We start from the raw sequence: 230,686 nt of genomic DNA on the forward strand, positions 1-230,686 counted from the left end.
TCGGTAACACGCCGGGTTCTACGTCGTTAATCGGTAGCTGGTCGGCTGTGCCCAGTGCGAAACTCTCGAGCAAGTCCATGGATGCCGGTGCGGCATTATCGGACGGGCGTCAAGCCAGCATTGCCCGGTTAGAGAAGTTAGCTTCCGGGCTGCGAGGCGCAGCCCAAGACTTCCAGGAAACTGACGAACACGTCAACGCGAGTTTTTTGAGTGCAGTCTATGCGGCACTAGCATCCTTCTAAACGTTTGGAATGAGCATGCTGCTAGAACCGCCGCGGGACTCTTGCCGGTGGTTACGGTCGGCGCGACGGTGGTTTCGGGTGGGTGGATGAGTATCTCGCGACTCGGTAGAGGCCGAATGTGGAAGGCGCGGACGAATAAGCGGGTTGATTACTGATTTGGGTGCGTTGCCGGGCCGAACTTTCCAGCCCGGACGCGTGAGACGACTACAGCTTGCGCAGGTACACGCTTTCAATGAGGTGGTCGGCTCCCTTACGCAGAATGATGTCCGCGCGCGAGCGGGTGGGGGCGATATTCTCCAGCAAATTCGGCAGATTGATGGTTCGCCAGATCTCCTCACCGCGGGCGCGTAGTTCGTCGTCGGGAAGCTCGGCGAATTGGTGGAAGAACGCTCCCGGCTGGTTGAAGGCGACGTCACGCAGCTTGAAAATGCGGTCGATATACCATCGTTCGATATCCTCGGCGTCGGCATCAACGTAGATGGATAGGTCGAAGAAATCGGATACCGCGAGTAATTCGCCGGTACTACGGCTGCGCCGAGGAGGATGCAGAACGTTCACTCCTTCAACAATCAGAATGTCCGGGTGATTAACCTCCCGGTAGGAACCGGGGATGATGTCGTAAATGACGTGATCGTACAAGGGGGCCCGTACATGCGCCTCACCCGCCTTCACCGCTTTGAGGAAATCGATAAGCGCCGCGCGGTCGTAGGATTCCGGGAATCCCTTCTTATCCATTATGCCGCGCCGTTCTAACTCTACATTGGGCAAAAGAAAGCCGTCGGTGGTCACGAGGTCCACCTTGGGAGTAGCTGGCCAACGACGTAGCAGCTCCTGCAGGAGCCGCGCTGTAGTCGATTTCCCGACGGCCACCGACCCGGCGATCCCGATAACGAACGGCGTCCGCTCTTCCTGTAGGCCGAGGAAAGCGGATGTTTTCCCGTGCAGCGCGCCGACTTCCGCCGTGTACATCTGCAGCAGCGCGGAGAGGGGCCGATAGACGGCGTCTGCTTCGTGCAGGTCAATTGGGTCTCCCAAGGCGGAGAGTCGGCGAATATCGGAATGAGTCAGCGGCAAGGGAGTGGACTGTGCCAGTGCGGCCCACTCATCATGCGAAAAACTCAGGACATGCGTGGGCGACGTCGTCGTTTTCATCGCTTGTAGTGTACGACGCAGTACAAGGTGAGGGCGAGGTGAACGACAAATGCCTGTGGCGAGTATCCCTGCGCCTGACATTCCTGACGATCCTGCCAATCCGGTATCTGGGGCTGGAGTATGGCGGTGAGGCGGATGGCTGGGGAAGCGGACCGGCAGATGGAAGCGGTCTGGCGGATGGCTCAATCGGCCCGGCAAGTGAAGCCGATAGGCGTACCCTGCCCTGGGTATAACGCGCGGTATAACGAATACGGTCAATGGGCGCGGAAAGCCCTCCCGCGCGAGCGCGGCGGCGACGATTCTAGCGTCCGCGAGCGCGACGACTTCTTCAGCCCTCCCGCGCGAGCGCGGCGGCGACGCAGGTGAGTTTGGTAGGGATTGTTGCGCCATCGGGGCTAGACTGACCGTATGTGTGGAATCGTCGGATATGTGGGACACCAGGAATCCTCATCGCGTCCTCTTGAGGTTGTTCTGGAAGGTTTGGCTCGGCTCGAATACCGCGGATACGATTCCGCCGGTGTCGCCGTGGCAGGCGCCGATGGGATGCAAATCGCCAAACGCGCCGGTCGCCTCGATAATCTCCGCGAGATTGTGACTGGCTCACCGCTGGCCGCGGCGCGAAGTGCCATTGGGCATACGCGCTGGGCAACGCACGGCGGCCCAACCGATACGAACGCCCACCCGCATGTCAGTTTTGATGCTCGAGTGGCAGTGGTACACAACGGCATTATCGAGAACTACCAGCAGCTCGCCGCCGAACTGACGGAACAGGGGATCCGGCGCACATCCGAGACCGATACGGAGGTCGCAGCGCATCAGCTCGCGCTGGAGCTTGCCAAGGACGGCGACCTTCTCGCGGCCATGCGTCGTCTGGCTGCCCGGCTGGAAGGCTCCTTCACCCTGGTGGCCTTGGATGCCGAGCATCCTGACGCCATCGTCGCTGCCCGGCGCAATTCGCCCCTGGTTGTCGGAATGGGGGAAGGTGAGAATTTTCTTGGCTCCGACGTGGCGGCCTTTGTCGGCCAGACCCGTCACGCCCTGGAATTGGGGCAGGACCAAATCGTTCGTATCACGGCTGATAACGTCGAAGTGATCGACTTCGACGGCACGCCGTCGCACGGTAACCCCTTCGAGGTTGACTGGGATGTCAACGCGGCCGTGAAAGGCGGGTACGACACCTTCATGGATAAGGAGATCCACGAGGAGCCGACCGCCGTCGCAGAGACCCTGCGCGGACGCACCACTCCGGATGGCAATCTCCAGCTGGACGAGATGCGTATTCCCGAGGAGATTCTGCGCTCCATCGACAAGATCATCGTCGTCGCCTGTGGCACCGCTGCCTACGCCGGGCACGTGGCCAAATACGCCATTGAGCACTGGTGTCGTATCCCGGTCGAAGTGGAACTGGCGCACGAGTTCCGCTATCGCGACCCGGTTGTCAACGAGCGCACACTGGTGGTTGCCATCTCGCAATCCGGAGAGACCATGGACACACTCATGGCCATCCGGCATGCCCGTGAGCAGGGGTCGAAGGTTCTGGCAATAGTGAACACACACGGCTCCACCATTGCCCGAGAATCGGATGCGGTGCTTTACACACACGCCGGGCCCGAGGTCGCCGTCGCCTCCACCAAAGCGTTCATCGCTCAGATCACCGCCTGCTACCTACTCGGCCTTTACCTCGCGGAGCTGCGTGGCAATAAGTATGTGGACGAGGTTGCTACCTATTTGGAAGAGCTCGGTAAGATGCCGGGGCGCATTCAGGAGGTGCTCGCTGCGGAAGATGAGGTTCGTGAACTGGCACGTTCGATGGCGGATACCACGTCGGTGCTCTTCCTCGGGAGGCACGTCGGATTCCCGGTGGCTCTGGAAGGTGCACTGAAGCTTAAGGAACTCGCTTACATTCATGCCGAGGGTTTCGCCGCTGGCGAGTTGAAGCACGGTCCCATCGCGCTGATCGAACAGGATCTGCCGGTCTTTGTGATCGTACCGACGCCGCGGCGGCCCTTGCTGCACTCCAAGGTCATTTCGAATCTGCAGGAGGTGCGCGCCCGTGGCGCGAATACCATCGTCATAGCAGAAGAGGGTGACACCGATGTGGAGGCGCATGCGTCGAAGGTCTTCTGGGTGCCGCGCACCACGCCAACCCTGATGATGCCGTTGGTGACCGTCGTGCCACTGCAGATTTTCGCCTGTGAGCTAGCACGGGTGAAGGGATACGATGTGGACAAGCCGCGGAACCTGGCGAAGTCCGTGACCGTGGAGTGAGCCATGAAGCGGGCGTACCGGTGTGATGACATCCGCGAGGCGGAGGCGCCACTGTTGGAGGCGGGCGTACCGCTCATGCAGCAAGCCGCCGCCGCGCTCGCCTCGGAAACGTTGCGGGAGTGGCGTTCGCGTGGAAACCGGATCCCCGGCACTCGGGTGCTGCTGCTGGTAGGAGCCGGAAACAATGGCGGAGACGCACTGTACGCGGGCGCGCGGTTGGCCCGGCGTGGCATGGCCGTAATGGCTCTGCTTGCCAGCTCGCACGTTCACCCAGAGGGCCTCGCGGCCGCGCAACAGGCGGGCGTTCGCGTTGTTGATGGGCTGCCATCGGCGGATGTTGTTATCGACGGTTTAGTAGGCATTGGCGCACGCGGACCACTGCGAGAACCGCTGGCCGGCGTTGTACAGGCGCTGGGGCAGCGGCGGACAGAGCTGACAGTTGCAGTAGATGTGCCATCCGGGGTGGGTGGCGACGACGGCGCCGTTAGCGGCCCAGTGGTCACGGCGGATATCACAGTGACCATGGGTGCTCTGAAACCAGGCCTGCTTCTTGATCCGGGGCGCCGCCACGTGGGGCGAATCATTCGTGTTCCACTTGGCTTTGAAGCACATCTGCCATCCGAACCTGCGGCAATCACGCTTGAAGCACCGGAAATTGCACGGCTGTGGCGGGTGCCGGACGCCGATTCCCACAAGTACAGTCGCGGCGTTGCCGGGCTGATGACCGGTTCCCCCCGCTATCCGGGAGCGGGTCTGCTCTCGGTGGATGCCGCATTGGCATCCGGGTGTGGAATGGTGCGGTACGTGGGTCAGCGGGAGCTCGCGGGCGTCGTCGTACAGCGCTGCCCGGAGGTGGTGACAGCGCCCGGACGAGTACAGACTTGGGTCCTCGGTTCCGGAATTGATATGGACGACGAGGTCGCTGCCTCCGAAGTGGCGCGACGCCTGCATGAGGCCGTGGCGGAGGAACTCCCGGTGGTACTCGATGCCGGAGCGATTTCCCTCGCCTACACCACCGACCTGCCAGAAAACGTGGTTCTTACACCGCACGCCGGTGAACTCGTCGCTCTGCTGGCCGCACGCGGTGAGCACCTCTCGCGGCATGACGTGGAAACCGGTCCGGCGCGCGCTGCCCGGCTCGCTGCGACGCTGACGGGAGCAACCGTGCATCTCAAAGGCGCCATCGACGTTGCCTGCTCGCCCGACGGTCCGCTGTACGTGCAATCCAATGCGCCCGCGTGGCGCGGAACGGCTGGTGCCGGCGATGTGCAGGCCGGCCTGCTCGGTGGCCTCTTGGCACAGTGGGGCCGTGCGGCCGCCCATCCCGCACGCCTTGCCGCGGCCGCCGCAGCTATCCATGCACGTGCTGCCGCTATCGCGTCCGGAACCGACGCAGGCGGAGTGGGGCGGCCGATTCGTGCTGGCGAGATCGTCCGGGCGATCCCGGCGGCAATAGCTGAGACGTTCGCGGAGGCGTGATGATTCCCTACTATCCGGCAGTGGCCGATATTGATCTGGATGCTGCTGCCCGCAACCTGCGCCAAGTGCGTAGCGCAATCGACGGGCAGAAGATTCTGGCCGTCGTCAAGGCGGATGCATACGGCCATGGTCGAGCGCAATGTGCGCGGGCATTTCTGGCGGCGGGAGCAGATTTCCTCGGGGTGGCACAGCTTGGTGAAGCATTGGCGCTGCGTGAGGAGATCGGGCCGGGGCCGCGCATTCTCGCGTGGATATATGCCCCCGGTGCTCCCCTGGTCGACGCCGTGCGCGCCGGGATAGATGTGTCGGTGGGCTCCTTCTGGGCCATCGATGAGTTGGCGGCTGCAGCTAAAATAACAGCCATCGCCGCGCGTATTCATCTCAAGGTCGATACGGCGATGACCCGCGGGGGTTTCAACCTTGAGAATGTTGAAGAGGCGGCCCGGCGTATTCGCGGCGCGGGGGAGTTATTCGATCCGGTTGGTTTGTGGAGTCACCTGGCGCGGGCGGACGAGCCCGATTGCGGAGTGACCGAGCAGCAGATTGAGCGTTTCGAGCAGGCACGTACAGCTGCCGCGCGCGGCGGCGTGGTCTTTGAAATCCATCATCTTGCGGCTTCCGCCGGCGCTTTGTGGCATCCCGCAACCCGTTACGATATGGTCCGGCCCGGTATCGTGCTTTACGGCCTGTCTCCCGAGCCGGAAGTGGCACGCGCACACGACATGGGCCTGCGGGCCGTTATGACTTTATCAGCGCAACTCACGGTGGATCGGCAGGTTCCCGCTGGCACGGGCATTTCCTACGGGCATACGGCACACACCGACCGGGCGATGCGACTGGGCGTGGTACCGCTGGGCTACGGGGATGGCATTGACCGAAAAGCGTCTAACAGCGCGCCGCTCGTCGTTGCGGGCGAACGCACGCGCATCCTCGGGCGGGTGTGCATGGACCAGTTCGTTGTGCCGATACCGGAACATGCGCAGGCCGGATCCACCGTGTACCTGTTCGGCGACGCCGCAGCGGGGTTGCCGACGGCGGACGATTGGGCTGCCGCAACCGGAACCATTGGATATGAGGTTGTCACGCGCCTTGGGGCTCGCGTGCCGCGCCGCTATCATGGCACGGGTGAACGATGCGAGTGAGGAGATGTTTTGGAACTAACCGTTGCGCGAGCCGCCGACATGCGCCAGCTGGGCGAACGAGTGGGGCGTCTGCTGCACGGCGGCGATCTCATCATGCTGAACGGACCGCTTGGCGCGGGTAAAACGACTCTCACCCAGGGGATCGCGCGCGGTATGGGTGTCGGCGCGCGAGTTGTCTCCCCGACCTTCGTGATTGCACAAGTACACCATTCGGCAGGCGGTGGTCCTGATCTGGTTCATGTGGACGCCTATCGGCTGAATTCCCTAGAGGAGCTTGATGCGCTTGATCTGGATGCCTCGCTGGAAGAGTCCGTCACCGTGGTCGAGTGGGGCGAGGGCAAGGTTGAAGTTCTTTCGCCGGATCGGCTGATGATTTCGATAGCCCGGGCGGTCGGCGGCGATCCACTGGAGGTTGATACGCCGCGCACTGTTGGTTTCGAAGCGTCCGGGCCTCGCTCGCACCAACTCCTTGCACAACTGAGCGGGGCGCGACCGGGCGAACGGATGAGCCGCGACGCCGTGCCGATGAGCGCTGGTGGCGAGCAGGCGCAGGAGGCTTCGTGGTTCGGCTGTTGAGCGGCATCGCAGTTGCTGTCGCGCTTGCGGGGAGTCCGACGACGGCGATCGACGGTGACTGGTTCTCCTCAACCGCGCAGAGCATCGTGCGTGAAAATGCGTCCCGGGACCTTCCGGGTGTGGCCAGTAACAGGATTGATGACCTGAAAATTGGGGATCCGGTGACGGTGGAGCAGGAGAGTTATCAGGTGGCGCCAATCCTGCTGGATGGTACGCCGGTGGGTACGATTGCCACGGACTTCGCGGGCACCGAGGTTATTACCAATGATGAGTATTTCGCCGACACGGTTGCGGCCATGCCGCGCGATGGACGGATCGTTGTCTTCACTGAACTAGGGGGCGCGGAGGATCTGGGAGGATGGTTCCTTCGGGTAGATGGCCTGGTATCTCCGTTGGACCCGGTGGCTCGGTCCGTGCTTGCCGGGCCGGTCGGCGAGGACGACTTCGAGACGATACGGGAGTCATTCGGCACGTCGGCAGCCGCCGGCACCGGTGATAGTGAGCCGGGGAAGGAACAGGCCGGATCGCGACGGATCGTCCTCTATCTCGGTGTGGTGGTAGGGGTGCTGGCAGCCGTCACGGTGGTGCTGGCCGTGCGTCGTCGGAGGAGGAATGCGCGCGAAGGCCAAGCGCATGATCGAGCAACACCGCCCGGTAATGGCGGAAGAATCGCCACAATAAGCGAGGAAACGGTTCGCGAGAATGAATGAGTGGACACGAGAATGAATGAGCAGGCAAGCGGTATGAATCAGGGCAGCGGTATGAATATTTTGACGATTGATACATCGGATCGTTCGGTGGTGGGAGTCGTTCGCCGCGACGAGAGCGGGCCGACCGAACTAGCACGTGAGATCTCCGCCGATGCTCGCCATCATGCGGAGACGCTGACTCCGATGGTGCAGCGTCTACTGGAGGCAAGCGATGTAATGCGTCCAGACATGGTGATTGTCGGCACCGGACCGGGTGCCTTCACCGGGTTGCGCGCGGGCCTCATGACGGGGCGTGCACTGAGCCGCGGCTGGAATGTCCCGATCTACGGCGTCTCCTCGCTGGAGTCTCTCGCGGCCGCCGCGGGCGATGGCGAGGTGTTGGCTGTGATTGACGCGCGTAGGCGGGAGGTGTTCACGCTGCGTGCCCGCGTCACCGGCGATGATGTGGAAGTTCTGTCGGGGCCGACAATCGCGGCGCCGTCGGCGTTGGAACCGGCACCGACCATTGCGGTGCAGCGCGAATGGCGGGAGCTGCCGGACGCCGTCGTTGTGCAATGCGAACCGGTGGCCATGGTGCGAGTCGCCTTGGCGTACCTGTACCAGGGCGAGGAAGCGAAGCTGGGGGCGGAACCGCAGTATTTGCGGCGGCCCGATATTCACGGCGGCGTGCCGCAGTCTCATGGCAGATAATATCGGGCGGCAGGAGGACGGTTCGGGAAACGGCGACCTCCTCGGCCCGGGAGATGCTTTGTCGGCCGGGTTGCAGCGAATCGAACCGGGACTGGAGTATCTCAGCCGCGTTGTCGACTTCGACAAAAGGATCTTTGGCCGCGACGCCTGGCCACGGGCGGTGTGGCGTTACGAGTTGGCGCAACGGGGCCGCTATATGGCTTATGTGGAGGCCAATGGGGAGATAGCAGCACTCGGCGCGATTGCCGGCGTGCCGGAGGCGGAAGTGCTAACTGTTGGTGTAGATCCGCGATGGCGCCGCCGCGGTTTGGCGCGACGCCTGTTGCGCGAACTACTAGACATCGCGCTTGATCAGGGGGCGGTCGTCGTCTTTCTTGAGGTACGAGCTCGTGACCGTGGCGCGCAGGCCCTTTATGAACAGCAGGGGTTCAGGGCGGTAGGCAGACGTCCGCAGTACTATCACGACGACGACGCACTAATTATGCGTTGGGATGCGTAAGAAAGTGACAACGGTTCCAGGTTGCTGCCACCTGTGAAGGGCAAGGATTCCGAGCGGTAGACAAACGCTTGCGGCTCGGAAACGACGTAGTCGTGACGAAGATCATGCCGCATGGCGGGCCGATAAGGGACGAAGGGCGGAGAGAGATCCAGAAAACCTACTTCAGCCCGCGGAGAATTACGACACTGATTCTTGACGTATTTCCTACACGTGCGGTAAGGGCGGAAGAATTCGCTACGATCAAGACGTGGCTACGTCATCTTTACCTGTGAAGCGCGGCCGGCAAACAACCGTGGCGTTGAAAGTTGCCATGGCGGTCACCGGCCTCATCTTCGTTCTTTTCGTCCTTTTCCACATGTACGGCAATTTGAAGCTGTTCATGGGCGCGGAGGCGTACAACCATTACGCCGAGTGGCTGCATGAAGACCTGTTGTACCCGATTCTTCCACATAAGGGTGGAGTGTGGATTCTGCGGGTAGTGCTGCTATTGGCGTTGTGCATCCACGTCTTCGCCGCTTATAAGACCTGGCAGCGCGGTCGGCAGGGGCGCGGTGCCAAATACAAGGTCACGAAGGGCAAGAAGCGGCGTCTGACCTACGCGTCACGCACGATGCGTTACGGCGGCCTGATCTTGTTTGCCTTCATCATCTTCCATATCCTGCAGTTCACGGCACTGAAGATAAATATCGGCGCAAACTACTCGATGGTCTCGCCGTACGAGCGAGTCGTTGCCGGTTTCTCCGTGTGGTGGTGTTGGCTGATCTACTTGATCGCGATGTGCGCTTTGTGCCTGCATGTGCGCCATGGCGTGTTTTCGGCTCTGGCCACACTGGGATTGGATACACGTCAGCGCGAATTTGCCTTCAACCTCATTGCCTGGGCGTGCGCGCTGGCACTCCTCATTGGTTTTATGGCTCCCCCAACCGCCATCCTCGTTGGATGGATTTCCTAAGGAATGGACATGACTGAACTGATTCAGGGACTGTACACCGAGGGCGAGCCGATCGCCGATACGAAGGCGCCCGACGGCCCGCTTGCCGATAAGTGGAACACGCGTAAATTCAATGCGCGGCTCGTCAACCCGGCCAACCGCCGCAAGATGTCGGTGATCGTCGTCGGCTCGGGGCTTGCCGGCGCGGCTGCTGCGGCATCTTTGGGTGAAATGGGATACCCGGTCAAGGTGTTCTACTACCAGGATTCCGCTCGGCGCGCGCATTCGATTGCGGCGCAGGGCGGCATCAACGCAGCGAAGAATTACAAGAACGACAACGATTCCACCTACCGGCTTTTCTACGACACGATTAAGGGCGGTGACTATCGCGCTCGTGAGTCAAATGTATACCGGCTGGCGGAAGTCAGTGCTAACATCATCGACCAGTGCGTGGCGCAAGGAGTTCCTTTCGCCCGTGAATACGGCGGATACCTCGACAACCGCTCCTTCGGCGGTGTGCAGGTATCGCGTACCTTCTACGCGCGCGGCCAGACGGGTCAGCAGTTGCTGATCGGCGCCTACCAGGCGTTGATGCGGCAGGTTGCCGCCGGAACGGTCAAGGCCTATGACCGCCACGAGATGATGGAGCTCATCGTCAAGGACGGCCGAGCACGCGGAATCGTCACTCGTGATATGGTCAGCGGCCAAATTGAGACCTTTGTTGCCGACGCCGTCGTACTAGCCACCGGCGGATACGGTAACGTGTTTTTCCTATCCACGAACGCGATGGGCTGCAATGCTTCGGCCATCTGGCGTGCCCACCGCAAGGGTGCTTACTTCGCCAACCCGTGCTACACGCAGATTCATCCGACTTGTATTCCACAGCACGGTGACTACCAGTCCAAACTCACCCTGATGTCGGAGTCGCTGCGTAACGATGGGCGCATCTGGGTGCCGAAGAAGAAAGAGGACTGCAAGAAGGATCCGCGCGATATTCCCGAGGAGGATCGCGACTACTACCTGGAGCGCATCTACCCGGCCTTCGGCAATCTGGTGCCGCGCGATATCGCTTCCCGGCAGGCCAAGAATATGTGCGATGAAGGTCGCGGCGTTGGTCCGGAGATTGACGGAGTGGCGCGGGGTGTGTACCTCGATTTCGCGGACGCCATCCAGCGTATGGGGCGAGAGGCGGTTTCCGCCAAGTACGGCAATCTGTTTGACATGTACAAGCGGATCACCGACGACGACCCGTACGAGGTCCCGATGCGTATCTACCCGGCCGTTCATTACACGATGGGTGGCCTGTGGGTCGATTACGATCTCGAGTCGACGATCCCGGGCCTGTACGTGACCGGCGAGGCGAACTTCTCCGATCACGGCGCCAACCGGCTCGGTGCCTCGGCATTGATGCAGGGCCTGGCGGACGGGTACTTCGTGTTGCCCAATACAATCAACGACTACCTCGCCGATGCGCCGTTCGAAAGCCTTGATGCGGCCGATCCTGCTGTTGCTGAGGCACGGCAGAACGTGGAGGAACGCGTCGGGACCTTCATGAACATGAAGGGAACGCATTCAGTGGATTACTTCCATAAGAAGCTCGGCTCCATCATGTGGGAGCGATGCGGTATGGAGCGGACGGCCGAAGGCCTGCGGAAGGCAGTCGGCGAAATCCGCGAGTTGCACGAGCAATTCTGGAGGGATGCTCGGGTTCCCGGCAGCGCGAAGGATCTGAATAACTCGCTGGAGAAGGCCGGGCGAGTAGCGGACTTCTTCGAGCTGGCTGAGCTGATGTGTATTGATGCTTTGCACCGCGAGGAATCTTGCGGCGGCCACTTCCGTGCTGAGTCGCAGACTCCTGAAGGCGAGGCTCTCCGGCATGACGACCGGTTCGCCTACGTGGCGGCCTGGGAGTGGACCGGCGAGTCGCAGCCCCCGGTTCTCCACAAGGAGGACCTCAACTATCAATTCGTCCACATGACACAGCGGAGTTACAAGTGAGAATCAATTTGGAGTACTGGCGCCAGAACGGCCCGGATGATCCCGGTCATTTCGAGAAGCGCACGCTGGAGAACGTTGATGATCACGCCTCCTTCCTTGAGATGCTTGACGTTCTCAACGAAGAGCTCTTCGCCGCCGGTGAGGAACCGGTAGCGTTCGACTCGGACTGTCGCGAGGGCATTTGTGGAATGTGTGGGCTCGTCATCAATGGCGATCCACACGGTCCGGAGCGCACCACGACCTGCCAGTTACATATGCGCAGCTTCAAGGATGGCGATACCATCACCATCGAGCCGTGGCGCGTGGCGGCCTTTCCGGTAATCAAGGATCTTGCGGTTGATCGCAGCGCCTTGGATCGCATTGTGCAGGCAGGCGGTTACATCTCGGTGAACACCGGTGCAGCACCGGATGCCCATTCGCAGCTTGTGCCCAAGGCCAACGCGGATCGGGCCTTCGAAGCTGCGGCCTGCATCGGGTGCGGCGCTTGCGCGGCAGCGTGCCCGAACGGCTCCGCGATGCTGTTCACCTCGGCGAAGGTTATGCATCTCGGCCTCCTGCCGCAGGGCGAGCCGGAGCGGCGCGACCGCGTGGTGAATATGCTGGTTCAACAGGACGAAGAGGGCTTTGGCGGCTGCACGAACACTGGCGCTTGCGCCAGTGTGTGCCCGAAGGAGATTCCCTTCGAGCTGATCTCGCTACTGAACCGGGAGCTGATACGTTCAATGCATCACAAGGCGCGCCAGCGCAGCGCGTAGGTACACAGCGGCACGGCGCAGCGCGTAGGTGGTGCGCGTAGGCGTAAAGGGCCGGTAGTCGGCTACACGGTACCGAGCTGGTCAATCGCGCTGCAGATAAGCCGGAGTATTAACGTCCCGCTGCAGGCGAGCCGGAGTATCAACGAGAACCGGAGCATTAACGAGAAATAGAGGGTGTTTCAAGAAGTGTCGGGAAATAACCGACACTTCTTGAAACACCCTCCACTTCTTTCGAGCGAGTCTTTCCTGCGCCTTGGTCTAGGTTCTCCTGGACCGGAGCCTGTTGCTAGGGACTGCTGCAGAGGCCTGTTGCTCAGGCCTGTTGCTTGGCGAGGCTGAGCTAGGGCGCGCGGTGGGCGCCGATGCGGTGTGCTGGCTCCCGTGGGGCCTGTGGTCTTTTGACGCCGAATTGGCAGGTGTGAGGCATGATGCCTTTGTTCCGCCGTGTTGTGGGTGTGGTGGAATGGTGGCCTTGGGATGATGGTGAGAAGTGGAGGGATTTTCGAGAAGTGTCGTGGAAATCCCTACACTTCTTGCAACGTCCTCCACTTCTTGGAATATGTCCTTCCTGGTCCTTGGCCAGGGTCCTGTTGGACGGGGTCCGCGTGGAGCCCGTGGCTTTTCGCCCGGGTTAACCGGGATCATACGAGCCTGGGCAAGGCGATGACGATGCCGTGTAGCGGCCTTACGGAGGCGTCGCTGTAGGCTCAGGGGGCTTTTCAACAGTGCGAAAGGTGCTGCCGGGCAGGGCGTGTGGCTTCCACAGGGGATTTCAGTCCAGGCCAGCCCTGGCGAAAGGCTCTTCCGGGCAGACTGTGCGACCCTCTTCTCGGATACGGGTATGTGTCAGCCCTGGCGAAAGGCTCTTCCGGGCAGACTGTACGGCCGCCCTATAGACTAGGAGACCGTGAGTAGTTCTACCGTGCTGGGCATTGAAACGTCGTGTGATGAAACGGGTGTCGCCGTCGTACGAGACGGCGAGCTGCTGGCGGATGTGACCGCTACGTCCATGGACGAATATGCGCGCTACGGCGGTATCATCCCGGAGATTGCCTCGCGGGCACATTTGGAGACGGTGATCCCGACGCTCGATGCTGCATTGGATGAGGCAGGTTTAGCGCTCGATGATATTGATGCGATTGCGGTGACCGCCGGGCCGGGGCTGATCGGGTCTTTGACTGTGGGAGTGTCCGCTGCCAAGGCGTTGGCGCTTTCGCTGGGGAAACCGCTATACGGCGTCAACCACATTATTGGACATCTGTGCGTGGACGAATTGGTCGAGGGGCCGTTCCCGGAGCGATTCATTGGCTTGGTGGTTTCTGGGGGCCATACCTCGTTGTTGCGGGTCGCGAATATTGCTACCGACGTGGTGGAACTGGGAGGAACACTCGACGACGCCGCCGGTGAGGCTTTTGACAAGGTGGGGCGATTGCTCGGTCTGCCCTATCCGGGAGGTCCGCATATCGACCGCTTGGCGCGTGAGGGGGACCGGACAGCCATTCGCTTCCCACGCGGCCTTTCCCGGGGCAAGGACAAGGCCCGTCACCCCTACGATTTTTCGTTCTCCGGGCTGAAGACGGCCGTCGCCCGCTATGTGGAAGACCTTGAGGCGCGCGGCGAGGAACTGCCTAAGGCCGATATCGCAGCCGGATTTTCCGAGGCGGTAGCCGATGTACTGGTAGAGAAGGCAATGGCAGCTTGCCAAGTCAATGATTGCGACACCCTGGTGATTGGCGGCGGTTTCTCGGCCAACTCTCGTCTGCGGGAGCTGGCGGCGGAGCGCGCCGAGAAGTATGGCATCGCGGTGCGTGTGCCGCCGATTCGTTATTGCACCGATAATGGTGCAATGATCGCAGCCCTGGGTTGGGAGCTGGTACGCAATGGGGTGGAACCATCATCTTTGGACATCACGGTTGAGACGGCCATGGATCTCAATAAGATACGAATGTAGCCGGAGCCGGGATCTTAGGCGTGAAAGATGAAGCTCTTAGGCGTGTAAGACGGAGCCTTGGCCTGCGGCGACCTCCACTGGCCGAGCCACGGTGTACACGGTGCAACATGCGACCGGGAAGACTTCCAATTCCTGTGAAATCGTCCTGCTCACCATGCGCGGACGCGCCTTCCGTGTGCCCCACAGATGCCCCACCGACCACATCTTCAACGAATATGCTGCGCAGGGCGCACCTGCAGCGTGCCGCACCAGGTGCATCGCTCACGGGAAGGCCGCACGGGTCGCTCAAGGAACAGGCCACACGGGTACGCCTGCAATGAGTACGCCCGCAGGATGCCGCGCAGGCACGGGTACGCCCCTAGCATGCTGTACCGGAACGTCTTATATGAACGTGCCTAACGAGGTCCACCCTCAACGTGCCGCACCGCGAATGTGTTCAACTGGCCAACCGAACACGGCTTCCTCCGATAGGTGGAGCCACCCACTAGCTGCAGTTACTAGCTGCCTTCGCCGAGAACACGCTCGGCCAGGATTGCGCGGTGGCGTCCCAGAACCGGGGTGAGGATGAGTACGCCGGGGCGTCCGGTGTGCTTGCCGATTCTCTTCCGTAACAGCTCGACGTCGGTGTCGGTGCCGCGTTTCTTAATCTCCAGCGCTCCGATTCCGTGGGCGTCCAGCGCCCGCTTGATGTCCTTGGCATCATTGCGGAGAACTTCCCGGATCGCAAAAGAATCACATCCGGGCAGTGGCTTCTCGCCGGTCAGGTAGGCGATTCCGTCGGATACTGGGGCGACGTCGTATGTGCTGCACAATCGCGCGATTGCGCCGGCGCGGATAAGCGCGGCGTTCGGCTCAAGAAGTAGCGGACCGAGGGCGGAAGGTTCGGAAGGGATAACCGGTTCGTCGGCAGATGTGGCACCGGAGTTGAAAGTGACTCCGTCGACGACGGCGTAGCGTCCGGGCGTTCCTGTGCCTTGCCACACGACTGCCTCCAGTAATTCACCGCCTTCACTGGTCCAGACCACGTGTGCCTGCGCGGGGAGGATACTGTGTGGAATGCCGGGAGCGACCTTGATGCCGGAGTAGCGGTAGGAGGCAGCAATGTCAAGCGCCTGCCCGTAAGTGGGTGACCAGCTCTGTGGATCCTTTATGCGCCTGCCGGTCGATGTGCGGCGTGCCGGGTCTAACCACACCGCGTCGGTGTCTGGAACCATTGCGGTCACACCGTCTTCGCACAGCACCGTGGCGGCGGGAAGATTTGCCCGGGCAATAAGTGCGGTGGCGGGATCGGATTCGATTGCCGTGACTTGCAGGTCGGCATCACAAAAGGCGAGGGAATCCGCTCCTATCCCGCAGCCGATGTCAACGACATGCCGTGCCCCAGCACGTGCGAATTGCGCGGCGTGTGTTTGGGCGACGCTCCACCGGCTTGACTGCTCATAGCCGGCCTGCGTGAAGAATAGGGTTTCGGCAAGATTACCGAACTTGGCTCGTGCACGTTGGCGCAGGCGTGCCTGCGTCAAAACAACGGCGACGAGTTCGGGCGCGTGGCCCTCGCGGCGCAGACGACCGGCGAGGGCGAGTGCGTCGTCGCCGCGGTAAGGGGGCAGTGACTCTAACAGGGCTCGGCCTTCCGGGCTGAGCAGCGCGGTGACCTCGGAAACATCCACGGGCAGCATTGTCGCATGAGCGCAGGGGAGATGTGCGGGGAGGGAGGGGCACAACGTGCCAATTGGCGCTGGCGGATCGCAGGCGTTGACCGCTGCGGATGCGGGGTGGATCGCAAACGTGCCAATTGGCGCTGGCGGATCGCAGGCGTTGACCGCTGCGGATGCGGGGTGGATCGCAAACGTGCCAATTGGCGCTGGCGGATCGCAGAGAGCAATGAGATAGGCGTGTGCGTGGTGTGCTCGCTCCGCGCTGACGATCACTGTGCCAGATCTCATGGGATGAAGAAAGGCGAGGGATGCGCTCATCAGGCGGGGTGTGCGGGGAGAAGCGTGCGCCTGGGTACGCGCGGCTATGTGCGCGGATTCGCGCACGTGATGTGTCCGGATTGCGTCGCGCTAAGTTTGGGCGGGCAGCGGTCCTACGGGGTGTTGATTGCGACAAGTCTGGCACTCGCCTTGACCGAGTGCTAACTTCGGCATAACCTTCTTACGGACGTAGTTCTAACTACGGCTTGTGCCCGGTTCGGGCCCGGCCCCCGCGACGGCGGGTCCCGCGGCCAGGTGCTTCATAACCAAAGCACGAGTTGAAGAAGAAAGGGGATCCGCAGTGTCGGTCTCCATCAAACCGCTTGAGGATCGCATCGTGATCCAGCAGCTGGAAGCAGAAACCACCACGGCCTCCGGCCTTGTCCTTCCGGACACGGCCAAGGAGAAGCCGCAGGAGGGGAAGGTCCTTGCCGTTGGGCCGGGACGCATTGACGACAAGGGCAACCGTGTTCCGGTTGACGTCAAGGAGGGTGACGTGGTCATTTACTCCAAGTACGGCGGTACCGAGATCAAGTACGGTGCGGATGAGTACATCATCCTGTCCTCGCGCGACGTGCTGGCGGTCGTCGAGAAGTAAGACTGCTGATAAAGGTCGGGACGGTCCTAGGGTCGTCCCGACCTTTGCATTTGGCCGTCCCGACCTTTGCATTTGGCCGTCCCGACCTTGTATCAAGCCGTGTGCGCGGTGTCTTCTGTGCTAAGTCGTGTTTAAGGCCAGACGGATTGGGAGATGAGTGTGGTCCGACGGTTCTTCGGCGCATGGTAGCGTCCAAGCATGGCGAGACGGACCGCAGATGAGTGTGGTCAGACGGTAGCGGATGTCCAAATCCCGTCCAAACGAGAGTCTGCCGGTTGAGTCGAGTTGCGGAATCCGCATGATTCCGCCATTTCTTAAATTGATCCAATCAACTTATCCGTCGTTTGGACGGGATTTGGACATCATTCCTCGATTCTCGACCACAGAGACTCCCACGCGGTGGGCTGGAGCCGTCGGCATTGGCAGGGAACGTGTCAACGCCGCCTCGCGTGCCAGCCGTGAGAACCGCCAAGGGAGACTGCGCGTCCGCCTGGGCGGGGAATGTGTCAACACTGCCTCGCGACTCACCCTACTAACCGGTGACTGCCATGCGGGCCGGTAGGTTAGTGCCCGTGCGGGCCGGTAGCGTAGAGCGCGCACGGCCGCTGCGGCGTCGGGGCCCTGGGAGTGCCGCGCGGGCCGTCAGCTTAGTACCCGCGCAGGCCGGTACCAAGAATGTACTTATCACCCGGCCTTGCAACCGGTAGGTTAGTACCCGCATAGGCGTCCGCGCGCTTTGCTTGCCGGTGCGCCGCTGTCCTTGTGGCTGCCTTGGCACGCACTGTCGCCCAGGAGTACTCGCGGTTGTTGACGGGTCAGTCTCCGCCACGGCAGGGGAGACAAGCGAGTGACTGTGGAGCGCTCGCGGTTGTCGATGGATCCGTCTCCGGCCCGTCGGCACAGGTGGTCTCTCAAGGTCTAGTCAACAACGGCAGCTGTGGCTACCGCGATGAGGCGAAGGTTGTGCGGCAGTGCGCCGTCGGCGTCGGAAGCGGTCATCGTGAGGATAACGGTGTCCTTTGCCGGGTTGTTGACGAACTTGGTGGAGAAATAGCCCTGCCACGAGTACGCGCCGGGTCCGCCTAAGAAGGCCGGCGATCCATCGGGTGCACCGATGCCCTCTTGAATCTCCAACTGGTATCCCCACTTATTCTTGAAGCCCTGCCACCAGTACTTCTCGCCGATCTGGTTGGTGGTCATCATGTCGACTGCAGTGGGCGAGAGGATTCGCACGCCATTGAATTCGCCGCGGTTGAGAAGCATCTGAGCCAGCTTGTAGTAGTCATGGGTTGTGCCATGCAGGCCGGCTGCGCCAGAGAAGTATGTTCGGTAGGGCGAATGCGCGCCCTCGGGGCCAAGCTTGTACGGGCCGACTTGTACATTCTCATACTGCCGTTCGTCTCTGCCAGGCCAGTAGCATTCTGCCAAGCGATGCTTCTGGTCTTCGGGGATGAAGAACCAGGTTTCATCCATGCCGAGCGGGGCGAAAATGTTCTGGCGCAGATACGAATCAAAGTCCTGACCGGAAATGACTTCTACTAGCCGGGCCAGGGTATCCACAGACGAGTTGGAATAATCAAACATCTCGCCAGGCTCAGCGATTAGCGGAGCTTGTGCGACGCGCTTGATGTTCTCCTCAAGAGTTGTATCGGGAGCATTCATGTCGTCCCGTACTCCAAGCTGACCGTAGATCTTCGGTACCACGTGATAGACGGGAAGATCGAAGCGTTCATCCCACCAGGAGTTAGTTAGTCCCGCGGTCATGGACAGCAGGTGGTGGAAGGTGATCGGTTTTGTTGCTGGAACCAACCGGTAACTGAGATCTTTTTCGACGACGGCGACGTGCGGGTGCCCGAACTCGGGCAGGTAGTTTGCAATGGGTTCCTGGAGGTCGAGTAGTCCCTTTTCCCACAGTTGCATCACTGCAACGGCGGTTGGGATTTTCGACATGGAGGCGAGGCGGAAGATCGAGTCGGTTGCCATGGGCACGCCTTCGTCAGCCTTTCCAAACGCCTTGAAGTAGCAGATTCTGCCGTGGCGGGCCATGAGGACCACCATGCCTTGGTATGCATTCTCGTCGATATGTTTGGCGACGAGCGTATCAATGCGAGCGAGGCGATCAGCGCTAACGCCTACACTCGCCGGATCAACAATGTGTGAATCGTCCATGATTCTCCAATCGGTTAGTAGGGCGGCAAGTGCCCGTGTGATCAATTCTCCCTGAAAATCTCGCGCCATGCGGGCAGTTTGGTGGGTGAATCTTCGCTGGGCGGCCAAAGGGTAGCGAAGCTGCGGTGACGCTAAGCGGCGGTGAGGTCTGGGCTGGGGTGTACTCTTCATGCGGTGTGTGGTGATCCTGGCCGGTGGGGTTGAACATGGCGCAGGGCACCGTCGATCCCCATGCGGTATTGTGGCGATCCTCGCCGCCCGCGGCGAGGGCGGCCATTCGGTCTGCTATATGGTGAGGGTGACATTCAGCAGTTCTGGCCGTTCGCGAGGTCGGTACTTTGCTTCTCTGGCGGAACCCGTATGCAGTAGATGGCAATGCCCGCCTTGAACCGGGAACCGTTCGCCAGGCCGTCTCTGGCGGAACCCGCATGCAGTACGCGGCAATTCGCGCCTTATAGGAGAGATGCTGTGGATGCATCGGATCTGAGACTGGCTAGTGGGTAGGAGAGGGTGCTGCGTAGTATGGCGGCATGAGCACTCGTGACCCGTTTGAGTTCCTTGGTCTCACATACGATGATGTTCTGCTGGTTCCCCAAGCAACAGATGTCATCCCCTCCGAAGTCGACACCACCAGTCGGCTCACCCGCAGAATCACTTTGAAGACGCCCTTGATATCCGCCGCCATGGATACAGTTACCGAGTCGCGTATGGCGATTGCCATGGCCCGGCAAGGCGGAATCGGCATTATTCACCGCAATCTCTCCATCGAGGACCAAGCCGCGCAGGTCAGCGTCGTCAAACGATCTGAGTCTGGCATGGTCCAGGACCCGGTGACCGTCGGACCCGACGCGACGATTTCACAACTCGACGAACTGTGCGGAAAGTATCGGGTGTCAGGGCTGCCCGTTGTGGACGACGACCGCAGGTTGCTTGGAATCATAACCAACCGAGATCTTCGTTTTATCCCGGAAGAGGACTTCGCCACCCGGACGGTGCGCGAGACGATGACGCCCATGCCACTGGTGACCGCGCCGCAGGGTGTGGAACGTGACGAGGCGGCGAGGCTTTTGGCCCAGCACAAGATCGAGAAGCTGCCGTTAGTCGACGAACATGGCCGCTTGTCCGGGTTGATCACGGTGAAGGACTTCGTCAAGACCCAGCAGTACCCGAATGCTTCGAAAGACTCGGACGGCCGGTTGATCGTGGGAGCGGGCGTTGGTTATTTGGCGGACTCGTGGGAGCGTGCGTGCGCACTTGCTGAGGCGGATGTGGACATTCTTGTCATTGATTCGGCCAATGGTGAGGCAAAGCTGGCGCTCGACATGATTCGCCGCTTGCGTTCCGACTCCGGGTTTGACGGCGTGCAGATTATCGGCGGCAATATCGCCACCCAGTCGGGTGCTCAGGCGTTGATCGACGCGGGGGTCGACGCGGTCAAGGTCGGCATTGGTCCGGGATCAATCTGTACCACCAGGGTTGTTGCCGGGGTCGGTATGCCGCAGGTGACCGCAATTGTTGAGGCGGCAAAAGCGTGCGGACCGGCGGGCGTTCCTTTGATTGCCGACGGCGGACTGCAGTACTCGGGAGACATTGGGAAGGCCTTGGTAGCAGGAGCGGACACGGTCATGCTGGGATCTCTGCTGGCGGGGTGTGAAGAAACGCCTGGCGAACTGGTGTTCGTCAACGGCAAGCAGTTCAAGCATTACCGGGGTATGGGGTCTTTGGGAGCGATGTCCTCGCGTGGCAAGCGTTCCTATTCGAAGGATCGCTACTTCCAAAGCGATGTCACCTCTGATGACAAGATCATTCCGGAGGGTATTGAGGGCCAGGTACCTTATCGGGGATCGCTGAGTTCGGTGCTCTATGAACTAGTCGGCGGTTTGCACCAGACGATGTTCTATTCGGGTGCGCGGACGGTTCCCGAGTTGAAGGAGCGAGGGCGTTTCGTTCGTATGACGTCAGCTGGACTTCGTGAGTCGCATCCGCACGACGTGCAAATGACCGTCGAGGCTCCGAACTATGCGGGCCGCGCGAACTGACACTTGAGGCAACTCACGCTCGAGGGAACCGAGAATCGCGCAGACCGACACTGATGCGCCTTCCGGTGAAGGCAGCGAAACCGTTCACACTGCATGGGCGACGGGCCATTCCACGCTTTCCGTTGCTGGTGGCCTCTCTTCCTGCTGTGCTCGTTTGTTCAAGAAGGTGATGAACTCGGCGTATGCCTGTTCCTCTTGTTCTTGAATATCAATGAGTGGCTGTTCGGCGAGCTCCGGGTAGGCGCGCAGCATGGCGCCCAGCAGGCGCAGAGTGGCCATCACGTCAGCTTCGGCGTTGTGGAAGTCGTCGTCGTTCCACACATGGTAGTGGCGGCATAGATCTTCCAAGCGACGCTTGCCCTTGCGGTAACGATCAACGCTCCGATCCAGCAGGTACGGATCGACGACGGGGTAGATAATCCCGCCCAGGCGTTCGGCTAGCGTGGGGATGCTGTGGCGGCTCAGCTCGGCTTCGAGAAGCGTGAGGTCGTAGACCGCATTGAAGGCGACAATCGGCCATTCCTGTTCCATGTGTGCGGCGAGGGTGTCTGCAATTTCGGCAAGGACTTCCTCCGCAGGGCGCCCCTCGGTGCGGGCCTGCTCGGTGGTGATGCCGTGGACCTGGGTTGCGGACTCCGGAATCTCGACGCCGGGATCCGCCAGCCAGTAGCGTCTTGTAACGCCTTCGGTGGTGATGGTGACGAGCGAACATGTCACCAGCCGCGACTCTTCCGGCCGCACTCCGGTTGTCTCCGTGTCAAAGCCGATAATCGGGCTCTCGCTCCACATAACAATCCTTTCTTCGTTGCTCTAAGCCTAGCGGGCGCCTCCGACAGATAGCTGGGTGGGAAGAGACGGCCGGGCGTAGGTATCGGGTTGATTAGGCCTTGTACTTGTGGACGGCAACTCGTATCGTGGGAGTGACAGTACTCACTCAGCCACGGGAGTTGCAGGTGTCCGAAGTATACGTAGAGGTGGCCAGCCTGGAAGCGGCCGCCCGTAGCGCAGAATCAGCAAGCGATGAAGCAGATGGAATCAGGGTGACCGCAGAAACGAACAGTGTTGAAGAAGCGATGGAAGGATCTGTTGCTGCATCGACAGTTGAGTCCGCGACGGAGGCAGTGGACGCCCTGGGTACCCGACTTCGAAATGTACTGAGCGAGTTCTCATCCGCCCTGACTGTGGCGAAGGAGGGCTATTCCCTGACTACAGGACCAACCTCGATTTCTCAGCGATTGACAGGGAGGCAGGCCGCTGATGGTGACATGGGCACAGATCGCGAAGTGGAAGGCGTCTAGCCTTGACGGTTTCTTGGACATGCTGATCTCTGCGCGGAAGCGTGGCATGGCAGTCGGAGACTACATCTCGCAGACCGATGTGTCTACAGGTTGGCGAGGAGCCGGAGCTGAAGCGGCTCAGGATCGCCTGAACCAGATTGAAGCCTCATGCGAGTACCTTCTCGCCAATATCGGTGATCTCATTATGGCGACTTCTACAGCTCAGGACGGCGTCGGCGAAGTTGAACTGGCTCTCAACGAGGCACTGTCCTGGGCCGGCTATTGGAATTTCTCCATCAGCGAGAGTGGCGAGGTCATTGATCCTCACCCGTACGATGTCGGAATACATGCCAACCCAGAGGCGAGGGAACTTGCCGACGAACACAATGCCGCACTGGAAAACACGCGTATGGCGGTTGACGCCGCAATGTCAAAGACAGATGAGGTCGACCGAACCTATCAGCAGGCCCTGGCTAAGATTGCCAGTGGTGAGGTCAGTGAAGTTGAGGCACTTGACGATACGCCTGGCGTACCGGATGCGCCACCTGAAAACGCCTCGACGGAGCAGGTCGCTGCATGGTGGAATTCCCTTACTGAGGCGGAGCGCAACGCGATGTTCGACAAATACTATCGTCGGCTCGGAAACCTCGATGGGATTGACGCGGCAACTCGTGACAAAGCGAATCGGCGGGCATTTGAGGAAGACTATCGGGTGATCGAAGAAGAGTTGGAGGAGCTTGACAAGCGATTCGCTACATTTCCCGACCGTCGCGCGACTGGCCTCAACGAGGAACCTATGGCGCCGGGAGACTCGGAGAAGATGCAAAGGTGGAGTGACCTCCATCACCGGAAGACGGACATCGAGGCCATTCGAAATGCACTCGATGGTGCGAACGGAGATACGCAACTACTTCTCTACGAGTCGCGAACTGATGAACCAGGGCATACGATGACTCATGCGGCAATCGCCGTCGGCGATGTCGACACAGCCGACAACGTCACGACTTATGTTCCGGGAATGACGACGACTGTTGCAAAAGACATTGAGTCGATGGTGGGCGATATGGAACGGCTGAAGCAACATTCGGAATAAGTGGCGGGCAATGGCGAGAGCGTCGCAGGGGTTGCATGGATCGGCTACGATGCGCCCCCGCTGTTGCATCAGCTGCGCTTCCTGAACGGGCAGAGGCTGGCGGTGCGGCCTTAGCGCCGTTTTTGGAGGGGATCGAGGATTCCCGGCATGCGGGGTTGGATGATGTCCACCAATCGCTGCTCGGTCATTTGTACGGTTCGACGACGTCGAGTTATGGCCTGACTGAGGTTCGACCTGGTGTAGTTGATGACTACGCTGCGTTTGGATCACCCGGAACACAGCCGGGCTATGACCTCAACGTTCCTGACGGACACAACTTCGTGTTGAAAAACAGAGAAGACCCGGTGACATATGTTGGCGATACGCTCATGATTCATGGGGATGACCCTGCCGACGATAACAGCTTCACCGAACTTGACGCCAACAAGGACCTCCATCTGAATCCATTTGGGGCACATTCGACATATTTTGAGGAGGATTCCGTGGCACTTGACAGTCTGTCCAGAGTTGTAGCAGGAAAGGCTGGGTAGGGCAGGTAACTGGAACTCGGGAGCAGATGGTGACCTCGCTCTGTGTGTGAGCATTCGGAAGTGCCAAATTCCCAGTTGCATTGGGCGTTGAAGCACAGGTGCCGACGCGGTGATCAATTGGCACCGGCAATCGGCGCGGCTGGATGCGTAGTGTAATCCGGTCACCGCGGAGCAACCCCGCACGCCCTGCATGTTCGGTTCGCATGCAACCGGCCCTTGAACGCAGTATTCCGCTCAGGGTATGCTTGGTCACGTCGTGCTCACTTGTAGCGAAAGGGCAGCGGTGTCAGAACTACGCGTTGAAGAAGGCAGCCTCGATAGCGCCATGACCAATACCCAGGAGGCGAGCGACTACGCCGGGAACGTTCAGGTCTCTGATGGTATGGGAACCGTATCAAGCGGCATGAGTGGCGCCTCGGCAGCGGTCGCAGCAAGCTCGGCGGGTCAGGCGGTTGACGATCTAGCGAAGAAGCTGGCGAGCGGACTGACGGAGTTTCATTCGGCGCTCGACAGTGCCAAACAGTCGTATTCCAGCACGGATGAGACGACGAGCATTGATTTTTCGGCGTTTGATACAGCGATGGGGGAGTCATGAGTGCTCTAAGTGGTGTCGGCGCGCTAGTAGGTGGGGCCGTTGGAGCCGCCTTCAGCCTCACCTGGGAGAACATCAAGGACTGGAAGAGTTCTGGTCTTGACACGGCAGTTGATGACCTGATTGCGGCCCGCAAGGACGCCAAAGGTGCGGGAGACTATATCCTTGCTATCGACGTGTCGACGGGCTGGTCGGGTGTGGGCGCTGAGGCCGCTCAAGAACGACGCAGTGAGCTCGAATCCGCCTGCGAAGTGTTGCTGGCCAATATCGGCGATCTGCTGGCGGCGACGACCGCTGCGCAAAACGGTGTGGGAGATGTTGAGCTGCTGGTTAATGAGGCGATCTCGAGGGTGGAGTATTGGGGTTTCAATATCTCTTCTTCGGGAGAAGTCACCGATCCTGATCCAATCGACGCGGCTCCCTCTAGCCCGATAATGCAGCAGGAGAAACTTGAGCGTGAAGAAGCTCTTGGCACTGCTCGGGAATCGGTCGCTGCTGCACTTACACGAGCGCAGGAAGTTAACTCTGACTACGTCGAGGCTCTGAACAAGGTGGCCAACGGCGAAGTCAGTGAGGTGGAAGACCTTGGCGACACTCCGGGTGTCGCTGATACGCCGCCGGTGGCCGCATCAACGGAAGAGGTTGCCGCATGGTGGAACTCGCTGACTGAGGAAGAACAGCGCTCGATGGTTAAACACAATTATCGTGGGCTTGGAAATCTCGACGGTATACCGGCTTGGGCTCGTCATGAGGCAAATCTGAAGAAGCTCGACGACGAAGAAAGAGCAGTTAATGCCTTGCTGCCAACCGCTCAAGGTGAGCATAAGAGGGCGCTCGAGCAGCAAAAGGCCGAGATTGATGCGATTCGGACTGCCCTTGCTAACCTTGCTAAAGCTGGAGAAGAAGGGCAACTCCTTCTTTACGAAGAAGCGTGGGGTGAGCCGGGTAGTGAACGTGCGCACGTCGCTATCTCTGTAGGCGATGTGGACACTGCCGACCACATTACAACCGTTGTACCGGGCATGACGACGACGGTTGAGAGTATGCCCGGTAAAGTTGAAGAGATGCAACGGCTTAAGCAGCATTCGGAGCAGGCTGCTGGTAATGGAGAGACCACTGCGGCGATTATGTGGTTGGGGTACGACGCGCCGCAAAGCCCTCCAGCTGACTGGTCGGTCGCGGGTACCGATAATGCCAAACGAGGCGGCGACTCGCTGGCATCGTTTGAAGAGGGAATCTCTGATTCGCGGCGGTTAGGCGCCGGTGATGCGCATATGTCGGTGCTCGGTCATTCGTATGGTTCGACGACATCGAGTTACGGCGTGGCGCAGGTACGGCCCGGTGTCGTTGACGACTACGCCGTATACGGTTCTCCGGGTACGCTGCCGGGCTATGACATGAATGTTCCGGAAGGACACAAGTATGTGTTGCGAAACTCCAACGATGTGATAGGCATGTTCAGCGGAGCCCTCGGCAACGAGCCACTGGACGACCCCAGTTTTACGGAGCTCGACGCGAATGATAATTTCTCGAAGCGCGAGCACTCTACCTATCTTGATGAGGGCTCTACTGCTCTGAACAGTCTGTCAAAGGTCGTAGCAGGAACGGCGGGTTAGGCATATGAGCATTTTTGATGAGGATGGCGCAAAGCCTCTTAAAGAGCGAGTCGATATTGAGACGTCGCAGAGCCAACTGAACCGGGCGCTGAAGGATGCGCGCCTGCGCATTGATGCGGTTTTCGGCCCGTTCGAGTGGACCTGGTTGGACGAGGAACCTCGCCGTGGTGCCGGGAGCATCGAAAGGAATGCGGGTGTCACCGAAACCGGCACCGCGATCAATAGTCGGCAGGGGATGGTCATTGCGTCCCCGCTTACGGACAACGACTTCTTCGACGCACTGGACATCGTCAAGGAGGAGGTTGCTCCGTACGGCTTCACCTATCTGATTAATCAGTCGGATGCCCAGCTGTTCGATTTCTTCCTGTATAACAGGGAAGATGGCGGCCATATCAGTGTTGTCATGAACCGTGAGAACCGCGGCTTTTCCATCGCGTACAGCACCGGCCACCGGCCGGTGTGATTGCGTGTTCTTTCGGGTCCGAAGTAGTGACACCTGAGAGCTGCGATGGCCTCGCGCCGTCGTGGACCGGCACACTACCGGCATGTCTCTTTGAGCGTGTAGCGTGTGTTTCTGCCACAGGCATGTTGAATCACGCGGAAAGCGGCACCGCACAGTCGGGTCTCCGTCCGGATGTCATAGAGTGGCGGCGCCTTCGTCTGAAGGACTGGCATGTTGCTCTGGTCAGCAACAGTATGAGCGTCTCACGTGTTTTTGGGCGGCGACTACATGGATGGCCTCGCTTTGTGCCTCCATGCGCGTTGCGGTAGTGTAACTTCAAACTCCTCACCAACCACCCAAAGGAGATGAAGTGAGCCGGTACTACATGAATCCGGAAGGAGTCACGAAAGCGGCGGGTCGTGCGCATAACGCAGCTGAAAACCTAGCAGAGGTGAAGGTTTTTCTCGGTCTGAATGAGATGCGTAACGCCATGCCTGGAGCGCCTGCGGCTAGTGCTGCGACTTCCGCGGGTGGTGCTGTTGATTCCTCCCTGCAGGGGTTGGCTATCGCGGTTGACGAATTCGCGGCGGCCCTCGAGCGCACACGTGATAGGTTCCTCGCTGCAGACAAGCGCGCTGCCGAACGCATGGCCGCCGTGACTCCGGGTTCTGTCTTGCGGCCTCGGCGTGGCCGTGAGAGGACTTCTGGAACGGGTGACGCCCACTCGGATGGGTGGGATATTGACAGGAATCCGCGTAACGTGCACCCCGCGCCGTCGGATTCTGAGGAGTTCCGTCGTCATTCAAAGCCAGGCGATTCGGAGGATTGAGGAGTTTTCAATGGTAACGTGGAGCGACATTCGGAGGTGGAACAGTGCTGCCTTTCAGCCGGTCCTGGAAGCCCTGGCCGAAGATCGAAAGCGGGTGCGGCGGGCTCACTGGGAGTTGGAATGCAGCGACACTTCCCGAGACTGGCAGGGAAAGACAGCTGACTTGGCGGCAGTCAGGCGTGTTCAGCTTCAAGAGCGTTGTCAGGTGCTCGTAGACGCAATCGATGATCTTATCGCGGCCACATCTAAAGCGCAGAGCGGAACGTATGCCGTGGAACTGGCGGTCATTGAGGCGTGTTCCATAGCAGATCAATACGGTTTCAAGATTCTGGGGTCAGGTCAGGTTACGGACGCCTCCGATGGCCGGGCGCAACCAACGGAGGACCCGGAGGATTTTCCAAAACATCTAGCCGAACTAACAGCCCGGCTGAACGCTCTTGAGAGGACGCAAAAGGTCGTGGAACTCGCGCTTCAGAAAGCGGAGAGAGTGGACAGAATGTATAGCGAGGCTCTTGGGAACGCCGCGCAGGGAAGCATTTGAGGCGGATTTGAGGAGAGATTCAAGGAAAACACTTCCTGTCATGGGCGGCGCGTCTTTGATCAAAATGGGGGTGGGGCTGAGTCGTAGTCCCGACCTTCACGATGCTTCGGATACGCTTGCAGTCGCACATAACATAAAGTCCTCCTCGCACCCTTCCTTGCGCATTGGATGCGCACACCGAACAATTCGCGTATCCACATGCCTGATGGGCCTATGCTGCTGTAACCGGCTAACCGGCAAGGGGTAGGCTGGTCATGTGAGCGAAGTTGAGATTGGACGAGCGAAGCGCGCCCGACGCGCTTACACCCTGGACGATATCGCCGTTGTCCCTTCACGGCGCACTCGCGACGTGCAGGAAGTGACCACCTCCTGGCAGTTGGACGCCTACCATCTGGAGATCCCGGTACTGTCTGCGCCCATGGATTCGGTAACCTCACCGGAAACCGCTATCGAAATCGGACGCCTGGGCGGCGTCGGTGTGCTCGATCTGGAAGGCCTGTGGACCCGTTACGAAGATCCGCGCCCGCTATTCGAAGAAATAGCCGATCTCGATCAGCGCAGTTCCATCGCGCGCCTGCAGGAGATTTATGCGGAGCCGGTCAAAGAGGAACTCATCACTGAGCGGTTGAACGAGATCCGCGATGCCGGGGTGACCGTGGCGGGAGCGCTATCCCCAGGCCGCACCCAGGAGCTGTGGCGGACCGTCGTCGACGCCGGCGTGGATATCTTCGTTATCCGCGGCACCACGGTCTCTGCCGAACACGTTTCCGCCAACCGGGAGCCCCTGAATCTCAAGCGCTTCATCTACGAGTTGGATGTGCCCGTCCTGGTGGGTGGTGCGGTGACCTACACCGGCGCCCTTCACCTCATGCGCACCGGGGCCGCTGGCGTACTTGCTGGATACGGCGGCGGTGCGGCCTCCGCGAATCGCCGCACCGTTGGTATAGCGGCACCGATGGCGACAACGATCGCCGATATTGCCGCCGCTCGGCGGGACTATTTGGACGAGTCTGGCGGGCGCTATGTGCACGTGGTGGCCGACGGTTCAGTGGGGACCGCCGGGGATGTAGTGAAGGCCATTGCCTGCGGTGCGGATGGCGTTATGCTGGGCACCGCACTTGCGCGTGCGGATGAGGCACCCGGCCGCGGCTGGCACTGGGGGCAGGAAGCACACCATTCACGCCTGCCACGCGGTGACCGGGTACAAGTCGGCACCGCCGGCCCCCTGGAACAGATCCTCTTCGGCCCGTCGCACACCGCCGACGGCACCACGAATCTCATGGGCGCACTCCGGCACGCCATGGCGGCCAACGGATATTCCGATGTGAAGGAGTTTCAGCGCGCTGAAGTTGTCGTTGGCGGCTGAGTAATGTTGGATGGTGGAAGAGCCGGACAACGTGCACTCGGCCCTTCGACGGCTAGGTACTACCACGACCTGAGTTAGACGCGAGCGCTACCCCTGGTACCGGTAGATATTGGTCTCGCGCTCCACGAAACCGCAGCGGCGGTAGAGGCGGTTGGCGGCTTCTCGCGAGGGGCGCGATGTCAGATCCACCGACTTCGCTCCGACCTCTTGTGCAAGCGAAACTGCGGCCTCCACCAGCTGTTGCCCCGCTCCCTGACCGCGGGCGTCCTCGTGTACGACGACGTCCTCGATCCAGGCGCGACGCCCGGTGGGGATATCAAATGTGGCGAGAGTCAGCATGCCGAGAATCTCCGGCGCATCCTCCGAGCGGAACACAAGCAGATATACGCCTTTCTGCGCCACCATGCTCCGCACATACTCCTCGGAAAGGGGTGGAGTGGAACGAGAGAGCTGGGGGACCAGTCTATTCATAGCTGCAGCGAGTTCCGGGGTTGATTCGGTGACGACTTCGACGGACATGAGTCTCCTTTCCTCTGACGGCTCAAGAGTACCGTTTGGCGGCGAGTGCGGTGGGCGCAAACGACCGACTGCAGCAACTCTGTGAGCAGCTTTGCAACCATCCCACTTTATGTGCACCCACTCGCGCGTCCCAGCCGAGTGGGCGAGTTCGTCACGGGCGGCAATGCTGCGTTGTGTACCCCTACCCGCGTGGTGTACGTCGAGAAGCCGACGCCACCCCTGCCCGACGTGTATGTGCCCCACCCGCGCGCTGTGTACCGGTGGGTGTTGCCTGAGTTGCGACTCAGGGTGGCATGTACCCCTACCCGCGCGGCATGTACAGGCAGGTACATGCGCAAGCGTTGCTACATCGTCGCCAAAGATGTGGAACAGGCCGTCCGTTGCAACGCGCGGGTATGAGCTGCAAACTGCCGCTACCCGCGCGGCACTCGCTCCAGATCGGCCAGCCAGATCGCGTCGGAAGCATCGCTGGGCATGCGCCAGTCGCCGCGCGGCGAAAGCGTTCCCCCGGCACTGACCTTCGGGCCGTTAGGCAGCGTGGAACGTTTGAACTGCTGCGAGAAGAAACGCCGATAGAAGAGCTCCATCCAGTGCCGGATGTCCCCGATTTCATAGGCGTGCCTATCTTCCACAGCAATCCCACTCGGCCAGTTGCCGGCCTCTGCATCCCTCCAGGCATGCCACTGATAGAAGGCGATCTTGGATGGCCGCAGGCCGCAGCGCAGCAGATAGTACAGAGTGAAGTCTTGCAGTTCGTACGGGCCGATCTTTGCTTGGGTGGACTGGATTTCCTCGCCGGGGCGCGCCGGCACGAGCTCCGGGGAGATTTCGGTATCAAGAATCGACTGCAGCGTGTCACTGACGGCGTGGTCGAACTGTTTGGAGGAGATGGCCCAGCGGATCAGATGTTGCATCAGTGTCTTCGGTACGCCGGCGTTGACGTTGTAGTGGCTCATATGGTCGCCGACGCCGAAGGTGCACCAGCCCAGCGCCAACTCCGAAAGGTCACCCGTGCCCAGCACGATGGCGTTATTCGCTCCCGCCAAACGGAAGAGCATGTCGGTTCGCAGCCCTGCCTGCACGTTCTCGAAGGTGACATCATAGACCTCCTCGCCGCGTCCGAAGGGATGCCCGATGTCGCTGAGCATTTGCCGCGCACTGGGGCGAATATCAATCTCCTGGAAGGAGACGCCGAGGCTCTCGCCCAACCGGTAGGCATTGGACTTGGTGTGATCCGAGGTGGCAAAGCCGGGCAGTGTGTAGGCAAGGATGTCGGTGCGTGGACGGCCCAGTTGGTCCATGGCCCGCGCTGCCACAATCAGCGCCTGCGTGGAATCCAGACCGCCGGATACTCCAATCACGATCTTCGGCTGGCCAATGGCGCGTAGGCGCTGGCATAGTGCCGAAACCTGGATGTTGTAGGCCTCGTAGCAATCCTGATTGAGGGTGGCGGCGTCGTTGGGCACGAAGGGGAAACGGTCAATAGGCCGCAGCAGGCCGACGTCGTCATGCGTGGGTGCCAGCTGGAAGTTGATGGTGCGGAAAACCGAGTTCCGCTTGCCGCTGGCGGAGTCCTCGCGGTGGACCGCCTCGGTGCGCGAAATGCCGAAGGTTGCGCGATTGTCATCGAAACTGGATTGACGGATACGCTCCTGCAGCAGGGCGTCGAGATCAATATCGGCGAGGGTGGCATGGGCGCCGTCGGCAAAATGCGGACCGGCAGCCAGCTTTGTTCCCATCTCGAAGATGGCCGTCTGCCCGTCCCAGGTCAGATCGGTGGTTGACTCGCCCTGGCCATTTCCCGCGTAAATGTAGGCGGCCTTGTAGCGGGCGGCGGAGGAGCCGATCATGAGCTCGCGGTCATGGGCGCGCCCGATGGTGATAGGTGAGCCGGAGAGGTTGGCGATGATTGTCGCTCCGGCGAGTGAAGCCCGCGCCGCCGGCGGGATCGGGACCCACATGTCTTCACAGATCTCCACGTGGAAAACGAAACCGTCCACATCCGTGGCGCTGAACAGCAGGTCCGGGCCGAAGGGAACAGACTCGCGTGGGTAACCGTAACTCAGAGCGTCGGGAACCGGCGCGGGGCGGAATAGAGGCGCGGAAGCACTCGCAGCGCCGGAATCCGAAACGTTCGCAGCGTCGGAATCCGGAACACTCGCTGGGCTGGAACCCGGCACAGCGTATGCGGCCAGTAACGCATCCACGCCGTCAGCCGCGCTGATATTGACCCCGGGTAGGGTGATGTAGTTCCCGGCAGTCTGCGCGCCGCTTGCGAAATGGCGCTTCTCATAGAACTCGCGGTAGTTCGGTAGATAAGACTTGGGGACGACGCCGAGTACGTGACCGCGATGCAGCACGACGGCGCAGTTGTACAGGCGGTTTTCGTGCAGGATCGGCGCGCCGACAACGATGACGGGGGAGAGGCTCTCCGATTCGGTTCGCAGCTGTTCGATGGCCTGCAATGTGGCGTTGATGAGGGTGTCTTGAAGGAAGAGATCATCCGCGGAGTATCCGGTGAGCCCAAGTTCCGGGAAAACGGCCAGCGCCACGCCTTGGCCCTCCAAACCGCGGATAAGCTCGGCGGTGCGGCGGGCATTCTCGCAAGGATCAGCAAGTGCGACAGGCAGGGTGCAGGCGGCCACGCGCGCCATTCCCTGGGAATAGATGGAGTAGAAGTTGCCCATGAGCTAAGTGTGCCAGAGGACTCCGACACGGTAGTAATGAGGAACGCCGTGGCAGTTGCAGTGGAAGGCGGGCCGTGGCAGCTCGATGCCGCCTGGTTACGGCCCCCGATGCCATCCGGTTACGTCCCCTGATGAGGCCTCAGCGAATCGCGGGCTGCAGCAGATGTTGCACCAAGGGGCCGTACAGTTTGACCACATCGTCAATATTCAGTGATGTGATGGGCTGGAGGCGCAGGATGTAGCGGGCGGAGAGCATTCCAAAGATCACGCTGGTCGCGGCGGCCACGCGCCTTTTGGTATGTGGTCCGCTCAGGCGTCGCGCAACCGGCGTGATAATCGCTTCGTCAATCCATGCGCGGAAGGTGGTCATAGTTTCGTCGGATGCCAGCACCGAACCGATGAGCAGGCGGGCGGAGTTTTCGGCGGATGCTTCCTCCCACAGTAAGAGGACCGCGCGCACAACGCGTGCGCCAGCACCTTCCAGATTATCGCCCAGCGATTCGAGTACCGTGGTGGTCGGGTCACGCGGCAGCGACATTGCCTCGCGGAAGAGTCCGGTTTTTCCGCCGAAATAGTAGGAAATGAGCCCAGGGTCGACGTCGGCTTCGCGCGCGATGTCGCGCAGAGTCACGGCGGAGAACTCGCGGGTGGCAAACTGGACTTTCGCCACTTCGAGCAGGCGTTCGCGTATCTCGCCGCGTGCTGCGCGGGGGCCGCGGGTTGTGCCGTTTTCCATCTCCTGTTTCGCCCCTGTTCTTACGTCACCGAGCTGCGGACTCATGTCGATTCTGCAGGCGCTGTTTTGCCGCGTCCAGAGTATGGCACCGTGTGAATTCTGCAAGTGCCCCATCTCGTGCCGCGGCGTGGGCGGTGGTTGCAACCGCCGCCTTAGCCTTCGCGTTAACAATACTCCCTCGTACCGCTTCCATGGCCTTGGCCTCTCCTTCGTAGCCTTCCGTGCCCTCCCAACGACCGCGTCCGAGTCATCGGCCGATATTCCTAGGCCGTTTGTCCCAATATTTCAACGTTGTAGAGATGTCTTTGGTAGGCGAAGGGCGGTTTTTCCTAGCAGAGTGCGGGTCTGCCAGCGGATGGATTTGAAGTTTCTACGGGGAAGAAATTTGATGCCCGAAGCCGTACTCTCAAGATATCGGGCAGCTTACCCTGCGCGCCGCTCCACGGAGAGGATGAGGATGAATACGAGCATTGCTTACCGCTTGGGAATTGATGTCGGTTCGACAACGGTCAAGGCGGTTATGCTCGACGACGGCGACAAGCCGGTGTTCCAAGACTATCGCCGCCATAACGCCGACGTGCGAGCCGAACTCGCCAAGCTACTTGCCGATATCTCCTTCGAGTTCCCCGGCGCACGGGTCCGCGCCTCCATCACAGGCTCGGGCGGGCTCTCGGTGGCCAATGCGCTGTCTGTTTCTTTCGTACAGGAGGTTATTGCCGAAACAGAGGCAACGCGGCGCAATCATCCGGAAGTAGACGTGATCATTGAGCTCGGCGGAGAGGATGCCAAGCTCACCTACCTGCACCCCACCCCGGAACAGCGGATGAACGGTACCTGTGCGGGTGGAACCGGGGCGTTTATCGATCAGATGGCGACCCTGCTGAAAACCGATGCATCCGGGCTGAACACGTTGGCCGCCGGCTACCAGCAGCTTTATCCGATCGCTTCGCGGTGCGGCGTGTTCGCCAAATCAGACGTGCAGCCATTGATCAACCAGGGAGCGGCCCACGAAGACCTCGCTGCCTCCATCTTCCAGGCGGTTGCAACGCAAACGGTGGCCGGTTTGGCCTGCGGGCGCCCGATTCGTGGCAATGTCATGTTCCTGGGCGGCCCGCTGCACTTCCTGCCCGAACTACGTAACGCCTACGACCGCATCCTTGACAAGGTGGATACGTACATCACCCCGGATAACGCGCAGTTGTATGTGGCGCTAGGCGCCGCGCTACTAGCGGAGAAGGCAGATATTGCCATCCTTGCCGACCTCGTCGCCAAACTAGAGGCGACCAAGCATCTGGGGGCGGAATCCCACCGTATGCGTCCGCTGTTCGCGGATGAACAGGAGCGCGCCGAGTTTAACGAACGGCATGCGCAAGAGGCGATTTCCTTCAAGGACACCGATAAGGCCGCCGGTGACTGTTTCCTCGGCATTGACGCCGGTTCCACCACGATTAAAGCCGTGCTCATCGACGGCGACGACGACATCGTCTTCACTCACTACGCCTCGAATGAGGGCGACCCGGTGGCGGCAGCCATTGATATCGTCAAGCACATTCACGCAGAGCTCCCGCCCACGGCGCGGATTGTCCGCTCCTGCTCAACCGGGTATGGGGAAGGGCTGGTGAAAACTGCGCTCGGTGTGGACGAGGGCGAAATCGAGACCATGGCGCATTACCGCGCCGCCGAACATATTCGCCCCGGTGTTACCTCGGTGATCGATATCGGCGGGCAGGATATGAAGTACCTGCGCATCCGCTCCGGCGTCGTCGATTCCATCTCTGTGAACGAGGCCTGTTCCTCCGGCTGTGGGTCATTCCTGCAGACTTTCGCGGAGACCATGGGCATTGATGTGCGCAGTTTCGCCGCTGCCGCCGTGCAGGCGCAGAGCCCGGTCGACCTCGGCACACGCTGCACGGTGTTCATGAACTCCTCCGTCAAGCAGGCACAAAAGGAGGGCGCCGACGTCGGTGATATTTCCGCCGGATTGTCCTACTCGGTGGTTCGTAACGCCTTGTACAAGGTCATTAAGCTGAAGGACCCGGAGGACCTGGGGGAGTCCGTTGTGGTGCAGGGCGGTACCTTCTTAAACGACGCCGTGCTGCGCGCCTTCGAACTGCTCACCGGGCGCCATGTGGTCCGGCCGAATATCGCCGGGCTGATGGGTGCCTACGGGGCGGCACTCACCGCCAAAATGCACTATGATCCTGCCACCGCCGATCCGGAGAAGCCGTGCGGACTGCTCTCACCGGAAGAGCTGGAGGGACTGACGGTGACGACGGAGCGGAAGACCTGCCGTCTGTGCCAGAACCACTGCCAGATGACGATTTCCACCTTCTCCACCGGGGAGCGGCATGTGTCCGGCAACCGGTGCGAACGCGGCGCGTCGCTGGAGCGCGTTCCAAAGAAGTCGCCGATTCCGAATATGTTCGACTGGAAGTACAAGCGGGTCTTCGGTTACCGGCGTCTCACGGAGGACAAGGCGACCCGTGGTGATATCGGTATTCCGCGTGTACTCAACATGTACGAGGACTATCCCTTCTGGTTCACCGTGCTTACGCAGTTGAAGTTCCGGGTGTTGATTTCCGGGCGTTCCAACCATGACCTTTTCGAGGAGGGCATGGAATCGATCCCGTCGGAGAACGTGTGCTATCCGGCCAAGCTTGTGCACGGGCATATCGAGTCGCTGCTGAAGAAGGGTGTGCAGACCATCTTCTACCCGTGCGTCTCCTATGAGCAGGAAACCGCCAACGGCCAGGACAACACCTTCAACTGTCCGATTGTTGCCACCTATCCCGAGGTTATTCGCAACAACATGGAGTCGCTGGCAGGGCCGGATATCCGTTTCATTTCACCCTTCCTATCGTTGCGGAACCGGGAGGTGCTGCCGCGGCGCATCGCCGAGGTCTTCGCCGAGTGGGGTGTCACTGAGGAAGAGGCGGCCGCGGCGTGCGAGAAGGGCTGGGAGGAGCTGGATGCCTTCCATGCCGAGGTCCGGGCGAAGGGGCAGGAGGCGCTGCAGTACATCCGTGAGCACAATATGCGCGGTATTGTGTTGGCCGGGCGTCCGTACCATCTGGACCCGGAGATCAACCATGGCATTCCGGAAGTCATTATCGGCCTGGGCATGGCGGTGTTGACCGAGGATGCGATGGTGGAGGGCACACTGGAACGTCCGTTGCGTGTGCGTGACCAGTGGGCGTATCACTCGCGCCTGTACGAGGCTGCTGCCACGGTGGGCGACGACGTCGACCTGGAGTTGGTGCAGTTGACGTCCTTCGGATGCGGGCTGGACGCTATCACTGCCGACCAGGTCATCGAGATCCTGGAGGGACGCGGCGATGTGTACACCGGGCTGAAGATCGACGAGGTCTCCAACCTGGGTGCCGCGCGTATCCGCCTGCGGTCGCTGGCTGCGGCGGTGGAGGAGCGGCATGACCGCGCCGAGTCCATGACCGTGGACACCGCAGGTTCCGGCGACGACGTACCGCTGGGGAAGCGCGGCGAGGCCGAGTATGCAACGGCCGGGCATATCCACCAGCGTGTGGCCTTCACGAAGAAGATGCGCGAGGACGGGTACACGGTGCTGTGCCCGCAAATGTCACCCATTCACTTCCGCCTGATTGCGGAGACGCTGCGGGCGGGCGGTTACAACGTGAAACTGCTGGAGAAGGCCTCACGCGACGATATCGAGGTGGGCCTGAAGTACGTCAACAATGACGCCTGCTACCCGGCTATTGTGGTGATCGGCCAGTTGATCAGTGCGATTCTGCGCGGCGAGGTTGATCCCGACCGGACTGCGGTTGCCATCACCCAGACAGGTGGCATGTGCCGTGCTACGAACTACGCGGGACTGTTGCGTAAGGGCTTGCGCGACGCCGGCTATGAGCAGATCCCGGTAATAGCGATTTCCGCGCAGGGTATTGAGGAGAACCCCGGCTTCAGCATGACGCCGACGTTGATCCACAATGCCGTCAAGGCCATTACCTTGGGTGACGTGTTGCAGAAGGTTCTGTTGCGTACCCGGCCATACCAGATCGAGGGCAACGCGACGGCGCTGTACGAGAAGTGGGATGCGGTGTGCCGCGAGTACTTCGCCGAGGGAGGCTATTCCCGCACTTTGGGCAGGCGGATTGGCTTCCATGCGCTGATTAAGAGCATTGTGCGGGAGTTCGACGTTCTGCCGCTGCAGGATATTCCGCGCAAGCCGCGCGTGGGTATGGTGGGGGAGATCCTCGTGCAGTTCCATCCGGATGCCAACAACCATGCGGTTGAGGTGATTGAGCGGGAGGGATGCGAGGCGGAACTGCCCTCGCTGGCCCAGTTCTTCCACAACTCGCTCGTGACGGCGGACTGGAAATACCAGGTGCTTGGTGAAGGATCGAACCGCGGCCGCTACGGGAAGAAACTGGCGCTGTGGGCTATGCAGCAGTATGAGAAGCCGGCGCGGCGGGCCCTGGCGCTGTCGGAGCGTTTCGAGGCCGGCGCGACGATCCAGCAACTGGCCACCAAGGCACAGGAGATTGTGCAGCTGGGCAACCAAGCCGGCGAGGGATGGTATTTGACGGCGGACATGATGGACATGATCGAGTCCGGTTGCCCGAATATTATCTGTGCCCAGCCTTTCGCCTGCCTGCCGAACCATGTGGTGGGCAAGGGCATGTTCCGGGCGCTGCGCACCAAGTACCCGCAGGCCAATATTGTGGCTATCGACTACGATCCCGGTGCGTCCGAGGTGAACCAGCTCAACCGCATTAAGTTGATGATCTCGACGGCGTTCCTGCAGCACGAGGCCGGGCTGGAAGATGCGGATGCGGAGTTCGACCCAACGGAGAACGCGGGCGGTGGGTGCGGTTCGTGCCCGATTAGCGGACTTGCCGGGGAGTCAGTTCCGAACCGTGCCTCTGGAAAGGTGCTGCTGGGCATGCCCATGATGCGGAGGTAGGAAGATGCACATCACCCTGAACAGAGTTGTGTCCGCTTATGCAGTGCGAAACCTGCTGGCTGCAATTGAGCTACGAGTCTAGGTGCTCTATAGGAAGACACGCATCTCATTGCTGATTGCAGTTCCCTGGGAGGTCATCGACGCCATTCGGCTGGTGTTGAGTCTGCGATACTCAAGCGTCCGGGGTATTGTTCCTAACCGTTTTGTTCCTAACCGTTTTTGAGGGGATAGGAATATGCTGCGGAATGCACTTTCGGAGGATTTCGCGAGCATGCGGTCAGAGGTGTTGTCTGATCGGTGCTCGGAGGACTCCTCGCGTTTACGTGGCAGGCCAGTTGGCCAGAGTCGCGGTGAGGCTGGGCTACGAGCATAGGGGTCGCTTCGGGCGTTGGTGGGAAGACTGGTTGGTTGAGGCGGGGAGGAGGCCCTGTCTGAAGTGTGAGGAAGGCGAGGAGATCACGCGGGTTCACCTGTGAGAACGCTGAGGAAGGACGGGTCTGCGAGATCTTGATGGCCGGATCTGCTTCTTCGCAGTGGAACCAGACCAATGCGGACAGTGATGATCCTCTTGTATTGACACGTACAGTGACCTATTTCGGGGCCTGCGTCCAGCTGCTGAACACTTCCGGGCGGGTGTCACCACAAGCTCGGGGTTACAGGGCCACCGCACACCCGCGACTGCACCCTGAACTGTGGGAGACCGAGTTGATGTACTCCTGCTTCTGGCACTCGTGTGCTGAGGCCGAGTCGGCAGGCGAAGAAAACTGGTTCCGCTAGTGCGGAACCACCCGCCTGCTTGAATCAGCAGGCTACCGCAGCCCACAGGAAATCATCCATGACTGCAATCAACACCAAGCTATGCAGCTGGATCCGCATGAGATGCGAAACAACACCAGAATGCTTCAATGAACGAATGTGTCCTCACTCGGCTGGACAGGCGAGCGAGGACACACATGGTCGACACACTTGCATGGGAAGCAATGGGCTTGAAGGAGCGCCCTCCTTCGCGTCGCTCGTGACGCACAAGACTTCACAGTGAGCGTGGAAGTTTGCTCAGTCACCAATCAGCAATGTCTAGCTCTTCGCGTACCTCCCTTAGTGCATCTACGAAATCACTCTCCGCGTCGGTCCAGGCAAGACGCAAAGTAATTGCCTCCTTTGCAAGCTCTAAAACCAAATCGCCGCGCTCAGGTTGTGCGCCGATGAATTCAGTCATCTTCTCATCATGACAGATCACATCATTCGGGATCCCTGCCGCCGCTGCCTTTTCAAAGACTTCTGCTGCCTTCACGCGTTGCGCAAGTATGGCCTTACCGAGGCTGGCATGGGCCTTGCTTGTTGCCACAACTAGGGGTATCAGATCTACGGGAACCGAGACACTCAAGTCTGCCAACGCCGTCGCTGCGGCAGCAAGGCCATCGGGATCTCCGGGTACTAACTCTTCAACGGTCATTGGTGTCCGTGGCACCGAACCCGTAGGCGCAAATCCCGGCGACTCTGTCGTAGGGATTCCAACTCGTTGTAGGAGCCGCACGGCAATGACACGGGAGAGTTCGCGGACATCCGGACGGCCCGCGTCGGCACAAAGAACTCGAGCATTGGTGGTGGTCATCAGCGTCCTCTAACTTTCTGTATATCGATCGGAAGAGTGTCCCAGTCCCAGTCTTTGGCCCACTGACCACTGGTCTCTTTGACGACACGGGAGGTTCCAATATCGCTTGATAGCAACCAAAGTGTGTCGTTGTCCTCTTGCCAAATGACTGCCACCGGATGAGCACTCATCAAGTAACGTTCGCTGTCCTGCCAGACAATATCGCCGTCAGTGTTGACAATCACAGGGTAGACGTATCGCTTCCCATCAACCTGTTCGGATGAGAACTTCGCGCTGAACTCACCCGAGGGTGATCGCAGCGTGCTACCTTCAGCCAGAATCTTGGGATCGGTGCCCGAGCTGTTCGTTCGCAGAATCGCCAGAACAACACTGAAGCTAATGATGCCCACCGCTGCCACTACTAGGCAAACTCTAATTGCTGTGTTCATCTTCGTCCTCATTCGTAGGGCCACCCCTCCGCACTAATCACGTTCCCGTCGGCATCAACGACAACGGTGCTCGTATCGTCCCAACCAATGTGAATCTCATAAGGGTCCGCGCGTCCGAAGGTCAGTATCTCTGCTACTCTGTTCTTGACGCGGTCGGTTCTGTAATCCCCATTGGGGTCAATTATGTCGTTCCATTGATAGGTTGAATCAATGGTGACTTCGTAATTTCCGTCTGGTAATGGCCTCACCGATGTTGTACCGCTATGCTTAAAGCCCCCGGCATCGGCGTTCGTGCCGTGCAGATACTGATAGCCGACAATTCCCTCGCCATTGTCAATCTCTACCGCGCTCGTTGTATCAAAAGAACCAGACTTCTGTCCAGACCTCTGGTACTCCTCAACGGCTGCAACGGCCTGGGAATCGTTGTAAGACTCCATTTGTTCGGAAAGACTTTGTACGTCTCCGGAAAGGCTTTCGTGGTTCTCCATGTACTCGGTCCAATTTGGATCATTGTCAATGTTCCAGTCACCGCCGCCGCTCAGATAACGACCAAGGATTGCTCTGCCGGCCCAGTCGTTCGAGAAGTCTCCCTTGCCAGCACTCCGTCGTCGGGTTGTCTTGTCATTTTCGACTCGACGACCATTTCTGCCGTCTGGGTTACGACTGTCGCCGGTGTCGTCGGGAGGAGTTGGTGCAGGCAATGGTGAAGGATTAGGAGTTGAATCGGATGCTGATGTCAGTGAGTTCATTGCGGCCGCCAAGTTTGCGTTGGATGTCGCACCTCTCTGAAACTCCGCTGAAGCGAGTTCGATTTGCCTCTCAATAGCGGCGACGCTACTGTTTACCCACTCGGACACCTGAGCCACGGCAGCAGAGCTGGGAGACATCGCTCCGACTCCGCTTTCGGGCATGAGTTCGTTACCCATGTTGCTGAACATGGCTAGACCGTCGGTGATCGTGTTATCGATTGAAGTGCTTATGGACTTGGCGATATCGAGCTGACTCTCCAAGGCGTTTACCATAGCTTTAGCTGCCTGAGTTTCAGCGTCGAGGACACTAAGAATACCCTCGACTCTCGACTGAAATGCATCAGTCGTAAGCGAGTTCTCGGAGCTCATGCTCGATTTGGCCCTGTCAACGGTATTCCATTGCTCCTGTGTACTTCGCATCGTGGAGAGCCACGCTTCGACTTCAGAATTCACCGCACCTTCGTTGAGGACGAACTCTTCCCGGAGGTCAAATAAAGGCTGCATCAGAGTGCGAACCCACGACAATTCAGAAGGAAGTGCGCTGGAAGGAACATCGCCGAGTGACAAGGAACCGGAACTGCGCGCTCTCATACCACTGCTTGTTTTGGAAGCCGCATTGACGATTCTGTCGGCTGAAGTTTGTAGGTCGGTCACTGAATTCCTCCTAGCATTGTGCGCAACTCCGAGAAGGCGGTCGAGATACGCTGCTCGTTCGCCAAGAAGTCGCTAGCGCTGCTGCTGAGCGCCTCGGCGGTCTGTGTGAGGATTTCCGCCAACGTGGTGTTTCCGCTTCGGAAGCTGCTTACAAGCTCTTGGTAGCTTTGTGTGATGAGTGGCGATAAACGTCTACCGAATGGCTCACCTGCCATCGCTGGGCCAATCGTGCTGCCGAGTCTTGAAACAAGGGAAGAACTCTCTTTCAGTTCGTCACTCGGACCTGTCCACATGTCTGGCGAGATGTCGATATCTAGCATTGTGGAGTACCTCTACTGTCGGTATTTTGCTGTTTTTATGGAGCAATGCTGGCTCGCGCTTTTATGCTATCAGGGCCGTTGTCTGATGTCGACTCGATGGCGTTTGTCTCGGATGCTAGGGAGATGAGACATGGAGTCCCAAACAGGGCTTCCCGCGAGAACTGCGGGTCCTGGTTGAAGTGTTGTGTGGAGTGTCGGCACAGGTCAGTGTTGAGATCACGAGGCAGCATTCCACAGTGTCCAAGGACGGAAAAAGCTGGGTCATTTGAGTGAGCGCAGTGGCGGGCAAGGGGCTATAAGACTCCGGGTCCTGTCTGAATCGATTGCGAGACCTTGATTTGCCGCCAGCTCCCGTCCCGCTACAGCGGCAAGGCTCTGTTCGCAGTGTAAGAGCGAACTCATCACGCGGAATCGCCGGGAGTGCTCTTTTGTCAGTACTCTAACGGTCGCTCGGTTTGCCGAGGAGGATTGGCTCGGCTCGAGGAGCATCACGTTCGAATTCCGGTGGTGGAACTCTGCCGCTGGTGTGCCAGCAGTACAACTCGCCCTGCTTGGTGGTGGCGCAGCCGGAGTTGGAGGAGAGGACCATGCTGGTCAACTCACTGTCTATCTGGGTTGAGGGTGCAGCTGTTGATGCTGGATCCCCGGCTTGGCAGAGTGCACGTCCCTGTTTGATTGAGCAGGCATCGAGTCCGCTGTTATCCATCGGTCCGCTCCACGTCAACCCACGTTCCCGGGTCGGTGACAGACTGATCGCTGATACCGTCGCCAAGCCAGCCGTAGTTGCGAGCTCCTCGGCAGTGGACAGCGCCGTCACTGTCTATAAAACAGAAGTAGTCGCCGCCCAACTTGACGTCGCGGTACCTGCTGCCTTCTAAAACACGTGTGGGTTCTTTGAGAGTTCGACCGCGATCGTCGCCGAGCGTCTTGTATCCATTCGTGCCCCAGCAGCGCAGACCATCCTCGAGTGCCGCACACGATGTGCCGGGGCCGACGTAGACCGCGTTGGCAGGTCCGTGGAGACCGATCTTGACGGGGACACGGTGCCTTCGATTTTCGGAAGGGGAGACTTGGTTGAAGTGATTGTCACCCCAACAATAGACGGAGCCTTCAGCGCCAAGCGCGCACGTGTGATCCCAACTCGAATCAAGGTCGACGATAGTAACCGGTAGGTCTACCGCTTGAGGTGTGGTAGCCGAACTGCCTTCGTAGCCTGTCCCGAGGTATTCAGAGGCACCCCAACAGTAAACTTCTCCGCCATCGGTCAGCGCACAGGTGTAGGCGCCGCCGCCGGTGACCTTAGTGAAGAAAGCGTCAACGCGTGTGTCTTTTTCCCACGGACGCCACAGCAACACGGCGACGAGCGCGATGATCGGAAGAGCCACAAACAGCGCACGCCGAATGCGGAAAGATGTCATGCCTCCCTCACCGCTGCTCCTCCTCGATCTTCTGTACATTGGCGGGGTAGGTCGTCCACGTCCGGTCCTTCGCCCACTGGCCGTCGGTCAGCATGACCCGCGCGTTGCCGATATCCCGGGACATCAGCCAGAGGACGTCGTCGTCATCCTGCCAGAGTACTCGGACCGGGTGCGCACTCATCTGGTAGCGTTCGTCATCGCTCCACACCACCTCGCCGTCGGAATCCTTGATCGCCGGGTAGAGGTTGCGCTTCCCATCAATGTCTTCGTCGTAGAACTCCACCGTGTAGTTACCCGACGGCGACGTGCGCGTCTCGCCGTCAACCAGTACCGCAGGGTCGGGCCCGGGAGAGCGAAGCCACAGAACAAAGACGCCGACGGCCAAAGCCAGAGCCGGCACAAGTACCGCGATTCCAATACCCGCCATCAAGCGGTGCTCTTGTATCCATGTACGCATGAGTGCTGCTGTCCTTTCCGGTGAACGCGCCATTCCGGCGAGTGTGGCTGTCCGTTCTGAGGCGGGCATATGACTCTTGTATCGTAGCGGCATCCGCGTCTGCGTGCGTTACGGATGGTCAGCCGACAGTCAGACCGTGTTCCCGCCGTCGTCGAGTGAATCGACGACGGTTAAGAAGAGGTCCCGAGATCCACGGCTCCAAGGCTGCCACCGCCTAGATCGCTCGTCGCCTCCATCGCAGACAACATGGTGACGAATCGGTCAATGTCCTCACGTAGGTTGGTGGTGAAGCCGCCGTCGTACCAGTTGCGCAGTACGGCAATAATTGCCCAGATCACTCCCGAGGTGAGTACCCGGGCGGTGGGGAAGTCCCAGCGGCCAGACTCCGCCGCCGCCCGGGCGATGGCGTCGACCTCTTCATTTACGATGCGCGCCATCGCGCCTTGGATAGACGGAACCTCCAAGCACAGCCGCGTGCGGAGAACAGTCACGTCCATGTCCTGGACGAAGTGACCGCCCCAGACTTCCTCCAGTGCGCGGTTCACGCTCTCGGCCAGGCTGAGGCCATCTGCGAGGCAAGAACTCAACGAGTCGCGGATGCGGTCGTCGTACTCGTCGTGCAGTACAAGCCCTTCCTTCGTGCCGAAATACCGGTAGAGCGTGCTGGGGGAGACCAGCGCCGCGTCGGCCACTTGCTCAATGCTGACCGCATCGAAGCCATGTTCCTTGAACATCTCTAGGGCAACACTCTGCACATGCCGCATCGTCGCAGCTTTCTTGCGCGCTCGCAGGCCGAGACGCGGCGCACCACTCTCAAGTGGAGTGCCGGTGAACTGCGTATCGCCGGGCTGGGCGCCGGTTGCCCTCTTGCCAGCCTGAGCGCTGGTTGCCCTCTCGCCGGGCTGGGCGCTAGTTGCCCTCTCGCCGCGCCTCGCCGCGCCTTTGCCGACCGTGCCAGCGGAAACGCGGTCACGCGGGGTGGCGGCACGTTTGCCACTGTCGGCTGCAGATGATCTCGGCATGGCTTCCCCTCTCCGGACGTGAACCCGCTGATGACTCACGACGCGAACCCGTTGATGCCCGGGATACAAACCCCTTGATGCCCGGGATGTGAACCCGCTGAAAGGGACCGGGAACCTCCGCAGGCCTTAGTTTCGGCGGGTCCTCGCATTCGCGACTATGTCAAGGATACCGACCCGACGGGAGTCTTGCTCCTACGGCCTCCCAGCACCCGGCCACTAATGCACAGTCGGCGTGTTACGCGAATCTGCGCTGCGGCAGACCCTTGACACGCCGAGAACAAAGAGTAGAGTGACTATTATGAGACAGTCACTATCAGATTTAATGTTGGAAGGGCGTGACTTACATAAGTCCTTCGGCAGTATCACCGCCCTTGCCGGTCTGGACCTCGCCGTTGCTCGCGGAGAAGTGCACGGATTCCTCGGTCCCAACGGTGCGGGTAAATCCACAACAATCCGCGCTGCACTCGGGCAGCTGCGGCTGGACGGCGGCCATATGACGGTGTTCGGTCTGGATGCCTGGGATCGTGCCGTGGATATCCACGCCCGGCTCGCCTACGTTCCCGGCGATACCATGCTCTGGCCCGGCTTGACCGGCGGACAGTGTATTGACGTTCTAGGCGGATTCCATGGCGGGATGAATCGGCACCGCCGCGACGAACTCATCGAACGTTTCGAGCTCGACCCGAGCCGCCGCTTCCGAACCTACTCCAAGGGAAACCGCCAGAAAGTAGCTCTAGTAGCCGCGCTGGCCTGCGACGTCGACCTGTTGGTGCTGGACGAGCCCACATCGGGACTCGACCCGCTGATGGAAGCCGTCTTCCAGCAGGTCGTTGCTGAACGCAACGCGGAAGGCACGAGCGTGCTGCTCTCCAGCCACATCCTTGCCGAAGTTGAATCGCTGTGCGACACCGTGACCGTGGTGCGGGCAGGGAGGCAGGTGTTCACGGGTTCGCTGGCCGACCTGCGAGCCACGGCAGCGACCGCCGTCGACGTCGTGAGCGACTCGCCGCTGCCGGGTGTGGGACGGCTGGCAGGCGTCAGCAATGTACAGGTGCGAGAAGTGCCACGCGGTGTACGAAGCACACTGTTGGCCGAGGCGGACGCTTTGCCCGCAGTGCTGGCGTTACTCGCGTCCGTGTCGGTTTCGCAGGTGGCCGTACGCCCGCCGAGTCTAGAACAGCTCTTCCTGGAACGGTACGCCGACGACGGCGCCGATCGGGAAGCAGGCAGTGCAGGTGGCGTCCAATTGGTGCGGGGCGGAATCAACGGCGCCAACTGTCAGGCGGAGGGTTCGGACGGCGTAAACGGGGAAGCAGACAGACCGGACGGCACTGAGCGCGAGCCGGAGAGTGTAAGTGGTGCCGGGGCCGAGTCTAGCGGGGTGCGCGGTGGCAAGCCCGAGTTGGGCGGACTCAAAGGCGGGGCACAATGAACACCGCCCTCTCAACAGAACGCTCCGAGGCCACTCCCGCAGTAGATCGCGCTGTTTCCGTCGGCTCGGCACGCCACCCCGTCGCCCGCTCAGCGGGCGATCACTCCGCCATCGGACGTGGCGCGCGGCCCTTCGCGGGCTTGCCGCGTGCGCTCATCCTCGGCGCCCGCACATCATGGGCGGCCCTCACCTTCACCGTTCTCATCTGCACCCTGCTGGTTGCCGCCGTCGCCGTCGGCATTAAAGGGTTGTATCCCACCTCGGCTGACCGGGTGGCCTACGCGGCGAGTGCGGGAGAATCCGTCTCCTCCGCCGCATTCAATGGACGGGGATACGGCCTGACCACACTGGGTGGGATCACGGCAGCCGAGGTGGGATTCCTCGGGCAGGTTCTTTTCCCGCTGCTGGGGATCATGGTTGCCGTGCGCCTGACTCGCCGGGAGGAGGAGAGTGGGCGGACCGAATTGCTCACCGCGTCGCGGGTGGGGCGTTTGACTCCGCTGGCATCGGCTATTGGACTCGTCATCCTCACCGCTCTTGCCACCGGCCTTATTATGGCGGCCGGGATGGTCGCGGTGGGCCTGCCCGCTGCCGGTTCTGCGTGGTATGCGGCTGCGGCGAGCGCTTGCATTCTGTTCTTCGGTGCCGTCGGCCTGCTGCTGGCCCAACTATGCCAACAGGCCCGCAGTGCGCAACAACTCGGGATCGTCATCTTCAGCATTGCATACCTGGTCCGTTTTCTCGTGGATGGGCTGGAACTCGGCGTCGTGTGGCTGAGCCCGCTCGGGTGGCTTCCGGAAGTCCGAGCCTTCGATACTCCGCGCGCCTGGCCGCTCGCAGCATACGGCGCGGCCACTCTGGCCCTGTTTCTAGTCAGCGGCCTCGCAGCGGCAAGGCGAGACATGGGGGCCGGTCTTATCGCACCTCAGCCCGGGCCGACCCGCGGCAGAGGGCGCATTTCCGCATCGCGGCTGGCATTGCGCAGCGAACGGGCCGCAACCGTTACCTGGGCATCGGTCGCCTGCCTGTGGGCGCTCCTCATCGGAGTGTTCAGCACGGAAATGACCAAGATCATTGAGGACAATCCATCGTTGCTGGAAGCCATGGGCCTAGAACGAAGCACCGACCTCATGACGATGATGGCCTCGATTATCATCGTCGCGGCTGCCGGTGCAATCACCGTGCAGGGCGCCGCGCATTTCGGCACCGAGGAGGCGGCAGGGCGCATAGGGGTTCTTGCTTCCACTCGTTGCCCGCGCCGCAGGCTTTGGATCGGGTGGTGGACGACGACGCTGCTGTCGTCCCTGCTTGTAGTCTCCGTTTCCGTTCTGATACTCGGTGCCGGCACGGCAGCCTCCTCCGGGCAGAGCGAGTCGTTCCGCACGGCACTGGAGGTCGGAGGCTCGTACCTTGCCCCAGTGCTTCTTATCGGCGCGCTATCGGCGGTACTTGCCGCGTTTGGTCCGCGCTGGCCGGTGGTGGGATGGGTGGCTATCGCGTGGACGGTGGTGGTCGGCTTCCTCGCCGAGGCGTTGCAACTACCGGAGTGGGCGCGCGATCTCTCGCCCGCGCATATGGTGGGCGTGCTTCCTGTGGACACTCCGGATCTGCGAGTGATTGCCGGGCAGGCGGTGGTAGCGGCCGTATTGCTTGCCTGTTCTGTGTTCGTCTTCCGACGCCGCAGCTTGAAGGCGGGGTGAGGGGCGGTAGCTAACGGCAGCCATCTTGGAAGGCGCAAGCCCGCAATTGGAAGGCGCAAGCCCGCAATTGGAAGGCACAAGCCCGCAATTGGAAGGCGCAAGCCCGTAACTCGCACGGGGGATTGCGGAACGCGGGCTACTGCGCGAAGCGCCTGAACGCTGCTTGAAGGTCATTGTCAAGCATCCTGCTGCTCCGGCTCCCGCCCCACAATCCCTCGCCATTCGCCGCGAACGGGTATGATGGCCCCGTCCCATCGTTGATAGGCGAAGGTCGGACGGGGCTGACCGGCCGTGAGGAGCATGGATATGTCGCAGCCACGCATTGGACTGTTGGGTGCCGGTCGCATCGGCGTAATGCACGCCGGGTTGCTGGCACCGCGCGTGGGCGGCCTCGTCGTCGCCGATAGTCGTGCGGAGCGGGCTGAACACGCCGCGAGCCTCTACGGCGCCGAAGTTCGCAGCCCCGAGGGCCTACTGGCCGCCACCGACCTGGACGGTCTCGTTATCGCCACTTCCACGGACACTCATGCGGACCTCATCTGCCGTGCCGTCCGCCTTGGCATCCCGATCTTCTGCGAAAAGCCCATTGCCCTAGACATCCCCTCTACGCGCCGCGCCGGGGACGCCGCTAAGCAGGCGAATGTGCCGGTTCATGTCGGATTCCAACGCCGCTTCGACCCGGCGTACACCACTGCACGCCAGCGTGTGGCAGCGGGCACAATTGGAGACCTACGCCGCATTCACATGGGAACACTTGACCAGGCCCCCGCCGCCCGCGAATTCCTCGCTGCCTCTGGCGGCATCTACACCGACTGCCTCATCCACGACTTCGACGTGCTGCGCTGGGTCAGCGGTAGGGAAGTGGAAGAAGTCTTTGCCTTCGGTACAGACCTCGGCCTGGCCGATTTCGCAGACTTCGGCGACGTCGCCGAAACAACCGTCACCATGCGCATGGAAGACGATATCCTCGTGACCGCCCACTCCTCCCGCTTCAACGGAGCCGGATACGACGTGCGAATGGAACTGCACGGGACGGCGGGCACCGACGTCGTCGGAATGGACGAGCGCCTTCCCGTGCACTCGCTGGAACCCGGCACCACCTATCCGAGCGGTGAGCCGTGGATCGACTTCATCGCCCGCTTCAAAGACTGTTACGAACGCGAACTGGACGCCTTCCTCGCCATCATCACCGAAGGCGCCGGCGTTCCCTCAACCATCGACGACGCCGTCGCCGCCTTGCGTATCGCCGCCGCCTGCGGCATATCGCGCCGAGAGCACCGCCCGGTACGGATCGCCGAAGTTGAGGGGATGGACGCCTGATGGATTTACGGCTCAACGCAACGCTTTTCGATTACTCATTCGTCGCCGTCTACCTCTTCTTCGTCATCGCCATCGGCGTGGTCACCAAGCGCAAGGTTCTCACCTCCGAGGATTACTTCCTCTCTGGACGTTCCCTTCCGGCGTGGATCTGTGCACTGGCCTTCCTCAGTGCCAATATCGGGGCCACCGAGCTGATTGGCATGGCGGCCAACGGCTCTCAATACGGTTTGGCAACAGTGCACTACTACTGGATTGGCGCGGTGCCGGCCATGGTGTTCTTGGGCCTGATCATGATGCCGTTCTATTACGGATCACGCGTGCGGTCGGTGCCCGAATATTTGCGTTTGCGTTTCAACCGCCCCACGCATCTGTACCAGTCCATCGTCTTCGCCGTCGCCACCATCCTCGTGGCAGGTATCAACCTCTTTGCGCTTGCGCTTCTGATCAACGTTCTGATCGGATGGCCGCTCTGGGCGTCAATCATCGCTGCGGCCGGGGTTGTACTGTTGTACACCACTATGGGCGGACTTACTGCCACCATGTACAACGAGGTGTTGCAGTTCCTCATTATTGTGGCCTTCCTCGCGCCGCTGACCGTGGGTGGGCTGGCACGGGTCGGCGGGGTTTCTGGCCTGATCGACACCATCAACAGTACGCAGGTGCTGGGGGAGAATGGCCTCTCGGTGTGGGGTGGCACCGGTCTCGGTAACACGACCAACCCGTATGGCAACTGGATCGCGCTGCTGCTGGGTATGGGATTCGTCAACTCCTTCGGCTACTGGACCACTAACTTCACCGAGGTACAACGCGCGCTTTCGGCCAAGGACATGTCTGCGGCCCAGCGCACTCCTATTATTGCCGCGATCCCGAAGATGCTTCTTCCGGCGATTATCATCATGCCCGGGCTGGTGGCGGCGGTGCTGATCCCGGAGTTGAGTGATGGCACCCTTTCACATAATGAAGCGCTTCCCGCACTTATCGGCGAGATACTGCCCACCGGTCTGGTGGGGTTGGCGCTGGCCGCGCTGATCGCTGCCTTCATGGCCGGCATGGCCGCCAACGTCTCCTCCTTCAACACGGTTGTCACCTATGACATCTGGCAGACCTATGTGCGCCCTGGCCGCAAGGATACGTATTATCTGCGGGTCGGCCGCAAGCTCACTGTTGCCGGGGTGCTAGTTGCGGTGGGGGCGGCCTTCATTGCCGCCGGTTTCAACAATATTCAGGACTACATCCAACTCCTGCAATCGATTTTCAACGCGCCGCTTTTCGCCACGTTCATTCTTGGCATGTTCTGGAAACGGATGTCGCCCTGGGCGGGGCTGTGGGGGCTGGTAGCCGGCGCATTGGGAGCAGCGGGCGTGCAAGCCGGGTACATGGCGGGCATTCTCGAGTTCAATTCGCAGCAGGCCGCCTCCTTTACGGGCAGCGGCATGGCTTTCATTTTCGATATCACCGTCTCGGTGATTATCACGCTGCGCGGGCGGCCGAAGGCGGACGAAGAACTGGACGGTCTAGTGTGGGGACGCACAAAAATGCCGATCCGCGGTGCGCAGCCGGCGCCTGACCTACACAGGGTGGCGGTTAAGGCCGAGCGGGAGCGGGTAGCCGAAGGTGAGAAACTCAAGTGGTGGGAGAACCCGTGGCCGCTGGGCATCGCGGTTCTGATCTGCCTGGTTATTCTGAATGTGGTGGTGGGCTGAGATGGAAATGTCGTCCTCTAAGCAATCGAGCGGAGCAAGCCGGGCGGATAGTTGGCCGGATGCGACAGGGCGCAAGAGCGAACAAGCACACGGCTCGGCTCAAACGCGCGGCTCGGCTCAAACGCGCGGCTCCGCTCAAGCGCGCGGTTCCGCCCAAGCGCATGGCTCCGCCCAGATGCGCGGCTCTGCCGAGGCGCGCGGCTCCGCCGAAGCGCAGGACGAGACCTCTAGCCCGCGTGCGCGGCAACAACATGATGTGAGCTCTGGTGACGGGGTCGCCGTTGATGGTGTGACGGGCACGCAGGTGCGTGTAGCTGGGGAGGTGAGAGCGGCTGGCACGGGGGTGAACGTGGCTGACACGGAGACAGGCGTTACTGGTACGGGGGCGAGTGTGACTGGTTTGGGGGCGACTGCGGCTGGCGCGGCCGGCAACGAGGAAAGAGTGGCTGTCAAGGAGACGAGCATGGCTGGTACAGGGGCGACTGCGGCTGGTATGGAGGCGGGTGCAACTACCTCGCAACGTGCGGTCAGCGTTCGCAGGCCGCATATGTCCGTTCTCGACCTGCGAACCTGGATCGTCGCTTTGTTCCTCGTGATGGGCGGAATGCTCGCCTTCTACGGGGCCTTTTTCGTTAGCGATGAAGACCTTGCCAAGGCAGCAGGTCTGAACCTTGACCTGTGGTGCGGATTGGGGATGATCGGTGTGGCCGCACTGTTCTTCCTCTGGCTGTGGCTCCGCCCGCACGAGTCCGTCAAAGATCGCGGCCGGTGATTCGGAAGGCTCCTCGGCGCTATTGTCGGCTTCAAAGGATGCGTGACCGGTGGCGGTGTTTTCACCGACGTTGTTTGTATGCGCCCGTATCGGGCACATAAGAGCGATAGTGGCGCCCTGTCCTATATTGACGACAATCGTGAGGCACCCTGCCGGGTGCATGGGACTGTACTAGGCGCGTGGGGTCCTGCTGGCTGTGTGGACTCCGCTAGGCGCTTATGGGCAGTCGAAAGGCTGTATCGAGGAATGGGACGCATGCAGTGCACGCCTTTGGCGTGCGTGGGTAGCGGCCTTCGGTGTCCTCGCATCTATCGGCGCAGGCCGCACGCCTTTGGCGTGCGTGGGTAGTGGTGCTGGCTCGTGCGCAGGCGGCTAGCAAACCAAGGTGCTCCGCTGGGCATCCGGACGGCCGAGAACTAAAGCCTGTGTTCGGTGATGCGCCCAGGGCGCGTGCGCCCCTGGTGGCAGAGTAATGCACGGGAGTGATTGTCATCCGCGTCCGTCGCATTTTACGGCAAGATCGGGCGAGAGCGTATACGACTGCCATCCGCCCGTGAGCGCAAGCCGCTCCCGGGCCGCGAGTAGCGTGTGCGAGCCACCTCCGCCCGACGATGTGTCAAAATCCCGTCCAAACGGAAGCGAAGTGGAATGGCTCCATCTAAAGAATGGCGGAATTATGCGGATTCGAGAAGGCTACCGCGTCCCGCTCGAATCGTTTGGACGGGATTTTGACACTTGGCGTGAGGGATAGGCACACTTGCGTGAGGTATAAGCGCACTTGGCGTGAGGGATAGGCACACTTGCGTGAGGTATAAGCGCACTTGGCGTGAGAGATAGGCGCACTTGGCGTGAGGTACAAGCGCACTTGGCGTCGGCTCTAGCCGCGTTCTGTCGGACAGAGTGGGTGTGCGGCTCGAAACAGCCGGGATGTGAAGCTTCTTTCCAACCAAGACGCGACGATTAGTGTGATGCGACGATAACGAGACTATGCGGGCTTGGTTGATCCTGCTCGAATACAGCTTGGTGGGGACGGACCTTCGATGCGGTGTACGCACACCATGGTTGATCCTGCTCGAATACGGCTTTGTGGGCATGAGCCTTTGACGCGGTGTATGCGAGCCTTGGCTAATTCCGCTAGGAACGCAACATGTATGCGCGAGGGGAGAGTCGTCATCAATGATATGATGACGGGGTTCTAGTCGCGCTGATCCTGTGGATGGATCTGCGCGATCCACTGCGCCTAATACGTCGAAATACGCTTCCTGCACAAATTCTCAGCTGGACATTTATGCTTGAAATATCGCCATTTTTGGACGGTAGTCGTCCATTTCTCCGAGGACTAACGTCCCCTTTTTGCCGTGCGATTTGCCCCGGAGTTGCACTTGCTGAGAATTGGGGCAGTCTGAGAGTGAAGTAGTTGACTGAGGCTGCTATGGTGGACACGTGGTCCGGTGTGGTACGCGGATCCTCGTTGCCTCCCAATGGGTGGGACGGGACGGAAGGATCGATTACCGCCCACGAGGCGGGGGGCCACAAGATCGAAAGTGTGTTTTGGACGGGCTCCGTCCATTTGCTTACTTCCGCCCTTCCACTGTTCGCGTTCTTTTCACGCTAGGTATTTGTGCTGGGGTGTGGTCTTGCCTTGCGTCTGTGTGGGTTATTTTCACGCTGGGCGTTTGCGCCGGGTTATGGTCTCGCTTCGCGTCCGTGCGGGCTCCTTTCCCGCTGGGCATTGGCGCAGAAGCATGGACTCGCCGCGTGTCAGGTAGTGAATTGATGTTTGCTTGGCGCGCTCGTGTCACACCGCCCGCTAGAGGCCTACCGCAATGCCGATTTTGGGACGCGATCCCGGCTAGTTATCCAACATAAGAAGAAAGGGACACTCATGCTGAGTTCTCTGCGCCGTGAGGTGCATGCCAGGGATCTGACCCCTGGCCATCGCATCTTCCTCCTTGTCCTAGTCTCGATGGGCAGTTCTATCATTTACACGCCCGCCTACCTGAAGACGGTCTTCTACGATCCACTGATGCAGGCGCTGAATGCCACCAACGCTGATCTTGGAAAACTGCTGTCGGCTTACGCGATCACAGCCACAATCTGCTACCTCCCGTCCGGTATCGTCGCAGACAAGGTTCGGGTGCGCACACTCGGTTGGGTCGGATTCTCAACGACGGCGGCTCTGACCTTCGTATACGCGCTCCTTCCGTCCTTCAATACACTGATGCTCGTCTTCGTCGGCATGGGCATCACAACTATTCTGATCTGGTGGGGAATTCGCTACAAACTGGTGCGTCTGATCTCGGAAGAGGATGAATACTCCCGTAATATTGGCATCTCCTACGGTATCTACGGTGCTGCTGGGCTTGTCGTCAACCTCATTAATCTGTGGATTATCGGACGTTTCGTAAACCACCTGGCGGCGGGTGTACGCACACTGCTGATCTTCCTCGGATGCATCATCCTGATCCTCGGCGTTCTCTCCTTCCTCTTCATCCCGAAGTTCGAAGGCGAGATCAATCGTGATGGCGGTGGTTTCAACCTCCACGAGCTGACCGCTGCCCTACGCAGCCCTGTTGTGTGGCTTTCAGCTTGCTGCCTGTTCTTCGTTTACTTCTACTACACCGGAGTTGCCTACACGACCCCGTACCTGCAAACGGTGATGGGAGCCTCGCTCACCATTGTCTCTGTTGTATCAATTGTCCGTACCTACGGCATCACACTCCTGTCCGGCCCCGCGTTCGGATTCATGGCGAAGGCCGTCGGCTCGCCCTCGCGCGTCATCGTGACCGGATCGGTGGTGGCGGCGCTGATCCTCGTCGTCTTCACCTTCCTTCCGACCACTGTCGCAATGACGGTCGTGGCAGCCATTTTGATCATCTTGCTCGGTTTCATCGGCAATGGCGTGTTCGGCATTGTTTCCTCACAGCTGACCGAAGGGAAGGTACCCTTGACCATTTTCGGAACAGCAACCGGAATCCTCTCCGTGGTGGGCTTCCTCCCGGACACCTTCTCTTCCACATGGTTTGGCGCCATGATCGACAAGTCGGGCAACGACGCGTACCGGAGCATCTTCATCATTTTGGCCGTCGCGGCGCTTCTGGCTGCGGCATTCGCGCTGGCCCTGCTGTTCTACGTGCGCAGGAACAAAGCGAAGCTTGAGGCGGACGAAGTTGCTGCCGCAGAGCATGCCGCCGGGCATGCCTCGGAGCATGGCACCGAGCACGCGTCCGAGCACGACGGCAAACAGGCAAGCCAGAATTCCGCTGCTTCGTCCGCATCATCCCCGGTGGATGCTGAGGCCAAGCGCGGGCGCGAATAGGAGTGGTGATGCCTAACAAGCTGAATGTCCCCGCGATGTGGAGCCCGGAGATGGGCGCCGTCGTCGCTAAACAAAACGAACTTGCGGCCGGGGCATACTCGACCGACCAGACTTTCCACGAGATGCGCATGGCATATGACACCGAACGTGCCTTCTGGAACGAAGGCGGCCCACAACCGGCATCGATTCGCGAAAACAGGGTTAAGACGCCGCACGGTCAGGTAACTGTTCGCATGTATCGGCCGACGTCGACCCCTGCACTGCCAGTGATCGTCTACGTCCATGGCGGAGGGTGGGTAGTTGGAAACCTAAACACCCACTCGCGGATCTGCCGGATCCTTGCCGAAGAGACTGGCGCCGCAGTTCTTGCCGTTGACTACACTCTTTCTCCAGAGGCGCGCTACCCGCAGGCGATCGAGGAATGCGTGGCAGTAGTCCAACATCTGCGCACCGCAGCTGACGAATGGAATATCGATGCCAGCGATATTTCTCTGGCTGGGGATTCCGGAGGCGCGAATATGGCTTTCGCAACCTACCTCCACCTGCGGGATGTAGAGAAGGATGCCGCGGATATTCGCTGTCTTCTGCTCTATTACGGTTCTTACGGGCTGCGAGATTCCATGTCAATCCGACTGTTCGGTGGGCCGTGGGATGGTCTGACGGAGGAGGACTTTGCCTGGTACAAGAATTTGTACCTCCGCGGGCCGGAGGATGTGCGGGCGCCTTATTTCGACATTCTCGGCAACGACCTGGACGGCATTCCGCCCTGTTATATCGTGGCTGCCGCACTGGACCCGCTGCGTGATGATTCGCGCACCCTGGCTGCAGTATGTGAGCACTACGGCGTGGTCCACGCCTTCGAGGAGGTATCGGGCGTGCTGCACGGCTTCCTCCACCATTCCAAGATACTGCCAGCCGCGCGCGAGGTTTTAGAGAGCGGCGGGAGGTTCTTCCGCACGGTTCGGCTGCGCGGCGGGTCGAGTACACGGGCCGACGCTGCCGAGTCGACGACGCAAGGCACGCCGGTTACACCGGGTGGTCCTGCTGTATCAGGTGCTCCGGGGGCCTCTGGTGCTTCGGTTACGTCGGCTGTTCCGGCGACGTCGGGTGTTCCGGCAAGTCCGGCTGCTCCGGTGACACCGGGTGCTTCGGCGACATCGGGTGCTTCGGCGACGTCGAGTGTTTCGGCGACGTCAGACGGGCCGAGTGAGCAGCGCGACCCCGCCCCGCCGGATGCCGTCTAGCCGGTGCTCACAGATTCACGCACGAACACGACACATTACGAACACAACAGATAAGAAAGACTACAGACATATGGATTTTTCCCTCAATGAAGACCAGCAGCTCATGGTGGATGGCTTCACGGAGCTCATGAACTCTCGCCCGTGGGAGACCTACTTCCACGAGTGCGATGAGAACTCGGAATACCCGGAGGAATGGGTCAAGGCCATCTGTGACATCGGCTTTGACCGGATCCTGCTTCCCGAGGAATATGACGGCTTCGGTTTCGGTTGGGTGACCCTCGCTGCCGCGTACGAGGAGCTGGGCCGCCTGGGCGGTCCGACCTATGTGCTTTACCAGCTTCCCTGCTGGGACACGGTAATCCGGGAAGGAACAGAGGAACAGAAGAAGAAGATCCTCGCCTTCGTCGGCTCGGGCAAGCAGATGCTCAACTATGCCATGACGGAACCGAGTGCCGGATCGTCCTGGGATGACATGCGCACTACCTACACCCGACGCGACGGCAAGGTGTATCTGAACGGCCACAAGACCTTCCAAACCTCCTCCATGAAAGTTCCGTACATGGTAGTGATGGCACGCAACGCCGATGATATGGACGTCTACTCCGAATGGTTCGTCGATATGAGCAAAGAGGGCATCACAAAGGAGCCTCTACACAAGCTGGGGCTGCGCATGGATTCTTGTGCGGAACTCTATTTCGACGACGTCGAACTGGAGGAGAGCGACCTCTTCGGAACCGAAGGAAACGGCTTCAAGCGGGGAGTCGCCGACTTCGACCTGGAGCGATTCCTCGTTGCGCTAACAAATTACGGGCAGGCCTACTGTGCCTTTGAAGACGCGGCGAAGTACGCCAACCAGCGCATCCAAGGCGGACAGGCCATCGCACGCCATCAGCTGATCCAGCTGAAGTTCGCGGACATGAAGGTCAAGCTGACCAATATGCGCAACATGCTCTACGAAATCGCCTGGAAGAAGGATAACGGACTGCTTGGCCGAGGCGACTGCTCCATGGCCAAGTACTACTGCGCTCATGCAGCCTTCGAGGTGGTCGACGACGCACTGCAGGTCCTTGCCGGCATCGGCATCACCGGAGAGCACCGCGTGCAGCGGTTCTTCCGCGATCTTCGTGTGGACCGGGTGTCCGGGGGAACGGACGAAATGATGATCCTGACCGCCGGACGGGCCGCACTCAAGGAGTACCGCTAGGCGAGAGATGCCTGCGGCAACACGATTGAGGAGACAGTTATGACTATCGAAATGAACAAGCCGTCCTTCGGCGTGCTGGATGACGTGCGGGTCGTCTACTCCGCCGTAGAGATCGCCGCGCCCACAGCCGCAGAGATCATGGCTGAGTGGGGAGCCGACGTGACGTGGATCGAGAACACCGGCACCGGTGACTCCATGCGCGATACCACCTGGGTGAAGGAGATGGAGCGGCGCAACATGCGTTCCCTATCCATGAACCCGTTCTCGGAGGAAGGAAAGGAGATTTTGCTGCGCCTAGTCGAGCAGGCGGATATCTTCATTGAGTCGTCCAAGGGGCCGGTCTATGCGCGTAAAGGAATCACCGACGAGATGCTGTGGGAACGTAACCCGCAACTGGTGATTGTCCACGTATCCGGTTTCGGCCAGTGGGGCGACCCGGAACGTACCAATGCCGCAGCCTATGATTCCACGGTGGCGGCATACGCCGGAATCACCGCGCAGAATGGTACGCCGGAACAGCCGATGGGAATTGCTCCCTACTCCGGGGATTACTTCAACTCTCTCATGATCATCTCGGCGGCGCTCGCCGCGTTGCACAAGGTCGGCCGCACCGGGCAGGGAGAGAGTATTGATCTGGCCATGTACGAGACGTTGCTGCGAGTCGGCGTCTACTACATGATGGATTACCTCAACGCGGGAGTGCTCTATCCGCGTCCGGGCGCGCGTCACCAGAACCTGTGCGGCATCGGGCAGTATCGCTGCAAGGACGGTTTCATTCAACTGTGCGTGTACGGCGTGCCGCAGAACAAGTACCTGCTGGAGACCATCGGTCTAGGTGAGCTGTGGGGCACCGAGGAGTATCCAGAGGATACGTCCGCCCTCTGGCTTGACGGACCCAAGGCACAACTCATCGAGCAGAAGTTGGACGAGTACCTGCTCACTCAGAGCAAGTACGACGTGCAGAAGGACTTCGTTGCTCACCGTATCGCCGCACAAGTTGTATTCGAGTTCGATGATATCCTCGCCGAGGAGCACGTCAAACAGCGTGAATGCTTCATCGAATGGGAGAACGCGGAGGGACGGAGCGTCAAGGGGCTCAACACCTTCCCGAAATTCACGAACAATCCGGGCGGGTTCTGGCGCCCCATGCCGCCGCTCGGTTATGACACGGCGGACCTTCTCTCGCGTGCAGGCTTTTCACCCGAGGATGTCGAGCGATTCCGCGCGTCCGGTAACGTCCGCTTCGGTGACGGGTCGGAAGCGGACGGCGGCCGAGAGGGATAACCGGCGGCCGAGAGGGATAACCGACGGTCGCGAGGGATAGTCGGCGGCCGCGCGGAGTCAGTTCCGCCTGGTGCCGCCGACTTATCCGGCAAAGGCCAAGTTGAAGAGGTAGCAGTCCGTTTGAGGAGGCATTATGACTGAGCTTGCAGACGGGTTGAACGTGCGCTGGTTATGGGAGGAACAATGCGCCCGTATTCCCAATCACGAGTTCCTTGTTTTCGAAGATACGGACACGGAGCAGATTCGCCGCTACACCTACCGTGCCTTCGACGACGAGGTGAACCGGGCAGCCAATATGTTCCTCGGCCGTGGTGTGCAGGCGGGGGATCGCGTGGCGGTACAACTGGGCAACTCGCCCGAGTTCATCGAATGCCTTTTGGCGCTGGCGAAAATCGGTGCCGTCCTCGTTCCCCTCAGCGAGTGCTACACGCCAAATGAATGCAGGTACATAGTGGAAGCCTGCAATGTTCGGCTGCTGGTTACGCAGGCCGAGCGGTGGGAGCAGTCAGCCGTCTCACCGCAGGTGGACGTCGTGGTTGTGGATGCCTCGTGTGGTGCCGACTCGCTGCAAGTAGTGCCCGATGTCGCCGGATCACGGCCTGCAGTCGCATCGCGGCCCGACGGCCCCGGCCTTTCGGCGGGTGGTGATGCGCCGTCGACCGGTACCTCTGCTCCATCGTGCGACGACGCCGGACCCTCGGCCGCAACTGCCGACTTATCGGCCGCAAGTGCCGGACCCGCGGCCGGACCCGCCGAGGAGTCGGATGAATCGCAAACACGGCACGGCGCCCGGCCGGTGGGCCGATACGGCGTGCTCAAACTCGGTGAGTCGACCCGGCTGCGGGAACGCCGCCCTCTGGCGGATCAGGACTTGTTGGAAATCATGTATACCTCTGGAACGACGGACCGACCCAAAGGCGTGATGCTGACGCATGCCAATTTCATTTTCTCCGGTACATATGTTTGTTGGGAACTCGGAATGGGACCGGATGACAGATATCTGAGCACCATGGCTGCCACCCATGTCAACCTACAGCTATCTGCTCTTATGCCGGTGATCGCCGCGGGGGCGACACTCATCCTTCAACGCCGCTATTCTGCGCGGCGTTTCTGGCGGCAGGCACGCAAGCACCACGCCACGCTCGTTCAAGGCATGGCCATGATTATCCGTACCCTGCTCCTTCAACCGGTGGACCCGCAAGAGCGCGAACACTGGGTGCGCGATGTTCACTACTTTCTGCCGTTGACCGATACCGAAAAGCAACGATTCGAAGAACGGTTCGGCGTACGCCTCCTGAACAACTACGGCTCCACCGAGTCGCTGGTAGGTGTCATCACGGACCTGTCGTCATGGCCGCGTCGTTGGCCGTCTATCGGGCGCGCTGGAATCGGCTACCAGGTCAGAATCCTCACCGCCGATGGAAGCGAGGCACTACCGGGTGAGCGTGGCGAGATCGTCATCCGCGGCACGCCCGGGCGTTCTCTTATGGCGGGGTACTGGAATGATCCCGAGGCAACTGCCCGGGTGATCGACTCGGAGGGCTGGTACCACACGGGTGATATCGGCACGCGTGACGCGGATGGATGGTTCTACTTCGTTGACCGCAAGGCAGATCTCATTAAACGCTCCGGTGAGAATATCTCGGCCGCGGAGGTTGAAGGGGTGCTGCGAGGCTGCCCGGACGTGGCCGACGTCGCCGTCGTCGGAGTGCCTGACGAGGTGCGCGACGAAGCGGTAAAAGCGGTGATTGTTCCCGGTGGAAGCGACCTGAGCGAAGAAGATGTGGCCGTTTACGCCCGTCAGCACCTGGCCTGCTTCAAAGTTCCCACAATCATTGAGTTCCGCGACGAACTGCCGCGGGGCGAATACGGAAAAGTTCTCAAAGACCTGCTGTAGGCACGCTGGAGTAGGCACAACCGAAAGGACACAAGGATGACTATCAAAACCGAGATGGTGGGGCAGACCTTCGGCCCCTTCACACGCGACTACACCTTCCGCGATCTCGAGCTCTTCGCGCTTGGATGCGGCGCGGGAATCGACGGTAAAGACGGCCTCGAGTATCTCAATGAGCACGACGAACGTGACCCGCAGCTCAAGGTCCTTCCCATGTTCGGGGCCATGCTGATCGTAGACTCGGAAGTCACGCGCACCATCGACTACGGCTACAACTATGCGGGCTCCCTGCACTGGGGTTTCGACATTCGGTTCCACCGGCCGATCACCAAGATGGCGGACCACCTGGAGACCAAGGTGAAACTCGAAGGGCTCTACGACCGCGGCGAGGGCCGCGGCCTACTAGCGCAGCATATCGGCGACACCTACGATTCCGAGGGTAACCTGCTCTTCACCAATGAGTCTTGGGACTGCCTGATTTACGACGGCGGCTGGGGCGGGCCGAAACCGCCGAAAGACATCGTCGAGATGCCGCAGACCGAGCCCGATGTGGAGGTGAGCGAGCGGATCCCGGAGAATCAAGCGCTGATCTATCGCCTCTCGGGTGACTATCATCCGCAGCACATCGACTGGGACTATGCCGCAGAAAACGGCGAGCCACGCCCGATCCTGCACGCCATCTCTTACGCGGGCGTGGTGATGCGCCATGCTATCAAAGCCTACGTGCCGGGTGAGCCGGAGCGCATCACCCGATTCAAAACCCGTATCACCTCGCCGGTGCATCCTGGCTCCACCTTGAAGACCCAACTGTGGAAGGTGGGGGAGGGTGAACTGCGCTTCCGCCTCGTGGATGAGGACTTTGAGACCAGTGGCGCCAAGCCACATCTCAACTGGGGAATCATCGAGTTCGAGTGAGTGCGGGTTGGACGGGTGAATAACCATGGACAGTGCAAGTAGAGCGAGCAGAAGCGCTGCACCCGGCGGTGATGGTGTACCCGGGCGCAGTGAACACGGCGGCGCTGTAACCGGCAACGCTGTAACTGGCAGTGGTGAACACGACGCGTCGGAGTCGAAGGCGAGTAGCGCGCAGGGCATGGAGGGAAGCGGTGTGCCGGCCAGAGTCAGGCTTGACGACGTCGGAATGACGCCATTCCTGAAACGAGTCACGTTGTTCTCCTCCGGCGGTCCCTTTCTTGAGGGATACGTGTTGGGCATTATCGGCGTAGCCCTGACAAAGATGACTCCCGATCTGGGGATTGACGATCACTGGAGTGGCATGATCGGCGTTGCGGCGCTGGTCGGCCTCTTCATTGGTGCATCGGTCGGCGGGTGGGTCACCGATCTGATCGGACGTCGCAAGATGTTCGTGATTGACGTGGTGACAATCGTGGTGCTGTCGGTGCTGTGCATGTTCATCGCCTCGCCCGTCCAACTCTTCATCCTCCGCTTCCTCATTGGCATTACCATCGGAGCGGACTATCCAATTGCTACCTCAATGATCACCGAGTTCACTCCGCGGCGATACCGATCAATTTCCATGGGCGTGATTGCTGCCATGTGGTACGTAGGGGCGAATGCTGCGTATCTGGCAGGTTTCTTCCTACTCGACGTGCCGGGTGGTTGGCGGTGGATGCTCGGCAGTTCGGTGATTCCCTGTCTGGTGATCCTGGTCGGACGCTGGTCCATCCCCGAGTCGCCGCGTTGGCTCCTGGCGAAGGGACGCGTCGAAGAGGCGGAAGCGGTTGTTCTTCAGGTGTACGGGGAGGGGATCACCATGGACGACGAGGTGACGGCCACGAAGACGCGCTTCTCCAAGATCTTCCACGGAACGTATCTGCGTCGTGTGCTTTTTGTGGGAATCATCTGGCTCTGCCAGGCCATTCCGATGTTCGCAATCTACACATACGGTCCGCGTATTATCGGTGCCTTCGGCCTGGGAGAAGGGCGGGCCTCCTTGATTGGCGAGTTGATTATCGGCACGTTGTTCATGCTCGGTACAATTCCGGCGATGTTCCTCGCTGAGTCCCTGGGGCGGAGACCGCTTATTCTGGGATGCTTCGCTGTCATGGCGGTGGCTCTTGCAGTTCTTGGCCTTGTGCCGAATGCCGCCATGGCCACGGTTGTGATCTGCTTCGGTATCTACGCACTGTTCTCAGGTGGACCGGGGAATTTGGAATGGTTGTATCCAAACGAGCTCTTTCCCACCGATATACGGGCCTCGGCCATGGGCGTGGCCATGGCGATCTCCCGTATAGGCACGGTGGTCTCCATTTATGTTCTCCCCAGCTTCATGAACGAGCATGGCACGGGTCCGACGATGCTGGCGGGCGCGGCAATCACGTTGTTCGGATTCGTCGTCTCCGTGTTCTGGGCACCCGAGACAAAGGGGCGCAGCCTAGCGGAGACGGGTTCGCCGGAGTTCACAGGCAGGTAGAGATGGGGGGACTACTTTGGCCCATCCGGTTGACCACGAAGGAGCCGGAAAGTCAGTTGTTTCGTCGAATCATCGCGGACCAGCCATTCAGCTGCCTACGACGCCACGCGCAGGCCTCCACTGCCGCGGTCGTGTGGAATCTGAAGTTGGTCGGTCACCAGATGCTCCGCATACTCGGGTATCTCGGTAAGAAAACAGTCGATGTCTTCTATAGACAAACAAAAGGCGCGCATGAGTACCGATCCTTCAATGGCATCAAGCAGACGCGTCATGGACATGGTGCGCGGCAGAGCGCCTGTGCTTTTGAATTCCCAGAGTCTGCTCCGGATCTGCCCGATGGGATCGAGGTACAGATGCTCGTAAACACGGCGGATCACCGGCTGATTGGTGGAACCTGTTTCGACGAAGACGCGGCGCACGGCCTGTGCGTGGCATCCCAGGTAGAGTCGCATGCGGAACTCGGCCTCGTTGACCAGAATGTCATGCACGGTTTCGCCGATAGGACCCGGGCAGGGCACGAGGATGCGGAACGCGTCCAGCAGCAGGGACTCACGGTCGGCCCAGCGCGAGTACATCGACGATTTACCAACGCCTGCCTGCGTGGCGACTTTCGTCAGATTGAAACCGTGCCAACCGCTTTCGCCGTAGGAGCAAAGTGCCGCCTTGAGGATCCGGCTATCTGCTTCGATGTTGCGCGGGCGGCCGATGCGACCAGGACATTCGCGCGGAGTAGGCATGGCTCCCCCTCAGAAAGCAATCAGTTTCATTGCGTGCACAACTATTCTAGAGCACCGCTTGGCCTCGATAGGGCTGTAGTATCGGCCGACTGTTCTCGGCGCCGGGTCGTATGCGCATGCTGTGGGTGCCGAGGCCGGGATCCACCGAGTGCGGTGGGGCGGATGTCCGACGCGAGCAATGTTGGGTTCACACGGATGTTGCTTGAAAAGCGCGCGTTCGTTCGGGTGGAACGGCCCTAAGCGGTTCCGGTTGGAAGATCCACACCGGTTCTGGTGGAAGGTCGATGCTGGTTCTGCTGGAACGGCCAATACGGCGCCGAAGGCGGAGAGTCTACTTTCCTGCCGTGTGAATGATGTGATCGCGGCTTTTCCTGCGTGATCCGTAGCCCTGCGGCCCTGACTTGTGTAGGATATTAACCATCCGGAACATTGTGGTGTCCGCGGGCATCAATCCCGGGCCCGTCCTGCAACGGACGCGGCTGCCGCCAGCCACCGTAGGCTGGTGCACGAACAAGTGAATAGAGGTCGGGCAAGTTCCGATCTGGCCCGCAAGGTGTTGACCTTGCACTATACGATACAGAAAGAGGCTCCAATGACCGTAGTCGTTGCGTACAAGTACGCGGCTAATCCCCAGGACGCATCCGTTGGTGCGGATGGCGTTGTTGACTGGTCACGCGCCAAGGCGTCCGTGAGTGAATACGACCCCGTTGCCATTCAAATCGGCCGTAACCTGGCCGACGCAGAAGGGGCGGAGCTTGTTGGTGTCAGCGTCGGCGGCGCGCAGGTTGCCAGCTCTATGGCCAAGAAGAATGCCATGTCGAAGGGGCTGGACCGCGGAGTCGTGGTGGCCGATGACGAGACTGTCGAATGGAACTCCACCAAGGTGGCATCCGCGCTGGCAGGCTTGGTCAAGAAGGTGGACGGTGTAGATATCGTTCTCACCGGCGATTCCTCGATTGATGAGGGTGCCAAGATGATGTCCGCCCTGCTTGCCGGTTTCCTCGGGTGGCCGTGCTTCCAGGAGGTAACCGAGGTAGAGAAGACGGGTGACGGGTACACCGTGACTCAGGCCGTCGCCGGTGGCACACGGACGGTTAGCGTGTCCGGTCCCGTCGTGGTAGCTGTCTCGGCCGACGCCGTCACGCCCAAGGTTCCCTCTATGAAGGACATCCTCGCCGCCGGCAAGAAGCCGGTGGAAACGGTCGCCGTCGCCGATGTGGCCCCGGCCGACGTGTCACTCACCGTAACCGGGCGTTCCAAGCCGGCTGCGAAGGCACGCAAGAATGAACTCTTCTCGGGTGACGACGCGGCTGCCCAACTGGTTGCAGCTCTCCGTTCCGCCGGTGCGCTCTGAGAGTAAGAAAGGAAAGTAGACGAAATGGCAAATGCGTGGATTATTGCGGTTGACCCGCAGGTTTCTGCTCTCGTTGAGCTCGGACGCGCCCTGGGCGGAGAAGTCACGGGTGTAACGGTTGGCAATGTGCCGCTCAGCGGTGTTGACAGGCTGTTCTCGGTGTCGGTGACCGATGATCTGCCGGCAGAGGCCGCCGCTCCGGCCGTGGTCGCAGCGGTGGCAGCGGCACCCGGTGACGTTATCTTTGCGGCGAATAAGTCGGCGGAGCGTGTGCTTGCCGGTGCCGTGGCAGCGGCATTGGGTGCGCCGGTTATCACCGGGGTGAAGAGCCTCGCCGACGGGGCTGCAGAAGTGAACCGTTACGGCGGGATTACCGCAGAGAGTGTTTCCTTCTCCAGTCCAATTGTGGTGATTGCCGACGGCGGAGCCGAAGGGGAAGACGCTGCTCCAGCAGCGGAAGTTGCGGCTTCCGAGGAGATGTTCAACGCGACAGTCACAGCGACCGAGGCGGCGGATGTTACGCAGGCCAATCTCGGTGCAGCTAAGGTGATCGTGGCCGTGGGGCGCGGCTTCAAGGCGCAGGAGGACCTCAAACTTGCCGAAGATCTTGCGGCGGCCGTGGGTGGAGAAGTCGCCTGCTCCCGTCCACTCTCCGAGGGCAATGGCTGGATGGCGCGTGATCGCTACATCGGCATTTCCGGTCAGCAGGTTTCTCCGGATCTGTACATTGCTGTCGGTATCTCTGGGCAGATCCAGCACACTGCGGGTATGGCTGATTCGAAGACCGTCGTCGCCATTAACAATGATGCGAATGCTCCGATCTTCGCGTTGTCTGACTATGGAATTGTTGGTGACCTGTACACGCTGCTGCCCGCACTCACGGCAGCGGCCAAGTAGGCGATGATGGCGGAGGAAGAGAGCTACGACTTCGACGTTATCGTCGTCGGCGGCGGTATCGCGGGAATGGTATGCGCCTACCTGCTCGCGCAGGAAGGCCGCGAGGTCCTGCTCATCGAACGGGGAGTAGAGCCTGGTTCCAAGAATCTATCCGGCGGTGTGTTCTACTGCCGGGTGATGGAGGAGATCTTCCCGAACTTCGTCGAGGAGGCGCCGGTGGAGCGGCGCATCACACGCAACTGTCTGAGTTTCATGAATCCTGGATCCTTTGTAAACGTGGACTACTGGGATTCACGCCTGGCTGAGCCAGTTAATGCCGTCACCGTGTTGCGGGCCAAGTTCGACGCGTGGCTTGCCGAGAAGTGTGAGGAGGCCGGTGTCGCGGTTATGCCCGGCATTAAGGTCGACGAGCTGATCAACGAGGACGGTCGTTTCGTGGGTGTGCGCGCCGGCGACGACGAACTGCGCGCTCGCGTGGTTGTTGCGGCCGATGGCGTGAACTCGTTCATTTCTCGCTACGCTGGCATTCGCGCCAAGGAGCCGACGAATAATCTGGCCGTTGGTGTGAAATCCGTGATCCAGTTGGGCGAGGAGAAGATACGTGACCGCTTCAACCTGACCGGCGATGAAGGCGCGGCATACGCCATCGTCGGCGACTGTACCGAAGGTGTCGGCGGCGGTGGCTTCATGTACACCAACAAGGACTCGGTTTCTATCGGAGTCGTTGTACGCTTGGACGATCTGGCGGCGAAGGGGAAGTCTTCCTCGGACCTGCACGATCATTTCCTCTCCCATCCGGCGATCGCTCCCTTCATCGAAGGCGGCGAACTGCTGGAGTACGGCTGCCATCTGGTGGCCGAGGGCGGGCAGCGCATGCAGCATGACCTGGTGCGGTCGGGCCTTGTGGTGATCGGTGATGCCGCCGGGTTCACGCTGAACACCGGATTCACGGTGCGTGGCATGGATCTGGCCGCCGGCTCTGCACGTGCGGCGGCCAAGGTTATCAACGACGCGATCGAGGCGGGCGACTATTCGCAGGAGTACCTGGAACGGTACATCGACGAGTATAACTCGACCTATGTGGGCAAAGACATGGCGACCTACGCCAAGGCTCCGGACTTCCTGGAGAACGAGGAGATGTATGGTCAGGTCGGCGAGTTGGTTGCCGAGGTACTCTTTGGCGTGTACAACTTGGATTTGACTCCGCGGCGGCACCTGGTGCCGCTGGCCAAGGACGCGCTGAAGCAGTCGGGTCTAAAGATTCGCAGACTTGCCAAGATCGGCATGCAAGCAGTAAGGGCGATGTGACATGGCTGATTTCTTTGAAGGAAGTGTTCCCGAGCGGCTGGCCAGGAACGTCTACGAGGTGGACGAGGGCAATCCGCATATCGAGGTGAACCAGGAGATCGCCAAGGCGACGGGCACCGGCAAGGTGCTGGTGCGTGTGTGCCCGGCTCATGTGTATTCCGAAGAGCCCGACGGGACCATTTCGGTTGAGTATGCGGCTTGCCTGGAATGCGGCACCTGTTTGGCTGTTGCAGCACCCGGTGCGCTGAAGTGGCACTACCCGGCCAGTTCGATGGGCGTCGTGTTCCGCGAGGGCTGACGCGCAGGTGGCCGTCCGGCTGTGTTAGGTTGCGTCTAGCTATCGGTTGACCACCGACCACCCGTGGGAATGGTTTCGTCTCCCTCTCCATGACTACGGGTAACGCGAGGGCGGGGGCTCCGAATGGAGCCCCCGCCCTCGTTGTTGTGCAGTAGGGGATAGCGGGTTGGCCAGCGTGCTCTGGTCGCGGCGGGGCTCACAGGGATAAGGTGCTGGGCCCTGTTGGTATCGGCCGCCTGGGTGAGCGATGCCGGGTCTAGCTTGGTCGACATTCCGGGTTTTCGGTAGTTTCTCCGGGTTATTCGTGGAAAACTGGCGAAAACCAGGAGAGCCTAGGAGCCTACCCGTGGGCGGCCCCGGTGGAAGGCGACGCCCATCCCCGGCGACAAGGCGACACGCGGCCCGGTGGGGGGCCAGAAGCACTGGAAGTCGTCAAGGCTAGCGACAAGGCGACCCGCAGACCTGAGGAAGGGACCCCGTGTGAGGACGCCTGCTCGGATTCTCTGGAGATCACCCACAAGGACTACTGATCGTCCACGGGGATCGCCCGCGGGGATGAGCGTCCCTTCCACGATGGTCCGCGTTCGCCCACGGGGTTCCCAGTGGAGGTACTCTTCCTCGTCGTCGGGTAAGTAGCGGGAAACGCCTTCCTACACCAGGGTCATTGCCTGGCGTGCGATGGCAAGCTCCTCATTGGTCGGGAACACGAGCACCGCGACCTTTGACTCGGGTGTTGAGATGATGCGCGGCTCCTTGGAGCGAACCTTGTTCTTCTCTTCATCAAGGAAGATGCCGAAGGGATTGAGGCGCTCAATGACCTCGCGGCGCAGTTCGGCGTCGTTCTCACCAACGCCTGCGGTGAAGGTGATCGCATCCAGACCACCCATAATCGCTGAGTAGGAGCCAATGTACTTGACGATCCGGTGCGCATAGACGGCCAGGGCCTCGATCGCGTTGGCGTCTCCGGATTCGGCGAGCTCACGCACTGCACGCATGTCGTTATCGCCCGCCAGGCCCTTGAGGCCGGACTGGCGGTTGAACAGGTCGTCCAACTCGTCGATTGACATGTCGGCCACCCGTGCCAGGTGGAAGACCACCGCCGGATCGATATCGCCGGTGCGTCCGCCCATCACCAACCCCTCCAGCGGGGTTAAGCCCATGGAGGTTTCCACGGCTTTGTTATTGACCACGGCGGACGCGGATGCGCCGTTGCCCAGGTGGAGGACGATCTGCTTGAGATCGTCGCGGCCAAGAAGTTTCGAGACCTCGCTGGAAACGAACTGGTGTGATGTGCCGTGGGCGCCGTAGCGGCGAATCTCGTATTTCTCCGCCAGTGCGCGGTCAATGGCGTAGGTGGCGGCCTCTCCCGGCAGCCCCTGGAAGAACGCCGTATCGAATACGGCCACGTGGGGCACGTCGGGCAGGAGGCGCCGGGCGACAATGATGCCCTTGAGATGCGCCGGATTGTGCAATGGGCCGAGTGGGCACAGCTTCTCAATGGTTGCCTGCACGTCGTCGGTGACAATTGCCGGACCATCGAAATACTTGCCGCCTTGCACGATCCGGTGGCCGACAGCTTTGATGGAACTGTCGGTCAGTGAGGGGCCAACTTCGTCGCACAGGCGTAAGACCTCTTCCAAGCCCTTGCCATGATCGGGGACCGGGCCGTCGATTTCGCGGGTGATATCGCGGTAAACGTGCTCGATATGGCCGGTCTCCTCGCCGATGCGCTCGACGAGTCCGTGGGCGATGGCCTCACCGCTTTCAGGGTTGACGAGCTGGTATTTGATCGAGGACGACCCTGAATTGATGACAAGAACAGACATTGTGCTCCTCGTGTAGTGCTGTGCCGGGATTCCGGCGGTTCAAACTTGTATCTGGCCGATCCCGGCGATGGCGTTGTTTGCGCCGGGCTGATGTCGGCGCCGATGTTTGTACGGCGCGGACTCACGACCGCGTATGTGCCGAAGAGTCGGCAACCTTCATTCAGTCCTGTTGTGCCTGTACGGCGGTAATGGCGACGGTGTTGACTATGTCCTCCACCAGTGCGCCGCGCGAGAGATCGTTGACCGGTTTGTTTAGACCTTGCAGGACCGGACCGACAGCGACGGCTCCGGAGGAACGTTGCACTGCCTTATAACCGATATTGCCCGCATTCAGACTGGGGAAGACGAACACCGTGGCGCGCCCGGCGACGGGGGACCCGGGCATCTTCTTGGCAGCGACTGTCTTATCGACGGCGGCATCGTACTGGATTGGACCTTCTACCAACAGTTCCGGACGCGCCTCTTGTGCAAGCTTAGTGGCCTCGGCGACGGCGTCGACGTCGGGGCCCTTGCCGGATGTTCCGGTGGAGTAAGAGAGCATGGCAACCCGTGGCTCCACACCGAACTGTCGAGCAGTTTCTGCGGAGGAAATGGCGATTCCCGCCAACTCCTGCGGTGTGGGATTGGTGTTGACCGCGCAGTCGCCGTACACGTATACGCGATCTTCCATCAGCATGAGGAAGACGGAGGACACAATGGATGCTCCCGGCCTGGTCTTAATGATCTGGAAGGCAGGAACGATGGTGTGTGCGGTTGTGTGGGCAGCGCCAGAGACCATGCCGTCGGCATCGCCCATATGGACCATCATGGTGCCGAAGTAGGAGACATCCTTCACCTTCTCCACCGCCTGCTCGTAGGTGACGCCCTTCTTGGCGCGCAGGTGGGCGAACTCGGTGGCGTACTTCTCGATGCGTTCCGGATCATTAATCGAGACGATTTCGGCGCCCGTCAGGTCGAGGCCGAGCTCTGCGGCGTGGGCGGTAACAGCGTCTTCTTCGCCCACCAGGGTGATATCGGCGACTCCACGGGCGAGTAGTTCGGCAGCGGCCTGGAGGATCCTGTCATCTTCCGATTCCGGCATAACGATGCGTTTGCGGTCTGCGCGGGCGCGGGCGATGAGCGCGGCGGTGAAACTGAGAGGGGTGATTACCTCTGAGCCTTGTTCCATAGCGGCGCGCAGCGTCTGCTCGTCCGTACCTTCAATGGTGCGTGGCTGTCCATCCGGCAGCAGGACCAGGGGACCGGTGAGTCCGGCAGCGGGCAGTTCCTGCTCGAACCCATCGGCCGCATCGACCACGATGGTGGCTGAGATGGGCCCGTTTTCTCCGGAGATCTCGGCGGCGGAGAGCGAGGCGATGGCGGCTGTTTCTACGGCAGTACGCTCGGCTCCGGTGAGCACCATGATGACGGAGGTGCCGAGATTGGCAGCTGCGCGTCCGGTGCGCGCGAGCATGCCGGGATTGAAAGGATCACCATCAAGCACACCGAGTACGACGACGGCATCCAGCCCCTCGGCGTAGTCTGTGTACCGCTTGACTAGGGCGTTCATGGCGGCCTCTTCGTCAGCGACGTAGGCTTGCCGAGTTGTGCCCCACGCACGGTCGACGTCGGCGGCCTTGCCGACCCGCTGCAGCAGTTCGAGGAACACCGCGTCGTCGTGGATGGGGCCATTGGCGAAGGCGCGGAATACGCCAACGTTGTTGTACTGCTGGAGGAGCGAGTCGAGATATGCACGCAGAACGGTTTGCGTGCCGCAATTGCCTTCGATCGCCGTGAAATAGACGCTGTTTGCCACGATGCAATCCTTCCGGTCCCTCTGGTTGGGGACCCTCAGTTGGCGGGAGTTTCTCGCCGGTCCGATTTTCGCATATTCCGCGCCTAGGATGTACGTCCTAGTACATTTTTCCCGGGGTGCGTGAGCAAAAGCACTTTGTCGGTGGTGTAGTCCACAGGTAACGGCCCAGAAGTAGCGGCCCGCAAGTATGCGCTGCGTCCATGTCTCGCTAACCGACCAAGTGGACGTTGTCCAAGCTGCCTTCAAGTAGTGATGTGTCTCGTAAGTCGGTGGCTGGAGGTGGCGTGTCTATAGGAAGTGTGCGTAGTAGGCTAGCAGCCATGGTGCCGGTACACGCACAGATGCACGCGACGACGCGGCTACAAGCCAGGCGGCGTATTGGGGCGATATTGGGAGCGTTGATGCTGAGTTGTGGACTGTCGGGATGTTCTGATGAACGCCCGGGCGCGGAGCGCCAGTCTGGTGGTGCGGTTGAGTCGAGCGCCTCGGCAGATGGTACGCTCGCCGCTACTTCGGGTACAGAGCAATCCGGGGCAGGAACGACGTCGACCGATGGAGGCCCGGACGAAACTCATGAAGGAGTAGCCGATATGAGGCAGATCAAAATCGTGGTGAACGGGGAAGAGCTGAGCGCGACGCTGGCGGATAATAGTTCGGCCCAGGCGCTGGCGGAGCTGCTAGCCGACGGTCCGATCACCGTGGAGATGGAAGACTATTCTGGCTTTGAGAAAGTTGGTGATCTGGGAGTCACCCTTCCGCGCAACGACACACAGATCAGCACGGAGCCGGGAGACCTCATCTTGTACCAAGGCAGCAACTTCGTCATCTATTACGGCACCAATTCGTGGAGCCTCACCCGTTTAGGCACGATCGACGACGTATCTACGCAGGAGCTGCAAAGGATCCTCGGTACGGGCGCAGTGACCGTGGAGTTGAGTCTGGCGCAGGGGTAACACTGCTCAGGTGATCTCCTGGCGGGGCAGGGGGTAATCCTCACGCGATGTGGTTAGCGCCTGCGAGGAGGAGGCGGCGTGCTGCAACGAGGAACTCCGCCGGTCGCTATGTGGTCCGAGCGTGCGAGGAGGAGATGATCTGCGCAGAAGGCTGACGCGCCTAAAACGCGCCTAAAAGCGGCGTTCGGTGGAATCGCTCTTCTGACCTGACTACCGCTTCCCGACCCGATGCCGGGCTTACAGCTTGCCGGAGGATTAGCAGTCTGGGTGTGGTTTTGCCAGCCTGGTCAAGAATCCCAGCCTGAATGCGGCCACGCCAGCCTAGCCGAGAATCTCAGCCTGAATAGACCATGCCAACCCGGAGTGGAAAAACATTGTGAGGCAAGGGAAGGGACAGTAGGCTACCACTATGGTGTTCACACGTTGGAAGCGAGCCTTCGCGGCCCTTGTAGGAATGTTGATGCTGACGGCCGGGATGGCGGGGTGCACGAGCGTGCGCACTGATGGTCTACATCCGGGCGGCGGTTTGGATTCGCCTACTGTTGGACCGTCTGATTCGGATACGACGCCGGATGACACCGGCGAGGACGAGCCGGTCGCCACGCAGATCAAGATCGTGGCCAACGGGCATGAAATGACTGCTACGTTACAGGAGAACAGCGCCGTAGACGCATTGCGCGACATCCTCGCCGATGGTCCCCTCACGCTCGAGTTGAAAGATCAGATTGAGAAGTACAAGGGTGCGAAATTGGAGCAGGAGCTACCGACAGACGACTGGAAGCCAATCAACCCTGGGCCTGGTGACATCATCTGCGACAGGATTGGTGAACTCGGTATCTACTACAGGTATAACTGGGCTAATGCCGTTCGCTTGGCGAAGATCGATGATGTCACACAAGAGGAACTGAAAGAGATTCTGGGCACTGGCGACGTCACCGTTGAAATCAGCTTAGTGGAGGAATGAGGTCGGTGCTCTAGGGCCGCCCTGTGTGGGGCGGTTTACGCGTGCTAATACGTTAAGCGGACGCGAAGGCGCGAGGCGGCGCGGCACATGGCAGCGGCGAGTCGGGCGCTACCGTGCGCAAACGCCCCGGGCTTGGGGCCGCACGTTGCGAGGCGGCAGCTACGGTGCGTCAGGTCGGCGGCTGTGGTGGTGTGCTCGGGCCGCCTGACACACGGCAGCGGCACACGGCAAGTGCGGGCGACGAGCTGTGCTGTAACGGCTTGGTGTTGTGCTGCAACGGCCTTGGAGTTCTAAGAAGAGGAAAATGCTCTGGATGCGGCGCTTGGGACGCCGTCGGTGATTCTCACTCCCTCAAGTGCGAGGAGGTATGCCTTCCGCTCTACGCCGCCCGAATATCCGGTGAGGCGACCGTCCGCCGCGACCACACGGTGACACGGCACGATGATGGAGACCGGATTGCGGCCGACGGCGGCGCCGACTGCTCGCGCGGAGACTCGGGTATCGGGGTGCCCGGATGCAGCACGATCCGCCGCAATACGTCGCGCTATCTGCCCGTAGGTGGTTAGTTGACCGTAGGGAATGGCCGTGAGGTGAGTCCATACCTCCTTTTGGAAGGCGGTACCTTCGGCGCGAAGAGGAGGGCACGGGCCGGGGTCACGGCCGGCAAAGTATTCGTCCAACCATGCCACCGCATCATGGAGTACGGGCGGTGTGCGAACAGTTTCGTCGGTGGAAGGTAGTGGGTTGCTACCGGGAGAAGCCAACTGTGTGGCGGGACCGGAGTCTTCCTTCCTGACCGTTGGGCTGAGGGGCGGGGGTGTAAAGAACATGTCGGCTTTGGTGGCGTCGTGCTGGTGGCATGGCAGGAGCTTGCAAATGCACCCGTTGTTGCTGGCGAGCAAGAGGTCGCCGATAGGGGAGGTGTAGGTGATCGCCCTATAGCGGATCGGGTCGAGCACGGCCTATCTCCTTTCGTGTGGCCACGCGGCAGGTGCGTGCGGGAGGTTCTCGGGCGGTGTGCCGACTATGTTCGGCTGAGCCTACGGTGTGCAGAAGGGTGCTGCCGCCATGCTAAACCCTGAGTCAGCCATCCGCTCGAACTTCGGGAAGTAACGACGGTTTGAAGGGAATGGATGGGGTGGAGAGATTCTATCAGTTGGCGAGGTGGACGGAGCGCCGACTCACCAACCCGCAGAGGTATTCGGAGCGTCGGCGTGGCCTCCGGGTGACGTAGTTGGAACACCGGTGCCGCGACCTGGCAAGGCGGCTGGAACACTACTGCCGCAACCTGGCGTTCTGTTGGGATGAAGTACTGGATAACAACCGACTCGATCTTTCACATCGGTTGCAACCTGGCGTGTTGCTGGGATGAAGTACCGGATGTTGAGTCGGCCGACGTCAGTATTTCGCGACGGGCCGTGGTTGGTATCTAGCGTGGCATGCCGTGGCGGTGGCGCAATCGACTGTGTACGGGTGCTACCCCTCCCAGCCTACGTTAAGGTTGTTGAGTATATGCTTCTCCTATGGCAAAACCAGTAAGAAAACTTTCCAGGTTCGGAACCGTTGCGGTAGCGATGGCCCTTGCAGGTGGCCTCGTCGCATGCGGCACAAGTAATAAGGGCGCCGATCAATCAACGACGGCGTCGGCGCGAGCGGAAGCGACGCCGGTAGAAGCAACTCAGATGCCGGAGACGCCCGCAGGGTTGGAGGCCTTTTACAACCAAGATCTCAAGTGGGAGGAATGCGATAAGGAGTATCAGTGTGCCACGGCAAAGGCACCGTTGGACTATGACAATCCGGACGGCAAGGAGATTGATATTGCGCTCAAGAAGCTTCCTGCGTCGTCGGGTAAGCCGATCGGAACCCTATTCCTCAATCCGGGTGGGCCTGGCGGTAGCGGAGTCGAATTCGTCGCCGCCGCAAAACTGACATTCTCACCCGATCTGCTATCGGCTTTTGATGTCGTCGGGTTCGATCCACGAGGTGTGGGTGATTCGACCGGCATCAAGTGTCAAGCCGATGGCGAATCCGATGGCTCAGATGCAAAGGCGGGAACGGCAGATGCCGCGGGAAGCAATATGTCTTCCGCCGAGGAGACGGAAAGAGGGGCGGCGGATCTCGCCGCTCGGTGTGAAGAACATACGAAGCCTGCCGAACTGTTGGATCATGTAGATACCGTGTCTGTGGCCAAGGATCTCGATATGTTGCGGGCGTTGGCCGGGGATCCACGCTTGTATTACATGGGCTTCTCCTACGGTACCTTGCTGGGAGCAACCTACGCGGAGCACTTCCCGGGCAATGTGGGGCGTTTGGTTCTTGACGGTGGAGTAGATCCGTCTATCTCCTTGGCTAAACGCTCAGAAGAACAGGCTGTTGGTTTTGAGAAGGCCTTGGAAACCTTTGTAAACACTTGCCAGCAGCAAAAGGCGTGCCCGTTTGCGGGAGACACAAAGCAAGGCGTGCAGGAGTTGCGGGGTCTGTTGGATGAACTGGACAACAACCCGATTCCCGTTGACGGCAAGGATAACGCGCCAGTAACCGGTGCCGAGGCGAAGAGCGTGCTGCTGAATGCCTTCTATGAGGACCAGCTATGGCCGAATGTCTTTGATGCTTTCGCCAAGGCGAAGGAAGGCGACGGAACCAGTATGCGCGAGCTAGCAGAGCTATTGGCGGATCAGGGTGGCGGTAAGGGAGACGCAGTCCAGAATGCGATTGACTGCATGGATTATCCGGTAGAGGGTGATCGTGCCCAGTGGGATCAGCAGGCTGCAGAACTCAAGCAGAAGGCTCCTGTCTTCGGTGATGGGTACATAGATCTGTACTGCCAGACTTGGGGACACCACGGAACCGAGAAACGCGCCGAGATTAAAGCGAAGGGAGCTGCACCGATTCTGGTGGTTGGAACAACCGGCGATCCCGCGACTCCACACCACTGGTCGGAGGCCCTGGCCAAGCAGTTGGAATCGGGGAGCCTGCTTACCTGGGAGGGTAACGGGCATACGGCATATGGTCGCGCCGGTGAGTGTGTGACATCTGCGGTTGATGGCTATCTGCTGCGGGGCGTCATGCCGGAGGATGGGAAGGTCTGTACTGGCTGACCTGCCAATCGTTTAGGCTCGCTGACTTGATGTGTTGAGTTGCGAGTTACTGCGATACTATTCTCGGTCGATATGTGTGATCTGGGTGGCCGGGCTGGGGGAACCTGGCCCGGCCGTTCGTTTCGCTGTTGACGGCGACTCGTGGGCTCGGTTCCGGTGACCTCCGGCAAGGTAAGGCTAGTCAAGCGCGACTACGGCCGCGAGTGGACGAGACAACGCCGCCATTTGTTGAGGGTGCAATCCGCGTGCTGTTCACATGTGTGAATAATTGGTCTCCGCTATCTTTTGATGGCATAGTGCCCCACTTCGTCGAGTACAACACGGCTGGCGGCGCGAAAAGTGTTGGATGGTGCGTTTCGTTTGTCTGACGCGCCGTGTCTTGCCTGGCGTGTACCCTTCGGCTGTGGATGGCGTAACCGCATAAGGTAGGGAAAGTGAGATGACTGTGGGGCATTTGATCGGGTAGAAGGTGATCGTCGCACAAGCGGAGCACGGCATCCAGCTAAGCTTAAGGTTACTAGGTATACGATACTCTCATGGCAAAACCAGTACGTGTACTTTCCAGGTTCGGAACGCTCGCGGTAGCGATCTCGTTAGCGGGTGGCCTCGTTGCATGCGGGGCAAGCAATAGAGGTGCCGAGCAGTCGGCGGCGTCGGCCCCGACGGGGGCGACGCCGGTAGAGGCATCGGAACCGCCTGAGATTCCGAAGGGGCTGGAGGCGTTTTATAACCAAGACCTTAAGTGGGAGGAGTGTGATAAAGAGTACGAGTGTGCGACGGCGAAGGCTCCGTTGGATTATGACAATCCGGATGGCGCCAAGATTGATATTGCGCTCAAGAAGCTCCCCGCGTCGTCGGGTAAGCCGATCGGAACTCTTTTCCTGAATCCGGGTGGGCCTGGCGGTAGCGGAGTCGAATACGTCGACGACGTACGGGATACTTTCTCCGCAGACTTAGTCTCTGCATTTGACATCGTCGGCTTCGATCCACGAGGTGTGGGGCAATCGACGAGCGTGCAATGCGAGGCCGATGGCGAGTCCGAGATGATGGAAGAGGTAGCAGATGCTGAGGAGCTTTCTGAAGCCGATGTGAATAAGAAGGTCGCCGAAGAAACTGCGGCTATGTGTGAAGCGCACACCAAGCCCGTGGAGCTACTGGATCACATAGATACCGTGTCTGTGGCCAAGGATCTCGATATGCTGCGGGCTTTGGCCGGAGATCCGCGCCTGTACTACATTGGTTTCTCCTACGGTACCTCGCTGGGAGCAACCTACGCGGAGCACTTCCCGGGCAATGTGGGGCGTCTGGTCCTTGATGGTGCGGTTGACCCGGCATTGTCTTCAGCGGAGCTCGCGAGGGAACAAAGTGTGGCCTTTGAGAAGGCTTTAGAGACTTTTGTGTCTGAGTGTCAAAAAGGGAGGGACTGCCCATTCGAGGGATCTGCGGCTCAAGGCGCTCAACAGATTCGCGACTTCCTGGACCAATTGGAGAACAAGCCGCTGCCCGTTGACGGCAGAGATGGCGTGATGCTGACCCGAGAAGATGCCACAAGACTGCTCACCAATGCATTCTATGAGGATGCCGTGTGGCCTACGCTTACTCAGGCACTCGCTGCGGCGTTTCAGGGCGACGGAACCGCCGCCTATGAGCTTCTGAGAATCTTCGAAGAGGCAGGAGGAGTTGAAGGGAGTGAGGTCACGAGCGCTATCGATTGTTTGGACTATCCGATTGAGGGAGATCAGGCCGAATGGGATAGACAGGCTGATGAGCTTGAGGAAGCCGCGCCGGTTTTCGGTCAGGCCTATACGGACCTCTACTGCCAGGCTTGGGGACATCATGGGACCGATAAGCGCACCGAGATTCATGCGAAGGGAGCTCCTCCGATCCTGGTGGTTGGAACAACCGGTGATCCGGCTACTCCGTACGAGTGGGCAGAAAGCCTTACGAAACAGATGGAATCCGCCACCCTGTTGACCTGGGAAGGCAACGGGCATACGGCATATGGTCGCGCAGGCGAGTGTGTGACTTCAGCAGTTGATGGTTATCTGTTGCGTGGCGTCATGCCAGAGAATGGGAAGGTCTGCAAGGGGTAACTGCGGCGTTACAACGTGACTGTTTGTCTCTTCCACCGGGTCGAGCACTAGGTACGTACCAGGTTGAGCGCTAGGCGTATCCGGGGTCGAACACTAGGTATATGCCGGGAAGAAGACGAGGCATGCGAGCCGTGCGGTGGAAAGGAACCGGAACGCCCGCCTATCTACCGGGAGCGTACTCGCGAGCCGTGAGGTGGAAGGGGTTTGGCAGCACTCGATTCGTGTGAACCGGGTGGCCGGGCTATGGGGAACCTAGCCCGGCCACCCATTTGTTCGAGCGGAGAGATGCGAGAGTAAGTGCGAGGTGGCAGCGGCATCGTAGCTCGGCGGGGTGTAGAGTGGTGTGGCGATTGAGCGTCTCGTGGGGTGTGGGTGGCGTTTGGCTACGGGTATCCGGGGCGGCCGGTGTCCAAATCCCGTCCAAACGAAGAGCGCCTGATTCGGAACGGCGCCAAAATCCGCATGATTCCGCCAGTTCTTCCATTGACTCAATCAAGTTTTCCGTTGTTTGGACGGGATTTTGACACCTCCCGTCCGACTTCCCGCCCTCTGAACCTTCGCATGGGGTACATAGGTGTGGGTGGAGCCGGGTGGCGCTGGAACCTGCCGAACCGATGCTCGCGCGGCACATCAGTGCGGGTGAGGCCGGGTGGCGTGGCTGACTTGGATGCTGGTGTGTGGCGATCACGCCAGTGCAGGTGGGCCGGATAGGTGACGGCAATCGCGTCCATCATCCGGTGGGCATGGCACCTATAATCCGGTGGGGCATGCAGCACGCCGAAAAGACGGAGACGAAAGCCAGATCGCGTCCATAATCCGGCGGGGCATGCAGCACGCCGAAAAGACGGAGACGAAAGCCAGATCGCGTCCATAACCCGGCGGGAGGATGGCGCCTATAACCTTGCAGGAGCATGGCGTTGTTCAAGATCTGGTGATTAGGGCGTCGGTATCTTGCGAACGCCGTCTCAGCGCTTCTCGGTGAGTTGTGCCAACGGCTCGTGAACGTGGCCGTTAGTTGCAACCATCTTGCGGGCAGCTTGTGATCGCGGCGCGAGTGGCACTTATACTCGCCCTGTGAGCACCGATTCTCTGCCCGTGGGCACTGATGATCTCGTTACTGCCGCGACTTCGCGCCCCCATGCCGTCCCTGAACGTGGCCAGGCCAGCGGAGCGGCGATTCATCCGGTCCTCGTCGTCGACTTTGGAGCGCAGTACTCGCAACTCATTGCTCGCCGGGTACGCGAGGCACATGTGTACTCCGAGATCGTCCCTCATTCCATGAGCGCGCAGGAGATGCTTGCGAAAAACCCCGCGGCTATCATCCTGTCCGGCGGGCCGTCTTCCGTATATGCCGAGGGGGCGCCGAGCCTGGATCCGCAGGTCTTTGATGCCGGTATTCCGATACTGGGAATCTGCTATGGCTTCCAGGTGATGGCCCAGGCGCTGGGTGGGAGCGTGGGGCGAACCGGCACGCGCGAGTACGGGCATACGGAAGCCATGACCGACCCGGATTCTATTCTGTTCGCGGGAACCCCGCCGCAACAGACGGTGTGGATGAGCCACGGCGACGCCGTACATGACGCTCCGGAGGGCTTTACGGTGACGGCGACGACGTCGCAAACGTCGGTGGCCGCATTTGAAGACAAGGCCAGGCAACTGTTCGGTTTGCAGTGGCACCCGGAGGTTCAGCATTCCGAGTTTGGGCAGCGTGCATTGGAGAATTTCCTGTATGAGGGCGCCGGGTTGAAGGCGACGTGGACGCCGGGCTCGATTGTTGATGAGCAGGTGGCGGCGATCCGCGCCCAGGTGGGTGGCGCACAGGTGATTTGCGCGCTGTCGGGAGGCGTGGATTCCTCGGTGGCCGCGGCGCTGGTGCATCGAGCGGTTGGAGATCAGCTGACCTGTTTCTTCATTGATCATGGCCTGCTGCGTGCGGGCGAGCGTGAGCAGGTGGAACAGGACTATGCCGCCGACATGGGCATCCGGGTTATCACGGTCGACGAGTCGGAGCGATTCTTGGACGCGCTGCTGGGGGTGACCGAGCCGGAGGAGAAACGCAAGATTATCGGGCGGGAGTTCATTCGGTCCTTCGAGGCCGCGCAGCGCATGCTGGTGGAACAGATAGAAGCAGGGCAGATCGGCTCGGGCGCGGAGAGCGGCAAGGGTCCGCAGGGCGGCGCGGGCGGGCCGGGCGATGAAGATACGGAAGGCAGTGCTAGCAGGCCCGACGGTAAGGATATGCAGGGCAGCGTGGCCGCGACGGGCGGCAAGGATCCGCAAGGTGGCGTTGGCGGGCCGGGTGGTAAGGATCCGCAGCGCGGCGCGGGTGTGCCGGGTGTGCGTTTCCTGGTGCAGGGCACGCTCTACCCGGATGTGGTGGAATCCGGTGGGGGCGAAGGTGCTGCCAATATCAAGAGCCATCACAATGTGGGTGGCTTGCCGGAGGATATGACCTTCGAGTTGGTCGAGCCGTTGCGGACGCTGTTCAAGGACGAGGTTCGGGCCATCGGTCGCGAGCTCGGGGTGCCGGAGAAGATCGTGGCCCGGCAGCCTTTCCCGGGGCCGGGGCTCGGTATTCGTATTATTGGCGAGGTGACGCGGGAGCGGTTGGAGATATTGCGGGCGGCCGACCTAATCGTGCGGGAAGAGCTGACGGCGGCTGGATTGGATGAAGAGATCTGGCAGTGCCCGGTGGTGTTGCTGGCCGATGTTCAGTCGGTTGGCGTGCAGGGTGACCAGCGCACTTACGGGCATCCGATTGTGCTGCGTCCGGTCTCCAGTGAGGACGCAATGACGGCGGATTGGGCACGTGTGCCCTACGACGTCGTCGCGCGGATCTCCAACCGGATCACGAACAGCGTGCCGGAGATCAACCGGGTGGTGCTGGACTGCACCAGCAAACCACCGGGCACGATCGAGTGGGAGTAGGGGTTTGAGTGGGTGCGGGTCTGTTCCAGCGTAATTCTGATGCGAGGCGCTGGTAAGCATCGCCGAAGAGTTCCTAACTTCTAGCCTGATCGAATAGTCGCCGTGTCATGGATCTGTCGCTTTCAAAAAGTGTGGTTTAAGGGCGGCAAAGTCGTAAAAGAGACGGAAGTGCTACCCTTAACTACCTGATAACGAGCCGCTGCGGGGCCTGTGGTGGTGTGCGGTGCTGCTGGAACAGCATAAGACGTGAGTTCTTAGGCGCCGAGTGCTGTAAGCGGCAGGATGTAGGCGTCGGCCTGCGCGTCGTAACGGGCGTATTCTCCCGCACCGACGACGACGGCAGAGAATGCGGGACGCGAGTTTCGCGCAGCCGGGTTAGCGGCCACCTTTCTACGCAGACGGCTGAGGCTTGCCAGTGCTTCGGGGACCTTGTTCTCGCCGAGTTTGATCGCGATCGGTGCCCACCTGCCGTCGCGCAGTCCGATCACCGCATCGACTTCGAGTCCGTCTGAATCACGGTAGTAGTGAAGTGGTTCGGCGGATGCACCGGGGAGCGCCCTTGCGTAGATGCCAAGGTCATGGATCGCAAGCGATTCGAAAAGCAGGCCGAATAGCTGGCCGTTGTCGAGCAGCCGCTGTGGGGTAATCTGCAGAAGACTGGCTGCTAGGGATGGATCCGCAAAGTAGCGTTTGGGCTTGGTGCGAAGACGACTCTTGGACCTGATCGGCGCATCCCATCCGGTAATCGGCTCGATGAGATAGAGAGACTCGAGAGCTTGGATATGTGCGGCTGTTCGTTCGATTGTGGCTCTGGTGCTGGATGCGGTGATTCGTGCGTCAGCAGCGATGGTCGAGAGTTTCGCCGCTGCGCCCAGATTGCGTGCGAGGGAGAGGGCGACATTGCGGGACTCTGTACCTGGCAGTCCCTTGCGGGGGATACTCACGTCGAAAAGGGCGGCAAAGTAGGAGTCAAGATACTCGGGTTCGAATGACTCTCGGTCGATGAGTGCGGGCCAGCCGCCTTTGCAGATGGATTCAGCAAGTGGATCGAGGTGCTGCTGAACGAGCTGTGGTTCAAACTTTCCCTCGAACAAGCCTGCCAGGGAGACGAGACCGGATGATGTGCCCGTTTCCTGGAGTGACATGGTGCTCATGCGCAGTTTGGCGATTCTCCCCGCGCCACTGTGGTGTACCTTGGCCTTGTTTGGTTCTGCCGAGCCCGTGAGAATAAACGAGCCGGGCGGAGTTCGCGGACTGTCAACCGTTGATCGGACCTCGTCCCAGATTGCGGGGACGTCTTGCCATTCATCAATCACATGAGGGCGCGTCCCGATGAGTGCCGTTGCAGGATCTGGCTTTGCCGCTGCCTGTGGTCCGGATAATCCAGTCCGAGTGACGCTCTCGGCGAATGAGAGTGATGTCCACGTTTTCCCACACCACATGGTGCCCGCAACTTCTACGGCTCCGAACAGATCGAGTATTCGCGCAAGTGCGGTATGGATGACTCTGCGCGATAGCCGGCTGGTATCGGTGATTCGTGCTGCAATGAGACCTCTCCGATCGGTATGTCAGAGGATATTCTGTCGGGAAAATAGAGGATTTTATAGCGGGATTTTAGAGGGAATGTGGCCGGGAAAATAGAGGCCATGTCGGTGGGGTTTTAGAGGCTGGAGTGTCTGCGACTTCCCGCGTCGTCGACTGTATTCGACGGATTTAGAGCCCCGATGTCGAATATGTTCAACAGGAGGAGTGTCGAGGATGAATCATGAGTTGCTCAAGAGGGTTATCTACGATCCGCATGAGGTGATCGCCCGTGCACGGATCGTTCCCCGTGACTACGTCATGGAGGAGAACGCCAACTATGTTCTGACGGGTATGCGGCGTGCCGGCAAGTCCGCGATGTTGTATTCGATTGTGTATCGCCTCTTCGAAGAGGGAGCTAGTTGGGATGAGATCACCTACATCAACTTCGAGGATGAGCGTCTCGCGGAATTCAAGGCTGTCGATTTCGATGAGATCGTGGCAGTGCAAAGTGAGATGTGTGGCGGCCATGGATACTTCTTCTTCGACGAGAATCAAAACGTTGACGGATGGGAGAAGTTCGCCAGAAGGCTTGTGGCTTCCCGGAAAGTGTCGCGTATGAGGGCAAGCGGGAGTATGTTTCGAGTGTCTACCAGAAGATCCTTTTGGGTGATATCGTGGCTCGCAACCAGATACGCAATCCGAACGCACTGAGACTGCTGGTGAAGAAGATTGCGGAGTCGGTCTGTAGCGATATTTCCTACACGAAACTGCACCATGTGCTGAAATCCGTGGGTGCTTCTATCAGCAAGGACACCGTGATTGATTACGTCTCTCTCATCGCGGATGCCTTCCTCGTATTCTCCGTCGCCAACCAGTTCGCGAAGTCTGCCGGGCGGGAGAGCAACCCGAAGTATTACTTCGCCGATAATGGGCTGTTGAATCTCTTCCTGCTACAAAGTGACGGGGCGCTGCTGGAGATGTTGTGGCGACGCATTTGCATCGCCTGCGTCCTGGTGGGTTCTGTTTTCTCAAGTCTGCGGCTACAGGGGTCGACGCCGACTTCCTGCCGGATAACCGCGTTGCCATCCAGGTTGCCTACGCTCTGAATGGCGACTCGTATGAGCGGGAGGTTCACAACCTTGTGAAGCTGGCGAAGAGTTTCGATGGAGTGGATCGTTTCGTGATCGTCACGCATGACGACGAACGGACGATCGAAGAGAACGGGGTGAGGATCGACGTCGTTCCCGCGTACAAGTTCCTGCTGGAGGAGGATCTCCGCGGGTAGGTGGCCAGATACTGTGGAGTGCTGTAGAGGTGTGCTCAGACGAGTACGTTGGCTGCTTGCCTCAACAACGTCGAGGCGTTGTCGGGTCAGGATCGGCGTCTTCCGGAGCTGCGTTCTACATCGTACGCGTGAAGCGTAATATACTGCATTGCAGCCATGAAGCATGTGGAAGGTTATCCAACGAGCAACTCGGATGTACCTGAAAAACGGGAGGTGCGAGAGCTCGGGGAAGACCCGACCAAAGGTGGAGTGAGTGCCATGACTTTGCATACTTGCCTTAACCCGAGTGAAATCTCCGGAAGGGGGACCGGAGCACTGCAGGATCGTTTCGACATTGATGTCCGTGTGCTTGGCTGAGAAACCTGGGAAAGAGCGGAGGGCATAGCTTTGGCTGCCAGAATCGACTATGTGTGGGGCATAAGGATAGATGAGTCCTTCTACGAGAATGCTCTGATCGAGCGACTACAGAGCAAGCATCATTATGAGCATCGCTATGGCCCGGACGTTGCTCGTACCAGCGAGAAGTACGACGACGTCTTTATTGAGGGTGAGCTGCATACTGCCTTGGCTCGCATCAACCCGTTGCTCCCCATACAGGCAGTTGACGAAGCGATTCTTAAGCTCCATGACATTGGGGGAGGATCGCTGGCCCAGCGCAACGAACTCTTCATGGACTATCTGCAAAACGGTGTTGAGGTGCGTTTCTTCGACGGTAAGGAGGAACGCGATGACATCGTGCATCTTCTCGATTTTGACGACCCGGGCAACAACAGTTTCATCGCCGTGAACCAGTGGACATTCGTGGAGTATTCGGAGAAGCGACCAGATGTGATCATCTTCGTGAACGGTATGCCTCTCGTGCTCTTCGAGCTGAAGTCGCCTTCGCGAGAAGAAACCGACGCTTCGCACGCCTATCTACAGCTCCGACAGTACATGAAACAGATTCCCAGTCTGTTCGTGCCGAATGTGTTCTGCGTGATGAGCGACATGAGTGAAACGCGGGTAGGCACGATAACCGCAGACGAGGATCGCTACCTCTCGTGGAAGTCCGTTGACGGGGACTACTCAAACACCAGGTCTGCGAGTTGGGAAACGATGATTGACGGCATGATGCCAAAGGACCGGCTTCTGGATATCATCAAGAACTTCGTATGCTTCAATGACGACTCATCCAAGACCACAAAGATTCTCACGGGTTATCACCAGTACTTTGCCGTGAAGAAGGCGGTTGCGCGCGCTGTAGAAGCTGTGGACGGCAATGGCAAGATTGGTGTGTTTTGGCATACTCAGGGCTCCGGTAAGTCGCTTTCAATGGTATTCCTTGCGCATTTGCTTCAAGAGCGGCTTGAAAGCCCGACCGTAGTGGTAATCACTGACCGAAATGACCTAGACAACCAACTATTCGGCCAGTTCAGCCGCTGCTCCGCGTTCCTTCGCCAGGAAGCGGTACAGGCGGAAAGCCGGGAGCATCTCAAGTCACTTCTTGTTGGGCGTGAATCGAACGGCATCATCTTCACTACCATGCAAAAATTTACGGACGGTGATGAACCGCTGTGCGACCGCAGTAATGTGGTGGTGATGGTTGATGAGGCACACCGTGGGCAGTATGGCCTCACCGAGCGTATGGATGCTGAAGGTAATGTTTCAGTCGGAGCGGCACGCGTCGTGCGAAAGGCTTTGCCGAATGCGTCATTCATAGGCTTCACGGGTACCCCTATCTCAACCGAAGACAAGAACACTCGCGAGATCTTCGGGGACTATATCGACGTCTATGACATGACCCAATCCGTTGAGGATAACGCCACCCGGCCTGTGTATTACGAGAGTCGCGTTGTGTCGCTCAAGCTTGACAGAGATAAGCTCGCCCAGCTAGATGCTGCATACACCGAGTTCGCTGAAGAAGCCAACGAGACCAGCGTCAAGAAGGCCCAACGCGACACTGGAGGCTTGGACGCGATCTTTGGAGCTCCAGAGACGATCGACGCACTTTGCACTGACATCATCGAGCATTACGAAAACAACCGGGAAGACATCCTTGCGGGTAAGGCACTCATCGTGGCCTACAGCAGGCCCGTGGCGATGAAGATCTATTACCGCATGATGGAGTTGCGTCCTGGGTGGAAGGACAAGCTGGGCGTCGTCATGACGATCAACAACCAGGACCCCGAGGAATGGTTTGATGTCTGCGGCGGAAAGGCGCACAAAGCGGAGATGGAGCGCAAGTTCAAGAATGATGACGATTCCTTGAAGATAGCCATCGTCGTGGACATGTGGCTTACGGGCTTCGACGTGCCGAGCCTCGCGACCATGTACGTTTTCAAACCTATGGAGGGCCACAACCTGATGCAGGCTATTGCGCGCGTGAACCGCGTCTGCAAGGGAAAAGAGGGCGGCCTGGTTGTCGACTACGTGGGCATCGCGAGCAAACTCAAGCAGGCTATGAAGGACTATACGAGCCGGGATCGGCACAACTACGGCGACTTGGATATTGCTTCTACGGCCTATCCGAAGTTCCTAGAGAAGCTGGACGTATGCCGTGATCTTATGTATGGCTTCAACTACCAGAAGACAATCTTTACTAGGAACACGGCACAGTTGGCATCTGCCATCATCGAAGGAACTGACTGGCTTCTTGACCCGTCTCGTGAGGAGGACAGGGAGGATTTCATCAAGCAGTGTCAACTTATGAATCAGGCGCTTTCCTTGTGTAAGAGCTTGGTTGATGATAAGGATCAGCACGAGGCGGCCTACCTCTCTGTGCTCCGTGTTCAGGTACTGGGGAAAACGGGACGCCGCTCCTCCGGCGGTAAGGGAATGACGTACGCAGAATTCAACAAGCGCGTGACTGCGCTTCTTGAACAGGCGGTACACGCGGATGGCGTCATTGACCTGTTCGAAAAGGACAGTGTAGAGATTTCGCTTTTTGACGAAGCGTTCCTTCAGGAACTCGCCGAGATGAAACAGAAGAATATCGCGGTAGAAAGCTTGAGACGCCTTCTCAAAGAGCAGATCAAGGCCTACCAAAAGACGAGTGTTGTCAAGGGGCAGAAGTTCAGCGACATGTTACAGAAGGCGCTCAACGGCTACCTGAACGGTATGCTGACCAATGCGCAAGTGATCGAAGAGCTTGTGAACTTGGCAAAAGAGATGATGAAGGACCGTGACGACGCGGAGCAGCTCGGTCTCACCGAGGAGGAGAAGGCCTTTTACGACGCGCTAACCAAACCGCAGGCCGTAAAAGACTTCTACGACAATGACCAGCTCGTCGCGATAACCCGTGAGCTAACCGAGGCGATGCGCAACAATGCGACCATTGATTGGCAACGGAAGGAGTCTGCGCGGGCAGGTATGCGCCGGGCAGTCAAGCGGCTGTTACGAAAGTACAAGTACCCGCCGGAGGGTGCTGAGGAAGCCATGGCCACTGTCATGGCACAATGTGAGGTCTGGGCGGACACGAAGATCTACGCATAGGAGGCCACCTGTGGCACGAAAGAAAGCTGACAACACTGCTGAGATAGGGTTTGAGCAACAGATTTGGAGCGCCGCAGACAAGCTGCGTGGCAACATGGATGCCTCCGAGTATAAGAATGTGGTGTTGGGCCTTATCTTCCTGAAGTACATCTCCGACAAGTTCGAGGATCGCTACCAGGAGTTGGTCGACGAAGGCGAAGGCTTCGAGGAAGACCGTGACGAGTACACCTACAAGAGCATCTTCTTCGTTCCTCCTGAAGCTAGATGGGGTGTTATCGCCGCTCGTGCACACACGCCGGAAGTTGGCAAGGTTATTGACAATGCTATGCGCTTGATCGAAGCGGAGAACGATAAGCTCAAAGGTATCCTGCCCAAGAACTTCGCTCGCCAAGAACTGGATAAGCGCCGCCTGGGCGAGGTTGTCGATCTTTTCACCAACGTGCGGATGGCCGAGAAGGGCGACACGCGCGATATCCTGGGCCGTACCTACGAATATTGCCTCTCCAAGTTCGCAGAGGCCGAAGGAAAGAATGCCGGGGAGTTCTACACGCCTGCTAGCGTAGTGCGCACGCTGGTGGAGATTATCCAGCCTTACCATGGGCGTGTGTATGACCCGTGCTGTGGCAGTGGCGGCATGTTTGTTCAGTCGGCTGACTTTGTACAACGGCATCGGGGGCGTATTGGTGATCTTGCCATTTACGGGCAGGAGAGCAACCCGACCACTTGGAAGATGGCAATGATGAACTTAGCCATCCGGGGCATCGATGCCGATCTTGGCACCCACAACGCTGACACTTTCTTCAACGATGTGCACAAGAATGAGCGGTTCGATTTCGTGTTGGCCAACCCTCCGTTTAACGCTTCGGACTGGGGTGGGGAGCAGTTGAGGGAAGACCCGCGCTGGGACTTCGGTGTTCCTCCAGCTGGCAATGCAAACTTCGCCTGGATGCAACACATGATCCATCACCTGGCAGAAGGTGGTCATATGGGCATGGTACTTGCGAACGGATCTCTCTCATCGCAGCAAAACAATGAAGGCAAGATTCGTCAGGCTATTGTGGAAGCTGGCCTCATCGAAGGTATCGTTGCCATGCCGGACCGCCTGTTCTATAGCACGGGCATTCCCGTGAGCCTGTGGATCATAAGCAAGGAGCCGAACCGCCAACGCAAGACGCTCTTCGTAGACGCCCGCGAGATGGGCACGATGGTGAGCCGGAGACTGCGTGAGCTTACTGACGAGGACATCGCCAAGGTGTCGGGCGCATTCGATGCCTTCCGCAGGGGTGACTTGGAGGACGAGAAGGGCTTCTGCGCAGCGGTGGACATCGAGGATGTAGCGAAGCAGGACTACATCCTGACACCTGGCCGTTACGTGGGCATAAAGGATGAGGAAGACGACGGCGAGCCTTTCGAGGAGAAGATGGCGCGCTTGACTGGCGAACTCGCAAAGTGCTTCGAGGAGTCGAACCGCCTGCAGGAGCAGATCCGCAAGAACTTGGGGGCGATTGGGTATGGATTCTAAGACGCTCGGTGAGCTTTGCTCGTTCAGTCGCGGCGCCAGCGTGCCGCGCGCGCGAATGTATGACAAGGGAGATTACCTATACATTCATTACGGTGAACTCTACAAGGGATTTGACCTGCGCATCGATGTTGATCGGCCACAAGTGCCTATTCCTTGCATTCGGGCTGGTGAGCGCCTCAAGGCAGAGCAACGGCTCCGTGACCAGGACATTGTATACGTCTTGACATCTGAGACCGTTGACGATCTTGGGCACTCGTTTCTCTTTAACAACCCAAGGGGCGTGCCCGCTGTTGCTGGCACTGAGACCACTATCGTCCACGTTGAACGAAGCGACCTTCTGAACCCTGCATACCTCAACTACCTCATGCACTCACCACGTTTCAAGCTGCGGCTCAGGCAGTACGTAAAGGGTATGAAGGTCTTTCGTGTTCATCCCGATGACTTATCAAGAATCGAGATCCCTCTCCCTACTCTGGACGTGCAGGGAAAGATTGTCTCGCTGCTGGACGCTATATTCGAACTGCAGATGCTCGCGAGACGCACAAATGATTATTTGGCCGAGCTCGTTCGCGCTGAATTTGATCATCGCTTCGGAGAAGGAACGCCCACAACTGATCTGAGCGATGTTTTGACTATATCGACCATGTCGATTGCGCCCATGGAACACCTTGGTGAAACATGGGAGCTTTTTAGCATCCCGGCTTTCGACGAGAAGCGCAGGCCAGTCTTTGAACGAGCTGATGAAATCAAGAGCAACAAATATGTCATAGACAATGACTGCATCCTGATCTCTAAACTCAACCCGTCGACGAAACGACTTTGGCTTCCTTTCTGCACTTCCACGAGATCGGTGTGTTCCACCGAGTTCATCGTGTACAAACCCCGCAGACCCGAGCACAAGAGTTTCTACTACGCGGCGATTGATAGCCCAAGGTTCTTGGAGTACCTGCTGGCTCACATAACAGGTTCGACTGGCAGCCGTCAGAGGGTACAGGTCAAAGCTACCTTGAGCTATCCAATGCCGAATCCCCGCGTCGAGAGTATCGATGAATTCTGCGAGTTTGTGGATCCAATCATTGCTAGGTGCCAAAGCAATGAGCAGGAGTCAACAAGGCTCGAGGAGATCAGAGATACACTGCTGCCCAAGCTCATGTCTGGTGAAATCGACGTCTCGGAAGTCCAGCTACCTACGCGGCCAAATAATCATTTGTCCGCCGATTGAGTGCCAGCTTTTGCTGGATGTCTTCGATGAGCGATGCGATGGCCCGCTGTGTGTCAGCAGACGGGAGGTGAATCTCCAAATCCTCAATCATTCGTTTTGTCAAAGCGTTGCGTGTTGCACCCGACGAGGCGAGTTTGAGTAATAACGCCTTGTTTGACTGCAAGTAGCACAGGAGGAAGGTTGAGTTGAGTTTGCTGCTCGGCCTGACAATGGCCACGTGTTGGTTGACTCGTGCGGGAGTACACCAGGTTGGAACCAGGCATGCGCGTGCTACGGAATCGCCGGTGATGTTGAGGAGGATATCGCCGGGCTTGACTTCCGCACTATTTAGCGCTGCTGCTTGAACGTCGTCAATGAAGGCAAGGCCGTTACTACTGAATGACCAATCGAGGACGTTCTGGCTGCGAATGATGGGGATGCCAGATGCCTTATATGACTCTTTGCCGCCTTTTGGGGTGGCACCGCTGCCGATCTTGGCGCAAACGTCGCCGAGTCTCATTCCAAATACTTCCTGTGCGAAGCCTTCACGTTGCTTTGGTTCACCATCGCGTAGTGCATGGTGCTGTCTATTCTCGCATGCCCGAGGAGCTTCTGCACTTGCTCGACAGGCATCCCCTTGTCGATTGCACGGGTCGCGAGAGTTCTGCGGAACTTATGCGGATGCACCCGTCCGACTCCAGCCGAGCGCCCAATATGTCGCAGTCGCGATTCAATCCCTCCAATACTCAGACGGGTTGCCGACGAGTCAAGCGACACGAACAGAGCCGCGCAGTCGTCGTCGCGGGTGTTAAGGTATGCCTGCAAGTGGAGCTTCGCGCGCGCGTCGAAGTAGACGGGTCGCTGCTTGCTGCCCTTCCCAGTGACGATGCACTCGCGTTCTTGTAGATTGATGTCGGCAATGTCAAGTCTGACGAGTTCGCCTACACGCATGCCGGTTGTCGCCAGCATGTCGACGATGGCGAGGTCCCGGACGTTATCGCAACCGTCGCGCAGCGCTTCGAGTTCCTCGTCGCTTAGTACTTCCTTGGCCAGCGTTGCGGTCTTCACCTTATGAATGCGCCTCATCGGGCTCTTCACGATGTAGTCCTCGTCTTCAAGCCAGGAGAAGAAACTCGACAGGATACGGCGAATGTTGTCGATGGTGACCTTTCCGGCATCTCGTGTGTTCTCGTAGTCGCTGAGATATCTTCGTAGGTCGTCGCTTTCTATCTGGGTATAGGGCTTGGCAACGGTCTCGACCATGCGCCGAATGGTGCTCTCGTAGTATGCGATGGTTCTGATCGAACACCCCTCTACCTCTTTAGCGGTTAGAAACAGGTGTAGAAGGTCGGTGGTGCTCTCATGTGTGGGCGCAAAGGCGAAGCGAAGTGCTTCTCCGAGCCGTTTGAATTGGCTGCTGTCAAGAATTGGCTGCATCTGGGCGAGAACGAGGTTGATAGCGGTTTCCATCACGATTCCTTTCGACGAGAGGCGATGGAAACATTCTGTTGGCTGCGATGCAGAACAGCACGCCAAATGATTATTTGGCCGCGTAGGTAGCTGGACTTCCGAGACGTCAATCTCGCCGGACATGAGTTTCGGCAACAGCGCATCGCGTGTTTGCTCGAGCGCAGATTTTTCCTTTGTGTTGCTCAGCATCAGGTCATAGATAGGCTTTGCGTTGTTGTAGAACTCATCAAGTACGCCGTCATCGGGAAGCTGCAAGGGCATAGCCTTGATCACCTTCGAATTCACGGCGTTGGCGATCGACGAGGTATTCCCCAACGACCCGTAATCGTACGCTAACAGCAAGGGGTACAGGTAGGCCAGCCTTCGCGGATCGTCCGATGTAAAGCATGCGATCGCCTCATTGGTGACCATTTCGTCGGCGGCGATACCGACTCTTCCCACTGTGAGTTTGAAACTCAAGAGGATGGATCCCGGTGGACACCGGCGGATATTGAACCTCTCAACCGCCTCATTAGTCAGGTACTCCGAGCTTGTGATCAGGTAGGCGTCCGCTTGCCCCATGTCCTTGATCGACATCCAAATGACGTTGCTCGCATTCTTAAGGGAGAACCACTCATTTTGTTTGCGTGGCGGTGTCTTGCCAATGTGTATAGAAAAGAACTCGTCGGCGCGACGTTCTGTCGTTGATCCTCGCGCGGCAGCATTCTCTTGCAACGCAACGATCATGTCAGCCAAATAATCATTTGGCTGTGTCAACAGCTGGCGTGGGCATGCGTTCAAACCGTCCTGGCGCCTCCGCATTGATACAAACAAAAGCCCTATTGCCACCTTCACCGCCACAATCCACTTCATGGACAACGAGGTCAGGCGCATGCGGTCGGAGGAGTGGCCGCTGCTCGCGGACTTTCTGTATGAAGCCCTCTTTATACCGGAGAGATTCGAGGGGGAGGTCACGCGCTCGTCACCACCACGCAGCCTCCCATCGCTCTGCCCGTCACCGTGAGATCGCCTCTATCCCCACCGCCGTGGGACCGCCGCGCTGCCCATCGCCGCGAGATTGCCGCTCTGCCCACCGCCGTGGGATCGCCTCGATCTCAACGCCCTAATACGACCTACCCCCACCGCTGCAGGATGAGAGCGGCGATCTCGCGCCAATGCGTCTCCAGTACGAAGTGGCCGCCGTCGAGCAGATGCACCTCGGCATTCGGATCATCTCGGCGAAAAGCCTCCGCCCCCGGATAGATGAAACTCGGGTCGTTCTTACCCCACGCGGCGATCAGCTCGGGCTGATATGTGCGTAGATACTCCTGGTACCGGGGATAGTTGGCCACGTTGTTCTGGTAGTCAAATATGAGGTCCGACTGGCGCTCCGCATAATCCGGCGACTGCGTGTAGAAGATATCGAGCGTGTACCCATCCGGCGGCACCGACCCCTTAGCCTCCCCGCCCTCGTATTGGCCCTTGATGGTCTCCGGCGCGAAGGCGCTCTTGAACTGCTCGCGCAACTCGGGAGTCGGATTCTTCCAGTACTCGGCGCGCGCCACCCATTTCTTGCCGAGCCCCTCCTCATACACATTCCCGTTCTGGCTCACAATGCCGAGGATGCGCTCCGGGTACCGCAGGCAGAGATTGAACCCAATCGGTGCACCGTAGTCGAACACGTACAGGTAGAAAGACTCCACGCCCATCGCCGTCAGGAAGCCGTCCACATAATCGGTGAGGTGCTCAAACGTGTAGGCGAAGTCCGTGTGCTTCGGTGCGGCGGAACGCCCGAAGCCAATGAAGTCCGGCGCCAGCACATGAAAGTCCTGCTCCAGTAGCGGTATGAGATTGCGGAACTGATGGCTTGAGCTGGGGAAGCCATGCAACAGCAGGAATGTCGGTTTATCCGCTGTGCCTGCCTCGCGATAGAACACGTCCAGACCGTTTACCTCGATGGTTCCGAACTTCGGCCGGCCTGCCGCTGCTATAGAATCAGAGTTCGCATCCGATGCTGCGGAACCAAGGTCTGCTTGTGACGTTGCGGATGCTCCCGAGTAACTCGGCACCTGTGTGCTCCCCACCGCCTACGAACCTGCCGACGATACTGAAGGCGTTTGGTTCATTCTGACTCATTCCTTTCACGTTGATGGTTTGTAATCCATGCGGGCTAAGCCGCCACTTCGTCACGATATCCCCGCGCCAGTGTATGGCTGCGGCTCTCGCTCACTCCAGACGGGGGTCCAGCCGTACCTCGCTCACTCCATCCCCGGCTGATGGCCCGGCCGTGCTCTCCCATGCTCTACGCCCGGGTGCTTGCCCAGCCGTGCTCTCCCGTGCTCCACGCGCGGCTGCTTCCCCGGACGTACCGCTTCCCGCATCGGCAAGAATCTCCTTCGCCGTGCGGCCGAAGATCTTCTGCAGCTGCCGGTTCATGGTCCGAAGCCCGGAGTATCCATTGAGCGCAGCCACCTCCGACTGCGTCCCCCGCCGTGCCAGCAGATCTTGGCGAGCGTGCTCGGCGCGGACCATGGCGACGTACTCGGATAGCGTGTACCCCAGGTGCTCCTTGATGAAACGCGCCATATATCCCCGCGAAAGATGGCAGTAATCCGCAAGGTCTTCAAGTCGGATCTTCGTGGCGTAATGTTCCTCCACATAGTCGACGATCCGATGAGTGCGGACTATCGGCTCTGCGGCGAGGGTGCGGGGCCTTTCGACGTCGGCAATGAAGAAAGACTGCGCGAGGATATTGAGTATCTCAAGCGGCAGCAACGATAACTGAAGATAATGCGTCGGCGCGGGCTCGGCGTCCCTCGCCAACAGTTCGGCCAGCTTGGCGAAACGTGGATACAGCAGGTGGTGATAGGCGGACAGTTGCTCAGCCGTGAGCCCCTCGACGTCGTTAAGCTCGAAACGCCCCGCGTCGATTGCGGGAAATACCCGCCGCAGATAGGGGTAGGGGTACAGGATTGTGACCGCGCGCCGCAGCGGGTCGTTGTGTAGCGTGCGTTCACCATGGATCTGTTGAGAATTCGCGAGCCAGATCCTGCCGGTGTGCATGCGCCACGTTCTCCCGCCCACCAGAACTTCCGACTCCGGCCATCTGAGCATGCAGTTGATCTCGAAGGAACTGTGCCAGTGCGGCTGGAAGCTCTCCGGTGTGATTCCGGTATGGAGAACAAGGCGCACGCTGAGCCGGTCGGTGGGAATGACTACCTCATGCGCCGCGGTCTCCTCCACGGTGACCTCCCTTCGCTCACTGCTTTTCATGGTACGGTCCGGGCGCCCATGCCGTCGCCTACAGGTGACTAGGCGCCTAAAACTGGTGACAGGCAGGCGCCTATCGTGCCGCCAACCCGCCTACCGTTACGAACAACGTTCATCCAACAACGACGTTCGAACAACGGAGGTGCATCCCATGGCACAACAAAAACAGGATAGATTGATCTTCAAGGTCTCGATCCTGTCCATCGCCGTCATGCAGGCGACGGCGCAATCGATCGGCGGCATTCTCAACACCATGGCGGAAGCCATGCCGCACGTCGATGCCACGTCGATTTCTTCCCTATCCACAGTCCCAAATCTCGGTTGCCTGGTGGGACTCTTCCTCAGCCCCATACTGTGCAAGGTATTCGGAGAACGCCGAGTCACCATCGTTGGGTTACTTGGCAGCATCCTCGCCGGATGTGCGCCCATGGTCCTCGGCACTTTCGTGCCCATTTACGTGAGCCGACTGCTGCTCGGCTTCTTCTTCGGCATGTACACGCCGCTGATCGTCGTCCTGCTGTCCCGCTTCTACAAAGGCGATCAGCTGGCCCGGATGATCGGCTATGAAAATGCTATCGGCAGCATCGGCAGTTCTCTCTGCGCACTCGTGGCCGGTTTCCTGGTGGTGATGGGATGGCAGGCGGGTTTCGCCATCTACTTGCTTTCTGCGGTACCGCTGGTGCTCTTCACATTGTTCGTGCGTCTCGACGACGGACAGGAAGACGACTCTGATACACAGGGTGCCAACGCGGTTGGCGATAGCCAGGCCGGCACCGCCGACCGTAGCTACCCCGCCGCACAAACAGGTGACGAACAAGCCACCGGGCAGGCTGACGACGTCGTCGCCGCAAGAAATAGCGACGCAACCGAGCAACCATCTACAGATAGTTCCGCGGCTGCGGGCAGGCCCCGTGTACCAGCAGCAGTATGGGGACTGGGTGCTTTCCTCTTCTGCTTCTTCATCTTCCAACTTCCCATGGCCTACGCCTTGGGGAACCGAGTCTTTGAATCCGGAGTAGCAGGGGACAGCCAGACGACGGCGTCGACAATCGCCTCCACCATCTACAGCTGCTTCACGATTATTGGCATCCCGGTATCGATCTTCTTCGGTGCCATACGCAAGCGCATTGGCGCATGGACATTGCCCTTTGCACTTGCCTGCAACATTATTGGCTTCGCCGCGCTGGCCTACGGCTCGAACACGACATTGCTATTCGCCGGTGGGCTGTTCTCCGGTGTTGCGTTTGCCCTCGTCGTTCCCTACGCCTATACGCGTGTCGCAGAGGTGAGCCCGCCGGAAGTCGTCAGCACGTCAACCACGGTCGCCATGCTGAGCCTTAATCTCGGTGTTTTCTGTTCGCCGCTGGTACTGCCCAGAATCGCGGCGGCGGTGGGTGATGGCAGTGCGCACCTCGTCATGCTCATCTCCACGGTCGCATTCCTCATTTTCACGGTGATTATGAGCATTGTGGCCGTTACATCGTCCAGGCGACGCAACACTGTTGCCGCTGCGGCCTAGTGTGCTGCCGCTGCGGCTCTGTTCGCGTCACCGAGTCAATACCCATGAGCATTTCTGTGCTCGAACCGGCGCATTATCGTTTATCTATAAGTCCGCCCGGCCTGACGTGCTTGTTCAGGCCCACGGCGAAGAAGGAATACCATGAATGACTATCACGGGATCAGTTCCCTTATCGAGGCCGCCATCGACGCCGAAAGCCTTGGTGGCGCATCCATCTGCGTGATCAAAGAAGGGCAGGTGAAACTCCTCACGGGCTACGGTGCCGATACGGTCGACAGCATCTACAAGGTCTACTCAATGACGAAGCTCTTCACTTCGGTTATCACCTTCCAGCTCGTGGAGGAAGGCGTTCTTCACTTACAAGATGCAGTGGCGGAGTTCTTTCCAGAATTCGCCAACCACCTCGCCTATAACGCCGGGGGAGGAGTCGAGGTTGAGAAAACACCGCTGACCATCCAACACCTGCTCAACATGACATCGGGCATCCCCTATCCCTTCCCGGGGTCCCCGGCGCAAAGACGCATGGAACTATTGGAAGCCGACCAGATCGCGCGCGCTGCGGCGGGCATTCCCTTCACCACGCAGTCCGCTTGCCGGGCAATGGCGGCGGTGCCCGGAGGCTTTCATCCCGGTGCGGGCTGGGAATACGGTGCCGGTGCCGACCTGCTCGGCGGTGTACTTGAGGTAGTCAGCGGAAAGAGCCTCGACGCCTTATACGAGGAGCGCCTTTTCGGACCCCTCGAGATGATCGACACTGGCTTCTATGTGCCGCCTAGCAAGATTGATCGAGTCGCAACGGCATGGCACCGCGACCCGCAATTCACACGCGTTACACAGGTCGAAACACCGATCCGGGACGCGCGCAGTGAAGACGTGCTCACATTCATGGCGGCTGTGGAAAAGATCGACACGGCACCACCCGCTTTTCTCGCCGCAGGTGGGGGCTGCTATTCCACCGCGCGCGACTACGCGCGGTTCCTTCACATGCTGCTCAACGAAGGTGAGCTCGACGGCGTGCGCATCCTGCGTCCCGAAACAATTCGTTTCATGCGGACCCCGCAGCTGGACCACGCCCAATTAGACGCGAAAGCGGCCGACGGTGTGGGCGCGGGAGTGCCCGGGTACAGCTATTCAAACCTGCTGCGCATCCTCGTCGATCCGGCGCAGGCACGCGCGCTTGGAGTCAATGGCCACGTTGGAGAGTACGGCTGGGATGGGGCAGGCGGGAACTTCTGCCTGGTAGACCCGTCGCTTGGAGTGGCTGCAGTCTTTATGATGCAGAACTTCGAAGGGGCAGAGCCGGTGTTGCGGCGCCAGTTGTACAAGGCAATCGTGGCTGACGACTGAGCGCCGTGGGGTGGGGTGTGGAGCGCGCAGACTGAGCGACGCCCGTATCAATCGCTGTGCGTGCTGGCGCGGGCTCGCCGGGTGGAGCCAGCAGGGCGCGGTGCACGGAGGGAATATGAGTCGCTTGCGGGGCAGCAAATGGCGCCTGCGAAGAGTCCGCCGATGCCCGACGTCGTCGCGCCGTGTGGGATAATCGCACCCGTGGCTAACCTCGACACCAAGCTGGCCTTCGCCGCGTCTTTTCGGGCGCTGGCCGTGCGCCGCGACGTCGACAAGATCACCGTGGGCGAGATAGCTGCGGGAGCGGGGCGGTCACCGGCCACCTTCTACCGTCACTTCCGTGACAAATACGATCTTGCTGCCTGGGATTACGCGCGCGATGGCGGCGCGATTATGGCGCACGTCGGCGACGACGACTATCCGTGGCCGCGAACGCTGCTCGACGGTGGGTTCCGGGAGTGAGTGCGGTGCCTTCCCGGGTGATCACGACTGGTACCGCGGAGGTTGTGGTGGGCTAGCGGCGGGCACGGATGAGAGACTTCGAGCTATTCTTCTCATTTCGGCCGGAAGATGGCCTGAAACACAGTGAGAGAGCCTTGACGCAGGTAGCATGGCACGGCGCAGGTAGACATCTGGCCAACAGTGGCAGGAGGAAGCACATGGCAGACAAAGAACAGCTCATTGCCAAGCTGCAAGAGATCGTAACGGCCGTATTCCAGCAGGCCGATGGGCACGCGCTGCAGTCGAGGATTTTCGCCAGCCAAGGGCTGACCAAGCTGGAGGAAAAGTACGCGGAGCACGCAGAAGAAGAGCGTGAGTACGCCACGAAGTGCATTGACCGCATTCTAGATCTCGGCGGCGAAGTGAACAACGAGGCGAAGACCGCAACACCGACCTACACCGATGCGCTCGAATGGGTCAAGTATGACCTGCAGGTTTCGCGTGACGGCCTGGCCTGGCTGAAGGACATCGTCGAACTGGCGAAGGATGACTACACAACCTACGACCTTCTCAAGGATTACTACAAGGACGAAGAAGAAGACATGTACTGGGGCGAGCAGCAGCTCGAACTGATCGAGAAGATCGGCGTGACCAACTGGTACATGCTGCAAATCTGACGGGTGGCTCCTTCTTTGGGGGCGCTGACGGGGCACCGGCGCAGGTGGCGTCGGTGCCCTCGTCATATTCGGGCGCGTTTGCCGTGGCCGGGCATTCATTGCAGCTGGGCGCAATTCACTGCGGCTTGGCGTGATCATTGCTGCTTGAGGTGTGCGTCGTGGGTGGGCCGTTCGTCAGCAGGTGCTGCTTCCGCATGTGTAGCTTCGATCGGCCCGTCTGCAGTCCGCAATCAGCGCGGCGACTGTCCCGTGTGTGCGGCGTCGATGGAGTGAATGGGGCCGAGCCTATGAGGCGTCGCTGCTGGTTCGGCGTGTGCGGAGTTGATGCGAGGTGCTTACAGCTGTCTTGCGATATGGTTGAGCCCTCCCGCGCAACTGCCGGTTGCGGCGGAAAATGCAACCGGTTGCAGGCAAAAGTGCAAGCTGAAGTTGGTAGCCGCAACCGGGGTGGTAAGGCGAGTATTGGTGTGCAGCTGCTCAACTGATGACCAACGAGCACATCGGAAAGCTCGACAATGAAAGGCTTAGTTCATGAAACTTGAAACCGCGAAACGACTCTACGAGTACCGGAAGGCTTCCGGCCTCTCGCAGGAACAGGTGGCAGCGAGAATTGGTGTCTCGCGGCAGGCTGTCTCGAAATGGGAGTGCGCGGAATCGTCTCCCGACACGGACAACCTCATCGCCCTCGCGGTGCTCTATGGCGTGACCGTTGACGAACTCCTATTCGCCGACCCGGAGAACATGACCTTCGGGGCATCCCGCACGAAGGAAAGTGGACTCGGCCGGAGGTCCGCCGAAGACTCGGCGGGATTCTCGGCCGCAGCTGCTGGCGGTCGCGTCCCTGGGCAGGCAGGAGTTTCCGACGACGTCGACCCCGGCACCTCCGAGGCGGCAGACGGTGAAGCGGCGTATGTCGACGTTAATGCCCACGCGGCATTTGAATCCCGTGCAGAGGGTAATGGGACGGATGGTTTCGACGGTTCCGAGGACTATGCGAGCGGCGGCACCTGGCAGCGTCCGGACAACCCGGACGAGGATTATGTTGATGTCAGCTTCACGCGGGGTGTGCACGTCCGTGACTCCAAGAGCGGTGAAGAGGTGCATGTGGGCTGGGACGGTATCCATGTGGACAACGACAAGGAGCATGTGCATCTGGACTTCGGATTCCTCGCGCGCATGATCCGCGAGTTCCGCAAGGACCAGCCGTGAAGCGGAAGGGATAACCGCAAGGCGGGAGGAGCAACCGCGAAGTGGAAGGTCGAACCGCGAGACGGAACGGCCGACCGTGGAGCGGAAGGGCCAGACGCATAGTGCAAGGAACAACTGCAAAGCGGGAGGACCAACTGTGAAGCGGAAGGGCCAGCCGTAAAGCGATAGGGGAGTGCTGCGCGGCGTCGAGGCGATTTGGTTATCGCATGATCGGCGCCGCGCAACACCGTTCCTATGGTGGGAATCGCGGACCGCAGCGGCTACCGGTGGGTACCGTGAGGCCAAGCCCCGCCAAAACCGGGAATTGCGGATGCGAGTGGTTGCCCTGTTCCCGATTCCGGCTCCGTGCCTTGCCTTCCTGCGGGCTTTGTTTCCCTAGTGCCTCTTGCTTACCGTTTCTTGCTTACCGCTTCCGGTTACTTCTTCGCCACAATCAGGAAACGGTGGATGGTGCCCGCCACCTCGCCGTCGCGCTCGATCATCTGCTGCATGGTGAGCAGTTGATCGAAGCAACGGTCCACCGAGAAACCGGGGAACTCCCACTCCATAATGCGGGCGAACCAGACGAAGGCGCCGACGTCGTAGAAGACGATCGGCCGATAGGCCTCCTCGGCTTGGATGATTTCAAAGCCCGCCGCTTCAAATTCCCGCCGCTGCTTATCCAGATACAGATGCGGATACGGCTGGGGCGTGCCCGGCAGGACCATCTCCACGAGGTCGGCATCGTTGGCGCCGCCCACTTGTTCGGTGACGAACAGCCCGCCGGGTCGCAAAAGCCGCCAGGTCTCTGCCGCGTCATAGTCGCCATGGCGATTAATTACCAAGTCGAAGGCGCCGTCGCGAAACGGAATGTTGGCGGCATTGTCGCACTCCGCGAAGTGGATCCCCAGAGGCACTAAGGTCTCCCGGCACAGGATGACATTCGGTGGGTAACCCTCGGTGGCGCTGGTTCTCGTATGCGGGTGATTCAGCGAGAGTAAGAACTCGCCGCCGCCGGTATCGATATCCAGCAACTCGGTGTCGTCGCGCACATAGCTTCGGACGATCGCCTCGTAATCCCATGGAAGATCGTGTTCCTCCGTGTACCGGTCATGAATATGCGAGAAATCCCAACCGTGGATGTGGGCGGCGTCCTCTTCGCGTTTCCAGGATACGCGCAATTCATCAATGTTCATGTCTGCCCTTTCAAAAGAAGTCTGACTGTTCCTTTGATCGGTACAGCTCGGGCAACGTCTCGGTGGGGCATGCCACCCGTGTGGGGCGCGCTACCCCGTGGGCGCATACTGTCTGCGAAGTGGGTGGCGTGCGGGCAGCGGGTGAGTACCCGTGTCGGGGGATCATTCCGCCGCGCCGGTGCCTATCGCAGCTCACCGCTCATTCTGTTCCTCGATACAGCGTGTTGCCTCAGAGCTGTACCGAGCAGTTCCGTCGTCGCATCACTTTGCTCCTCCATTGTGCTTGCGCACTAGTTTCGCACGAATTGTCAGTGTGGCGCCGCCGTACACGCAGCCCGTGGGCGCGCGGCTAGACGCTACGGCGTCACCTCGACATTCCTCTTCGACCTGGCCCCGCCCTGGCGCGGTCCGTACTTCGCTCAGCCCGATCTGCACCTCGCATGGCCTGGCCTAACTCCCCTCCGTGTGGTCTCCGCTCGGCCTGGCTTTGAGCAGTTTCTGGTAGTGGTCTATCTTGTGCTCGAGCCTGCCGAGGTTTTCCTGCCAGCGGGCTATTTCCTGCTCAACATTCTTGCGATGCTCATGCAGCATTGCCATTCGTTCCGCCAGCGTTTCATCGCCACGCGCACGGAGATCTGCGTAGCGCTTAATGTCGGCAAGTGGCATGCCGGTTGCTTTGAGGCGGCAGATGAATTGCACCCAGGCGACGTCTTGCGAGGAGTAGTCGCGGTGACCTGACTTGTTGCGGGCGGGGGAGAGAAGGCCACAGCGCTCGTAGTAGTGCAACGTGCTGGTGGGCAGCCCGACCTGTGTAGAGAACTCGCCGATTTCCATGGGATCCTTCGTCTTATTGATATCCGAGGTGGCCGTTCGAATTACCTTGACGCTGAGTCTGCTACGCCATGGCTCAGCGTTGGTCGCGGTGTAGCGCTGACGCTCGAACAGAGGTGACCGCCACACGGTACCAATTCTGCGAAGGTTCTCTTGACCTCAACCGTGGTTCAGGTAAGAGCATAGCAGTGTCGATTACGCAGAGAGCGTTCGTCCGACACCAGCAAAGGAGTTACCACATGGAGGAGAAGAATCGATTTGAAAGAGGAATGGAGACTTTGCGGGAGGTGGATGGAAATACCGGGCAGGAGGTTGTGGAGGCCCTTGAGGACGTAGCTCCCGACCTTGGCCGATACATCGTCGAGTTCGCATTCGGCGATGTCTACTCCAGGCCTGACCTCTCATTACGTGATCGTGAGCTTGTCACACTCGCCAGTCTGTGCACTCAGGGCGATACGGCGCCGCAACTGGAGGTTCATATCAACGCCGCGCTGAACGTGGGTCTTTCGCGGCAAGAGATCATCGGCTGCTTTATCCAGTGCGTTCCTTATACCGGATTTCCACGAGTGCTCAACGCAGTCGCGGTGGTACGACGGGTCTTTGCGGCACGTGAGCATTCCTAACGGTCCGAGTGAAGGAAACTCGCCAACGTGGACGCAAGAATTACATCGAAAGGCGTGATGTGCGGAAAGAATGCTGCAGCAGAGATCACATGAAACCGCTGGACAACGCGGCGCCGATTTTGTACATTTGATGCAGAAAATTTGCCACAACCGCTTTTGTGGCTGTCGTGACCGATAGGAGGATGCAATGTTGCGGTTCTTCCGTCTTCAGAATTGGAAGTCTTACTACGAGCCCGTTGAGTTCTCCATGGTGGCGACCCGAGAGCGGCGTCATGGGGAACGAGTCGCCGCGATGGGGCGCTCTCGTGTGCTTCCTGTTACCGCCATCTATGGTGCCAATGCCGCTGGCAAGTCAACTTTTGTCGATGCCTTGGAGGCGCTGCGGAACTTAGTGGTCGAAGCGCGTGAGCGTGAGGCGCTTCTAGACGTGACTCCGTTCCTTCCGAAAGGGAAAACGGAACCGACAGGCTTCGCAATCGAGTTCGTTGCCCCGGTCAAAAGCGCGAACGGGCGTGAACGAGAGCAGGTCTTCCTCTATGAGGTGTTATTTGATCAGCGCCGGATTCATGATGAATCGCTGGTGCTGGTTAAATCTCAGAATGAGCAGTACTTGTTTGAACGCACGGGTGACGATGTGACCCTCTACGGGGAACTCGATGGGAATCGCGACGCAAATGCCTTCGCGGCCATAATCGCTCCCAATGCCACTTTCCTTGGAGCTCTTGGCGCCGTCGGCGAAGGTATCGTGGCTGCTGCGTATTCTTGGTTCGCGCAGCAGCTCAATATCATCCATCCGGGTTCCGAGTATGTGTACCTTCCGGCGCGCATTGACGCAGATGAAGTTTTCGCCCAAGCGATGAACAAAGGATTGACTCGGGCAGATACCGGTATCTCACGGCTGGGATTTGAAGACATGAAAGTCGGCGCCCTTCCCCTTGAAGCAGCGGACGTGAAGAAGCTTGTCGAAGCGCTGCGAAACAAGGGCGGCTCTTTCGTCATCGGCACGGACAATCGGGATTGGTCGCTGCTTTCTGTGGCCGATGACGGCATGCCGATTGTTAGAAGGCTTGTTGCTGTTCACGAAGTGGAAACAGGGCCCGATCAGTATGACGAGGGTTTTCAACTTCCGCTACGGGAAGAGTCCGACGGCACGCAGCGCTTCATGAATCTACTGCCGATTCTCTTCCAATTGCGTGACGAGGATGCACGGAACATCTTTGTGGTGGACGAACTTGAAAACTCCATGCACCCCAAACTGACGGAAGAGTTCATCGCGTCTTTCCTTGGATCTCTGGATAATGACGACCGCCGTCAGCTTATCTTCACAACGCATGAGATCCAGCTCATGCGCTCGGGGCTCTTGCGTCGCGACGAGATTTGGCTGGCCGACAAAGCTGATGGAGAGTCCCGTTTGACCAGGCTTTCCGATTTTGCCGACGTTGGAGTGCGCAAGGATGCTGACCTGCTGTCGTTTTATATGTCTGGACGCATCGGCGGAGTACCCAGGGTGTGATACGCGATGGCAAGGAAGAACAAGAGTCGACCGCGAAGCGTCCGAAAGGGTGTAACGCCGGGTTCACGTCTCCCGCGCGAGCCAGTCTTCTTCTGTGCTGAGGGATTAACGGAGGTACAGTATGTCAAAGCATTGCTGCAGTATCGGTATAAGGATCTTTTCGTCGCGCAACCTATTGGTCGCTCCGGACTGAAGACTTCTCTCGTCAATCTCATTAACAGTGCTCGACTAGAAGAGCGCAAATGGAGACGTTCAGATCGTCACCGGGCAATCTGGATTCTGTGCGATGCAGATGAGAATGCCGTCCATTTACACGAACTTGAAAAATGGCTGGCGGAGTCCGATACGCACCGCTGTGCGATTCAATCGCCTGCGATCGAGGGATGGTTCTTGCAACACTTTGATAACCCCGCGCGGCCAACGACCAGTCGAGAGGCACTGGCGCTGTTGCAAAAGAAGTGGCAGCCATACAGCAAGGGGCAAGAAATCCCCTCGTGGCTTATCGAGAAAACTGAGGAAGCTTGCCGTAGAGAACATGAGTTTTTGCGAAGCGTGCCTGCGAAAGTGGGAAGTTCATGGCCGCCTGATCGAGTAAGTCAGTTGGTCAATTTCGTCGCCTATCTGGACCAGCGAGCGGAGAAACTGCGTTCGTGGAGGCCGCCGACTTCCCGTTGATGCGAGCTCGGGTTGTGATCCCAGCACGGGTGCCCGGAAGTGCAACTGTCACGCCCCGGGTTTCTCCGGGTCAACCTGGTGCCAGAGGTAGGGGCGCAGTTTCTCTCGCAGCGCTGCATGCGGTTCGTCGTCGGGCAGTGGGCGGTCCATTGAAGCGCAAAGTTCTTCGAAGGCTTCGTTCTCGGCGTCGGTGAGGTACGAGTACAGCTTCATGCGCTGAGCATTGAGCATCTCTTCAATGCCTTCCTCGGCAAAGGTAATAGCCAGCGCATATGCCCGGTTATCTGGATCCCTGCGCCGCTGCGCACGGTGCACGATGCGGTGGATTTTCTCCAGCAGATAAGCACACTGAACGAAATCGTCCATCGTGACCGCGACATATGCGCGTGTTTCGTCTGCTTCCTGCATCCTGGCTCCCATGGCTACGCAAGTCCCCTATGCTACGGCCCATTCCTCTCGAATCATCGGGTTTTCCTCCATTTTCCGGGTATATCGCGGAGTTTTGCGGAAGACCCGGAGAATCGGCGAGGGGCGGCTTGCTGGCGACAGCGCGTAGATGCCCTACAGCGCGTCGATGCCCTAAAGCGCGTCGACACCTCAGGCAGGTCAATATCTCACGGTGCTCCGATACCTCATGAGGCGTCAATACCTCAGTACGTTGACGCGCGAGACTCCGTCAGCAGCCAGCGCTCGCCCTCTTTGCGGGCCGTGAGGTCCTGCTGCAGTCTCCATGTGTTCCTTCCGCCTCCGAACACTGCGGCGTTCACGCGTGACCTGCCACGGATGAACGCAGACCGACCGTCAGGGGCGATTGTTACATCGATGGATTCATGTTCGGCACTGTAGTAGTTGAGCGTTCCGTCGAGGACGGCCGCAACGTAGGCGGCTTTCAGCTGGCGCATGCCCGTCATATGCACCAAGCTGTAGTCCTCTGCCAACAGCTCCGAAATGGCCTTGGCATCCTTTCTTATTGATGTCTCCCACAGGTCGCGATAGAGCTGGGCGCATTCGGCCTCATCGCGGTGTCGCTGTTCATCACCTTTCGACATGCGTTTACGCCTCCTGGGGTTGGAGTGGTCCGTAGTAGTAACTGGCGGTCGCGCCGCCGTCGATCAGGAAGTCGCTGCCGGTGATGAATGCACCCTGCGGTCCCATAATGAACTCGGCCAGTGCGCCGACTTCGTCGGCGGTACCGGGGCGCTGCGCTGGGCACTTGGCGAACATGTTCTTGTAGAAGTCGCCCCGCGGTCCGTTGAACTCATCAATGGCCAGCGGAGTGACGATGATTCCGGGGGAGATGGAGTTAATGCGAGCTCCGCGCTCACCCCAGCGCACGGCTTCGTACATGACGCGTTTCTCATTGCACCGTTTGGCCAGTTGATAGGCGTGCAGAGTATCGCGGACGTTTTCCGGCTGCAGCAGCGGCAGTGAGAGTAAATCCTCCGTGGGCGTCGTCGCCAATTGGCGATCCTCCTCGGCGGTCAACTGCGGCATGCGCTTGCCCGATTGGCTGGAGATCGTTACTCCCACGCCGCCCGGGGCGATAACCCTGCCGACCTCTTCCAGCAACACGGCTGTGCCGTACAGGTCCACTTTCAAAATGGTTTCGATCGGTGCCTGGCTGGGGGAGACCCCTGCGGCATTGATAAGGGTAGTGATGGATCCGAGTTCCTGTGCGCGAGAGATGGCGTTCACGATGGAGGCGCGGTCTGCAAGATCCATTTCATAGGATTCGACGTCGAAGCCGGCGTTGCGCATGGTCGAGGCAATCGCCTCGGCGTTGTCCAGAGACTTATCCGCCACGAGAATTGCCTTTCCAAAGCCGACGCGGCGGGCGATTGCCGTGCCGATCTGCCCGGCTCCGCACAGTAGTACGACTTCTTTATCCGGCATCATATGCACCCTTCTCTAGTTCTGATGGCTTCTTCTGGTGCCTCGGCTGCTCGATGTTCTTCACCGATGTCCCTAACCGCCGATGCCTCTCAACCGTATGGCTCATGCCACCCAGCGCGCCTCGCCGGTCAGACCGAGAGGACTTGCGCTTACGCCGAGACCAACACCAATGTAGGTGACAGTCTGTCGCTAATTTATGGTAGGAGATGCTACGCCACCGTGCAAGGGGATTGTTAGGATTCTCAGTGACGAAGGAGAACTGTATGGCCGACTACCTCCGGGCCCGCTCAGCCGAACAGAAGAGCGAGCGCATGCAGGCGATCATGGATGCTGCTGACGGATTGTTCAACCAGCGGCCATACCATCAGATCACGATGGGAAGCATAGCCGCCGAACTCGGATGGTCACGTTCGAATCTCTACAAGTACGCCGCCACACAGGAGGAGATCTTCCTGGCGCTCCACTCGCAGAAGAACCGCGACTGGTTGGCACATTTGGAACAGGAACTGTCTGCTGCGCCGCTGGCGACCGAACAGTTTGCGCGCATATGGGCACATGTGACCGAGGAGCATGCAGGCTTCTTGCGCTACCAGGAGATTCTCACATCGATTATCGAGTCGAATGTGACCCCAGAGCGACTGACCGACTTTAAAGGCGGCTTCGCCGAGATGACGGTGCCAATCACCGAGATCCTCTCCCGCCAGTGTGGCATTTCGGCGCAAGCTGCTCTTGAACTCTACTTGCGCCTGTTGTACCAGGCCCCCGGACTGTATAACCACTTCCATTCTTCGCCGATGACGCGCGCCGCTATTAGTGCCGCCGGTCTGCCCGCCGTGCGGGGAAACTTCGCCGATTCGTATACCGAATTCGTGCTGATGTGCCTCGAGAATGCTGCCTCGGCGGGCTGATGCCCCGGCTCCGGCAGTAGAAGAAGGCCTCCTGCCGTAGTGCGGATACCGGGCCACCATGAGGCAGGCTTTCACGGAGTCCAACTCCACCCAGCGCCATCTGGCTGCAACCAAACCGCCTCAAGGCAGACTTCCATGGTGAAGCCGACGGTCCCCCTAGCAGGCGCCGCGGTGAACGAGCAGGAGACAGAAGGAACAAGAGCTGAAACTGCGTGTGCTCTCTACAAGCTTTTCGGCGCGTAGGGCTGACGAGCTGCCGCCTGGTGCGCTCCACGATGAATTCTGTTTCGTCGGAAAGACCAACGATGAACTTTCGTTGGTATGCGCTACACAATCCACTCCGTGGGGTCGGTTTCGGCGCGACGGCGGCTGGCAGACTTTACGAGTTGAGAAACCCGCGTTCTCCTTGGTCGGAGTCTCGATGGAGTTATATCAACGAGACTTGCGAGGAGCGTTGTCAGCACCTTCACGGATTCGACCTACAACACCGACTAGGGCCTGGTCGAAGTCGGTGAGCTGGAGAAGGTGGGCGCATTACTGCGGTTGCATTACTGGCGATTGCATTACTGGCCGTGGGACGCGCTGCTAGCCGCAGTCACCGAGACTCCGTAGTCAGTTTCTCTCTATTGACATCAGAGAGGAGCACATGGCCGCGTTGACCCGGTGGCCGCGTTGACCCGGTGGTCCGTTGTCTCGGTGGTCCGTTTCGCCGGGTAGTCCGTTGCCCCGGTAGTCCGTTGCCCCGGGCAATACGTTGCAGCCGGTAGGCGAATTCCGGTAGAACATACTCACGGCTTGCTACTCAAGCCGACGAAGAATACCCATGTGAACGAAGGGGTGATTGGCATGAAGAGCATGCGTGTCAGGAGGGTCCACGGGATTTGACCCTCCACTCAATGACGGAGGATTAAATCATCATGACATTGCCAGAAAGTGGCAACAGCACAGTTCATTACGCCACCGGTCATACCGATAGGCTGATCACCGATTTCACAGAGCCGATTTTCGCGGCTGCCTTTCAGTGTTACTTCGCCGAGTTGGGCATCGAGGTGCCGGATTGGGGCCGCCTGTTCCGGCAAATGAACGACGAAGGCTCGAACACTGCTCTCCTAAGGACCGCCGCTGACGGGCGGGACATCGGATTCATTCAATTCCAACCCATCGAGTTCACGAGCTGGTTCTTCCGGGAGACCTGCGGCTTCATACGAGAATTCTGGGTTGCCGAGGACGTCCGTGGCGGCGGGCACGGCGCAGCTCTGCTCGGGTTGGCGGAAGCTCACTTCGCGCGGCAGGGGATACATACCAGCATTCTGACGACGGATACTGCGCCAGACTTCTACCGGAAGCGGGGATATATCCAAGCGCCAGGTTGCGAAGCGAGGAACGGCGACGCCGTATTCGTCAAGCGTCTGGACTAGCGACAGGGCGTGAAGCACGGCCGGGCTGCTCTCGCCACGGCAAACGAGTGCGCCGTCGCCTTATCCGCGAGTGCTTAGCCTTTCGCGATAGGCACGCATTTGTTCTCGTTCCGAGGTGGAGAAGTCGAAGGAGTGTTCACTCCAGTCCCACATCGCTTGGAGGATTGGGGTGAACCCTTCGGCGCGCTCGGTGAGGCGATACTCCACCCGTGGCGGGACCTCGCCAAAATCAACGCGTTCCAGGAAGCCGTCAGCAACCAGTTCGCGCAGCTGCTTTGACAAAGTCGACTCCGAAATATCGCCCAATCGACGTTTGAGTTGACCAAAACGGTGGATGCCCTCAAGGCAGATGTAAAAGAGGATCTCAATCTTCCACTTCCCGCCAATGACTCGTTGCAGTGCAACGATGGCCGGGCACCAAGTGGTCTCGGTATCTTCTGGGGTAGCCGCCTTCCTTGCCATGTGTGGCCTCCTTCGCTTCGTCCTGCTTGGAAGAAAATCCGGTTGATATAGGTCTCAGGCGCCCTGGCGCTCTGTGGGCACATGCAGGTGCCACGCCAGCTACTGTTCGCGCCAGTCTTGGGCGTCCTAGCGCTCCGCGGGCACACGTCACTGTTTGACAAGCCCGATCGGGCATCGCACCAACGGCTCGCCATCCGATCATAGCGCGAATAGTACTCCAGAAAAAGACAGTACTACCGATTTGCCGAGCACGAACATAGGATCAGGATCAGAACCGATTCCAAAGGAGATGACATGAAGATCACCTACTGGTCCGACTACGCCTGCCCATACTGCTACATCGCAAAAACGCGCCTGAAGAAGGCCGTGGAACGCGTCGCGCCACAGGAAGCTGTGGAATTGGAGATGAAGTCATTCGAACTGTATCCGGACGCGCCGCAGAAAGTCACGACGACGACGCTGGCGCGGTTCGCACACAAATACGGCCTGACCATGGAACAGGCAGAGCAGCGGATCGACGGCATTTCGGCACTCGGGCGCGCAGAGGGCATCGACTTCAAATATGCAACCACATTGAACACGAATATGCTGGACGCGCACCGCCTGACCAAGTTGGCGCAGAGTCTGGGGAACACAGCCCTGGAAGAGATCCTCTTCCGAGCCTATTTCGTGGATAATCGCGTGTTGGCAGATCATGCCACTTTGCGCGAATTGGCGGCGGAGGCCGGACTGCCGGCGCAGGATGTTGAGCGGGTGCTCAACTCCGATGAATTCGCAGATGAGGTTCGTGCTGATGAAGATCAAGCAGCTGCCTTGGGTGTGCACGCAGTGCCGTTCTTCGTCGTCGACGGGACCTACGCCATCGAAGGGTGCCAGCCGACCAGTCAGATGGTAGCCGTGTTGCAGGAGGCGATAGCGATCGCCGCTGAGAAATCCGAGAGCGAGCCGCAGGGTATGGTGTGCGGCCCGGATCAGTGCGCCATCTGATGTTGACCGCCATTTACTCGATCGCGGTTACGGAAGTTTTTCGCACACTCGTGTACTTCATCGTGCATGAGCCGACGCGTCACGCTGTGATCATTGATCCGGGTGCGCAGGCAGAACGGATCGCGGAGACGGTAACCGCACATGAGTGGACAATCGACGCCGTCGTGCTCACGCACGGCCATTTCGACCATTTCAGTGCCGCAGCCGCGATGCGGGAGAGATTCCAGGTACCCATTCTGGCGCACAGTGCCAGTGCGGCCTACCTGGGCGACCCGGATCTGAACTTGTCGGCTCGCCACGGTCGGCCCCGTACGCTCGACGGCGTCGAGTTCCTGGCGGAGGGGGAGGAACTTCCGTTTGTGCAGCCCATGACGGTGCTGCATACCCCTGGTCATACGAACGACTCGGTGACCTATTACTGCGAGGAGGCCGGGGCGGCGATTGTGGGCGACACGGTCTACGAGGGAGGGCCGGGCCTGACAATCTTCCCCACGGGCGATGAGCGCAAGCTGGCGAGGAGCCTGGCCGGCAAGTTGTTAACACTTCCCGGTCACACGATGCTCTTGTCGGGACATTCTCTGCCGATTAGCGTCAGAGAGCTGCAGCAGGCAATCGCATGATAGGCGAGAGTACGGTCGTGCCCTTCCGAAGCGCCGGTGCTGGTTCTGGCGTAGGCCGTCCAGTGATCGGTGCAGATGGCGATCTGTCCATGCAATGGTCGGCATGTTGAATGCCGCACCGGGCGGAGAAGCGCGCGGTGGTGCGGGTTTGTATACAGCCTGAGTTCGTAGCAGTCCATGGCTAGACTGAACTAGCAGCTCGCGGTTGGATCGGACTAGCAGCCCATGGCCAAGCCGATGGCGAAGAAAGTTCCTGTGGACGTCTCGACGTCGACGAGGTCAATGGCGCCCAGCGGCTCAATCGCGGTGACTTCACAGGTGCCACCCCAAGCGACCGCGTTGCTCTCGGGGCCCGCGGCGAACATGGCGACGGGTATCTCGCTGCCCACGGCGAGGTCCTGTGCTTGCACCCATTTGCCGCCGCTGACAAAGTGTTGGGCGGCCGCGGTAGTGAGATGCCGTCCGTCGTCGAAGAAGAAATGAAGAGCTTCTTGCCGTGTGCGGCAGACGCGGGTGACGGCGGCGTTGAAGCTGAACATCGTCCAGGGGAACTCTGTGGCAGGGCCTTCTGGATTTCCGAAGGAAAGGAGGGTATCGCCCACTTGTAGGTCCGCGACTCGAACGTGAGTAATGTCGGCCAAGGTAACGTCGGCGTATGGGTCGAGTCCGGAGAGTGACAAGGGGGGGGTGGATGACGGAACGAGGCTAACCCCGGAAGTTGAGGCGGAGGTGGCCGAAGGAGGCGGCACAGGTGTAGTGGGTATGGCGGTGTTCTCGGGCGTCTGAGGCGTATTTTTCCGGAATAGGCGCATGGTGACCTTCTCGGTGAGTGGCTATGACTTTGTAGCAGTCTAGCTCGGGAAATGCGGCACTCGCGGGCGTGGTCCGATGTGCGGGTCAACACTCGCCTGGGTCGATCACATGGCTGCGTAGGTGGTGGTTCGGCTTGGCGTCGCCGTCCTGGCGTAAACACGGGATTGGGTAGCGTATGCGGGAGTGTGCTGCGGAAATGTGTAGTGGGGCAGCGTCCAGTTCACGGAGTCGGTGGCAGTCGGCCGCGGATGTGTCCAAATCCCGTCCAAACGAAAGGTGTTCGGTCCAAGCAGCCCGCGAGATCCGCGTCATTCCGCCAGTCCTTAAACTGAACCATTCAATATTTTCCTCGTTTGGACGGGATTTGGACATCATCGACCGCTGAGGCCCTCCGCTGGGCATCGACGGGGCCCGTTCTGGGACAGTGGGCACCTTTAGTCCCACGACTGCCACTGATGCGAGTTCATCTCTCACCATTAACGAAGTGTGGGGAGGCTACTTGTAGCGCTCGCGTCTGCGGCCGACACGAATGCAAGGTACGGGGATGACGGCAGGCCATGTAAGCTGCCTCGCCGTATGTGACGACGGGGCACGACTACGCCGACCTGATTGGGTGCCTGCCTCTGCCCTGCCGCGTGTGATGGGGTGGACTCCTTGGCAATTGAGGCGAAATCGCCCTAGAGTGACTCGTGATGCCTCTTCGCATGGCTAGTGATTTCGATGGTCCTGCAACGGCCCGCAGGGCTGCGCGCGGTCCGAGGGCAATTAGCCAAGCGAGGTGATTGACGGCGAAAAGGCTGATAAGCGCATCGTGCTGAACCTCGTCGGTAAAGTGACTGGCCGCAGGAGAGTGAGTGAATGCCCGGTGGCTAGAGGAGTGCCCAGTGGCTACTGGCCGAGCGTGCTGATTGGCCGCAAAGGGCGATAGGCGCACGGGCAGTGAATAACCTGGCGAGACAACTCTATCTGAGGGGTGTGATCCGAGAGATTGTTGTCCGGCCAAGGGCCGTTGGCCGCCTCACAGGTTGTGGGCTTTCGCGCCATGCGTGGACAGGACTGCAGGAGGCAGACACGGATCCTGTGTCCGCACGCTTTCCCAACCACACGGTTGCACGAACGGCTTCGGAGCAGTCAGCGGAGATGCGCGTTGCGGGCATATTCCCGTCACGCTGTGAAGAGAGTAGCGGTTGTCGACGACGGAAAGAATCTCGGCCGCAGGCCCACTATGAAAAGGACAAATAAAGCATGACCATCCAGAACTCGTCCGCGAAAACAGCTGTCGTTTTCTTCTCCGGCAAGGGGCACACACGCGAAATTGCCCAGCGGCTGGCCGGTGAGTTCGGCGTAGAGGCGGAAGAAATCGAACCGGCCGAGCACTACTCGGACGCCGATCTGAACTACACGGTGGACGATTGCCGCGCCAATCGCGAGTCATTCGACCCGCAGGCAAGGCCCGCGTTGGCAGCCGACATTCCGAATGTGAGCGGCTACGACATCGTGTTCCTCGGATACCCGATATGGTGGGGCGACGCAGCTGCACCACTGCGCACGTTTGTTGAGAGTGTCAACTGGGCAGGCAAGACCGTCGTGCCGTTTTGTACGTCGGGCGGTAGCTCAATCACACGGTCCGTATCAACGTTGTCGTCGCTGGCGGGAGCCGGAGAGTGGCATCGTGGTATCTGGATCAGAGCACACGCATCCGGCGAGGCCATCGCAGCCGAGTTGAAGCGCGCAGGTTTGTAGTCCTGTACCGGTCTTGCTTTCGTGCGCTGGCGAATTATGCAAGGGGGTCACTGCAGGCGGTTGGTGGTGTGCAGCGGTGCTCGCCACCGACCTTACCGCGCTGCCAGTGGACTGTGTACTCCTCGTAGACCGCCGGTCGAGCTCCTCTTTCGTTGAGAATAGAATCGCTATGCCGTGATACGAAGGTGGTGCGATGGCAAGGGATTGTCCGATCGTCACCGTCTGCGTCAGCATGTGCTCGCGTCTTATGGCGCCATTCCCGCTATCTCTGCTAATGTGCGGCGTGTTGATTCTTCAGTACGTAGCCGCGCCGCGTGACGATCAGACGAGGTGAAGGAGAGCCAAAGTCGTGATAGAGAGTTGGAGGAGTCGCAGAAAGACGGGAACTCTGCGATGGTTCGATGTACAAGCCTTGACCGTGATCCTCTGGGGACGGAGCATCATCGAATCTACGATGATGTACGTGGCGTATTTTCGTGAGCCGACGGCGCCGGAAGAACCGGTAGTACTCGGACCTACGGTTCCCGAAGAGCCCGGCAATACGGAGCCGATGACGATCACCGAAGACGGGGAAGTAGTTTTTTCTGTGGAGGCCAATTACGGGGCACTGGCACGGGAATTTGGACTCTTCCTCATCGCTATGCTGTACCTCTATTTGCGGCGTTTTGACTTCCGCACCTGGAACGTTCGTTTCACCTGGACGACGCCTCTGTTCGCTTGTTTACTCTTTTTGGGGGGAGCGCTGCTCTATGACATGTACTTTCTGCTCACCGCGCCGCTGGCTGAGAAACTTCCGTTCCCTGGCCCGATTGGAGCATCTTTCAACGAGGAGACTGTGTCGAGGGTCATCTATGGCCTTTTCAACGGCATGTGCGAGGAACTGTACTTCCTGGGAATATGCCTCGCGGTGGCGCCCAAGCATCTTAAGTGGGTATTCCCGTTTTCGCTGCTGGTACGCGTTGGATTCCACACCTATCAAGGGACGATTTCTGCGTTGGGAATTGGCTTAGTGCTCGGAAGTTTCATGTTCCTGGCGTATCGCTATTCAAAGGACAAGAATCTGCTCCCGTTCTTCCTTGCCCACTCAATGGGTGACATCTTCGGGTTGGGAGTACTGCCATACATCTGGTCATAGAGCAGAAAACAGTGCTGAACTCGGTGCTCGTAGTGCGGGAAACACCGGCGCCCTCTTCGCACTACCGGTACTGTCGTTCGCAGCACGAGGCACATCTGTATACAGCAGAGTGCCGGTGCCGAGTACCCCTGATTTCCACGAGGCGCATCTGTATACAGCAGAGTGCAGCAGCGTGTCGCATGAGTTCTGATACTTCAAAGAAGGTGCTGCTGGTTGCCTGCCAGAAGAGGCGTGGAACGACAATGTTCATCAACAGCGCGCTAATTCGCTCCCTCCTGCGGTGGTGTTGAGTGCCTTGTCGCTGAAGATATCGACGGACTCGGTCATTTCCGGTATCTTCTTCCGCTCCACGTAACCAGTCATAAACAGGGTCAAGGCACCGTCGCCAGTGATATTGCACGCGGTGCCGAAACTATCCTGCAGGGCGAAGATGGTCAGGATGAGCGAAGTACCGGTTGTGTCGAAGCCGATAATTCCTGTTATCAGTCCAAGAGACGCCATTACGGTGCCTCCCGGCACGCCGGGCGCTCCAACCGCGAAAATCCCGAGCAGGAGGCAGAAGAGAATCATGGTGGACAGGCTGGGCAGCGTGCCGTAGAGCATCTGTGAGATCGTCATGACGAAGAAAACTTCGGTAAGCACGGACCCACACAAATGGATGTTGGCAAACAGCGGGATACCGAAGCTGACCATGTCGCGGCGCAGCGGTTTGGCCTTTCCCGCGCATTGAAGAGACACCGCCAGGGTCGCACTGGAGGACATGGTCCCGATGGCTGTGAGGTAGGCGGGGCCCCAATGCCGCAAGACCTGCAGCGGATTCTTTCCCGAATAAGCTCCCGCAATGCCATAAAGTACCGCAAGCCAGATGTAATGACCGGCGATAACAATGACAACAACGACGAGGAAGACGGGCAGCTGCCGTGTAATGCTGCCCTCGTAGGACAGACCGCAGAATGTTGCCGCGATGTATACAGGCAGAAGTGGGATGACGATCTTGGTGACAATCACCAGTACCATTCGCTGGAACTCGTCAAGCAAACGGATGAAGGTCTTTGCCTTTGTCCAAACTGCGGCAAGCCCCAGGAGGATTGCCAGAACAAGTGCGCTCATCACGCTCATCACCTGCGGGATGTCCAACTGGAAGACAACCTCGGGTAACTCGCGCAGATCGTCGGCAGTGGAAGCAATGGACAGTCGCGGCACAATGAGATATCCGGCCGCCGTCGAGAAGAATGCTGCGCCAATGGAGGAGAGGTAGGCGATAAGCACTCCCACGCTCAGGATGCGGGACACGTTGGACCCAAGTCGCGTGATCGACGGAGCGATAAAGCCGATGATGATAAGCGGCACGCAAAACATGATGAGCTGGTTGAGCACATACTGGATGGTGACAACCGCATTCATCACGGGTTCGGTGGCGACGAGGCCAACGAGGATGCCGATGATAACGGCAACGAGAAGAATGAATGGCAAGCTGGTCAGCATTTTTCGCATGAGAACCTCCCTGGCGAAGAGGCAACCCCGGGTAAGAGGCGCCGTCCACGGCGGACCCTTTGCACATTAGGGAGGGTGGATTGCGTGACGCATCTTTGGCCACAGTGTGGACGGTGCGGCCGCTGCTTTCGCTCCGACCGCGCCGATCCATTGTTGCACCGCGCCGGTCGCTTGCTACAAGATGACTATTCTGCTCAGTTGTGCGTGCCTTGAACTAGGCCGTGATGAGATTTGTTGCGTCCAGGTCAAAATCGCAGAGGCGGGCCGAGCTGATCTCCGGGTTGTCGTAGTTCGACCAGTAGTAGGTTTTCGTACGAGCGGAGAAGCCGCTGGTGTACACTGTCTTTTCGAAATCACCGTTGCTCATGCGTGCAGCTCCTTCGATCATCGCAACACCACCAAGCGTGTGGAACAATCTGCTCACATTCTCCTCCTCGCCGTTCTTCGTGGGATAGTGCGCATTGAGATATGCCGCACGCACGAAACGCGAGGGAGAGTAGTAATCGCCTGGAAGTCCACGCATACCCCCGCCGGAACCGTAGGCGGCAAGTTCAGCGCGTGACCACTGTGCCGTAGCGGGGACCTCGGGCGTCAGGTTGAGGTAGTTGCGTAGATTCTCGGCATGCCAGGCGAATCCAGGTTGGTTGGTGAGGACGTCGACATCGTCGTCGAATACCTCCATGCCAGCGATTGTGTACTCCACAACGATGCTGCGCGTGCCATCACCGATGATCCAGTGAAGTAGCGACGACGGATAGAGGTTGTTGACAGGACGGTCGATGATCGCAACGCTGCGCAGTGCCTCCTCGACCTCGTCTACTGAGGCGAAACAGGCGGCGACCCACAGCGGGAACTCGTAGGCCGTGACGTTGATCCTTCCCTCCACTGGGCTGGGCTCGTAAGCGGCGTATCCCGGGAAGTTGAGGCCCGCCACGGCCAGTCCTGCTTCATTGCCACAGTCGAAGTAGAGCGGAACACCCTCCTGCACAATGCCCATGCCGATAATCCCGTACGCAATGGCGGGGACGGCTGCGAAGGGAGAAACTGGGGTATACCCCCGCGGGGTGATTAGCACCTGTTCGCCATAGCCGCAGCTCCAGTCGAGGTTCCGGCCAAAGTACATGTGGCCTTCGCCATCCGTAAACCTGACTCCTGTGCACATAGATGCCTCCTAATCCGATGTTCCGAGGAATCGCAAATAAGTTTCACCTCTATGATATGCGTCTTCCGCGAGGTAGGCGGCGGAATGCACCCTGAAATTCTGTCTTTTCGCTGGTCAGACCCCTGTTCCGTGCAGAGACTCCCGCTCCAGGTGTGGTGTATCGCGGTGAAACCGCGTGTGGATCGACGGCGGAAACGGGACGCGTAAGGATATACACAGGGGATGTGCGAACGCCTCGGGCACGATGGGGAGAGGTGAGCACGAGGGCCTGGTACGGATGGGGAGAGGTGAGAATGAGGGCCTGGTGCGGATGGTACGAGGTGGTGGGAGGAGAGACCCTCGCGCGGGTGCGAGGAGGAGCCCTGCCAGTACCTAAAGAGAGGCAATGTGACATTGGCCCTCGCGCGGGTGCGAGGAGGATCGAGACGTCACGTGGAGAACTCGCGGGGTATGAGACTTTCGCGTGGGTACGAGGAGCAGTTAGCGTGAGCCAACTTCTTCACCTTGCGCATTGGGGATCTCGTCTTGGTGAGAGGAGCAGGGGAGCGGTAGCCGCACTCAGCACAGCCACCGGAGATCTCGTGTGGGAAATGAGGACGGGAGGCGCGGGTGGCGTAGGCTTGTTCCTGTATGAGCTCGACTAATTCTGCATCACGTGACGCCTACTTGGATTCGATGGAGCGCCTGCGGGCGCGCATCGCCCGCTATCAGGCCGGGTCTGACGGCGACGATCCGCTCGCAGTCGGCACCGATGGTGACACGTCACCATCTTCTGCCTCTTCGGGGATAACCGCCAATGGCGCGGCGGAGGCTCCGAGCGCCCCGGCGGAAGGCTCCACCTCTGCGGCAGGTGCGGCTATTTCCCCGGCGGCGAGGGCACGTATGGCGGGAATCCTCTCCGGTTTGAATCCGCGCCAGCGGGAGGCCGTTGAACACGCGGGTGGTCCGCTGCTCGTCGTCGCCGGAGCCGGATCGGGGAAAACACGCGTTCTCACTTCGCGCATTGCCTACCTCATTGCCTCCGGCCGCGCACTACCCGGTCAGGTGCTCGCCATCACCTTCACCAACAAGGCGGCCAAGGAGATGCGGGAACGTTTGGAGACTATGCTCGGGGGCCTTTCGCGTGCCATGTGGATTTCGACCTTCCATTCTGCATGCGTGCGGATCCTGCGAGCGGAACACGCCGCACTCGGCATGCGCTCCACCTTCACCATTTACGACGCTGCCGATTCACAGCGGCTCATGAATATGGTGTGCCGAGAAGAAGGCATTGATCATCGCGCTTTTCCCCCGAAAAAGCTCGCACGCCAGGTCTCAGATCTGAAAAATGAGCTCACCACCCCGCAACAGGCGGCGGACCGTGCCAGCGATCAGGCCGGTCAAGTGCTTGCGCAGGCGTATGCCGGCTATCAGCAGCGGCTTAGACAAGCCAACGCCATGGACTTTGACGATCTCATCATGTCCACGGTGGAACTACTCCAGACTCGCCCGGACCTGGCCGAGCATTATCGGCGTCGTTTCCGGCATATCCTCGTGGACGAGTATCAGGACACCAATCACGCCCAGTACGTTCTTATCCGTACCTTGACCGGTACCGAGGATGACCCTGTGCACGGCGAACTGACCGTGGTTGGCGACGCCGACCAGTCGATCTACGCCTTCCGCGGTGCCACGATCCGCAATATCGAGGATTTCGAGGACGATTTTCCTCGCGCGACGACGATCCTGCTTGAGCAGAACTATCGCTCCACACAGTCGATTCTCTCGGCGGCCAATGCGGTGATCTCCCATAACCAGCACCGACGTGCTAAGAATCTGTGGACCGATCAGGGTGACGGTGAGAAGTTGGTCGGTTATGTGGCCGACTCGGAAGCCGACGAGGCGAATTTCGTCGTCGAAGAGATTGATCGCCTGCGGGAGACCGCTGGCTACCGCTACGGAGACGTAGCGGTGTTCTACCGAACCAATGCGCAGGCGCGTGCCGTTGAGGAGATGTTCGTGCGCTCGGGCATTCCGTACCGGGTGATCGGCGGAACGCGCTTTTATGAGCGGCGTGAGATTAAGGACGCGTTGGCCTATCTACATGCCGTGGTTAACCCGGATGACACCGTTTCCCTGCGGCGGGTTCTCAATATGCCCAAACGTGGACTTGGTGATCGGGCCGAGGAGGCCGTTGCCTCTCACGCGGCGCGTTTCGGTATCTCGTTCGGAGCCGCGCTGGAAGATGTTGCCCACCCGGATGCCCGGGGCGAGGTTTCCGGTCTGACCGCACGCGCGCGCTCGTCGATTAGCAATTTCGTGGCCGTGCTTGAAAAGGGACGCGCGATGGCTGCGGAGGGGGAGGCGCCTGCCGATATCCTCGACGAAGTCCTGGATGAGGCGGGGTATCTGAAAATGCTGCGGTCCTCCGATGATCCGCAGGATGAGTCACGCCTGGAGAACCTGGCGGAGTTACATTCGGTTGCCGCGGAGTTTCGGACCGCCGACCCGGAGGGGACCCTGGAGCAGTGGCTGGACCAGATCTCCTTGGTATCTGATTCGGACCAGTTGGCGGACGGGGAGTACGGCGAGGGTGAAACGACACTGATGACCGTGCATACGGCGAAAGGGCTGGAGTTCCCGGCGGTGTTTGTGACCGGTCTGGAGGATGGTACATTCCCGCACATGCGCTCCATGGATGACCCAGCGGAGCTTGCCGAGGAGCGGCGCCTGGCATATGTGGCACTCACGCGTGCACGGCAGCGCCTATATCTGACCCGCGCGGCTACGCGAGCGGCCTGGGGTGCTCCGCAGGAGTTCCCGCCGTCGCGCTTCCTGGAGGAGATTCCGCCTGAGCTGGTGGACTGGCGGCGCGAGCAGTCCAGTCAGGACATTCTTCGTTCGTCGTGGCGAGGCGCGGATACCTGGGGTGAAAACTACGGGCGCCGTGGGAGTGGCGGTGCCAGTTACGAATCGCGTTTCGACGACGACGGTCCCGTGTTCGGTGCGGGGAAAGGATTTGTGCCGGGCAAACTCGGCCTACGTGAGGCAAGCACGGAGAAGGCGGGTACGGCGGTGTTGGCGGACGGCCCGGATGCCGAGGACTCTGCAGGAAGCAGCGCGGGAAGCGGTGGCGCCGACACGCATGGTCTGGCTGTTGGTGATGACGTACGGCATAAGAGCTTTGGCGCCGGCCGGATCGTGTCATTCGAAGGCAGCGGAAAGTCAACCGTCGCCAAGGTAAACTTCCGCTCCGGTGCAACAAAGCGGCTCATGCTGCGTTTCGCTCCGCTGGAGAAGATCTAATTGGACGGGGACAGACCAACCTGACACCAGTCACGGTACGTGCTGTGTACATCTGTGCGCCCAGAGAGCAAGCTCATTGATAACGGTCGAGGTCGTCGCCGTAATAATCACAGGCCTTTGCGGGGATAGCGAGCACTGCGGCAACGGATACGCCGCGTGTACTTCCCACGGCTGAGCGTCCCGCACTCCGGTGCTAAGGGAGGGTAAATCGACATCTCTTACCGCGTGACCCTGAAAGAATCCGGGACAAAGCGGCGGCTTATGCGCCGGGTGAACCCGGTTCCCTCCTCCTTACTTAGCCGGTAACCTAACTGTAGGTTCAGACGAAAGGACATGGGGTGGATCTCTACGAGTACCAGGCGCGAGCGATCTTTGAAGCTCATGGTATACCGGTGCCTCCTGCTCTTCTGGCCGATACCCCAGAGGAAGCGGCCGAGGCGACACAGCTACTTGGAACGCCGGTTGTCATCAAGGCACAGGTGAAAACCGGCGGACGCGGCAAAGCAGGCGGGATCAGAGTGGTCAACGGTTGCCAAGATGCTGCGGCTGCGGCCAACGCAATGCTCGGCCAGAGCATTAACGATCATCCGGTATCCCGTCTCCTTGTTGCGAAAGCCGAACGGGTGGCTACCGAATACTATGTTGCGATTATGCTTGATCGTGCTACCCGTGGCTATGTGGCGCTCTGCTCCGCCGCAGGCGGGGTGGATGTGGAACGCCTTGCGAGCACGCAACACGGCATGATTCGCCAGGATATCGACCTACACATTGGCATCACCGAGGCGGTGGCGCGCGATATTACCGCACGCGCTGGGCTGCCTGGTGGAGTGGCTAAGAAAGTCATCCCGATTCTCGTGAATCTCTGGCGAGCTTTGCTAGACGAAGACGCGACACTGGTCGAAGTCAATCCGTTAGCCGTACTGGCGGACGGCGAGATCATGGCGCTCGACGCCAAGATGACTTTGGATGACAATGCCCGCTTCCGGCATCCGGAGTGGGAAGCTCTGACTGACAACGCGCCAAGGGACCCCTTTGAGAAACATGCCGCGGCCTGCGGCCTGCACTACGTCAGGCTGCAGGGTAGCGTGGGCGTGGTCGGGAACGGTGCTGGGCTCGTTATGGCCACTCTCGACGCCGTGGCCCATGCCGGAAAACACTCCGGTATCGCCCCGGCCAACTTCCTCGACATCGGGGGAGGAGCATCTGCCGCAGTGATGCGCGATGGACTCGAGATCATCCTCGCAGACCCCTCCGTGCAGTCGGTTTTTGTCAATGTCTTTGGTGGTATTACGGCCTGCGATGAGGTGGCTGCGGGAATTGTTTCCGCATTGGACTTGCTGGGGGACGCTGCAAATAAGCCGGTTGTCGTTCGTTTGGCGGGTAACGCTGTAGCTGCAGGACGCCGAATCCTACGAGAATCTGGGCAGGCGAATATCACCGCGGCAGATGCGATGGACGACGGAGCGAAACAAGCCGTTGCGCTTGCACAGCGGGAACTGGAAAAGAATGCTTTGACGCACCGCGCAGAGATAACGGGTGCGACCCGTCGGCCAGCCAACGTGCAGGCAACGGGTGGCGCAGGGGCGTCGGGAAATGCGCAGGCAGCAGATGAGTGACATGCGTGCACCAGGCGACGCGCAAGCGGTAGCCAACGGAGCAATCACTCCCGGATTCTCGGATAGCAACCGGGCTGGACAAGATTAAAAGGGGCATCAGATGGCAATACTTCTCAACGCAAATTCGAAGGTTATCGTGCAGGGGATGACCGGCTCGCAAGGAATGCAGCACACTCGCCGTATGCTGGCATCTGGAACACGGATTGTCGGCGGGGTGAATCCACGCAAGGCAGGTAAAACGGTGGACTTCGAGGTGCGACCGTGTTCGGGAGCACCCAGTCATGTATATCCCGGGAGTATGACCGTACCCGTATACGGCACCGTGGGTGAAGCGCGGGCAATAACCGAGGCGGATGTGTCCGTCGTCTTCGTTCCTCCGCCTGCAACCAAGAGGGCCGTTATGGAAGCGGTTGCGGCCGGTATTCGACTCGTCGTGGTTATAACCGACGGCGTTCCTGTAGCGGACAGTGTCGAGTTCATCGCCTACGCGCGAGCGTGCGGCACGACTGTTATTGGCCCGAACTGCCCGGGCATTATCACTCCTGGTTCCAGCAATGCCGGGATAATCCCGGCCGATATCACGAGAGCCGGTCCCGTCGGCCTTGTCTCCAGGTCGGGAACACTGACCTATCAGATGATGGATGAACTCTCCGATCTCGGGTTCTCCACGTGTATCGGCATTGGCGGAGACCCGGTGATAGGGACGACGTTCATCAATACGCTGGCTGCATTCGAGGAGGATCCGGCGACGAAACTCATCCTCATGATCGGCGAGATCGGCGGCGACGCCGAGGAGCAGGCGGCGTCGTTCATCAAAGAGCACGTCACCAAGCCCGTTGTTGCCTATGTTGCCGGCGTCACCGCTCCCGAGGGCAAAACGATGGGGCATGCCGGCGCCATTGTGTCTGGTAAGACGGGTACAGCTGAGAGCAAGAAGCGCGCATTGGAGGCCGCGGGCGCTCACGTGGGACAGACCCCAAGCGAGGCGGCGCGTGTGGTGCGGGAGCTTCTTCACTCCTGACGGGCCTTATGCCGTGAACCTCGCGCGTTGTCCCGTATGGGAGCGCGGTTTTCGGTCCCGAGTGGTATTGCCTGATGTGTGCGGTAGCGGCGGAGCCACTAGCGGAGCGGCCCGTTGAGAAGTCGAGCGATCCCCAGCACCCACGCGGTGGCCACCCACGCCAGTAGTGCCGCAGCGGCGGCGAGCGGGTGGGGCCCACTGCTCGCCGTCCGCAAGGCGAGATCAACAAGGTGCTGACCCAGTTCGCTTGGCAGCCACTCGCTTCCTGGTAAGGAGCGCAGTACAAGTGGCAAAACGAGCAGGCCCACGAGGCAGATCGCGAGCGCGGCGACGACGTCGCGCACAAAGAAGGCGACACCCGCGCAGAACATAGCCATCGTCGTCAGGAATACAGCACACGCTAAGCCGGTACGCCACAGTGCGAGCTCTCCGGGGGTCAAGGCAAGAACCCCGGCGAAACTGGCGAGGAGCGCAGTAGCGAGGAAGCCTCCGCTGAAAACTGCCATCTTCGTGGCTATGAAGGGAGTACGGCGTGGCACGGCAAGAAGGCTGCGCTCAACCTGGTGCCCGGCAAACTCGCTAGTCGCGGCTAGCACAGCGAGAACGATTATGCCGATAAGCGCGTACGCGGTGGCGGAGTGTAGAACTTGGGCATCGCTCACGCCGGAGTTAGTGCCATCCAATGCTTTGGCGACTATGCTTTCGAGGGCAACTGTGGCAAGCGCGGCCAACCACAGCGAGGGCAGGGTGGATACTTTCACCGCTTCCGCCTGCAAGGAGCGGCGCAAAGACCCGGTCACAGGCGTTTTCCGGGCGTCGTCGTGGGGCTCAATCGACCGCTCACGCGTCTCTCCTTCCGAAGCAGATCAAGGCGGAGACCAGGGAAACCGCCGCCCATACTCCTATGGCCGTCCAGGCGGTGGCAGGATCGAGGGGGTGCAGATCTGCTATGGGCAGGCCATTATCGAGATCTCGAAACTGTTCGCCGGAAAACACAATCGAACGTGCCAGAAGATCCGGGAGGAAACGGACGGCGTCGGTCAGATTTGCCAGGAGGAGGCTCAAAGAGACGAGGGAGCTGTTGACTAGTAGCAGCGCAAGTGGAATAACGCCACTGCGTAGTAGCACCGTGAGTGTGAAGGCGATCAACGCCAGCACGGCCCAATAAGCAAGAACTCCAAGTATGCGAGTAGACATGGCGTCTACTTCCTCGGCGTAGGGTCCGAGCAGGTGCCGTGACAACGCGAGAACTGCAGGTATCACCACAGCTGCCAGCGCGGCGAGCCACGCGGCCAGAACGGTGATTTTTCAGGTCAGTAGAAGGTAGCGGCGGGGGATTGCCACCATGGTGGTGGAGATCTGGCGAGTGTGTCCGAGCGTCTGCGCGGTGCGCGTGTATTCACTGGACATAATGACGACGCCGGCAATAATCGGGCCGATTGCGCCAATGAACAGCTCGGTGAGGCCCAGATCGGCCGTCGATGTGGATACCAAATTGTCAACGTTCTCCGTCTCCAAGGCGCGGCGGACGGTATTAGCATTCACCCATGTCAGAAGCGCGGGTACCGCGACGGTCAGCGCCGTCGCCACCCAGGCCGCGGGCAGTGTCAGCAACTTGCGGGCCTCGGCATGCAGTGTTCGTACAATCGTCATTGCGCACCGCCGGTGAGAGTGAAGAAAGCCTCTTCGAGGTTGCGGTAACCGGCCGTAACCTCGGCGAGAGGACCTGCGGCAACGATTTGTCCGGCAGAGATGACGACGACGTCGTCGGCGATCTCGGCGAGTTCGCCCATGAGGTGACTGGAAAGCAACACAGTGCCACCGGCGTCGGCTCGCCGTCGCAGAAGGTTGCGTATCCAGCGAATGCCTTCCGGGTCAAGGCCGTTAACCGGCTCGTCGAGGATGAGAATGTCCGGATCACCTATGAGAGCTGAGGCAATCCCCAAGCGTTGGCCCATGCCGAGCGAGAACTCCCGGGTTCGCTGCCGGGCCGCTCCGGTCAGTCCGGTTTCCTCTAGGCACTCGGCGATGCGGGAGCGGGGAATTCCACCGGCGGCTGCAATCCAGGCGAGATGACCACGTGCCGTTCGTGACGGATGTGCTCCGCTACCGTCCAACATCGCGCCCACCGTATGTGCCGGTGCGTGCAGCTGGCGATACGGCCTTCCCAGAATAGTTGCCTGGCCTCGATCTGCGCGTTCGAGCCCGAGCAAGATACGCAGCGTTGTTGACTTGCCGGCGCCGTTAGGACCCACGAAGCCCGTCACCCGGCCAGGCTGGGCGGAAAAACTGATATCGCGTAGCACGGAGCGGCGGCCAAATGTTTTGCTGAGGTGGCTGATTGCGATTGTGGCGGAGCGTGGCTCTTCCGCGCGCGTATCTGCGGTTTCTAGCGTATCTGGGCGCGAGTTTGCTGTATCTGGGCGCGCATCGGCGCTGCCGCTTGGGCCATCTGTATTGCTCATGCGGTTATCTTCGCCGGGCGCGGACCCGCGCGACATCGGCCGCTGATCCGAAATTCCGGCTATCCATCAGCTCAGAGGTATCAGCCCTAGGGCTGATACACGCCCGCTGGCGTGGCGGGTAGGGTGCATGTATGACCCGTGGTCCATCTTCGCGCAGTATGCGTCGTCCTTCTTCGCGTAGCATGCTCGGTGCTGTTGTTGTGCTGGCGATCCGGCCGCGCTCGTCACGGCACTGGCCGACGTGGAGGCGGCTAGTCGGGCGACGACGCTGGAAATGCGGCGCATGGTGCATGTATTGCGCGGGGATGAGACACCGCTCGCACCGCTTCCCGGCATCGAACGCATCAGCGAGCTCGTCTCCGGCGCCCGCCAGGCTGGACTGCGCGTGACCTTCAGCGGTGAAGGCGTTCATGCGCATTCGGACGGCGTTTCCGTGGCGGTGTATCGGATTGTGCAGGAAGCCCTCGGCAATGTCGCGCGGCATGTTGGCCCAGCTTCGGTGGATGTGCGACTGCGGCAGGAGGAAGGATTCATTACCGTTACAGTGCACGACGACGGCGGCCAGCGGTCGACTGCTCACCGCGAGGCAAGGGAGTCCGTCGGCGAAGAGGACGTGCGGCGCGGTGCGGTATGCGAGGAGCATGAGGAGTGTGGTGCTGTCAGCCGGGACTTCCGGTTCGCACAACGTTCCACAAGGGACGAGGCACTACGCGGTGGTCACGGTGCAAGACGTGACGATAGCCCCTGGCGTGCTGAGGGCGAGCCACTGCCCGGTGGCCACGGGCTTCGCGGCCTCGCTGAGCGGGTGGAGGCACTGGGTGGTGACTTCCTGACCCAGCGGGAGCAGAGTGGACTTACGGTGTGGGCGCGTATTCCCGATCCGGTGGCGATGGAGGCCTCGTGATGAGTGAGCCTGCGAGAAGCAGACCCGTGATAGACAGACCTGTGAGGAGCGAACCCGTGATGAGTGAGACTGTGACAAGCAAAGGTGTAATGCCGGTGGAAATATCAGTGGTGATTGCCGAGGACCAGGAACTTCTGCGAGCTTCGCTTGTGACCCTTCTGAACGCTGATTCACATATTCGAGTGGTGGGCGAGGCTGCAGATGGCGTGGAGGCAGCGGATATCGTCACTCGGCACGCGCCGGATATTGTGCTTATGGATATCCGCATGCCACGTCTGGACGGCATAGCAGCTACAGCGGCGATTGCGCAGGATCCTAGTCTGCGGGAGACCCGAGTCATTATCCTGACTATGTTCGAGTTGGAGGACTACGTCTATCAGGCGTTGCGGGCGGGAGCGGCCGGGTTCCTTTTGAAGGACACAACACCCACAGCTGTTGTGCAGGCAGTGCGTACCGTACACGACGGACAGCGACTCCTCTCCCCGTCCGCGTTGCATCTGCTAATCGAAAGATTCGTACCGGAAGCCGTGGGTACGGCTAAGCTCGCCGCGTTGACCCCGCGGCAGACCGAGGTGCTTCGGCTTGTGGCGCGCGGTCTTTCGAACCAGGAGATCGAGGAGACTCTGCATATCAGCCATGCCACGATGAAAACCCATATGAGTGCCCTGCTTGAACGCCTGGGAGCGCGTGACCGGGCGCAGTTGGTGATCATGGCATACGAAGGTGGACTCGTCGGATAGTCAGTCATGGCAGTCGGGTATGGCACGCAGCGCTCTGCGATACAGCGGCGCTGAGTCGCCGCTGGCTGATCGCGGGTAGGACGGTGAGAGACACACCGCGTGTCTAGCGTGCGATAGCTCCCTGAAGAGGGAACGATAGTGACGATGAGTACCGAAACACGCCAGCATTACCTCGCCGCAGCTCTTGCGGCCCTGCAGCCGCTTGTGCTCAGTTGGGTGGGTGTTGTTGCGCTGGCGATTCTCGTGTACACGGTCTCCGCCTCCTCACCGCTTTTGGGTGAGACGCAGTGGCAGGACGCAGCCCGCTTGGGATCGTCGCTTTGGCTCATGAGCCTAGGCGCGCCAATGGATGTAGCCGGCACGCATATCAGCCTTTTCCCGCTTGGATTAACGCTTCTCATCGTGTGGCTATGTTTCCGTTTCGCTCGTTCTGCCGGTGTTTTCGGGTGGGGAGAAGCCGCAACCTGTGCGGCCAGCGGAGCGATTGTTGCCGCAGTGCTTGGCGCCACCGCACGTGACTCCCATCTATGGATCGGTGCGCTCGGCGCTGCTGTGGTGACCGGTGCGGCAGCGCTGGTGACTTGGTGGCGGCAGTCTCCGCCTGCCGGCTGGGGGTGGGAGTTGGTACGCCGAGCCTGGCGGCTGGCCTGGCCGGTACTGGCATTGCTCTCGGCGGCATCACTTATTCTCGCCGTGGTGGCACTCGTCGCAGGATCCGCACGGATTGCGGACATCTACGGATACTACGCGCTCAGCCCGGTAGGGGTGGTATTTCTTACCCTGGCGCAACTGTTCTACCTTCCCACGATCTCCATCTGGTCACTCGCTTATGCATGCGGCGTTGGCTTCGCCGTAGGCAGCGGGGCGAGTTTTTCCAGCCTCGGAAGTGCATCGGAGCCATTGCCCGCAATTCCGCTGCTGGGCGCATTACCGACTCTGGACGTCCGGCTGCCGTGGCTTATCCCATGCCTGATTCTGATCGGCCTCGGGATAGGACTGTGGCGCGCCGGAAGCTGCGCGACCTGGCGCGACTTGGTCACCGACGGCGGGGTTGCCGTGGCAATCATCCTGTGTACTGTTGCCCTTGCCGGTGTGCTTGCCAGCGGAAGCATCGGACCGCAGCGCATGCAGGAGATGGGCGTGACTCCGCCGATGTTCGGCGCGATCATTGCACTGGAAGCCGGTGGGGGGCTGCTACTCGGGCTTACGATACGCAATGCGCAGCTTCGCCAGCACCTCTCCGATCTCCGGGCGAGCCGTGCGCAGGCCGCGGCACAGCGGAAGGAAGAGCGGCAAGCTGAGCAAGAGCGGCAAACCGAGGAAGAAGGCGCCTGGGCGGAGCAGATCGCAACCGGCCAGGATGAAGGTGGGGTGAGTAAAGGGGGAGCGGCGCAGGATGCGGCGCCACCGCTGCGAGCGGTCTCTCCGGGCTAAACGGAGTCTGTGCCGATGGCGCATCTGCGTTGCTTGGGCATCCGCGCGTGTCACTGCCCAAGCGCGGTAGGCTCATGCCGTGAGGACCGAAATCCGCCCAACAGCCCCCGCCCGAATCGTCGTCTTGGTCTCGGGAACGGGCTCCAATTTGGAAGCACTGTTACGCGCGTGTGAAAACGGCAGCTACGGCGCCCACGTCGTCGCCGTCGGCGCAGACCGGGAGAATATCCGCGGTCTAGAAATTGCACAAGAGGCCGGAATACCGACTTTCGTGCGCAGACTGCCGGACTACGCCACGCGCGACGACTGGAACATTGCTCTGCGAGACGACGTCGCCGCCTATACGCCCGACATCGTCGTACTAGCCGGATTCCTCAAACTCCTCAGCGCAGACTTCCTGGCGGCCTTTCCTGGGCGAGTCATCAATACCCACAACGCGCTCCTGCCTTCGTTCCCGGGTGTGCACGGTCCGGCCGACGCCCTCGATTACGGCGTCAAGATCACGGGCGCAACATTGTTCGTCGTCGATCCAGGTGTGGATACCGGCCCGATTCTGGCGCAGATCGCCTGCCCGGTGCGAGAGGACGACGACGCGGATTCGTTGCTGGAGCGGATCAAGGGTGTAGAGCGGACGCAACTGGTGGAAACCGTGGGAGCGATGGCCCGCCGCGGTTGGTGGATCGAGGGAAGGCACGCCGACGTTCTCACCTGAAGCAAGGGACGCCGGGCCGTGAGCGGCGAAGGCGGGCGGATCACCCAGCTTTGCACGGCGCCGCCGGGCTGGCGTGGTCTCAGGCGATGACCGCCGAGGCGAGCGCGCCGTGCCCCACGCTAGACTGATGCCGGTCGCGACTGGCGTTGAAGGTGGGTCACCACCGGGGAGTGACCCGCCGCACAAGCCGCGCGCCTGGGCATTCCAAAGATTGAAAGAGGCAGGAATGCGAACCCCCTTGACACGAGCACTTATTTCCGTTTACGAGAAGAACGGCATCGCTGAATTGGCCACGGCCCTTCACCGCAGTGGCTGTGAAATCGTCTCCACAGGCTCAACCGCCGATACCATCGCTGCCGCCGGGGTGCCGGTGACGGCAGTCGATCAGGTCACAGGATTCCCGGAGTGTTTTGACGGCCGCGTCAAAACACTGCACCCGCGCATCCACGGTGGAATTCTCGCCGATCCACGCCTCCCGGCGCATCGCGATCAGCTGGAAGAACTGGGACTAACACCTTTCGACCTCGTTGTGGTCAACCTGTACCCGTTCCAGGAGACCGTTGCTGCGGGAGCAGGTATTGACGAGTGTATCGAGAAAATCGACATCGGCGGCCCAGCGATGGTACGGGCGGCAGCAAAGAATCACGCCAACGTCGCCGTCGTCGTCAAGCCGTTACGCTATCCCGAGGTAGCGGCAGCAGCACAAGCCGGAGGCTTCACCGCTGAAGAACGCCGCCAGCTCGCATCTGAGGCCTTCGCCCACACCGCCGCCTATGATGCCGCCGTCGCCGAATGGATGAGCGAAACTCTGCTCGGGGGCGACCACCCCACTTTCGTCAGCGGAGCCTGGCACGAAGCTCTACCGCTGCGATACGGCGAGAACCCGCATCAGAGAGCCGGTTGGTACGTGGCGGAAAGGGGCAGCTCCGGGCTCGCCGGTGCCACACAGCTCGGCGGCAAGGCGATGAGCTACAACAACTACCAGGATGCGGACGCAGCACTTCGCGCCGCTTACGACCATGACGAGGCATGCGTTGCCGTCATCAAACACACCAACCCCTGTGGAGTGGCCATCGGTCGCGATATCGCTGAGGCGCATCGCAAGGCGCATGCCTGCGATCCGGTCTCCGCATACGGCGGCGTGATTGCTGCCAACCGGGAGGTGACCGTGGAGATGGCGCAGCAAGTTAAGCCGATCTTCACGGAAGTCATCACCGCCCCCGGCTACACCCCGGAGGCGTTAGAACTGCTGCGTAGCAAGAAGAACCTGCGTATCTTGCGTGTGGATGGGCCAGCAAGCGAAAGATTCGATCTCAAGCCGATTTCTGGCGGGCTGCTGGTTCAAGAACGCGATGCTCTTGACGCACCCGGTGATGACCCGCGCAACTGGACTCTTGTGGCCGGGCAGGCCGCCGATGAGGCGGCACTGCGCGACCTGGAGTTCGCTTGGCGCGCCATCAGGGCAGTGAAGTCGAATGCCATCTTGCTGGCACGCGACGGGGCCACCGTGGGCGTGGGAATGGGCCAGGTCAATCGGGTCGATTCCTGCCGACTGGCCGTCGAGCGCGCTAACACGCTCGGGCGGGTCGATGGGGCGGCGGGGCAGGAGACCGTGCCCGAAAGGGCGCGCGGATCGGTTGCGGCATCGGATGCGTTCTTCCCGTTTGCTGACGGTCTGCGTATCCTAACGGAGGCCGGGGTGCGCGCCGTCGTGCAGCCGGGTGGATCCATTCGCGATGAGGAAGTCATTGCCGCCGCGCAGGAGGCGGGCGTGACGATGTATCTGACCGGGTGTCGGCACTTCCTGCACTGATATGCCCGGGCGCCGTGGTCCGGCCGGTTGGAACCGGGGTTGAGCGGGTGTGGGCTGGGCTTGCCGGTTGACCGGGTGCCTGTTGGGTCCGTGCATGAACTGGGCGTCGGTTGAACCTGCGGGTTGAGTGGGTTCGTTCCTCACCATGCCTGTGCGCCTCTGACTTCTCCGGGCTCTCGCCCAAGTTCCGTGTTTTTCGCGGAGGATTGTGGAAAACCCGGAGTAAGGAGCGGATGTCGGGGATGTTGCACGACGGCGCCCAGCAGGACTTCGTCCAACACCGTCCAATACCCTTGCGAGATCGGTCATGCCCCGATGAACCGTGTCGTTGGCGTATCAGCACTGCCGACACCCCCATACACGCGGTGTTAGCGCACAGGCGCTAAAGTAAAGAGCATGAGAGGCGAACGGGTTTCCCCCTTGGCATACATCTTGCTGGTGGTGTGGACCATTGGGATCTGCGTGACTGCCTTCGTGTGGACACCGCGCTTCGCCGTCACTGCCATGGCAGCCAGCTTCGTCGTCTTTGCCTTGCTGCGTGCCACCCTGCCGGGCGGGGTGCTTCCGCATGTACGCGGTCGCGTTTTCGATGTCACCATTTGCATGCTCACCGCCGGGATGCTGCTTTTTCTTTCTCAGTGGGCTAATACGCCGCAGGTGTTCTAACTCTGTCACGCCTTCTGCGCCGAGCGCATTTGAGCGCAAGGGTATGGAGGGGATAAAGCGTATTTGGGCGCAAGGGGTTTGGCAGGGACAATAGGCACGTGGACCCACTCCTGAAAAATGTCTTGTTCGTCCTGCTCTTCACATTGATTGGCGGGCTGTTCTCCGCCTCGGAAATGGCACTCGTCTCGCTGCGCCAGACCCAAATCGACGAGATGGCGAAGAAAGGTGCCGCGGGTGCCACCATTCAGCGACTCACCGCGGACTCGAACCGCTTCCTCTCTGCGGTGCAGGTCGGCGTCACCGTCGCCGGGTTCTTCTCAGCTTCCTTCGGTGCTTCACAAATCGCGCCGGAAGTCGCGCCCCTGTTTCAAAGGGCCGGGATGAGCAGCACGGGCGCGTCCACACTCTCCTTCGTTCTAATCACGATTGCTATCGCCTACCTCTCCATCGTCTTCGGGGAATTGACGCCGAAGCGTATTGCTCTGCAATCGGCTGAATCCATTGCGCTGGTCGCCGCCCGACCGCTTGCGGCCATCACCGCCTTGCTGCGCCCGGTTATCTGGTTCCTCGGTGCCTCCACCAATGTGGTGTTGCGCCTGCTCGGGCGCAATCCGAAAACCCAGAAGGAGGCAATGGGCGTGCGCGAACTACGCGCCTTCGTCGCCAGCCAAGAAACCATCGGCGAGGAAGAACGTGAAATGGTTGTTGACATGCTTTCCGTGGGGGACCGCACGGTGGAAGAAATCATGACGCCACGTACCGAGGTGGACTTCTTCTCCTCTGATATGCCGATTGAACAAGCGCAGCTTGAGGTTTCAAGCCTCGAGCATTCGCGCTATCCGGTACGCCAGGGAACATCCGACGACGACGTGCTCGGCTTTATCCACATCCGAGATCTCATCCACCCGGCGAGCCACGTCAAAACGGTTGGCGACCTCGTTCGTGAAATTCTCTTTTTCCCCACCGGAAAACCAGTGTTGGATGCCTTGACTGAGATGCGCGCCAAACACGCGCATCTCGCCGTTGTGGTCGACGAATACGGTGGAACTGACGGGATTATCACCCTGGAAGACGTGGTGGAGGAATTCGTTGGTGAGATCAACGACGAGTACGACAAAGAATCGCCCGTCGTCGTGCGCCGTGGTGATACGGAACTCATCGACGGACTGGCTGGCAGAGCGGAGGTATTGAAGGCGCTCGGACGCGAGTTGCCGGATGGGCCTTTCGACACTCTCGCCGGGTTTATCGTTGCCCAGCTCGGGCATATGCCGAAAGTTGGGGACCGGGTGACATGGAACGATCTTCAACTAACGGTGACACGCATGGAGGGACGACGCATTGCGCGGGTAAGCGTGACCGAGCGGGAGCCAGAGGAGGCGGAGGAGGACTGATCGACCGGCACTGCGGTGCCGGACGGTGCCGCAGTGCGGGAGAGACGGGCAACGGTCATGGCCGACGGGAGACGAAAAGGCGGCGACTCCCGGAATCAAGTAGTCTTCTTGGTGGCGAGAACTATTCAGAAGGGAAAGAACGCAATGACAAAGATCAAAGTTGCAGGTCCCGTCGTTGAACTAGAAGGCGACGAGATGACGCGGGTCATCTGGCAGGATATCCGGGAGCGGCTTATCCTTCCTTACCTTGATGTCGATCTGCGCCGCTACGATCTTTCCATTCAGAACCGTGACGCCACCGACGACCAGGTGACCGTCGACGCCGCCCACGCCATTGCCGAGCATCATGTTGGCGTCAAATGCGCCACCATCACCCCGGACGAGGCGCGGGTGGAGGAGTTCGGGCTGAAGAAGATGTGGAAAAGCCCGAATGGCACGATCCGCAACATCCTCGGCGGAGTCGTGTTCCGCGAGCCCATTATCATGTCGAATGTGCCGCGCCTTGTGCCGCACTGGAAGAAGCCGATTGTCATCGGCCGCCATGCCCATGCCGACCAGTACAAGGCCGCAGACTTCAAGGTGCCCGGCGTCGGCACCGTAACCATCTCCTACGTTCCCGACAACGGTGGCGAGCCCATTGAGATGGAGGTGTGCCGAATGCCAGAAGGTGGCGGCATCGCCATGGGGATGTACAACTTTAATGAGTCCATCCGCGACTTCGCTCGCGCCTCCTTCAACTACGCGCTGCAGCGCAACTATCCCGTCTATCTCTCGACGAAGAACACCATACTCAAGGCGTACGACGGCGCCTTCAAGGACATCTTCGCCGAGGTGTTCGCCACCGAGTACAAGGAGCGTTTCGACGCCGTGGGCCTTACCTATGAGCATCGACTCATCGACGATATGGTGGCTTCAGCCTTGAAGTGGGAGGGCGGCTACCTGTGGGCATGTAAGAACTACGACGGCGACGTCGAATCCGATATCGTCGCACAGGGCTTCGGCTCGCTCGGGCTGATGACATCCGTTCTTATGACCCCGGACGGTCAGACGGTGGAAGCCGAAGCCGCGCATGGCACGGTGACCCGCCACTACCGCCTACACCAGCAAGGGCAGCCGACCTCTACCAACCCGATCGCCTCGATCTACGCGTGGACAGGCGGACTGAAGCATCGCGGCGTTCTCGACGGCACACCGGAGGTCACCGGCTTCGCCACCACACTGGAAGACGTTATTGTACAAACCGTCGAAAGCGGCAAGATGACCAAGGATCTCGCGCTGCTTATCGGCGCCGAGCAGGAATGGCTCACTACCGAAGAGTTCATGGATGTGCTCGATACGAACCTACGCGCACGCATCAGTATCAACTGACGCATAGGTTTCGCCGCCTACAGTTTGCTCGTCGCGGTAATTCTCCGACGGCGCAGCAGAAAGGATATGTATGAATGCGCTCAAACGCGCCGGTATTCTCCCCTGGGTTTTAGGAGCAATTGTTCTGGGAGTCACCTTCGGACTTTTCCTGCCCCTGCCCGTGGCGCGAGTATTCTTCACCTTTAGCGATATCTTCGCGCAGTTTCTCAACTTTGCTATTCCACTGATTATTGTGGGCTTGGTGGTGCCGGCTATCGCCGACCTGGGTAAGGGAGCGGGCAAGTGGCTGACGGTGACAGCTGCGATCGCCTACGGCTCAACACTCTTCGCCGGTTTTCTCACCTACGCCGTGTGTGCCGCCGTGTACCCGAGTCTGCTCTCTACCGGCGGGCTAGCCGCCGTGGAGGACCCCTCAGATACCGCCTATTCCGGGTATTTCACAATCGAGATTCCACCGGCTTTCGGCGTGATGACTGCGCTGGTGATTGCCTTTGTACTGGGGATCGGCCTGTCTTTGGCACCACGTGGGGTGCTGCGTAAGGGATTCCTCGAGTTTCGCGTGATCGTCACCGGTCTGATCTCGAAGGTGATCGTGCCGCTTCTTCCGCTGCATATCTTCGGTATCTTCCTCAATCTGACGGAGGCCGGTGCAGTGGCGTCCATTATCCGCGTGCTGCTGCGCGTGGTGGTACTGGTTCTTTTGCTCGAGGTAGTTATCCTGTTGGCCCAGTTCTGCCTGGCAGGCGGTATCGCGAAGAAGAACCCTTTGAAGGCACTGGTGACGATGTTGCCGGCCTATTTCACGGCGTTGGGAACGTCGTCGTCGGCGGCGACAATTCCGGTGACCCTGCGTCAGACGCGGAAGAACGGAGTGTCACAACCGGTTGCGAATTTCACCGTGCCACTGTGCGCCACGATTCACCTGGCCGGATCGACGTCGAAGATCGCCGCCTTTGCCCTGGCAATTATTTCCGTCAATCACTTGCCGGTTAGTACGGGGCAGATGGTCGGGTTCATTTTCATGCTCGGTGTGACCATGATCGCCGCCCCTGGCGTGCCGGGTGGAGCCATTATGGCTGCCACCGGCATCCTGGCTTCTATGCTCGGATTCAATGATGCCAACGTGGGTCTGATGATTGCGACGTACGTGGCCCTTGATTCCTTCGGCACCGCCACCAACGTAACCGGGGACGGGGCAATAGCCTTGATTGTGGAGCGCTTGGCCGGGCCACGTATCGGTGAAGTGAATGAAAACGTGAAGGGTTTCGACGGGCACCGGACCTTCGACCCCGAGGCCTATTTGGATGAGGTCAGCAAGGCCTGAATCGTTCCGATAGTTGAGGTATCTGATATCTGGAGCGCTCCGATAGCCGCTGCGTCCGGACGCCGCACATGCCGTCGGTTGGGTTCGGGCTTAACACCTGTCCGGTCCGGACCCAACCGGTGGATGAGGGCTTACATCGCCTCAACGTCCGGGCTAACATCCGCCCAGCCCGGACTTCGCAAAAGAAGTCTTTAACCCTCGAAGATGTCCAGCGGTTGCAGCGGCTCGGTGTAGTTCTTGTCGGCCACTGTGTACAGAACCGAATATAGGTTCAGCCACCACGGGTCATAGGGGAGGCGAGTGGCCATATCGATCTGTTCATCCATATGCGAGAGAGGATAGGTCTGCACGGTCCCGTCCGCCATACCCACGTGAGCCCCGCGGTGGCGCCCGGTGTGCAATTGCCGCTCCAGCTCATCAATGGCGTAGGTTGTTAGGCGCACGGCGAGTGTCCGATCAAAAGGTGAGGGATTTCCGCCCTGCTGCATATGACCGAGGATGGCTGGCCGCACGTCGAACAGGCCATGCCCCTCTTCCTGGAAGACACGAGTGAGTAGATCGGTGGTGTAATACTCCGAGGCCTGCTCGCATCGGACCACCAGGTACAGCTCGCGGCCCGCCTTGAAGCTTTCGACCATGCGCTGCGTATCCGCGGAGAGTTGCGCCAACGTAATGCCACGCTCGTACAAATACACCTGCTCCGCCCCGGAGGAGATACCGCTCATAAGCGCGAGGAACCCGCACTTGCGCCCCATTGTTTCGGCGACGAAGCAGCGGCGGGAGGCACTTGCGGACTGCTTGATACGGTCGAGCACTTCCGTATTGTTATTCAGGGCCGTATCGGCGCCGATTGACAGCTCGGAGCCGGGCAGATTGTTATCAATGGAGGCTGGAACGCAGACGAAGGGAATGTTGAAGGCCGGGAAGCGGTCACGTTCGCGCAGCAGGCGCCAGATGGACTCGTAGCCGGCGAAGCCTCCGATCATTAAGATGGCGTCGATGCGATGCTCTTCGATGGCGCGACCGAGTGCGTAGTACTGTTCTACAGCGGGTCCGGTGCGCCGCGTTCCCAGCGCCGCGCCTCCCGCGCCCACCCAAGAATCGACATCGCCCCAGGTCAGTTCATGCACGTCGCCGTCGATCAGCCCGGGGAAGCCACCGTTAACACCCAGCATGGTGAAGCCACGGTCGACGCCCAGTCTCACCGCAGCTCGCGCCGCAGTATTCATACCGGGAGCGAGACCGCCGGCATGCATGATGGCAACGCGAGCGCCGCTCCCGGCTCCGTGCCGTGTTGGCACCGGGGAGGATATCGTCTCGAAGATATCAATCATTTGCCGGTAGCCGACGCCACGTGAGTCGACCGCCGCATCGTAATCGCCGTCCTTCAGGTAGCCCTTCACCGCGCGTGTATCGGCGACGGCTTGGTGTAGAGGTCGGCGTGTGATGCGGTTGCGGTTTGTTGCGATGATGCACGGCTCGGCCTCGTCGTCGGCGCGGACAGCTTCCAGAGCCGCTGTGTATCCCAGCAGGGTCGGCATCCACCGGTCATAGGCCGAGGGCGTGCCGCCGCGTTGCACGTGGCCGAGGGCGGTGATACGCGCCTCTTCGCCAAGCCCGTCCGCCAAGACGTCGCGCACCTGCGTGGCGGTAATGGGCAGACCGGCACGGTCCTGGGCGCCTTCGGCAACCACAATAATGGAGTCGCGGCGTCCCGCCGCCCGCCCGGTGCGCAGTTTCTCGCACAATTGCTCTTCCCATCCCGGCGCGGGAGGAAGTTCCGGGATGAAAACGTAGTCACACCCGCCGGCAATGGCGCTCATCAGTGCCAGATAACCGCAGCGCCTGCCCATCACCTCGATAATGAAGGTGCGCTGGTGTGATGCGGCGGTGGAGGAAATAGCGTCAATCGCGTCGACAATGCGATGTAATGCGGAGTCAGTTCCAACGGTCATATCCGATCCGACCAGATCGTTATCAATCGAACCGACGACGCCGACTAGGTGCAAGCGTGGATGTGCCGCTGCCACCTCGGGGGTAATCTCGCCGCGTTCCACGAGTTCAGCCAGCAATTCCGGCCAGAGGGAACGCAGTTCGGCCGCCCCGGTGAGCGTACCGTCTCCACCAATGGCAACGACGCGGTCTATGCCGAGTGCGGCGAGATTTCGGACCGCAGCTCGCATACCCTCGCGAGTACGGAACGCTTCGCTGCGAGCGGTACCAATACGCGTCCCGCCCTGGTTGAGAATGTTGGAGACATCAGACCAACCGGTTTCGCGGATGAGATCGCCGCCTTCGACGGCGCCTTTCCACCCTTCATAGATGGCATAGGGAACGGCACCGGCGTGGATAGTTGTGCGCACGACGGCGCGCACAACTGCATTCATCCCCGGTGCGTCACCGCCTGATGTCAGGACGGCAATTCTTTGGCGACTATCTGCATTCGAGCTCACACCTCTATTGTGCCCTCTTGCAGCAAGTCTGTGGTGGGAGTCAGGGCCTAATGCGCCTCTGGTGTGAGCCCCTCCAGTCTGCCTTTGTGAGCCCCTCCAGTCCGCCCGGTGTGCGCCCGCTAATCCGCCCCATGCGTCCCTCTTGTCCGTCCATCCACAGGTCGTTTTTTGCAGGATTCTCGATTGTGTCACAATGCGGTTTTGACCGAATATGCGTGAATCCACGGGTTTTACCTAGATGAGGGTTTACGTGACCTGTGCCATTTTTTGCAGACTTGAGGAAATCTGTTGCAGGGACGCGGACGCCCTTTTACTATCGTGCCCATATAGGGCCTACCGCTGCACGTAGCCGTGCTGGGTCCACGACCTGGAGGGAACAATGCACACCCGACGTATAACTGCACTGCTTGGAGCTGGCGCACTGACCGCCAGCGGCCTGATCGCGCTCCCCGGACTGCCGGCGGTGGCCGCAGATGGACCATACTCTCTAGCAGGGGATCTGCAAAGCGAGATTTCCACCTGCGCTGACTGGGATGAGAAGTGTACCGCTACCGAACTGACGGAGACCTCGGAGGGCATCTACGAATTCACTGCCACCGTGCCCGCAGGGTCGTGGGAGTACAAGATTGTCGGCGGACATTCCTGGAACAACTCGTGGGGTAACGGTGACGCTAACATGCCGATCACCGTGGCCGGAGATACACAAGTCACCTTCCAGTTCAACGCCACGACCAACAAGGTGGGAGTGGCGCTGGACCTGGGTGACACGTCTTACACACCCGCGGACGATGCGATTATCGCCGCGCCGGCTTCTCGCGGATCCGGCGAGAATTTCTACTTCGTTCTCACTGATCGTTTTGCCAACGGCGACAGTTCCAATGACACCGGCGGATTGGATAGCGATCCGCTGGTATCGGGGTACGACCCGACGAATAAGGGCTTCTATCAGGGCGGCGATATCGCCGGACTGCGCGAGAGGCTCGATTACATCGAGTCCCTGGGGACAACGGCCATCTGGTTGACGCCTTCCTTCAAGAACCAGCCCGTGCAGGGCAGCGGCAGCGATGCTTCGGCCGGATACCATGGCTACTGGGTGACCGACTTTACGCAGCTTGACCCTCATTTGGGTACCAATGACGAGTTCAAGGCCTTCATCGAGGATGCGCACTCGCGCGGCATCAAGGTGTACTTCGACATCATCGTCAACCACACCGCTGATCTCATCGAGTACGAGGGCGATTCGACGTCGTACGTCTCGCTAGCGGACTCGCCGTACAAGGATGCCGCGGGGCAGACCTTCGACCCGGCCGCAATTGCCGGAACGACCTTCCCAGAGCTTGACGCTGCCACGTCATTCCCCTATGTTCCGCAGCGGCAGGGCGACGTCGTCCCCGCTGAACTCAACGATGTGACGCTTTACCACAACCGTGGCAACTCCACCTGGTCGGGTGAGTCGGTGACCTACGGCGACTTCGACGGGCTGGACGACCTCATGACCGAGAATCCGGTGGTCGAGCAGACCTTTGAAGAGGTGTACAAGGCGTGGATGGACTTCGGGATCGACGGTTTCCGCATCGACACCGCCAAGCATGTGAACTTCCAGTTCTGGAAGGACTGGACTGCGGGGATATCCGAATACGCCGAGGCGACGAATCCAGACTTCTTCACCTTCGGAGAGGTCTACGACAATGCCGCAACCGACCGTGCTCCCTACGTGCGGCAAACCGATATGGGAGCTACCCTCGACTTCGGTTTCCAAGACTCGGTGAAGAACTACGCGAGCGGCTACACGGCGCAGTCACTAGCCGGTACCTTTGCCGCGGACGACTATTTCACGACCGCCACATCCAATGCAGGTGACATGCCGACTTTCTTGGGCAATCATGACATGGGCCGGATCGGATACCTCTTGAATTCCGCCGGGGCGGATCAGCCGGAGACACGAAGCGTACTTGCCCACGAAATCATGTTCCTTACCCGCGGCCAGCCGGTGGTCTACTACGGCGACGAGCAGGGATTCGCGGGAACCGGCAACGACAAGGATGCCCGGCAGTCGCTATTCGCCTCGCAGACCGCCGAATACCGGAACCAACAGCTGCTGGACGGTAGCACCTTCGGTGCCGGTGACCACTACGATCAGACGACGACGCTATACACAACGATTTCTGAAGTTGCCACGCTACGCTCCTCCACACCGGCTTTGCGTGTCGGCGCGCAGATCGAGCTTTACGCGGAGAAGGGCCCCGGAGTCTACGCCTTCTCGCGAGTGGACCGCGACGAGAAGATCGAGTACGTCGTCGCCGTTAACAACGCGACTTCTGCTTCCACGGCGACTTTCACAACGCTGACTCCGGGGGCCTCCTATACCGGGGTATATGGGACTGACGATAGTCTCACGGCCGACGCCGCAGGTCAGGTGACCGTCGCGGTGGCGCCTCTGTCCGCTGTTGTATTCCGGGCTGATCGGCAGGTTGCTGCCGCCGATCAGCAGGGCGTAGTGGTCACGCCGACGGCCGGTGAGGCTCTGACCGTGCAGGCGACCACCTTGGCGGGGCAGAACGTCAGTGAATCCCTGGTTCCGGTAACAGCCACTGTGCAGGATGATCATTGGGCGGAGACGACTTTTGCCTACCGGCTGGTGGGCACAAACGAGTGGACGAGCCTGGGAACGGCAACCGGTGATTCCCCGCGCGTCTTCCACGATGTCAGTGGCCTGAAAGAGGGAACACTCATCGAGTACCGGGCGATCTCGGTGGACGCCGAAGGGAAAGTGGCTGCCAATACCGGCTTCGGCTCGTTGGGTGTGAACCAATCGATTGGTGCGCAGGACTCCGGTAACGATAATACGACCGGCATGGTGAGCATCCCCGGTACGCACCAGCTTGCGCTGGGATGCACGGGCAACTGGCAGCCCGCCTGTGATCAGACCCAGCTGACCGCAGTGGCCGGAACCGACTGGTACAGCGGTACTTTTACCCTGCCGGCCGGTAACTACGAGTACAAGATCGCCCTCGGTGGTAGTTGGGATGTGAACTTTGGTGCGGGGGCCGTGCCAAATGGTGCGAATGTGGCTTACACGGTGGCCGCCGAGGGCCCGGTCACTTTCTATTACAACGCGAAGACTCACGAGTTCTTCAATACCGCCGAGCATCCGCCCTACACGGTGCCGGGCAATTTCAATGCGGCCGTGGGCTGTGCGCAGGACTGGGATCCTGCCTGCCTGGCAACACTGATGACGGATCCAGATGGGGACGGCATCTTCACCTTCTCCACGACGCGGCTTCCCGCCACGCCAATCGAGGCAAAGGTCTCCGAATCGCTGAGTTGGGATGTCGCCTATGGCCGAGATGGAAACGGAGCCGGTGGTTCTCCGAATTACCAGTTCGACGCGGTTCCTGCCGGTAAGCTCGCCGTGTTCACCTACAATCCCTCCACCCATATCCTCACACTTGAGGTAACCGATATACCGGTGGTGGGTGACGGGCAGGCCATCGGCTACTGGTTGGATGAGGAGACCCTCGCCTGGCCGGCCGATGTGGCCACCGATGGCGCCACCTACACGCTCTACTATGCGAAAAATGGGGGAATAACACGCCAGGGTGCCGACGTCTCGGGAGCTGACGGTAGTGTTGCCCTGCAGGTCAAGGCCGGAGGGTTGACAAGCGAACAGAAGGAACAGGATCCCTATCTGACCGCGAAATATACCTCGGCCCGCAAGGACTATGTGGCACTCACGCCCGAGGAACCGCTGGATAGAGACCTTATCGAGACCATTCTGACCGGTGAGATAGAGGTGTTGCAGGCCGATGCCAACGGCAATCCGGTTGCATTCACATCCCTGCAGACCGCACGCGTCCTCGATGCCCTTTACGCGCAGAAGGCCGCGCAGCGCGAGCAGGGAGTCTCCTTCCAGGGAAAGACGCCAACGCTTTCTCTCTGGGCACCGACGGCGCAGTCGGTAACACTGCGTCTGTATGACGATCTTTCCGCCGAGGGTGAGCCGCAGGAGCTGCCCATGGAGCGGCAGAGTGACGGATCCTGGACGATTACGGGTGAGGCTTCTTGGGCCAACCGGGCATATCTGTATGACGTGGAGGTATATGTTCCTCCGACGGCAATCACCGCCGGTGACGAGGCGCAGGAGGCCATCGCCGGCACAGTGGTTCATAACATTGTCACCGACCCCAACTCGGTGGGCCTGACGACCGACTCCAAGCAGTCCGTTATCGTGAACCTGGACGATCCGGAGGCCATGCCGGAGGTGTGGAGCGATACGGCGTCGCCGGTTATTGCCCAGTTCTCGGACCGTGCCATCCTCGAAATGCACGTGCGTGACTTCTCAATCGCGGATGAAACAGTTCCGGAGGCTCTACGCGGAACCTACGGAGCATTCGGCGTGTCCGATTCCGACGGGATGAAGGAGCTGCGGGAGCTATCAGATGCCGGAATGAACACCATCCATCTGCTTCCGACCTACGACATCGCCTCCATTCCGGAAGACAGGTCCGCGCAGGAAATCCCTCAGGTGCCAGAGGCCGCTGCCGATTCCTCCGAGCAACAAGAGGCCGTGATGGCCGTTGCCGACCAGGACGGATACAACTGGGGTTACGATCCCTTCCACTACACGACGCCGGAGGGATCCTACGCCAGTGACGGCAACCAGGATGGTGCTGCGCGCACTGCGGAATACCGCTCAATGGTGGGGCATCTGCACGCAGCCGGTTACCAGGTGGTGCTCGATGAGGTGTTCAACCACACCTATGCCTGCGGGCAGGATGAGACTTCGGTGTTCGAGAAGATCGTCCCCGGTTACTACCATCGGCTGGGCTATGCGGGGCAGACCCTGAACAGCCCGTGCTGTGCCGAATATGCGACCGAACATGCCATGGCGGAGGATCTCATGATCGATTCGCTGGTGACATGGGCGAAGGAATACAAGGTGGACGGCTTCCGTTTCGACCTCATGGAGTTCAACTCCGTGCAGTCCATGCAGAAGATCCGCGCTGCCCTTGATGAACTAACCCTGGCCGAAGATGGTGTGGACGGGAAGTCCATGTACCTGTACGGCGAGGGGTGGGCATTCGGCACCACCGCCGACGGTTCGCGGTTCGAGCCCTCCATCCAGGGTAGGCTCGGCGGCACCGGGATCGGAACCTTCAATGATCGCCTGCGCGACGCAGTGCATGGCGCCCAATCCGACGGTAAGAATGACACCCAGGGCTTCGGCAACGGCTTGTATACCGATCCGAACGGCATTGCCGGTGGTGACGCCGACCAGTTGCGCTTCTACACCGACACGATCCGAATCGGTCTGGCCGGTAATCTGAGCGATTTCACTATCACTGCCGCGGACGGGACCGAAAAGACCGGCGCCGAGATAACCTTCAACGGTGCCAGTGTTGGGTATGCCACCCAGCCGTATGAGTCGGTGAACTACGTTGACGCACACGATAATGAGACACTCTACGATCTCAACGTGTGGAAGATGCCGATGGGCTCCAGCATGGAGGACCGGGTGCGAATGAACACGCTGTCCCTGGCCACGGTTACCCTCGGACAGTCGCCCGTGTTCTGGCATGGCGGCACCGATCTATTGCGTAGTAAGTCACTGGACCGTAACTCCTACAACTCCGGTGACTGGTTCAATGCGATTGATTGGTCGGGGCAGACGAGTAACTTCGGCGTCGGCTTGCCTCCGGCACGCGATAATTCTCCGCGGTGGGACGCCATGCGGCCGTACCTTTCCAACGCGAATCTGGTGCCGGATGCGGCCGCCATGACGGCGTCGCATGAGCAGGCACTTGATCTGCTCCGCCTGCGTTCCAGTTCGGAGCTATTCACCTTGGACGACGCCGATCTGATTAAGGAGAAGGTGTCCTTCCCGAACGCCGGCCCCAATGCGACGCCCGGCCTGCTTGTAATGCGTATCGATGACACTGCGGGTGCCGATATCGATCCCGAACGTGATGGTCTGCTGGTTGTCTTTAATGCCTCGCCCAACGCGATCACGGAGGCGATCAATGGCATGGAGGGTACTGACCTCACACTGTCACAGATCCAACAGGATGGTGGTGACGAGGTCGTCAAGCAGACCGTGTGGGATAACGGCACAGTCACCATCCCCGGTCGCACCGTGGCGGTTCTTGAACAGAAGCAGACCGTCAACGGCTGCGAGGCCGAGGGGAACTGCACCTTCTTCTTGAGTTCTGAGGACCTCTCGATTACCGACATCATGTTCCACTTCGTAGAGGATGGCACACCTATTGCGGGAGACTGGGACGGTGACGGTAGCGACGAGGTCGGGTTCCGGATCGCTGGCAGCAACGAGTTCGTGCTGCGTGGCGACGACGGCGAATTGACACGCTTCCGTTTCGGGCGCAGCGGTGACGACGTGTTGGTCGGTGACTGGAACGGTGACGGGCGCGATACCATCTCCGTTCGCCGAGGTGCCACGATCTACATCAACAATGCGCTCAGCGGGGGAGCTGCCGAACAGAGCTTTATTTTCGGCCGCACTAGCGATGAGATTCTTGCCGGTGACTGGGACGGCGATGGGAAGGATACCGTTGCCGTGCGGCGAGCCAATGCATTCTATCTGCGCAACAGCCTGCAGGGCGGTAACGCTGACTGGAGTTACCACTACGGTCGGGCTGCCGACGAGGTGTTGGTGGGCAACTGGGACGGTGCCAGCGATGGCCCATGGGTGGCCGACACGGTTGCCCTGCGTCGCGGCAATCAGTACTACATCGCCAATTCCGCCGATGGTGGCCCCGCGGATGACGTCGTCGTCTACGGGGAGCCTTCGGATACCCCTCTCGCTGGTGACTGGAATGGCAACGGGACCGACACGCTCGGCGTCTACCGAAAATAGGTGTGTGCCTAACGGTTAAGACGTAGGAGGTGCGAGCCGGGCAATCGCCGGTGGCAGTGTGGTTCAGCCTGCCACCGGCGATTTGTATGCGAGGCGTTTACCCGTGGGGCTGCCGAGGGCGCCAATGCCGGATAGAATGGCTAGCGTGCCTGGCTATTACAACGACTGCCAGCCAGCCCGGATACCGACCAGATTGAGGATTGAGAATGAGCTCTCCGATTGACCCCACCCAGACTGCCGCCTGGCAGCGCCTCACCGAACTTGCGGCGTCTTACCGCCCCGATTTCCGCGCCGCATTCGCGGCCGATAGCCAGCGGGCGGAACGTTACAGTTTCACCGCCGCCGATCTGCATGTTGATCTTTCCAAGAACTACCTTGATGAGGAGGTCCTCTCCGCGCTGCTCGAACTGGCCGAGCAAGTCGGGGTGGAAAGCCGTCGCGATGCCATGTATGCCGGCGAACATATCAACGTCACTGAAGATCGGGCGGTGCTGCACACCGCACTACGGCGGCCGCGCACTGACCAGTTGGTTGTTGACGGGCAGGACGTTATTGCGGACGTTCACGGCGTACTCGATGCGATCTATTCATTCGCCCGGCGAATCCGCTCCGGCGAGTGGACCGGCGTAACGGGTAAGCCGCTGACAACCATCATCAATGTGGGGATCGGAGGCTCCGATCTCGGGCCGGTTATGACCTACGAGGCCCTCAAGCCCTACGTGCAGGAAGGGCTAGAGTGCCGATTCATCTCCAACATTGATCCGACAGATGTGGGGGAGACCCTCAAGGGCGTTGATCCGGAGACCGTTCTTTTCATCGTTGCCTCCAAGACGTTCACCACGCTGGAAACCATTACGAATGCCAAGGCGTGCCGCAGTTGGTTGCTGGAGCAACTCGCGGCGCGCGGTATTAGCGCCGACGACGCCGTCGCCCGGCACTTCGTCGCCGTATCCACGAACCTGGAGAAGGTGGCCGAGTTCGGCATCGATCCCGCCAACGCGTTCGGATTCTGGAACTGGGTGGGCGGACGCTATTCCGTGGACTCCGCTGTTGGAACCTCCCTCGCCATTGCCATCGGGCCGGAGAACTTCGCGGATTTCCTCGCCGGATTCCACGCCATGGACCTGCATTTCGCGCAAGCGCAGGCGGCGGAGAACGTGCCGCTGCTCATGGGGCTGCTCGGAGTGTGGTACTCCAACTTCCATGGGGCGGGCACACACGCCGTTCTGCCGTACTCGCAGTACCTGCATCGATTCCCCGCCTACCTGCAGCAGTTGACCATGGAGTCCAACGGCAAGCGGGTGCGCTGGGATGGTAGCGATGTAACGACGACGACCGGTGAGGTCTTCTGGGGCGAACCGGGCACCAATGGGCAGCACGCCTTCTATCAGCTGATTCACCAAGGCACGCAGCTCATTCCCGCCGACTTCATTGCCTTCGCCAACCCGACGTACGCGCTGCGGGACGGTGATTCCGATCAGCATGAGCTCTTCCTCGGTAATTTCTTCGCCCAGACGAAGGCGCTTGCCTTTGGGAAGACCGCCGACGAAGTCCGGGCGGAGGGCACCCCGGAGGAGATCGTCACCGCGCGTGTCTTCACCGGCAACAAGCCGACGACGTCGATTATGGCCCCGGCATTGACTCCGGCAGTGCTCGGCCAACTCATTGCCCTGTATGAGCACATCGTGTTCGTGGAGGGCTGCGTATGGGGTATCGATTCGTTCGACCAGTGGGGGGTGGAGCTCGGCAAGCAAATGGCGAAAGATCTGGCTCCGGCGATTGCCGGCGACACCGCCGCACTCGCCGAGCAGGACTCGTCAACGGCCGGTCTGATCGCCTACTACCGCGCGCATCGCAAATAAGGGAATCTCTGTGTGCGGAGTGCCGCTGGTGAAGACTCATAGGAGGCCCCAGTGGCGCGGCAGGATCCTACTGCTGAAACGCTGCGACTATTCGCATGCCCCGCGTGGCTCGGGGTATCGCCGCAGTGAGAATCGGGCTATTTCCGCCTGCAGTTCTGCGCAGAGGCGTGCCCCCTACCGCCTGCGGTGAGAATCCACATGCCGGTGCCCGCGGTCTTCTAGGTCTAAGGTGCCCGGACTAAATTAACCCCGCCGCATATGCTGGGATAGTCCGGGCATAGACCCCTCTTTTCTGGGCGGAGAGCCCGTTACGACAACCTACGAAGGAGAAATCCATGGCGAAAACGCCAGTCACTGTTACCGTTACCGGAGCGGCCGGAAATATCGGCTACGCTCTGCTTTTCCGCATCGCTTCCGGAGCCCTGTTGGGGCCGGACACTGCGGTTCGTTTGAACCTTCTGGAGATTCCGCAGGCGGTGAAGGCAGCCGAAGGAACGGCCATGGAGCTGAATGACGCCGCCTTCTCGCTGCTTGATTCCGTGAACGTGTACGACTCGGCCGACGCCGCCTTTGAGGGCGCGAATGTGGCGCTGCTGGTTGGAGCTCGTCCGCGTACACAGGGCATGGAACGAGCCGATCTGCTCGAAGCCAATGGCGGCATCTTCGGACCGCAGGGCAAGGCAATCAATGATCATGCCGCCGACGATGTTCGCGTTCTTGTGGTTGGAAACCCGGCCAATACGAACGCCGTCATTGCTATGAGCTCCGCTCCGGATGTGCCGAAGAGCCGCTTTACCGCCATGATGCGACTCGACCATAACCGCGCCATCTCCCAGTTGGCAGAGAAGACTGGGGCGAAGGTCAGCGATATTCGCAAGATGGTGGTCTGGGGTAATCATTCAGCTGACCAGTACCCGGATGTCTCTTACGCGACGGTGAGCGGCAAGCCCGCGGGTGAACTGGTGGACGCCGAGTGGCTGGAAAGCTACTTCGTTCCCACAGTTGCCAAGCGCGGAGCGGCGATTATCGAGGCGCGGGGAGCCTCGTCGGCGGCTTCTGCGGCCTCGGCTGCCATTGACCACGTGTACAGCTGGGTCAATGGCGTTCCGGAAGGTGACTGGGTGACTTCGGGAGTGTACAGCGACGGTTCGCACTACGGTGTGCCAGAAGGGCTGATCTTCGGATTCCCCTGCGTTTCGGTGGATGGCGAGTGGCAGATCGTTGATGACCTGGAGATCTCCGAGCGCACACGCGCTGGGATCGACCACAACGTTAAGGCCGCACAAGAAGAGCTGGAGGCCGTGCGCGCACTCGGTTTGATCTGAGTCGCGTGGAGCGAAGAACGGCCACTATCTTGGCCGTGATGCGGGATACCGTCCCGGTGGTGATGCAGGCGCGGTGGCGCCGCGCATTGCCCCCATCGCAGCGGTAGGTGCTCATATGCCCGCCCGAGCGTTGTCTCGGGCGGGCACTCGCATGTGGCCTCGTGGCGAGGCTAGATGTTGCACCCGTCGCCCGCCGCGTGTGGCTCGCCTGCCGCGTGTGGCAGGCAACGATGGGCCCTACCAGTCTTTCACGCTGCCGTCGAAGCCACGTTTGGCGGCGTTGCTGCCCCGGCTGTACGCCAGAGCCTGCCCGGGCAGTGGCGAGGCTGAGCGCAGTCGTGGCTTCCTTGTGAAATCGACCGTCGCCCGCTTGTGCAGTTGCAAGGCGGCGACTGCGCGTGCTTGTCGTGGCGGAGGGGACTGCACGCCCGGGTGTGGAGGGGCGGTGTACTCCCGCTTCAGACACCGCCACCTCCGCCGTTTGCCCACACCGGCGCCTGCCTACACTGGCTGTAGCGGGGTGGCGGAGCGAAACCGAGTGATTCCGACGGTCACCCGTCCGTTGTTGCTCGAGATTCTCCGGTTTATCTTCCATTCTCCGGGTTTTTCGCGGAAAACTGCGTAAAACCCGGAGAATTTGGATAGATGGGACAGGCTCGAAGGGGGCGATGAGCCGTACTTTGCACAGACGCGGGTAGGGTCGCTGGCATGGCCGATCCAACGAACCCGGGGTCACGGAATACTTCGTGCACAGGTGGAATCCGATTGCGGCGTCATGTCTCAGGCGTTTTGAGGAGAGCTTGCACACAACACTGCCGCTCCTTGCGCGGGGTCGCACCGGCAGTAAGCGCGTAGTACTCAAGCAGTTCCGAGCGTGGGATGCTGCGGGGCCCCACCCGCGCCAAAGATGCGCTTTTCAGCAGTGGCGCGGCGCAGAATCCATACCACTCCATAGGCGGCTGTTGCGAATCAGGCGATGGTATTGCCATGCCGCTTGCGCCGTTTGCCGTGGGCGAATGGGAACGCTTTGGCGCGCTGTTGGGAACAACACACCGCACGCTAGTTACTGTACGGTAGGGTAACTTACGATAACGTAAGTGTAACGGTGTGGGTGATGTCCGCGCAGAGAGAGTGCCGAGAGACGGCGCGAAAGGATGGCGAAATGGGCGAACTGAGTGCATGGGACCAAGCGGGACAACCGGAGGCGAGTCTGCCCCCGGCGCGCTTTCCACTCACTGGTGCACAGGCCGCCGTCTTATTCCACACCGAACTCACCGGATCCACTCAGGACGACTTAACTGCTTTGTGGGAAGCGGGCCGCATCCCGGATTTCACCGTAATGGTCGCCGACGACCAGACGGCCGGGCGAGGCCGCTCCGGCAGACGTTGGTTCTCGGCAGCCGGTCGTTCACTCCTGGTCTCCGTATTGGTGGAGGTTCCGGAGAGCATTGAAGAGCATGTCGCCTTACTGACCCTCATCGGTGCGGCAGCGGCCCGCAGCGCCATCAACATGTGCACAGGTAGAGACGCCGCACTGTTGTCATGGCCCAACGACGTCGTCGTCCGTGTACCGGAACCACGGAAGGTAGCCGGAGTCCTCGGTGAGTTCTGCGGTCGACGCGACGGCAAGATCGCCTGCGTTATCGGACTGGGCGCCAACCTGTCGCTGGAGGCCGAAGAGCTTCCCACTCCTACCTCGGCCTCGCTGGCAACCGCCGGGCTGCCAGTACCAACGCGGGACGAGCTGGCGGCTGCCTGGTTGCGCGGCCTACGCGAACGTATCGACGCCTTGATCGATACGGGAGACCCCGTCGCTTCCGGTCTGATCGAGGAGGCCAATGCCTGCTGCGAAACGCTGCGTCCAGGCGTCACGGTGGGGCGTCCACGCGCCACACCGCTGAACGGAACCGGACGTGCCATCCTGGCGGATGGGTCGCTCGACATGGTCACCGACGACGGGCCGGTGGTCGTCACCTCCGGCGAAGTCTCCCTGCTGGGACGAATGGAGCGTGCGGCATCGCCCGAGCAGCATACGCCGCCCATCGGCCAACGCGTTCCCCGGCATCACAAAGCAATCCAATGGTCTCAATCGAGTCGCGGCAAGGAGTCCTGAGTGTCAATTTCCCGTATTCTCATCGCCAATCGTTCGGAAATCGCCCTGCGGGTGATTCGCACCGCCGCCGATATGGGTATCGAATCGGTGGCCGTGTATTCCGACGGTGACCGTGGTGCGCAATTCGTCCGCCAGGCGGATTCTGCCTATGCCCTCGGAGGTACGGCATACGCCGAAAGCTACATGAACGGCGACAAACTCATAGATGCGGCCAAGCAGGCCGGTGCTGATGCCGTACATCCCGGATACGGGTTCCTCTCCGAGATCCCTGAATTCGCCTCCGCCGTCCAAGAGGCCGGCTTGACCTGGATCGGCCCGGCTCCGGATGTTCTGACCCGCCTCGGCGACAAGATCCAGGCCCGGCGCCTGGCCGAATCGGTGGACGTCAGCCCGGTTCCCGGCATCTCCGATCCGGTCTCCGGGCGGGAATCCGTTGCCGCATTCATAGCCGAGCACGGGTATCCGATTGTTACCAAGAAGGCCGACGGCGGCGGCGGCCGCGGCATCACCATCATTGAATCCGATGCGGATCTGGACCTCTTCTTCGCCGCTCACGGCACCGAGGCGGAAGGCTTCTTCGTGGAGCGCTTCATCCGCACCGCCCGGCACGTAGAAACACAGTGCGCACGGGATTCCCACGGCAACTTCGCCGTTATCTCAACGCGTGACTGCTCGGTGCAGCGCCGAAACCAAAAGCTCATCGAGGAAGCCCCCGCCCCCGGGTTGGGAGAGGAGACGGTGGCGACGCTGGTGGAGTGGTCGCATCGGCTCTTCGACGCCGTCGGGTACGTGGGGCTGGGAACATGTGAGTTCCTGGTCGAACCGGATGGGCGCGTGAACTTCCTCGAAGTCAACCCGCGCCTGCAGGTGGAGCACACGGTATCCGAGGAAGTCACCGGCCTCGACCTCGTTGCGGAGCAGATCCGAATTGCCTCCGGGCAGGAGTTATCGCAGGTGCCGACGCCGCGCGCTCATTCCTTCGAGTTCCGTATAACCTGCGAGGACCCGCGCCGTGGTCTGGTTCCGTCCACCGGCACTATTACGCGCCTGCGCTGGCCCCTCGGGCACGGGGTACGGATCGAATCGGGTGTCACGGAGGGCGATGCGGTCACCGCCGATTTCGACCCCATGCTGGCCAAGCTCATTGTGACGGCACCGACGCGTGAGGCCGCAATTGCCCGCTCCCGCCGAGTACTCGATGAATTGGTGCTGGAGGGCGTGCAAACCCCTGCCCGGCTGTACAGCGAAGTTATCGCCATGCCGGAGTTCGCGGGCGCCGCGCCGTCGACCCGCTGGTTTGAAGAAGAGGTGCTGCCGGGATACATCGCCCCGGCCGATGCCTCGGCAGGCGTCGCGGTGGATAACGCGCCAGCGGTGGCCGCTGCACCGGTGGAGGAACGTGCCAGTTTCGTCATCGAGGTGAATGGCCGACGCATGGAGCTGACCGTTCCTCGCTCAATGTTCAACACCGGCGGGCATTCGCGCACGCAGCAACCGTTGCGCAGCGCCAACCGTGCTCGCGCCGACGCGCGCAGCGGTGAGCTTGTGGATGCCGACGGCATGGTCAATTCACAGATCCAGGCCATTGTGGTACGCGTATGCGTCGAGGTCGGTGCCTCGGTCAACCGCGGCGATCTCCTCGTGGTCCTCGAGTCCATGAAGATGGAGAGCTACGTGCATGCCCCTTACGACGGTACTGTCACTGAAATCGCCGTGAGTGGTGGTCAAAACGTGTCCGCTTACCAGCCGCTTGTGCGTGTGGCGCGCAAGCAGGAAGGAGAATAATCATGACACTCACCAGTTTGCGTGGCCTGCCAGACGAGTCGCAGACCATTGACTCCACATCGCGTGTTATCAATCGAGCCGACTTTGCCGCCTACCAGCAGAGTCTCGCGGAAGGCGCCGAGGAGAAAGCGCGAAAGCGCCAGCATGCCAAGGAGAAAAACACCGCGCGGGAGCGTATCGGTCTGTTGCTCGACCCCGAGTCTTTCACCGAAATAGGGCAGTTCGTCGGCGGTAACATGGCCGAGGGCTTCACCGGGGCAGCGGTGGTGACCGGTATCGGAACCGTCGGGGGAGAACCGGTCGCGGTTTATGCACAGGACTTCTCGATCTCCGGCGGAACGCTCGGCCAGGCCGAGGGAGACAAAATCATCTCCCTCATGGACAAGGCGTTAGAGCTACGCATCCCGATCGTCGCCATGCTCGATTCGGGTGGCGCCCGCATCCAGGAGGGCGTGGTGGCACTGAGCCAGTACGGTCGTATCTTCCGAAAGACATGCGAGGCATCCGGTGTGATTCCGCAGGTCTCGGTGATCCTTGGGCCGTGTGCCGGCGGTGCCGTCTACTGCCCGGCCCTGACGGATTTCATTGTGATGACACGCGATCATTCGCATATGTTCGTCACCGGCCCCGACGTAGTGCGGGCCACAACGGGCGAAGATGTCAGCTTCGAAGACCTGGGTGGCGCACAGGTGCACAACTTCCAGTCTGGCGTGGCTCACTACCTCGCCGAGGATGAGGCGGACGCCCTGGACTACACGCGTACGCTGCTCACTTATCTGCCGCAGAATTGCGATGCACCTACCCGCCACTGGGATTACACGGACGGGCCACAGGCTGCCGTCGACGCAGCCGGGCTGGCCGGTTTGGTTCCCGAGTCCTCCAAGCAGCCATACGACATGGTGGAAGTGATACGCCACCTGGTCGATTACGGTGAATTCGTCCAGGTGCAGGAGTATTTCGCCCCCTCTATCGTCGTCGGCTTCGCGGCACTGGCGGGAGAATCCATCGGAATCGTTGCGAACCAGCCACTGCACGAGGCGGGCACGCTTGACGTTGATGCCTCGGAGAAGGCGGGCCGCTTCGTCCAGTTCTGCGACGCCTTCAACGTTCCCGTCGTCACGCTGGTGGACGTGCCGGGTTACCGGCCCGGCACCGAGCAGGAACAAGCGGGCATCATCCGCCGCGGTGCCAAGCTGATCTGGGCGTACGCGAACGCCTCAGTCCCGCTCGTTACAGTCGTGCTCCGCAAGGCGTACGGTGGTGCGTACATCGTTATGGGATCCAAGGCAATCGGTGGAGACATGAACTTCGCCTGGCCGGGCGCCGAGATTGCCGTATTGGGCGCCGACGGCGCGGTGGCGATCACCGGACGGCGGCAACTCAAACAGGCCGCCGCCGAGGGTCGGGATGTAGAGGCCCTGCGCAAGGAGCTCGCCGACAAATACACCCGGGAGAACGTCAACCCGTATCTCTCGGTTGCCAGCGGAGAGCTCGACGCGATTATCACACCCGAATCCACACGATCCACCATCGTTTCCGCACTACGCGTTCTGCGCACGAAGGACCGCTCGCATCCCGGTACCCGCCGCCACGGGAATATGCCCATGTGAGTAACGCCCGGCCCGAAGCGCTTCTCCCAATGCGCGCGTCGCGCCGAGCCACCGACCTATCCACGCCATTATTCGAAGTTTGTTCTACCGAGAACATCAGAAAGTTGATTATGTCCCCCGTTATTGATGAACTCCGCTCCTCCAGCCCGTGGGTCCTGCAGTTCGCAGGGCAGTCCTCGCCGTGGCGCCGGGAACTCAATGAGCTCCTGGAAGATCCGCGCGTATTGGCCTCGCTCACGGCATTGGACGTGCAAGCGGAAGAACTGCTTGCCCCCGTCCTGCCCGAGCTGACCGTCATTGGTGCAGGCCGCCTCGACCTGCTCGGCCGCCGCGGTCCCGCCGCGAACACCAGCGCGGCTATCGCGTCGGTGCCGGGCGTGCTCTTGGCACAGTACGGCGCCTATCTTGATGTAGAGGACGCGCTGGCCGGGGCCGAGCCCACTGCTGTTATTGGACACTCGCAGGGGATCCTCGCCGCAGCGATGATCTCGTCCGAGAAGCCAGCCGGAGTTCTGGCACTGGCACGAATTATCGGTGCAGCGGCCACGCGGGTGACCCGTGAAGTTGGCGCTTCCCGCGTCGGCGAGATGACGCCGATGCTCTCAATACGCGGTGTTCCGCGTCCGGTGCTTGCCGATATCCTCGCCGCGGAGGGCTTGGAGATCGCCATTGCAAACTCGCATACATCGGCGGTTGTCTCGGGTATTCCCGCCCGCTTGGCGGCACTGGTTGAAACCCTGGAACAGCGGGCGGCCGCGTCGCGTCAGGAGCGCGAGGCAAAGCGTACCGGTGGCGCGCCACTGGCACCCATTTGCGAGTTCCTCGACGTCGATACCCCATTCCACTCCCAGCTTCTTGCAGATGCCCTGCGAATTGCCGACGAGTGGATTTCGCGGTGCGATCTTGGCGTTGCAAATGCTCACGAGCTGGCCAGTGCGGTTCTGATCGACCCGCTCGCCTGGGATGACGAGGTCGCTGTTGCAGTGGCGAAACTCGAGACGCCCGGCGGCGGCTACGTCATTGATTTGGGCCCCGGTTCTTTGCAGCGTCTGACCTTGGAGAACTTGGCGGGCAGCGGAGTGACATACGTGGATGCGGGCACCGCTCCGGCGCGCGACCAGCTGGTGCGGGGAATGGCGCGTGCCACCACCACGCAGGACTGGTCCGATTACGCCCCGCAACTGCGCACGGTGGGAGGACGAAAGGTTCTCGACACTGCGTTCTCGCGGCTCACCGGCCGTTCGCCGGTAATGCTGGGCGGCATGACTCCGACCACTGTCGATCCCGAGATCGTGGCGGCCGCCGCCAATGCGGGGCACTGGGTGGAGCTGGCCGGTGGCGGCCAGTCCACCGAGGAGATTCTCACCTCGCATATCGCCGGGCTGAAGGAGCAACTGGAGCCCGGGCGGGCAGCGCAGTTCAACGCCATGTTCCTCGACCGCTACTTGTGGGATCTGCATTTCGGAGGGCGCCGACTCGTCTCACGCGAGCGTGCCGCGGGTGCCCCGCTGGACGGCGTCGTCATCTCCGCGGGCATTCCGGATCTCGACGAGGCGCTGGAACTCATCGCTCGTCTGCGTGGCGAGGGGTTCCCATACGTCGCTTTCAAACCGGGAACTGTTGCCCAAATTCGGCAGGTGGTGACCATCGCGAAAGAATGTGAGGGTATGCCGCTGCTCATGATGGTGGAAGACGGACACGCCGGTGGTCACCACTCGTGGGAGGACCTCGATGACCTGCTGTTGGCGACTTATCGCGAGGTCCGTGATGCCGGAGTGGTGCTGGCTGTCGGCGGTGGACTGGGTGTTCCCGAGCGCGCCGCCGCCTACCTGACCGGCGAATGGTCGAAGACACACGGCATGCGCCCCATGCCCGTGGACGCCGTCTTCATTGGCACGGCCGCCATGACCGCTCGCGAAGCGAAGACGAACCGGGATGTCAAGGAACTGTTGGTTTCCGTTCCCGGTGTACAGGAGTCCGATGGCGGCGGCTGGATCGCCTCTGGAGCCGTGCGCGGTGGAATGACCTCGGGTCTGTCGCAGCTACATGCGGACATCTATCAGGTTGAGAACTCGGCCTCTGTTGCCGGGCGCCTGCTGGTAGAGGTGGACGGCGACGCGGACGCCATCGCCGCGCGCCGCGACGAGATCATCGAGGCGCTTGACCGTACCGCCAAGCCCTACTTCGGTGACCTGGAGGACATGACCTATGAGGATGTCCTGCGCCGTTACGTCAACCTCAGCTATCCGTGGACCGACGGTGCCCAGCTCACCCGGCTGTATGAGCTACTGCAGCGGACCGAGGCACGGCTCTGCCCACCCGATCACGGCCCGTGGGAGACGATGTTCCCCACCGAAGACTCGATCACGGAGCCGCACGCTGCCATTGACCGCCTTGTTGAGACCTTCCCAGCGGCCTCCAGCACCCGACTTGCGCCAAGTGACGCCGCCTGGTTCATTTCGCTGTGCCGCAAGTACCCGAAGCCGGTGCCCTTCGTGCCGGTGATCGGCACGGATGTCCTACAGTGGTGGGGCGGGGACTCACTGTGGCAGTCACAGGATCCTCGCTACACGGCCGATCAAGTGCGAATCATTCCTGGCCCGGTGTCCGCCGCCGGAATCACCGGCGTGGACGAGCCGGTGGCCGATATTCTCGCCCGCTATGAGGATGCCGCTGTTGCACGCGTGACCGGTGAGGCTCCCGAGGCGTTCTCACGGCTCGCCCAAACTCGCGACGAGTATCTGCGCACCGTGCCCAACCTCATGTGGCACGGGCATCTCACTGCCAATCCAGCTGTTGCCATCGCGCAGGCGGAGATTCATGACACTCCTGCGGGACTCGAACTGTATCTGCCGCTAGACACCATGTGGGAGGGGACCGGTGCCAACCAGCACGTCGTCGACCATATGCGTATTCCACTGATCATGCCGGATTCGGTTGCCGACGGCGGAGTACCGGTGGTGGACGAGTCTCGCCTGGAAGGAGCGATGCGCGAACTGTTGGCGGCCATGGCCGGAGTGGGCTCCCAAACCATCGGCGGAACGCCGATCAGCGAGTTCCCGGCGATTGACGAGAACGGTGAGGCCCATTTTAGCTTCGCCGTGAATCCGTCGATCAGCAGCCTGCACGCAGGAGTAACGGCACCGGGAAGCCAAACCAGCGTTCCCTCGGCACTGCTAGGCTCCTGCTGGCCAACCATCTACGCCGCAATTGGTTCCGGACAGGCCGGCGGTTACCCTGTGATCGAAGGACTTCTCAACGCTGTTCACCTGGATCACTCCGAGCTGCTTCACGTCAGCCTGGACGAGATCTACGCCGCAGGCGAGCTCACCGCGCACTCCCGTTGCTCGGATATAGCCGAGTCGGCCTCCGGGCGCGTTGTCACCATTTCGACGCGTGTCACCACGGCCACGGGTGAGACCGTTCTGGAGTTCACTGATCGTTTCGCCATGCGCGGGCGGGCCACAACCACGAACCAGCCCGCAGACCCGGCGCCACGCGGCGGAATTGAGCGTGACGTGGTGGATACGCCGCGGTCACTGCTCTCGCGTACCCGTGTGACCGCCCCGACCGACATGACGGCATTCGCCATTGTCTCCGGCGATTTCAACCCGATTCACACCTCTGCACGAGCCGCCCGCGTGGCGGGAATGGATGCCCCGCTGGTGCATGGCATGTGGCTCTGCGCGGCCGCCCAGCACGCCGTTGCCAGCGTGGATGTCGGTGCCATCACCGGGTGGACCTACCGCATGTACGGCATGGTGGCGCTCAACGACGAGGTGGAGATCTCGGTGGAGCGCGTCGGGCGTCTGCGCGAAGGAGGCCTCGCACTAGAGGTGACCTGCCGCATCGATGGTGAAATCGTCTCTCAGGCCAGCGCCTCTGTTGCCGCCCCACTAACCGCCTACGTGTTCCCTGGTCAGGGCATTCAGGCGCAGGGAATGACATTGGATGAGCGCGCCGCCTCTCCCGCCGCGCGTGACGTGTGGGAACGCGCAGATGCGCATACGCGCAAGGCGCTCGGTTTCTCCATCCTGGCGGTTGTTCGCGACAATCCGCGCGAACTGACCGCCCAGGGCACCGTGTATCGCCACCCCGATGGTGTACTGAATCTGACCCAGTTCACCCAGGTCGCGCTGGCCACGGTTGCCTTCGCACAGACGGCACGCCTGGCGGAACAAGGGGCGCTGGTTTCGGGCGCCTATTTCGCCGGGCATTCCCTGGGCGAATACAACGCCTTGTCCGCCTATGCCGGAATCTTCACCCTGGAGAATGTGCTGGAGATCGTGTTCCACCGCGGTTCCACCATGCACCACCTCGTACCGCGCGACGCGGAGGGGCGCTCCAACTATCGCCTCGGCGCACTTCGCCCCAACCAGTTCGGTGTGGGCGACGACGGCGTCGTCGATTACGTCGCCTCTGTATCCGAAGCCACCGGGGAATTCCTCGAAGTAGTGAACTTCAACCTGGCCGGCCAGCAGTATTCGGTGGCGGGAACCGTTGCCGGGCTAGAGGCTCTCGCCAAGGATGCGGGGGAGCGTGCTCGTGCCGCCGGTGGCAAGCGTCCCTTCATGCTGGTCCCCGGCATTGACGTGCCGTTCCATTCCTCGGTGCTGCGCGTCGGCGTGCCCGATTTCCGTAACCTCCTGGAACGGTTGCTGCCGCAGCAGATCAACCTGAACGTGTTGGTGGGGCGGTACATTCCGAATCTCGTGGCGCGGCCGTTTGAGCTGAGCCGTGATTTCACGGCCGCCATGCTGCAGGTGGTTCCATCGGATACTGTGCGCGAATTACACGAGCATTTCGACGAGCGCATGACAGACCCGATGGAGGTCGGCCGCACGCTACTTATTGAATTGCTCGCCTGGCAGTTCGCCTCTCCGGTTCGCTGGATCGAAACGCAGGATCTGCTGCTGGATTCCGGCGTGGACGAGATCGTTGAGGTCGGCTTGGCGGCATCACCCACGTTGGCGAACCTTGCTGCGCGAACACTCGCTCTGCCCGAGCATGCGAGCGCTTCCGCCACAGTTCTCAACGTGCAGCGTGACTCGAAGAGGGTACTGCGCGAGGACGTGACGGCTCCGGTTGTGGATGAAGCCGCACCGGTAACCGAGGCGGATGCCGCCCCGAGCGAACCGGTGGCCGAGTCCGCTGAGACGACGGCGAGTACCGCGCCGGCGGCGGCGGTTTCTGTGGCCTCCCCGGCCGCTGCTCCGGCGGCAGGACCGGCGGCGGACCTGCCTTTCACTGCCGCCGACGGACTGCGGATTCTCCTCGCGCAGCAGACGAAGTTGCGGCTGGACCAAATGACCGATGCGGACAGTGTCGAGACGCTGACGAACGGCGTTTCCTCCAAGCGCAACCAGGTACTAATGGATCTGACGGCCGAATTCGAGCTCGCCGCGCTCGATGGGGCGGCGGAGGCGCCGCTCGCTACTCTGTCCACCCAGGTGGATGCACAGGCGCATGGCTACAAGCCCTTCGGTCCGGTGCTCAGCGAGGCGATCGGAAGCCGCCTGCGTTCTCTCGCCGGTGGCAGCGGTGCAAAGCCTGGCCGCATCACGGAGCGGATCGAGAACGTGTGGCAGCTCGGCTCCGGATGGGTGGCGCACGTCAGTGCCGCTTTGCTACTCGGCACACGAGACGGCAAGTCGCTGCGTGGCGGCGACTTGGCGAACCTTGACAACACCGCTCCCGCGAACACCGGAGAGCTGGAGGCATTGATCGATGCCGCCGTCGCCGAGGTTGCTGCGGAGCATGGCGTAACCGTGGCTATTCCCAGTGCGGGCGGTGCCAGCGGCGCCGTCGTCGACTCTGCCGCGTTGGATGCCTTCTCGGAGCAGATCACCGGCGTTCTAGCCGATACTGCACGCGATCTTCTTGATCGTCTCGGGCAGGCACCCGCCGCGGTGCAGGAAGCCACGGACGATTCCGGCGCACTGCGCGACGCCATCGAGGCCGAACTCGGCAGCGGCTGGGAGGCATTTGTCACCCCCGCCTTCGAAGCGGCACGAGCCGTCCGTCTGGCCGACCGATGGGCCACTGCCCGCGAGGACGTGGCACGTATTGTCGCGGGGCAGGATGTCACGGCGAACTTCGTAGGCGTCGGCGAGGAAGTCGCCCGGCAGGCGCGCTGGCAGGCACGGCGGCACCCCGAACTGGCTGATCGGCTGGAAGAAATTGCCGACCAGGCGGTTTCCACCGAGGCGGGAGCCTTCTCCGGGCAGATCGCCGTCGTCACCGGAATGACCGCGAATTCAATTGCCGGAGGCGTGGTCGCCGGGCTTCTTGCCGGTGGGGCGACAGTAGTGGCCACGGCCTCCCGAATCGATACCGCCCGCCTCACCTTCGCGAAGGAACTGTACCGCAGCAGCGCTCGCGGCGACGCCGAGCTGTGGCTCGTACCGGCCAATCTGGCCAGCTTCCGTGATATTGATGCGCTGGTCCAGTGGATCGGTAACGAGCAGCGGGAGACGGTGGGCGCCACCTCCAAGCTGGTCAAGCCCGCTTTCGTGCCCGATATGCTCTTCCCCTTCGCTGCCCCGCCGGTACGCGGCATGCTGACCGACGCCGGGCCAGAGGCGGAGAATCAGGCCCGTGTGCTGCTATGGGGGGTGGAGCGTCTGCTCGGCGCGCTGTCTGCTCTCAGCGTGGACACGAACCTCGAGCACCGGCTTCATGTGGTGCTTCCCGGATCCCCCAACCGCGGTACCTTCGGCGGAGACGGTGCCTATGGCGAGGTGAAAGCGGCATTCGACGCCATTATGAACAAGTGGCAAACGGAGCCGTGGGGCCGTAACACGTCACTGGCACGGGCCGTTATCGGTTGGGTGCGCAGCACCGGGCTGATGGGGCACAATGATCCGCTTGTCGCGGCCGTTGAGGCCGCCGGTGTCCACACCTGGAGCACCACGGAGATCGCGCAGAAGCTACTCGAACTGTGCACGCTGCAGGCACGCGCGGAGGCGGCCGCTGCGCCCATCGAGGCCGATCTGACCGGCGGCCTGGATAAGGTCGACCTACGCGAGCTGCGCGCGGCGGCGCAACCCGAGCTTTCAGCAGAGGAACTGGCCCCTGCGCCGACCATTGGCGCGCTACCGGCGCCCGCCGATCCACGCCTGGCAAGTTATGATCCAGCCGACTGGGAGGCCGTGACGGCCCGTCCGGAAGACATGGTGGTGGTTGTCGGTGTTGGCGAGGTGGGACCGTGGGGTTCCTCGCGCACCCGTTTGGAGGCGGAGCTTGGCATCCGCTCCGACGGCGAGGTTGACTTGACCGCTGCCGGCGTACTGGAACTGGCGTGGATGATGAGCCTGCTGACCTGGCACGAGACTCCGCAGCCGGGCTGGTACGACACGAATGACACACTGGTGGACGAGGCCGATATCTGGGACCGTTATCGCGACGAAGTCGTGGCGCGGTGCGGTGTTCGAGCTTTTGTCGACGACGGCCCGCTGGCCGATCTCGGCATGGTCGACATTGCTCCGGTGCATCTCAGCTCGGATGTCACCTTCCCGGTGGCCGATGAGGCGCAGGCGCGTGCCCACGTCCAGGCCGATCCGGATTTCACCTCCTGCAGCGAGCAGGACGGTGAATGGCTGGTGACCCGCCGCGCCGGCGCGCTGACATACGTGCCGCGCCGCACAACCCTCAGCCGCTACGTCGGTGGCCAGTTCCCGACCGGCTTCGATCCCTCGCATTGGGGATTCCCGGCATCCATGACGGAGTCCATGGATCGCATGGCAGTATGGAACATGCTCACAACAGTGGATGCCTTCATCGGGGCCGGATTCTCCCCGGCGGAGCTACTGGCGGCGATTCACCCGGCAGAGGTGGCCAACACACAGGGAACGGGCTTCGGTGGCATGACCTCCATGCGCCAGCTGTACGTTGACCGTTTTATCGGTAACGAATATCCACAGGATATTTTGCAGGAGACGTTGCCAAATGTGGTGGCGGCGCATACCATGCAAAGCTTCGTCGGCGGATACGGATCGATGATTCATCCGGTCGGCGCATGCGCAACTGCGGCTGTTTCCGTGGAAGAAGGATTCGACAAGATCGTTGCCGGCAAGGCCACCTTCGTGGTGGCGGGTGCCATTGACGATTTGCAGGTGGAATCCCTGGTCGGCTTCGGCTCGATGAATGCCACCGCAGAATCCGCCGCCATGAAGGCGAAGGGGATCCCGGATCGTTTCTTCTCCCGTGCGGGAGATCTGCGCCGTGGAGGATTCGTGGAATCGCAGGGCGGAGGCACTGTGCTGCTTGCTCGTGGTGACCTCGCCCGCGACCTCGGATTGCCGGTGCTTGGAGTTGTCGGTTTCATCCACTCCTACGCCGATGGCATCAACACGTCCATCCCTGCCCCCGGCATAGGAGCACTGGCAGCCGGACGTGGTGGCACCAACTCGCCCTTGGTACGTAGCCTGGCACCGCTCGGAGTCGGTGCGGACGATATTGCGGTGGTGTCCAAGCATGACACCTCCACCAATGCGAACGACCCGAACGAGGCGGAACTGCATGCCAACCTGGCGCGCGCCATCGGACGCAGCGAGGGCAACCCGTTGTACGTCATTTCGCAGAAGACCCTCACAGGTCATTCGAAGGGTGGTGCGGCGCTCTTCCAGATGTCAGGACTCATGCAGTTGTTCGTGAACGGTGTGATTCCGGCCAACAAGGCACTGGACTGCCTGGATCCGGCTTTCGCCGACGACGACTTCCTCGTCTGGTTGCGCGAGCCGCTGCGAGTGGGAACCGTGAAGGCGTCGCTGCTGACATCGCTTGGATTCGGGCATGTCTCCGCCTTGATGGCGCTGGTACATCCCGGTGCGTTCCAGCGCGCCGTTGAACGTAGTGACGGTGAGGAAGCAGCTGCGTCGTGGCGCGATAGGGCGGAGAATCGCCTGGCTGCCGGAGCACGGCAACTTGCGGCCGGCATGATCGGGCATGCACCGCTCTTCACGGAAGTGGATGGTCGCCGCTTCAGCGACGACGATGCCCACGCCGAGGAGATAGCCATGCTTCTGGATGAGAACGCGCGCTTGAGCGAGGACGGGCGGTACTGAGGATGATCCTCGGTACCGGGGTCGATGTCGTCGACATCGCCTCCTTCGCCGCGCAGCTCGCCGAGCCGGGCACGCGCTTTGAGAAGGTCTTCACCGCCAGAGAACGGCGGGCGGCGCACGAACGCGCCGCCCGCCGCGGCGGCTCCGAGGGAGCTGTGGCCGAGCATCTTGCTGCACGATGGGCGGCGAAGGAGGCCTTTGTCAAGGCCTGGTCGGCGGCACTGTATGGCAGTGCGCCGCCTCTGCCGGAGACGGTGTGGTCGCAGATTGAAGTGGTCGGCGACCAGTGGGACCGCCCCGGCCTGCGCTTGTACGGCGCTGTGGAGGAGGAATTCGCGGCGCTAGGGGAGACCCGCCTGCACCTCTCGCTGTCCCACGATGGCCCGGTGGCGGTGGCCTTCGTCGTCGTCGACGGGAGCGCGTAGTCCGAAAACCCTCGGTGCGGGATTAGACGAGCGGGCTGCCTGGCTGATTCACAGAGGAGCCGAAGTGGCCATGGCGTGGGGCCTCGCTGGGCGGTAGCGGACGATGGAGCTCGGGGGAGAGTCCGGCCCAGAGCGTGAAGCCGAGAGTGTGGAGCCCGGTATCCCGCCAGTTGAACGCCGCCGAGTCCGCTCAATGCCTGCGGTACTCTGGTCATGCCGCGATTGCCGGAAGTTTAGCGACCCGGGCCGGGGCGGCGTGACGTTTTCCCGGTCGGGCCGGGTTCATCCAAGCAGGAGGAGTAATGTCCCAATCATCCCAGTTCAACGCGCCGATTGCAGCAGTCGATCCCGATGTAGCAGCCATTCTCGACGCCGAGCTCGAGCGGCAGCGCGCCTATCTGGAGATGATCGCATCGGAGAATTTCGTGCCACGCGCGGTGTTGCAGGCACAGGGATCGGTGCTGACGAACAAGTACGCGGAAGGTTATCCGGGCCGCCGTTATTACGGGGGTTGCGAGGAAGTTGATCGAGTCGAAGCACTGGCCATTGAGCGCGCAAGATCGTTGTTCAATGCCGAATATGCCAATGTGCAGCCGCATTCCGGTGCCCAGGCCAACGCCGCCGTCTATCATGCTCTGGTCCGCGCCGGGGATACCATCATGGGTCTCGAACTCTCCCACGGCGGCCACCTCACCCACGGCATGAAGGTTAATTTCTCCGGCCGGAATTACAACGTTGCCGCTTACGGTGTTGATCCGCAGACCTACCGTATTGACATGGACCAGGTGCGGCAGCAGGCGCTTCAAGAGCGCCCGAAGCTGATAATCGCCGGTTGGTCCGCGTATCCGCGGCATATCGACTTCGCGGCCTTCCGGGAAATCGCGGATGAAGTCGGAGCCTACCTGTGGACGGATATGGCACATTTCGCCGGCCTGGTGGCTGCTGGATTGCACCCGAGCCCTGTTCCGTATTCGGACGTCGTCTCGACAACGATCCACAAGACCATCGGTGGTCCGCGTTCGGGCATGCTGCTCTCGCGCGACGCCGACGCCCTGGGCAAGAAGCTGAACTCGGCAGTCTTCCCGGGGCAGCAGGGCGGGCCGCTGATGCATGTGATTGCGGCGAAAGCCGTGGCACTGAAACTGGCGGCCGGTGAGGAGTTTAAGCAAACTCAGCAACGGACCCTCGAAGGAGCGCAAATTCTGGCGCAGCGCTTGTTGGCGCGGGACGTGAGCGATGCCGGTATCACCCTTGTCACCGCCGGAACCGATGTCCACCTCGTGTTGGTGGACCTACGCAATGCGGCGATGGATGGAAAGCAGGCGGAGGACCTCTTACACGACGTGGGAATCACGGTCAACCGCAATACCGTTCCGTGGGATCCCCGCCCGGCCTCGGTATCCTCGGGACTGCGTATCGGCACCCCCGCGCTGGCCACACGCGGCTTCGGCGCGGAGGAGTTTGCAGAGGTGGCGGATATTATCGCGACCGCGCTTGCCGCAGGCCCGGCGGCCGATGTTGATGCGTTGCGCAACCGGGTCCGGCGCCTCACCGACGCCTTCCCGCTGTACCCCGGGCTGGACCAGACCGGTGCGGGTGCCCGGTGAGTGCCCAGATCCTTGACGGACGAGCTCTCGCCGCCGTCATAAAAGACGAATTACGCGGCAGGGTGGCGGAGTTGGCGAGGCTTGGGATCACTCCTGGCCTGGGCACGGTGCTGGTGGGGGAGGACCCGGGGTCGGTCTCCTACGTCGCTGGAAAGCACCGGGACTGCCAGGAGATCGGGATCGCGTCATTGCGGGAGGACCTTCCCGCGAGCGCGAGTCCGGCGGACGTTTCCCGCGCGATCGACCGTCTCAATGCAGATCCCGCGTGCACCGGATATATTGTCCAGTTGCCGCTGCCGGATGGGCTGCCCACCCGGCCTCTGATCGAACGCATTGCGCCGGAAAAAGATGCGGATGGTTTGCATCCCACGAATCTGGGACGGCTGGTTCTGGGGACTGGTGGTGCCATCGCATCGCCGTTGCCTTGCACTCCGATAGGCATTGTGGAGCTCTTGGCGCGCAATGGGGTTGAGGTCTCGGGCAAGCGAGTATGCGTGCTCGGGCGCGGCATCACCGTCGGGCGCACCATCGGGCTACTGCTGACCCGGCGTGGGGTGGATGCCACGGTAACGCTGTGCCATACGCGTACTGCCGATATCGCAGCGGAAGCACGTCGAGCCGATGTCGTGATTGCGGCGATGGGGCAGGCACATACGGTCAAACCGGACTGGGTCAAACCGGGCGCCGTAGTGGTGGATGTCGGCGTATCGCGCGTGTACGATCCGCAGCGGAAGCGCTACCGGATTCGCGGCGATGTTGACCCGGCGGTGGCCGATGTTGCGGGATGGATTTCTCCCAACCCCGGCGGGGTGGGGCCGATGACCCGCGTCATGTTGCTCTCCAATGTGGTCGCGATTGCCGAGCAACACGCTGGTTTGAGCTTCTGAGCCGGAACGAGCCTCTGAATGTACTCGTGCGGGCGACGTGCGCCGGTGATACGAGTAGTGAAGCGGCGCACTGCCAGTTGGAACCTGTCCGCGGCCGGAAGCCTGCTACTGAGCTGAATGCCTGCTGTCGGCCCAGACTCCGGCCTCGGGTCGTGTAGCTATTCGGCGACTATGGATCTGCTCCTAGTTTCTCGCTAGACTCCGGTTTTCTCGCGGAGTCGTGCGAGTAACCCGGAGTACATCGGTAGTGGACGTGGAGAATCTAAGTGTCTGCGCGGTATGGTGCGTGCCCCCGAGGTGGAAACAATATGGAGCCGGGCGTCGCAAGTCCGTCCCGTGCCACAAGGATGATTCTTACCGGGCTGACCGAGGCAATGCCCCGGCTGAAGTCCATCTGCCCGCAAAAGCGCCGTCGGTTCCCAGCGGGCCGACCGAGGCCATACCCCAGCTGAAGTCCATCCCGGGCCACAGCGAGGAGCCATTGAGAGGCGGTTGCCGCCTGTAGGCATTAGGCTGGGACGCATGAAGATCGCGACCTGCAATGTCAATGGAATCCGTGCCGCAGTGCGCAAGGGTCTGGCGGCGTGGATTGCCGCTGCCGACCCGGATGTTCTGCTGCTGCAAGAGGTGCGCGCTCCCGACGATCTCGTCGCGCCGTTGATCGGCGAGGGATACCAGGTGATCACCTGGGCCTGCGACATTCGTGGACGCGCCGGCGTTGCCATAGCGGTTCGTGAAGGGATTGAGATCGGCAGAGAGGTGCGGGGGCTGTCCGCCGAGCAACCGCCGGTGGATACGGGCCGCTGGTTGGAAGTGGAGTTGCCGGAGTTCGGCTTGCGGGTGGTATCCGCCTACCTGCATTCGGGCGACGCCGCAAGCCCGGAGAAGATGGCCGCGAAGTATGCCCATCTCGATGCCGTCGACAAGCGGCTGACTGAACTGCTTGGCGATGGAAGTGTGCTGGTGGGTGGAGACTTCAATATCGTGCGTGGCGAGCAGGATATCGCCAATTGGAAACCGAACCACAACCGGCACTCCGGCGTGCTCGATCCGGAGATCGCCTATCTAAATCGATGGTTCGGCGAGTACGGCTATGTGGATGTGCAACGCTTCCTTCTGCCCGACGGGCAGGGACCTTATACGTGGTGGTCGCAGCGTGGCAAGGCATTCGACAACAACACCGGATGGCGGATCGACTACCAGCTGGTCAGCCCCGAACTGGCCGGTGTCGTTGCCCACGCTCGGGTGGACCGTGCGCTTTCCTATCAGGAACGATTTTCCGATCATGCGCCATTCGTTGTCGACTATGCGTTGGAAGCCACGCGCCCCGCATGAATTCTCAGACCCACTGTGAATTCTCAGACCTATAACGGCACGCGATTCCCCGTGCTAAACCATGGCGGCGACTCAGCCCCACGCGGAAGATGAATGGATCTCCGGCCGCTAGCGGGGCTTCGAGCGAAACACCGCTCCGTGTGCATTGTTCCGGAGCAGGTGGCCCGGGCGTTGCGGTATTCGCCCTGTATGGCAACCGTGCCGACATTTGCGTGCGCGCCTGCCCTGGCGGGAGTGGATATCAACCATCATCGACACGACGGTGTACGACGAGATAGACGCCTGCCCTGGCGGGAGTGGATATCAAGACTCCTGTATGGCAACCGTGCCGACATTTGCGTGCGCGCTGTGGGTGCGGTGGTGGCCCCAGCAGCGATAGACTGCGCCGGGGCCGGGTGAGTACCGGTTTGTCCACGCTATGCGAACGGAGAAGCAATGACCGACTTCCATGCCATTATTCCCGCCGGCGGCGCAGGCACTCGATTGTGGCCGCTTTCGCGGCAGTCCGCACCGAAGTTTCTGACTGACCTCACCGGTGCGGGACGCACACTCCTTCAAGCAACGATTCATCGCCTCAGTCCAGTGGCGAAGTCGTGCCTGGTGGTTACCGGATCCGCTCACGCGGCGGCGGTAGGGGAGCAGGTACCGCAGGCGGACGTCATGGTCGAACCGTCCGCGCGCGGCACGATGGGGGCAATCGGTCTGGCAGCTGCGGTTCTGCAACAGCGGTACGGCGATGTCGTCGTCGGCTCCTTCGCAGCGGATCACCTTATCCGCGACGAAGATGCGTTTCATCGGGCAGTGCGCTCGGCGTTGGAAGCGGCTGAGAACGGCTACGTTGTCACAATTGGGATAACGCCCGATGAACCGTCCACAGCCTACGGTTATATTCGTGCAGCGGCTGCGATGGGAGAGAGCGCGCAGTCGGTGCTCGCTTTTGTTGAGAAGCCGGATGTGGAAACCGCTACCCGCTATTTGGCCAGCGGCGAATACTTCTGGAATGCGGGAATGTTCATCGCCAAGGCCTCGGTTCTGCTGCAGGCGTTGGAGCATTTTCACCCGGAGATGGCGCGGCCCATCGATGAGTTGGCGAAGGCCTGGGATACTCCGGAGCGCACCGCCGCAATTGAGCGATATTGGGAAGACCTTCCTGCGGCTGTTATCGACCGTGCAATTGCCGAGCCTCTCGCAGCCGAGGGCGGCGTCGCCGTTGTTCCAGCGGAAATGGGATGGTCCGATGTGGGTGACTACTCTTCGTTAGCGGCTGTCATTGCTCCCGCAGAGCTGTCGCATGGGGTTGTTCCCGGTGGTGAGCCGCAGAGGACCTTCATCAGTGACTCACCTGGCGCCTTGGTGTATGCGGGGTCGAAACCGATTGTGGTGGCCGGAGTGCCAGGGGCGGTTGTCGTAGAAGCGGCAGACGTGATATTTGTCACACAACAGTCAGCTGCGCAGGAAGTGAAGCGGATCGTTGACGGCCTCGACGACGCGGGCCTCGGTTATCTGCACTGAGGTTGTTCACGGATTGAAACGGTCATCTGTGCGGGGCTGTTTAGTCGCAGTGCGATAGGGAGAATGCGCATAGACATGGCCTCAACTGTGCGCGGAGCGTGTCAGGTGTGGTGCGTTCAAGGAACTCACGCAAAGAGTTTCAAGCGCTGTGTGGATTGGCTGTGATTCAGGTTCCATACCGCTTCGTAGGTTTTCACGTGTGTCCATTCGTGGGGGAGCGGTTTGCGTCAGACACCGCCCTGAGCAGCGGAAACGCGCTGTTTGTTGCAATTGGCGCAGCGCCGAAAGGCAATTTTTGTTGCAAGATGAGCGAATTGGGTATGAAGTGTCACATTTTTCATGAATTGCCGTGTAGGCTATGTTCACCAGCGCCGAACACGTCGGCGATTTAGGCACACACATCAGGAGAAAAGCGTGAATAAAACGAAGCTTGCGGCAATTTTGGGTGCTGCCGCGCTTGCGCTATCCGCTTGTGGCGGAAACAGCTCGGATAACAAGTCGTCTAACGGAGGTGACGGTGGGAATAAGGCGGGCAGTGATTACACCGCATGTCTCGTTTCTGATGCCGGAGGCTGGAACGACAAGTCCTTCAACCAGTCTGCAAAGGAAGGCTTGGAAAGGGCGGTTGAAGAGCTGGGCGTTGCGGAAAAGACGGCCGAGTCGAAGTCATCGGCCGACTTCCAGCCCAATGTCGACTCCTTGGTCGATAGTGGCTGTGATCTAGTCATCGGTGTGGGCTTCAACCTCAACGATGCGATTTCGCGCGCCGCGAAGAACAATGAGAACGTCAGTTTCGCCCTGATCGATGACCAATTCAAGGACCCGCTCGCCAACGAGCGCGCTCTGGTCTTCAACACGCAGGAAGCTGCTTATCTGGCGGGCTATTCCGCAGCGGCCATGACCAAGACGGGTAAGGTTGCAACCTTCGGTGGTATCCAGATTCCGTCGGTGACGATCTTCATGGACGGCTTCGTTGATGGCGTTGCCCGCTACAACGCGGACCATGGCACGAATGTCGAGGTAAAGGGCTGGGATAAGGAGGCCCAGACAGGTCAGTTCACGAATACCTTTGATGATCAGTCGAAGGGTACTGAGACCGCTCAGCAACTCATTAATCAGGGTGCCGACATCATCATGCCGGTTGCCGGTCCGGTGGGACTGGGGGCCGCCGCAGCTGCGCAGACCGAGGGTGATGTGTTGATCATTGGTGTTGATTCTGACTGGTATGAGTCCGCGCCGAACTACAAGGACATCATCCTGACCTCCGTGCAGAAGGATATCGGCTCCGCAGTCTTCGATACTGTTCAGGCCGGTAGCGAGGGTAACTTCACCGCAGACAACTACCTCGGCACGCTCGAGAATGGTGGCGTGAAGTTGGCCCCGTTCCATGATTTCGAGTCTGAGTTGCCCGAAGGCCTACAGGACGAACTTGATGCGATCCAAGAGGAGATCATCACCGGAAAGACCGTTGTTGAGTCCGACGCGGCCTTCGAAAAGTAATCCGATGCAATAATGTTGGAGCCCGGCCGTTGTGCCGGGCTCCAGCGCCCCAGAGGCTTCCGTGCGCCGAAACGGCTGCGTGGAAGCATTGAAGAAAGGCAGGCGGCAGTTGCGTCTGGAGCTTGTGAACATCACGAAGCGTTTTGGCTCCTTCGTAGCCAATGACAACATCAACCTTGTTGTTGAGCCGGGCGAGATTCACGCACTTTTGGGTGAGAACGGCGCGGGTAAATCGACACTCATGAATGTTCTGTATGGCATCTACCGGCCGGATGGCGGCGAGATCCTACTGGACGACGAACCGGTCTATTTCTCCTCCGCCGGTGATGCGGTGGCGGCAGGCATTGGCATGGTGCACCAGCACTTCATGCTGGTGCCGGTATTCACGGTTGCGGAATCCGTGGCGCTAGGCTACGAACCAGTATCGGGTCCTGGAAGATTGCTCGACTTCCGTGCTGCGCGACGGAAGGTGCGGGAAGTCTCCGAGAGGTTCGGATTCGATCTCGACCCGGATGCATATATCGAAGATCTACCGGTTGGCGTGCAACAGCGAGTCGAGATTGTGAAGGCGCTGTCACGCGATGCGTCTATTCTCGTCCTCGATGAGCCTACTGCGGTGTTGACGCCACAGGAAACTGACGAGTTGATGGATATCATGCGTCAGCTTGCCAGTGAGGGAACCTCGATCATCTTCATCACGCATAAGTTGCGCGAGGTACGCGCGGTGGCGGACAAGATAACCGTTATTCGCCGCGGGCAGGTAGTAGGGGAGGCCCAGGCGTCCTCCAGCGAGTCCGAGCTCGCGACGATGATGGTAGGGCGCCCCGTTATGCTGAAGGTCGATAAGCGCCCTGCCCAGCCGACTGATGGCGGGTTGGAACTGCGGGGCGTCTCGCTGCTTTCCCCCACCGGCAACACGCTCTTAGACGATGTGAACCTGGACGTACGTCCAGGTGAGATTGTGGCGGTCGCAGGTGTGCAGGGCAATGGTCAGACCGAATTGGCCGAGGTTCTCCTGGGACTGGAAAGTCCCAACGAGGGCAAGGTACTACTGGATGACCGGGACTTGACCAAAGCGAACGTACGGCAACATCTCAAGGCGGATGTCGGTTTCGTACCGGAGGATCGTTCCACCGATGGCATGATCGGTTCGTTCTCCATCGCTGAAAACCTGATAACCGACCAATACCACGACAAGCAGTTCGCCACCGGTCCATTCATGAAACCACGCGCCATTGCCGAAAATGCAGCAAAGCGTGTTCAGGAATTCGACATCCGTGTTGGTTCAGTTACCGATGCGATTTCTACGCTCTCAGGCGGTAACCAACAGAAAGTGGTTGTTGCGCGCGAGCTCTCGCAGGACCTGCGTCTTCTCGTGGCTAACCAGCCCACACGCGGCGTTGATGTCGGCTCGATTGAGTTCATCCATCAGCGCATTGTTGCTGCGCGTGACGCGGGGGTTCCCGTCCTCGTCGTCTCCTCCGAACTGGATGAGGTATATGCCTTGGCGGATCGGATTGCGGTGATGTATCGCGGGCGCATCGTAGCTGTGGTGCCTCCTGATACACCGCGTGATGTTATGGGCCTGCTGATGGCGGGTGTACCTGAGGAAGAAGCAATGGCTACTGGCGCTAAGGAGGGGGCGAAGTGAGCACGACTCTAGAGACTGATCCTCTGGAAGAGGAGAAGCCTATCGATGAGAATGCCCACGCTGGATTCGGCAGGTGGGTGGAAGCCGCCGTCGCGGTGAGTCTGCGATCAAACTGGCTGGTCTACGTGTTGGCAGTTGTGGTGTCGCTGCTAATTGGTGCGCTGCTGATAATCATCTCCGGCGCGAGCGTGACCGAGGCATACTCTGCCATGTTCCGCGGCGCCATTTATGACTACACAGCGGAGGCATGGCAAGCAAAGTTGGCTCCGCTGACCAAGTCCGTCTACAACGCGGTGCCCTTGATCATCGCCGGTCTGGGCCTTTCGCTCGGGTTCCGCGCCGGCCTGTTCAACATTGGCGGTCAAGGCCAAATCATCTGTGGCGCTATCATGGCGGCTTATCTCGGTTTCGCTTCGCCTTGGGAAGTTTCGGGCTTTGCTCATGTGCTTCTCTGCTTACTGGGCGGTGCTGCCGCCGGTGCACTGTACGGTTGGATTCCCGGTATTCTCAAAGCGAAAACCGGGGCCAACGAGGTCATTGTCACCATCATGCTCAACTCGGTGGCGCTGTTGTTGCTGAACCACCTGCTCTCGCTTTCTCTCTTCCAGGAAGAGGGCTCTTCGAATCCTCGTTCGCCGAACATAGCCGAGAGTGCAGAGCTTCCGTCACTCCTGCCGAGTCCGTTCAGGCTCAACGCAGGTCTGATAATCGCCATCCTGGTGGCGCTATTCGTGTGGTGGTACTTGGAGCGTTCTACATGGGGATTCGAGTTGCGTGCGGTTGGCGCCAACCCCAACGCGGCCCGGGTCGCGGGGATGTCGATTGCGCGTGTAACGGCGTTGACCATGGCGCTATCGGGAGCGTTCTGTGGCTTGGCTGGTGGAGTGCAGGTGACGGGAACGCTCTACTACCTTGACAATGGGGTAGCAGGAAACATGGGCTTCGATGCGATTACGGTGGCGTTGCTGGGGCGGAACAAGCCGGTAGGCACCTTCTTCGCCGGACTCCTCTTCGGCGCTTTCAGCGCCGGTGGTCGCATTATGGACACGCAGGCCGATGTGCCGATCGATATGACTCTTATTCTGGAGGCAGTGATTGTCCTCCTCATCGCGGCACCGCCTTTCCTACGCTGGCTGTTCCATCTGCCCAACGATGGAAAGATGACGATCCGTGAGTATCTGACACTGCAGTCCGAGAAGGCTGCTGCCAACGAGGAGGTCGCGGCATGAGCACCACAATCGACACGGTCTCTCCAGACGTCGCCCCTGTTACCCAACATGAGGTAAAGGCGAAGATCAACTGGAAGATGCCGATCACCTATTTCATCGCTTCTGTATTGACGCTGTATCTCATGATTTCTGCCGATGGCGATGCAACGATCAGTTTTAACCGGTCGAAGGCCGATAGTGTCAAGCTGTCGAACTGGGTGGTCGATGCACGCTTAGTCTGTGCGATTGCTTTCGTCGTTTGCCTACTTGTGTGCATTTACTCGGTGTTTCGGGCTGTGACACGGCGGAAGACTGGCGCGGCCCCGGCGGTCCTAGTCGGATTGTTTGCGGTTTTCGCACTATTGGTCTGGTTCGGTGGAGGGTCCGCTGGAACGATCACCTTGACCGCGACACTCGCATCTGCGCTGGCCCTCTCGACGCCGCTGATCTTCGGCTCGCTATCCGGTGTTGTGGCGGAGCGTTCCGGTATCGTCAATATGTCTATCGAAGGCGAGTTGCTGGTGGGTGCATTCGCGGGCATTCTCGTCGCCTCGTGGACGGGTTACGTGTGGCTGGGACTGCTTGCTGCTCCTTTGGCGGGAATGTTGCTGGGTGCGATTCTTGCGGTTTTCGCAGTGAAGTACAACGTGGATCAGATCATTGTCGGTGTTGTGCTGAACGTACTCGCACTTGGATTGACCACGTTCTTCTACTCGACGATCATGACGAAGAACATGGATCTGAATCGTCCCGAGGGCTTGAGTGACTTCAAGATTCCGCTGCTTGGCGATATTCCGATAATCGGTCCGGTGTTGTTCAGGCAGACAGTGCTGACGTACTTCATGTACGTCGTGATCATCGTCCTGACCATTATGCTCTTCCGCTCCCGTTGGGGCCTGCGCATGCGTGCTTGCGGTGAGCATCCCCACGCGGCGGATACGGTAGGTATCAATGTGCAGCGCACTCGCATCAGAAATACGCTATTCAGCGCTGCACTGGCGGGGCTTGGAGGTTCATACTTCACCATAGGAGCCGCGATCGCGCACTCCTTCAACGAGAATATTTCCGCTGGAAACGGATACATCGCCCTAGCCGCCATGATCCTAGGAAAGTGGCACCCGCTAGGTGCGGTGGGTGCATCATTGATGTTTGGATTTGCCAATGCGATCTCGATCCTGCTGCCGAGTCTGCAGGACAGTGCGCCGTCGAACATCATCAACATGATCCCGTACCTGGTAACGGTGCTGGCAGTGGCCGGCTTTGTCGGACGTTCCAGGCCACCGGCGTCGGAGAACGTTCCGTACTACAAGTAAACCGCTGGGCGGACGCAACCTGCGTCTGTGCACGCACTGGAGTATTTGGCTGGCGGGTGTCGGTGATGCCCGCCAGCCAGAGTACAAGCACCAGCGATAGAAGTATCGAATTGACGTGTTTCCGCGGTCTATACGCGACCGCTGAAACACCGGCAGTACCGGGATCACCCGGTGGAGGAATGATGAAAATAACGACTGAGACATGGGCAAAACTGCATGGTCTCGCAGTCGAGGCCATGCAAACTGCATACGCTCCGTATTCCGGCTACCCGGTTGGAGCGGCGGGTATCGCCGAGGATGGCACGTTCTACTCCGGATGCAATATCGAAAATGCGGGCTACGGGGTAACGCTGTGCGCCGAATGCGGGCTGGTCAGCGCATTTGTACGCGGTGGCGGACGGAGGCTTATGGCCGTGGCGTGCGTCAACGGCAATAGTGAGCCCGTTGTTCCGTGCGGTCGCTGTCGGCAGGTACTCTACGAACATGGCGGTCCGGAGATGTTATTGGCGATGCCGGAGGGAATTATGCCAATGAAGGAGGTGCTGCCCTACGGCTTCGGGCAAAAGGATTTGGAAGACGTGGCTACCTCAACATTCACGAGATCTGATGCCAAGGCGGCTGTTGCGGCGGCGCAGGGAGGGAAGCGATGAGTGAGGCCTTTGACGCCGTCGACGTCATTGCGATCAAGCGAGACGGCGAGGTGCTTCAGGATGAGCATATCGACTGGGTTATCGATGCTTATACGCGCGGGGTCGTAACTGACTACCAAATGAGTGCTCTCGCCATGGCGATCTTCCTCAACGGAATGACTCGCCACGAGATCGCGCGCTGGACGGATGCCATGATTCGCTCCGGCGAACGAATGGACTTTTCCGGCCTCCCACGCCCAACCGCTGACAAGCACTCCACCGGGGGCGTGGGCGATAAGATCACCCTCCCTCTGGCGCCGCTCGTTGCCAGTTTCGGCGTGGCGGTACCGCAATTGTCCGGACGCGGGCTCGGCCACACGGGAGGTACCCTCGACAAACTGGAATCCATTCCCGGATGGCGGGCCGGTCTCTCCAACGAGGAGATCTATCGGCAGTTGGGCACCGGCTCGGGAGCGGTGATCTGTGCCGCGGGCGCGGGCCTGGCGCCGGCCGATAAGAAACTCTATGCTCTGCGTGATGCGACGGCCACGGTTGCCTGCGTACCGCTGATTGCGTCATCGATCATGAGCAAGAAGATTGCCGAGGGAACGGGTTCGCTGGTGCTAGATGTAAAGGTGGGATCGGGCGCCTTTATGAAGACCTTGGATAAGGCGCGTGAACTCGCCCGTACTATGGTGGACCTCGGAACCGATGCGGGTACGAACACCGTGGCATTGCTGACCGACATGTCTGTTCCTCTTGGTCTCACGGTGGGAAATGCACTGGAAGTGCGCGAGTCCGTGGAGGTACTTGCCGGTGGAGGACCGGACGACGTCGTCGAACTGACGGTTGCCTTGGCGCGTGAGATGCTTGCTGCTGCGGGCCAACCAGATGCTGATCCTGCTGCAGCGCTGCGTGATGGCCGCGCAATGGACGTGTGGCGCACCATGATCGCAGAGCAGGGCGGTGACCCGGATGCACCATTACCGCAGGCCGCACACACCGAAGACGTGCTGGCCGAGAAGGACGGCATCCTCCAAGACCTTGACGCACTCGCCGTCGGGGTGGCGTCGTGGCGACTGGGTGCGGGTCGTGCGCGCAAGGAGGATCCGGTGCAGGCAGGTGCCGGTGTAGAGATCTTCGCCCGGCCGGGTGACAAGGTCGTACGCGGGCAGAAACTGCTGCGCTTGCATACCGATGAGCCGGAGCGATTTGCCCGTGCGCGTGAGTCCCTCGCGGATACCTTGCATATCTCCGATGAGGCCGTTGCGCCGCGTGCATCGGTCGTGCTGGAGCGAATCGGGCGGGAATAGGATCGCGACGCTGCGCCAGCCACTCGTGACAACCAGCGGGAGGCTGCCTTGGCGGCTAGCGACGAAGCGGCGAGCATCCCGATCACGCATGCCCGCCGTCCAAAAGTGAGCAAACAATGAGCAGAAAGAACAGGAGCAACTGAATGTCACAGTATTCACGTGAGCAAGTCGCCGGCATGGTGGACCATACACTGCTGAAGCCGGAGGCAACGCTAGACGATGTGCGGCGCCTCATCGCGGACGCTAAGGAATTGGGCACCTACTCGGTGTGTATTTCGCCCAGCATGCTGCCGCTGCCCGCTGATATTGATCTCGGCGAGGTGAAGTTGGCGGTTGTCTGCGGCTTCCCGTCGGGCGCACACCGTAGCGAAGTCAAGGCCGCCGAGGCCAAGCAGGCAGTTGCTGACGGTGCCGATGAGGTCGATATGGTGATCAACGTCGGGCACGCCGTTGAAGGCCGCTATGACGCGGTCCAAGCGGACATTGCCGCGGTACGCGAAGCGATCCCGAACGCGGTTCTCAAGGTGATCATCGAGTCTGCGGCGCTGAGCGACGAGCAGATTGTCGCCGTGTGTGAGGCCTCGAAGGCCGCCGGTGCGGATTTCGTGAAGACATCGACCGGATTCCATCCAACCGGTGGTGCGTCCGTGCACGCCGTCGAACTGATGAAGAAGACGGTGGGCGACGATCTCGAGGTTAAGGCCTCCGGTGGTATTCGCGACGGCGCCTTCGCCTCGGAGCTACTCGACGCGGGTGCGACGCGCCTTGGTCTCAGCTCGACCCAGAAGGTTCTTGACACACTCTGAAGCCGTAGGCCTTGTGGTGGCGACCTCCGCGGACGTCACCACAAGCGGCTGAGGTTTCTTCATGCCGCGTGCGGTGGGGCGCCGGTGGTCGAGGGAGAGACGTCGCAGCGTAGGCGTCTAAAGCCGTGTGCGCTGCAGTGGTGCCGTTCGGGCGTGCTGGTGCCGTGCTTCCGGTCGCAGAGCTCGACAGTCTGCCTTCGACGACGAGCCTTCGCCTTGCTTCCTCCAGGGGCGCAGGTGGCGGTGCGCCGTGGTGGAGCGCTGAATCGTGCAGCGGCCGATGGCGTGATTCCGCAACGCGGCAGCTTCGGTGGTCAACCGGTGACCGCCCTTATCTCGAGACTCTCCGGGCGTTCCGCAGTTCTCCGCGAATATCCCGGAGCTTTGGCGAAAACCCGGAGAATCGGTCTTTGTGGTGGTTGCGGGGTCGTCTCGGTGCTGGGCGGATACCCGGAGACTCTGCCGGGGCGCGGGGCGGTACATGAGCACATGGCGAGCATGGAGACCCCACGCGGCAACCTGAATACCGTCATATGAAACCGGGCCCGAATCCAGCAGCGGAAACGGGCCCGGGACGTGTTGAGACGTGCAACTAGTCGAGGCGGAGTGCCTCGGCAACGGCCGCCTTCAGCTCCGCCAGACGGTCGCGGGCCGCAGCCTTAGCGTCATCGAGTGCCTCCGAACCAGCAACCGGAGCAATGACTTCCAGGTAGCACTTGACCTTCGGCTCTGTGCCCGAGGGGCGGATAATGACGCGATCATCGCGGTCGGTATGCCACACGATGGCATTGGTCGGCGGTAGCGACTCCGTTCCGTCCGTCAGATCCTCAACGCTGACAATCGGCGCACCCGCCAACTCGGTCGGTGGCACGCTGCGCACCTTGTCCATTGTCTTGCCGATGATGGAGAGATCATCCACGCGCACGGTGACCGGCCCCGTCAGGTACACGCCGTGCCTCGTGTACAGGCGGTCGAGGTCGCTGACCAGGTCGGAGCCCTCGTCACGGAGCTTCGCGGCCAGGTAGGCCAGCAGCACTCCTGCGGAAAGTCCATCTTTATCGCGCACCGCATTGGGATTCACACAGAAACCGATGGCTTCCTCGTAGCCGAAGGCAAGATGCGGTACACGGGCGATCCACTTGAATCCTGTCAGTGTGGACCGGTAGTCCAGTCCGTGTGCACCGGCGATCCGCTCCAGGAGCCGCGACGAAACAATGGACGATGCCAGCGTACTTCCCGTAGCGGTCTCCGGCGAAGACTCGCGGGCACCTGCCACTTCGGCCATGAAATCGCCGAGCAGGGAACCAATCTCATCACCGGAGAGCTGCCGCCAGCCGCTCGCGGTCGGAACGGCGGCTGAACAGCGATCAGCGTCGGGATCGGAGGCGATAACCAGTTCGGCATTTTCGCGTTCGGCCAGTTCCATCGCCATATCGAGCGCACCCGGCTCCTCGGGATTCGGGAAGGAAACCGTTGGGAAGTCAGGGTCCGGCTCGCACTGCTGCGCAACCTCTATGACATTGGTGAAACCGGCGGCGGAGAACACTCGACGCATGATCTGTGCGCCCACTCCGTGCATCGCCGTGTACACGATCCGAATGTCGCGGGAGTGTTCAGCGGGGACTAATGCGGCACAATCGGCGATGTAGCTGTCAATCAGGTCTTCGCTGATGAATTCGTACCCGTCGGCAAGTAGGATCTCATCGGCCGGGGGAGTGGCGGCGATACAGGCCGCGATATCACTATCGGCCGGGGGAACGAGCTGGACGCCCTGCCCCCATTGATCGGCGCACCGTCCACCGAGGTAGACCTTGTACCCGTTGTCACGGGCCGGGTTGTGCGAAGCCGTTACCATGACGCCGGCATCGGCACCGAGTTTCTGTACCGCATAGGCCAGCAGCGGCGTCGGAAGGGCGCGCGGCATCAGGCGGGCGCGGATGCCTGCCGCCGTCGCAATGGCAGCGGTCTCCTTCGCGAAGATCTGCGAGTTATAGCGTGCATCATATCCGACGACGAGGAGGGCGTCTTCGCCCGCGTGCTCACGCAGATAGGCCATCAGGCCCGCTGCGGCGCGGCGGACGACCGCGCGGTTCATGCGATGCTCACCGCCGCCCATCTCGCCGCGTAGTCCCGCAGTGCCGAAAGCAAGCGGGCCGGAGAAACGATCAGCGAGGTCAGCCTGTGCGGCGTCGTCGCCTCCCTCCGCCTTCGAAAGGAGCTCGGTGAGCTCCCTGCGTGTAACTTCGTCCGGGTCGTGGGCGATCCAGTCGCGAACGTTTTCGTATGTCACAGAATCTCCTTGTCGATGCGTGAAACAATCTGCGCCAGCAGCTGGGAAATGCGTGGTCCTGCTTCCCGGCCGGCCGCAAGCACCTCGGAGTGGTCCAGGGTGCCCGGCGCAAAACCCGCGGCATGATTTGTAACCAATGAAATGCCGAGTACCTCGAGCCCTACGCCGCGCGCAGCGATGGTTTCGAGTGCCGTGGACATTCCAATAAGATCGGCGCCCAGTGTGCGCGCCATACGTACTTCCGCAGGCGTCTCGTAGTGGGGGCCGGGGAACTGGGCGTACACACCCTCCGGCAGCGCGGGATCCACCTCGTGTGCGAGGTTGCGTAGCCGTTGTGCGTAGGCATCGGTGAGATCGACGAAGTTGGCGCCCTCGAGTGGAGAGCACGCGGTCAGGTTCAGGTGATCCTTAATGAGGACGGCAGTCCCCGGCCCCCATTCGGGGACGGTCGATCCGCAACCGTTGGTGAGAAGAGCCACCTTAGCCCCGGCTGCTGCGGCTGTGCGTACACCGTGGGCGACGGCGGCTGCACCCTTGCCCTCATAAAAGTGGGTGCGGGCGCCGAGAATCAGGGCGTGGTGCCCGGAGGGAAGCTCAATCGAACTGATCGTACCGGCGTGCCCGGCAACGCCGGAGATTGAGAACCCGGGAACCTCCGTGGCGGGGACCTCTGCGATGGTTGTTCCTATTAGTCCCGCTGCTTCGCCCCATCCGGATCCGAGTGTTAGCGCGATCTCGTGGGTGGAGATTCCGGTCCGTTCGGCGATGAACGCGGCTGCGTGGGCGGCGTCCGTGCTCGCGGTGTGTGAATCCGCTTCATTTTGAGTCATGAATCAACATTACTTCCTAAAACCTCTCGTGTCTCGGGAATCGCTCCGCCTGTCCGCGACTAGGCGAGAAGGCGTCTCCGCCGCGCGCCGAAGGTGGTGAGCGCGAGCGGCCGGGCACGGGAGTTGGTCGCCTACGAGAGGCGTAGCTTTACTTGAAGCTGCGCGCCAAACGGACAGTGAAGTCCTTGCTCATGCCGAACCGTCTTGGTGCGACTGAGTTCCTGTGGCACCGAGAATCTGGCGCGTGCGGGAAGAAGTGGAGGGGGATTTCGGCGCGGCTGTGTGTATTGGGGAGAGTCTGGCGCGTGCCGGAAGATACGCGGTGTGGATGGCCGCGTGGTGCGGTGGAGTTCCGGGCGCAAGTAGGGGAGACTTGGCATCATGGCAAGAAACGGCAGGTCATATCGCAGGGGACCGGTACTATTGCGGGGGCCCCTGATTCCATCGACGACGACGGATGCGCGGCTGCTGGCGCCGGAGCAGGACTCCGAATGGGTACATCAGGACCCGTGGCGGGTGATGCGCATCCAGGCAGAGTTCGTGGAGGGTTTCAGCGCGTTGGCGGGTTTGGGCCCGGCGATTTCAGTCTTCGGATCAGCGCGTACGGCCAGAGAAGATCCGAGCTACCGGAAGGCGGAGCGCATAGCGCGTTTGCTCGTTGACGAGGACTTCAGCGTAATCACCGGCGGAGGCCCCGGCATTATGGAGGCCGCCAACAAAGGCGCCCGTGAGGCCGGTGGCACGTCTGTTGGCCTGGGGATTGAACTGCCGTTTGAACAGGGGATCAACGACTATGTCAACCTGGCTATCTCGTTCCGCTACTTCTTTGTGCGAAAGATGATGTTCCTGAAGTACTCCTTGGGATTCATCGCATTGCCGGGAGGATTCGGAACCCTGGACGAGCTTTTCGAAGCGCTGACGCTGGTACAGACCCAAAAGGTCTCATCCTTCCCAATTATCCTTGTGGGACGCGACTACTGGCACGGTCTGGTTGAGTGGATTGAGGGCACCATGGTGTCTGCGGGCACGATCTCCGCGACAGATGTCGACCTGTTCACGCTGGTTGATAGCGAGGAGGAAGCCGTGGATGCAATTCGCCATGGTATCCATCGCCTGGCAGATGAACGCCGTGCGCAGGCGGATGCGGCTACCCGCGGTGATATCTGACCTCGGCCGGGGACATCTGCCCTTACTACGGGTAGAATGAAGGCGTTGACGGTTCCTGCCGTTGACGGGAAGGAAGCACCATGGCAGCCATGAAGCCACGTACTGGCGACGGTCCGCTGGAAGTTGAACGCGAGGGACGGGGAATCGTTGTCCGCGTGCCCGTTGACGGGGGTGGTCGGCTCGTCCTCGAGCTGAATGACGAGGAGGCGGCCAGCCTCAAAGAGGCTCTGGCAGACATCGAACGCTAAGACGCAGCAAGGATGTGGTGGGAAGCGCTCCTGGAGTGTTTCCCACCATTTTCCTATTGGTTGAAGCCTTCCCGGTCTATTGGTTGGAGGCTTCCCGGAAGTATCTGGCGAATATCCCTACTGGCGCACCGTTGTCAGCAGCAGACCCTCTCCAATCGGCACCAGGGCAGTGCGCAGCTCCGTTGAAGCCAGTAAATCGCGACCGAGATTACGTACGGCGACGACGTCCTCTTCCCGCCGGGCAGGATCCGCGACTCGGCCTCCCATCAGTGCTCGTGCCACCACTAACAGGCCACCCGGGCGCAGTATCCGCAGTGCTTCGACCGCGTCGCCCGGAACCTCCAGCGGATCGCCATCAAGAAGTACAAGGTCATAAGAGGCCGAGGCGAGGCGAGGCAAGATATCCGCGCTCCGCCCATTGATTAGGCGTGTGCGGCCCGCCCGCACGCCAGCGCGCGAAAACGCTTCCCGCGCGGCATGCTGAGCTTCTGATTCAATGTCGATTGTGGTCAGAGAGAGGTCAGGGGAGGCAGCGAGCAGGTACAGGCCTGATACGCCTGTACCCGTGCCCACCTCGACGGCGTTGTGGACGTGCGCTGTAGCCGCGAGAACCTCAAGGAAAGCGCCCGTGGCCGGGCTGAGAGCGCTGAAACCGAATTCAGAGGCGAGGTGCCGGGCGGCGGCGGTGATGTCATCCTCAATGCGTACACTTTCCGCATACGCCCAAGATTGCGTCTGATCTGCCGACATGGCTCTCCCTTCGCCTGTATGCCCTATGCTACTGCAGCGGCGGTGCGAAGCCGCTGCCATCGCACGTGTTTCAGCCAGTGATCGCATCCGGTGTGGCTCCCGGATTCTCGCCTCACCCCCGGGATCGCCGCCTCACCCCTAGAGCGCCATGGCGCGATGTTTCTGTGCGACGGCCTCACTCACACCGGCGCGACGCCCAGGTTACGGCCGGCAAGACCACGAGACCTGTGCCCCAGTTCATCGGCAATGGAACGTAATGTCTGCTGAGCCGTGGAATCGCCGTCGCTGAGCGCCCATGGAGTGCCGCTGTCACCGGCCACTCGCATCTCAACTTCGATTGGGATCTGGCCCAGGAGTGGCACCGGATATCCGAGTTCAGCGCTCAGTTGCGCGGCCACGGTGGAGCCACCACCGGAACCGAATAGTTCATTCTTCGACCCATCGGGCATGACGAGGTAAGACATGTTTTCGATCACGCCGGCAACGTGTTGCTCGGTCTGCTTAGCGATCTGCCCAGCTCTTTCAGCGACCTCGGCGGCGGCGGCCTGCGGCGTCGTAATGATAAGGAGTTCCGACCCCGGGATCAGCTGTGCAATCGAGATGGCGACGTCGCCGGTTCCGGGCGGAAGATCCAGCAACAGGACGTCCAAATCACCCCAGTAAACATCGGCGAAGAACTGCTCCAGAGCGCGGTGCAGCATGGGACCACGCCAGATGACCGGTGAATTGTCCGGAACAAACATGCCGATCGAGATCGTCTTCACGTCGTGGGCGACGGGTGGAATGATCGTATTGTTGAGGGCCGCCGGGGGAGTATCGACGCCCAGCATGCGGGGGATAGAGAATCCGTAGATATCCGCGTCAACGAGGCCCACCTTAAGACCCTGTGCTGCCATCGTGGCGGCCAGGTTCGCGGCAATCGTTGACTTGCCTACACCGCCCTTGCCCGAAGCAATCGCGTACACGCGCGTCAGTGACCCCGGCTGTGCGAAGGGAATCGTGCGAGCCGACCCGCGCAGTTTCTCCTGCAGTGCTGAGCGCTGCTCGTCGTTCATGGCGCCGATATTGACCTTGACCGTACCGACATCCTCCAGAGCACGGACAGCGTTCTCGGTGTCTTGTTGCAGCGTATCGCGCAGCGGGCAGCCCGGGGTTGTCAGGAGCAGCGAGACGGTAACATTGCCAGCCTCGTCCACTCTAATGTCCTCAACCATGTTGAGGTCGGTGATGGGCCGACGGATTTCCGGGTCCATAACATCCTCAAGGGCGCGGCTGACGTCGTCAATGGTAACCATAGGGTTATCGTACCTGCGTACCGCGCACAAAGCTCCTGCATATCGGCGTGCATATTGACACGCACGGCACGATCAGATCGACACACCCTGAACCGTCTGCGGTGTGGGCTCCCGCCACCGATCCGTCAGTCGGAGGTCGGTACGCTGGGAGACTCCGAATGCTGATCGCGCAAATCGGCCAATTCCTGCTGAAGCTCGAGGATGCGCTGATCGCGTTCGTCCATACGTTCCTGCCGGTCGCGATCATATTCCTCCAGCACGTCACGCAACTCTGAGCGCACGAAGTCACGTGTGGCGACGTCTCCCAAGGCCAAGCGCAAAGACGCAATTTCACGGGTCAGGTATTCGGTATCGGCCAGATTGCGTTCAGCGCGCTGGCGATCCTGCTCCGCGATGACGCGGTCGCGGTCATCTTGGCGATTCTGCGCGAGTAGAATCAGCGGCGCCGAGTAGGAGGCCTGTGTAGAGAAGGCGAGGTTGAGCAGGATGAAGGGGTACGGATCCCAGGCGTAATTCTGAGCTAGTTTGTACAGCACAATATTCGCCGTAATCCAGGCGACGACGAAGATCGTCATATAGAGGATAAAACGCGGACTGCCCATGAACCGGGCGGTTGCCTCCGCGAAGCGCCCAAAACCGTCCGAATCGTGGCGCCGCCGGAAAGGAAGACGGCGACGGCTCTTATCCAGGGGCTTGTCGAAGTCAGCCATGCTGTGCCTCCATCGCTTCGTCCGTTGTCTCGTCGTCGGCGTCGCGCCAATCATCGGGTAAGAGGTGATCGAGGACGTCGTCCACCGAGACCGCCCCTAGCAGGAGCCCCTCATCAACCACCGGCAGTGCAGTCAGGTTGTAGGTCGCCAGCAGCCTGGTGATTGTTCCCAGGCCCTCTGTGGGCGCAATACCTTCTATATCGGTGTCGAGTATGTTGCCGATCAAGGTCGAGGGTGGCTCGCGTAAGGCGCGCTGGATATGAACAACTCCGAGGAAACGCCCGGTCGGAGTCTCCAGGGGTGGGCGGCAGACGAACAGGATCGCCGCGAGGGCGGGAGGGATGTCGACGCGTCGTGCCGACGCCAATGCCTGTGCGATCGTCGCCTCCGGGGGTAGCACAATTGGCTCCGTCGTCATCATGCCACCTGCCGTTCGTTCCTCGTAAACGAGCAAACGGCGGATATCGTCCGCCTCGCCCGGTTCCATGCGGTCGAGTAGCTGGGCAGCTTGGTCGGTGGGAAGCTCGGCAACCAGATCGGCGGCGTCGTCTGGCTGCATAACGTCCAGCACGTCGGCTGCACGCTCCACATCCAAGGAGGAGAGGATTGTAACTCGGTCTTCGTCGCCGAGTTCCTCCAGCACGTCCGCCAGGCGCTCGTCAGTCAACTGGTTGGCCACCGCCTGTCGACGATCCTCTGGGAGGTCTCGCAGCATGTCGGCGACGTCGGCGGCCTTCAGTCCTGAAATCTGCGCCAGGATGGCGTCGGCCCCCTGATCGGCAGCGGGATTCGTCAGGCCGCTAACATCGCGTACGGGAACGATCAGAGAACGGTGCCCACCCACGGCGTGTTTGGATGTGCGCACATAGAGGGTCGTCAGCCGCCACTCGCGGCCGCGAACCTTCTCGATTGCGGCATCGACGACGGCGGCTTCCTCACCGGTCTCACGCAGTCGCACGTTCCGATCCAGCAGTTGCGCCATCACGAGAGTTTCAACCGGACGTTGCGCGAAACGCCGCATGTTGACCAGGCCGGTGGTGATGACCTGGCCGTTATCGATGGAGGTGACACGGGTCAAGGGTAGGAAAACGCGGCGTTTTCCCGCCACTTCCACAACGAGCCCGACGGCCAGCGGTTCGCCTTTGAGACGGAACAGGACGACGACGTCATAGACAGTGCCGACCTTGTCTCCTATTGGGTCGAATACCGGAGTACCGGCTAGACGGGCGACAAAGACGCGGTTCGACGAGCTCATATCATCACCTACTTACTCTTCCAAGATGCGGGCCATCCAGGCTTCCACGTCGGCGATTTCACGTGGTATTGCCTCTGATATCCTTTCAACCCCGTGTGGGGTGACGAGAATATCATCCTCAATGCGCACGCCTATGCCCCGGAAACGCTCGGGGACCTTTAGATCGTCCTCGCGGAAGTATAGACCAGGTTCAATAGTAAAGATCATGCCCGGTTCAAGGACGGCATCCACGTACATTTCGCGCCGAGCTTGTGCACAATCGTGGACGTCAATGCCGAGGTGGTGGGATGTTCCGTGCGGCATCCAGCGTCGGTGGAACTGCCCGTCGGGTGCCAGGGATTCGGCAGCCGTTCCCGGTAGCATTCCCCATGCTTCCAGGCGCGCGGCAATGACCTCCATGGCGGCATTATGTACATCGCGGAAACGGCACCCCGGCTTGGCCGCCTCCTCCAGGGCGCGATTGGCGGCGTCGAGAACTGCCTGATAGACCTCCGCCTGCGCATCGGTAAAAGTACCGGAGATCGGCAGAGTGCGCGTGATATCGGCGGTGTAGAGAGAATCGATTTCCACGCCGGCGTCGACCAAAATGAGCTGGCCGGGAATCACCGGTCCGTCGTTGTCGATGAAGTGAAGCGTATTGGCGTGGTTGCCCGCTGCGGCAATGGTGTCATAGCCCAGGCCGTTGCCTTCTTCACGGGCCTTGGCGCCGAAGGCCCCTTCGACAACTCTCTCGCCGCGCCAATGCGTTATTGCACGGGGTAAAGAGGCAATGATGGAGTCGAAGCCCTCGTGGGTGGCCTGAACAGCGTGGCGCATCTGCTCGATTTCCCAGTCGTCCTTGACCAGACGTATCTCCGAACACGCCTCCGCCAGTTCGGCATCGTCCTGGCTGCTCGCGTGCGCGATATCGGCCTTCTCGCGTAACTCAGCCACTTGCGCCTCAATGGCGGCATCTGACTGTGGGATTACGCGCAGTCCCACTTGGCCCGGTCCCAGATCCTTAGCGAGAGCATCGGGAAGATTATCGATCGAGTCGCAATGCAGGCCGGTCAGCGCTTCCATGTCGGCCAGGGAGGGGCGAGCTCCCACCCAAAACTCACCGTAACGGGAATTGGCGTAGAACTCCTCCGAGGAGCGAGATGCCCGCTGGTGGAAGTACAACGTGGCCTCGTGGCCGGTGGGGGTTGGATTGAGCACCAGCACGGCGTCGGGTTCCAGTTCACCGCCCAGGCCGGTCAAATGTGCGAAGGCCGAATGTGCCCGGAAGCGGTAGACATTGTCGTTATTGCGCACATGATAGGTTCCCGCCGGAATGACGAGGCGTTCGCCGGGAAAACGGTCTGATAGCTTCTCCCGGCGGGCAGGAGTAACATCGGCAACCCTGCTGTGGGAGGGCGAAGAGGGCCGCGGTCCCCAGTCGGTTCCCATGAATGCTCGGAACTGCTCATTATGTGGTTGTCGAGAGCGGTTATCACCGCGTTCACTCAGCGACTGCTTCTTCTCATCATTGGCCATGCGGACATTCTCGCACCTGCGTCGGAAGAGTCCCAAGCGCACGGCCTGGCGTCACGCGCTGGGACCGTTCCCGCACGCCGCCGTAACCGCGAGCTCACGGGGGAGAAGAAGTGGTTCACCTCATGATGAGACAGGTCTTGTCCACACGCCCTGAACAGCAGTAAGGTAAGGCTGACGAGCCCTCACGGACGTAGTCAGTCGTGACGCCTTTGCGTCGCTCGCATACCAGAAATAAGGAGAGGCCTATGCGCCGCACACACTCGCTACTCGCACTTCCAGCAGTCGTGGCACTTGCCCTTGCTGGGTGCTCAAGTTCGGACTCGAATACCTCGGAGACAACAACATCCGCCGCCACCGATCAGACAACCACGCCGCAGGACGCCGCTGAAGCGTTTCCGGTCACCGTGACCCACAGCGCCGGTGAAACGACCATCGAGAGCCAGCCTGAGAACGTCGCCGTTCTCGACTTCGGAGTTCTTGACACCCTTGACACTCTGGGTTTTGAAGGCGTGACCGCACTGCCGCGATCATCAACAGTGCCGTCGTTCCTATCCGATTACGACAGTGACGACTACACCGATCTCGGCACCATTGTGGAACCGGATGTGGAAACCATCGCCACGGTGGGTCCGGATCTCGTGATTACCGGCGGACGTACGTCCTCCATGTACGACGATCTTTCCCAGAACTTCACCACTGTCGATGCCACACTCGATTATTCGGACTACGTCGAAGGCGTCAAGCGCGATATCGAGATTGTTGCCGAGTCGGTGGGCATGGGTGACCAGGCCACCAAGCTGACCACCGCGATTGACGACAAGGTTTCCGAGCTTCAGCAGGCTGCCGAAGATGCCGGAATTGAAGGAAAGACTGGTGTGTTCCTGCTGGTCACCGGCGGAAATGTGACTGCATTCGGTCCGGGCTCGCGTTTCGGATACGTCTATGACCTCACCGGTGTGGAGTACGCCTTGAGCGACGCCGACACCGCGCAAGCCGACGACAGCCACGGCGCCGAGGTCTCCTTCGAGACCATTGCGCAGGCAAACCCCGATTACATCTGGGTGTTGGACCGTGACGCCGTCGTCGGTTCTCGCGATGGCGGCGAAGCGACGTCCGCGCAAGAGGTCCTAAACAACGATTTCGTCAACGGTACTTCTGCTGCACAAAACGACACGATCACCTACGTTACGCCGGAACGCTGGTACCTGGTCATGCAGGGTGCATCGAATTTCCCGGCGATGTTGGATGAGCTCTCCGCAAGCCTGTGACCGCTGCGGATAATGCTCATATTCGGCATCGGACCCAGCCGTTGCGCCTGATTGCGGCGGCTGGGTTCGGTGTGTTGGTCGTCGTATCGCTCGCCACCGGCAATGCTGATTTGCGCCTCGGCGATGTCGTGACGGGGCAGATAAGCGACGAGCAGCTCCACGTCCTGCTTGGTTCACGTGTGCCACGTACCGCTGCGATTGTCCTGGCCGGTGCGTCGCTCTCGGTAGCCGGAGTGATTATGCAGCTACTTGTGCGTAATCGCTTTGTCGAGCCTTCCACAACGGGTACGAGCGAGTCTGCCGCCCTGGGCTTGCTTCTCGCTGCAGTGTTGGTGCCACAGATGCCCGTGCTTGGGCGACTCAGTCTGGCTCTTATTGGGGCGATGGTTGGCACCGGGCTCTACCTGTTGATCCTGCGCCGCATACCGCTGCATGACGCCATTTTGCCGCCACTGATCGGCCTGATCTTCTCCGGCATCATAAGCGCCGTCGCATCGGTACTCGCCTACCGGCTCGATCTACTGCCATCGTTAACGCAATGGACGGTCGGCCGTTTCACGGGGATTATCGAGGGACGCTGGGAGACGCTGCTGCTAGCGGCGGTGGCACTTGTTTACGCATATGTTGCCGCCGACCGCTTGACCATTGCCGGACTGGGAGAAGGTCTCAGCTCTTCCTTGGGGCTTAACTACCGGCGCACACTAGCCACCGGAATAGGAGCCGTGTCGCTGGTGTCTGCGGTGGTGGTAGTGACCTGTGGCTCGCTGCCCTTCCTGGGGCTGGTCGTTCCCAATATTGTCAGTCGGTTCGTCGGTGATCGTCTGCGAAGGTCATTGCCGTGGGTGGCTTTAGCAGGTGCGGCATTCCTTCTACTTTGCGACATTTTCGCGCGTACAGTTGTGGCTCCTGCGGAGATTCCCATCGGCGTCGTCGTCGGGGTCGTCGGCGGCGTGTTGTTCATCGTGCTTCTCCTGCGTAGCGAGGAGCGCATATGAGCGAGCGCAGGGTGTCCCCGCGCAAACAGAAGGAACCGCAACCGCGCACTGCTCGGGTATTGGAGGGGGAGTCGTCGCGCAGACAGCAAGAATCGCCCTTGCGGCGCGTTCGGCTCACAAAGCGCGCGGCACCGCTCGACACGCGGCACAGCAGTGAGCATACCCGGTCACGGCGTCATCGCCCGGCCTATTACCTGTGCAAACCGGCCGTGCGCCTGACCATAATGGTGTGTTGCGCGCTTGCCTGTGTAACTATCTTCTTCTTGGCCGGTCTGGATCTGGGCAATCTGAACCTTCTCGTCCTGCGCATGAGAGCCACGCGAGTGGCAGCGCTTGTTCTGGTGGGCGTGGCCGTATCCATCTCCACGGTTGCCTTTCAAACAATTGCCGAGAACCGTATTCTCACCCCATCCATCATGGGCTTCGACGCCCTGTATGCGGTGGTGCAGACAACAATTATCTTCTTGTTTGGCACCGCCTATACGCAGCATGTGGGAGTACTGGCGCAGTTTGCTCTGGCCGGCGGGATAATGGTGGTGTTCGCTGTAGCGCTGTTCACCTCCATGATGCGGCGGCCCATCCAACTGATGATTCTCATCGGGATCGTGCTGGGAACCATGCTTCGATCTGTTTCCACGCTTTTGCAGTCGATTATGGAACCGAACTCGCTGACCGTATTACAGGCGCAGCTCTTCGCCTCGTTCGGGTCAGTCGACTCCCGCCTGCTGGGCGTGTCCACCATTATCATCTGTGCCCTGGGGTGCGACCTGCTACGGCGCTCGCGTGTCCTGGACGTACTGACACTGGGGCGCGAGCACGCGATATCGCTCGGCCTGCCCTACCGGCGGGCGCTCTTCGGCATCCTCGTCGACGTCGCTGTTCTGGTGGCGACAGCGACGGCATTGGTAGGACCGGTCACCTTCTTCGGCCTTCTCGTCTCCGCTTTGGCGTACCGCCTCACCGGTAGCGCCAGGCATACCTGGGTTCTGCCAGCCGCCGCTTGCATCGCCGTGATCTGCCTAGTTGGCGGGCAGGCCATCCTTGAATTCGAACTGGGGATGAATGGTGTGCTCTCCGGTGTTATCGAGTTCGTCGGAGGCATCGTCTTCATCCTTCTTATCCTGTCGCACAGAAAGAGGCTCTCATGATCCGCCTGCACGGTCTGACGAAGAAGTATGGTGGGCTGGCAGTCGTGGATAACGTATCGCTTGCTTTTCCCACCGGTGGCATTACCTCGCTAATAGGTGCCAATGGTGCCGGGAAGTCAACACTTCTTCACATGGCATCTCGGCTCGTGACGCCGGACACGGGGAGGGTGGAGCTGGACGGACGGGACATCCGCTCCCTGGACTCCATGCGGGTGGCGCGCCATTTGGCAATTCTGCGACAGGCCAACACCATCACCGCTCGGCTGCGTGTACGCGAACTGGTCGAATTCGGGCGCTACCCGTACTCGCGTGGGCGCCTCACCGGCGAAGACCGGGAGGCGGTGGCTCTCGCCATGCACCAGATGAACCTCGAGCCTCTGGCGGGACGCTTCCTCGAGCAGCTATCCGGTGGTGAGAGGCAGCGCGCCTTCGTCGCCATGGTTCTGGCGCAGGAGACCGACTACTTACTCCTGGATGAACCGTTGAACAACCTGGATCTGAAACATTCGGTTGACATGATGAACGCTTTGCGGAAAGTAGCCGGTGAACTTGACCGTACGGTTCTGATTGTCGTGCACGACATCAATATCGCCTCCGCCTACTCCGACCGTATCGTGGCGATGAAGGACGGCCGTGTGGTGGCGGACGGCGCGCCCGACGACGTCGTCAATCCGGAGCAGCTGGCCGAGATCTACGGCATCGATGCAGAGGTGCACGATATTGACGGCATGCGCCTGGCCATGTACTACCGTTAGGCGCCCCGGCCCCGTGGTGCCGTACCCTGGAGTATGCGCATTGATCCACACACGCACTCCACCGCCTCTGATGGCACCGAGACACCGGCGCAGCTCATGATGCGCGCACGCCACGCCGCACTTGATATGGTCGGTTTGACGGACCACGACACTACTGCGGGTTGGAGCGAAGCGGCTGCCGCCGTGCTGCGCACCGGTGTCGGCCTGCTGCGCGGCATGGAGTTTTCCGCGCGTTATCACGGTATCTCTATACACATCCTCGGGCTTCTTTTCGACGACGCCGACGCCGACATCAGGCAGCACTGCCGGAGAGTGCGTGAATCACGGGTGGGACGTGCTCGGGCGATGGTGGAGCGCCTAGCGGAGGACGTCCCCGTTAGTTGGGAAGACGTTGTAGCGCAGGTCAGCGGCAATGCGACCATCGGCAGGCCGCATATCGCCGATGCCCTGGTGGCGCGTGGCGTGGTGAGTAGCCGTGCGGAGGCCTTTGACAGGTTCCTTAATCCTCGTTCTCCCTACTACGTGCCGCACTATGCTCCAGCCGCCACCGATGTGATCCGCTGGGTGAAAAACGCCGGGGGAGAGACGGTATTCGCGCATCCGCGGGCACCGGGACGGGGAAGAGTAGTGCCCTGGGAGGCATTCGACGAGCTGGCGCAGGCGGGACTATTCGGGGTGGAGATTGATCACCGTGACAACACGGCGGAATCGATTCCGCAGCTGGAGCAGATGGTGCGTCACCTCCACCTCGCGCGATTCGGCGCGAGTGACTACCATGGTGCGGGCAAGCCCAACCGTCTGGGCGAACGTACTACATCGCCAGCGGTTATCGAAGCTCTAACCGAGCGCTGTCTGCTGGAGGTTATACATCCGTGACCGGATTCGACGTGACGCTGTTCGTCTCAACGTTCACCACCCTGTTCGTCATCGCGGACCCCTTCGGTAATCTCCCGGTGTTCATCGCCCTGACCTCGCGGATGACGCCGCGCGAACGCAGAACCGCCGCCTGGCAGGCGACGATGACCTCATTCGTCGTCCTGTCCGTGTTCGGCCTCTTCGGCAACTACATTCTCGACGTACTTCATCTCTCCGTGGAAGCGGTCCAGCTCTCCGGTGGGTTGCTTCTGCTACTTGTGGCACTTCAGCTGTTGACGGGGCACGAGGACGATCCGGGCGAACCCGGATCGGTTAACGTTGCCCTCGTGCCGCTGGGGGTGCCGTTGCTGGCCGGTCCTGGCTCAATTGTGGCGGTGATGATGGCCGCCCAACAGTCGGGAAAGACGAGCGGCGGTATATGGGCGGTTGTTGTGGCGATGGTTTTGGTGCACCTCGTTGAGTGGGTCACCATGTACTTCGGCAATCCGTTACATCGACTGCTGGGGGAAGGTGGCACGATGTTCCTGGTGCGTATCTCGGGCATGCTCCTGGCGGCCATTGCCACACAACTGATGATCGACGCGGTGTTGACCATCGTTGCTGCCGCGTAGGGGAATGCCGTAGACGCCGTAGAGGAGTCCCCACCGCCGCCTCGGGCCGCTTGTCGTAGCAGAGATCACCCGTCGCAGAGGCACTCGCTGTACTAGATCACTCTCCGTCCTGGGAACGATGAACCCGCCGGCGCTTGCGTTCGCGGCGGGGTGCCGCCTGCGGATTGTCCTCAATGGCGGAACGAGGCTGCGCCTGCCGCTGGGCGGAGCCGTCGGTGGTCTTCGTCCTGCGACGTTGCCGTGCCCGCGACGACTTTCTACCTCCGCGTTCGCCGGAGTTCCGCGTCGCGCGGGAACGTCCCCGTTTGCCCGCGTTCCGGCCGTGCCCCGCTCCCGGGCCGCCAAGATCCTCAATGTACTCCGCATCCAACCCGGCGCGCACCCGCTTTGACGTGGGTAGCTTTCCGCCGGCGTCACGAGGGATTCCTAGGTCGGAGTAGAGGTGGTCCGAGGTGTGGTAAGTCTCGACGGGGTCGGCTTGCCCCAGGTTCAGAAGGCGATTGATTACCGCCCAGCGCGGAAGGTCCTCCCAATCCACGAAGGTGACGGCCGTTCCGGAATGGCCGGCGCGCCCTGTTCGGCCGATGCGGTGAATATAGGTTTTTTCGTCCTCCGGGCACTGATAGTTGATGACATGGGTGACGTTATCAACGTCAATGCCGCGTGCTGCGACGTCGGTGGCGACAAGAACATCTACCTTGCCATTGCGGAAGGCACGCAGTGCCTGTTCGCGCGCGCCCTGCCCGAGATCGCCATGCAGTGCACCGGCGGCGAAGCCGCGCTCGGTAAGATCGTCGGCGAGTTTGGCAGCGGCGCGTTTCGTCCGGGTGAAGATAATCGTCAGGCCGCGATCTTCCGCCTGCAGGATTCGCGCGACGACCTCCACCTTATTCAAGGCGTGGCATCGATACACCACTTGCCGCGTGTCCTTGACGGTGGCACTGGTGTCCTCGGGATCCTGCACGTGAATATGCGTGGGCCTATCCATGTACCGGCGCGCCATGGCAACAACCGGTGCCGGCATCGTCGCTGAGAAAAGCATTGTGTGGCGGCTGCCGGGCGTGGCAGAGAGGATTGTTTCCACGTCTTCCAGGAAACCGAGGTCGAGCATCTCATCGGCCTCGTCGAGTACGAGGGTTCGCACTCGCGAGAGATTGAGGACGCGATGTCGCATGAGGTCGATAATTCTCCCCGGTGTGCCGACGACGATTTCTGCGCCCTCGCGCAGAGCGACCTGCTGTGGTTCGTATGCGCGTCCGCCGTAGAGTTCTACAATCCGCACGGAGCGCCGCGCAGCCGCGTCGGAGAGTTCACCGGCGACTTGCTTGGCCAGTTCGCGAGTGGGCAGCACTACGAGGCCCTGCGGTTTGCCACGTTCTGATTGCGGGATTTTCTCCCATCCCTCTTCTCCGGGGCCGCTGGTGTTCTCAATCATGGGAATGCCGAAGCCGAGCGTCTTACCTGTGCCCGTCTTCGCCTGACCGATGATGTCGGCACGCCGAAGCGCAACCGGTAGCGTCAAGGCCTGAATGGGGAAGGGGGAAACAATGCCTTTGTCGGCGAGCGCCTCGACGATCACCTGGGATACGCCCAGTTCGGCAAAAGAGGCGGTTTCGGTCGCGGTAGACGTTCCGCTGATCTCTGCGCGCGGCTCGTTCGCGGCCGGTACCCGAGCAGCTGAGGAGTCGATGACGCCCGAGCTGGAACTCATGCAGTTTTCCTTTCTCGCACGAAGCCGATGGCTTCGCTGCTGCGGCAGCCGATCGCGAGAAAACAATTCATGACACGTGACGATCGGTCAGCCCTCGATTCTTTTTCGCTGTCCATCTTAAGGTTTCGGAGGGATAAACGGTACGTGGCGGGCGATATGTCGTCCGAGTCGCATCGCTACTGCTGCTGATACTCAGGTAAGGCACAGATCTCGCTCAAGGCGTCGGATTGTAACCTGTGTTTTTTCTTCGCGCAATGGGTATTGATACCCATGCGATTGTCTTGCCGTCGGAGAAATCGCCTTGTAGTATTGCTTCTCGTTAATTCTCCCAACACGTCGAGAAAAACACCGCATAAATCCATAGAAAATCGTTATTCCAGGACGGTGGGATCATGCACTATTCGCCAATCATGCCCGGCTTGGGTCTTCTTGCGGCAGCCAAGGTTCTTCCTTTGAGTACGGGGCTTGGCTCTGTGGCTCGGACTTGCTTCAACATTGCGGGCATACTTTTTCTGCTCCTTGCTGCACTCCTGATCGTGCTGGATACAATCGGGCGCCTGCACGACATCCGAGCGTCCCTAAACGGAGTGAGTGGTAGGCGGCCGTCCACGGCCTACGGGTACCAAGACTCAGCTGTCCCCTCCATCTGGGCTCCGCCCGCCGCCTGAGGTGTGCGAGTGATGATGCACGCACAAGGCGTGATACTGCTCGCGGCGGGTGGGTCGAGCAGTGTGATTGACACCATCGGATGGTGGGGCGCGGTCGCGATGATTGGCACGGCCATCGCCTACGGCATGACGCTTCTCTTTTTCTCCTACCGAGCCCCGCGGTCACGCCGCAGGGCGCACGAGGCGGCGCTCCGCATGATCGATGGCCTGGAGAATGCTGATCAGATGGGATATCCCACCATGGTGGTCCTCGTTCCCTGTCTGAACGAGGCGACTGTCATTGAGGCGAGTATCCGCCGCCTTCTCGCCATACCGACACGCCAGCTCGATATCGTGGTAATTGACGATGCTTCAGATGACACAACCGCAGCGGTGTTGGATTCGATTCAGGATCCGCGCGTCACTGTGTTGCATCGGATCCCCCCATTCGCCCGACGCGGCAAGGGCGATGCTCTCAACGATGCCCTACGCCACGTTCGCCGACGCTACCGCGACCAGCCCGCCGAGGGCGTCGTCGTCGGCGTCGTCGATGCGGATGGACGACTCGATCCGGAGGGCATTACCACAGCGCGGTTGGCATTCTTGGATCCGAAGGTTGGAGCTGTGCAACTCGGCGTACGGATCAACAACCGGTTCCATTCCTTGCTTGCACGTATGCAGGACATGGAATTCGTCATCTTCACGGAGATCTTCCAGAAGGGGAGGCGGCATCTGGGCAGTGTAGGGATGGGTGGCAATGGCCAATTTGTGCGGCTGTCTGCCCTCAACTCTCTGGGCGAGCGGCCGTGGTCGGATTCATTGACCGAGGACTTCGACCTGGGAATTCGGCTGAACGCCAGTGGCTGGACGAATGAGTTCTCCGCCGAGGCCGTTGTGCACCAACAGGGTGTGACCCGACTGCGGCGCTTGGTACGTCAACGAGCTCGCTGGTTCCAGGGCAACCTGCAAGCCAGCCGCCTGATTGGGCATACCGTGCGCGAGCAGCACGGCAGGACCCGGACCGACTCCCTATACCAGATGCTGTCACCCTACCTGGTACTTGCCACATCGCTGTTGACCGCGTCCTTCGTCGTCGCATTGGTCGCAGTCGTACTTGCCGGTTCCGAGGGCGGGGAACGGAACTGGATGTGGTTGCTACTTGCGTACGTGCTCGCTTTCGGACCGGCTCTGATCTATGGCATTCGGTACTGGAGAGTCGAGAAGAAGAACGGCTTCGGTTTCTTTCGCGGACTGCTCTATTCTCATCTCTATGTTCTCTATAGCATGCTTGGTTATATCGTGGGATGGTGGGCCATGCTGCGGATGGTGTTCGGGTATACCGGCTGGCAGAAGACCAAGCGTGAGTCGGAGTCGCATGAAGCCATCGTCGGGACGGGTGCTGAAATTAAGGTTCATCCGGCGTGAAGCGACGCGGTGGGCGTTATCAGATTATCGCGACATTACTGGCGGCGTTAGTGGGATGCACGATAGGAATCGTGGTGTTTCGTTCAGTTCCTGATAGGTGTCCGGGCTGGGGCGTCGTCTACGACGGCTACGGTAGGGTGACATGCGAGAGCGGGACTATCCATCTTGTGCCTGCCCCCGCCACGCATGATGACGAGACGCATTCGGCGCTTCTAGTGGAAAATGGCGCCATCGGCACCGCGAATTCGGATCCACGCGCCATTGGAGCGAAGGTCACCACGAACAAACAGCTACGGCAGGGCGACGCGAATTCGTGGGAGGTGGGTTGGTTCGTATGGGGTTACGAGGATCCGCAGCACTTCTACGCGCTACTTCTCAAACCGAACGGGTGGGAGATAACGAAACGCGACCCGCAGTATGAGGGCGGGCAGCGTTTTCTTGCGACGGGGGAAGATCCCTCTTTCAAGATCGGTACCACGCACACGATCGTGATAACTGGTAACGGGAAGGATGGAGATTTCACAGTCCGGGTGGATGGCAAGAAGATCACCAGGATCAGTGACACGGAACGTCCGTATTCGCTAGGTGTCGTCGCACTGTACGCGGAGGATGCGGATGTCACCTTCTCGGACATATGGGCCACCTACTCAACGTCGGAAACAGCTCCGGAAAGGTAGCTATTAAGGAACGGTAAATTGATGTGTCACCGTTGCGGGGGCGGCAAATGCGGCGGTGGAGACCAGGGCAGGCAACGCATTGGCCCTGTACTCGTTATTGGGCGCACAAGCGGGTACTGGCATAACAAAGGAAAGGACAATGGAAAGAGCGGAAGATACCGCTGTACGGGGTACTGCCGAACGACAGGTATCCGCAACCCCGCTGCGCGTCATGCTGGTGTACGGCACCCGCCCCGAGGCGATTAAGATGGCGCCTCTGGCTCTGGCGATGGACAAGAGCCCGCAATTCGAACCAATATGTGTGGTTACGGGACAGCACCGTGAGATGTTAGATCAGGTTAACGCCTTCTTTGGCATTACTCCTGATAGTGATCTCGGTATTCATCGGCCCGGTCAGACCTTGACACAGGTGACAACTGGAACTCTGGAAGGGGTTGGCGGCGTACTTGACTCGCTCGCACCGGATGCGGTGATGGTTCAGGGCGACACAACGTCCGCTTTTGCGGCCGGATTGGCTGCCTTCTATCGCAATATCCCGCTCTTTCATGTCGAGGCTGGGCTGCGTACCGGTAACTTGCGTTCTCCGTTCCCCGAGGAGGGTAACCGGCGTCTACTCGGACAGATCTCGTCAATTCATTTCCCGCCGACGGCGGGCTCGCGGGAGAATCTGCTGCGGGAGAATGTCAGCCCCATGCAGATGCATGTTACCGGAAATACGGTGATCGATGCTCTCCATTTGGCGGTGCAGCGTCCGTTGCCGTCCGATGACTCTGTTCTTGATGCGCTTGTCGCGGATCGGGAACGTCGCCTCGTGTTGGTGACCGCACATCGACGCGAGTCATGGGGGGAACCGATGATAGGCATTGCCCGAGGCATAGCAACGGCGGCTCACGCAAACCCGGAGACGACCTTCATCCTGCCGGTGCACCGCAACCCGATTGTACGAGGTGCGCTTCTACCCGTCGTCGAGAAGATCGACAATGTTCTTGTCACGGAACCGCTTGAATACGGTGCCTTCTGCACGGTAATGAACCGGGCGGAGCTCGTGGTGACCGATTCCGGGGGTATCCAGGAGGAAGCGCCGGCTCTTTCCAAGCCGGTACTCGTGCTGCGCGACAACACCGAACGGCCGGAGGCGATTGAGTTCGGCGTCGCGAAGTTGATCGGCACCGGGCCTGAACGAATTGCCTCTGAAATCAATACGCTGCTGCGTGATCGCGATGCCTACGCGGCAATGGCGCATGCCGTCAATCCCTATGGAGACGGGCGTGCAAGTCAGCGTATTCTCGCTGCTGCCGCGCACTATTTCGGACGCGGGGAAGCGGAGCCGGATTTTGCCCCCGGACGCTGAGCCCCATCCGAGTCGGGAATTGTCCGAGTTCAAGATGCTCCTGGGCTGACAACCGGCCGCCGAACTCACGGGTTGCTCGGACGTCTCGGTGCGTGTGCTCGAAGGTACGCGCGCTGATAGAGAGGAAAGAAACGAATGCGAAAGATGCGTGTGAGTGCGCACAAAACACCATTTGCCCTGACAAGCGCCGCACTGTGCGCCGCTCTGGTCTTGGCAACACCGGCGATGGCCGGTGAGCGAGACACCGGTGATACCAATGGTGATCTTCTGGATGTGCCGACGATGAATGTCACGGCGCCCGATCTGGATCCCACCGGTGCGCTCGAAGGGGCGCAGGAAGCGGAGGAGGGGACGTCCGAGTCGACTCTGGTCACAGATAATCCGCTCGAATCGCCTGAGGAACCCCTTGCCGCCGCCCAGAACGTACTGCCATTGGAGGCGAGCGGTGCGGAGGTCGACCTCGCGAGCGATATTGATACGTCATACACGCCCGCACCGATCCGCGATCTCGCCGCCAGTGACACGCCGGTGCCCGACTCTGCGGTGACCTTCGGTGACGCGGAGGGAGCCGCGCACGCGCTCGTACTGTATGACTCAACCGGTGACTATGCGCAGTTGGCTGAGAGCTACGCGATTGGTACGAGTACCCTCGCCACGCATTTTGGTCTGGTGACGGCTGTACCGGTGGCGGACTACACCGCGGGGCTAGCGGGCCGTTACGACGGCGTTGTGTACCTTGGATCCACCTACGATGAGCCGCTTCCGGAGGCATTCGTCTCCGATGTTCTCACTGGAGACGTTCCGGTGCTGTGGGCCGGTTTCAACATCTGGGAGTTGGCCACCACCGATGAGAATCGCGCCGCGTTCGCCTCTCGATATGGATGGGACGCCGCGACGTCGTACATCGATTCGAGTGATGTCGTCGCCTCGATTACGTATGATGACCAGGTCCTGACTCGCGACACCGCCAATTCGGGCGGCATTATTGCGCCGCATGTAACCGACGAAGATGCCGTCACAGTGCTCGGTACTGCCACCTGCACCAGCGACGGAGTGACAGTTCAGGACTGTGCGCCAATCGCCCAGACCACCGGCAGTTCCTTCCCCTGGGCGATCCGCTCCGGAAATCTGACCTATATTGGCGAGATCCCGCTGTCCTATATGAGTGAAACGGATCGATACCTGGCGTTCTCCGACTTGCTCTGTCAGCTTCTTGCTCCCGGTGTTGTCACGGAAAAGACGGCGGCTATTCGCATCGAGGATATTAGCCCGGGAACGGACGCCGAGGAATTGGAGGAGCTCGTTGATTACCTCGTCGGTGCGGGTGTGCCATTCCAGATGGCGGTGGTGCCGTACTATGTCGACCCCACCGGCGTGTATAACAACGGTGTGCCGGAGGCGTTGACTTTCGCGGACAACCAAGAGGTGCTAGCGGTGATCCAATACGCGCAGAAACACGGTGGAACGGTGATCCAACACGGCACGACGCATCAATACGGCACGCTTAATAATCCCTACGACGCGGTGAGTACCGACGACTTCGAGTTCTACCGCTCCTACTGCACCGACACGGCCGACGGCAGCGGGGGTGCGGTGGCCTGCCAGGAGAACTCGTGGGTGCAACTGGTGGGTGCCCTGCCCGACGACAGTGCAGCATGGGCGAGCGAGCGCGCATTGATCGGGCAAACGGCATTGACCGAAGCCGGTCTGGGCGAGGTGCAGATTTGGGAGACGCCGCATTATGCCGCTACCGCCGCCAGTTACCAGGGGATTGGACAGGTGTACAACACGCGGTATGAACGCGAACTGTTCTTCCCCGGCCAGCTCAACAAGGCCATGAGTGGCGCGGCGGGTCATTTCGGTCAGTTCTTCCCCTACACGGTGACCGACATTTACGGCACGAAGATTCTTCCCGAAAATCTCGGCAACTTTGAACCGGAGGAATATAACAACCATGCGGCGCGCACCGGGCAGGACCTGGTGGAGAACGCTCGGGCGAATCTAGTTGTCGACCAGGGCAATGCCAGTTTCTTCTTCCATCCTGGCTATCCGGTGGCGGAGCTGCAGACGGCGGTAGAGGGCATACAAGGCCTGGGATACACCTTTGTTCCGGCTACCGAGTTGAACTAGCCGAGGTCTACAGAGTCGCGTGACCGAGCTGAGGAGCGGCCGAGTCCGGTGGGCGAATGGCACAGTGGTGTCCGCCTACCGGACTCGCGGATTCGTCTAGCTGGAGTGTACTCACACGTGACAGAGGGGTGGCTGTACCGCGAATGCGTGCCGCTGGTGCGGCGTCGGCAGTAGGAAGAGCGAGCGAGCAGCGCCCGCCCTTCTGCTTTCTGCTGCACGGAGTTATGTGCGCCGGTGAGGGCTCAGGCGGCGAAGGGCAGATTTTGCGGCTATGATCGCCTACCGTCATGGTTCTCTACCCGCCGTAGTAGAGATGCTAGGAAAGGGACGCCAGGAACTTGCTGCTGCGTCGCCTGTCATGGCTCTGCCTGCCCCGCCTTGCCTGCCCCGCGTTGCCTGCCTCCCGGCCGAGTCTCAGCCGGTGAAGCCGAATCCGACGCGACGGCTTTCATTGGCGGCAATCTCAACGTAGCCGATGGCATCGGCGGGGACCACAACCACCCGACCGTGCGAATCTGACAGCCGCAACGGTGTTCCGTTCTCAATTGCGGTGGCGACGGCGGCTTCGACCTCACCGGCGGAGTTTTCAACGTCAACGGAAACCTCGCGTGTGACGTTACGAATGCCGATATTGACTTCCATAGGTTCCTCGATCCCCCGGACTTCCAGGATATAGTAGTCTGCGTTTGTCGGGCGTAGGCCCGGATCTTCTATCAGCTTAGCGGGCGTGCGTGTTGGCTCCCAGCGACGGGTGCGGGTTTTTCGCGGAGCGAAATGTGTGGGAGCCTGCCGATAGAGTTGAGCATATGCGGTGCGCAAAAGGAAATGACGGCGCTCGGGTATGAAAGGAGGCAGGAATGGGCACGGATCTGCAACCAACTCAGTGGCAGTTGGACCGATCACAGCTGGCAGCGCTGGACGCGGCGCGAGCCGCCGCCCGTCTCGCTTTGCTTGGCTCGCCCGGGACGGGTAAGACTACGGTGCTCGAGGCACTGGTACGCCGCGAACTGGCCGCCAACTCTGATGCGATGATCGCACTGGTCACACAGGATCGGCGGGCGGCGTTCGACGTGCGTAATCGCCTGTCATTGGCTCTCGGCGGCCTTCCGGGCAATGTTCGCGTTGCAACGCTGTCGTCGTTCGCCTTTCACATCGTTCAAGCCTACGCACAGGCCGTTGGTAGGCGCAGCCCGGAGCTTATCTCTGGGCCGGACGAGGATTCACTTATTGCGGCGGTGTTAGAGGATCCGACCATCCGCTTCCCGTCCTTCGTCACGCCGGAGGTGCGCACCCTGCCGGGTTTTCGTGCCCAGATACGCGACCTGATCACCCGCGCGGCAGAGTTGGGCTACTCTGCTGCGGAACTGGAGGAGTTGGGGCGGCAGCGCAACGAGCCGATATGGGTGTCAGGAGCTGCTGTCATGCGCAGCTATGAGCTTCTCACAGAGGCTAGAGACGCTTTTGCGGGGGATGCCTCCGCCCCCGACAGGCTTGACCACGTCCATTTGCTCGGGGCGGCAGCGGCGATGCTGAGCACTTGGGATGATATGGCGTCCTCCCCAAGCGGGCAGAAGGTCGTCCGTCCAAGATGGGACTGGGTGTTGATTGATGACGCGCAGAATGCGCCACGATCACTTTTGGCATTGCTGAGTCAACTGGCGGCCGATGGTGCAGGAGTCATTGTGGCGGGCGATCCGGACGGCGCTGTGCAGGGTTTTCGTGGCGGTGTTGCATCGCTACCCGGTGATCTCACTGCCCCGGCTCCGCTGGGCATGGGTCTACAGCCGCTCTATTTGACGCAACGCCACCGGGGTGGCAACGCTTTGGCGGGGATAGCTGACGAACTCGTGTCATGTATCCGAGTAGGTGGTGGGCAAATTGCACAGCGCAGGGCACAAGCAGGGCACGATCCAGACCATGTTGAAGGGCGTAGTTTCGTTCATGCGGAGGAAGAGGCTGCGGCGATCGCGCGCCATATGCGAGAACTACACGTGCTCGAGGGCATTCCCTATGGCACGATGGCCGTTGTTACGCGGTCACGTACGATGCACAGCACTCTTCGCAATAGCCTCATACGGCGCGGGGTGCCGGTGGAACAGGTCGGCTCCGATCGTCCGTTGCGCGAGCAGCCGGCTGTGTCAGCTCTGCTGGAGACGGTCAGACTTGCCCTAGGCATGCCTGTACATATTGAGCACGTACTCACCTCGCTCATCGTCGGCATCGATCCGCTCGAACTACGCCGCATGCAACGAGTACTACGCGGATATGCGCTTGCTGCAGATACGCCGGTGCGTGTGCCGGACCTGTTACAGGTCGTGGTGGAAGGGCCCGAGCGCCTCAGTGCACTCGCACCGCGTGGTGTTGAACCCCTGATGCGAGCCGCGCGGCTGTTGCAGCGAATACGGCAGGTCGCGCAGACATCGCACCGTCAGGCGGAAGAGGTGCTCTGGGTGGCATGGGATGGAAGTGGACGTGCCGATGCGTGGCAGCAGCAGTCCTTACGCGCAGGTGTGGAAGGAGACGCAGCTGACGCCTATCTTGACAGCGTCATCCAGCTTTTTCATTTGGCGCAGCGAATGGCAGATCGGGATCCACATGTCACCATTGAAGCGTTGCTGTCGGAACTGGAAGTACAGAACCTTCCTGAGGATTCCATTGCGCGAATGGGAGCGGGTATTGATGCGGTAGCACTGACCACTCCGGCCGGGTGCCAAGGCCGCGAGTGGGACCACGTCGTCGTCGCCGGTCTGAATGAGGGAGTCTGGCCAAATCTGCGCCTGCGTGACGGATACACGCGTACCGGTCGGTTGACGCAAATCGCAACCGGTCGCGAGGTCGGCGGGGGCAGTGAGTACCGTCGGGAGGCGGTGGAGGATGTTCTCGACGACGAACTCCGTCTGCTGCACCACAGCATCACCAGGGCGCGTAGGTCACTCCTTATCACCTGCACGCATTCAGCTGATTCGCAGCCATCCAGGTTCTTTTCCGCCATGGGATTCGGCTCGAACGGGCCAGAGCTGCGTTCACCGGAGCCTCTCCAACCCGATTTTGATTTGACCTCACTGGTGGGCGAATTACGGCAGGCTCTGGATACCCGGGCGGGCGTACAGGCGCAGGAACTTTTGACGCGTTTACAGCAGGAGGGAGTCACAGCTGCGGATCCTGCGCGTTGGCTGGACGAACTCCAACCAACGGTGCGGAAAGGAGTCCGTCATGCCGCCCATGTGTCGCCGTCGCGTGTTGAACGTCTGCTTGACTGCCCCCTGCAAGCGTTCTTCAGCAGTATTGGAGGGGAGGACGGCGATGGAACAAGCGCAGCGCAACTCGGCACGCTGATTCATTCGATCGCGGAAGACTATCCGCATGGAAGTGAAGCTGAGCTGTTGGCGGTGTTGGAGAACAGATGGCGGCAGGTGCTGCCGGATCCGCACTCCGGGCAGCTTGCGCACCGGGACTACAGACAGGCGCAGGAAATGATTCGTGCGCTCGCCGCCTACATGGCTGAGCACCCCGAAGACGTGGTCACCGAACAGCATCTGTCAGTGGCCGTCGCCGACAATGCGCATCTGTCCGCCACACTTGATCGACTCTCCGGCAGCGATGACGGTGTGCTTATTGCCGACCTCAAGACGGGAAAGAACGTGCCGGGTAAGGCAGCAGCTGCTGATAACGTACAGCTTCAGCTGTACCAGTGGGCGTTTGAACGTCTCACGGCAGATGGCGCGGTGAACGATCCGGGTAAGGTGAACCGACCTGGCGAGACGAAAGAACGTGGCGAGGCGAACCCACCGGGACGGCTTGCGGAAAACTTCCAATACGGTGTGCGTAGTGTGGGTGCACAGCTCGTCTACCTTCGAGCGCGGTTGAAGAGCGGTATGCCAACCATACGGGAGCAGCAGCCCCTGGATAGTCAGACCAGGCAACGAGCGGCTGATCGCATTCGGGTAGCTGTGGATCTGTTAGCGGCTGACCAGCTTCCGGCTCATCCGTCGAGTCTGTGCCGTACCTGCCCGTTCACCGCAGCATGCCCGGTGCTACCAGAAGGGCGAATGTTCTCATGACTTACGAGAAGATCATGCGTATGATCCACCCGGATCGGAACGCGCAGCCTACCGCGGAACAACGGCTGGTGATCGAAGCCGAGGATCCGGCGCTGTTGGTTGTAGCCGGAGCTGGGTCGGGAAAGACGGCTACGATGGCCGATCGCATCGCTTATCAGGTGGCCATCGGACGTGCAGATCCTGGAGAAGTGCTCGGCCTGACCTTCACCCGTAAAGCCGCCGGTGAGCTGGCACAACGTGTGGAGAGCACACTCGGCCGCCTGAATCGGGTAGTACAACAACGCGAATCCTTGACAAGGCCATTGATCACCACATACAACTCATTTGCGGTAGATATCGCCTCCAGTTATGGGCTGTTAATCGGCGTCGATCCGGCGGCGCGTCTGATTACGGACGGTGAACGATGGCAGCTCATGTCGCAGATCATCGACGAGTGGCCGAGCGGCGCAAATGACTTCGGTGACCTCGAGCGCTCAAGCCTCGTGGAATCGGCATTGGTGCTGGAGGCCGCGATTCTTGACAATCAACTCACCACCGATGGGGTACGTGAGTTTCTCGACGCCGAGATGACAGCCATTGACGTTTTGGCACAGGAGAAGCAACGGTTCGGCAAAGATCAAAGTGCGGACTCGAAGGCGTGGAGTGAACTCAAAGGGAAAGCGCCCGCATCGCTACGAGTGCGCCGGGAACTACTGGATGTGGTTGAGGCATATTTCCAGCGAAAACGGGACGAGGGCTTGGTTGAGTTTGCCGATCAGGTTGCCTCAGCCTCCGCAGTACTGAATCGTCACCCTGATATTGGACGCGAGGTCGCTAGCCAATACCGGCTGGTGCTGTTGGACGAGTATCAAGATACCTCGGTGAATCAGGCCGCTTTCATTTGCTCCGCATTGACTCGCGGCGAAGATACGCAGGCAGGCTCGTGGAGGTCGGTCTGCGCGGTGGGAGATCCGAACCAGGCCATTTACGGGTGGCGCGGTGCCAGTGCGAACGCCCTGGCGGACTTCGCCGCCCGACTGCCACATGTGCGGCGACTATCGCTGTCGGTCTCCTTCCGCTCGGACGATGCCATCCTCGACGCCGCAAATGCCGTTGCTGCGAGTATTACGACCGGCGGCGTCGGAGTGAGGAAGCTTCGTTCACGTCCTCATGCCGGGCCGGGCCGCGTTATTGAGATACGGCCCTGGCTGCGCGAGGAATCCTATCTAGCCATTGGGCTGCGGATCCGTGACGTGATTGCCGAGCTCCGTCGTACTCGGCCCGACCATCGCCCGGAGATTGCCGTGCTCGGGCGAAAACGCATTTACCTTGAGCGCATGGCTCCTGTACTTCAGTCACTGGGCATCCCCTACGAGTTCGTCGGTGGGGAGAGCATGATTCGTCGGCCTGAGATACTGACCCTGCGAGCGGCGCTCGGTGTTGTCGCGAGCCCGGGTCGCAACGACCTCCTGATCCGACTGCTGACGCTCTACGGAATCGGTGCGGACGATCTGCGCGCGCTCGATGGCTGGTCACGCGAGCTTGCGAAGCGACAGGTTCTGGGAACGAAACTCGATCATCGCGAAGAGCGCAGTCTCATCGAGGCCGTCACCTACCCGCCGCAGGGGGAGGAGAGTTCCTTGAGCGAGGCGGCGCGGCAGCGCATAGCGGCGTTGTCCCGGGTCTTGGCGGAGCTTCGCCGTGCTTTACATTCTCCGTTGCCCGATCTTATTGCGCGCGCGGTACGGCTACTTGGGCTAGATGTTGCGGCGGTGGCGCGCCGGAGTGCCGCGCAGCGGGTTCGTACTTCTATTGATTCTTTCATTGCGTTGGGAAGCTCCTACACGGCAGATCATCCCGACTCCTCCGTCGCCGACTTCTTGGCGTGGCTAGATGCGGTGGACCTGCGTGAACACGGTGGCGAAGAGGAGGCAGGGCAAGAAGCTCTTCCTACTGAAGGTGCCGAAGTACATCCCGGCGTCGTACAACTGATGACGATCCACGCGGCAAAGGGGTTGCAGTGGGAGGACCTGGTCGCCGTACCCGAGTTAGTCGACGGGCAATTCTCGGAGATCACAAGGGGTGTCCATGCCTGGCCGCAGTCCAATGCTGTGTTCCCCTATCCTTTGCGAGCAGACTATCGGTATCTTCCCCGATTCCAAGTGACGGGTTGTGCCGATAAGTTCGCGGCAGGGGCGGACTACCGTGCATTCAAGTCGGAACTGTTGCCCGCGCATGAGAGCCAGGAGATGCGTCGTTTGGCATATGTGGCCTTTACACGCCCGCGCGCCGAACTTCTTTTGGCAGGATTCGCGGCAGATACGCCGGAATGGATCGGAGGCCTGAAGAAGCGCGACAAGCAAGACGGGCCAATACCGCTACGTCAGCGATCCTCGTTCTTGAGTGATATCCGTGCGGCAACGGAGGTTCCGCTCGTCCCGATTTCTTCGGTGGCAGGGCAGGACTGGCCCGCCAACCTACTGGTTGAGGCACCCGAAGCCACGGATATTGAGGAGCTTATGGAAGTCTTTGGTGCGGAGATCGTCGTGCCACCGATGTTGGCTCCGGTTCCCACCTTCGAGGATGATCTGTGCTGGCCGAAGAACATATCACGATCATTGGGAGAGCGGCTTCGGACAGAGCCCACGGATGACCGTGTGCAAGCGTGGTACAGACAAGCAGAAATCTTGCTCGCGGAGCAGCGCCAAGCTGGTGCCATGGGAAGGGAACGCCCATACCTCACCGCGACGGACGTGGTGCGGATGCAGCAGGATCCGGAGCAGTTCAGGCGCGAGCAGCGCCGACCCATTCCACGCCAACCGAGTCATGCTGCGCGCACGGGCACCACCTTGCACGCGCGAATAGCCAGCCACTTCTCCGCAGTCGCAACCCTGGATATCGACTTGCCGGAGGAGACGGATGAACCAGCATTGCCGCGCGAAAGAGAGCATGAGTTGCTCCGCGTCTTTGCATCAACTCCGTGGGCTGCGCTCGAGCCACTCGCCGTCGAGCAACCGCTGGAGGTTGTCGTGGCCGGACGCGTCATCCGGTGCACCATCGACGCCGTTTTCGAAACTGGAGGCATACCCGGCCGCGCGAAGGTGACCGTTGTCGACTGGAAAAGTGGACGGCGTCCGGGACCGGAGCAGCTGGCGGCACGCGAACTGCAACTCGCCCTCTACCGCTTGGCGTGGTCGCGCGCCCACGGACTGCCACTGGAGGATGTGGGGGCATGCTTCGTCTATCTTGGCTCCGGTGGCCACACCTTCGAGGCGGGGATGATGTCGGAAGAGGAGATCGCCAAGCGAATTGAAGACTCGCTATTCTCCACCGAATCTTCAGCTTGACTACTTCTTCCTCTGCCCACGCCCCGCTCAGAGAGGATTCCCCGCTCAGGGCGCGTTGTTTGCCTGCGGATCTACGTTCCAGGACGGTCCGATCACCAAGTCGGGATCGGCATTGATTTGCTCCGCGAGATCAAGGAGCATGGTCTCCGCATCTGTGCGCACCGAGTTGTTGGATGTGCGGATGCCGTACATGAGCCAGCGGATCACGGCCAGCTCCGACATGAGCAAGGTTCGGCTATACATGGCGTCGTCGACTCTGACCCCGCGCGTATTCTGATATGACTCGACGATGAGATCGAAGGGCTCATCGCCTAACCCGAGCAGCGGTGCAAGATCCTGTGCCGGGTCACCCACACGGGCCTCACCGAATCCGAGAACGGAGGACACCGTCGTGCCGTTCGACCAGAGGAAATTCTCGGCGGCGACGTCGCCGTGCACGACAACCGGCTCATACTGCCACAGAGCATCATCCTCCAGCGCGTTCTCCCAACGACGGCGAAGAACGGCGGGAATGGAGGATGTCTGTGCCGCATCGTGTAACTCAACGCGCAGCCGCTGGCGCCATTCTTCCACGCTGTACACCGGAAGACCTGCCCGAGCGATGACGTCGGTGGAGAGCGAATGAATGGCGGCAAGTGTGCGCCCGAGTTCACGGGCCTGGGCGTCATTCATGAGTTCGAATTCGTTGCTATGCCCAAAGGGTTCCGGATAGACAATTGCACGTCCGTCGGCTGCACCGTCGGCGAAACCCGCAGGTCGCATGATGTCGAAGGACAGGCGTCCGGCACGCAACTCCTCAAGTAGTATCGGCGCCAGGGAGGCCTCCGCCTCGAGGATTGTCGCGGCCAGTGAGTTTTTCGGGTACTTCACAACCCAGTGCTGCCCGCGTGCATCAAGGACACCACCGGTGACAAAGTCTTCCGATTCAGTAAAGGGCGGACGCGTCCCGACGGCCTCCAGACCGTCGATAGCACTGACGGCCAGTGCGGCGAGGTAAAGCGGCGAAGTGTTCACTCCCTAAACCTACGTGTTCTTGACTCTCCTCCCAAACACCACACACCGAACGCAGCTCGGATGAGGCGGATGACGGCGGTGGATTGTGGTGGCAGTGGCCGGGAATACGCGGAGGGTGAGTAACCGAAGTTATCCACAGGGGTGTGGATACGTTCTGCGTAGGGTGCGACTACTGACTTAGCGTGAGAACGGAAACGGACAGCGGTTGCAGTTGACCTGGGCAGGAGAAAGATGAGTGCCGATGTGAACGCTGGTCTCGAGGGGCAGGTGCGCCGCCTCGTGCGGCAGCGCGGCATTGACCCGCAGCGTGAACCGGATGCGCTCGAGGCTTTGATCAGCGAGGCGATCACGCGCCATGAACACGCCGCTGTGCGTGGCACGGTCGAACCGATCAGCGAGATAGGGACGGCTCGGCGTGCGGTGCGTGACGCGGTTGGCGGATACGGCCCGCTGCAACCGTTCTTCGACGATCCCGACGTGGAAGAGATCTGGATTGATGATCCTGGACGCGTATTTGTAGCTCGTGCCGGCCGCAGTGAGCTCACCAACGTCACGCTGACGGATACGCAAGTCCATGACCTCGTGGAAAGGATGCTGCGGGCCTCCGGGCGTCGGCTCGACCTCTCTAGTCCCTTTGTCGATGCGGCTCTCGAATCCGGTGAGCGCCTTCATGTTGTCATCCCGGATATAACGCGTCGCCACTGGGCCGTCAACATTCGCAAGTACGTTGTGCGTGCGCGCGGGCTGGGCGAACTCGTTGCCGCTGGGACGCTGACGCGGCAGGCGGCGGAATTTCTTTCGGCAGCGGTGGAAGCGGGAATGAATATCCTGGTGTCAGGGGCGACACAGGCCGGCAAGACCACGATGCTGCGGGCCTTGCTGGGTTCGGTTCCGTCTGGCGACCGCATCATCACGGCGGAGGAGGTCTTCGAACTGGCGCTGGAGCACCGCGATGTCGTTGCGATGCAAACCCGTCCGCCGTCAATCGAGGGGCGGGGAGAGGTGACGCTCCGTCGCCTGGTGCGCGAAGCGCTGCGGATGCGCCCCGACCATATTGTGATCGGCGAGGTCCGTTCCTCAGAGGCATTCGATCTACTCGTCGCCTTGAACTCGGGCGTACCCGGTGCCTGCACCATACATGCCAACTCGGCCCGGGAGGCCATTCTCAAGCTTTGCACCTTGCCGCTGCTGGCCGGCGAGAATGTCACTTCGGCCTTCGTCGTGCCAACAGTAGCTTCGACCGTTGATCTCGTCATCCATATGGAGAGGGATGCGGCAGGGCTACGCATCGTGAAAGAAGTTGCGGCAGTCACCGGAAGAATTGAGTCGGGGCGCATCGAGATGGCGAGCCTGTTCGCCTACCGCAACGGTGCTCTTGTTCAGTGCAGCAGTGAATTACCACGGCGGGGGCGCAAGGGTATCAATATGGCAGGTCCGCCGCACGTCCCGAAGGAGAGTGCGTCATGGCGGTAGCAGTCGGGCTACTCCTCGGAACGGGCATTGTCATTGTGGCGTCCGTGCTCGGTGGAGTGGTAGAGCCCTGGCGAAAACCGCATGCGCTGAGGCTGTTGCCCGCACCGCGAACCGTCGCTGTGGCGGTTCTTTGCGGGGTAGCTGTGGGCGGTGCGCTTCTGTTTGGTACTCGGCAGGTTCCCCTGGCAATAAGTGGCGGCATTCTCGGTATCGGCGCACCCCGTAGCATTCAGCAGTCACTGCTGCGCCGTCGACGTCGCCTGATGCGTGAGAGCTGGCCTGAAGCACTGGACGATATTGTGTCAGCTTTGCGAGCAGGTCTGAGCATTGGTGAAGCGGTGGCGGCGCAGGGCACGCGTGGACCGGAGTCGATGCGCCCGTACTTCCTCCGCTTCTCCGCACAACTCGAAGCGACCGGGCGGATGGAAGAGTCCTTGGATGCGTTGAAAGAAGGCTTCGCGGATCCGGTTGCGGACCGCACGGTTGAGGCGATGCGGTTGGCAAGTCAGTTGGGAGGATACGATCTGGCGGTCATGTTCGGTGAACTGTCACAAACGCTACGCGCGGAGAATCGGGCACGCGGGGAACTACTTGCACGTCAGTCATGGACGGTCAACGGGGCCCGTATTGCGGCAGCGGCGCCTTGGATAGTTCTTGCCTTGTTGTGCACCCGGCCGGGTACCGCCCAGGCCTTCTCCAACCCTCTGGGAAGTCTCGTTCTTCTGTGCGGATTGGTGGCGACGGTCGTCGCATACATAGCGATGATGCGAATCGGTCGACTTCCCGAAGAACCGCGCGTACTAAGCGGCGGTGCCGCACAGCTGAAAAGGGGCGGGTGATGGGATTCTGTGTCGGTGCGGGTATCGGGCTGGGGCTGTGGTTGGTGCTGTGTTCGCTCTTGCCCGTCAGGCCACGAGTCGTAGAGCGAGTACTCCCTTATCTCGACGACGGCTGGCGCGGTGAGCACGTAGGGTGGAGACTTCGCCTGGCAACCGATTTCATGCGTGTCGTCGACCGGGTCGGTTCATCCACGTCTTCGGTCCGGCGGCGGGTCAATAGTCTCGGGACGCTCACAGTCGAGCAGTTTCGGCTCCGGCAGCTCAAATGGACCGTTCTGGGACTGGCGTTCGGCCTCTTCGTGGCGCTGGTACTTGTCGCGCGGGGAGTAAGTGTGCCGTTCGGCGTCGTCATGGTATGCGGCGGAGGGATCGGGGGCGCACTTGGTGCCGATTCGTGGCTCAGTCGGCAGGCCCGTGCTCACTGTGCGCGCCTGACTCGGGAGCTGCCCGATGTTGCCGAACTGTTGGCTCTCGCGGTGGGGGCGGGAGAATCGATCCTTGCCGGTCTGGAACGTGTCCAGGGGTTGGGGCATGGCGCGCTGACATGGGAAATAGAACGAACGCTACGCGACGTTCGTGCGGGTACGCCGCTCGTTGAAGCACTGCGGGCAATGTCGCAGCGAAGTGAGAGCCCGAGTATCAGCAGGTTTTCCGATGCGCTTGTGACCTCGATCGAACGCGGCACGTCGCTATCGGTGGTGCTGCGTGCGCAGGCTGCGGATGCACGTGAATATGGACGACTCCAGCTGTTGGAGGAAGGCGGACGCCGAGAAATCGCGATGATGGTACCGGTCGTCTTTCTCATACTTCCGGTCACGGTGCTTTTTGCGCTGTATCCCGCGCTGTGTTCGATCATCTCGCTGGAGTAGTCATGCGCTGGAAGGAGACGTACTGGTGTTGTCGGCCTGCTCCGCAAAGTCTGGATAAGGCGGTGCGGGGCGCATGGCACTGCCCAAGAGGCCGCAGCGTCAGACCCTCCGCCCAAGGTCAGCATTCACCACCCGTGCATGTCGGCGGCCCTTCGCATACGCGATATGCGGGGTTTGGATAACACGTAGAAGCTCAAGATCACGAAAAACTACACGGAAAGGACCAGATTATGGCGAAACGATGCGGTTGCGAAGGCAACAAATGGCCTCGAATTGGACAGTTCCCCCTTGCCTCCACGAGCCAATACAGGTGGCGCATGGGGCAAAGATGGCCAAGTGCTCTAGCGTCGCCAACAACCGGAGAACAAGGCGACGTACCGGGCTGGGTGTTGGTCACGTTGATGACTGCTGGCCTCATTATCGCAATCTGGGCCGTTGCCGGTCCTGCGCTGGTGAATCTCTTCAATACGGCTATTGAGAAGGTCGCTGGTCTCTTATGATCGGCCATCATCCGGCCTACTGGCGCTCGCGGGTACACCCACTGTGGTCCCGGAACGCACAAGCGGATGTTCGAGGGCGGGCGGCATGGTCCCCCGCGAATCCACGTTTCCGGTACTCAGAGAACGGGCCTGGCGTGTTGAACTCTCTGCCGGTGCGGTCCCGGGCTTCCTCGGAGAAGGGGAGCGCGGTTGTCGGCTTTACCATGGCAGTGGCGCTGTTGCTGTTCGCCGTGCTTGCCCTCTTTAGTCTGGCGATAACACTGCATGTACGTACCGTCTTGCAGGATGCGGCGGCGGAAGGGGCACGCGCCGGCGCGGCGAGTAAAGCAGGTCCTGCGGAAGGCGTAGAGGTTGCAACCAGTCGAGCAGGCGAGTTCGTCACGGGGAATCTGGCAGAGGAATACGCGCGCGACATAGTCGCGTATGTAACCGATATCGCGGGGGTTCCGGTGATAGAAGTCGAGATCACCGGACCACTGCCACTCTTCGGTGTGGAAGGGCCCCATATTCTTTCGGTGAGGGCGCATGCGGCAATTGAGTAAGGAATGGAGCATCAGCACAACGAACCGGCGAGGTAGCGGGTGCCTGGCGCGCGTCAAGACAGATGCCGAGCGGGGCAACGCGATTGTTGAGCTGACCGCAGTGTTGATGGTCTTTGCGCTTACGGCGGCAGTGGCGATCGTGACTACTTCCGATCTTCTCGCCCATCGCAGTGCTGTTGTGGCTGCAGCGCGTGATGCCAGTCGTGCATTCGTGCGCGCTGAGAGTGTGGAGCTGGGGCGTGACAGAGCTACGGAACTTGCCGCGCAGTCATTGCGTGAGCGAGGTCTGCCTCCACCGCAAGTGGTCATATCCTGCTCAGCCGTCCCCTGCCTCACGCCGGGCGCAGAGGTGACGGTGACGGTTCATGCCGAAGTGCCCCTTCCGGTTTTCGGAAACAGGGTTGAGATTACGGCGGCGTCGACGATGCCGGTCGATGAATTGAGAAGGCAACGGGAATGAGCGCTGGGAATGCCGAGAGCGGCGCGGTAATGAACGGTAGGAATGCCGAGAACGGCAATATGTTGCTACTCGGGCTTGGGTTGTGGATGGTGCTTGTCGTCCTGCTAGGAGGACTGGTCTCGGTGTCCCTGTTGTACGTCGAACGGAGAGAACTTCTGGCTCAGGCGGATGCAATGGCATTGGAGATAGCCGACGATCTCTCCGATGCGGCCTACTACGAGGGAGGGCCTGACGCGGACTTAGGCCCGAGTTCACGGGAGGCATATGAAAAAGCTCTCCGTATCGTGCCGCAGGGGTACGAAGTTGCCCAACCGACGGGCATCGAGGAGGGAGATGTAGTGGTGACACTATCGACATCTGCCAGAATCGCTCTGGTGCCGGATGGGTTAGGAACCGGTACGGTACGTTTAAGCGCCACCAGTCGTGCCTATTTGCGGCAACGCGCCGCACCATAGACGAAGTCTGTGCGACAGCAAGAGCTGAGTGCCAAGCCAAGCCCGGTTCAGGACGCCGATGCAGTAGCGGAGGGGAATAATGCGGTAGCCTTGCACCCGTGGCCACTGACTATTCAACCGAGATTGAGAATCTGCGCAGTATCTTCGACCAGATATCCGCCGTCGAGAATCCGCAGGAGTTACGCAAGCGCGTCGCGGAGTTGACGGAGCAGTCTGCCGATCCAGACCTGTGGAACGAACCGGAGAAGGGGCAGGCGGTGGCATCCAAGCTGTCGCACGCCCGTTCCGAGCTGGAGAAGATCGAAAAAATGGGTCGGCGGCTGGATGATCTTGAGGCGTTGCTGGAGATGGCGAACGAAGAGGTGGCAGGAGATCCGCAGACAGCGGCGGAGCTGTTTGCCGATTTGGACTCCGAACTCGAGGCCGTCTCGGAGTCGCTTTCCGAACTGCAGATACGCACTCTCCTATCCGGCAAATACGACGAACGCGACGCCGTCGTGACCATCCGGTCCGGAGCCGGAGGAGTCGACGCCGCGGATTTTGCGCAGACCTTGCAACGCATGTACCTGCGGTGGGCGGAGCGGCGGGGGTACACCGCCAAGGTGCTCGACACCTCGTACGCCGAAGAGGCGGGCATCAAGTCCACCACATTTGAGGTCCATGCCCCCTATGCCTACGGGACGTTGTCGGTGGAGGCCGGAACGCATCGCCTTGTGCGGATCAGCCCGTTCGATAACCAGGGGCGCCGCCAGACGTCGTTCGCAGCGGTAGAGGTGATTCCCCTGATTGAAGGCACCGATCACATTGACGTGCCCGAGTCCGACATCCGTGTTGACGTGTTCCGCTCCTCCGGTCCGGGCGGACAGTCAGTTAACACCACTGACTCGGCGGTACGGATCACGCATTTGCCTACGGGAATCGTTGTCTCCATGCAGGACGAGAAGTCGCAGATACAGAACCGCGCGGCCGCAATGCGCGTTCTCCAGTCCCGATTGCTGCTTCTGAAACAGGAAGAAGAGGCCAAAGAAAAGAAAGAGCTCGCCGGCGATATTAAGGCCTCGTGGGGTGACCAGATGCGGTCGTATGTGCTGCAGCCGTATCAAATGGTCAAAGATCTGCGCACCGGGTTCGAGGCCGGCAACCCCGACGCTGTATTCGACGGCGACATAGACGGCTTCATTGATGCGGGTATTCGCTGGCGCGCAACCGGAGAGAAGGCCGAAGCCGACGAGTAGCGCTCCGGCTCAACCAGCTGCGCTTCTCCACGGATTTTGCGAACTATAACATTTTGTGACGGCGCGTCCCCGCCGGTCACGTCGCCATGCGCCGTATTCTCAGGGATGACTATGACCGCGGAATATGGCGAGAATCTATGATCACATTCGACAAGGTGACGAAGCTCTACCAGAAGGGTGCCAGGCCGGCGCTCGACTCGGTCAGCTTGGATGTGGAACGAGGAGAATTCGTGTTCCTCGTTGGCCCTTCAGGCTCCGGGAAGTCGACCATGCTGGCACTTATCCTGGCTGAGGAAAGGCCGACTTCTGGCCATGTGCAGGTTCTGGGCAAGGATCTTTCCACGGTGTCCCAGCGCCGCGTTCCCTTCATGCGCCGCGAGATCGGCACCGTTTTCCAGGACTTCCGGCTGTTGCCGGACAAGAACGTGTACGAGAACGTTTCTCTCGCGCTTGAGGTGATCGGTGCTCCCCGCCATCGCGTGAAGACCGAAGTCCCTGAAGTCCTTGAAATGGTGGGACTGGATGGAAAAGAGAAGCGTCGGATGTCAGAGCTGTCCGGTGGTGAGCGGCAGCGTGTTGTTATTGCGCGCGCGATGGTCAATCGGCCTCAGATCCTGCTAGCGGACGAACCAACGGGAAATCTCGACTTTGAGACCGGGCTGTCGATTATGCGCCTGCTCGACCGGATCAATCGGACGGGAACAACCGTTGTGATGGCTACGCATGACCGCGGGATAGTGGACCAAATGCGCAAACGCGTCATTGAGCTCAAAGAGGGCATCGTGGTGCGCGACCAGGCGCGCGGTGTCTACGGGGGAGGGCAGAACTGATGCGTTTTCGTTTCGTTATCTCCCGCACCTTCAAGGGGTTGTTCTCGAATAGTGCGATGGCGCTTTCGGTAGCGCTTGTCACCTTTGTCTCCCTGCTCTTCGTCGGGGCGGCCGTACTGCTGCAAACGCAGATCGGCTCAATGAAAGATGACTGGTATGACAAGGTCGAGGTTTCCGCTTTCCTCTGCCCCGTCGATGCCATATCGGCCCAGTGTGCCTCCGGCGAAGCGTCGGAAGAACAAATCGCCGCTATCAGGGAGTACCTTGAGACGGATGAAATGCAGGAATACGTTGAGTCGTACGCTTTCGAAACGAAGGCTGAGGCTTACGAACGTTTCCAGGAACGTATGGAGGGCACGAGCTGGGCTGAGGTACTCACCGAGGAGCAAATGCAAGCTTCCTTCCGGATCAAACTGAAGGATCCCACCGAATATGAGGTGGTGGCTGAGGCCTTATCGGGACGTTCCGGTGTGGACACGGTTGTGGACCAAAGAGCTCAGTTGGAACCGATTTTCAACGTTCTCAACAAACTGACGCTGGCAGCGGGAGCCTTGGCGGCGGTTATGATCCTCACGGCGTTGCTTCTAATGCCGACGACGATCCGTCTATCGGCCATGTCACGGCGTAACGAAACGGAGATCATGCGCTACGTTGGCGCATCGAACTTCTTCATTGAGCTGCCCTTCATCTTGGAAGGCGTGCTTTCAGCGTTGCTGGGAGCGGTTCTCGCTGTTGCGGGGCTTTACGTTGTGGTCGAGCAATTTATACAGAAGTGGTTTACCAACGAGTGGCTGCGGCCGGTTTCGTCTGTTGATGTACTTCAGATTGCTCCGGCGCTTATCGTCGGCGCTGCCGTCGTGGCAGCCCTGGCCTCGTGGGTGACATTACGCAGGTATGCCCGGGTGTAGGAGACGGGAGGTTCTGCCTAATGAAGAACTTGGTAATGAAGCGGATGCGGACTCGGCGGAGACGAAGGCTGTCGGGACTGCTGGCAGTCGGCGCGTTGTGTTTGAGTGGCTTGGCGACGGCGGGGCCCGCTTTCGCAACTGATCGTGATGACCTTGTAGAGCAACAGGAACAACAGGCTGCCGAGATTGAAAGCCTGCAGTCGTCGCTCGAAGGGGTTGATTCCGATTTACAGGCGATCTACCTGAAGACCGAAGAGACCCGGGGACAGGTGGCGACCGCTGAGGCGGAACTCGCGATTGCGCAAAATGAGTTGGCCGCTGCTGAACGTGATCAACAGGCGGTTGCGGCACAGTTGGAGGCCGCGCAGGCGGAGCTGGAAAGCATCGAGGCCGATATCGAACAGGGCGAGTATGATATCGAAAAGGCGCGCAACAATTTGGCGGAACTGGGCCGTGCCCAGTATCGGGGGGAGTCCACGCCGTCGACAGTCGATATGATCGTCAACGCGAATTCGACGGAGGACTTCCTGGATTCATACGCCTCTTCCGAAGCTCTCAATCGCGCCGAGTCCAGTGCCCTGACACAGGCACAACAGGCAGTTTCCCGTAACGAGACCCGTGCCGCGCGGCAGAGTGATGTCGAGGAGCAAATCAGTGGTCTAAAGGATCAGGCCGACGCCCTCGTCGAGGAGAAAACCGAGAAGGAAGCGAACGCGCAGAACAAGAAGGACGAATTGGAGGAGTTGCAGGCCTCTTACGAGGGGCAGGCGGCGGAACTTGAGTCTCGCAAGGAGGACTTCCAGGCGTCCTTGGATAAAACGCAGTCAGCCTACGACGACACGGCGGCGGCCATCGCAGCCATCGACGCGGAGAATGCGCGCAGGGCTGCGGCGGCCAGCAGCGGTGGCGGTGGAGGAGGCACGGTTTCGACGGGCTCTTCCTGGCTCATCCCCGTCGTTCCAACCCCGCTGTATGTGACGTCGCCGTTCGGTATGCGCTGGTATCCAATCACCGGTGGATATTGGATGCACAACGGCGTAGATCTTCGCTCGACCTGCGGGTCGCCTCAGTATGCGCCTGCCAATGGAACGATTGCACGTGTCATCCCGGCTGCCGGCAACTCGACGCATGGCAATCAGATATATGTCAATCTGGGGACGGTGAACGGCCACTCGTGGGTGGTGGTCACCAACCATTTGTCTGCTTTCAATGTTTCTGTGGGGCAGACGGTGAGGCAGGGCGATATTATCGGCTATACCGGTCAAACCGGTGACGTGACGGGATGCCACGTGCATATGGAGGTATGGCGAGACGGTTCGGTTATCGACCCGATGAGTCTTCCCGGCTTTACGACCTATTGAGTCGGTGGTGCCGTCCCGCTGCAGTCCGGCGTGCCGTGATCCTAACGGTGGAGAGTCAGATGCGCGAATGCGACCGGCCTGTGGCGTCGACACCATCGGGGTGTGGTGTTGGATGCGTTGGTAGGGGCCGCGAGGTTCTGCCAACTTTTGCCCCGCAGCGGTGGCGCGGGAAGGTTGCGTTGACGGCCCAGAGGTGGCCAGATCCCCCTGGCAGCCGCTAGAATGGGTGGCCGTTCAGTTGTACAGGTTTCTTGGAGGAGGTCGCCATGGCGAAGAAAACCGACAAGCTTACTGCTGCGCAGAAAGCGAAAGCGGCCTCGGATGCTAAGCAGGTGATCGCTCGCAACAAGCGGGCGCGGCACGATTACCTCATCGAGGACACCTACGAGGCCGGTTTGGCATTGACAGGCACGGAGGTTAAGGCGCTGCGCATGGGCCGTGCTTTGCTGATTGATGCGTGGGTGGAGATCGACCGCGACGGCGAGGCATGGCTCCAAGGTGCGAATATTCCGGTGTATGCGATGGGAACGTGGACCAACCATGCTCCCACGCGCAAGCGGAAGCTGCTGCTGCATCGCGAAGAAATCCGTAAATTGGCGCAGAAGTCGGCTGCTAAGGGATACACGATCGTTCCACTTGAGCTGTACTTCCTGCGTGGGCGTGCCAAGGTCGAGATTGCTTTGGCGCAGGGCAAGCAGGAGTGGGATAAGCGCGAGACTCTGAAGCGCCGCGAGGCGGACCGTGAGGCAGAGCGCGCCATGGCGGCCGCCCGCCGTCGGGCGCGGCGGTGAGCGCCTCGGGAAGGTGACTGGCTTGGGAAGGCGAGCGGCCCGGGAAGGCGAGTGGTCTTGGGAATAGCTCGGGGCCTGTCAATGTTGTAAGATATACAGGCGCTCCATCGTGAGTACGTCCCGGAGTCACCGGGTTGCCAACTGAATACGGGGATGATCGGTTTCGACGGTGATTGTTTGTCGAAGGGAAGCGGGTCGAGGATGCAGAGTCATCTCGTTAACGACTCTCTGCAAACCAATAGGTGCCAACTCTAAGCGCACCGATTTCGCCCTCGCCGCCTGAGCGAGCTCCGAAATCCGTCGGCCCGAGGGGGCTTCTTCCTCGGAGTCCGGCGTCGTCTTAGGAAGCCACTGCTGAGTCCGCATGTTGCGGGCGAACTCGGAACACTTACGTAACTAGGTTCGTCAGAAACACGTCTGCGTGAGTTCTGGAGCCGAAAACAACGATTAGCAGACTGCACCCGGAGAAGACTTGGGCATGCATTACCGGACGCGAGTTCAATTCTCGCCATCTCCACTGCACGGTAGCCGCCACTGAATGCCAGTGGCGGCTACCCGCGTTTACGGGCATGTGGTGAAAGACAGTAGATCGCGCGGATACCTTGTGCGCGCTGCGGATAATGTGATTCTTCAAGTGCCGGTACTCTTGTGCGCAAGTCTGCCTCTGTACCCCGGCGTTAAATGCTGGGGGACGGGCCTCGCTTATGAAGTGGGGCCTCGCTTATGAAGTGGTGGATTCAGTTGGCTTGTGTGAAACCGATCGATGTGTAGAGCGCGATCGCTGCACTGTTTTCGCTTTCCACTCGTAGACCGATGATGCGGTCATATGGCACCCTCTCTAGTGCCGTCGACAAGAGCGTTCGTCCGATACCCTCACCTCGGTGATCTGGATGCACAAACAGGTCGATGACGAATATCTGCTCGGCGACGTCATCCCATGGGGGAGAATCGACCACCATAATACAACCGACGATCTCGTTGTCATGCTCGTAGACGAGGTTTTGATCTGGCAGGAAGATTCCATACTCGCCGTTGAGTGCCGCTGAAATATCGGCGATTGCTTCCATTTCGTCTTCTACGGTCCCCGGCGGATAACTCTCGAAGTAAAGTCTGCCAACCGCAGTGACATCTTGCTCGGTCAGGCTTCTGACCTCCTGCGGAATAGCACCTTGCGAGACATACTCACGGCGGGGAAGTGTCATCGTCAGTTGCATGTGGACGGCTTCTTTCAGGGTCTAAGTGTCTCCTTGAGTCATTGGCCAATGCTACCGGCCGGCACCGATGCGAATATCGAGAACTAGGCCAGCAAGCCGCCAACACGCATATGTGATGTGCCACTAGCAGAAGTGGGCGAGAGAGCCGACCGGGGTCTTTGCGGGAACTCCCTCTGCGGGCGGCAGGATGCAGCGGGCGTTGTGAGGCTACGCAGCCGTGTCCGGCCACAGTCCGCCATCACCGCTCGCCGTCGGCGGCGTCGTCGGAAAGCCGCAGCGAGATCAGAAGGCAGATCACTCCCGAGACGGCCGCAATGGCGCTGGCGCGGTAGAAGTGGGGGCCGTCCTTCGAGGCGATGGAGAACACGAGGAGCACGATTGCGGATGTGATCACTCCTCGTGCGAATCTCCTAAGGAAGGTCTTCCGAGTCATGGTCAGCGCAACTTACTACAAGGCTTGTTTATCACCTTGTATCGCACCGGGAATAGCGGCGGGTAGCCGTACGCCACTTCTGCACATTGACCGGCTTTTGGCCCTGTGTTCCGCGAAATCAGTATTCCTAAACTTGTGCCGACAAGGCCACAGGCAACGCCGGCTATCGTCCCGCCGATTTTACCGCAGAAAAGCCCGGCAGCGGCCGTGGCGTGTAACCCATTGAAGTCACTCCAGTCGCTCTGAGTCAGGTACACGTATATGTGGGTACCGAAACCGATATGGAAGTCTTGCCTGTTTCCAGATAACCCGGGTGGTGGGGGTATTGGCAGCGAGAGGACCACAGGGTCCTCGGCGTCGTTGATGAGTGAATCATCGGAGACGATGATACCGCTGTCATCCTCGGACGACCCCGTGTCTGCTTGTGCAACGTTGACGCCGCTCATTCCCAGTACTAGTCCGAAGGCGAGAAGAAACGTTCTCAGCCGCCGACTTTTTTTCATTTGTAGATCCTCACCTTCGTTTAGAAGCAAACAGAGGCAAACCCTGCCCGGGGTTTGCCTCTGTGATTTTCACGCTAACTGATATAGGACGCTACGTCAACAGTTCGACGAGACTCATTACAGATGCCCGTGAAAGTGGTTCGCTGCCTCATCTGGAACTGCCCGCGAAAGTCGCGGATCGTGGTGGGCATGCGGTGGTGGGTTGTCAATGCAGGCCAGGGCAGAGATCACTAGGAAGTACGCCAAGGCCTATGCCAAGGGCGTCCAAAGGAGATAAGGGGAGGATGCCCGGCGAGGTGTGCGCGGTGACCGGTCGGGTGTCGGGAGGGTGCCAGGCGGCGCCTGAGAGCGGTAGCCAAGCGCCCTGCGGGAGCTGGCAGGTCCAAGCCTAGGACCAGGGCGCGCACGTACTCCTAATGAGGCCTTAATGGTGTTACAACGAGTGTGGGCGGCCAGCGGCAAACAGTTGCGGCACATACCGATGCGTATCCATGCCGCTGCTGGACCTGTTGGAGGCCGCGGGCGAGCTCGTGGGCGGCACTGACCACAACAAGCTACCAAGTGGGCCGTGAGCCGGGTGTCGATGAGCGCGGCGAGAATCGATCATTATCTCGCCCCGGTCAGGGCCAAGGACCAACTGCGCGGCAAGAGCGCCACCAATGGCTGGCCCGCTACTGCGCAACACCCGTCAGGATCCGCAAGGCTGGCGACGAGGCCCGTGCAGTTCGCGGGGTTCTTCAAGGCCCGTTACCGTCGCTCACTGTGGCCCGGTACTCAAAGGCGAGTTCGCCCGCACCGGGAACATGACCAACCGTGTTCACCGGCTGGGCCTTCACCCGACCCATCCGCAGGCGGCGCCCAGAAGCACATCAGGGCAGCCCTGGACCAGGTCGTGGACGACACTCCGCTTCCCCATCACGGGCATGGACGAGCGAATAACGGCAGCGAGTTCACCGGCCACGGGGTGGTCACGTGGGCGACAAACCTGGACATCTACTCCCGCCCCGGGGTCGGCAGTACAGGAAGAACGATCAAGCCACGACCCGTGTCCAAGAACAATCACCAGGTAACACCGCTACGCGTTCTACTACCACTACCGGCACCGATGCCGAGCGGGAGGTGCTCAAGCCGGTTGTGGGTGCTGGTGGACGCGCAGACCAACTTCCTGACTCCCATCAAGAAGCCCATCGGATGGGGAACCAACAAGGAAGGCAAACGCAAACGCCTGTACGACACTCCTCGTACCCCACCCGACCGGCTGCCCGGCACCGACGTATTGACCGACAAACAGAAACAAGAACTGATCACCTACCGCAGCCAGCCGGGCCCCGCCGCCATCACCCGCCGCACCGCACGGCCTCCAGGACGTGCTCATCGCCCTGGCCAAAGACAATACCAACCAGCACCTGCCCAGCCCAGTTCCCCAGCATCCTGCCCGACCTCCACAAGAACATCCACACCACGAAAACCGCCTCCTAGACCCTCCCAGCCTCGCGGACATTCTCATCTCAGGCACCGAAACCACTTCGCAGGCAATTGGACATGAGACACTCCGCAGTTCGACGAGACTCATTACAGATGCCCGTGAAAGCGGCTCGGTGCCTCATCTAGAACTGCCCGCAAAAGCCGTGGATCGTGGTGGGAATTTGTGGTGAACCATCGACGTAGGTCAGGTCAAAGAGCACCAGGAAGCCTCCAGAAGGAGTGGACCGAAACAATCCCAGGCTGGACCGCGGGCGATAAGCAGCTTCTCTACGAAGAGGAGTGGATTACAGAGGCGGGAGCGAGTTCTTCAGCCACAGGGTGGGTGGCAGCGGGAGGCGAGCTCGGGTAGTTAGACTGCCCGTAGCTCCGTCACCGCCAACGCAGGGCAGCGCAAGGATCTTGGGGCTTGGCATATGCTGAGTTCGAAGAGAAAGTGTGTGGAGCCTCCGAACGCTGGAAGGCATAACGCAAACGAACAAAGGACCCAGATGGCTCGTCGACCGGTTTTCATACCTACGGACGATGTTCCCTTCGTTGTGGAGCGTGCAGTCGAATTCGAGTATCACCCGGGCTTTTCGGTGCAACAAAAACAACGTTCAATCGCCAGTCTCCATGGCTCGTTTCTCGCCGACTGGCCGGGCAGGAAGGTTCTTGAGGTTTCTTCTAAGAGCACCGTGGGCCTCGGCATCCAACTGAGCGCCTTCAATCTCATGATCCATGCCATCGACGATGCGCAATGCTCGGTTGAAGCAGCCTTTCAAGCTGCGAAGAAGTTTGAGAATGGCGGTCCTTACGCGGACCTGACGCAAGCCTCCAGCAGGCAAGCGAAACGGGATCAGAGGTTGCAACAAAGCGGACGCCTGATCGGTTTCGAGTTCTTCGGGAGGCGTTTTCCACTTGAACCGAGGACCTATTTCTACGACTGGCTCTATGCGTCAGCGCTCTGTGGAGATGAGGAGCTTCTTAAGCAGGTCACAGAGTACAGCGCCTTTACCGATATCGAGTTCAATCCGAAGCGATCGATGAACTGCCAAGCCAGATCGGTGGCAAAGGTGGTTGGGCTGTGGCAGGCGGATGAATTGACCGCTGCACTGGAGAGCCCTGAGTCCTTCTTGGCGATCGGATTTGGAGCCGCTTAGACACTAGGACCACCTCAGCGATGAGTGCGACAACCGGTCACGCGCGCCGCCAACACGCATATGTGATATGCGCCAATAGCAAAAGTGCGCGAGAGGGCTGATGAGGGTCCTTGAAGGCGTTTCCGCTGTGGTCCACATTCCGGGACTTCCATAAGATCCGCGTAATAGCAGGGAAAAGTGGCTGTCTTCGGCGGCGCTTTGAGTAGCGACCCGCACGGTTTCGCGCAGTATTCCAGCCACTCTTATTTGAGTTGCGTGATACGCCACGCGGCGCGGAATGCGACTTTTTGGCGGATTTCCGATACATTCATCCGTAGCGGCCCTCAAACCTGGGCCCGTTTTCCGAGACAAACGAGAGGTATGTGAATGTCCCTCAATCGCACTGAACTTATTGCCAAGATCGCAGAGAAGTCCGGTCTGACCAAGTCGGATGCCGACAAGGCCCTTGGCGCTCTGCAGGATGTTCTGGTCGAGTCCCTTTCCAACGGCGATGCCGTGAAGATCACGGGTCTGCTCGCCGTCGAGCGTACGGAGCGTGCAGCCCGCAAGGGCCGCAACCCGCGCACCGGCGAAGAGATTCAGATCCCGGCTGGCTACGGTGTCAAGCTCACCGCCGGCTCGGCCCTGAAGAAGGCTGTCGCCAAGTAAGGCAGTTTGGCTAAGACTTAGCGAAAAGAGGGGTCCGGCGTCATCGCGCCGGGCCCCTTCTTATTGCCTGACTGTTTTGGGCGGCCTTCTTGCCTGATGATTGAGCCGACCTGATTGCCTGACGGCTTAGGGAGAACATATGGCCTGGCGATTTAGGCGACGTACCGGTGCGCGGGTTGGGCGGCTCGCACCCCGAAGAGTTGAACGCGACGGGAAGAGAGCAACGTCTGCGACCACCTGCGATGATCGAGTTGTTTGCCACAGCTTTGCGGAAGGCCGCGGCGCTCGACGTGATAAATCGGCTCCACCGCGGCGGTCCTGCGCCTGTAGAGCCCCGCTGCACCCCGCCGCCACGCCCCGCCACACCCCTGTGCGATGTTGGTGCCGTCTTTTACACTAGAGCTATGAGCACTTCATCTCCTGAGCCTCCGAGCGCTCCCGGCGCTCCCGGGGGTCCCGAAACCGAGTCGTCGGCTGGTCTCGATGTCCTCGAACGGACCGAGGAGCAACGCTCCCCGGGAGATGAGGAACGCTACGCTCACTACGTGCGCAAAGAGCGCATCACCGAGTCGGCAGTCCTCGGGCAGCCTGTGGTGGCATTGTGCGGCAAGATCTGGACGCCCACCCGTAACCCTGACCGCTTCCCCGTGTGTCCCACCTGCAAGGCTATTTTCGAGCAGATCGGTGGCGGGAAGGGAGAATGGCCTTTCGGCCCCAACGTTCCAGGAAGCGATTCGTGACCGCGGGCGCCACGCGCCCTTCTTCTCGTCTGCAGCCCCGCTCCGCGTCAGTATTTGCCGCTGAAAGCCTTTCCCCGTCGTTCCCGCAGCGGGCGGCCTGGGGAACAGCGGCGTCGCTGCGTGCTTGGCAGGCGGAAGCATTGTCGCGCTACCTCACCGAAGATCCGGAGGACTTCCTCGCCGTCGCAACCCCGGGGGCGGGGAAGACGACTTTCGCGCTGCGGGTGGCAACCGAGCAGTTGGCACGCGGGACGGTGCGGAAGGTCACCGTCGTATGCCCAACTGAGCATCTGAAGACCCAGTGGGCACAAGCCGCCGCCCGAGTGGGGCTCCACCTCGACCCAGACTTCACTAACGCGCAGCGCGAGGAAGGTGACTTCTTCGATGGCGTGTGTGTCACCTACGCCCAAGTAGCCGCCAATCCTGAGCTGCATCGCTCTCGTACTCGCCGTCGGCCAACTCTGGTGATTCTCGATGAGATCCACCACGGCGGGGATGCTCTGAGTTGGGGCGACGGCATACGAACGGCCTTTGCCTCCGCCCAGCGGCGGCTCGCGCTCACCGGTACGCCCTTCCGATCCGACACCGCACCGATTCCCTTTGTTAACTACGTGCCCGGAAACGACGGCGTACCCAGGTCTCACGCTGACTACACCTACGGTTATACGGAGGCGTTGCGCGACGGCGTCGTGCGCCCGGTGATGTTTCTGAGCTACTCCGGGCATATGCGGTGGCAGACCCGGCAGGGCGACGTCGTCGAGGCAACCTTGGGAGAACCACTGACAAAAGACATGACGGCCCAGGCATGGAGGACCGCGCTCAACCCCGATGGTGAGTGGATTCCCGCCGTTCTGGCTGCCGCCGATGAGCGGTTGACCGCCATTCGGCGCACGATCCCCGATGCCGGCGGGCTGGTCATCGCTTCGGACCACAAGGCGGCGCGCGCCTATGCCACGCAGCTGGCGGCCATAACCGGTGCCCAACCAGCAGTTGTGCTGTCCGACGATTCGGGTGCCTCGCGGCGTATCGAAGAGTTTTCCGAGAGCACCGAGCGATGGATGGTGGCCGTGCGAATGGTTTCAGAGGGCGTTGATGTGCCGCGCCTGGCCGTGGGCGTGTACGCCACCTCGACGGCGACGCCGCTGTTCTTTGCACAGGCTGTTGGTCGTTTTGTGCGGGCACGACGGCGCGGCGAGACCGCTACCGTCTTCCTTCCATCCGTTCTGCAATTGCTGGAGTTAGCCGGCCAACTCGAGAAAGAACGTGACCACGCCCTCGGCCACAAAACGCCAGAGGGATCCGGCATGTGGGATGACGAACTCCTAGCCCAGGCCAATCGAGAAGAACGCGCGAGTGAGGAACTGGCGCTGCCCGGCTTCGAGGCGCTGGAATCCGAGGCATCCTTCGACCGTGCGCTCTTCGATGGTGGCGAATTCGGGCTGGGAGCGGAGGTTGGTTCGGACGAGGAGGCTGACTTCTTGGGAATTCCCGGGCTTCTTGAGCCGGAACAAGTGACGACTCTGCTACGCCAGCATCAGGCAGAGCAATCAAAACGGCAGAAGAAACAGGAATCGAAAGTCGCGGTGCCGCGTGATGAACTGCAGCGACGTCGCGAGGCGCGCAAAGAACTCAAGGCTTTGGTCGCTACCTGGGCGCGGCGTACCGGAAGGCCGCACGCCCGCATACACGCCGAGTTGCGGCAGTGCTGCGGCGGCCCCGAAGTGGCGCGGGCCTCCGCCGAGCAGATTGAGGCGCGTATTGAGCAGCTGCGTCGCTGGTTCGTGGGCCGGAAGTAGCGCAGATACACTAATGCGGTGATTGTGACGAACGGAGTGCACACCGCCGCCGCGTCCGACCTTTGCCTAATCGAGTCCGTTGAAAATATCGACCATTTTACTGGGCACGGCAGGCTCACCGGGGGAAAGCCGCCAACCGTCGTAGGGCAACTCGGCGCGGGAGGCGGTGTGCCGGGCGACGGCATCGGGGATGGCCCGCGCAGCCAGGTAGGCCTCGTCGATCACGCCACCGCTGATCAGGCGTTTTTGGAGTGGACGCGCACCGGCGCGCTGTAGGTAGGCGAGTCCTTCCTGCCACCCCTCCACGGAGAGGATAAGCTCCTGTGCCGCGTGCCCCTTGGCATCCAGAACGCGGCCGGCGACCTTAAGGCCGCCGATGCTGGCCTTGTTCTCGGAGGATTTCGCCACTTCGCTCATCTTTCCCTCGGAGTCTTCGCGGGCGACGAGCTTGTACACCATCTCGGCAGTCGGATGCCCCGACCCGGTTACGAGTTTGGTCCCCACACCATAGGAGTCCACCGGGGCGGCATTGAGCGCGGCGAGGGAGTATTCATCCAGATCCGAGGTGACCGTGATCTTCGTCGTCGTCGCGCCGAGATCGTCGAGCTGCTTACGCACGGTGAAGGCTTGCGCAACCAGATCTCCAGAGTCGATTCGGATCGCGCCGAGTTCACCACCTGCGGCGCGTGCGGCGGCGACGGCGCGCTCCACTCCGGTGGGAATATCGTAGGTATCCACCAGAAGTGTCGTGTCGGTGCCCATGGTGGCGATTTGTGCTGCGAAGGCGTCCTCCTCCGAGTCATGGACAAGCGTGAAGGAATGCGCGGCGGTTCCCGCCACCTCCAGGCCGTAACGTCGCCCTGCCTCCAGGTCAGAAGTGCCAACGAATCCGGCGATTACGGCCGCACGCGCGGCGTGGATGGCGGCGGTCTCGTGAGTACGACGTGCGCCGAACTCTAAGCATGGGCGTCCGTGCGCGGCAGTTGTCATACGGGATGCTGCTGTGGCAACTGCCGAGTCATGATTGAGAATGGACAGGATGACGGTTTCGAGCAGACATGCTTCGGCAAAGGTCCCCGTCACCGTCAAAATCGGCGAATAGGGAAAGTAGCATTCACCTTCGGGGTAACCGTAGACATCTCCGGTGAAACGGTAGTCGGCCAGCCACGCAAGAGTGCGTTCGGAGACAATACCAGTCGAAGCGAGGTAGTCGAGCTCTGCGGCGGAGAAATGAAAGTCGCGTATTGCTTCGAGAACGCGGCCGGTTCCGGCGACGATGCCGTAGCGGCGTTGGCCGGGTAGGCGGCGTGCGAAGACCTCGAAGACGCTGGCACGATCGGCTGTACCGGAGGCGATAGCCGAGTCCACCATCGTGAGTTCATACATGTCTGTAAGCAGCGCGGTGCTCACGTTTTGCGTCGTCATACATGACACTTTACTAGCAAGAGGGCACGCCGGAGCCTTCCAAGAAGCGGTTATCCGCCGATTCTCGGCGGGTAACCGTACGAGTAGACTGGCGGTGTGAGCAACATACTGTTCCCGAACGCCGCTGCGGCGCTTGCGGATCGGGCTGAACCGGTACACCAGGCAGAAGAGACTGGGCAGACCGAGCGGCAAGGAGAATCGCTGCGCGGTCGCTGGCGTACTGTTGTCCACGATGACCCAATCAATCTCATGAGTTACGTGGAATGGGTATTCAGCCAGTACTTCGGCATGGATGCGCGCACGGCCAATCGTGTCATGATGCGGGTTCATACGCAGGGACGGGCAACCGTCTCTCGAGGGAAGCGCGAACAAATGGAACTCGATGCCCAGGCCATGCACACATACGGGTTGTGGGCGACCATCGAGGAAGAACAGTGAAGCGGCGAGTAATAGGCAGAGGCGAACAATAGTGTGGGCATTCTCGGCAGTTCATCTCGGATATGCGGCACGCGCCGATGCCACCGAACGGCACCTGTTGGCCTCGCTCGCCTCGGATGTGGCGCTGCTGCTCGGCTACTCTGTGGCCGATGTTCTGGCGCAGCGTGACGAGGTCTCGGACGGTGATTCGCAGGATTCTCTGGCCGACTATGAGCTCGAACTGGCGGAACTGAACGAGCGTGCCGAGGATGTCGCACGGGGTGAGGAGACACGCATGCGGCCGCTTCCCATGGACGAGGCATTGCTGCGTCTGCTTCCAGACATGTCAGAAAACCCGGAACTCGCGAGTGAGTTGCGCAACATGACGCAGGACTCCGTGCGTGCCGCCAAGGCTGAGAATCTCGCCACGTTTTGCGCAGCACTGGAGGCAACAAATGACCAGATCTGGGTTCCCGACGACGATGTCGGAGCATGGCTGGCAGCGCTGAATGACCTGCGGCTCACACTGGCGGCGAGGCTTGAAATCCTTGATGATGACGCTGCAGAGAGGGTGTATCGTGACGCTTTCGAGTTGACCGGCACCGATGCCCGCGAGGCGCAACGCAGCGTGGA

182 protein-coding genes, 1 other RNA gene and 1 riboswitch (1 of these 184 cut by a window edge) are annotated in these 230,686 nt (G+C 60.4%); of the genes, 131 read left to right on the forward strand and 52 right to left on the reverse strand.

Annotated elements, in window-relative coordinates; genetic code table 11:
• Window positions 1–242: hypothetical protein (locus EKN07_RS12745; RefSeq protein WP_206435633.1), on the forward strand; the 242-nt coding region annotated here is incomplete at its 5' end.
• Window positions 243–446: 204 nt separating this feature from the next.
• Here EKN07_RS12745 and coaA read toward each other — a convergent pair.
• Window positions 447–1,394, reverse strand: coding sequence for a type I pantothenate kinase (gene coaA / locus EKN07_RS00005; protein WP_108715263.1), 948 nt, complete (start codon window positions 1,392–1,394; stop codon window positions 447–449).
• Between the two features lie 38 nt (window positions 1,395–1,432).
• Between coaA and EKN07_RS00010 the strand changes: the two genes are divergently transcribed.
• From EKN07_RS00010 to tsaD, 12 genes are all read left to right on the forward strand, one after another.
• Complete coding sequence (locus EKN07_RS00010) at window positions 1,433–1,627, forward strand: hypothetical protein (protein WP_108715264.1); 195 nt, start codon at window positions 1,433–1,435, stop codon at window positions 1,625–1,627.
• Between the two features lie 175 nt (window positions 1,628–1,802).
• Window positions 1,803–3,662, forward strand: coding sequence for a glutamine--fructose-6-phosphate transaminase (isomerizing) (glmS, locus tag EKN07_RS00015; RefSeq protein ID WP_108715265.1), 1,860 nt, complete (start codon window positions 1,803–1,805; stop codon window positions 3,660–3,662).
• 3 nt (window positions 3,663–3,665) lie between these two features.
• A complete protein-coding gene (locus EKN07_RS00020) occupies window positions 3,666–5,141 on the forward strand; it encodes an NAD(P)H-hydrate epimerase (RefSeq protein ID WP_108715266.1) in 1,476 nt (491 codons plus the stop codon).
• Complete coding sequence (gene alr / locus EKN07_RS00025; RefSeq protein ID WP_108715267.1) at window positions 5,141–6,283, forward strand: alanine racemase; 1,143 nt, start codon at window positions 5,141–5,143, stop codon at window positions 6,281–6,283. Before EKN07_RS00020 ends, alr begins: the two co-directional genes overlap by 1 nt.
• Window positions 6,284–6,322: 39 nt before the next feature.
• On the forward strand, window positions 6,323–6,859 hold the full coding sequence (tsaE, locus tag EKN07_RS00030; protein ID WP_108716634.1) for a tRNA (adenosine(37)-N6)-threonylcarbamoyltransferase complex ATPase subunit type 1 TsaE: 537 nt from the start codon (window positions 6,323–6,325) through the stop codon (window positions 6,857–6,859).
• Window positions 6,844–7,569: a hypothetical protein gene (locus EKN07_RS00035; protein WP_126145354.1), complete on the forward strand. Its 726-nt coding sequence runs from the start codon at window positions 6,844–6,846 to the stop codon at window positions 7,567–7,569. The genes tsaE and EKN07_RS00035 overlap by 16 nt, the downstream gene beginning before the upstream one ends.
• Window positions 7,570–8,259 (forward strand): tRNA (adenosine(37)-N6)-threonylcarbamoyltransferase complex dimerization subunit type 1 TsaB, encoded by a 690-nt coding sequence (gene tsaB / locus EKN07_RS00040; protein ID WP_125482424.1) that lies wholly within the window; start codon window positions 7,570–7,572, stop codon window positions 8,257–8,259.
• The gene (rimI, locus tag EKN07_RS00045) at window positions 8,249–8,758 is read left to right on the forward strand and encodes a ribosomal protein S18-alanine N-acetyltransferase (RefSeq protein ID WP_126145355.1); all 510 of its coding nucleotides are present in this window, start codon (window positions 8,249–8,251) and stop codon (window positions 8,756–8,758) included. The genes tsaB and rimI overlap by 11 nt, the downstream gene beginning before the upstream one ends.
• Before the next feature lie 247 nt (window positions 8,759–9,005).
• Window positions 9,006–9,710, forward strand: a complete 705-nt coding sequence (locus EKN07_RS00050) for a succinate dehydrogenase cytochrome b subunit (RefSeq protein ID WP_125482425.1) — start codon at window positions 9,006–9,008, stop codon at window positions 9,708–9,710.
• A gap of 9 nt (window positions 9,711–9,719) precedes the next feature.
• On the forward strand, window positions 9,720–11,687 hold the full coding sequence (locus tag EKN07_RS00055) for a fumarate reductase/succinate dehydrogenase flavoprotein subunit (protein ID WP_108715272.1): 1,968 nt from the start codon (window positions 9,720–9,722) through the stop codon (window positions 11,685–11,687).
• A complete protein-coding gene (locus tag EKN07_RS00060) occupies window positions 11,684–12,442 on the forward strand; it encodes a succinate dehydrogenase/fumarate reductase iron-sulfur subunit (protein WP_108715273.1) in 759 nt (252 codons plus the stop codon). The genes EKN07_RS00055 and EKN07_RS00060 overlap by 4 nt, the downstream gene beginning before the upstream one ends.
• A gap of 907 nt (window positions 12,443–13,349) precedes the next feature.
• The gene (gene tsaD / locus EKN07_RS00065) at window positions 13,350–14,393 is read left to right on the forward strand and encodes a tRNA (adenosine(37)-N6)-threonylcarbamoyltransferase complex transferase subunit TsaD (protein ID WP_108715274.1); all 1,044 of its coding nucleotides are present in this window, start codon (window positions 13,350–13,352) and stop codon (window positions 14,391–14,393) included.
• 497 nt (window positions 14,394–14,890) lie between these two features.
• Here tsaD and EKN07_RS00070 read toward each other — a convergent pair whose 3' ends face one another.
• A complete protein-coding gene (locus EKN07_RS00070; RefSeq protein ID WP_126145356.1) occupies window positions 14,891–16,063 on the reverse strand; it encodes a class I SAM-dependent methyltransferase in 1,173 nt (390 codons plus the stop codon).
• 607 nt (window positions 16,064–16,670) lie between these two features.
• On the opposite strand from EKN07_RS00070, the gene groES reads away from it, so the two are divergent.
• On the forward strand, window positions 16,671–16,967 hold the full coding sequence (groES, locus tag EKN07_RS00075) for a co-chaperone GroES (protein ID WP_108715276.1): 297 nt from the start codon (window positions 16,671–16,673) through the stop codon (window positions 16,965–16,967).
• Between the two features lie 918 nt (window positions 16,968–17,885).
• On the opposite strand, the gene EKN07_RS00080 is transcribed toward groES, so the two are convergent.
• On the reverse strand, window positions 17,886–19,205 hold the full coding sequence (locus EKN07_RS00080; protein ID WP_205647310.1) for a serine hydrolase domain-containing protein: 1,320 nt from the start codon (window positions 19,203–19,205) through the stop codon (window positions 17,886–17,888).
• A 461-nt stretch (window positions 19,206–19,666) separates the two neighbouring features.
• On the opposite strand from EKN07_RS00080, the gene guaB reads away from it, so the two are divergent.
• On the forward strand, window positions 19,667–21,175 hold the full coding sequence (guaB, locus tag EKN07_RS00085; RefSeq protein WP_108715278.1) for an IMP dehydrogenase: 1,509 nt from the start codon (window positions 19,667–19,669) through the stop codon (window positions 21,173–21,175).
• 84 nt (window positions 21,176–21,259) lie between these two features.
• On the opposite strand, the gene EKN07_RS00090 is transcribed toward guaB, so the two are convergent.
• Window positions 21,260–21,964, reverse strand: a complete 705-nt coding sequence (locus EKN07_RS00090) for an exonuclease domain-containing protein (RefSeq protein ID WP_108715279.1) — start codon at window positions 21,962–21,964, stop codon at window positions 21,260–21,262.
• Between the two features lie 131 nt (window positions 21,965–22,095).
• Between EKN07_RS00090 and EKN07_RS00095 the strand changes: the two genes are divergently transcribed.
• The 9 genes from EKN07_RS00095 to EKN07_RS00135 all read left to right on the forward strand — a co-directional run bounded on the left by EKN07_RS00095 (window position 22,096) and on the right by EKN07_RS00135 (window position 29,461).
• Window positions 22,096–22,473: a hypothetical protein gene (locus EKN07_RS00095; RefSeq protein WP_126145357.1), complete on the forward strand. Its 378-nt coding sequence runs from the start codon at window positions 22,096–22,098 to the stop codon at window positions 22,471–22,473.
• On the forward strand, window positions 22,433–23,545 hold the full coding sequence (locus tag EKN07_RS13080; RefSeq protein ID WP_108715281.1) for an alpha/beta hydrolase: 1,113 nt from the start codon (window positions 22,433–22,435) through the stop codon (window positions 23,543–23,545). Before EKN07_RS00095 ends, EKN07_RS13080 begins: the two co-directional genes overlap by 41 nt.
• A 35-nt stretch (window positions 23,546–23,580) precedes the next feature.
• Window positions 23,581–24,075: an alpha/beta hydrolase gene (locus EKN07_RS00105; protein ID WP_126145358.1), complete on the forward strand. Its 495-nt coding sequence runs from the start codon at window positions 23,581–23,583 to the stop codon at window positions 24,073–24,075.
• Between the two features lie 325 nt (window positions 24,076–24,400).
• The gene (locus EKN07_RS00110) at window positions 24,401–24,670 is read left to right on the forward strand and encodes a hypothetical protein (RefSeq protein WP_108715283.1); all 270 of its coding nucleotides are present in this window, start codon (window positions 24,401–24,403) and stop codon (window positions 24,668–24,670) included.
• Window positions 24,667–26,283, forward strand: a complete 1,617-nt coding sequence (locus tag EKN07_RS00115; protein WP_126145359.1) for an alpha/beta hydrolase — start codon at window positions 24,667–24,669, stop codon at window positions 26,281–26,283. The genes EKN07_RS00110 and EKN07_RS00115 overlap by 4 nt, the downstream gene beginning before the upstream one ends.
• Before the next feature lie 4 nt (window positions 26,284–26,287).
• Window positions 26,288–26,746 carry an LppA family lipoprotein gene (locus EKN07_RS00120; protein WP_108715285.1) on the forward strand — a complete coding sequence of 153 codons (459 nt, stop codon included), beginning with the start codon at window positions 26,288–26,290 and terminating at the stop codon, window positions 26,744–26,746.
• Between the two features lie 349 nt (window positions 26,747–27,095).
• Window positions 27,096–27,554: a hypothetical protein gene (locus tag EKN07_RS00125; RefSeq protein WP_108715286.1), complete on the forward strand. Its 459-nt coding sequence runs from the start codon at window positions 27,096–27,098 to the stop codon at window positions 27,552–27,554.
• Between the two features lie 10 nt (window positions 27,555–27,564).
• Window positions 27,565–28,095 (forward strand): hypothetical protein, encoded by a 531-nt coding sequence (locus tag EKN07_RS00130; RefSeq protein ID WP_108715287.1) that lies wholly within the window; start codon window positions 27,565–27,567, stop codon window positions 28,093–28,095.
• A 256-nt stretch (window positions 28,096–28,351) separates the two neighbouring features.
• Window positions 28,352–29,461, forward strand: a complete 1,110-nt coding sequence (locus EKN07_RS00135) for a GuaB3 family IMP dehydrogenase-related protein (protein WP_126145360.1) — start codon at window positions 28,352–28,354, stop codon at window positions 29,459–29,461.
• Window positions 29,462–29,548: 87 nt separating this feature from the next.
• Here EKN07_RS00135 and EKN07_RS00140 read toward each other — a convergent pair whose 3' ends face one another.
• The 3 genes from EKN07_RS00140 to EKN07_RS00150 all read right to left on the reverse strand — a co-directional run bounded on the left by EKN07_RS00140 (window position 29,549) and on the right by EKN07_RS00150 (window position 33,448).
• A complete protein-coding gene (locus tag EKN07_RS00140; RefSeq protein WP_108715288.1) occupies window positions 29,549–29,980 on the reverse strand; it encodes a GNAT family N-acetyltransferase in 432 nt (143 codons plus the stop codon).
• A gap of 413 nt (window positions 29,981–30,393) precedes the next feature.
• On the reverse strand, window positions 30,394–32,667 hold the full coding sequence (locus EKN07_RS00145; RefSeq protein WP_126145361.1) for an NAD(+) synthase: 2,274 nt from the start codon (window positions 32,665–32,667) through the stop codon (window positions 30,394–30,396).
• A 139-nt stretch (window positions 32,668–32,806) separates the two neighbouring features.
• Window positions 32,807–33,448: a TetR family transcriptional regulator gene (locus EKN07_RS00150; RefSeq protein WP_164546556.1), complete on the reverse strand. Its 642-nt coding sequence runs from the start codon at window positions 33,446–33,448 to the stop codon at window positions 32,807–32,809.
• Window positions 33,449–33,854: 406 nt separating this feature from the next.
• Between EKN07_RS00150 and EKN07_RS00155 the strand changes: the two genes are divergently transcribed.
• The gene (locus EKN07_RS00155; protein WP_126145363.1) at window positions 33,855–38,342 is read left to right on the forward strand and encodes an acyl-CoA dehydratase activase-related protein; all 4,488 of its coding nucleotides are present in this window, start codon (window positions 33,855–33,857) and stop codon (window positions 38,340–38,342) included.
• 1,057 nt (window positions 38,343–39,399) lie between these two features.
• Here the strand turns inward: EKN07_RS00155 and EKN07_RS00160 are convergent.
• The 8 genes from EKN07_RS00160 to EKN07_RS00195 form a co-directional block, all read right to left on the reverse strand.
• Window positions 39,400–39,954 carry a hypothetical protein gene (locus tag EKN07_RS00160; protein ID WP_126145364.1) on the reverse strand — a complete coding sequence of 185 codons (555 nt, stop codon included), beginning with the start codon at window positions 39,952–39,954 and terminating at the stop codon, window positions 39,400–39,402.
• Entirely contained in the window at window positions 39,954–40,382 is a 429-nt protein-coding gene (locus EKN07_RS00165) for a hypothetical protein (RefSeq protein ID WP_126145365.1), read from the reverse strand. Before EKN07_RS00165 ends, EKN07_RS00160 begins: the two co-directional genes overlap by 1 nt.
• Before the next feature lie 8 nt (window positions 40,383–40,390).
• On the reverse strand, window positions 40,391–41,785 hold the full coding sequence (locus EKN07_RS00170) for a hypothetical protein (RefSeq protein ID WP_126145366.1): 1,395 nt from the start codon (window positions 41,783–41,785) through the stop codon (window positions 40,391–40,393).
• Entirely contained in the window at window positions 41,782–42,105 is a 324-nt protein-coding gene (locus EKN07_RS00175) for a hypothetical protein (RefSeq protein ID WP_126145367.1), read from the reverse strand. Before EKN07_RS00175 ends, EKN07_RS00170 begins: the two co-directional genes overlap by 4 nt.
• Before the next feature lie 439 nt (window positions 42,106–42,544).
• A complete protein-coding gene (locus EKN07_RS00180) occupies window positions 42,545–42,811 on the reverse strand; it encodes a hypothetical protein (RefSeq protein ID WP_126145368.1) in 267 nt (88 codons plus the stop codon).
• Complete coding sequence (locus tag EKN07_RS00185) at window positions 42,804–43,523, reverse strand: hypothetical protein (protein WP_164546557.1); 720 nt, start codon at window positions 43,521–43,523, stop codon at window positions 42,804–42,806. The genes EKN07_RS00180 and EKN07_RS00185 overlap by 8 nt, the downstream gene beginning before the upstream one ends.
• Before the next feature lie 7 nt (window positions 43,524–43,530).
• Complete coding sequence (locus tag EKN07_RS00190; protein WP_126145370.1) at window positions 43,531–43,980, reverse strand: hypothetical protein; 450 nt, start codon at window positions 43,978–43,980, stop codon at window positions 43,531–43,533.
• A 170-nt stretch (window positions 43,981–44,150) separates the two neighbouring features.
• Window positions 44,151–45,002, reverse strand: coding sequence for a TetR family transcriptional regulator (locus tag EKN07_RS00195; RefSeq protein ID WP_241228085.1), 852 nt, complete (start codon window positions 45,000–45,002; stop codon window positions 44,151–44,153).
• A 298-nt stretch (window positions 45,003–45,300) separates the two neighbouring features.
• Here EKN07_RS00195 and EKN07_RS00200 point away from each other — a divergent pair, with 298 nt between their 5' ends.
• The 12 genes from EKN07_RS00200 to EKN07_RS00260 all read left to right on the forward strand — a co-directional run bounded on the left by EKN07_RS00200 (window position 45,301) and on the right by EKN07_RS00260 (window position 63,308).
• Window positions 45,301–46,434, forward strand: coding sequence for an ABC transporter ATP-binding protein (locus tag EKN07_RS00200; RefSeq protein WP_126145371.1), 1,134 nt, complete (start codon window positions 45,301–45,303; stop codon window positions 46,432–46,434).
• Window positions 46,431–48,134 (forward strand): ABC transporter, encoded by a 1,704-nt coding sequence (locus EKN07_RS00205; RefSeq protein WP_241228086.1) that lies wholly within the window; start codon window positions 46,431–46,433, stop codon window positions 48,132–48,134. The genes EKN07_RS00200 and EKN07_RS00205 overlap by 4 nt, the downstream gene beginning before the upstream one ends.
• A gap of 306 nt (window positions 48,135–48,440) precedes the next feature.
• A complete protein-coding gene (locus EKN07_RS00210) occupies window positions 48,441–49,454 on the forward strand; it encodes a Gfo/Idh/MocA family oxidoreductase (protein WP_126145372.1) in 1,014 nt (337 codons plus the stop codon).
• A complete protein-coding gene (locus tag EKN07_RS00215; RefSeq protein WP_108715298.1) occupies window positions 49,454–51,157 on the forward strand; it encodes a sodium:solute symporter family protein in 1,704 nt (567 codons plus the stop codon). The genes EKN07_RS00210 and EKN07_RS00215 overlap by 1 nt, the downstream gene beginning before the upstream one ends.
• Window position 51,158: 1 nt before the next feature.
• Entirely contained in the window at window positions 51,159–51,929 is a 771-nt protein-coding gene (locus tag EKN07_RS12750) for a hypothetical protein (protein WP_206435634.1), read from the forward strand.
• Window positions 51,930–53,814: 1,885 nt separating this feature from the next.
• Window positions 53,815–55,248 carry an MFS transporter gene (locus EKN07_RS00230; protein WP_108715300.1) on the forward strand — a complete coding sequence of 478 codons (1,434 nt, stop codon included), beginning with the start codon at window positions 53,815–53,817 and terminating at the stop codon, window positions 55,246–55,248.
• Between the two features lie 8 nt (window positions 55,249–55,256).
• The gene (aes, locus tag EKN07_RS00235) at window positions 55,257–56,492 is read left to right on the forward strand and encodes an acetyl esterase (protein WP_126145374.1); all 1,236 of its coding nucleotides are present in this window, start codon (window positions 55,257–55,259) and stop codon (window positions 56,490–56,492) included.
• 70 nt (window positions 56,493–56,562) lie between these two features.
• Window positions 56,563–57,696, forward strand: a complete 1,134-nt coding sequence (caiA, locus tag EKN07_RS00240) for a crotonobetainyl-CoA dehydrogenase (RefSeq protein ID WP_126145375.1) — start codon at window positions 56,563–56,565, stop codon at window positions 57,694–57,696.
• A gap of 39 nt (window positions 57,697–57,735) precedes the next feature.
• A complete protein-coding gene (gene caiB, locus EKN07_RS00245) occupies window positions 57,736–58,980 on the forward strand; it encodes an L-carnitine CoA-transferase (protein ID WP_108715302.1) in 1,245 nt (414 codons plus the stop codon).
• A gap of 133 nt (window positions 58,981–59,113) precedes the next feature.
• Window positions 59,114–60,877 (forward strand): AMP-binding protein, encoded by a 1,764-nt coding sequence (locus EKN07_RS00250; protein ID WP_126145376.1) that lies wholly within the window; start codon window positions 59,114–59,116, stop codon window positions 60,875–60,877.
• 36 nt (window positions 60,878–60,913) lie between these two features.
• Window positions 60,914–61,789 (forward strand): MaoC/PaaZ C-terminal domain-containing protein, encoded by an 876-nt coding sequence (locus EKN07_RS00255; RefSeq protein WP_126145377.1) that lies wholly within the window; start codon window positions 60,914–60,916, stop codon window positions 61,787–61,789.
• Window positions 61,790–61,814: 25 nt separating this feature from the next.
• The gene (locus tag EKN07_RS00260; RefSeq protein WP_241228087.1) at window positions 61,815–63,308 is read left to right on the forward strand and encodes an MFS transporter; all 1,494 of its coding nucleotides are present in this window, start codon (window positions 61,815–61,817) and stop codon (window positions 63,306–63,308) included.
• A 95-nt stretch (window positions 63,309–63,403) separates the two neighbouring features.
• Here EKN07_RS00260 and EKN07_RS00265 read toward each other — a convergent pair whose 3' ends face one another.
• Entirely contained in the window at window positions 63,404–64,045 is a 642-nt protein-coding gene (locus tag EKN07_RS00265) for a TetR/AcrR family transcriptional regulator (RefSeq protein WP_108715305.1), read from the reverse strand.
• Between the two features lie 592 nt (window positions 64,046–64,637).
• Here EKN07_RS00265 and EKN07_RS00270 point away from each other — a divergent pair.
• From EKN07_RS00270 to EKN07_RS00285, 4 genes are read left to right on the forward strand one after another with little or no spacing between them, the layout of a single operon-like run.
• Window positions 64,638–65,399 carry an electron transfer flavoprotein beta subunit/FixA family protein gene (locus tag EKN07_RS00270; RefSeq protein ID WP_126145378.1) on the forward strand — a complete coding sequence of 254 codons (762 nt, stop codon included), beginning with the start codon at window positions 64,638–64,640 and terminating at the stop codon, window positions 65,397–65,399.
• Between the two features lie 24 nt (window positions 65,400–65,423).
• Window positions 65,424–66,296, forward strand: a complete 873-nt coding sequence (locus EKN07_RS00275) for an electron transfer flavoprotein subunit alpha/FixB family protein (protein ID WP_108715306.1) — start codon at window positions 65,424–65,426, stop codon at window positions 66,294–66,296.
• Window positions 66,297–66,302: 6 nt separating this feature from the next.
• Entirely contained in the window at window positions 66,303–67,604 is a 1,302-nt protein-coding gene (locus EKN07_RS00280) for an FAD-dependent oxidoreductase (RefSeq protein WP_108715307.1), read from the forward strand.
• 1 nt (window position 67,605) lies between these two features.
• Window positions 67,606–67,902 carry a ferredoxin gene (locus tag EKN07_RS00285; RefSeq protein WP_108715308.1) on the forward strand — a complete coding sequence of 99 codons (297 nt, stop codon included), beginning with the start codon at window positions 67,606–67,608 and terminating at the stop codon, window positions 67,900–67,902.
• A 650-nt stretch (window positions 67,903–68,552) separates the two neighbouring features.
• Here the strand turns inward: EKN07_RS00285 and EKN07_RS00290 are convergent.
• Together EKN07_RS00290 and pta are read right to left on the reverse strand one after the other, a co-directional pair.
• Complete coding sequence (locus tag EKN07_RS00290; RefSeq protein WP_108715309.1) at window positions 68,553–69,728, reverse strand: acetate kinase; 1,176 nt, start codon at window positions 69,726–69,728, stop codon at window positions 68,553–68,555.
• A gap of 160 nt (window positions 69,729–69,888) precedes the next feature.
• Complete coding sequence (pta, locus tag EKN07_RS00295) at window positions 69,889–71,523, reverse strand: phosphate acetyltransferase (protein ID WP_108715310.1); 1,635 nt, start codon at window positions 71,521–71,523, stop codon at window positions 69,889–69,891.
• A gap of 284 nt (window positions 71,524–71,807) precedes the next feature.
• Here pta and EKN07_RS12755 point away from each other — a divergent pair, with 284 nt between their 5' ends.
• Together EKN07_RS12755 and EKN07_RS00305 are read left to right on the forward strand one after the other, a co-directional pair.
• Window positions 71,808–72,476, forward strand: coding sequence for a cyclophilin-like fold protein (locus EKN07_RS12755; RefSeq protein ID WP_205647314.1), 669 nt, complete (start codon window positions 71,808–71,810; stop codon window positions 72,474–72,476).
• Window positions 72,477–72,885: 409 nt separating this feature from the next.
• Complete coding sequence (locus EKN07_RS00305; RefSeq protein WP_125482430.1) at window positions 72,886–73,440, forward strand: cyclophilin-like fold protein; 555 nt, start codon at window positions 72,886–72,888, stop codon at window positions 73,438–73,440.
• A 290-nt stretch (window positions 73,441–73,730) separates the two neighbouring features.
• On the opposite strand, the gene EKN07_RS00310 is transcribed toward EKN07_RS00305, so the two are convergent.
• The gene (locus EKN07_RS00310) at window positions 73,731–74,399 is read right to left on the reverse strand and encodes a methylated-DNA--[protein]-cysteine S-methyltransferase (protein WP_241228088.1); all 669 of its coding nucleotides are present in this window, start codon (window positions 74,397–74,399) and stop codon (window positions 73,731–73,733) included.
• Between the two features lie 564 nt (window positions 74,400–74,963).
• Between EKN07_RS00310 and EKN07_RS00315 the strand changes: the two genes are divergently transcribed.
• The 3 genes from EKN07_RS00315 (at window position 74,964) to guaA (ending at window position 81,559) form a co-directional block, all read left to right on the forward strand.
• The gene (locus EKN07_RS00315; protein ID WP_240611414.1) at window positions 74,964–76,538 is read left to right on the forward strand and encodes an alpha/beta hydrolase; all 1,575 of its coding nucleotides are present in this window, start codon (window positions 74,964–74,966) and stop codon (window positions 76,536–76,538) included.
• Between the two features lie 536 nt (window positions 76,539–77,074).
• Window positions 77,075–78,631 (forward strand): alpha/beta hydrolase, encoded by a 1,557-nt coding sequence (locus EKN07_RS00320; RefSeq protein WP_126145379.1) that lies wholly within the window; start codon window positions 77,075–77,077, stop codon window positions 78,629–78,631.
• Between the two features lie 1,176 nt (window positions 78,632–79,807).
• Window positions 79,808–81,559, forward strand: coding sequence for a glutamine-hydrolyzing GMP synthase (guaA, locus tag EKN07_RS12910; RefSeq protein ID WP_241228100.1), 1,752 nt, complete (start codon window positions 79,808–79,810; stop codon window positions 81,557–81,559).
• A gap of 254 nt (window positions 81,560–81,813) precedes the next feature.
• On the opposite strand, the gene EKN07_RS00335 is transcribed toward guaA, so the two are convergent.
• Window positions 81,814–83,001: a DUF4143 domain-containing protein gene (locus EKN07_RS00335; protein WP_126145380.1), complete on the reverse strand. Its 1,188-nt coding sequence runs from the start codon at window positions 82,999–83,001 to the stop codon at window positions 81,814–81,816.
• A gap of 316 nt (window positions 83,002–83,317) precedes the next feature.
• On the opposite strand from EKN07_RS00335, the gene EKN07_RS00340 reads away from it, so the two are divergent.
• From EKN07_RS00340 to EKN07_RS00360, 6 genes are all read left to right on the forward strand, one after another.
• Window positions 83,318–83,794 (forward strand): AAA family ATPase, encoded by a 477-nt coding sequence (locus EKN07_RS00340; RefSeq protein WP_126145381.1) that lies wholly within the window; start codon window positions 83,318–83,320, stop codon window positions 83,792–83,794.
• Between the two features lie 8 nt (window positions 83,795–83,802).
• The gene (locus EKN07_RS00345) at window positions 83,803–84,189 is read left to right on the forward strand and encodes an ATP-binding protein (protein WP_108715315.1); all 387 of its coding nucleotides are present in this window, start codon (window positions 83,803–83,805) and stop codon (window positions 84,187–84,189) included.
• 35 nt (window positions 84,190–84,224) lie between these two features.
• Window positions 84,225–84,368: a hypothetical protein gene (locus EKN07_RS12435; protein WP_164546559.1), complete on the forward strand. Its 144-nt coding sequence runs from the start codon at window positions 84,225–84,227 to the stop codon at window positions 84,366–84,368.
• 408 nt (window positions 84,369–84,776) lie between these two features.
• Complete coding sequence (locus tag EKN07_RS00350) at window positions 84,777–87,839, forward strand: type I restriction endonuclease subunit R (RefSeq protein ID WP_206435635.1); 3,063 nt, start codon at window positions 84,777–84,779, stop codon at window positions 87,837–87,839.
• Window positions 87,840–87,849: 10 nt separating this feature from the next.
• Window positions 87,850–89,361, forward strand: coding sequence for a class I SAM-dependent DNA methyltransferase (locus tag EKN07_RS00355; protein ID WP_108715316.1), 1,512 nt, complete (start codon window positions 87,850–87,852; stop codon window positions 89,359–89,361).
• A complete protein-coding gene (locus tag EKN07_RS00360) occupies window positions 89,351–90,583 on the forward strand; it encodes a restriction endonuclease subunit S (RefSeq protein WP_126145383.1) in 1,233 nt (410 codons plus the stop codon). The genes EKN07_RS00355 and EKN07_RS00360 overlap by 11 nt, the downstream gene beginning before the upstream one ends.
• On the opposite strand, the gene EKN07_RS00365 is transcribed toward EKN07_RS00360, so the two are convergent.
• From EKN07_RS00365 to EKN07_RS00380, 4 genes are all read right to left on the reverse strand, one after another.
• Window positions 90,549–91,082 (reverse strand): restriction endonuclease subunit S, encoded by a 534-nt coding sequence (locus EKN07_RS00365; protein WP_108715318.1) that lies wholly within the window; start codon window positions 91,080–91,082, stop codon window positions 90,549–90,551. The genes EKN07_RS00360 and EKN07_RS00365 overlap by 35 nt on opposite strands.
• Window positions 91,079–92,758 (reverse strand): site-specific tyrosine recombinase/integron integrase, encoded by a 1,680-nt coding sequence (gene xerA, locus EKN07_RS00370; protein WP_164546560.1) that lies wholly within the window; start codon window positions 92,756–92,758, stop codon window positions 91,079–91,081. Before xerA ends, EKN07_RS00365 begins: the two co-directional genes overlap by 4 nt.
• Before the next feature lie 386 nt (window positions 92,759–93,144).
• The gene (locus tag EKN07_RS00375; RefSeq protein WP_206435637.1) at window positions 93,145–94,095 is read right to left on the reverse strand and encodes an alpha/beta fold hydrolase; all 951 of its coding nucleotides are present in this window, start codon (window positions 94,093–94,095) and stop codon (window positions 93,145–93,147) included.
• Between the two features lie 142 nt (window positions 94,096–94,237).
• Window positions 94,238–95,284, reverse strand: coding sequence for an AraC family transcriptional regulator (locus tag EKN07_RS00380; protein WP_126145384.1), 1,047 nt, complete (start codon window positions 95,282–95,284; stop codon window positions 94,238–94,240).
• A gap of 148 nt (window positions 95,285–95,432) precedes the next feature.
• Between EKN07_RS00380 and EKN07_RS00385 the strand changes: the two genes are divergently transcribed.
• The 5 genes from EKN07_RS00385 to EKN07_RS00405 all read left to right on the forward strand — a co-directional run bounded on the left by EKN07_RS00385 (window position 95,433) and on the right by EKN07_RS00405 (window position 100,474).
• A complete protein-coding gene (locus tag EKN07_RS00385) occupies window positions 95,433–96,800 on the forward strand; it encodes an MFS transporter (protein WP_164546562.1) in 1,368 nt (455 codons plus the stop codon).
• A 141-nt stretch (window positions 96,801–96,941) separates the two neighbouring features.
• Complete coding sequence (locus tag EKN07_RS00390) at window positions 96,942–98,147, forward strand: serine hydrolase domain-containing protein (protein ID WP_126145386.1); 1,206 nt, start codon at window positions 96,942–96,944, stop codon at window positions 98,145–98,147.
• A 201-nt stretch (window positions 98,148–98,348) separates the two neighbouring features.
• Window positions 98,349–98,609: a TetR family transcriptional regulator gene (locus tag EKN07_RS00395; protein ID WP_164546563.1), complete on the forward strand. Its 261-nt coding sequence runs from the start codon at window positions 98,349–98,351 to the stop codon at window positions 98,607–98,609.
• A gap of 197 nt (window positions 98,610–98,806) precedes the next feature.
• Window positions 98,807–99,265: a ferritin-like domain-containing protein gene (locus tag EKN07_RS00400; protein WP_108715324.1), complete on the forward strand. Its 459-nt coding sequence runs from the start codon at window positions 98,807–98,809 to the stop codon at window positions 99,263–99,265.
• A gap of 531 nt (window positions 99,266–99,796) precedes the next feature.
• Entirely contained in the window at window positions 99,797–100,474 is a 678-nt protein-coding gene (locus EKN07_RS00405) for a helix-turn-helix transcriptional regulator (RefSeq protein WP_126145388.1), read from the forward strand.
• Window positions 100,475–100,890: 416 nt separating this feature from the next.
• On the opposite strand, the gene EKN07_RS00410 is transcribed toward EKN07_RS00405, so the two are convergent.
• Together EKN07_RS00410 and EKN07_RS00415 are read right to left on the reverse strand one after the other, a co-directional pair.
• Window positions 100,891–101,649 carry a class I SAM-dependent methyltransferase gene (locus EKN07_RS00410; RefSeq protein ID WP_126145389.1) on the reverse strand — a complete coding sequence of 253 codons (759 nt, stop codon included), beginning with the start codon at window positions 101,647–101,649 and terminating at the stop codon, window positions 100,891–100,893.
• Window positions 101,650–102,099: 450 nt separating this feature from the next.
• Window positions 102,100–102,609 (reverse strand): MerR family transcriptional regulator, encoded by a 510-nt coding sequence (locus tag EKN07_RS00415; protein WP_206435638.1) that lies wholly within the window; start codon window positions 102,607–102,609, stop codon window positions 102,100–102,102.
• 110 nt (window positions 102,610–102,719) lie between these two features.
• On the opposite strand from EKN07_RS00415, the gene EKN07_RS00420 reads away from it, so the two are divergent.
• The 3 genes from EKN07_RS00420 (at window position 102,720) to EKN07_RS00430 (ending at window position 105,291) form a co-directional block, all read left to right on the forward strand.
• Window positions 102,720–103,103: a carboxymuconolactone decarboxylase family protein gene (locus EKN07_RS00420; RefSeq protein ID WP_108715327.1), complete on the forward strand. Its 384-nt coding sequence runs from the start codon at window positions 102,720–102,722 to the stop codon at window positions 103,101–103,103.
• 187 nt (window positions 103,104–103,290) lie between these two features.
• Window positions 103,291–104,616 (forward strand): ATP-binding protein, encoded by a 1,326-nt coding sequence (locus EKN07_RS00425; protein WP_108715328.1) that lies wholly within the window; start codon window positions 103,291–103,293, stop codon window positions 104,614–104,616.
• Window positions 104,617–104,622: 6 nt separating this feature from the next.
• Window positions 104,623–105,291, forward strand: a complete 669-nt coding sequence (locus tag EKN07_RS00430; RefSeq protein ID WP_108715329.1) for an RloB domain-containing protein — start codon at window positions 104,623–104,625, stop codon at window positions 105,289–105,291.
• 48 nt (window positions 105,292–105,339) lie between these two features.
• On the opposite strand, the gene EKN07_RS00435 is transcribed toward EKN07_RS00430, so the two are convergent.
• The 3 genes from EKN07_RS00435 to EKN07_RS00445 all read right to left on the reverse strand — a co-directional run bounded on the left by EKN07_RS00435 (window position 105,340) and on the right by EKN07_RS00445 (window position 107,187).
• A complete protein-coding gene (locus EKN07_RS00435) occupies window positions 105,340–105,699 on the reverse strand; it encodes a hypothetical protein (protein WP_125482431.1) in 360 nt (119 codons plus the stop codon).
• 242 nt (window positions 105,700–105,941) lie between these two features.
• Window positions 105,942–106,340 (reverse strand): nuclear transport factor 2 family protein, encoded by a 399-nt coding sequence (locus EKN07_RS00440; RefSeq protein ID WP_108715331.1) that lies wholly within the window; start codon window positions 106,338–106,340, stop codon window positions 105,942–105,944.
• 4 nt (window positions 106,341–106,344) lie between these two features.
• On the reverse strand, window positions 106,345–107,187 hold the full coding sequence (locus EKN07_RS00445; protein ID WP_205647320.1) for an SDR family oxidoreductase: 843 nt from the start codon (window positions 107,185–107,187) through the stop codon (window positions 106,345–106,347).
• A gap of 260 nt (window positions 107,188–107,447) precedes the next feature.
• Between EKN07_RS00445 and EKN07_RS00450 the strand changes: the two genes are divergently transcribed.
• Both EKN07_RS00450 and EKN07_RS00455 read left to right on the forward strand, forming a co-directional pair.
• Entirely contained in the window at window positions 107,448–108,092 is a 645-nt protein-coding gene (locus EKN07_RS00450) for a TetR family transcriptional regulator (protein WP_164505454.1), read from the forward strand.
• Between the two features lie 917 nt (window positions 108,093–109,009).
• Complete coding sequence (locus EKN07_RS00455) at window positions 109,010–109,510, forward strand: GNAT family N-acetyltransferase (protein ID WP_126145390.1); 501 nt, start codon at window positions 109,010–109,012, stop codon at window positions 109,508–109,510.
• 60 nt (window positions 109,511–109,570) lie between these two features.
• On the opposite strand, the gene EKN07_RS00460 is transcribed toward EKN07_RS00455, so the two are convergent.
• On the reverse strand, window positions 109,571–109,972 hold the full coding sequence (locus EKN07_RS00460; RefSeq protein WP_126145391.1) for a helix-turn-helix domain-containing protein: 402 nt from the start codon (window positions 109,970–109,972) through the stop codon (window positions 109,571–109,573).
• Window positions 109,973–110,266: 294 nt separating this feature from the next.
• Here EKN07_RS00460 and EKN07_RS00465 point away from each other — a divergent pair, with 294 nt between their 5' ends.
• Both EKN07_RS00465 and EKN07_RS00470 read left to right on the forward strand, forming a co-directional pair.
• Window positions 110,267–110,959: a DsbA family oxidoreductase gene (locus tag EKN07_RS00465; RefSeq protein ID WP_126145392.1), complete on the forward strand. Its 693-nt coding sequence runs from the start codon at window positions 110,267–110,269 to the stop codon at window positions 110,957–110,959.
• Complete coding sequence (locus EKN07_RS00470) at window positions 110,932–111,579, forward strand: MBL fold metallo-hydrolase (RefSeq protein ID WP_206435639.1); 648 nt, start codon at window positions 110,932–110,934, stop codon at window positions 111,577–111,579. The genes EKN07_RS00465 and EKN07_RS00470 overlap by 28 nt, the downstream gene beginning before the upstream one ends.
• A 215-nt stretch (window positions 111,580–111,794) precedes the next feature.
• On the opposite strand, the gene EKN07_RS00475 is transcribed toward EKN07_RS00470, so the two are convergent.
• Window positions 111,795–112,259 carry a hypothetical protein gene (locus tag EKN07_RS00475; protein WP_126145394.1) on the reverse strand — a complete coding sequence of 155 codons (465 nt, stop codon included), beginning with the start codon at window positions 112,257–112,259 and terminating at the stop codon, window positions 111,795–111,797.
• Between the two features lie 1,378 nt (window positions 112,260–113,637).
• Here EKN07_RS00475 and EKN07_RS00480 point away from each other — a divergent pair.
• Together EKN07_RS00480 and EKN07_RS00485 are read left to right on the forward strand one after the other, a co-directional pair.
• Entirely contained in the window at window positions 113,638–114,135 is a 498-nt protein-coding gene (locus EKN07_RS00480) for a flavodoxin (RefSeq protein WP_126145395.1), read from the forward strand.
• A gap of 463 nt (window positions 114,136–114,598) precedes the next feature.
• Window positions 114,599–115,270 (forward strand): CPBP family glutamic-type intramembrane protease, encoded by a 672-nt coding sequence (locus EKN07_RS00485; protein WP_126145396.1) that lies wholly within the window; start codon window positions 114,599–114,601, stop codon window positions 115,268–115,270.
• A 249-nt stretch (window positions 115,271–115,519) separates the two neighbouring features.
• On the opposite strand, the gene EKN07_RS00490 is transcribed toward EKN07_RS00485, so the two are convergent.
• Both EKN07_RS00490 and bsh read right to left on the reverse strand, forming a co-directional pair.
• Entirely contained in the window at window positions 115,520–116,764 is a 1,245-nt protein-coding gene (locus EKN07_RS00490) for a dicarboxylate/amino acid:cation symporter (RefSeq protein ID WP_108715339.1), read from the reverse strand.
• A gap of 214 nt (window positions 116,765–116,978) precedes the next feature.
• Complete coding sequence (bsh, locus tag EKN07_RS00495; protein WP_126145397.1) at window positions 116,979–117,926, reverse strand: choloylglycine hydrolase; 948 nt, start codon at window positions 117,924–117,926, stop codon at window positions 116,979–116,981.
• A 630-nt stretch (window positions 117,927–118,556) separates the two neighbouring features.
• On the opposite strand from bsh, the gene EKN07_RS00500 reads away from it, so the two are divergent.
• The 3 genes from EKN07_RS00500 (at window position 118,557) to sucD (ending at window position 123,848) form a co-directional block, all read left to right on the forward strand.
• Window positions 118,557–121,211 (forward strand): UvrD-helicase domain-containing protein, encoded by a 2,655-nt coding sequence (locus tag EKN07_RS00500; protein WP_126145398.1) that lies wholly within the window; start codon window positions 118,557–118,559, stop codon window positions 121,209–121,211.
• Window positions 121,212–121,549: 338 nt separating this feature from the next.
• The gene (gene sucC, locus EKN07_RS00505; RefSeq protein ID WP_126145399.1) at window positions 121,550–122,827 is read left to right on the forward strand and encodes an ADP-forming succinate--CoA ligase subunit beta; all 1,278 of its coding nucleotides are present in this window, start codon (window positions 121,550–121,552) and stop codon (window positions 122,825–122,827) included.
• A gap of 100 nt (window positions 122,828–122,927) precedes the next feature.
• Window positions 122,928–123,848: a succinate--CoA ligase subunit alpha gene (gene sucD / locus EKN07_RS00510; protein ID WP_126145400.1), complete on the forward strand. Its 921-nt coding sequence runs from the start codon at window positions 122,928–122,930 to the stop codon at window positions 123,846–123,848.
• 98 nt (window positions 123,849–123,946) lie between these two features.
• Here the strand turns inward: sucD and EKN07_RS00515 are convergent, their stop codons facing one another.
• The 4 genes from EKN07_RS00515 to EKN07_RS00530 all read right to left on the reverse strand — a co-directional run bounded on the left by EKN07_RS00515 (window position 123,947) and on the right by EKN07_RS00530 (window position 126,313).
• Window positions 123,947–124,648 carry a hypothetical protein gene (locus EKN07_RS00515; protein ID WP_126145401.1) on the reverse strand — a complete coding sequence of 234 codons (702 nt, stop codon included), beginning with the start codon at window positions 124,646–124,648 and terminating at the stop codon, window positions 123,947–123,949.
• Window positions 124,649–124,688: 40 nt separating this feature from the next.
• Window positions 124,689–125,045, reverse strand: coding sequence for a hypothetical protein (locus EKN07_RS00520; protein ID WP_108715342.1), 357 nt, complete (start codon window positions 125,043–125,045; stop codon window positions 124,689–124,691).
• A gap of 111 nt (window positions 125,046–125,156) precedes the next feature.
• Window positions 125,157–125,501 carry a hypothetical protein gene (locus EKN07_RS00525; protein ID WP_108715343.1) on the reverse strand — a complete coding sequence of 115 codons (345 nt, stop codon included), beginning with the start codon at window positions 125,499–125,501 and terminating at the stop codon, window positions 125,157–125,159.
• Window positions 125,498–126,313: an ATP-binding cassette domain-containing protein gene (locus tag EKN07_RS00530; RefSeq protein ID WP_108716644.1), complete on the reverse strand. Its 816-nt coding sequence runs from the start codon at window positions 126,311–126,313 to the stop codon at window positions 125,498–125,500. The genes EKN07_RS00525 and EKN07_RS00530 overlap by 4 nt, the downstream gene beginning before the upstream one ends.
• A gap of 241 nt (window positions 126,314–126,554) precedes the next feature.
• Here EKN07_RS00530 and EKN07_RS00535 point away from each other — a divergent pair, with 241 nt between their 5' ends.
• The 9 genes from EKN07_RS00535 (at window position 126,555) to EKN07_RS00575 (ending at window position 136,665) form a co-directional block, all read left to right on the forward strand.
• Window positions 126,555–127,217 (forward strand): ATP-binding protein, encoded by a 663-nt coding sequence (locus EKN07_RS00535; RefSeq protein ID WP_126145402.1) that lies wholly within the window; start codon window positions 126,555–126,557, stop codon window positions 127,215–127,217.
• A gap of 59 nt (window positions 127,218–127,276) precedes the next feature.
• Entirely contained in the window at window positions 127,277–127,957 is a 681-nt protein-coding gene (locus EKN07_RS00540) for a response regulator transcription factor (protein WP_205647363.1), read from the forward strand.
• A 144-nt stretch (window positions 127,958–128,101) separates the two neighbouring features.
• Window positions 128,102–129,391: a DUF6350 family protein gene (locus EKN07_RS00545; RefSeq protein ID WP_108715345.1), complete on the forward strand. Its 1,290-nt coding sequence runs from the start codon at window positions 128,102–128,104 to the stop codon at window positions 129,389–129,391.
• Between the two features lie 79 nt (window positions 129,392–129,470).
• Complete coding sequence (gene purN, locus EKN07_RS00550) at window positions 129,471–130,103, forward strand: phosphoribosylglycinamide formyltransferase (RefSeq protein ID WP_240611420.1); 633 nt, start codon at window positions 129,471–129,473, stop codon at window positions 130,101–130,103.
• A gap of 126 nt (window positions 130,104–130,229) precedes the next feature.
• A riboswitch (ZMP/ZTP riboswitch) is annotated at window positions 130,230–130,311 on the forward strand.
• A gap of 18 nt (window positions 130,312–130,329) precedes the next feature.
• Window positions 130,330–131,916 carry a bifunctional phosphoribosylaminoimidazolecarboxamide formyltransferase/IMP cyclohydrolase gene (gene purH, locus EKN07_RS00555; protein ID WP_108715346.1) on the forward strand — a complete coding sequence of 529 codons (1,587 nt, stop codon included), beginning with the start codon at window positions 130,330–130,332 and terminating at the stop codon, window positions 131,914–131,916.
• Window positions 131,917–132,312: 396 nt separating this feature from the next.
• Window positions 132,313–132,582, forward strand: a complete 270-nt coding sequence (locus EKN07_RS00560; protein WP_126145403.1) for a DUF3017 domain-containing protein — start codon at window positions 132,313–132,315, stop codon at window positions 132,580–132,582.
• Window positions 132,583–132,680: 98 nt separating this feature from the next.
• Window positions 132,681–133,973, forward strand: a complete 1,293-nt coding sequence (locus EKN07_RS00565; RefSeq protein ID WP_126145404.1) for a hemolysin family protein — start codon at window positions 132,681–132,683, stop codon at window positions 133,971–133,973.
• Window positions 133,974–134,117: 144 nt separating this feature from the next.
• On the forward strand, window positions 134,118–135,341 hold the full coding sequence (locus tag EKN07_RS00570) for an NADP-dependent isocitrate dehydrogenase (protein WP_126145405.1): 1,224 nt from the start codon (window positions 134,118–134,120) through the stop codon (window positions 135,339–135,341).
• Between the two features lie 70 nt (window positions 135,342–135,411).
• Window positions 135,412–136,665, forward strand: coding sequence for a dicarboxylate/amino acid:cation symporter (locus tag EKN07_RS00575; RefSeq protein ID WP_126145406.1), 1,254 nt, complete (start codon window positions 135,412–135,414; stop codon window positions 136,663–136,665).
• Window positions 136,666–136,856: 191 nt separating this feature from the next.
• Here the strand turns inward: EKN07_RS00575 and EKN07_RS00580 are convergent, their stop codons facing one another.
• Window positions 136,857–139,118 carry a 6-phosphofructokinase gene (locus EKN07_RS00580; RefSeq protein ID WP_108715351.1) on the reverse strand — a complete coding sequence of 754 codons (2,262 nt, stop codon included), beginning with the start codon at window positions 139,116–139,118 and terminating at the stop codon, window positions 136,857–136,859.
• Between the two features lie 379 nt (window positions 139,119–139,497).
• Between EKN07_RS00580 and pulA the strand changes: the two genes are divergently transcribed.
• The 20 genes from pulA to EKN07_RS00680 all read left to right on the forward strand — a co-directional run bounded on the left by pulA (window position 139,498) and on the right by EKN07_RS00680 (window position 178,472).
• Window positions 139,498–145,989 (forward strand): pullulanase-type alpha-1,6-glucosidase, encoded by a 6,492-nt coding sequence (gene pulA, locus EKN07_RS00585; RefSeq protein WP_126145407.1) that lies wholly within the window; start codon window positions 139,498–139,500, stop codon window positions 145,987–145,989.
• Between the two features lie 206 nt (window positions 145,990–146,195).
• The gene (gene pgi / locus EKN07_RS00590; RefSeq protein WP_126145408.1) at window positions 146,196–147,851 is read left to right on the forward strand and encodes a glucose-6-phosphate isomerase; all 1,656 of its coding nucleotides are present in this window, start codon (window positions 146,196–146,198) and stop codon (window positions 147,849–147,851) included.
• Window positions 147,852–148,186: 335 nt separating this feature from the next.
• Window positions 148,187–149,176: a malate dehydrogenase gene (locus EKN07_RS00595; RefSeq protein ID WP_126145409.1), complete on the forward strand. Its 990-nt coding sequence runs from the start codon at window positions 148,187–148,189 to the stop codon at window positions 149,174–149,176.
• Window positions 149,177–150,338: 1,162 nt separating this feature from the next.
• Window positions 150,339–151,289, forward strand: coding sequence for a biotin--[acetyl-CoA-carboxylase] ligase (locus tag EKN07_RS00600; protein ID WP_164505457.1), 951 nt, complete (start codon window positions 150,339–150,341; stop codon window positions 151,287–151,289).
• Window positions 151,290–153,074 (forward strand): biotin carboxylase N-terminal domain-containing protein, encoded by a 1,785-nt coding sequence (locus EKN07_RS00605; protein WP_126145410.1) that lies wholly within the window; start codon window positions 151,290–151,292, stop codon window positions 153,072–153,074.
• Window positions 153,075–153,076: 2 nt separating this feature from the next.
• Window positions 153,077–154,684, forward strand: a complete 1,608-nt coding sequence (locus tag EKN07_RS00610; protein WP_108715356.1) for an acyl-CoA carboxylase subunit beta — start codon at window positions 153,077–153,079, stop codon at window positions 154,682–154,684.
• 110 nt (window positions 154,685–154,794) lie between these two features.
• The gene (locus EKN07_RS00615; RefSeq protein WP_126145411.1) at window positions 154,795–163,749 is read left to right on the forward strand and encodes a type I polyketide synthase; all 8,955 of its coding nucleotides are present in this window, start codon (window positions 154,795–154,797) and stop codon (window positions 163,747–163,749) included.
• Window positions 163,750–163,751: 2 nt separating this feature from the next.
• A complete protein-coding gene (locus tag EKN07_RS00620) occupies window positions 163,752–164,174 on the forward strand; it encodes a holo-ACP synthase (RefSeq protein ID WP_126145412.1) in 423 nt (140 codons plus the stop codon).
• A gap of 302 nt (window positions 164,175–164,476) precedes the next feature.
• Window positions 164,477–165,781 (forward strand): serine hydroxymethyltransferase, encoded by a 1,305-nt coding sequence (gene glyA, locus EKN07_RS00625; protein ID WP_108715358.1) that lies wholly within the window; start codon window positions 164,477–164,479, stop codon window positions 165,779–165,781.
• Window positions 165,778–166,668, forward strand: coding sequence for a bifunctional methylenetetrahydrofolate dehydrogenase/methenyltetrahydrofolate cyclohydrolase (locus EKN07_RS00630; protein WP_108715359.1), 891 nt, complete (start codon window positions 165,778–165,780; stop codon window positions 166,666–166,668). The genes glyA and EKN07_RS00630 overlap by 4 nt, the downstream gene beginning before the upstream one ends.
• A gap of 522 nt (window positions 166,669–167,190) precedes the next feature.
• The gene (locus EKN07_RS00635; RefSeq protein WP_126145413.1) at window positions 167,191–168,003 is read left to right on the forward strand and encodes an exodeoxyribonuclease III; all 813 of its coding nucleotides are present in this window, start codon (window positions 167,191–167,193) and stop codon (window positions 168,001–168,003) included.
• A gap of 435 nt (window positions 168,004–168,438) precedes the next feature.
• Window positions 168,439–169,515 carry a mannose-1-phosphate guanylyltransferase gene (locus EKN07_RS00640; protein WP_126145414.1) on the forward strand — a complete coding sequence of 359 codons (1,077 nt, stop codon included), beginning with the start codon at window positions 168,439–168,441 and terminating at the stop codon, window positions 169,513–169,515.
• A 414-nt stretch (window positions 169,516–169,929) separates the two neighbouring features.
• On the forward strand, window positions 169,930–171,015 hold the full coding sequence (locus EKN07_RS00645) for a BMP family ABC transporter substrate-binding protein (protein WP_240611425.1): 1,086 nt from the start codon (window positions 169,930–169,932) through the stop codon (window positions 171,013–171,015).
• Window positions 171,016–171,124: 109 nt separating this feature from the next.
• Window positions 171,125–172,666: an ABC transporter ATP-binding protein gene (locus EKN07_RS00650; protein ID WP_126145544.1), complete on the forward strand. Its 1,542-nt coding sequence runs from the start codon at window positions 171,125–171,127 to the stop codon at window positions 172,664–172,666.
• A complete protein-coding gene (locus EKN07_RS00655; RefSeq protein WP_240611427.1) occupies window positions 172,663–173,895 on the forward strand; it encodes an ABC transporter permease in 1,233 nt (410 codons plus the stop codon). The genes EKN07_RS00650 and EKN07_RS00655 overlap by 4 nt, the downstream gene beginning before the upstream one ends.
• A complete protein-coding gene (locus EKN07_RS00660; protein ID WP_108715363.1) occupies window positions 173,892–175,187 on the forward strand; it encodes an ABC transporter permease in 1,296 nt (431 codons plus the stop codon). Before EKN07_RS00655 ends, EKN07_RS00660 begins: the two co-directional genes overlap by 4 nt.
• Before the next feature lie 182 nt (window positions 175,188–175,369).
• Window positions 175,370–175,837, forward strand: coding sequence for a cytidine deaminase (locus EKN07_RS00665; RefSeq protein WP_108716648.1), 468 nt, complete (start codon window positions 175,370–175,372; stop codon window positions 175,835–175,837).
• Entirely contained in the window at window positions 175,834–177,129 is a 1,296-nt protein-coding gene (locus EKN07_RS00670; protein WP_108715364.1) for a thymidine phosphorylase, read from the forward strand. The genes EKN07_RS00665 and EKN07_RS00670 overlap by 4 nt, the downstream gene beginning before the upstream one ends.
• Window positions 177,130–177,272: 143 nt before the next feature.
• Window positions 177,273–177,935 carry a deoxyribose-phosphate aldolase gene (gene deoC / locus EKN07_RS00675; protein ID WP_108715365.1) on the forward strand — a complete coding sequence of 221 codons (663 nt, stop codon included), beginning with the start codon at window positions 177,273–177,275 and terminating at the stop codon, window positions 177,933–177,935.
• Window positions 177,936–178,172: 237 nt separating this feature from the next.
• On the forward strand, window positions 178,173–178,472 hold the full coding sequence (locus EKN07_RS00680; RefSeq protein WP_126145415.1) for a hypothetical protein: 300 nt from the start codon (window positions 178,173–178,175) through the stop codon (window positions 178,470–178,472).
• A gap of 55 nt (window positions 178,473–178,527) precedes the next feature.
• Here EKN07_RS00680 and EKN07_RS00685 read toward each other — a convergent pair whose 3' ends face one another.
• Window positions 178,528–180,225, reverse strand: a complete 1,698-nt coding sequence (locus EKN07_RS00685; RefSeq protein WP_108715367.1) for a phospho-sugar mutase — start codon at window positions 180,223–180,225, stop codon at window positions 178,528–178,530.
• Window positions 180,222–181,055 carry a purine-nucleoside phosphorylase gene (locus tag EKN07_RS00690; RefSeq protein WP_126145416.1) on the reverse strand — a complete coding sequence of 278 codons (834 nt, stop codon included), beginning with the start codon at window positions 181,053–181,055 and terminating at the stop codon, window positions 180,222–180,224. The genes EKN07_RS00685 and EKN07_RS00690 overlap by 4 nt, the downstream gene beginning before the upstream one ends.
• Window positions 181,056–181,436: 381 nt before the next feature.
• On the opposite strand from EKN07_RS00690, the gene EKN07_RS00695 reads away from it, so the two are divergent.
• Entirely contained in the window at window positions 181,437–182,222 is a 786-nt protein-coding gene (locus EKN07_RS00695; protein ID WP_108715368.1) for a TIGR00730 family Rossman fold protein, read from the forward strand.
• A gap of 80 nt (window positions 182,223–182,302) precedes the next feature.
• Window positions 182,303–182,470 (forward strand): DUF3117 domain-containing protein, encoded by a 168-nt coding sequence (locus EKN07_RS00700; protein WP_108715369.1) that lies wholly within the window; start codon window positions 182,303–182,305, stop codon window positions 182,468–182,470.
• Window positions 182,471–182,587: 117 nt separating this feature from the next.
• Here the strand turns inward: EKN07_RS00700 and EKN07_RS00705 are convergent, their stop codons facing one another.
• The 5 genes from EKN07_RS00705 to EKN07_RS00725 form a co-directional block, all read right to left on the reverse strand.
• On the reverse strand, window positions 182,588–183,220 hold the full coding sequence (locus tag EKN07_RS00705; RefSeq protein ID WP_126145417.1) for a class I SAM-dependent methyltransferase: 633 nt from the start codon (window positions 183,218–183,220) through the stop codon (window positions 182,588–182,590).
• A gap of 179 nt (window positions 183,221–183,399) precedes the next feature.
• Window positions 183,400–184,515, reverse strand: coding sequence for a P-loop NTPase (locus tag EKN07_RS00710; protein ID WP_108715371.1), 1,116 nt, complete (start codon window positions 184,513–184,515; stop codon window positions 183,400–183,402).
• 125 nt (window positions 184,516–184,640) lie between these two features.
• Complete coding sequence (locus tag EKN07_RS00715) at window positions 184,641–185,225, reverse strand: DUF1003 domain-containing protein (protein WP_108715372.1); 585 nt, start codon at window positions 185,223–185,225, stop codon at window positions 184,641–184,643.
• Window positions 185,218–186,480 carry a CBS domain-containing protein gene (locus EKN07_RS00720; protein WP_108715373.1) on the reverse strand — a complete coding sequence of 421 codons (1,263 nt, stop codon included), beginning with the start codon at window positions 186,478–186,480 and terminating at the stop codon, window positions 185,218–185,220. Before EKN07_RS00720 ends, EKN07_RS00715 begins: the two co-directional genes overlap by 8 nt.
• A 12-nt stretch (window positions 186,481–186,492) precedes the next feature.
• Window positions 186,493–187,995 carry an aminopeptidase P N-terminal domain-containing protein gene (locus tag EKN07_RS00725; protein ID WP_126145418.1) on the reverse strand — a complete coding sequence of 501 codons (1,503 nt, stop codon included), beginning with the start codon at window positions 187,993–187,995 and terminating at the stop codon, window positions 186,493–186,495.
• Between the two features lie 245 nt (window positions 187,996–188,240).
• Between EKN07_RS00725 and EKN07_RS00730 the strand changes: the two genes are divergently transcribed.
• From EKN07_RS00730 to EKN07_RS00755, 6 genes are read left to right on the forward strand one after another with little or no spacing between them, the layout of a single operon-like run.
• Window positions 188,241–189,263 carry an ABC transporter substrate-binding protein gene (locus EKN07_RS00730; RefSeq protein WP_126145419.1) on the forward strand — a complete coding sequence of 341 codons (1,023 nt, stop codon included), beginning with the start codon at window positions 188,241–188,243 and terminating at the stop codon, window positions 189,261–189,263.
• Entirely contained in the window at window positions 189,260–190,258 is a 999-nt protein-coding gene (locus EKN07_RS00735; RefSeq protein WP_205647324.1) for an iron chelate uptake ABC transporter family permease subunit, read from the forward strand. The genes EKN07_RS00730 and EKN07_RS00735 overlap by 4 nt, the downstream gene beginning before the upstream one ends.
• A complete protein-coding gene (locus EKN07_RS00740; RefSeq protein WP_206435640.1) occupies window positions 190,255–191,406 on the forward strand; it encodes an iron chelate uptake ABC transporter family permease subunit in 1,152 nt (383 codons plus the stop codon). The genes EKN07_RS00735 and EKN07_RS00740 overlap by 4 nt, the downstream gene beginning before the upstream one ends.
• Window positions 191,403–192,161 (forward strand): ATP-binding cassette domain-containing protein, encoded by a 759-nt coding sequence (locus EKN07_RS00745; RefSeq protein WP_126145420.1) that lies wholly within the window; start codon window positions 191,403–191,405, stop codon window positions 192,159–192,161. The genes EKN07_RS00740 and EKN07_RS00745 overlap by 4 nt, the downstream gene beginning before the upstream one ends.
• A 33-nt stretch (window positions 192,162–192,194) precedes the next feature.
• Window positions 192,195–193,037: a PHP domain-containing protein gene (locus EKN07_RS00750; RefSeq protein ID WP_108715376.1), complete on the forward strand. Its 843-nt coding sequence runs from the start codon at window positions 192,195–192,197 to the stop codon at window positions 193,035–193,037.
• Complete coding sequence (locus EKN07_RS00755) at window positions 193,034–193,648, forward strand: MarC family protein (RefSeq protein ID WP_108715377.1); 615 nt, start codon at window positions 193,034–193,036, stop codon at window positions 193,646–193,648. Before EKN07_RS00750 ends, EKN07_RS00755 begins: the two co-directional genes overlap by 4 nt.
• A gap of 97 nt (window positions 193,649–193,745) precedes the next feature.
• Here EKN07_RS00755 and EKN07_RS00760 read toward each other — a convergent pair whose 3' ends face one another.
• Window positions 193,746–195,359, reverse strand: coding sequence for a DEAD/DEAH box helicase (locus EKN07_RS00760; RefSeq protein ID WP_126145421.1), 1,614 nt, complete (start codon window positions 195,357–195,359; stop codon window positions 193,746–193,748).
• Window positions 195,360–196,039: 680 nt separating this feature from the next.
• Between EKN07_RS00760 and EKN07_RS00765 the strand changes: the two genes are divergently transcribed.
• The 4 genes from EKN07_RS00765 to EKN07_RS00780 all read left to right on the forward strand — a co-directional run bounded on the left by EKN07_RS00765 (window position 196,040) and on the right by EKN07_RS00780 (window position 201,589).
• Window positions 196,040–197,431 (forward strand): glycosyltransferase family 2 protein, encoded by a 1,392-nt coding sequence (locus tag EKN07_RS00765; RefSeq protein WP_241228089.1) that lies wholly within the window; start codon window positions 196,040–196,042, stop codon window positions 197,429–197,431.
• Window positions 197,428–198,108: a hypothetical protein gene (locus EKN07_RS00770; RefSeq protein ID WP_125482437.1), complete on the forward strand. Its 681-nt coding sequence runs from the start codon at window positions 197,428–197,430 to the stop codon at window positions 198,106–198,108. The genes EKN07_RS00765 and EKN07_RS00770 overlap by 4 nt, the downstream gene beginning before the upstream one ends.
• A 211-nt stretch (window positions 198,109–198,319) precedes the next feature.
• On the forward strand, window positions 198,320–199,459 hold the full coding sequence (gene wecB / locus EKN07_RS00775) for a UDP-N-acetylglucosamine 2-epimerase (non-hydrolyzing) (protein ID WP_108716652.1): 1,140 nt from the start codon (window positions 198,320–198,322) through the stop codon (window positions 199,457–199,459).
• 135 nt (window positions 199,460–199,594) lie between these two features.
• The gene (locus EKN07_RS00780; RefSeq protein WP_126145422.1) at window positions 199,595–201,589 is read left to right on the forward strand and encodes a DUF2334 domain-containing protein; all 1,995 of its coding nucleotides are present in this window, start codon (window positions 199,595–199,597) and stop codon (window positions 201,587–201,589) included.
• A 414-nt stretch (window positions 201,590–202,003) separates the two neighbouring features.
• Here EKN07_RS00780 and EKN07_RS00785 read toward each other — a convergent pair whose 3' ends face one another.
• Window positions 202,004–202,231 carry a DUF3107 domain-containing protein gene (locus EKN07_RS00785; protein ID WP_108715382.1) on the reverse strand — a complete coding sequence of 76 codons (228 nt, stop codon included), beginning with the start codon at window positions 202,229–202,231 and terminating at the stop codon, window positions 202,004–202,006.
• 215 nt (window positions 202,232–202,446) lie between these two features.
• Between EKN07_RS00785 and EKN07_RS00790 the strand changes: the two genes are divergently transcribed.
• Together EKN07_RS00790 and EKN07_RS00795 are read left to right on the forward strand one after the other, a co-directional pair.
• Window positions 202,447–205,650 (forward strand): ATP-dependent DNA helicase, encoded by a 3,204-nt coding sequence (locus tag EKN07_RS00790; RefSeq protein ID WP_126145423.1) that lies wholly within the window; start codon window positions 202,447–202,449, stop codon window positions 205,648–205,650.
• The gene (locus EKN07_RS00795; protein ID WP_164546564.1) at window positions 205,647–208,976 is read left to right on the forward strand and encodes a UvrD-helicase domain-containing protein; all 3,330 of its coding nucleotides are present in this window, start codon (window positions 205,647–205,649) and stop codon (window positions 208,974–208,976) included. Before EKN07_RS00790 ends, EKN07_RS00795 begins: the two co-directional genes overlap by 4 nt.
• Before the next feature lie 45 nt (window positions 208,977–209,021).
• On the opposite strand, the gene EKN07_RS00800 is transcribed toward EKN07_RS00795, so the two are convergent.
• The gene (locus EKN07_RS00800; protein ID WP_108715385.1) at window positions 209,022–209,990 is read right to left on the reverse strand and encodes a phosphotransferase; all 969 of its coding nucleotides are present in this window, start codon (window positions 209,988–209,990) and stop codon (window positions 209,022–209,024) included.
• A gap of 231 nt (window positions 209,991–210,221) precedes the next feature.
• On the opposite strand from EKN07_RS00800, the gene EKN07_RS00805 reads away from it, so the two are divergent.
• The 13 genes from EKN07_RS00805 to ssrA all read left to right on the forward strand — a co-directional run bounded on the left by EKN07_RS00805 (window position 210,222) and on the right by ssrA (window position 220,773).
• The gene (locus EKN07_RS00805) at window positions 210,222–211,463 is read left to right on the forward strand and encodes an ATPase, T2SS/T4P/T4SS family (protein ID WP_126145425.1); all 1,242 of its coding nucleotides are present in this window, start codon (window positions 210,222–210,224) and stop codon (window positions 211,461–211,463) included.
• Window positions 211,454–212,302 carry a type II secretion system F family protein gene (locus EKN07_RS00810; protein WP_108715387.1) on the forward strand — a complete coding sequence of 283 codons (849 nt, stop codon included), beginning with the start codon at window positions 211,454–211,456 and terminating at the stop codon, window positions 212,300–212,302. The genes EKN07_RS00805 and EKN07_RS00810 overlap by 10 nt, the downstream gene beginning before the upstream one ends.
• On the forward strand, window positions 212,302–213,171 hold the full coding sequence (locus EKN07_RS00815; RefSeq protein WP_108715388.1) for a type II secretion system F family protein: 870 nt from the start codon (window positions 212,302–212,304) through the stop codon (window positions 213,169–213,171). Before EKN07_RS00810 ends, EKN07_RS00815 begins: the two co-directional genes overlap by 1 nt.
• Before the next feature lie 317 nt (window positions 213,172–213,488).
• Window positions 213,489–213,671 (forward strand): hypothetical protein, encoded by a 183-nt coding sequence (locus EKN07_RS00820; RefSeq protein WP_108715389.1) that lies wholly within the window; start codon window positions 213,489–213,491, stop codon window positions 213,669–213,671.
• Window positions 213,672–213,823: 152 nt separating this feature from the next.
• A complete protein-coding gene (locus EKN07_RS00825) occupies window positions 213,824–214,213 on the forward strand; it encodes a TadE/TadG family type IV pilus assembly protein (protein WP_164546565.1) in 390 nt (129 codons plus the stop codon).
• Window positions 214,197–214,673: a hypothetical protein gene (locus EKN07_RS00830; RefSeq protein WP_126145427.1), complete on the forward strand. Its 477-nt coding sequence runs from the start codon at window positions 214,197–214,199 to the stop codon at window positions 214,671–214,673. The genes EKN07_RS00825 and EKN07_RS00830 overlap by 17 nt, the downstream gene beginning before the upstream one ends.
• On the forward strand, window positions 214,670–215,128 hold the full coding sequence (locus EKN07_RS00835; RefSeq protein ID WP_108715392.1) for a hypothetical protein: 459 nt from the start codon (window positions 214,670–214,672) through the stop codon (window positions 215,126–215,128). Before EKN07_RS00830 ends, EKN07_RS00835 begins: the two co-directional genes overlap by 4 nt.
• 98 nt (window positions 215,129–215,226) lie before the next feature.
• Window positions 215,227–216,363, forward strand: coding sequence for a peptide chain release factor 2 (gene prfB / locus EKN07_RS00840; protein ID WP_108715393.1), 1,137 nt, complete (start codon window positions 215,227–215,229; stop codon window positions 216,361–216,363).
• 137 nt (window positions 216,364–216,500) lie between these two features.
• Window positions 216,501–217,193, forward strand: coding sequence for a cell division ATP-binding protein FtsE (gene ftsE / locus EKN07_RS00845; RefSeq protein ID WP_108715394.1), 693 nt, complete (start codon window positions 216,501–216,503; stop codon window positions 217,191–217,193).
• Window positions 217,193–218,101, forward strand: coding sequence for a permease-like cell division protein FtsX (ftsX, locus tag EKN07_RS00850; RefSeq protein ID WP_108715395.1), 909 nt, complete (start codon window positions 217,193–217,195; stop codon window positions 218,099–218,101). The genes ftsE and ftsX overlap by 1 nt, the downstream gene beginning before the upstream one ends.
• A 20-nt stretch (window positions 218,102–218,121) precedes the next feature.
• Complete coding sequence (locus EKN07_RS00855; protein WP_241228090.1) at window positions 218,122–219,462, forward strand: M23 family metallopeptidase; 1,341 nt, start codon at window positions 218,122–218,124, stop codon at window positions 219,460–219,462.
• Window positions 219,463–219,728: 266 nt separating this feature from the next.
• Window positions 219,729–220,253 carry an SsrA-binding protein SmpB gene (gene smpB / locus EKN07_RS00860; RefSeq protein WP_126145428.1) on the forward strand — a complete coding sequence of 175 codons (525 nt, stop codon included), beginning with the start codon at window positions 219,729–219,731 and terminating at the stop codon, window positions 220,251–220,253.
• A gap of 149 nt (window positions 220,254–220,402) precedes the next feature.
• Window positions 220,403–220,773: a transfer-messenger RNA gene (gene ssrA / locus EKN07_RS00865) on the forward strand.
• A gap of 217 nt (window positions 220,774–220,990) precedes the next feature.
• On the opposite strand, the gene EKN07_RS00870 is transcribed toward ssrA, so the two are convergent.
• From EKN07_RS00870 to EKN07_RS00875, 3 genes are all read right to left on the reverse strand, one after another.
• Complete coding sequence (locus EKN07_RS00870) at window positions 220,991–221,467, reverse strand: GNAT family N-acetyltransferase (protein WP_126145429.1); 477 nt, start codon at window positions 221,465–221,467, stop codon at window positions 220,991–220,993.
• Window positions 221,468–221,705: 238 nt separating this feature from the next.
• Entirely contained in the window at window positions 221,706–221,861 is a 156-nt protein-coding gene (locus EKN07_RS12440; RefSeq protein WP_164505459.1) for a hypothetical protein, read from the reverse strand.
• A 41-nt stretch (window positions 221,862–221,902) separates the two neighbouring features.
• Entirely contained in the window at window positions 221,903–222,403 is a 501-nt protein-coding gene (locus tag EKN07_RS00875; protein ID WP_108715400.1) for a hypothetical protein, read from the reverse strand.
• Between the two features lie 1,973 nt (window positions 222,404–224,376).
• Between EKN07_RS00875 and EKN07_RS00885 the strand changes: the two genes are divergently transcribed.
• From EKN07_RS00885 to EKN07_RS00900, 4 genes are all read left to right on the forward strand, one after another.
• Window positions 224,377–225,027, forward strand: coding sequence for a hypothetical protein (locus EKN07_RS00885; RefSeq protein ID WP_108715401.1), 651 nt, complete (start codon window positions 224,377–224,379; stop codon window positions 225,025–225,027).
• Between the two features lie 366 nt (window positions 225,028–225,393).
• Window positions 225,394–225,675, forward strand: a complete 282-nt coding sequence (locus EKN07_RS00890; RefSeq protein WP_108715402.1) for an HU family DNA-binding protein — start codon at window positions 225,394–225,396, stop codon at window positions 225,673–225,675.
• Between the two features lie 404 nt (window positions 225,676–226,079).
• On the forward strand, window positions 226,080–226,415 hold the full coding sequence (locus EKN07_RS00895) for a DUF3039 domain-containing protein (protein ID WP_126145430.1): 336 nt from the start codon (window positions 226,080–226,082) through the stop codon (window positions 226,413–226,415).
• Window positions 226,376–228,211 carry a DEAD/DEAH box helicase gene (locus EKN07_RS00900; protein WP_126145431.1) on the forward strand — a complete coding sequence of 612 codons (1,836 nt, stop codon included), beginning with the start codon at window positions 226,376–226,378 and terminating at the stop codon, window positions 228,209–228,211. Before EKN07_RS00895 ends, EKN07_RS00900 begins: the two co-directional genes overlap by 40 nt.
• Before the next feature lie 66 nt (window positions 228,212–228,277).
• Here the strand turns inward: EKN07_RS00900 and EKN07_RS00905 are convergent, their stop codons facing one another.
• Window positions 228,278–229,636: a nicotinate phosphoribosyltransferase gene (locus EKN07_RS00905; protein ID WP_108715404.1), complete on the reverse strand. Its 1,359-nt coding sequence runs from the start codon at window positions 229,634–229,636 to the stop codon at window positions 228,278–228,280.
• A 201-nt stretch (window positions 229,637–229,837) separates the two neighbouring features.
• Between EKN07_RS00905 and clpS the strand changes: the two genes are divergently transcribed.
• On the forward strand, window positions 229,838–230,074 hold the full coding sequence (gene clpS, locus EKN07_RS00910; RefSeq protein ID WP_241228101.1) for an ATP-dependent Clp protease adapter ClpS: 237 nt from the start codon (window positions 229,838–229,840) through the stop codon (window positions 230,072–230,074).
• A gap of 31 nt (window positions 230,075–230,105) precedes the next feature.
• Window positions 230,106–230,686, forward strand: partial view of a DUF2017 family protein gene (locus EKN07_RS00915; RefSeq protein WP_164505460.1) — the 5' portion only. It continues 97 nt past the right edge of the window; only the first 581 of its 678 coding nucleotides appear in the window; its start codon is at window positions 230,106–230,108; the stop codon falls past the right edge of the window.

It is taken from the genome of Actinobaculum sp. 352 (assembly GCF_003957265.1).
GTDB lineage: Bacteria > Actinomycetota > Actinomycetes > Actinomycetales > Actinomycetaceae > Asp313.

What these genes read in the sequence shown, in the direction of transcription:
- EKN07_RS00320 (WP_126145379.1), top strand. Translation starts at nt 77,075, where the DNA reads ATGGCAAAACCAGTACGTGTACTTTCCAGGTTCGGAACGCTCGCGGTA.
- EKN07_RS00380 (WP_126145384.1), bottom strand. Translation starts at nt 95,284, where the DNA reads ATGAAAAGCAGTGAGCGAAGGGAGGTCACCGTGGAGGAGACCGCGGCG.
- EKN07_RS00450 (WP_164505454.1), top strand. Translation starts at nt 107,448, where the DNA reads ATGGCCGACTACCTCCGGGCCCGCTCAGCCGAACAGAAGAGCGAGCGC.
- EKN07_RS00190 (WP_126145370.1), bottom strand. Translation starts at nt 43,980, where the DNA reads ATGCGTACATGGATACAAGAGCACCGCTTGATGGCGGGTATTGGAATC.
- EKN07_RS00360 (WP_126145383.1), top strand. Translation starts at nt 89,351, where the DNA reads ATGGATTCTAAGACGCTCGGTGAGCTTTGCTCGTTCAGTCGCGGCGCC.
- EKN07_RS00635 (WP_126145413.1), top strand. Translation starts at nt 167,191, where the DNA reads ATGAAGATCGCGACCTGCAATGTCAATGGAATCCGTGCCGCAGTGCGC.
- EKN07_RS00805 (WP_126145425.1), top strand. Translation starts at nt 210,222, where the DNA reads ATGAGTGCCGATGTGAACGCTGGTCTCGAGGGGCAGGTGCGCCGCCTC.
- EKN07_RS00455 (WP_126145390.1), top strand. Translation starts at nt 109,010, where the DNA reads ATGACATTGCCAGAAAGTGGCAACAGCACAGTTCATTACGCCACCGGT.
- EKN07_RS00335 (WP_126145380.1), bottom strand. Translation starts at nt 83,001, where the DNA reads ATGTGGTGTGGGAAAACGTGGACATCACTCTCATTCGCCGAGAGCGTC.
- EKN07_RS00795 (WP_164546564.1), top strand. Translation starts at nt 205,647, where the DNA reads ATGACTTACGAGAAGATCATGCGTATGATCCACCCGGATCGGAACGCG.
- EKN07_RS00440 (WP_108715331.1), bottom strand. Translation starts at nt 106,340, where the DNA reads ATGTCGAAAGGTGATGAACAGCGACACCGCGATGAGGCCGAATGCGCC.
- EKN07_RS00615 (WP_126145411.1), top strand. Translation starts at nt 154,795, where the DNA reads ATGTCCCCCGTTATTGATGAACTCCGCTCCTCCAGCCCGTGGGTCCTG.
- wecB (WP_108716652.1), top strand. Translation starts at nt 198,320, where the DNA reads ATGCTGGTGTACGGCACCCGCCCCGAGGCGATTAAGATGGCGCCTCTG.
- EKN07_RS00180 (WP_126145368.1), bottom strand. Translation starts at nt 42,811, where the DNA reads ATGGATAACAGCGGACTCGATGCCTGCTCAATCAAACAGGGACGTGCA.
- EKN07_RS00885 (WP_108715401.1), top strand. Translation starts at nt 224,377, where the DNA reads ATGGCTCGTCGACCGGTTTTCATACCTACGGACGATGTTCCCTTCGTT.
- EKN07_RS00700 (WP_108715369.1), top strand. Translation starts at nt 182,303, where the DNA reads ATGGCAGCCATGAAGCCACGTACTGGCGACGGTCCGCTGGAAGTTGAA.
- xerA (WP_164546560.1), bottom strand. Translation starts at nt 92,758, where the DNA reads ATGATCGTTGCGTTGCAAGAGAATGCTGCCGCGCGAGGATCAACGACA.
- EKN07_RS00875 (WP_108715400.1), bottom strand. Translation starts at nt 222,403, where the DNA reads ATGAAAAAAAGTCGGCGGCTGAGAACGTTTCTTCTCGCCTTCGGACTA.
- EKN07_RS00115 (WP_126145359.1), top strand. Translation starts at nt 24,667, where the DNA reads ATGAGTGCTCTAAGTGGTGTCGGCGCGCTAGTAGGTGGGGCCGTTGGA.
- EKN07_RS00280 (WP_108715307.1), top strand. Translation starts at nt 66,303, where the DNA reads ATGGCGGAGGAAGAGAGCTACGACTTCGACGTTATCGTCGTCGGCGGC.
- EKN07_RS00405 (WP_126145388.1), top strand. Translation starts at nt 99,797, where the DNA reads ATGAAACTTGAAACCGCGAAACGACTCTACGAGTACCGGAAGGCTTCC.
- EKN07_RS00765 (WP_241228089.1), top strand. Translation starts at nt 196,040, where the DNA reads ATGATGCACGCACAAGGCGTGATACTGCTCGCGGCGGGTGGGTCGAGC.
- EKN07_RS00465 (WP_126145392.1), top strand. Translation starts at nt 110,267, where the DNA reads ATGAAGATCACCTACTGGTCCGACTACGCCTGCCCATACTGCTACATC.
- EKN07_RS00570 (WP_126145405.1), top strand. Translation starts at nt 134,118, where the DNA reads ATGACAAAGATCAAAGTTGCAGGTCCCGTCGTTGAACTAGAAGGCGAC.
- EKN07_RS00835 (WP_108715392.1), top strand. Translation starts at nt 214,670, where the DNA reads ATGAGCGCTGGGAATGCCGAGAGCGGCGCGGTAATGAACGGTAGGAAT.
- EKN07_RS00750 (WP_108715376.1), top strand. Translation starts at nt 192,195, where the DNA reads ATGCGCATTGATCCACACACGCACTCCACCGCCTCTGATGGCACCGAG.
- EKN07_RS00205 (WP_241228086.1), top strand. Translation starts at nt 46,431, where the DNA reads ATGAACACCGCCCTCTCAACAGAACGCTCCGAGGCCACTCCCGCAGTA.
- EKN07_RS00420 (WP_108715327.1), top strand. Translation starts at nt 102,720, where the DNA reads ATGGAGGAGAAGAATCGATTTGAAAGAGGAATGGAGACTTTGCGGGAG.
- EKN07_RS00265 (WP_108715305.1), bottom strand. Translation starts at nt 64,045, where the DNA reads ATGCCTACTCCGCGCGAATGTCCTGGTCGCATCGGCCGCCCGCGCAAC.
- EKN07_RS00760 (WP_126145421.1), bottom strand. Translation starts at nt 195,359, where the DNA reads ATGAGTTCCAGCTCGGGCGTCATCGACTCCTCAGCTGCTCGGGTACCG.
- EKN07_RS00500 (WP_126145398.1), top strand. Translation starts at nt 118,557, where the DNA reads ATGAGCTCGACTAATTCTGCATCACGTGACGCCTACTTGGATTCGATG.
- EKN07_RS00670 (WP_108715364.1), top strand. Translation starts at nt 175,834, where the DNA reads ATGAGTGAGGCCTTTGACGCCGTCGACGTCATTGCGATCAAGCGAGAC.
- ftsE (WP_108715394.1), top strand. Translation starts at nt 216,501, where the DNA reads ATGATCACATTCGACAAGGTGACGAAGCTCTACCAGAAGGGTGCCAGG.
- EKN07_RS00895 (WP_126145430.1), top strand. Translation starts at nt 226,080, where the DNA reads ATGAGCACTTCATCTCCTGAGCCTCCGAGCGCTCCCGGCGCTCCCGGG.
- EKN07_RS00165 (WP_126145365.1), bottom strand. Translation starts at nt 40,382, where the DNA reads ATGAACACAGCAATTAGAGTTTGCCTAGTAGTGGCAGCGGTGGGCATC.
- EKN07_RS00160 (WP_126145364.1), bottom strand. Translation starts at nt 39,954, where the DNA reads ATGACCACCACCAATGCTCGAGTTCTTTGTGCCGACGCGGGCCGTCCG.
- EKN07_RS00705 (WP_126145417.1), bottom strand. Translation starts at nt 183,220, where the DNA reads ATGTCGGCAGATCAGACGCAATCTTGGGCGTATGCGGAAAGTGTACGC.
- EKN07_RS00720 (WP_108715373.1), bottom strand. Translation starts at nt 186,480, where the DNA reads ATGAGCTCGTCGAACCGCGTCTTTGTCGCCCGTCTAGCCGGTACTCCG.
- EKN07_RS00715 (WP_108715372.1), bottom strand. Translation starts at nt 185,225, where the DNA reads ATGGCTGACTTCGACAAGCCCCTGGATAAGAGCCGTCGCCGTCTTCCT.
- EKN07_RS00390 (WP_126145386.1), top strand. Translation starts at nt 96,942, where the DNA reads ATGAATGACTATCACGGGATCAGTTCCCTTATCGAGGCCGCCATCGAC.
- EKN07_RS00110 (WP_108715283.1), top strand. Translation starts at nt 24,401, where the DNA reads ATGACCAATACCCAGGAGGCGAGCGACTACGCCGGGAACGTTCAGGTC.
- EKN07_RS00275 (WP_108715306.1), top strand. Translation starts at nt 65,424, where the DNA reads ATGGCAAATGCGTGGATTATTGCGGTTGACCCGCAGGTTTCTGCTCTC.
- EKN07_RS00725 (WP_126145418.1), bottom strand. Translation starts at nt 187,995, where the DNA reads ATGGCCAATGATGAGAAGAAGCAGTCGCTGAGTGAACGCGGTGATAAC.
- EKN07_RS13080 (WP_108715281.1), top strand. Translation starts at nt 22,433, where the DNA reads ATGGTGACATGGGCACAGATCGCGAAGTGGAAGGCGTCTAGCCTTGAC.
- EKN07_RS00250 (WP_126145376.1), top strand. Translation starts at nt 59,114, where the DNA reads ATGACTGAGCTTGCAGACGGGTTGAACGTGCGCTGGTTATGGGAGGAA.
- EKN07_RS00900 (WP_126145431.1), top strand. Translation starts at nt 226,376, where the DNA reads ATGGCCTTTCGGCCCCAACGTTCCAGGAAGCGATTCGTGACCGCGGGC.
- bsh (WP_126145397.1), bottom strand. Translation starts at nt 117,926, where the DNA reads ATGTGCACAGGAGTCAGGTTTACGGATGGCGAAGGCCACATGTACTTT.
- EKN07_RS00200 (WP_126145371.1), top strand. Translation starts at nt 45,301, where the DNA reads ATGAGACAGTCACTATCAGATTTAATGTTGGAAGGGCGTGACTTACAT.
- glyA (WP_108715358.1), top strand. Translation starts at nt 164,477, where the DNA reads ATGTCCCAATCATCCCAGTTCAACGCGCCGATTGCAGCAGTCGATCCC.
- EKN07_RS00090 (WP_108715279.1), bottom strand. Translation starts at nt 21,964, where the DNA reads ATGTGGAGCGAGAGCCCGATTATCGGCTTTGACACGGAGACAACCGGA.
- EKN07_RS00610 (WP_108715356.1), top strand. Translation starts at nt 153,077, where the DNA reads ATGACACTCACCAGTTTGCGTGGCCTGCCAGACGAGTCGCAGACCATT.
- EKN07_RS00105 (WP_126145358.1), top strand. Translation starts at nt 23,581, where the DNA reads ATGGATCGGCTACGATGCGCCCCCGCTGTTGCATCAGCTGCGCTTCCT.
- EKN07_RS00080 (WP_205647310.1), bottom strand. Translation starts at nt 19,205, where the DNA reads ATGGCGCGAGATTTTCAGGGAGAATTGATCACACGGGCACTTGCCGCC.
- EKN07_RS00445 (WP_205647320.1), bottom strand. Translation starts at nt 107,187, where the DNA reads ATGATGCCGGATAAAGAAGTCGTACTACTGTGCGGAGCCGGGCAGATC.
- EKN07_RS00385 (WP_164546562.1), top strand. Translation starts at nt 95,433, where the DNA reads ATGGCACAACAAAAACAGGATAGATTGATCTTCAAGGTCTCGATCCTG.
- EKN07_RS00780 (WP_126145422.1), top strand. Translation starts at nt 199,595, where the DNA reads ATGCGAAAGATGCGTGTGAGTGCGCACAAAACACCATTTGCCCTGACA.
- EKN07_RS00400 (WP_108715324.1), top strand. Translation starts at nt 98,807, where the DNA reads ATGGCAGACAAAGAACAGCTCATTGCCAAGCTGCAAGAGATCGTAACG.
- smpB (WP_126145428.1), top strand. Translation starts at nt 219,729, where the DNA reads ATGGCGAAGAAAACCGACAAGCTTACTGCTGCGCAGAAAGCGAAAGCG.
- pgi (WP_126145408.1), top strand. Translation starts at nt 146,196, where the DNA reads ATGAGCTCTCCGATTGACCCCACCCAGACTGCCGCCTGGCAGCGCCTC.
- EKN07_RS00730 (WP_126145419.1), top strand. Translation starts at nt 188,241, where the DNA reads ATGCGCCGCACACACTCGCTACTCGCACTTCCAGCAGTCGTGGCACTT.
- EKN07_RS12750 (WP_206435634.1), top strand. Translation starts at nt 51,159, where the DNA reads ATGGAAATGTCGTCCTCTAAGCAATCGAGCGGAGCAAGCCGGGCGGAT.
- caiA (WP_126145375.1), top strand. Translation starts at nt 56,563, where the DNA reads ATGGATTTTTCCCTCAATGAAGACCAGCAGCTCATGGTGGATGGCTTC.
- EKN07_RS00575 (WP_126145406.1), top strand. Translation starts at nt 135,412, where the DNA reads ATGAATGCGCTCAAACGCGCCGGTATTCTCCCCTGGGTTTTAGGAGCA.
- EKN07_RS00120 (WP_108715285.1), top strand. Translation starts at nt 26,288, where the DNA reads ATGAGCATTTTTGATGAGGATGGCGCAAAGCCTCTTAAAGAGCGAGTC.
- EKN07_RS00215 (WP_108715298.1), top strand. Translation starts at nt 49,454, where the DNA reads ATGGATTTACGGCTCAACGCAACGCTTTTCGATTACTCATTCGTCGCC.
- EKN07_RS00260 (WP_241228087.1), top strand. Translation starts at nt 61,815, where the DNA reads ATGGACAGTGCAAGTAGAGCGAGCAGAAGCGCTGCACCCGGCGGTGAT.
- EKN07_RS00150 (WP_164546556.1), bottom strand. Translation starts at nt 33,448, where the DNA reads ATGAGTCCGCAGCTCGGTGACGTAAGAACAGGGGCGAAACAGGAGATG.
- EKN07_RS00890 (WP_108715402.1), top strand. Translation starts at nt 225,394, where the DNA reads ATGTCCCTCAATCGCACTGAACTTATTGCCAAGATCGCAGAGAAGTCC.
- EKN07_RS00140 (WP_108715288.1), bottom strand. Translation starts at nt 29,980, where the DNA reads ATGTCCGTCGAAGTCGTCACCGAATCAACCCCGGAACTCGCTGCAGCT.
- EKN07_RS00540 (WP_205647363.1), top strand. Translation starts at nt 127,277, where the DNA reads ATGAGTGAGACTGTGACAAGCAAAGGTGTAATGCCGGTGGAAATATCA.
- EKN07_RS00255 (WP_126145377.1), top strand. Translation starts at nt 60,914, where the DNA reads ATGACTATCAAAACCGAGATGGTGGGGCAGACCTTCGGCCCCTTCACA.
- ftsX (WP_108715395.1), top strand. Translation starts at nt 217,193, where the DNA reads ATGCGTTTTCGTTTCGTTATCTCCCGCACCTTCAAGGGGTTGTTCTCG.
- EKN07_RS00740 (WP_206435640.1), top strand. Translation starts at nt 190,255, where the DNA reads ATGAGCGAGCGCAGGGTGTCCCCGCGCAAACAGAAGGAACCGCAACCG.
- EKN07_RS00055 (WP_108715272.1), top strand. Translation starts at nt 9,720, where the DNA reads ATGACTGAACTGATTCAGGGACTGTACACCGAGGGCGAGCCGATCGCC.
- EKN07_RS00480 (WP_126145395.1), top strand. Translation starts at nt 113,638, where the DNA reads ATGACCATCCAGAACTCGTCCGCGAAAACAGCTGTCGTTTTCTTCTCC.
- EKN07_RS00410 (WP_126145389.1), bottom strand. Translation starts at nt 101,649, where the DNA reads ATGAACATTGATGAATTGCGCGTATCCTGGAAACGCGAAGAGGACGCC.
- EKN07_RS00305 (WP_125482430.1), top strand. Translation starts at nt 72,886, where the DNA reads ATGGTGTTCACACGTTGGAAGCGAGCCTTCGCGGCCCTTGTAGGAATG.
- EKN07_RS00530 (WP_108716644.1), bottom strand. Translation starts at nt 126,313, where the DNA reads ATGAGCAATACAGATGGCCCAAGCGGCAGCGCCGATGCGCGCCCAGAT.
- EKN07_RS00175 (WP_126145367.1), bottom strand. Translation starts at nt 42,105, where the DNA reads ATGCTAGATATCGACATCTCGCCAGACATGTGGACAGGTCCGAGTGAC.
- EKN07_RS00285 (WP_108715308.1), top strand. Translation starts at nt 67,606, where the DNA reads ATGGCTGATTTCTTTGAAGGAAGTGTTCCCGAGCGGCTGGCCAGGAAC.
- EKN07_RS00430 (WP_108715329.1), top strand. Translation starts at nt 104,623, where the DNA reads ATGGCAAGGAAGAACAAGAGTCGACCGCGAAGCGTCCGAAAGGGTGTA.
- sucD (WP_126145400.1), top strand. Translation starts at nt 122,928, where the DNA reads ATGGCAATACTTCTCAACGCAAATTCGAAGGTTATCGTGCAGGGGATG.
- aes (WP_126145374.1), top strand. Translation starts at nt 55,257, where the DNA reads ATGCCTAACAAGCTGAATGTCCCCGCGATGTGGAGCCCGGAGATGGGC.
- EKN07_RS00855 (WP_241228090.1), top strand. Translation starts at nt 218,122, where the DNA reads ATGAAGAACTTGGTAATGAAGCGGATGCGGACTCGGCGGAGACGAAGG.
- EKN07_RS00820 (WP_108715389.1), top strand. Translation starts at nt 213,489, where the DNA reads ATGGGGCAAAGATGGCCAAGTGCTCTAGCGTCGCCAACAACCGGAGAA.
- EKN07_RS00600 (WP_164505457.1), top strand. Translation starts at nt 150,339, where the DNA reads ATGGGCGAACTGAGTGCATGGGACCAAGCGGGACAACCGGAGGCGAGT.
- EKN07_RS00745 (WP_126145420.1), top strand. Translation starts at nt 191,403, where the DNA reads ATGATCCGCCTGCACGGTCTGACGAAGAAGTATGGTGGGCTGGCAGTC.
- EKN07_RS00660 (WP_108715363.1), top strand. Translation starts at nt 173,892, where the DNA reads ATGAGCACCACAATCGACACGGTCTCTCCAGACGTCGCCCCTGTTACC.
- pulA (WP_126145407.1), top strand. Translation starts at nt 139,498, where the DNA reads ATGCACACCCGACGTATAACTGCACTGCTTGGAGCTGGCGCACTGACC.
- EKN07_RS00790 (WP_126145423.1), top strand. Translation starts at nt 202,447, where the DNA reads ATGGGCACGGATCTGCAACCAACTCAGTGGCAGTTGGACCGATCACAG.
- EKN07_RS00710 (WP_108715371.1), bottom strand. Translation starts at nt 184,515, where the DNA reads ATGGTTACCATTGACGACGTCAGCCGCGCCCTTGAGGATGTTATGGAC.
- EKN07_RS00020 (WP_108715266.1), top strand. Translation starts at nt 3,666, where the DNA reads ATGAAGCGGGCGTACCGGTGTGATGACATCCGCGAGGCGGAGGCGCCA.
- EKN07_RS00905 (WP_108715404.1), bottom strand. Translation starts at nt 229,636, where the DNA reads ATGACGACGCAAAACGTGAGCACCGCGCTGCTTACAGACATGTATGAA.
- EKN07_RS00425 (WP_108715328.1), top strand. Translation starts at nt 103,291, where the DNA reads ATGTTGCGGTTCTTCCGTCTTCAGAATTGGAAGTCTTACTACGAGCCC.
- alr (WP_108715267.1), top strand. Translation starts at nt 5,141, where the DNA reads ATGATTCCCTACTATCCGGCAGTGGCCGATATTGATCTGGATGCTGCT.
- glmS (WP_108715265.1), top strand. Translation starts at nt 1,803, where the DNA reads ATGTGTGGAATCGTCGGATATGTGGGACACCAGGAATCCTCATCGCGT.
- rimI (WP_126145355.1), top strand. Translation starts at nt 8,249, where the DNA reads ATGGCAGATAATATCGGGCGGCAGGAGGACGGTTCGGGAAACGGCGAC.
- EKN07_RS00185 (WP_164546557.1), bottom strand. Translation starts at nt 43,523, where the DNA reads ATGACATCTTTCCGCATTCGGCGTGCGCTGTTTGTGGCTCTTCCGATC.
- deoC (WP_108715365.1), top strand. Translation starts at nt 177,273, where the DNA reads ATGTCACAGTATTCACGTGAGCAAGTCGCCGGCATGGTGGACCATACA.
- EKN07_RS00130 (WP_108715287.1), top strand. Translation starts at nt 27,565, where the DNA reads ATGGTAACGTGGAGCGACATTCGGAGGTGGAACAGTGCTGCCTTTCAG.
- EKN07_RS00830 (WP_126145427.1), top strand. Translation starts at nt 214,197, where the DNA reads ATGCGGCAATTGAGTAAGGAATGGAGCATCAGCACAACGAACCGGCGA.
- EKN07_RS00435 (WP_125482431.1), bottom strand. Translation starts at nt 105,699, where the DNA reads ATGCAGGAAGCAGACGAAACACGCGCATATGTCGCGGTCACGATGGAC.
- EKN07_RS00870 (WP_126145429.1), bottom strand. Translation starts at nt 221,467, where the DNA reads ATGCAACTGACGATGACACTTCCCCGCCGTGAGTATGTCTCGCAAGGT.
- EKN07_RS00490 (WP_108715339.1), bottom strand. Translation starts at nt 116,764, where the DNA reads ATGCGAAAAATGCTGACCAGCTTGCCATTCATTCTTCTCGTTGCCGTT.
- EKN07_RS00315 (WP_240611414.1), top strand. Translation starts at nt 74,964, where the DNA reads ATGGCAAAACCAGTAAGAAAACTTTCCAGGTTCGGAACCGTTGCGGTA.
- EKN07_RS00230 (WP_108715300.1), top strand. Translation starts at nt 53,815, where the DNA reads ATGCTGAGTTCTCTGCGCCGTGAGGTGCATGCCAGGGATCTGACCCCT.
- EKN07_RS00690 (WP_126145416.1), bottom strand. Translation starts at nt 181,055, where the DNA reads ATGACTCAAAATGAAGCGGATTCACACACCGCGAGCACGGACGCCGCC.
- EKN07_RS00640 (WP_126145414.1), top strand. Translation starts at nt 168,439, where the DNA reads ATGACCGACTTCCATGCCATTATTCCCGCCGGCGGCGCAGGCACTCGA.
- EKN07_RS00340 (WP_126145381.1), top strand. Translation starts at nt 83,318, where the DNA reads ATGAATCATGAGTTGCTCAAGAGGGTTATCTACGATCCGCATGAGGTG.
- purH (WP_108715346.1), top strand. Translation starts at nt 130,330, where the DNA reads ATGCGAACCCCCTTGACACGAGCACTTATTTCCGTTTACGAGAAGAAC.
- EKN07_RS00665 (WP_108716648.1), top strand. Translation starts at nt 175,370, where the DNA reads ATGAAAATAACGACTGAGACATGGGCAAAACTGCATGGTCTCGCAGTC.
- caiB (WP_108715302.1), top strand. Translation starts at nt 57,736, where the DNA reads ATGACTATCGAAATGAACAAGCCGTCCTTCGGCGTGCTGGATGACGTG.
- EKN07_RS00525 (WP_108715343.1), bottom strand. Translation starts at nt 125,501, where the DNA reads ATGACGATTGTACGAACACTGCATGCCGAGGCCCGCAAGTTGCTGACA.
- EKN07_RS00785 (WP_108715382.1), bottom strand. Translation starts at nt 202,231, where the DNA reads ATGGAAGTCAATATCGGCATTCGTAACGTCACACGCGAGGTTTCCGTT.
- EKN07_RS00815 (WP_108715388.1), top strand. Translation starts at nt 212,302, where the DNA reads ATGGGATTCTGTGTCGGTGCGGGTATCGGGCTGGGGCTGTGGTTGGTG.
- EKN07_RS00695 (WP_108715368.1), top strand. Translation starts at nt 181,437, where the DNA reads ATGGCAAGAAACGGCAGGTCATATCGCAGGGGACCGGTACTATTGCGG.
- EKN07_RS00195 (WP_241228085.1), bottom strand. Translation starts at nt 45,002, where the DNA reads ATGCCGAGATCATCTGCAGCCGACAGTGGCAAACGTGCCGCCACCCCG.
- EKN07_RS00595 (WP_126145409.1), top strand. Translation starts at nt 148,187, where the DNA reads ATGGCGAAAACGCCAGTCACTGTTACCGTTACCGGAGCGGCCGGAAAT.
- EKN07_RS00290 (WP_108715309.1), bottom strand. Translation starts at nt 69,728, where the DNA reads ATGTCTGTTCTTGTCATCAATTCAGGGTCGTCCTCGATCAAATACCAG.
- EKN07_RS00145 (WP_126145361.1), bottom strand. Translation starts at nt 32,667, where the DNA reads ATGGGCAACTTCTACTCCATCTATTCCCAGGGAATGGCGCGCGTGGCC.
- EKN07_RS00560 (WP_126145403.1), top strand. Translation starts at nt 132,313, where the DNA reads ATGAGAGGCGAACGGGTTTCCCCCTTGGCATACATCTTGCTGGTGGTG.
- EKN07_RS00460 (WP_126145391.1), bottom strand. Translation starts at nt 109,972, where the DNA reads ATGGCAAGGAAGGCGGCTACCCCAGAAGATACCGAGACCACTTGGTGC.
- guaB (WP_108715278.1), top strand. Translation starts at nt 19,667, where the DNA reads ATGAGCACTCGTGACCCGTTTGAGTTCCTTGGTCTCACATACGATGAT.
- EKN07_RS00545 (WP_108715345.1), top strand. Translation starts at nt 128,102, where the DNA reads ATGAGTACCGAAACACGCCAGCATTACCTCGCCGCAGCTCTTGCGGCC.
- tsaE (WP_108716634.1), top strand. Translation starts at nt 6,323, where the DNA reads ATGCGCCAGCTGGGCGAACGAGTGGGGCGTCTGCTGCACGGCGGCGAT.
- EKN07_RS00520 (WP_108715342.1), bottom strand. Translation starts at nt 125,045, where the DNA reads ATGTCTACTCGCATACTTGGAGTTCTTGCTTATTGGGCCGTGCTGGCG.
- EKN07_RS00155 (WP_126145363.1), top strand. Translation starts at nt 33,855, where the DNA reads ATGAGGATGAATACGAGCATTGCTTACCGCTTGGGAATTGATGTCGGT.
- EKN07_RS00620 (WP_126145412.1), top strand. Translation starts at nt 163,752, where the DNA reads ATGATCCTCGGTACCGGGGTCGATGTCGTCGACATCGCCTCCTTCGCC.
- EKN07_RS00270 (WP_126145378.1), top strand. Translation starts at nt 64,638, where the DNA reads ATGACCGTAGTCGTTGCGTACAAGTACGCGGCTAATCCCCAGGACGCA.
- EKN07_RS00810 (WP_108715387.1), top strand. Translation starts at nt 211,454, where the DNA reads ATGGCGGTAGCAGTCGGGCTACTCCTCGGAACGGGCATTGTCATTGTG.
- EKN07_RS00365 (WP_108715318.1), bottom strand. Translation starts at nt 91,082, where the DNA reads ATGAGACTCGGCGACGTTTGCGCCAAGATCGGCAGCGGTGCCACCCCA.
- coaA (WP_108715263.1), bottom strand. Translation starts at nt 1,394, where the DNA reads ATGAAAACGACGACGTCGCCCACGCATGTCCTGAGTTTTTCGCATGAT.
- EKN07_RS00210 (WP_126145372.1), top strand. Translation starts at nt 48,441, where the DNA reads ATGTCGCAGCCACGCATTGGACTGTTGGGTGCCGGTCGCATCGGCGTA.